We start from the raw sequence: 168,728 nt of genomic DNA on the forward strand, positions 1-168,728 counted from the left end.
TGAGTTTCAACCAGAAGGTGTAGAATCGCTCCTTATTACTTCAGTCGATGCTGCAGTAGCTGGTCAAAATACATTACTTGCTGCTCAGTCTCTTGGTTATGGCGGTGTAATGGTCGGTTTAATTCGTGATCAAGCACGAGAAATTTCTGAGATATTAAACTTGCCTGATTACACTTATCCGATTTTTGCTGTGGCTCTTGGAAAACCTGCACGTGTAAATCCAGTAAAACCTAGATTACCTTATGAAGCTGTTGTATTTCCTGAGAAGTATATTCCACAAGATGAAGAAGTACTGCGCGCCTATGATAAAGTTCAAGATGATTATGCTGGTTCACGTCGTCTCAATTCTACATGGTCAAGTCGAATGGTTGATCAATGGGGAAAACCAGAGCTAAAAGCTTCAACAGAGAATCTTAAAGAAAAAGGACTTTTATGAAGAAAATTCTTTCACCAAAGCTTCCTACTGAGTTAGAAGTTGTCGATTTTACTACCCTTGAAGATAATGAAGCCTACCAAGTAGAGTTGAAAAATCAAGAAATCTATTTAGAGGAACGACAACTTTTCAGTGGCTGTCGTCTACAAAATATTAATTTTGAGTTAGATGTGACTGCCGATTTAGAATTTACGGATTGTGTTTTTGAAAAGTGTGATTTTTCTAACCTTATTTTTTCTAAATTTGGCTTTTATCGTTGTATTTTTAAAGATTGTAAATTGCTAGGTACTGAATTTACCAATGCTTTTTTGCAGGATGTCCAATTTCAGGATTGTTTGCTTAATTACGTTAATTTTTCAAGTGCGAGCTTGAAGAATGTGCTCTTTGCAGACAGTATGATGAAAGAAAGTCTATTTATTGCTAGTCAATTTAAGCAGGTACGCTTTGAAGGGAATGACTTGGAGCTTACGAATTTCTGGGAAACTGCTTTATCCGGGATTGATTTTTCAAGTAACACCTTTGAGCGCCTTGACGTGAGTCCTGAACTGGCTAAAAACATTAAAGTTAATCTAAGTCAAGCAGCTTTTTTTGCTGCTTTACATGGAATTGAGATTGTATAAGTCTTGGAAGATTCAAGACTTTTTATTTTAAAATAGCCTATCAGAATTGACCATTTAATTTAAAAACCGCTTTGAGCTAAAGCGGTTTTTAAATTAAAAAAATTTTTAAAGAAGAGTCCAATCACTAAAGAAAACGTTTTCTTGTTTTGGACCCAACAGCTTAATTTCGAAGCAAAAATTAGGCTATAATTTAATTGTGAGGAAAAAAGATGCTTAGTTATAACTTAGATATCCTACTATTTTCAGAAAGACGTTTCTGGAAACTCGATAAAATACTCGAAGTTACTGGACTCAAAAGCCCTGAATTTCAGAGACAACTCGTCGAATTAAATCAAATATTGCAAGATAAAAATCAAAGACAGCTAGAATTTACCAATAATGTATTAGCGATTCCTGAAAAGCTAGAAAGTTTCGAAGAAATTCGCTTTAATATCGAAGAATATGAACTAACATTGAGCGAAGAGAAACGTCAATTCCTGATTTATTTACTTTGCTTTTCTAAACGTTCAGTATTAGCCATCAGTGATTTTCAGTCCCTTTTAAATGTAAGTCGAAACACTGTCTTATCTGATATTAAAAAGTTGCGTCAGCAGCTAGATAACGAAAACATACGTCTAGAATACTCACGCAAGTTAGGCTTTTACCTCCAAGGGGCATCGAAAGAATTACGTAAAACGACCTGGCGTTTCTTACAAGAACTCCATGAAGAGAGTGATTACTATGTTTTGTCGAAGCATCTCAATCTTAAAAATCCCCTCTTTATACACCAAGTAGGACAGCAGATCAGTCGCTTAATTGCTGAATTAAGTGTACAGGTTATCCATAGTCGATATCTTCCGATGCTGATATACCTTGCTTTACTTCAATCACATCTTGGAGAAACAGATCTATTTCAGGAAGATGTACTGGAAGTAGAAGCATTACTGATTGGCATGAGTGATGGCAACTTTGAAAAGTCTGGTTTTGATTTTCTTTATCGTATTGGCTTTGAGATTATGGAAAATGTAATGAAACTTGCAGCGGTTCAGTTTGAAGATTTTACAAAAACCTTCGCTGCCTTACGTGCCCATCTGGTTCCTGCCTATTTTCGACTGAAATACCACTTCGAAATAGAGAATGTTCTTTTGGACAAAATAAAAACAGATTATTCCTCTCTGTTTGAATTAATGGACCTTGCTTTATCACCATTACACGAGGCTTGTGGAGAAATTTCCGAAGCGGAACGCGCCTACTTTGTCATTCTCTTTGGTGGAGAAATTTATAAAAAAAAGTATACACAAAGTCTTCGTGCTATTGTCTTATGTGTAAACGGTATAAGCTCAAGTTTAATTATGCGTAAACGATTGGAAAATATGTTTCCCAGCATGACTTTTATCCTGAGTACAGCCGTCTCTGATTTGGACAAAATTCCTGCTTTTTCTTATGATATTATCTTTTCGACAGTACCTGTGATGACTGATAAAAAACTCTATTTTATGTCAGCTTTTCCAGACAGTGAAGAAGAGACAAGACTTTACAATCGCTTAGCACAAGATTTTAATTTACCTGGCTTTTATAAACCCAATGCTAGAGCTATCTTACGTGCTATCGAGCCTTACGTCGACATTAAAAGTAATGCGACCAAGAAGCAACTGACGCGGATTATTGACCGCAAGCTAAACAACAAAAAGACAGAAAGTGAGGCATTAGGTGTAATGCTTTCAGATTTATTAACTAAAGAAAAGATTCATTTTACAGATGAGAAACTTGACTGGCGGAGCGCAATTGAGCTTGCAGCTCAGCCATTATTGAATCAAGGAGAAATCGAACCCTCTTATATTTCAGCTATTATTAATCGTGTAGAGGAATTTGGCCCTTATATTGATTTAGGTATGGGCATTGCGTTGCCGCATGCGCGTCCTGAAGATGGGGTTAAAAAGCTCGGTATGTCATTTCTTAGATGTGAACAACCAGTATATCTTCAAGATAATCCCAAACATGAAATAAAGATTTTCATTGTCCTTGCAGCTATTGATAATGAAACGCATCTTCGCGCCTTATCTACTTTAACCCAAATATTATCAAATAAAGATGAACTCAACAAAATGCTAACTGTAGAAACAGTAGCAGAACTCGAACAAATTTTTGCAGAAAAAGAAGGAGAATAATATGAAAATCGCATGTGTATGTCAATCAGGATTAGGAACAAGTTTTATGGTACAAATGAATCTTCAAGCCCTTTTACAAGAAATGGGCTTAGATGTTAATGACTTTGAACTTGATCATATGGATGTGGGATCAGCTACACCAGATTCTGCGGATTATTTCTTTGTGGAGTCCACATTAACAACAGCTTTGCCTAATATTCCAACAGAAAAGATTGTACCTTTGTCTTCAATTATTGATCGAGATGCTGCGCGTGAAGCACTGGTTAAAGTCTTAGATGAAAGAGGGATTGCCCACAACTAAGCAAAAAAAGTAATTAAAAAGAATCGAAAATAAACTTAGGAGAACAAAAAAATGAATGGAGTTTTAAACTTTATTGTCTCTGTTGCGACGACGCCTGCCCTACTTGTTGGTTTAATTGCCATGCTTGGACTAATCTTACAAAAGAAACCAGCAACAGCAGTTATTCAAGGGTCAGTGAAGACCTTTGCTGGATTCTTGGTCTTGGTTGGAGGAGCTGGTATCTTGGTGGGTGCGCTTGCACCTTTTGCCGATATGTTCCAACATGCCTTTCATGTGAAAGGTATTGTCCCAACCAATGAAGGTGTGGTTGCCTTAGCACTCGTTGAGTACGGGACACCGACGGCCTTGATTATGCTTGTCGGGATGATTGTGAATATTCTGCTTGCTCGCTTTACACGATTTAAATACATCTTCTTGACAGGTCAAGCCATGCTCTATGTTTCTTGTATGGCGGCGGTGATTCTTGTTTCTGCCGGAATGGGCGAAACTTGGATAACCATTCTTCTTGGCGGTATCTTTGAAGGAACGCTTTTAACAGTCACACCAGCTATTTGTCAGCCATTTATGCGTAAAATCACAGGAACTGATAATGTAGCGATGGGACATACAGGTAATATTGGATATGCTCTTGCAGGATGGCTCGGTAAAACTTTTGGTGATCCTGATCCTGAAAAATCAACAGAAAAGTTGAACATTCCTAAATCATTGGGCTTTTTACGAGATTCGACAGTATCCATTTCCTTACTGATGGCTGCAGTCTATATCCTTTTAGCTATAGCCGCAGGTCCATCTTATGTCGAAACAGAGCTTTCTAGCGGTACAAACTTTGTGATTTTCTCTCTTGTTCAAGCAGGAACTTTTGCAGCAGGATTTGTCGTTGTTCTACAAGGGGTGCGTATGATTTTAGCCGAAATCGTACCGGCTTTTCAAGGGATTGCCCAGAAATTGGTTCCCAACTCAAAACCGGCTTTGGATGTACCAATCGTCTTTCCTTATGCACCAAATGCGGTATTGATCGGTTTCTTCGTTTCCTTTATCACAGGATGTTTATCGATGGTTGCTATGCTCGTCATGGGAACAACGGTTATCATTCCGGGCGTTGTTGGACATTTCTTCTGCGGTGCAGCAGCAGCAATATTTGGTAATGCCAATGGCGGACGACGTGGAGCAGTGATTGGAGCAATTGCTAATGGGCTCCTCTTATCTTGGTTACCTCTTTTCATTATTCCATCTTTAGGTGCTTTCGGAGCAGATGCTTCAGCCACATTTGCGGATACAGATTACCTGATTCCAGGTATCATTGTTGGCCGAGTTGGTGAAATGGGATCTGGTGCAATTGCCGCTCTGATCCTAGGATTTCTCGCTGTTGTCCTGATTCTTAGTGCAGTCTTAAATGCCAGAGATAAAGCCAAAGTTTAAGTCAATGTCAATGTTTACAAAAATCAGTTTTCGCTCAGGAAATCTGATTTTTTAGTAAGATGAAAATAAAAAACGTTTTCAATTATGTTATAATAAAATGTATTATCAAAAGATTAAATGGAGAAAAATATGTTTGACAACACCGATCAGTTAGCTGTAAATTCAATCCGTACTTTGTCAATGGATGCTATCCAAAAAGCAAATTCTGGACATCCAGGATTGCCAATGGGTGCGGCACCAATGGCTTATGTTCTTTGGAGCAAGTTTTTGAATGTGAACCCACAAACAGGGCGTAAATGGTCTAACCGCGACCGCTTTGTCCTCTCTGCAGGACACGGTTCGGCAATGCTTTACAGTCTTTTACACTTGGCAGGCTATAAAGTATCAATGGATGACTTGAAAAACTTCCGCCAATGGGGCTCAAAAACTCCAGGACATCCTGAAGTAGACTGGACAGATGGTGTAGAAGCGACTACAGGTCCTTTAGGACAAGGAATCGCCAATGCTGTCGGTATGGCAATGGCCGAAGCTCATTTAGCTGCTACTTACAATAAACCAGATTTTGATATTGTAGATCACTATACTTATGCCTTAAATGGTGACGGTGACCTTATGGAAGGTGTTTCTCAAGAAGCAGCTTCACTCGCTGGTAAATTAAAACTCGGAAAACTTGTGCTGTTCTATGATTCAAATAATATCTCTCTTGATGGTGATTTGGATAAATCATTTATTGATGATATTAAAATGCGTTTTGAAAGCTACGGTTGGCAACATATCTTGGTTAAAGACGGCAACGATTTGACTGAAATTGCAGCAGCTGTAGAGCAAGCAAAAGCTGAAACTGAAAAACCAACAATTATTGAAGTTAAGACTGTTATTGGATTCGGTGCTGAAAAACAAGGCACTTCAGCAGTACACGGTGCTCCTCTTGGTGCAGAAGGCATAGAATTTGCGAAGAAAGCTTACGGCTGGGACTATCCAGAATTCACTGTTCCTGAAGAAGTGACTGAGCGTTTCCGTCAAACATTGAATACACGTGGCGAAGCCATGGAACAAGTATGGAATGATACTTTCAAGGCTTATGCTGAAAAATATCCAGAACTTGCTGAACAATATGTAAAAGCATTTGAAAATGAAACTCCTGAACTTGATTTAAGCAAGCATGAACTTGGTTCAAGCAAAGCTTCACGTGTAACTTCACAAGAAGCTATCCAAGAACTCTCAGCACAAATGCCAAACCTTTGGGGTGGTTCAGCTGACTTATCAGCATCAAACAATACAATGGCTAAAAATGATACAGACTTTATGCCGGATAACTATGCTGGTCGTAACATTTGGTTTGGTGTCCGTGAATTTGCGATGGGTGCAATTATGAACGGTATTGCCCTTCACGGCGGTACACGCGTTTATGGTGGTACATTCTTCGTCTTCAGTAATTACATGCTTCCAGCAGTACGTATGGCTGCACTTCAAGAATTGCCTGTTACCTATGTTTGGACTCATGATTCAATCGCAGTTGGTGAAGATGGTCCAACACACGAGCCTGTTGAACAATTGGCTTCAGTACGTTCTATGCCAAACTTAGATACTATCCGCCCTGCAGATGGTAATGAAGTGGTTGCTGCATGGCGTCGTGCAGCTTCAAGCAAAAAACGTCCAACAGCGCTTGTTTTGACACGTCAAAACTTGCCAGTTCTTGAAGGAACAGCACAATTGGCTGAAGAAGGCCTCAATCGTGGTGCCTACATTCTCTCTAAAGAAGAAGGTGAGCTTGAAGGAATTATCATCGCGACAGGTTCAGAAGTAGCACTTGCGCTTGAAGCTAAAAAAGAGTTAGGAAAAGGCGTACGTGTCGTTTCTATGCCTTCAATGAATATCTTTGACGAACAATCTGCAGAGTATAAAGAAGAAATTCTTCCGAAAAATGTCTGCTGCCGTTTGGCTGTCGAAGCAGGAACAAGCTTCGGTTGGGCGAAATATATTGGTTTAGCAGGAGCTACAGTCACAGTAGATAAATGGGGCGCTTCAGCACCTGCCAATATCGTTTTACCAGAATATGGTTTTACAGTAGAAAATGTTGTTAAAACATATAAAGAAATGAAAGACAACTGCCCTAAAGATTGCTGCTAATCGAAAATCATGCGGTAAAAAAGCTTTTGTTGCACTGAGACTTGCAGATTATGCTATAATAAGTTCATGCGATGAGTCGATCTTCTACTTTAGTAGATTATTGAAGCACAGGAGTTCTGGAACATTTGGTTGTTCGTGCAGGAAGCATGAGAACTTGTTAGCGCGTGTGAACCGCTCTGACACAATGAAAGTTGCCTGAAAGATCTCTCTTTTGAGAGGTCTTTTTTTTGTGAAATAAAGCGTGGAAAGACCAGTTGTTTCCTTTGGAATTAATGATATAATAGAGGGGTGTAAATCTATCTATTATATTTTAGGAGAGACTATTGAGCGTAATGATGTACAGCCTTTTTGATGTAGAGGGTAATGCAGAAGCGATAATATCTTATACAGAAAATGCGATGAAAAAAGAAGGAAAAACTTCAGAAGAAATAGAATTGTATAAATCTGAAGTTGAAAACAGTGATTATCCCGGACTTGTCAGTGTATCTGTGAGTATGTTGGATGAGTTGAATGGGATGCACACCCGCCAAGAAGTGAAACATATAGAGTAAGTAAAAAGTAGAGTATTTCAAAAATACTCGCTTTTTTGATAGAAAAATAATAATGTCCTGAAAGAATGTAAAATGTAGGAAAAATAAGGTTTCTAAGCTACTGAATTTGTGAAGTTTGTGAATTCACAAACTTCACAAGCGCTTACAAAAGAAATGCGAAAGAAGTGTGCTAAACTTATATTGTAAAAATATTTACAAGCTTTTACAATAAAAAAAGGAGATTTTCCAACATGAAAATCGTTATTATAGGCACAAATCACGCAGGTATTGCTGCGGCAAATACATTATTAGACAACTATCCTGGTCATGAAATTACCATGATAGACCGTAATAGTAATATGAGTTACTTGGGCTGTGGTACAGCTTTATGGGTGGGTCGTCAAATTGATCAACCGAATGAACTTTTCTATGCACGACCAGATGATTTTGAAGCAAAAGGTGCGAAGGTGTTGACTGAAACTGAAGTATCGTCTATTGATTTCGAGCATAAAAAAGTGTATGCTACAACAAAATCCGGAGAAGAGCGTGAGGAAGATTATGACAAACTTATTCTTGCGATGGGTTCAAGACCAATCATTCCCAAAATTACAGGTAATGAATTAGAAGGTATTCATTTTCTCAAACTCTTTCAAGAAGGACAAGCAGTAGATGAGGAATTTGCTAAGGAAGAAGTGAAACGTATTGCAGTTATTGGGGCGGGGTACATTGGTACAGAAATAGCTGAAGCAGCAAAACGCCGTGGAAAAGAAGTTTTATTGTTTGATGCGGAAAGCACAGCTTTAGCTTCATATTATGACGAGGACTTTGCGAAAGGAATGGACGAAAACCTTTCAAATCATGGGATAGAGCTTCATTTTGGTGAAACTGCTGAAGCTTTTAAAGGTACAAATGGTCGGGTTTCTCAAATTGTGACCAATAAAGAGACTTACGATGTGGATATGGTAATTAACTGTATCGGTTTTACAGCAAACAGCGCTCTTGTGGGAGACAAACTCGACACACTTCGAAATGGAGCAGTGAAGGTAGATAAACATCAACAGACAAGTAATCCCGATGTCTATGCAGTTGGAGATGTAGCTACGATTTATTCAAATGCTCTACAAGATTTTACATATATTGCTCTTGCTTCTAATGCGGTACGCTCAGGGATTGTCGCTGGACACAACATTGGCGGAACAGCCCTAGAATCAGCTGGTGTTCAAGGGTCAAATGGTATCTCAATCTTCGGCTATAATATGACTTCTACAGGTTTCTCTGTTAAGGCCGCTCAAAAATTTGGTTTAGATGTTGCTTATACTGATTTTGAAGATAAGCAAAAAGCTTGGTTCCTTCATGAAAATAATGATAGCGTGAAAATTCGTATTGTTTATGAAAAATCAAGCAGACGTATCGTAGGTGCGCAAATGGCGAGCTATGGGGAAATTATCGCGGGAAATATCAATATGTTCAGCTTGGCTATCCAAGATCAAAAAACAATTGATGAACTTGCGCTTCTCGATTTGTTCTTCTTACCCCACTTTAACAGTCCTTATAACTATATGACTGTTGCTGCTTTGAAGGCAGAATAACATCAAAATGTAACGTTGACATCTAAGGATATAAGACACAAAAATCACTAAAATACACTTTAGTGATTTTTTGTTAAATTAAGTTACATTTGTGCAATATTGTCTAATGTTATATAATAGAAAAAAATTGACGAGGTAAATGGAGGAAACGGTATTGTGTTAAAATATTTAGACGAAGATGATTTTAAAAAACTTCAAATTTTATATTATTTAGAAAATCATCATCTCTCAACGGTACTTTTTGATGACTTAATTGAAGAATTGCACCTTAATAATTATCAAGTTAAGAAGCTCTTATCTGAGATACAAGCAGAAATTAAATCTTGGAAATTAGAGAATTATTACCTCATTGATCTCCAGACGCAGAAAAGTTTTGTCCGTTACGAAAGAAGAACTCAAGGAAACATTATGCTGCTCTTAAATCATTACGTTAAGAGATCTCAGATGCAAGCCTTGATTCGGGCAATCTTTACTGAAGATGTGAACAAAATTGCTGAACTCGAAGATGTCGTCTTTTTATCAAAGTCAGCCACCTATAAACTGGTCAAAAAATTTACGGATTTAACCAAGGAATATGATGTAACTATTGATAAAAACATGCGCTTTGCTGGTGAAGAATGGAAGATTAGAGAGTTTCTCTATAATTTCTATCATACCTTGTATGGCGATCTTTATAAGAGTTTTTCGGAAGATGTAGCGACGGACCTTGAACAAATGATAAAAGCTTTAGAGGAGATAGAGGGGCTTTTTATCCGGGGTCTAAGTTTAACAGATAGAACAAAATTGTTGTATCGTCTCTTTGTTATCTATACGAGAAATTATTTAGGAAATAAGGCTTCAGCGCAAGATTTCATGAAGATTGACAGTCGGTTTATTGAGCCCATAGCCCAGATTTTACGGCATTATCTCGATGGTTCTAATGAAGACGTCTTGGAAGAGACCTATGAGCTTCTTTATTTTCTTTCAAGTGAGAGCATTACGGCACATTGTGATTTTCAAATTCCAACGAATGTAAGAGAGTTAACACTAGCTTTTACAGAGAGTTTCAATGCTAAATTTAAAGAACACCAAAACGAACTAAACCAAGCAGAAGTACAAGTAGAGTTAAACAACATCCATCTTCGCTTATTGGTTTCTCTAAGAGCAAACTTTGATGTATCCAGTTTGAATGATTTTAACTTCATGGGCGAAAATTATGAAGATATTGAGCTCTTTTGTAATAACTTTGCAGACAAAATGTTATTGGATACGCGATATGCGACTTTATTTCAAGAAAAACACCAAGCCCTTGTTCGTGAATATATGTTTTTAATTTTGTGTCATACCACTGCTTATCGTACGAGACGTCCAGTAAAGATTTGTGTGGACTTTTCATATGGTATCTCTTATAACAGATATATTCTTGAAAATATCAAGTCACTAGGATTTTTAAATATTGAAGCCAGTGAAGGAAAAAATAAAGAAGATATTGACATCTATCTTTCTAATCTTCCTTCGCGAGAAGTTGAAGCAGAACAAATTATTTGGGCATCACCACCCACATCTTATGACTGGGAATTTTTTGGCAATACAGTAGTTAAAGTAAAAAAAGACAACTTTAATGCCTAGTTGTTTTTTTTTTATTTTTTTTCAAAATAAAATAAAAAATGACTTCTTTACGCTTAAATGTTAAAATTACCATAACTAAGCAAATGAGAAGAGTAAAAAGATGAAGTAAAGGATAAGAAGTATGGTAGGATTATTATTCGTGTTTCTATATTTTAAACGGCTTCACATTGAAGCACTTCAACACTAAGCAATAGATAAACTTCAAGGAAAGGAGGGAGAAGTAATGAAAACCTTTATTGTTATGCTGTGGCTCTTGTCTTCTGTGCAGTTGACAGAGCTAGGAGAGGCAGAAGAAACTAAAGTTAACTATGGAAATGATGCAGCCATCCAGTATTCGACGGGTGAATTTTCAATTGACTTTGTCAGCAGTCTGGATTTTGGGACGAATGAAATTTCTAACCAAAATCAAGTTTATTTTGCACAAGCTCAACGTTATTATAAATCGACACTTGTTACGCCTAACTTTATTCAAATAACAGATAATCGTGGCACATTAAAAGGCTGGACACTTAAAGTTTACGAAAAGGAACAATTTAAAGCAGAAGAGTATTCTCAATATCAAGAGTTAAAAGGCGCTTCTCTCTCTTTTCACAAACCTATTTTAGTGACGAATAACAATGCCCAACAGCCTCAAGCTTATGAGGTAGGAAACTTGGTGCCGGGAGTTGAAACGCTAGTGGCTCAAGCCAAAGTTGGGGAAGGTGCGGGCACTTGGATAATTCGTTGGGGAAATAAGGAAGATCTCTTTTCAAGAAAGTTTTCTACGGGTGCTAAAGATATCCAAAAATATTTCGCTTCATCCGTTAGTCTTTATGTTCCAGGCGATACACCAAAAGAGGCTACAACTTATCGCACAAACTTAACATGGATATTAAGTGAACTACCAGATAACCAATAAAATTAAAAAGGAGTAACCCTGATGAAAAAAGCAAATAAACGAGCATCTAAGATTACTTATTTGTTTGTTTGCGGGTTTGTATTGTTATCTTTTAGTTTAGCAGGGCCAAAGGCTCAGACTGTTTCTGAAGCAGCTGAAATCATGAATCCGCTCTCACCTGACGATAAGGTTATACCTCAAGAACCAGAACCCATTACAGTACCGCCGGCTTCAGAAGAGGAAAAAGCTCAAACATCACCTAAAAAGTCTGAAGCACAAGGTGACAGAAAAGAAGAAAGACAGAAAAAGCAAGAAAAAAAGAAGAAAATCTTTTTTGCACCAGACACAACAGTTGCACTTGAACAATCACAAAAGATTAGAATCTTAGATGGAGATATATCTACATCAACGACTACGGGAAAGGTTCTGTCCATTATGTCAGGGCGTTTGCTCTTTGGAAGTAAGTAATAATAATAAATAAAAAAATCACATCAGGTGATTTTTTATTTATTATTTGTCATAGTCTCCAGATATAAATAAGAAAGACTAGAGCAAGTATTAGAACAACCAAAAGTGGTAGGATAAATTTCAACCAGTAAGATTTTGTTTGTTTTTTTTGGATAGCGTTTTGCTTCTCGTGGAAGGCAGCTTGGACTTTTTTTACGGGTGACTCAGTTACTTTTTTAGCAGTAACGAGTACACGATAAGGTGTTTCGGTGGCGCTGTTACAAGTGATTAAGTAGAGATAATTCGGGCCTTTATCTTGCAGTTCTGAAAGATCACTTTCTCTAATGATACGGTTGGACTCAACTTTATAAGCATAATAATTATCGAAGTAGCGAACGTATACATCGGCACCGTTTTCTAGCTCTTGAATGCCTCCGAAAAGAAGACTAGAGTCGTACTGTACATGATGACCAATAATCGTCAAGCTATGGGATTCAGGGTTACGATCTGGAAAGAGGCTTACAGTTCCCTGAGCCATATTTTCTTGTGTCAGTCCTACAAAGATGGGTTGACTCACGGCTACGCTTGGTGCAACAATTTGTCCCAGAGCACTTTTGTTTTGATTCACTGAGGCTTTAAGTACATCTTTTAAGCGAGGAGCCTGAATTGGCTCAGGAACAGCTACATCTTTTGGCAAATCTGTTCTTATGGTTTCTATTTTCATAAGTTGAGAATGGGTAGCTATACTAAAATATTTCGAGAAAGGAATAGAAAGTATGCCCAGCATTAGAATTAAGAGCAGAGTAATCAATATTTTTAAACGTTTTTTCTTCATTTTTGTTCCTTTCATATTTTTTTAATCATAGCAAAATGAAAATCTTTTGTAAATATCCTCTTTTATTTTGAATTTGAATGCAGTATTTTTTCAAAGATATAGAAGTTGTAATCCTTTGATTTATAAGGGATTAGAGCATTATTTTTTATTTTTTTTTGTTGAAAAAATATAAAAGAAAAAAGACAGTAAAATAAGATTGACTTAAGAACAAGCCATGTGATTAAATAAGAGTGTGGTTTGAAGTGAGTGACGTCTAACTTCATGACCTCAAATTAAACAAAGCTAAAAGAGTTGGAGGTGAAATGTTAAAGAAAATTTTATGTGTTATTATTCTCCTGACGGTTACAGGTTCTCTGGGGGCTCAAGCTCAAGCAGAAGATGTGACATACAGCAATCGTGACAGTATCGGCTTTGTCGGGGAATATGATTTTAAGGATCAACAGAAAGATAACCAAGATAAAAATAACGGTTTAACTTCATCTGAAAATAGACAAATTGGAAATACAATTCCCAATGCTGGGGATTCAAACTCTTTGCCCTATCTCGTGTTCTCTGCTCTAGGAGGACTGCTCATCATACTTAGTACAAGAAGTATAATCAAAAATAATTACCAACATAACTTAGAAAAAAAGATCTAGAAAGATTTTAGTAGGCGTACAAATTATGAACAAAATTATATTGAAATCAACTGCCACATTAGCTACTTTGATGGCTATTGCTCCAATCGCTGCCACATCAGTATTTGCGGCAGATGCAAACTATTCTACTCCAGGAGATGTAGAATTTGTCACAGGCGATACAGGTACAAAACCTGTGGACCCCGAAAATCCAGGAGCAACAGTAGATCCAGAAAACCCAGATCCAAATATTCCAGTATTGCCACCTGTAGAAGTAACAAAAGGTTTGAGCTTGGACTTTGCATCAAGTCTTTCATTTGGACAACAAAAAATTAGTTCAACAGATGAAATTTACTATGCCCATGGACAGAAGGTTCTTGACGGAAGCGGTACGGTCAGTGGTATTGTTCCAAACTACGCTCAAGTAACTGATGTACGGGGAACTTTTGCAGGATGGACACTCTCTGTAGCGACAGATGGACAATTCAGAGAAAAAGGTACAGATATGACTGCAACACCTGAAGCGAGCGCTCCTCTTGGAACATACTTGACTGGTGCACAACTTAAGTTCAGTAAAGGTGTGTCAAACGGAACAGTTACTGGGGCAAAGCCTTCAAATGTTAATGCTTCAACATTCGCTTTAAGTACTTCAGATCAAGTAATCATGTCAGCTAAGGCTAATGAAGGTATGGGAACTTGGACCTATGCATTAGGAGCTACAGCGGATTATGATGCATCTGCAACAGCAAAAGATGCCGTTGCTACTCAATCACCAATCACACTAACTGTTCCGGGAAGTACAGCTAAAAAAGCTTCAGGCTATACAACAAACCTTATCTGGAAACTTTCGGATACACCAGGAAACTAAAAACTGGTTGATGAAAGGCAGGTAGAATGAAAAAAGAACTCGTATATAGTACAAGCTTGATTCTGGCTGCAATAGTCTGCGCTATTTCTTCAGAAAGTATTACAGCTGAATCTGTAAATTACTCATCGTTTGGTCAAGTTGGTTTTGTTGCTGGAAACGAGATAACGCCTCCTGTCAGTCCAGGACCAGAAGAACCAGGAAAGCCCGTTTCTCCTGTATGGCCTGGAGGAGTTACGCCTCCACCCGGAACACCGGGGCCTCTATCCATAGATTATGCTTCATCGTTTGATTTTGGAATTAATAATATTTCCACTCAAGATAAAATCTACTATGCAAAGTCGCAAAAGTATGCAGATTCCACATTGGAAACACCAAATTATATCCAAATTACCGATAATCGCGGAACGACAGCGGGATGGACTTTAAAAGTTCGAGAAGTAGCCCAATTTCACCAAGAAAATACAGCTGCAAAACATCCAGTTTTAGAAGGCGCAATGCTTTCTTTAGTGAATCCCAAAACAGTTTCCTTGAACGAGGATACACCGCCAACTGCACAAAAAGTGCTTGATCTTGTTCCTGAAAAAGAAACAGTAGTGGCAACAGCCGTAAAAGGTGCTGGTGCCGGTACATGGATTATACGATGGGGCAGTGAACTTGTAGCGCAAGATACACTGAACCAAGCGGAACAACGTGTAAAAGAGAACTTTAGTAAGGATGTTCAGCTTTTTGTTCCGGGAAAAACGGTTAAGGATGCGGCTTCTTACACCACACAACTGAATTGGATTCTTTCTGAACTTCCTCAGAATGGATGAAATCATACAAAAATAAAGAATAAGGAAAAATAAAAATGAAAACTAAAAAGATTATTTCTCTCGCAGCACTTGCTCTAATTGCTTCATCTACTGGAGCATCAACAGTCTTTGCGGCTGACGGCGGAGTATATAGCTCTGACAGTACAATTACTTATACTCCGGCAAGTGGCCCAACTGATCCAGTTGATCCAGGTAACCCAGGAATTACAGTTGATCCTGAAGGCCCAAAAAACCCTGGTACCGATGGTCCTCTCTCAATTGATTATGCGTCGAATTTTAATTTTGGTACGCAAGAAATCACTTCTGCTGATAAAACATATTTTGCAGCAGCAACAACACTCACGGATAAAACAACACGTCCAAACTGGGTCCAAGTTACAGATAATCGTGGAACACTTGCTGGTTGGTCCCTTTCTCTTCAAGCCTCAGAATTCACAAACGGAAAAACAGGTACAGGTTCTGTATTGAGTGGTGCTACTTTGAAACTTGAAAATGGTCATATTGTTTCAGCTTCCGATGCAGCAGCAGACCAATCGGTAGCTTCTGTAACCTTAACACCTGGAACTTCATCAGGAACAATCCTTGGCGCTACTGCCGGTAAAGGGGCAGGGACAAACTTACTTGTGTGGGGAGATGATACAACTAAGGCTTCTTCTGTTTCATTAGCAGTCCCAGGTAAAACAACAAAATTAGCTGATACTTATAAATCAACCCTAACGTGGACATTGACAGATACTCCAGCAAATTAAGTTCTTTAACTTTATGAGCAGCTTTTATGTGAAAGCACAAAAGGAAGATACATATCAAGTAAAGGCGAAACTCACAGCATTGTAAATTTTTCAAAGAATTATATTTCCCTCTCGCAAGAGAGGGAAATAAGGCATTATTTATAAAATTATTATTTATCTTCAAAATATCATAATCGAGGTTATACAAAAATGAAAAACTTAAAAAAATGGGTCGCTCTTACAGTTGCACTAACAGGAATGGTTGCCTTTGGGAAACCAGCTTTTGCCAATCAGTTTAACTTTAGCGTGAAAGCAATTCTTCCGGAAAATCAGGCAAGTAAGGCATCATATTTCGATATTCTTATGGCACCAGGGCAAGAACAGACACTTTCTGTAGAATTGAGCAATTCAACGGACAAAACAGTTACTGTTGAGCAAGGTTTAGCAAGTGCAACTACCAATCTAAACGGGGTCGTAGAATATTCGCCAAATAAAATCAAGCCCGATGCTTCATTAAAATATAATATGAAGGACTATGTCAAACTTGATCAAGAAATTGTCCTAGCTCCCAAAACGACTAAAACTGTAAAAATCAATGCGAAGATGCCCAATTCAGCTTTTAAAGGCTATATGGCTGGCGGATTGACTTATAAGGAAAAGTCAAGTGAGGACAAAACAACAGACACTAAGGGAATTAGTATTCAAAATGAATATGCTTATGTAGTTGCACTTTTAATGAGTCAATCTCAAGATAAAGTAAAACCAGATTTGAAACTGACAAAGGTTTCTCCTGATCAAGTCAACTATCGTAATGTCATCAATGCTAACTTGCAAAACCCAACAATGGGCTATCTCAATCAAATGCAGTTATCCGCAACAGTTAAGGGACTGGATAATCCGAAGATTGAGTATAAATCAAGCAAAGAAATGATGCAGATGGCGCCAAATTCTAACTTTGACTATCCTATTTCTCTAAATGGTGAGAAATTACAAGCAGGAAAATATCAAATCAAAATGCTAGTACATGGTCAAAAAGACGAGAACGGCAAATATCTTGTTAAAGACGATAAAGGAAATGAAACAAGATATAGATATGAATGGACTTTCACAAAAGATTTCGAAATCGCAGCGGACAAAGCGCGTGAGCTTAATAAAAAAGATGTGACCATAAAAGAAGATAATTCTTGGATGAAATGGTTAATCCTTGCCTTGATTCTCTTACTTTTGATCTTTATCCTCTTCTTTATCCTTTGGAAACGTCGTAAGAAAGAAGAAGATGAAAAAGCAGCTCGTATTGCTGAGCTTGAGCAAAAATTAAATGAAAAAGAAAATAATAACTAAAAAATCTTGGCAGTTTTTGATGCTTGATAGTCTAGTTGGGATGTAAGAAGAGAGGTGAAATAAATGCAAAAAAAAATCATCACACATTCACTTTTGTTTTTTGTAATATTTCTATGCGTGATAACAAGTGGAAAAAATGTCCTTGCTCAAGATATTGGTGGTGCAGATTTTTCTGCCCGCCCGATACTTGAAAAACATCAGACAAATGATAAGACAGGCTACTGGTGGCTTGATGTCCAACCTGGCGAAGAAATTAATTTAGAAATTCAGATAAATAATGGCAAGCAGAAAAATACTTTTGACATTACTTCAAATCAAGCTGTTACCAATCCTAACTTCGTGATAGACTATAGTTTAAAAAAAGAGGAAGCTCATAAGTATCTCTCTAATACGAAACTGTTCGATTTTTATAATAATGTATTCATTGGTGATAGTAAGAAACCTGGCAGTAAAACCATTGTTTTACAAGCGGGAGAATCTAAGAAAATACCAATCAAAATTAAGATCCCTGATTCTTGGAAGAACAATATTTCGATAGGAGGAATCAATGTTACCCGCCGGGCCACAGAGGAAGAGAAAGGGCAAAGTTTAGTGAATATTTATAGCTCAGCTTTTGCGTTGATTCTTCAATCGGGCAGGCAAGACGATTCCTTTTCAGTTTCCTTATCTGCAGCTGATTTGAAAACGGATGAACAATCTATTCGGCTTCAAAATTACAAAGATACTCTGCAAGAAAAAACAAAACTTCAGGCAACGATAAAAGATCAAAAAGGCATATTATACTCAAGTTTAGATTATAGCTCAGGAACAATTGTTCCCTATGCCAAAATTGACTTACCGCTAAATGTAAAAAAAAGAATTAAAAAAAGGTAATGAGTATGAACTGAGTATCAAGGCGACCAAAGAAGATAAAACTTTAAAGGAGACCTACCTTCTCAAAGTTGACGATAAAGGAAAGGTCCAGGTTACATCAGAGCTTACACCGCAAAAAAATAAAAGCTTTCCATTAATAATGCTTAGTCTAGCTGCTTTAGTAATAGGAGGAGCAGGAATAATAATTTATGTAACAAAGAAAAGAAAGGTAAAAAAATGAAAGGGAAAATGAGAATCCTCATCCTAATGTCCTTGATGGCTAGTGCTATTTGTCAACAACACAGTACTAAGGCAGATACAGAGATAGATAAGGATAATGGCACTGCAAATACCTATATTACTGTTACTGCACCCACAACTGATAATCTCTACCTTACACAAGCTCCAGACTTTAACTTTGCAAATACGGAAGCTTCTACAAAAGGTTCTATAACGACAGGAGGTACAGTTCCTTATAGTATAGTTAATATCACGGGGAATGCAAACGGATATAATTTGCAACAGAAAATTAGTGATTTCACAGGAACTATTGATGGTCAAGCAACAACGTTACCACTAAAATTCTTCAAAATAACTGTTGCTGACAATGCTTCAGGTACGATAAAAGGGAGTAATGCGGTCAACATTTTGGGACAAGCAGGACGTGTTTTGACGGGGCAAACAAATGCTCAAGGAAACCAAAGCAGTGGAGCTGCAACTGCTGAAATTCAGTTGGATCCAACTCAAACCATAAAACCCGGTGCTTACCAAGCTACACTTACTAATACACTCGTACAAGGTTTATAAGGAAATAATTTTATGAAAATAAATAAAAAATATATCACTCCACTCTTGATAGCGGGTACGCTTTTGACCTTAACAGTAGTAGGAGAAAAGGCAGACGCGGCAGTATTGACGGGCAATGTGGATACTTCTGGTGCAGTTACAGGGACGGCAGGTGCAACATATTACAGTACGAATAGCTGGAAGGATATGCTGGATACCTATCAGTCTGTCAATCCAACGGCTGCTTCCAATAATACGATTTATTTTGATGTTGTTGGGGATGTAGCAGGTGATACAAGCATTGGCGGTACCGGTTATTCAAGTACAACCAATACAAATAATGGAGTTTCAATTGTTGAAGGTAAAAGTCTATCTATTAATGGTAATGGTCATATGCTCTATTTAGACACTGATACAAATTATACAACAGCGGGCTCAGGATCAGGTGCTGGTGGAGGAACTATTCGCGGCCCATTTCGTGTCCCTAATGCTGGTGTAAGTAGTTCTACAACCTTAGCAGTTAAAAATGCCAGTATAACCAACAATATTACCGGTGGTATATTTCAATCAGTCGGTACAGGAGGATCCGCTCCAACCTTTGTTTATGAAGATGTGACAGTTACAAATGGAGCACCACGCGCAGCAGCTCAACCAATCCGAAATGACAATGGAAAAATACTGTTCTATGGAACCAATACTTTTAATATTCAACAAGATAATAATATGACTTCAGTAGGACTAACGGGAGCTGATAACCAAGGTGAATGGATTCAAGGTGGAAAATGGGTTGAAGTTGTCACGGGAACGACAACCCTAAACCAAAACTGGGGATTTGATCAACCTTATTATACATATTATAATAACTCACATACCATGAAAGTGGATGATAGTGCCCAACTTGTTTGGAATTTAAACGATACTTATTGTATGTATTATGATGACGGGAACAGTGGTCCAATGGTGTGGGACATTGGTAATAATGCTGCTTTCGATATAAAAGGGACAGCTGCTACTGCTGCAAGGTATAGTGGTGGGTGGTTCTACGCTGTTGCTAATAATTCTTGGACGGTAAATATCGGCAATAACGGGAGATTGGCCGTAACAACGGGTGGTGGCCGCATTAATGTTAATGGTTTTACAGGGACCGGTGTTGTCAAATGGAATGTTGGTCAAAATGCAACTTTACTTTTGAACAATTTAAAAACTTCTGGTAGTCTAGTTTATGGAAATCCTGGAACTGGCAGTGGTATAACGTTAGATGATCCTAAAGTAGTGACCCTAAATACCCTAGGAGGATCAGTTTTTGATCCGACTGTGAATTCGAGTAACAATTTTCCTATAACGATAGCAGGAAATGGATTAAGGACTCATACATCAACTACAGCAGCTGTATTTGATGCAAGTCTCCCAGATCTGGTTACACCTAACCAAAATAACCTAAGTACGGGTGATATCTGGTACAGACAAAACACAGGAACAATTACTGGCTTAGGTGCTAATGCCAGTTCTAATTTGGTACCTAATAATTATTCTAGTGCCGATTTAACAGGGATGAAAACTGCCAAATATATATCTTGGTATCAGCCAATAGGCTTCTGGATGGATGCAGCTAAATCATCCATGGCAAGAAGTTTTAATATCTCTTTAAATCCAAATGATAGCAATGGTACACCAGCTGATAGCTCTTGGTCAAATTTAATCAATGGAAATGAGACACAAACATTGGTAGTAGGGGATGATCGAGGACAAGCGCCAAACTTTAATCTTTCGGTAACAATGATGCAAAATAATTTTGCAGATAATATCGACTATTATTGGAGTAATCCTGCCAACCCAGCTGATAACAAAACTTTAGGTACGGGCTTGGCTGTGTCTATCGCCTCAGTAACTTCAGATACAAGTTTACCTTCTTTTATTTCAATGGCGAATGCAGGGCAAAATTACACATTGACTGCTCCACAAACTTCGGGAATAAAAATTAAAGCTAAAAATACACTACTGACACAAACAGGAACACCATCTGGTATCTTTAAATATACCATCGCAGATGGACCAGCATAGGAGGAGAGGAGAAAAATGAAACGATTTTTTATAATGGGCGCAGTTCTGTCTGTTGCTCTTCCAAGTATGTTTGCAGTTAATAGGGTATCAGCAGCAGTGCCAGTTATTGCACCTAAGGCAACAATAACGATTACTCAAAAGCTTACAGCAGGAAATATTATTCTCTCAGAAAGTATGGCAAAAACGCTCACTGAAAGCCAACTTCAATCTTTGATGGAAGTAAAGGGGCAAGACTTAACAGGCCTAAAGCTTGACGGAAATACTTTAGCGACTGCCAATGGCGGGCTAAATGGTAAAGATTATATTGACATTCCAGTTACGTGGTCAACGACAAATGAAACAGCACAAGCGCATCTTGTCGTTGTTTCTGATGATGCAATCATCTCCTCTGATCGTCAGAAAGCGATCAATGCATACCCGGTAACTTTAGGTCAGGATATCGCTAATACGATTGGAGCTAACAGTGATCAGACAACACTTGATTATTATACGCAAGCAAAAGCTTATCATTCTGACGGAACAGTTAGTTCAGCAGCTTTAGAGGATTCTGCTGCATATTTTACGGCCTTGAAGAATGCTCAATCTAATGACAATATCGATGTGACTTACAATTTTTCGAGCTCAGATAAAAGCATTTCCAAAACTGTTGCCATATCTATCTTTACAGGGAGTCTAAATTTTACTAGTGCACCATCTACAATGGATTTTGGACAGCTAAAAGTTAAAAATAATAATGTGGTTGATTTTCCTGCCTATGATCAGGATCTTGTAGTTACCGATACAAGACAAAGCAGCAAGAATACAGGATGGACAATGTTTGTAAAAGAAAGTCAGCCCTTAGTCGAAGTTGATGCTACGGGTACACCAATTACTGGTGGTCATTCACTAGCTGGGACTTTATTCTTTAGTGCTGATGGCAGCAACCATACCGTACTTTCATCAAGTAATGCTCAAGTACAAAGTCAGCCAAGTGGCACGAATGGTGGAACCTTTAATCTCAGCCAAAATTGGGGAAGTACAACGAAAAAAGGGCTCTATCTTGATGTACCTGTGACCCAACAATATGCAGCAAAATATCAAGGAGAACTGACATGGACATTGTCTGATGTTCCAGGTAATAAATAGAAGGAAAAAGGAGATTTTAAATCTCTTTTTTTTATGGAGAAGAAAACAAGTAAAGTTGTTACGCAAGACGTGTTATAATAGGCTCATGTTAACTTTTTTAATACTAGTGTTGGCTCTCATTTTTTTAGTTCTTATTGTTAGCTTTGGTCTGTTTATATTTATTGAAAATAAAAATCGTAGCATTTGGATTCAACAACCCCAAAGCAATGATCCTCTTTATCCCGAATGGTACGCTTTTATGCAAGCCAAAAAAGAAGAATGGTGTTTACAGACACACGATAATTTAACGCTTAAGGCCTGGTATTTACCAGCGACAAAGCCGACAGATAAGACTATCTTGTTGGCTAACGGGTATAAATCTGTTCGAGACAGATATGGTGCTTTTGGTTGGCTCTTTCATGAGCTGGGTTACAATGTCCTCATGCCGGATTATCGTGCAGGTGCAAAAAGTCCAGGAAAATTCATTGGTTTTGGCTGGTTAGACCGTAAAGATAACCTAGGCTGGATTAAACAGATTATTGAGAAAAATCCTAAAAGTGAAATCGCAATGTTTGGTATTTCGATGGGTGCCTCTGCAACAATGATGCTTTCGGGGGAAAACTTGCCTGAAAATGTTAAGTGTTTTATTGAAGACTGTGGTTATGATACGGTTTGGAACGAGTTGGCCCATAAAGCAAAGCATGATTATCATTTGCCACAATTTCCGCTGATTCACCTCCTTTCTTTTTGGTCTAAACTTTTTGCGGGATACGATTGGAAGGAAGCCTCGTCAATTACGCAATTAAATAAAAATACGAAGCCGTTCCTCTTTATCCACGGAGATCAGGATACTTTTGTTCCCATGGAAATGGTGCATCGAAACTATGAAGCAACAAAAGGGCCAAAGGAAATCTATATTGCAAAAGGAGGTCGACATGTGCGGTCTTACGAAATAGATAAAGAAAAATATCGCGAAGTAGTAGCAAACTTTTTAAAGACTTATTTTTAATTGAAAGAAAATCAAGGAGGTGCGATGTACATAAGCGCAGAGGAAATAGAGGACTACATAGCACAGTCGCCTAATCCACAACTTTTAAGACAAGTTACGCAGTTGGTTAAGACAGTATTTCCAGATGAAAACTTGCGTTATTTTGATAATGGAAGAACTTTTTCCGCTCTCGCTTTGGGAGCAAATCCTCATCCAAGTCCAGGATATGAAGAAGCGGGTATGCTTAATATTTCTGCTCAAAAAAATTATGTTGCGCTCTATTTTTATGGAAGTAATGTGACTTTACAGGAGCGATTTCCAAAGTCAGTTATAGGACGAGGTTGTTTGCGGATTAAAAATCAAAAGTTTTTCGCAAAATACGAAGAAGATATACGGGAAAGCTTAAAAATGTTAAGTAACGATAAACCGCATGATATGAGGGATTGACGAATATTTGATTGATTTTTTGCTTGCTTTGAGTTATACTTATAGTAAGTATTCTCGGTAGGGATTGGAATGCCAATCCCTTTTATTACGAAATAAGAAAGGTTTTAATTAATAGATAAATGGCAGATATAAAAATTACACCCTTAGGCGGTGTACGCGAATTTGGTAAAAATATGTACTTAGCAGAGGTGAACGAACAAATCTTCGTTCTCGACGCTGGTCTGAAATATGCGGACAGTGACATGTTAGGAATTGACTTTGTTATTCCAGACATTGACTATTTAGTTGAAAATGCTGATCGTGTTGCAGGGATTTTCTTGACGCATGGTCATGCCGATTCGATTGGCGCATTACCTTATATCGTTTCTGAATTACGTGTTCCTGTATTTGGGAGTGAGTTGACGATTGAACTTGCGAAGATTAATGTGCGCAATTATGATGGCAGCAAGAAGTTTAAGGATTTCCACGTGGTCAACGAAGAAACAGAAATTGATTTTGGTCAAGCTGTAATTTCCTTCTTTTCAACAACACATACAATTCCAGAATCAATGGGGATTGTCATTGGAACTGACTCCGGAAATATTGTTTATACAGGAGATTTCCGTTTTGATCCAGCAGTTGCGCTTGGCTATCGTACAAACATGCGACGCCTTGCTGAAATTGGAAGCAGTAAAGTCCTTGCTTTACTTTCAAGCTCACCAAATGCTTTGTCAACGGCTCAATCTGCAAGTGAACATGAAATCTACGAAAAAATATTTGATACAATTGATGAAGCACAAGGCCGTGTGATCATTGCTTGTAACGCAGGGAATCTCGGGCGTATCCAACAAGTCGTTGATGCAGCAATCAAGCTCGGACGCCATATCGTCTTTACTGGTCAAGATATGGACCAAATCGTCGAAACAGCAACACGTTTGAAGAAGTTGCAAATCGAAGATAAAAAAGCAATCATTAAACCAAATGAAATCAGTAAATATGCTGATGATGAGCTTGTTATCATTGAAACAGGACGTATGGGTGAACCCTTAAAAGTTCTCGGTGACATGGCGCACAAACGCCACAAATGGGTGAAAATCAAAGAAGGCGATGTAGCATTTGCTGTAACAACCCCTTCAGTAGCTTATGAAACATTAGTGGCACGCATTGAAAATGATGTTTATCGTGCAGGTGGTGTGATGAAGATGTTGGGTGGAGATTTAAAAGTTTCAGGTCATGCCAATGCGCGTGATTTGCAATTTATGATTGATATCTTACGACCTAAAAATCTTATCCCTATTCAAGGTGAATACCGTGAGTTACGTGCACATGCTGAATTAGCCATGGAAATGGGCATGCTTCCAGAGCACATCTTTATTGCGAAAAAAGGGGAATCTGTTTCATTCAACAAAAAAGACGAAATGATTCCTGCAGGTGTTGTACCAGCAGAAAACGTAATGATTGATGGTTCAGGTATTGGGGACATTGGTTCTGTCGTTTTACGAGACCGTAAAGTTTTGTCAGAAGACGGTATTTTCATTGCTGTTATCACTATCAGTAAGAGCGACCGTAAAATTATCAGTCAAACACGTGTACATACGCGTGGCTTTGTCTATGTTAAAACATCACGTGATTTGATGAAAGATGCAGGAAATTTGGTTAATGAAACCGTTGAAAAATATCTTGCAGGAACAACTTTCGATTGGTCAGAACTTAAGGGCGCTATTCGTGATGCTCTTGGTAAATTCCTCTACAACCAAACACGTCGTAAACCAGTTGTTCTTCCTGTCGTGATGGAAGCGCGTGCCCCACAAGAATTAACACGTCGTTACAAGAGCAACAAAAAGAAAGCAAATAAACCCACTGAAAAGTCTGAATAAGACTTCTTGGAGAGGGTTTGTTCAAGAACGTTGAAAAATTATCATATAGTAAAGGCCTGTCTTTTGCTATATTTTTTTGATAATGGCAAGTTCCCAGGGCACAGAACTACAGGAGAGTAAGCAAGCGACTTATGCAGAAAAATTTAAAAAAATTAACAGCTTTGCAGATTATTTTTATCGCCTTTTTGACTCTTGTCATTGTGGGCGGGACACTGTTGAGTTTACCGATTTCCTCCAAAACAGGACAATTTACTCATCCTGTCGATGCGCTCTTTACAGCTGTATCAGCAACCTGTGTTACAGGTTTAACCGTTATTGATACAAGCGCTCACTGGTCGCTTTTTGGTCAAGTTATCTTACTTTTATTGATTGAAATTGGTGGATTAGGATTTATGACTTTGGTTGTCAGTATCTTTTTGTTGCTCAACCAGAAGATGTCGCTTAAGTCGCGCTTGATTATTCAAGAATCATACAGCCTATCTGATATTAGCTCGGGTGTTCGTGTTGTTATCAATGTTTTAATCATTTCTTTTCTTATTCAATTTTGCGGAAGTGTTCTCTTGTCCTTTGCTTTTGTGCCAAAGTTTGGATTGGTTAAAGGTTTATGGTACAGTGTGTTCCATGCTATTTCGGCTTATTGTAATGCCGGCTTTGATTTGTTTGGTAATTCGCTCATGCTTTATGAACATTCACCTTATGTCTTAATGGTCATCGCCTCGATGATTGTATGCGGCAGTTTAGGTTTTATCGTTATGATGGACCTGCTTAACTACAAAAAGCAAAGAAAATTGTCGTTACATACACGTTTGGCATTAACAACAACAACTTTTCTCATCTTTGGTGGCATGATACTCTTTTTAATCTCTGATTTTGAAAGTGTAAGTAATAACCCAGCAATTTTTACCATGCAGAGTTTATTCTTATCGATTTCTCAGAGAACTGCGGGCTTTTCTATTCAAGAATACACCCTGTTTAGTCAGGCCAGTATCTTTTTGACAATTATGTTGATGATTATCGGTGGTACATCTGGGTCTACAGCAGGCGGTTTAAAAACGACAACAATCGGTGTTCTAGCACTCAATGTTCGTTCAATCATTAAACGTGACAAACATACAAGTTTTAAAAATAGAACAATTCCTCAAAGTGTTGTCAAACAAGCTTATGAGTCTGTTTTTCTCTATTTCTTTATGATGGTTATTGCAACTTTTGCCTTGCTCTTAACCAATCCAAAATTCCGTGTGGATCAGCTCTTGTTCGAAGTTATTTCTGCACTATCGACCGTGGGTTTAAGTATGGGAGTAACTCCAGGACTCAATATCCCAGGTAAAATTATTGTAGGAATTCTTATGTTTATCGGACGCGTTGGTGTTTTTACGATTATTTATTCTCTAAATGCCAAAGACAGTCATGAGTCGCTTTATAAATACCCTGAAGAAAAGGTAATGGTAGGTTAATATGAAATCATTTGTTGTTATAGGTCTGGGACGTTTTGGCTCAGCGGTTGCGAAAACAATCGCCGAAACGGAGGCAGATTTGCTCGTGATTGACCAGAATGAAGATCGTGTCAATCTTTTTAAGGATATGGTTCCTAATGCCATCATTGCCGATGCAAAAGATGAACGTGTCTTGGACGAGATAGGCATTCAAGATTTTGACGTTGCTATTGTAGCAATAGGTGAAGACATCCAGTCTTCTGTGCTAGTTACTATGCTGGCAAAAGATGCTGGAGTGCCTCAAGTAATAACCAAGGCTGTAGATAAAAATCATTATCGTCTTTTGGAAAAAATTGGCGCTGATCGTGTGGTTCTTCCTGAGGTAGAAATGGGACGGAAGATTGCTGAAAGTTTAATCTTTGAGAATATCAGTAATGTCGTGGACATTGCTGATAATATTGAGTTCGCAGAAGTAAAAGTATGTTCACGTAAAATGAATAATCGGGTTATTTCTGAAATTGATGATTTTAATCATTACGACTTAAACATCAGCTATGTTAAGCATATTAATGGAAAAGTTGAAATAGCCTCAGGAGACACTCGACTCATGATTGGGGATTCACTCTTTGTCATTGGGCGTCCTGAAGATATCCAAAAACTTTCTGAACAAAATTAGAATTTTTCCAACTTCTGGTGGATTTAAGCCTCGACAGAATATGGTATAATAAAACTATCTGAATAAAATAATAGAACTGGAATATAAATATGGCTTTTGAAAATTTAACTGAACGTTTGCAAAATGTCTTTAAAAATTTGCGTGGCAAAAAGAAAATTACAGAACAAGATGTAACAGAAATTACGAAAGAAATACGTGTGGCCCTTCTTGAAGCCGACGTTGCTCTTCCTGTAGTGAAAAAGTTTATCAAAGCAATCCGCGAACGTGCGATTGGGACGGAAGTCTCAGAAGCACTGAATCCTGCGCAACAAATTATTTCGATTGTTAACGAAGAATTGACTGCGATTTTGGGTGGCGGTGAAGCTGAGCTGCTCAAATCACCTAAAATTCCAACAATCATCATGATGGTTGGTTTGCAAGGGGCAGGTAAAACAACCTTTGCTGGTAAACTTGCTAAAAAACTTAAAGAAGAACAAAATGCACGCCCAATGATGATTGCGGCTGACGTTTATCGTCCAGCAGCGATTGATCAATTAAAAACATTAGGTGAACAGCTTGATATTCCTGTTTATGATGAAGGAACAGCCGAAAGTCCGGTAAATATTGTTAAAAACGGTCTTGCTCAAGCGCGTGAAGAGCGTAAAGACTATGTCTTGATTGATACGGCAGGTCGTCTCGAAATTGATGATAAACTCATGAACGAGTTGCAAGAGATTAAAGCTCTCGCACAACCAACGGAAATTCTGTTGGTTGTTGATGCCATGACAGGTCAAGTTGCTGCTCAAGTAGCGAAAACTTTTGATGAAAAATTAGATATCAGTGGTGTTATTATTACCAAACTTGATGGTGATACCCGTGGTGGTGCGGCTTTATCTATTCGAGAAATTACAGGAAAACCCATCAAATTTACTGGTACAGGTGAGAAACTGACCGATTTGGAAACTTTCTATCCTGATCGTATGAGCTCTCGTATCCTCGGTATGGGGGACATGTTGACCTTGATTGAAAAGGCTCAAGCGCAGTTTGATGAAGAACAATCGATGAAGATGGCTGAAAAGATGGCGGAAAACCGTTTTGATTACAGCGACTTTGTGGAACAGCTTGACCAAGTGACAAACATGGGACCAATGGAAGACATTATGAAGATGATTCCAGGCATGTCACAAATGCCAGGAATTGAAAATGTTAAGGTTGATCCGAAAGACATTGCACGTAAACGTGCTATTGTGCTATCTATGACACCAGCTGAGCGTCAATTGGAAGTCGAACTTTCACCCGCTCGTCGTCGACGTATTGCTGCTGGATCAGGAAATAGTTTTATCGAGGTTAACAAGTTCATCAAGCAATTCAATCAGTCTAAAGACATGATGCAAGGCATTATGAATGGCGACATGAATTCAATGATGCAGCAAATGATGGGCGGCGCTGGTGGTAAAATGCCAAACATGAAAAATATGCCTGGAGGCATGCCAGATATGTCCTCTCTAGGAGACTTGCAAGGTCTTATGGGAGGAGGAGCATCTTCCGGAACACCTGATATGAGCTCCATGTTCGGTGGTGGCCTCAAAGGGAAAGCTACACAATTTGCCATGAAACAAGCCATGAAACGGGCGCAGAAAAAAATGAAAAAAGGCAAAAAGAAATAAAATATAAAAGATACATCTTAAGATGTATCTTTTTGCATGCTAAACATGATATAATTTAGAAGCTTGAAAATGTGAAAATACAATTTTTTAATCTATAAAAATTGAAGGATGGGAATTAATGGAATACTACCAAAATTTTATAAAAAATGAAAAACTTAGAAGATGGGTCGTTTTGGCGTTTCTCATTGCTGTACTCTATTTTGTACGAAGCATTCTCCCACTGATGCTCTTGACTTTCGTCTTCAGCTACCTCGCCTATCGTTTTGTCAGCTTTATCGAGCGAAAAATTAAACTTCCTGGTAAAATAAGTGGTTTTATCCTATATGGTGTCATTCTTTTTTTAATCTACTTAGGCATTACGGAATATATTCCCGTATTGGTCAATCAGCTCACGCACCTCATCAATGCAGTAAGTAAGTTTTACCAGAACAACAGCAATGGCGAGAGTGCGCTGATGGATTCGATATATAATCTTTTTAAAGAATACAACTTGGCAGATAAACTGCAAAGCAGTTTGGGGACTTTGGTTGATTATGTAACCAGCTTTGGGAAAGGGTTACTCATTGTCGTTTTCGCCTTTTTAATGAGTTTCTTCTTCACTATTGATCGTAAAGAAACCAATAAATTCTCAGCTCTTTTCTTGGAAAGTGACTTTGCTTGGTTCTTTGAAGACGTCTATTATCTGGCAAGCAAATTCTTTACAGGCTTTGGTGTTGTCTTGGAAACGCAATTTATTATTGCTCTCGTTAATACCGCTTTGACACTTATTGCGTTAAGCTTCATGGGTTTTCCAGAGTTATTGAGTTTGGGCGTAATGATTTTCTTACTGAGCCTTGTTCCCGTTGCTGGTGTACTTGTCTCTTGTATTCCTTTATCCATCATCGGTTATTCTATTGGCGGGATTAGGGATGTCATCTTTGTGTTACTGATGGTTGCTTTAATCCATGCTCTTGAGTCTTATGTCCTCAACCCGCATCTGATGGCCCATAAGACAAAACTGCCTATGTTTTACACTTTCGTGATTCTTTTCTTAGGAGAACATTTCTTCGGTGTTTGGGGCCTTATCGTGGGAATTCCAATCTTTAACTTTGCCCTAGATCTTCTCGGTGTGAAGGAGATTCCCTTTAAAAAACTTAAAAAATAATCAAAAGTGAGCAAGAATTCCGGGCTCACTTTTAATCTGAAAAGGCAGAGCTATAAAAATAGCCAGTAAAATGTTATAATTACAATGCATACTTTTTCTCTTTTAGATGAAAAGAAGAAGATGAGGAATAAGAGAAGTAAACTTATTACTGATATTACTGATAAGAAAAGGATAAAAAATAAATGACACTACCTACAGTAGCCATTGTCGGCCGACCAAATGTCGGAAAATCGACGATTTTTAACCGTATTGCTGGAGAACGTATCTCGATTGTTGAAGATATTCCTGGAGTAACACGTGACCGTATTTATGCCACAGGCGAATGGTTGAACAAAAAATTCTCGCTTATTGATACCGGAGGGATTGAACTTTCGGATGAGCCCTTCATGACACAGATCCGTGCCCAAGCAGAGATAGCGATGGAAGAAGCGGATGTTATCGTAGCTGTTGTGGATGGAGAAACAGGAATTACTGATGCTGATGAACATGTAGCACAAATTCTCTACCGTACAGATAAACCAGTTATCCTCGTTGTCAATAAAGTAGATAACCCGGAGCGCCGAATGGAAATCTTCGACTTCTATTCACTTGGTCTGGGAGAACCTTATCCTGTATCCGCTGTACACGGCTTAGGGACAGGGGACGTTCTTGATGCAATCATTGAAAACCTGCCAACAGAAACAGAAGAAGAAAATCCAGATGTCATCAAATTTAGTTTGATTGGTCGTCCAAACGTTGGTAAATCAAGTTTGATTAACGCTATTCTCGGAGAAGATCGTGTCATTGCCAGCCCTGTCGCAGGTACGACACGTGATGCGATTGATACAAGCTTTACTGATGCAGAAGGGCAAGAATTCCTCATGATTGATACAGCAGGGATGCGTAAATCTGGGAAAATCTACGAAAATACAGAAAAATATTCTGTAATGCGTGCTATGCGTGCTATTGATCGGAGCGACATTGTGCTTATGGTCATCAATGCAGAAGAGGGAATTCGTGAATACGATATGCGGATTGCTGGCTTCGCTCATGATGCAGGTAAGGGAATTCTTCTCGTAGTAAACAAGTGGGATACACTTGAAAAAGACAATTACACTATGAAAAAATTCGAAGACGATATTCGTTGGAAATTTAAATTCCTTGATTATGCACCGATTGTTTATGTTTCAGCTAAAACAGGTCAACGTCTTCATAAGCTTCCAGATATGATTAAGGAAATTCATCATTCACAAAACCTTCGTATTTCAAGTTCTGTCTTGAATGATGTTATTATGGATGCAGTAGCAATTAATCCAACACCGACAGATAAAGGGAAACGTTTGAAGATTTTCTATGCAACCCAAGTTGCTGTTAAACCACCAACATTTGTGGTCTTCGTTAATGAAGAAGAACTGATGCATTTCTCTTATATGCGCTTCTTAGAAAATCAAATCCGTAAAGCCTTTGTCTTTGAAGGTACACCAATTCATTTGATTGCACGTAAACGTAAATAATAAAAAGCTTGAAGTTAATCTTCAAGCTTTTTATTATAACTGGTTAGAATTTCAGACAGTTAGGCTCAATAGCCCAGAATAATATGTGCCACTAAAGGTGCAAAAATCACGTACATAATCCCGGTTACGCCAATCGCTAAAGCTCCCATGGCGCCTTGAACTTTTCCTAGTTCAATAGCAGTTCCTGTACCAACGGCATGTCCAGTGCCGCCGAGCACCACACCTTGGGCCACAGGGTCTTTAATTTTAAAAAGTTTCATCAATGGCACGCCAAGGACACTGGTCAAGATTCCGGTAGCCACGACCACGACAACCGTAATCGTTGTCACACCTTGCATTTTTTCTGTGATACCAATAGCCATCGCAGTAGTTACAGATTTTGGGAAAAGGGACAATGAAGCTAATTTTGATAAACCGAAAAATTTTAACAATAAGGCCGTAATAACTGTATTAATAAGAGCAGCAGCAGCGATACTGATTAAAATTGATCTTGCATGATGCTTCATGAGCTGGAAGGTTTTATACAAAGGAATACCTAAGGCAACAGTTGAAGGACCAATCAAGTCGTTTAATATCGCGCCTCCTTTGTAATAATTCTCATAAGGTATTTTAGCTACAACCAAAATCAAAATAATAACGAGGGTTGCAAAAAGTAAGGGATTCGTCCAAGGCTTACGTATATTTTCATTGATACGTACACCAATAATAAATATTAAAATAGTAAGTGTTAAACCAAATAACGGGCTAGAAGTAATGGCATCCATCAGTTTACCTCTCTTTTATTTTTTAACAATTCTGGTTCGAGGTAATCTCCTTCATATTTGACTTTAATAAATTGAACCAAATGACCTAAAACAAAGACATTCACAATAAGAGCAAGGAGAACAATCAAAGCTATTTGCCACCAAAAATCGGAAATCAAGGACCATTTAGCCATGATTCCCACACCAGCAGGTAAAAATAAAATCGTCATGTTATTGATTAAGAAACTCCCGACCTCATCTACATCAGTGAATTTTAAAACTTTAAATTGCAACGCAAGGAATAAAAAAATCATTCCTAAAATACTCCCGGGAACAGGAAGATGCAAACTGTTTGACAGCGTATCTCCTACGAAAGAAAAACCAAAAATAATAAGTAACTGAAAATAAATTTTCATAAACATCTCCTATAAATTACACTCTTTTTATCATAGCCCTTTAATGCTAGATTTTCAAGAATTTTCAAAGAAATTTTATGTGCGAGTTAGGAAGTTTAAACGGTACACCCTGCGCAATCATGCCTCTTGACAAACCGCAAAAATGTGCTATAATAGTCTTAAATAAAAAACTACTAGAAAGGAGCGTTCGTGAGGACGCTCCTTCTGTGTTGTTTTCTGAAAGGAGAAGAGATGTCAGAAACACTTGTAAAAACAGTAGAAGATTTCATCTTGCCTCACCTACCAGAAGAGTTTGAATTGATTGATGTTGAGTGGGAAAAACTTGGCGGAGATATGGTTTTGCGACTTTTGGTGGATAAGGCAGATGGCATTACGATTCAAGACACAGCCGATTTAAGTGAAATTCTTTCACCTTTGCTAGACACAATTTCGCCAGATCCATTTCCAACGGAAGGTTATATGCTTGAAGTTGCAAGCCCTGGTGCAGAACGTCCGCTTAAAAAAGCTGAACATTTTCAAAGTGCCATTGGTGAGTACATTCTTGTAAAACTTTATCAAAAAATTGAAGGCGAAAAAGAATTTGTTGGAGATTTGGTGAAGTTTGAGGACAACACCTTAACTGTAGAATATATGGATAAAGCCCGTAAGAAAACAGTTGAAATTCCAGCAGATAAGATTTCAAAAGCAACAACTTTAGTGAAGTTGTAGGAAATTCTAAATGCTCTGAGAGTAAGTCTCTCAACCGAAATAATAAAAAGAAAATATTTTCCAAAAAACTCAAGAAAGAGGAAAAAACAAAATGAGCAAGGAAATGCTTAACGCCTTTACAATGCTAGAAGAAGAAAAAGGCATTAAACAAGAGATTGTTATCGAAGCAATTGAGCAAGCAATCACAGCTGCTTACAAGCGCCAATATGGTCAAGCACAAAATGTGAAAGTTATTTTCGATGAGAAAAAAGGAAACTTCAATGTTTACTCAACACGTGAAATTGTGGATGAAGTCTTTGATAGCCGTCTTGAAATCTCACTTGAAGATGCCCAAGAATTAAACCCGCATTATGAAATTGGCGACAAAATCATGTTTGAAGAAAAACCAAAAGATTTTGCACGTACAGCGGCGGGAGCAGCTAAACAAGTTATCATGCAAAAAATGCGTGAAGAAGAACGTACAATCATTTACAATGAATACAGCCGTTATAAAGATGAAATCATCATGGGTACCGTTGAAAAAGTTGATGCGCGTGCAGTTTACGTTAACTTGGGCCGTGTGGATGCACTTTTGACAGCCAAAGACCGTATCAGTCAAGAAAATTATCACGTTGGTGACAAAGTGAAAGTTTATGTGACTGACGTACTTTTGACACCAAAAGGGACACGGGTCTTCATCAGCCGTACAGCACCAGATATGCTTAAACGTATGTTTGAAAAAGAAATCCCTGAAGTTTACGATGGAACAGTAGAAATCAAATCTGTTGCGCGTGATGCAGGTGATCGTGCGAAAGTCATTGTCGAAAGTCATGATGAAAACGTCGATGCTATCGGTACAATGGTTGGTGCAAAAGGTGCACGTATTCAAGGTATTATCCGTGAGCTTGCGGGTGAAAAGATGGATATCATCGAATACAATGCCGACAAAGCAACCTTGATTGCCAACGCACTTAAACCAGCTCGTATCGAGCAAGTGGCTATCCGTGAAGACGGTTCAGCAATTGCAGTTGTTGCTCAAGATCAATTATCCTTAGCAATCGGTAAACGTGGACAAAATGTACGTCTTGCTGCACACGTTACAAACTGTAAGATTGATATCAAGTCCGAAGAAGATTTCCAAAAGGAAATGGCGGAGCTTGATGCACTTGTTGAAGAAGTAGATGAAATTGTAGAAGAAGTTGCTGAAACTGTTTCAGAAGAAGCAACAACTGAAGAATAGGCCTATGAAACAAAAAAAGACTCCCATGAGAAAGTCTGTAGTTTCTGGTGAGCAAATCGCTAAACGTGATCTTTTACGTATTGCTTTTAACAAAGAGGGGCAAATCTCCATTGACCCGACAGGTAAGGCACATGGCCGTGGTGCTTATATTGCCTTATCAAATGAAGAAGCACAGCTCGCTAAGAAGAGACATGTCTTTGATCGTACTTTTAGTACAAAAATCTCAGACGAATTTTATGACGAACTGATCAGTTATGTTGAACACCAAGTTGCACGCCGTGAATTAGCAGAAGCTACTTATTCGGCAGACTTGGCACCGGACTAAGGCTAATATGAATAATACAAAAAAAGTATTGAATTTACTCGGTCTTGCTAAACGTGCAGGAAAAGTCATCACAGGTGAAGAACTTGTGGTTAAAGCCATTCAAAATGGCAAAGCCAGTTTAGTTTTTGTTGCCCATGATGCGTCAGAGAATTTGATCAAAAAAATCACCGATAAATCGAGTTACTATGAGGTAAGCGTCTTACAAACGTTCTCAGTAAATGAACTTTCAGTAGCAATTGGTGCTAATCGAAAAGTGTTAGCCATTGCTGATGATGGATTTGCAAAGAAAATGGAGAGCCTTATGACTAACTAAAAAATAAGGAGGACAACATTGTCTGATAAAAAACGAATTAATCAAATCGCAAAAGAAACAGGATTGAAAAATGCTGATCTTGTGTCAGCTGCACAAGAATTGGGCTTGGCTGTTAAAGCTCACTCAAGTTCAGTCACAGATGCTGAAGCAGAAAAAATCATTGCACGTGTGAAATCAGGAACTACTGCAACAGAAAAAACAGCTGCTCCAGCAAAAGATACCCAGTCAAAAGCGAAAACATCAAAGAAAAAAGATGACGCGCCACGTACCTTTGCAGGAAAAGCAGTGGTTGAAGATCCTGCCATCTTGGCACGTATTAAAGCTAAAGAAGAAGCAGAAAAAGCCGCAAAGGTTGAAGCTGAAGTAAAGGCTGAACCAAAAGTGGAAGAAGTTAAAACAGTAAAACAAGAAAAAACAGCGCCAAAAGTAGAGAAGAAATCAGAAGCTCCAGCTCCAGCAGCGAAAAAGCAAGAAGAAAAAACTACTGAGCCAGTGAAAGAAGAACCTAAAAAAGCATTGGATAAAAAACCAAGGATTCAAATCAAAGTCGTAAAACGCGCAGAAGATATCAAAAAAGAAGCAGCGAAAAAAGATGCTGCTCGTCAAGAACGTCGTCAAAATGATCGCCGTAACAATGACAATCGTCGCGGTGGACAAGGTCGCAATCAAAATGACAATCGTCGCAATAATGATAACCAAAATCGTGGCGGCAATAAATTTGAGAGTAAACCCTCAACAGAAGTATTTACAGCACCTGCTACTTCCGGTAAAAACAATAACCGCCGTGATCGTGACCGCAAGAAAAACGAACACGACAAATCTTCAGATGGTCGTCGCCCAGGCGGACCATTGCGTGTAAATGATAACCGTAATCAAGTACGTAATGCACGTAACTCAAACTGGAATCAAAAAGGTCGCCGTGGAGGTAAAAACCAACAATCTGCCGCACCAGTATCTACTCGTAAATATCATGAATTACCAGAATCAGTGGAATATGCTGAAGGAATGAACGTTCAAGATATTGCAAAAGCAATCAAACGTGAACCAGCTGAGATCATCAAAAAACTTTTCATGATGGGAACAATGGTTAATCAAAACCAATCTCTTGATGAAGATACTTTGGAATTAATCCTTATGGATTATGGTATTACTCCAGTTAAAAAAGTGGAAGAAGACCAATCTGATATTGAACGTCTTTTCGTTGAAGAAGGTTACCTTAACGAAGAAAACATGGTAGAACGTCCAGCTGTTGTTACAATCATGGGTCACGTTGACCATGGTAAAACAACCTTGCTTGACCGTTTCCGTGAATCTCGTGTCACTGAAGGTGAAGCTGGTGGTATCACACAACATATCGGTGCTTATCAAATCAAAACTGGAGATAAGAAAATCACTTTCTTGGACACACCAGGGCACGAAGCATTCACAAGCATGCGTGCACGTGGTGCCTCAGTAACCGATATTACAATCTTGGTTGTTGCTGCTGATGATGGTGTTATGCCACAAACGATTGAAGCTATCAATCACTCAAAAGCTGCTGGTGTGCCAATCATCGTTGCCATTAACAAAATTGATAAACCAGGTGCAAACCCACAGCGTGTAATTCAAGAATTAGCTGAACATGGTGTTATGTCACAAGCTTGGGGCGGTGAATCTGAATTTGTTGAAATCTCAGCTAAATTCAATCAAAATCTTGATGCTCTTTTGGAAACTGTTTTGCTTGTTGCTGAAATGCAAGAACTTAAAGCAGACCCAACTGTCCGTGCTATTGGTACAGTTGTTGAAGCACGTCTTGACCAAGGACGTGGTGCTATTGCAACACTCTTGGTACAACAAGGTACACTTCACGTTCAAGACCCAATCGTTGTTGGTAACACATATGGTCGTGTACGTACGATGACAAATGATTTGGGTCGTCGTATTAAAGAAGCTTTGCCATCAACACCAGTCGAATTGACAGGTCTCTCTGATGTGCCTCAAGCTGGTGATCATTTCGCCGTCTTTGAAGATGAAAAATCTGCACGTGCAGCTGGTGAAGAACGTGCCAAACGTGCCCAATTGATTAAACGTCAAAGCACACGTCGTGTAAGTCTTGATAACCTCTTTGATACACTTAAAGAAGGTCAAGTTAAAACAGTTAACATCATCATCAAGGCTGATGTACAAGGTACAGCTGAAGCGATGGCTGCTTCCTTACAAAAAATTGATGTTGAAGGTGTAAAAGTTGATATCGTTCACGCGGCAGTTGGTGCGATTAGTGAATCAGACGTTTCATTAGCAGCAGCTTCAAATGCGATTATCATCGGTTTCAATGTTCGTCCAACGGGACTTGCACGTGAGCAAGCAGAACATGAAGATGTAGATATTCGTCTTCACAGCATCATCTATAAAGTTATTGAAGAAATCGAAACAGCCATGCGTGGTATGCTGGATCCAGAATACAAAGAAGAAATTATCGGTGAAGCGATTGTCCGTGAAACATTCAACGTTTCTAAAGTTGGTACAATTGCCGGATTTATGGTTATCCGTGGTAAAGTTCAACGTGATGCCAGCGTTCGAGTTATTCGTGACGGTGTAGTTATCCATGATGGAGCTATCGCTAGCTTGAAACATTACAAAGATGATGTTAAAGAAGTCGGTAATGCACAAGAAGGTGGTTTGATGGTAGAAAACTACAACGACATTCTTGTTGACGATACATTTGAAGTTTATAAAATGGTTGAAATCAAGCGTTAAAATTTAAAATGTTTGAGGAAAAAATAAAAAAGGAGAATGATTATGGGCACTTCCTTCCGCAGTGACCGTGTGGCTGTCGAAATCCAACGTGAAATCAATGATATTTTGCGTCATAAGATTCGAGATCCCCGCGTTCAAGATGTGAATATTACAGATGTTCAAGTGACAGGTGATTTGAGTCAAGCAACAGTTTATTACAGCTTGCTGTCTAACCTTGCCAGTGACAATGAAAAAGCTAAAAAAGGTCTGGAAAAAGCTACAGGTCTTGTTAAACGTGAGTTAGCACAACGTATGACCATGTATCGTATCCCGGATTTGAAGTTTGCCAAAGATGAATCTGTCGAATATGGTTCAAAAATCGATGAACTTCTCCGTAATTTGGATAAACCAGAATATTAATAAAAAAAATAAGCACTCATCATTGAGGCTTATTTTTTTATATATAGTCTGCAAAAATGAGGGGACTGTGCTATAATACTCATGGCAAAATGCTAAAAGTCACACTTGTATGTGCAAAGCAGGTTATTGTGTTAAAATCTAAATAAAAAGTATAATGAGGAAAAATATTATGGCAGAAAAAGAACATACTGGCATGGGATCCGTGATCGCAGCCCTTGGTGCCAATGTACTAGTGGCAATAAGTAAGTTTGTAGGTTATGCCTTAAGTGGTAGTGCGGCAATGCTCAACGAAAGTATACACAGTTTAGTTGACTGTGGAAATCAAGTTTTGTTGCTTTTTGGTGATAAGCGTGCCAAAAGAGCACAAAGCCAGGTCCATCCTTTTGGAGAAGCGCGTGCAAAATACTTTTTTAGCATGTTGGTCGCTACTTTCCTGTTTTTTGGTGGTGGCGTTATTGGTGTAATGGAGGCTTATGACAAGCTGGTCCACCCTGCTCATGAGGTCAATAATCCTTTGCTTCTGATTGCTATCTTACTCTTTGGCATGATTATAGAGGGCAGTTCACTTCGCGTTGCTTTTAAAGAAATTAAAGAGCTCAATACCGAAAAATTACCCTTGTTTAGATTTTTGCATGAGAGTCGACACAGTGAGATTTTAGTTATCTTTGCGGAGGATTTCTGTGCCATTATTGGTTTAATGTTAGCACTTGGAGGAACAGTCCTCACTTTTCTTACAGGGAACCCCATGTATGATGCTCTGTCCGGAATCTTGATTGGTTTATTGCTCATGGCAGCAGCAGTCTTTTTGGTGCGAGAGTTCTATAGTTTAATTGTTGGTGAAAGTGTCACTGCTTCAGATTTAGAAAAAATAACACGTAGCTTTATTCGTGAAACAGTTAAACAGTTGATTGATATCAAGACAATCCACATCGGTCCAACTGAGATTCTAATTGCGGCAAAGATTGATATTCCAGCAGAGTATGAAGCACAAAGCTATGAAATTATTAATGCAATCGAAAAAGATATTCGAAAAGCACTGCCGGACAAAAAGTCTTACATATATATCGAAGTCGATGAATTTGATAATAATTATCAGCATTAAAGCGAGTAATTATCGATAAATTGGAGACTAACGATTGCGTTTTTATAATTTATCTGATATATTATGTTTATGAAACAACACTGGATGGACAAAATTGCAGATAAATTATATATTGACGGTGTTCATCCATTGGTTATCTTGATGGTGTGGGAAATTGCCTTGATTGCAATTTTATTTGTGATTATTGCATTATTTGTTGCTGAAATACCGAATGTTTTATCTCATATAAATTTTAAATACTGACTGTCACTAAAAAGCGATTTTATGAAAAGAAGATTGATACAAGATAAAAGAGCGAATCCTTAGAGGAAGCTTTTTTATTTTATAAAAATACAAAAAGATTGCTTGTACAGGAAAAATAAACCGCTTTTGTGCTATAATGAACGAAGTATTATTAAACAAATGAGGAGAAAAAATGTCAATAGAACCATTATTTTTAGATTCCGTATTGCAAGAAAAACTCTGGGGTGGTGATCACCTTAAATCTTTTGGCTATGAATTACCATCTGATAAAATCGGTGAATACTGGGCAATTTCAGCTCATCCACATGGTGTTTCAACAATTAAAAATGGAAAATTCGCTGGACAAAAATTAGACAAGGTATTTGACCAACACCGTGAGCTTTTCGGCAATACGAAAGAAGAAGTATTTCCTCTCTTAACAAAAATATTGGACGCCAATGACTGGCTTTCAGTGCAAGTTCATCCAAATGATGAATACGGTATGAAGCATGAAGGCGAGCTTGGTAAAACAGAATGTTGGTATATCATTTCAGCAGAAGAAGGTTCTGAGATTATTTATGGACATAATGCAAAATCACGTGAAGAACTTGCAGAAATGATTAATTCGGGAGACTGGGATCACTTACTACGCAAAGTTAAAGTCAAAGCAGGTGATTTCTTCCATGTACCTGCAGGAACAATGCATGCAATTGGTGCGGGCATTGTTATTCTGGAAACGCAACAATCAAGCGACACAACTTACCGTGTATATGATTTCGATCGTAAGGATGACCAAGGCAATCTTCGTGAATTACACATACAACAATCAATTGATGTGCTTCACATTCCAGGGGATCAAACACCAGAAAACAAAGTTCAAGTCGTTAAAGAAGAAAATGCAGACTTGACAACTTTGGTAAAATCAGAGTTCTTTGACGTTTATAAATGGTCAATTCACGGGACACAAGACTTTGAAGCTACAGCAGATTATATGCTTGTGTCTATTCTTGAAGGAGAAGGACAACTTACGGTGGCTGATAAAACGTATGCATTATCGAAAGGCGACCACTTTATCCTCCCTACAGGGATTGAGCAATGGCAACTTTCAGGTAATATGGAAATTATTGCTAGCAATCCAGTAGCACATTAAGCATAAAAAAGCACCTCCTTAGGGTGTTTTTTTGTTTTAAAATGTATTAGTTTGATCTTCAAATCAGGTTTAACTTTATTATCAGCATCAATGCCATCAGCCGTTGGTATGGTTCAAGCGAGTAATGTGAATGTAGAGCAAGAACCAGATTCAGAAGCGTTGGAGTTCACCTTCCACGAGTATCTCTTTCTCGAATAGTATCTATCCCATAGAGCTTATGAATAAAAATAAAGAGCGTGCTTATTACGTCTTTATATTTGTGGTGAATTTCTCTGTCTTGCTTTTATTTTCTGAATGGATGACACTTAGAGAGATGTTTCTTCTCTTCTTTGTCTCTATTCTCATACATGCTTTGGCAATCTATCATGCTAAAAAGAGACAAAAACTTAGAGCATTACATCGTGCAAAAAATAAAGAGAAAACGCAGAAAAGATTTTAGTAAAAAGGTAATATACAAGGTGAAATGAAGCAAGTGATATCAAGATAAGGAGCTGGTTTTTGTTTGAGTTTCTTTTTTACTCAAAAAATATAGACTTGTCCAAAAGAGCCAGAAGAAATTTGAAATCGCTCTCTTTTAAGAATATAATCGAATTATAAGAACAATTAGAAAAGAGGGATTGAATATGCGTTATACAAACGGAAATTATGAAGCTTTTGTTCGACCAAGAAAACCACAAGAGGCTGATAAGAAGTCTGCCTATATTGTCGGAGCAGGTCTTGCAGGACTGGCTGCGGCTGTCTTTCTGATCAGAGATGGCCAAGTCCCAGGGAATCGTATTCATATTTTAGAAGAACTTTCTCTTTCAGGCGGCTCTTTAGACGGTTCGTTTATTCCACATGATGGCTTTGTGATTCGTGGAGGACGTGAAATGGAAAACCATTTTGAGTGTCTTTGGGATCTTTTTCATTCTATTCCAAGTCTGGAAGTTGAAAATGCTTCAGTTTTAGATGAATTTTACTATTTAGATAAGGATGATCCTAACTCTTCTAATTGTCGTATTATTGCGAATCGTGGTGAACGTGTTGCTGATGATGGACAATTTACCTTAAGTCGACAAGCTCAAGATGAAATCGTGAAGCTTTTCATGGCACAGGAAGAAAGTTTGGTAGGCAAAAAAATTGAAGATGTTTTCAGTGAAGAATTTTTTGAATCAAACTTTTGGCTTTACTGGTGCTCAATGTTTGCTTTTGAAAAATGGCACTCAGCGATTGAAATGCGCCGCTACATTATGCGATTTATTCATCATATCAAGGGACTACCAGACTTCACAGCACTAAAATTTACAAAGTATAATCAATACGAATCTTTAGTAAAACCCTTGCTTGCCTTTTTGAAAGACCATGGTGTAATCTTCCAATATGAAGCACAAGTTGAAAATATTGAAGTAGATTTTTCGAACAACAAAAAAGTAGCTAAGAAAATTATATTTGCAGATGGAAAAGTACAAGACTTGACGGAAGATGACCTTGTTTTTGTGACGAATGGTTCAATTACTGAAAGTTCAACACAAGGAAGTCCAACAGAAGCAGCGCCAATTACAAAAGATTTAGGTGGCTCTTGGAAACTTTGGAAAAATCTGGCTGCGCAGTCACCCGAATTTGGGAAACCAGAAGTCTTTTATGACAACTTACCTGATGAAAGTTGGTTTGTATCGGCGACCGTGACTTGGAAGAATCTCAAAATTCAACCTTATTTTGAAAAACTAACTCATCGTGAATTACGTTCAGGTAAAGTTGTGACAGGCGGAATTATCACTATTAAGGATTCAAACTGGCTGATGAGTTTCACTACCCATCGTCAACCTCATTTTAAGGAACAAAAAGATGGTGAAACTGTGACATGGGTTTATGGTCTCTTGTCTAATACACCAGGGAACTATATTAAAAAACCCATTGAGAAATGTACCGGTGAGGAAATAACACAAGAGCTCCTTTATCATTTGGGTATGCCTGAAGCAGAAATAGAGGAATTTGTTAAAGAAAATACTAATACGATTCCAGTTTATATGCCCTTTATTACCTCTTACTTTATGTTACGTGAGCCAGGGGATCGTCCTCAAGTGATTCCGGAAAATTCTGTGAATCTTGCCTTTATTGGGAATTTTGCTGAGACAGAGAGAGATACGGTCTTCACAACCGAGTATTCGGTACGTACCGCGATGGAAGCTGTTTATCAATTTCTAAATGTAGAGCGTGGTGTCCCTGAAGTTTTTGCTTCGGCTTACGACTTGCGCACACTAGCTCGCTCGGTTTATTATCTTTCAGACAAAAAGAAATTGATGGAAATGGATTTGCCTCTTTTGAAAAAAGAATCTTTGAAATTTGGTTTGAAGAAGATAAAAGGTACCTATCTTGAAGATATCCTTAAAGATGCAGGACTACTTTAAAAGAAGTAAAAGTATATTTCTGTTTCAGTTTATTTTGACTTGAGCTCCTTTTAAGGAGCAAACAGTATAATACATTTATTCCAATAAAATTTTTTCATAAAACTCCTACTCTTCCATGTCATGTGGAAGAGTTTTTTAATTGTTGTTATAACAAACTACACATAAATTGGCATTTATGACAGAGGATATGGTATAATATATTTTGAAAATTGATAATTAACATTTGGAGAATTACTCAAGAGGCTGAAGAGGTACGCTTGGAAAGTGTATAGGTGGGTAAAACCGCGCATGGGTTCGAATCCCATATTCTCCTTTATAGGTTTTATGCCTCAATTGAATAAGTATAAAGAAAAAGCTTCCTTAAGGAAGCTTTTTTAATGATCCCTGCCAGGTTCGAACTGGCGATTCAGACTTAGGAGGTCCGGGTTATATCCAATTTAACTAAGGGATCAGAAGACTCCGACAAGGAGTCAATGATTAAATCTTATTTTTTATCAGCTTCAAAGACGATTCCTGCACTTTGGCGCATCATATAACTTGTTTCGGAAACATCTTGTGCCAACTGGTGTAAGTCTTTGTAGAGTGAGCGAGCAGCAGGAGTAGAAATAGTTTCAATGATTTCAGCAAAGTGGAGAGCTTCATCAAAGAGAGAATGTTTTGGCGGTGTAACCTTGATAACTTCCTTGCTTCCATCAAAACGAATAAATTTTGCAGAGGTTATAGCATTGACACCATCTAAAATCAAAGTGCCTTGATCTGTGTAGATTTCACTTGAGAGATAGCTTGTGAGGTTTCCTGCGCATTTGATTGCAACTTTGAAATCACCATAATCCAAGCTTCCAATACCAGAAATATCCACACCACTTGACAGAAGGACTGCATCGTAGCAAGCAGATTGTGGTTTATCAAACCAATAAACAGCTGCATAGAGGAGATAAACACCTAGATCTGCCAGGAGGCCACCAGAAAATTTACTGTTGAATTTATTGGGAAGTTTTCCAGCTAATAGTGCAGGCATTTTTGAAGAGTATTTTGAATAGGTAAAATCAGCCCCAACAACTTTTTTATCTGCTAAGAATAAATTGATGGTCTCAAAGGCTTGCTCATGGATGTTTCGGGCAGCCTCGAAAAAGAGAACGTCATTTTCATCCGCTAACTTGATAATTTCAGCTAATTCTTGTGGATTTGAAAACGCTGGTTTTTCAACGATGATATTGTTACCTGCTAAAATAGCAGCCTTCGCTTGTTCAAAATGAATAGCATTTGGGCTGGCAATATAGATGATATCCAAATCATGCTTGAAAAAATCATCTAAATCATCGTAAAGTTCGATATCGTCAAAGTCTTCTGTAAAAGATACTGCACTCTCAAGATTACGTGAGTAAACAGCCTCAAGACTATATTTTTTGGTGAGATGGGCAGCTTCGACAAAAGATCCACTAATCCACCCAGTACCGATAATTCCAAGTTTAAGCATCATACACCCCTTTTCTTATCAAAAATTTATTAAAACTATTATAGCAAATTTTTTGGCAAAACTCATTTAAAACTAATGCATGAGCTGTGAAAATAAAAGTCACTAAATTTTTTAAGTGATAAAAAAGATTGGTTTGAAATAGTTTTTAGAGCTGAAGCTGGTTCAGTTTTATGATAAAATAGGGAGAATAACATAATATCCCTAAGAAATTGAAGTTATAGTGGATACATAAAATATGGAGAAGTAATTTTGAAAAAACCATTGATTATCGGTGTAACAGGTGGCTCAGCAAGTGGGAAAACCAGCGTGTCTCAAGCAATTTTATCTATGTTTAAAGATGAAAACATTGCTATGATTGAACATGACAGTTACTATAAGGATCAATCACAATTAACATTTGAAGAACGTACAAAGACAAACTACGACCATCCATTGGCTTTTGATACAGACTACCTGATTGCCCAATTAAAAGAGTTGCAAAATGGTCGTGCTGTTGATATCCCAACCTATGATTATGCCAACCATACACGCAGTGAAAAAACTTACCGACAAGAACCTGTAGATGTCTTGATTGTAGAAGGAATCTTAGTTTTAGAAAACGAAAAACTGCGTAACTTAATGGATATTAAGGTGTTCGTGGATACAGATGATGATGTACGCATTTTACGTCGTATTCGTCGTGATATTGAAGAACGTGGGCGTACTTTAGATTCTGTTATTACACAATATATGGATGCTGTAAAACCGATGTATCACCAATTTATTGAACCAACGAAACGATATGCGGATGTCATTATTCCAGAAGGCGTTTCAAATACTGTTGGGGTAGATATCTTAACTACGAAGATCGCCAGTATTTTGCATGGAGAGTAAGAAGCAATCGCAAGATTGTTTTTTTTTATTCGAAAAAAGAATGTACAGAAGAAACTCTTCTATCCATAATATTAAAAAAACGTTTACATAAGTGGGCATTTTTTGTGACATTGTGATATAATCATTATTGAAATTCTAAAAATAGTAAAAGGAAGTATTATGGAACTCTTTGAATCGCTCAAACAAAAAATTTCTGGCAAAGGCCTACAAATTGTCTTTCCTGAAGGAACAGATGCGCGTGTATTAGGCGCAGCTAACCGTCTGTACGCAGATAAATTGATTACCCCAGTATTTATTGGGAATATCTCTGAAGTAACAGGTACTTTAATCTCACGTGGGATTAATCCAGATGGTTTTCAAATCTACGATCCATTGAACTGTGAACGTTTTGAGAAAATGGTCGAAATTTTTGTTGAACGTCGTAAAGGTAAAGTAACAGAAGAGCAAGCGCGCGAAATCCTTAAAGATTCAAACTATTTTGGAACAATGCTTGTACATATGGGTATCGCTGATGGTATGGTTTCAGGTGCAGTTCATTCAACTGCGGACACTGTCCGTCCTGCCCTACAAATTATTAAAACTAAACCAGGTGTGAAATCCGTATCAGGTGCATTCATTATGGTTCGTGGCCGTGACGACAATGAAAAGTATATCTTTGCCGATTGTGCGATTAACATTGATCCAGATGCAAATACCTTGGCAGATATAGCCGTGGCTTCAGCGGAAACAGCAAAACTCTTTGATATTGATCCAAAAGTTGCAATGCTATCTTTCTCAACTAAAGGTTCAGGTAAATCAGATGATGTGACTAAAGTCGTTGAAGCAACAGCATTGGTCAAAGAAGAACATCCAGAGCTTGATATTGATGGAGAACTTCAATTTGATGCAGCGTTCTCTCCAGCAGTTGCCCGTCAAAAATCACCAGATAGCCCAGTGGCAGGACGTTCAAATGTATTTATCTTCCCAGATATCCAATCTGGTAATATTGGCTACAAAATTGCTCAACGTCTAGGAAACTTTGAAGCAATTGGTCCAATCTTGCAAGGGCTGAACGCACCAATCTCTGACCTTTCTCGTGGAAGTAACGAAGAAGATGTTTATAAACTTGCTATTATTACAGCTGCTCAAGCACTTAAATAATATAGGAGTTTAAAAAATCATGACAAAATGTTATGGTTTTTTATTATCGTTGAGTGTTTTTAATGTGTAGCGTTCATGCTACCTACAGACAGATTGGAATGATGGACGAAAACTTTAAAATTTTTTTGAGAGCTTTTCTTTCCTTTTTGAATATCTGCACTACTTTAGTGTTAATTTAAGCTTATAGTTATAAAATACAGTCATCAAAACAACGGAGAAAAGATGAAACGAGCGAAAATTTGTGCCTTGATTGGGAGTGTTTTTACAACCCTTATTGCTGTATTAATGATGTTTGCCTTTATTCGATTCATAATTAACTGGGAAGAAAAAGACCTGGAAATGACTCTGACCATTGCAGGGCATAGTGGCCTTTTTCTATTGAAACTTTTTGCTTTAGTGTTTGTCCTTGTTATGTCAATCATGATTGTAAATTGGGTCTCCTTTATTCGGATGGATCGACCAACAGGTGGAATATGGCAACTTTATCAGTTAGTTATTGGAAGTTTCTATATTTTAATTTCAATGCTAAATTTATACGTGATGGTAGTGGCTCTACCATTAGGGCTCTGTTTCGTTCTAGCCTTTATATTAGCGCGTATGGATAGTGTGTAAAAGAGTTTGCCTGTGCAAGCTCTTTTCTTTGTAGTCTACACCAAAAAGGCACAAAAATTTGGTATAATAACTAAGTTAATAATAAAATTTAGGAGGAATTTTTATGTTTGAGCTTCAAAATAAGCTTAAAAATGAATTTGGTATAAAATTTGCTGATGAAGAATTGTTAAAAATAGCTTTTACTCACTCGAGCTACACGAATGAAGAACGCCTCCCAAAGGTTGCAAACAATGAACGTTTGGAGTTTTTGGGAGACGTCGCTCTGTCTTTAATCATCTCAGAATATCTTTATCGTACTTATCCAGATAAACTTGAAGGTGAATTATCGAAGATGCGTTCTAGCATTGTCCGCACAGAATCTTTGGCTAATTTTTCGCGTCAGTGTGAGTTTGGACGTTTTCTACGTTTGGGTAATGGCGAGGAAAAAACAGGCGGACGTAATCGTGATACCAACCTAGAAAATCTCTTTGAAGCTTTTCTAGGCGCTCTTTTCTTAGATGCAGGTATGGAAGAAGTTCGTCGATTTATAAATCGAGTGGTTATTCCGCACGTAAAAGCTGACGATTATTTTAAAGTCATTGATTATAAAACAAATCTGCAAGAGGTTCTGCAAGTTGATGGTGAGACGATAATCGAATATAAAATTTTAGAAGAAACAGGCCCAGCACACGCGCGTGAATTCGTCGCTGCAGTTTATAATAATGGAAAAGAGCTTGGACGTGGGCGAGGTAAATCAAAGAAAGTTGCTGAACAAAAAGCAGCGGAAAATGCAATAAAAGGTCAGATTCATGTATCTTAAAAAAATGGAAATTGTCGGCTTTAAGTCTTTTGCTGACCGCACGAAAATTGAATTTGACCAAGGCGTTACAGCTGTTGTTGGACCCAATGGTTCCGGTAAGTCAAATATAGTTGAAGCACTACGCTGGGCTTTAGGAGAGCAATCAGCTAAGTCACTTCGTGGCGGGAAAATGCCGGATGTTATTTTTTCAGGTACAGCAAAGCGTAAGGCACTAAACTATACTGAAGTTATTGTAACTTTTGATAATGCAGACCAGTATCTTACAGGTTATGAAGAAGACGTGGAAGTAACTATTACACGTCGCCTATATCGCAATGGTGATTCGGAATTTTTGATTAATGGGCGTAAGTGCCGCTTGAAAGATATTCATGAACTTTTCACAGATACAGGGTTGGGGCGTGATTCTCTTTCGATTATTTCCCAAGGACGTATCGAATCAGTCTTTAATTCGAAAGCAGAAGAACGTCGAGCAATTTTTGAAGAAGCAGCTGGTGTTTTGAAGTACAAGACACGGCGTGCTGAAACAGAGAGCAAACTACAGACCACACAAGATAATCTTGATCGTCTCGAAGATATTATCTTTGAACTTAATGGTCAATTAACACCATTGCGTGCCCAACGTGATGTTGCTTTGCGTTTTCAAGATTTAGAGGCACAACGCTCTGAGCTTGCTCTTTCTGTTTTGGTGGCTCAACTTCTTGAGGAGAAGGAAAAGTATGAACAAGCGAAAGATGACTTAAATGCAGTAGAAACTGAGCTTAGTGCTTTAAAAAGTCAACAAGAAAGCTACGAAGAGCAGCTAACTAATCTTAAAAAAGCGCGTTTGAAAGTAGAACAAGAGCAAGAGAAAGTCCAACAAGACAGCTTGTCCTTAACAGAACTTAAGTCTGATTTACAACATAAAATAGAAGTTTTCGATCTGCAAAAGTCCTCTTCTCAAAAATCAGCTGCAGAACGTCAAGAGCGTATTGAAGAACTTGATGTTAAATTACAGGAAGTTTCGCAACAGAAAGAAACTTCAGAAAAGAAAAAAGCGGAACTCAAAGATAAAGAGAAGGCAGCCCAAGAACAACTTGAGCAGTTAGAAAAAGAATTGGAACGTTTTGCTGAAAGTCCAGAAACTTTAGCAGAGCGACTGCGCGAAGACTATTTGCAATTGGTGCAACAAGAGGCAGAGTTTTCTAATCAATTAACTAAAAATAAGGCTGAATATGAAAATATTTCACGTCGCCTAGTGGAATCTGATGAAAACGCAAAAGAAAACACAGAAAAGTTTCAAACGATTTCCGCTGATCTTACAAAAGCAGAAACTGCGTTAGGCGCGCTCACTCAAACTGCTCAAGAACTTGAAAAGGAACTACAAGAAAAGAGCGCGACAGAAGCAAAATATGTTGAAGCAGAGCGTCAAGGTCAAAATGTGATGTACGATCAGATGCAACAGCTTAGCAAGTACAAGGCCAATCTTGCAAGCATGGAAAATATTCGTGACAGTCACAGTAACCTGTATCAGGGTGTACGGGCTGTTATGACACAAAGTGCTGCACTTGGTGGCATTGTTGGCGTTGTTGCCGACCTTTTAACTTTTGATAAAAAATACACCACAGCTATCGATATTGCCTTAGGTGGTGGCAGTCAAAATATTGTGGTAGAAGATGAAAACTCAGCCAAAAAAGCTATCGCTTATTTAAGAGAAAAACGCTTGGGCCGTGCAACATTTCTCCCGCTCACAACAATTAAGCCGCGGGAGTTTCGAAATTACGAACGTCTTGTGACAATGGAGGGGTTCATTGATACTGCTTTAAATTTGGTTAATTTTGAACCACGATTGCAAAGAGCAATGTCAAGTTTGTTGGCAACTACCGCCATTGTTGATACAGCCGAACATGCAAGTCAAATAGCACGGGCAATGAACTATACTATTCGTATCGTCACCTTGGATGGTACGCAGATCAATCCGGGTGGTTCTTACTCTGGTGGTGCAGCAAAACGTAACAATACAACTTTTACCAGCACAGAAATTGATCATCTGACTGAAGTTATCGCTTTAGCAGAAAGTAAGTTAAAAGCAGTCGAAGACAAATTACAAAAGCAACAGCTTTCACGTCAAACTTTGAGTGGTCAACTTGAAGCTTTACGTTCCAATATTCAAGAAAAACGCCTTGCGGAACAAAGCTTACAGTTGCAGATTAAGCAATTATCAGAACAAAAAGCAAATCTGCAAGCTTTGGTTGCGGATACCGAAAATACGGAAGCACACCAAGCACTGCAAGAATTATCAAAGAATAACGAAAAGCTGATACAGCAGCTATCTAAAATTGCTGAGGACAAACAATCCTTAGATGATCAACTTGAAGAAGTTAAATCTAACAGTCAAAGTTTCAATGCTCTTAAAGAACAAAAAAATAGTGCTTATCATGAAACGAAATTACTCCTGTCCAGTCTAAAAAATGAATTACGTTTTGCTCAAACAGAGCAAGAGCGCTTAAGGCAAGAATATGAAGCTTTAGGTACTGAAAAAGCTAAGTTGCAAGCAATTGGAGAAGCTCAGACCGATGAAGCAAGTCGTAATCTTTATGCTCACCAATTGAAGGAGGCTGAGGCTAAACTTCAAGAAGCTAATGTGAAGTTAGTGAGCTTACGCTTTGAGAGGGACGATCTTCAAGCTCAAGCAGAAGAATTTGAAGAGCAAAATCGGGATCTATTGGAACAAAATCAAGTACTAAATAATCAAAAAGCGCGTTTGGAAGTAAGGATTGAACAATCAGAAAAGCTCTTGAAAAATCGTCAAACCACACTCTTTACTGAGTATGAAATGAGTTTCGATGAAGCTAAAATGAAGGCTAAAATCCTTGAAAATCTTTCTGAATCAGAGCAACAGCTCAGTCTTTTAGAACGCCAAATCCGTGCGCTCGGTCCTATTAATTTGGATGCTATCACTCAGTATGAGGAAGTATATCAACGTCACGAATTTTTGAGTGGCCAACGGGATGACCTCTTGGAAGCTAAAAATATGCTACTCGAAACGATTCAAGAGATGAATGAAGAGGTAGAAATCCGCTTTAAGACAACATTTGAACAAATTAGAGAAAGTTTCCAACTAACCTTTTCACAAATGTTTGCCGGAGGAGAAGCTAATCTTGAGTTAACCAGCACTAATCTATTGGAAGCTGGTGTCGAAATCAAAGTACAACCTCCAGGTAAAAAATTAGCCAGCTTGAATCTCATGTCTGGAGGAGAAAAAGCCTTAACTGCTCTGGCATTAATTTTTGCTATTTTACGAGTTAGAACGGTTCCATTTGTGGTCTTGGATGAGGTAGAAGCAGCATTAGATGAAGCGAATGTTAAACGTTTCGGAGATTACATGAATCACTTTGATAACTCCAACCAATTTATTGTTGTCACACATCGTCGTGGGACAATGGCAGCAGCAGGTACCATGTATGGTGTCACAATGGCTGATGCAGGGGTTTCTAAGGTCATTTCTGTACGATTAGAGGATGAAGTTTAAACAGGTCAGCCATATAAAGCTTAAGCTTAGCTCAAGGCTCATTTGTTAGAATTATTCCCAATGTAAAAAAAGGAATTTAATCTTGTGCAAATAAAAAATAAATTGAGGTTTACCTTGAAAAAATTACTTAATAGTTTTAATACACGACTAGGTTTAGTATGCTGGTCGACCTTCTTTATTTGGGTCAAAACCATGATTGCTTACTTTTCTGTCTTTAAGGGTTTGAACTCTTCTAATCTTGCAGATTATCTATTGGTTATTGTGAATCCCATAGGCTTTACAGCAATCTTCTTTAGCTTAATACTGTTTATTAAAAGAAAGCAGCTTTTCTATCTAGGTATGCTATTAATGAACTTGATTGGAAACTTGTTAGTCTACGGAAATATCCTTTACTATCGTGAGTTTTCAGACTTTCTTACGCTTAACACCTTAACGGGGGGAGCAGGGATGGTCGGAAAAGGTTTCGATTTAGGTTCAATCGCTATTTCTTGGGTGGACATCGTGTTCTGGATTGACATTATTGTTATTCTTGTGCTTTTTCTTACCAAGAAGATTAAAATGGATGAACGTCGTCCTACGAATATTTTTGCCTTTAAGGTTTTCAGTGCCTCTGTCATGATTTTTGGCTTAAACTTTTGGATGGCGGATCTTACTGAGCATCGTCTAGTTTCACGACAAGCACAATACGATGCCACTTATGTTGTCCGTTATTTGGGCTTAGGCCCATGGTTAGCGACCAATAGCTGGTATACTCATGTGTCCAACGAAACTCGAGCTATGGCTTCTAAAACTGACTTTACAAAAGTTCAAAAATACATTCAAGAAGATCGCTATCTTGCGCCAAATGCCAAGATGTTTGGGATTGCGAAAAACCGTAACGTTATTGTGATTCACCTTGAATCACTGCAACAAGATGTCATTAATATGAAGGTAAACGGTGAAGAAGTTACTCCTTTCTTGAATTCACTTTATAATAATAATCCTTCTGTTTATTCTTTCTCAAATTTCTTTAACCAAGTTGGACAAGGAAAAACTTCTGATGCAGAAACCATGCTTGAAACTTCAACATTTGGTTTATCATCTGGTTCACTCTTCTCAAGCCTAGGAAGTACACAAACTTTCCAAGCTATGCCAGCCATTCTGCAACAAAAAGAAGGCTATTCAAGTGCGGTTTTCCATGGGAATGTTGGCTCATTTTACAGTCGTAATAACGTTTATCGTAATATGGGTTATCAAAACTTCTTTGACCAATCTTTCTATGATCTCACGCCAACGAACTCTACTGCTTGGGGCGTTAAAGATAAATATTTCTTTAACGACTCAATTCCATATCTTGAGCAGTTACAGCAACCTTTTTATGCGAAATATTTGACGGTTACAAATCATACGCCTTATACAGGTCTTGAAGATTATGAGATGAACCCAAAACTTTTAGAAGGTGGTTCAGGGAACTCAGTCGTTGACAATTATTTTGTTACCGCTAATTATCTAGATTCATCGGTTAAAGATTTCTTTGATTACTTGAAAAAATCTGGACTTTATGAAAAATCCGTTATTGTTCTTTACGGTGATCACTACGGAATTTCTGGTTCAGATACAAAATACTATGCCCCATTCATTGGTAAAAGTGCAGATAACTGGACAGAGTATGATAATACAATGATGCAACGTACACCGTTCATGATTGATATTCCTGGTCAAACATCTGGACACATCAGTGATGAATTTATCGGTGAAATCGATGTTATGCCAACCTTGGAACACTTGCTTGGTATTTCAACAAAAGATTATATCCAGTTTGGACAAGATGTCTTTGCACCAAAACGCGAACAATTCGTTGCACTTCGAAATCGTGGTTTCGTCACACCAACAATCACCAAATCAAGTGCGACAAGTTCGGTTTACCATGACACAAAGACCGGAGAAGTTCTGAAGTTAACGGAAAGTCAACAGAAGTATGTGGATAGCATCCAAGAAAAAGTTAATAAAATGTTAGACATGTCAGATACCTTCAATACGGAAGATCTCCTTCGTTTCTACACTCCGCCTGGGTTTAAGCCGGTACAGCCGGGTAACTATAGTTACAATGTCACTTCAACAAGGAATCGTTTGAAAGAAGAACAAGATGTCTTGAAAGCTCGTTCCACATCTCTTCTTTCCGAAAACCAAGGAGTATCTACAGTTGATCTCTTTAACGATCCGGTCTTGGCAGCGAAAAAAGCTCAAGAAGAAGCTGAAGCAGCAGCAAAAGCAAAAGATAAAGAAAAAGAAGATGCAAAAAAGGCACCTTCCACCAGCAAAAAAGATGAGAAAGGAAAGTAATATTTTATGAAATCAGGATATTTTCAGCCTTTAAGTAATATTTATAAAATAGCCTGGATGTGGTGGGTTATTCTCCTTTCTTTCCAACAAGTTCTTTTCTATGAAAACAATCTTCGAATGAATTGGTTTCAAATAACTATTCTGGTCTTTCTGGTTCTCGCTTTCTATTTCTTAGTGAGACAACGTCGCTTTTTTGCAGCAGAAAATGCACTGCATTTTTCTCGTGATTTTCGTTTAGGTATGCTTGAAATTGACTTCAATTATATGAGCTCAGTAAAACTTACGCCAAGAACGCTTCGTTTTATCTATATAGGAAAAGAATATCATTTTGTTGTATTGGGGAAATCCAATCAACTACTACAAAACGTTTTAAAGGAAAATAATGTTGAATACACTACATCAACACTTAAAAGATCCGCGAAAGTGTAAGATCTTTTGGTCACTTATCTTTGGCCTCATCTGGCTTGGAACAAATATCTATGTAATCATGGAAACACCTGTTTGGAATGAAAAGTACATCACAGCTTTTATCCTCGGGAATATCTGTATGTTTATCGCAGCAGCTTACATGGTTTTCGTTTATCGATCAGTTAAGAAAATCGACACACTTACAGAAAGTAAAATCCAACATTACTATAAAATGTCAATGTGGATTTTAGGGCTTGCAGTATTGCTTGTGCCTTTTTTCTTTATTATTCATGTGCCTGACACAGCACATGACTGGGATTTCTTTGTAATATTTAGAGATACCATGCAGCTTGGTGGTCGTTCATTTACACATCTTCCAATGACTGAAGATGAACTTCTCTATTTTTTACGTTATCCCAATAATCAGTTTTTCGGTATTGTCTATAACACTCTTTTTGCTCCTTTCACAACCAACTTATCGAGAATCATTGCGACAACTGTAGTAGCAGCAATTCTGACAAGTCTTTCTGTTCTAGGTGGTTCATTAATCATTAAAAAGATTTCTAATCTTAAAATGGCTTTGATTTACAATTTAGTTGCTTTTGGTTTTATACCGTTTTATCTTTATGGAGCACAGCTCTACACAGATACAGCGACCTTACCTTTTGTCATTTTTGGCTTACTCTTTATGATTTATGCACTTCAGTCAGAGAAGACCAGCAAGATGATTATCTGGTGGATAGCAGCATGCCTTGTTGTATTCTTTGGCTATAGTATTAAACCTACTGTTTTCATCCCAATGATTGCTGTCTTTTGTTTCCTTGTGCTTAACCGTAAATGGAAAAAACTGCTCATTATGGTTCCTGTAGCAGCATTACTTTTTGTAGGTGTGCATCAAGGTGTTAAGGCAGTTATCGCAAATGAACCAGCTTTCTCAGAACAAGCTAATGACCGTTACAATCTGCCGATGATTCACTGGGTAACAATGTCTTTTGATCCTATCAATAAGTATGGAGGCTTCAATCCTGATGTCTTGGCCTACTCTCAATCATTTACAGATGTAGCATCAAAGAAAGAAGGGATAAAGCGTCGTTTTATTGAAAATCTCAAGGAAATGGGTGTTCCAGGTGTTCTGGTTCAATTGTGGCGTAAAATCATGTATACGTGGTTTAACGGTGATTTGAGTAATTTCTTCTATACATATCGTCATTCTAATCCCTTTATATTCCGTTATTTTGACTGGACCAGTTTTGCGCCAGAAGAAGGGAATATTACGGGCTGGTTGTTGATTAAAGCAGCACAAACACTCTATTGGTTAGCCATCGTCCCATTGATGTGGTATGAAATCTTCCTAGGTATTTTCAAGAAGCATAAAACAGAATGGTTCATTGTTGGACTTTCAATGGCAGGTTTGACAGGCTTCTTACTACTTTGGGAAGCTAATTCACGTTACCTTTATAACTTTGCACCAATAATGCTTATTCTAGCAACCATGGGCTTGGTAGACTTTATTCAACGCAGTAGGAGGAAAAATGGAATTTCTGAATAAAAGCATGTATCGTATTCTGCTTTGGCTCTTTATTGCAGCCCTAGCTATTATGGCTGTGCAACCTTTTACGGATGCTGGTTTTGTCGAACCTATTTCGGTTGTGTTGTGTGCTGGTTTGCTCTTTTTCATCCTCCGTTTTGCCTATAGAAAATTTCATAATATGAATAAAAAAGGCTTGAAAATATTTATTTTCGCCTTTTTTGCAGTTTTTCTTCTCTTACAGATTTTATCTGTGACTCAAATTCATACGATGGTTTTCGGAGACCCTTGGCATATTCAAGCACAGGCCACACGAATTATGCAAGGAGATATGGTTTGGGATGTTTGGATTAGGCAATATCCTAACCTCGTGCCTTTGGTCGCTTTGAATGTTGGGTTTATGAAGCTTGCAGAAGTACTCCATATCTCTTACTACTTCGTTTTTTATGCTTTTAATATCCTTATCAATACAAGTATTTGGGTATTGCTGGTTCGCTTCCTATGGAAAAAAAGACCAGAGTTAGCAACCTTTGTGGCCCTTCTGATGCTTATGCTCCCAATGAATTATGACTTCTTATTGAGAGTAGGATATTCAGATGGATTTGCGATTTTAGTTTTATTGGTTGTTGCACTGCGTTTTGATAAGGCTCAACGTACAGGTTCATTCGGTATTTGGCAATTTGTCAGTACGGCAATCTTATTTACTCTTGGATTCCTTGCGCGCCCCAATGTGATTATTATTCTGATTGCTTTAGCAATTTTAGGCTTAGTGGCCTTTAGTCAACGAAAAAAATATAAAAAATTATGGCTTTCAATAGTTAAGCTCATTTTAGCTTCTTGTGTTGGTATTGTTTTGGCCATGGGAGTAACTCGTGGTTTAGCAAGTGCTATGCAATATGACTTAAAAGGACCAGATGTTTTTCCAACAGTAAACTGGATTTATGAGGGCCTAAATACAGAATCAATGGGTGAATGGACACCTGTTGATCGTGACTATACACTAAACCACTTTGGTTTTGAAACTGCCAAAGAAGCTAATATTGCTGGAATCAAAGAGCGTTTAGTACATTTAGGAAAAAATCCATGGATGATTCCAATACTCTTATTGGCGAAGTTTGGGCAACTTTGGTCTTGTGGAACTTTTGCAACGGCTACTGATTATCAGCTTTTTTCTGGGTATTACAATTGGACGAAAGCTCCAGGTTGGGTCATTGATAATATTGGTGCTATTAATATCTTTATCTCAACTTATGCTAAAGCGCTGATGACCGTATTTCTCTTTGCCATTGTTTACCGCCTTTGGAAGACAAAAAAAGAGGAGATATCAGTTTTTTCTCTAGCAATTTTAACAACGATGGGAATTACACTCTTTCATACTTTACTTTGGGAAGTTAAACCTCGTTACCAATTCATGACCTTTGCTTTAATCATTCTTGCGGCTGCACTCAGCTTTGATAAAATTTTTTCGGAAAAAACTGTCTTTAGACCTGAAAAAGGGCGAAGCAAGCTCTTGAAGATAGCTTATCCAATTATGGCTTTGTTGTCTTTAGGGTTGATGCTAACATTGATGCAAAAACAACCAAAACAAGCAATTGTCGTGAACGCGCAGCAACATTCGGTTAATCACTTTGGTTATAGCAAAGGCAGTATCGACTTAGGAGCAGGGAAAAGTATTTCTCAAGCATTTGATTTAACTACATCAGCCAATCGTATTGATTTCAACTCTTACGCGAATATGGAAATGAAATTGATTCTTGAGAAAAAAGAAGCTGAGCAATGGAAAGAAGTTGGTGAAACCCCAATTCTGGCAGAAGATGCGATGACTGTTTTGAAGACGGAAATGCCAGTTGGTCATTATCGTCTGCGAGTAGAAAACATTCAAAAAGTTCCTGTTACGTTGGCCTTAATGACCAATACAGAAAATCTAGACTATCCGCATCTGATTGAGCTGCCCAACAGCAAGTACGCTTCTTTTGGTTTCTCTATTTCACAAAATGAGCCAAAAACAAAATTCTCCTTAGGACTGATTCTCACCTTTGCGGTTATTTATATCTTAGGATATTTTGTAATTTTGACTGTGGTAAAAAATAATGATTAAATTCTTTCTGAAAAAAATTATTCTGCCCTGCTTGGTTGCAGTGGCAGCTTTTGTTATCGTCGATCATAATGCACGATTTTATCATGAACCTTTGGGGATTATTGAAGACGTAAAAACCGTGGAAAAGACAGCTTTAAGTGATAACTTCAATAATAAAGATACAGAAGTGCAGCAAAATCTTAAAGTTAGGCTGCTCAATACTAGGCAAAAAAATCAGGTTTTAAATCTAAAAAATATCTCTAATCAGTCCCAACTTACTGGACAGCTTTATCGTAAAAATCAAAAGATTTTATTGCGTGAAAGTGCGGGAACGATGCAGATCGTTGGCCAGAAACGAGATGCATTGATTGTGAGTTTAGCTGTTCTTTTTATCGGACTAACCTTAAGCTTTATTCGATGGCGTGCAACACTCTTCCTTACATTGTCCTTGCTACTTAACCTTTTATACTTTGTTTTAGCACTCGCTTTTGATATTCAGTTTACTTCTGTAAATGCGCTTATCACTTTTTCTTGCTTAGCATTGGTCTTTGCGATTAGCTCACTAGGTTTTGTTTTAGGATTTACACGGCAAATGTTGTTTACGCTATTTACCACAGTTCTCACTAGCCTTTTGACATTTCTGCTGACCTTTTCTGTTTTAAAACTTACAGGTAATTCAGGTATTCATTTTGAAATGATGAATTATGTGACTCAAAACCCGATTTTATTCTTTTTCGTAGGTGCAATCATCAGTGTCTTAGGTGCAATTATGGATGGTACTGGAGATATCGTTGCCGGTTTATTTGGACTTTATCGTCAAAATCAGCTTAATGAAATAAACATGTCTCAAAAAGACTATATTAAGTCCGGCATGGAAATTGGAAAAGAAATTATTGGGACTTTAACAAATGTGCTCTTTATGATTTTCATGGCAGAAACGATTCCCATGACTTTGCTCTTGCTAAGAAATGGGAACACATGGAATTATATTGCAGGAACTGCCCTTAATCTTGGACTTTTACAAACCATTATCTCTGCGATCGGTATCGTACTTGCAGTTCCGATTACGGCTGTTGTGACAAGTTTTGGACTAAGAAAGGAAGCAAGAAATGAATAGTCTAATTATTCTCTTTATTATTTTGACTGGCTTACTGATTTTAGTTTCGGGAGTTGAAGGTATAAGAAATCTCGTCGGACTAGGGCTTAATTTCATTTTGATTTTTGCAATGATAACCTTGCTTTCTTGGGGAATGAACACATTTGTTCTCTTAAGTGTTGTTTCAGTACTCATTTTGGCAATCGCCATATATATGTCTTCTGATGATAATATGGTAACAAACATTTCTTTTAAAACAAGTCTCATTGTTGTATTTTCCCTTCTCATTTTGGCTGTTCTTGTACAGTATATCGGTAATCTACAAGGGTTTGCAATTGAAGATACAGAGGAGTTAGAAGAATTATCGCTTGCAATAGGGTTAAACTTTTCTAACGTTGCAATTGTGGTCATGGTTATTTCAATGTTGGGTGCAGTTGCAGAAGCAGCTATGGCTTTAGTTGCCAGTTTATCTGAAGTTGTAGAGCAAGATGAGCAGATGACATTGCTACAGTTTAAGGAACAACGCTTTATAATTTCACAGCAAATTCTAGGAACTGCTGTAAATACACTCTTTTTTGGTTTGTTAGGATCATCTCTTAGTCTTATTCTTTGGTTTGTTCGGCTACATTATAGCTTTGCTGAGATAATAAACTCTAAATTACTTATGGCAGATATGGCATCAATGCTTTTAGGAATGCTTGGAATTCTCTTTGCTATTTGGCTATCGGGATATTTTGTTGAAAAAGAATTTGAAAAATTGGAAAGCGAAGTAAAACGATAACTTTTAAGTTATTGTTTTCTTTTTGGAAGCAAATTCCGAATTAATCTTTTTGTAATTTAAAAGAAAATAAAGAAATGTTATTGCAAACTATTAAACTTTTTGATATATTATACATATGAATAAAAATATACTAGATGGGATTGCGGATCGTTTACACATTAAAGGTCTGAATCCGTTACTTTCACTAATGGTTTGGGAGTTGCTTTTATTATTAGTCTTGTTTCTTGTCGTTCTACTCGTCATCTCAATGAATTAAAAACAATGGATCAAGCAATTGTTTGCTTTTTAATATACTTTTATTTATATATTTTTTGAGTAAACAGGTCTCACAACTGACCAAGGGACTGAAACTATTATTTTTATTTTAATCACGACAGTATAAAACCATATTCATAAGTGAATATGGTTTATTTTTTATATTACTTTTCTAATGCGGCAATCTTTGCCTCAAGAGCTTTGATTTCCATTTCTAATGCCTCTTTTTGCTTGGGATCTGTGGCAGATTGGAGCTCTTTCTTCATTTCTTCTAAGGATTGTTTGTGATATGTGACGAGCTCTTTTTTCTTATCTGTTATTTTTTCTAAAAGCTTGTTTTTATCTTCTTCATTAAGTGGGGTGTAAGCTGGAAGTTTTTCATTTTGGAAATAATCAGCTAATAAACTCATTGGTGTAGTGTTTTTATCTTTCATGAGTTTCATTTTCCATGATGAATCATAATTATCCAATAATAAACCTGCTAAAGCACCAATATCATATGATTCTTCTACATTTCCAGTAGAATTGCCGTATCCTTTAGTTTGCTTCCCTAAGGTTTGGATGGCATGAGTGATATCCTTATCGGTGCTAAGTTGATCTGGGAAGTAGGTATATAAAGCCGTCATAATTTCCATATACTGCGCAGAACCTTCAGTACGATCCCAATAGTGTGCATTATCAAAGTCAGTTTTATGCTTTGTTTTATATTCATTATATGTTGCGATGGCTTGCAAAACTAAGGTCTTATCCTTTGGATGAGTAACAGCCTTCATCAAGTTTTGAATTAATTGGTAACGTATAATACGTGCTTCGGTTTGTCCTAGATGTTGGTCTTTTTCTGAACCTATCTTAGCAATCTCCGTTTCTGATAGTTTATTCCATTTTGTTTGTTCAAATATATGGAAATTCTCATGTAAAACAAAGACCAAAGCATCGTATGATCCTAAGTGTGGATAGCGATTCCACATCTCTTTATTTTTGAGTGCAGCGCTATCTAGTGAAAAATACATTCCACCACCTTCAAGAGTTTTTCCCTCAAGGCTATATTGAGCATCTACACCAAACTTATCAAACTGCTTGCCATAATACCCCCAAGTCCCCGGTGCTTCAGAGCGTTCAACATTCAGCTCCTTAGCTTCTTTTTCGGAAAAATCACTGATTTGTCCATCTGGATTTATTTTCCACATTTTTTTACTTTCTGTATCTTCTAAAACTACAGGGATGCCCGTCACGGCATTTTTGGGCCAAATTTTCTCAGCAACTTGATTATATTTTTTAAATTGCTGAGCAAACAACGGTAAAAAATCTTTCACTGTTTCAGGTTGGGTTTTACTGGAGATAAAATTAAAGGAGGAAGCGTTTTCTTTAGATTGATTTATTTTTTCTTTTGAAGTATCTGTCGTCTTGCTATCCCCACTTGCACAGCCCACGAGAACTGTACCCATTGTGAGGGATAAAATGGAAATAAGAACAAAGAGTTTTTTTGTCATAGTTGTTTCCTTTACTAAAACTGAGGTGGCTTTTGCCACAGTCTAATTAGTTGGTCACTCTCTTTAGAGAGTGCTTAATGGAAAATGGTTTAATGTTACTGTTTTTCTAGAGTTTTATGACTTTTCCTCCTCTCTTCTGAAGTACCTAGAGAGCTAAAATCTCAAGGAAAAGACTTCAAAAATTTTCCTGTTAAAGCTCATAAAACCTTCCTTATTTCTTATACGTAAAAAAAATATGCCTTTCACTCTTTTAATTTCTGGACTAAAAAATGCATCTTAGGGAGCAATTATCGTAGGGCAGAGTATGTTATAATATAAACATGACAAATGATGTAAAATTGATCGCTTTAGATCTTGATGGAACACTGCTGAACAGTGCAAAAGAGATTTCTGCTCCAAATATTGAAGCAATCCAAAAAGCACGTCAGAAAGGTGTAGAAGTAGTTTTAACAACTGGCCGCCCTCTTGCAGCAATTCAACCTTTTTTGAAAACATTGAAGATGCTAGATTTCAATGACTTTAGCATTACCTTTAATGGTGGCTTAGTGCAACGCAATACAGGGGAAATTCTTTCAAAGAAAGTATTGACTTATGATGATGTTCGCCTCATCAAGCAGGAAACTCAAGCTTTAGAAATTCCATGTGATGTTTTAAGTGATGACATTGTCTATGTCACGGAGAGTGCACGACAATCTCAATATGGCTTTATCAACAGCCTTTTGGAATTTCACCCCGTAAAATTTGAAGAGCTTGCTCCTGATGCAATTTATAATAAGATTGTTTCTTGTACAGATGCGGCTTTTCTGGATGCACAGATTCCTAAATTTCCCAAAACATTATTTGACCAGTTTGAAATTTTTAAAACACGTGATATTTTGTTAGAATTCATGCCTAAAGGAATAAATAAGGCCTTTGGTTTATCAAAACTGATTGAACAATTGGATATAACACCTGAAAATGTTATGGCGATGGGTGATGAAGAAAATGATTTAAGCATGATTTCATGGGCTGGTTATGGTGTTGCAATGGGAAATGCTGTACCGACTGTGAAGAAGGAAGCCAATATTATTTCAAACTTTACGAATGACCAACATGCAGTTGCAGAAGTCATTCAAGAATATGTTTTGTAGGAGGAAATATGGGATTATTTGATCGTTTATTTGGTAAGAAAAAGGAAATCGAAGATGTTCCTGAAGAAGTTGTTGAAGTAAAAGAACAGCCAGAGGTTGAAGCAGGGGAAGTCGTAGATGAAGAAGTAGAAACTGAAGAACTCGTTCAGAGTGAGCCAGATGAAGAAGTTTTAACAGAAACGATGCCTGAAGTTGTAGCTGAATTTGCAGATGAACCTTCAGCTGCAGAAGCCGAAGAAAAAGAAGAATTCCAAGAAGAATCTGATATTCTAGAAGATGAAATTGAAGAGCTTGAAGCAGCTGAAGTCGAAGCAATTGCCTCAAAGGAAGAAGTCTTAGAAGAGAATGAAGTTTCAGTAGATTCACCAACTCAAGAGGAAGAAACTACCAATATTGAAGAAAAATACGACAAGTCTTTAGAAAAAACACGTAAGACTTTTGGTCAACGTTTCAATGCCTTTTTAGCTAATTTCCGTTCTGTGGACGAAGAATTCTTTGAAGAGCTTGAAGAAACACTTATTATGTCAGACGTTGGTGTTGACTTAGCTTTAGAAGTTACAGAAGAGTTGCGGAACGAAGCCAAATTGGCAAATGCAAAATCACAAGAAGCATTACGGCAATTAATTGTTGAAAAAATTGTAGATAAATTTGATGATGAAAAAGTACCGTCTGAGTTAAATATCCAAGATGAACTCACTGTTTTCCTTTTTGTTGGTGTAAATGGTGTAGGTAAGACAACAACAATTGGTAAACTTGCTCATCGTTATAAAAATGAAGGTAAAAAAGTCCTTCTTGCAGCTGCTGATACTTTCCGTGCTGGTGCGATTGATCAACTTGTGGAGTGGGGCAAACGCTCAGAGGTTCCTGTTGTCACGAAACCAGCAGGTTCAGATCCAGCCAGTGTAGTATTTGATGCTGTCGTAAAAGCAAAAGAAGAAAACTATGATATTCTTTTGATTGATACAGCTGGTCGTCTTCAAAACAAAGATAACTTGATGAAAGAACTGGAAAAAATAGGAAAAATTATCAAGCGTGAGTTGCCTGCTGCACCACATGAAGTGATTCTTGCTTTGGATGCAACAACAGGTCAAAATGCTATTCAACAAGCTAAAGAATTTAGCGCAGTAACACCGATTACGGGGATTGCTTTGACCAAGTTAGATGGTTCTGCAAAAGGGGGAATTGTTTTATCTATAGTCCAGAGCTTGAAAATTCCGGTAAAACTTGTCGGACTGGGCGAAGGGATTAATGATCTTACAGACTTTGATGAAGAATTCTTTGTACGTGGTTTATTTAAGGAGCTCATCTAGTAAAAAATGTCTATCTGTAAAAGATAGGCATTTTTTCAATTTTAGGATGAAAATGGTAAAGCCTCGCTTTAGGATAGTTTATCGGGACTTGAAAAAAAACACAATTCACGATAAAATGGAAAGGTCTAATTAGAGAACTGTTTTATATAGAAAGGCTATCATGTCGTATTCAAATTTGAAGTTGTTTGCACTTTCATCTAACCAAAAGTTGGCTCATAAAGTTGCAAAAGAAATTGGTATCCAAGTTGGAAAATCACGCGTGCTCACTTATAATGATGGTGAAGTCGAAGTCAAAATCGATGAAAGTATCCGTGGAGAACACGTCTTTATCCTCCAATCAACAAGTGCCCCTGTTAATGAAAACTTAATGGAACTGTTGATTATGATGGATGCCTTAAAACGTGCCAGTGCTGCCTCAATCAATGTGGTAATGCCTTACTATGGTTATGCTCGTCAAGACCGTAAAGCACGTGCGCGCGAACCAATCACATCAAAATTGGTCGCAAACATGCTTCAAATTGCTGGTGCAGACCGCTTGATTACCTTTGATTTGCATGCTGCTCAGATTCAAGGTTTCTTCAATATTCCTGTGGATCACCTTATGGGCTCACCATTGATTGCTGATTACTTCCGTCGTCACGGCTTTGCCAATGGCGATGACTTAGTAATCGTTTCTCCTGACCATGGTGGTGTGGGCCGTGCACGCAAGTTAGCGGCTTTCTTGAAAGCACCAATCGCAATCATTGATAAACGTCGTCCACGTGCCAACGTTGCTGAAATTATGAATATTATCGGTGATGTTAAAGGGAAGAAGTGTATCTTGATTGATGATATGATTGATACAGCTGGTACAATTACTTTGGCCGCAAATGCCTTGAAAGAGCTTGGTGCTACTGAAGTTTATGCTTCATGTACACATGCTGTTTTATCAGGTCCAGCTATTGAACGTATCGAAAGTTCAGGAATTAATAAGTTGGTAGTTTTGGATACTATTGAAATACCAGATGAACGTCGCAGTGATAAGATTGTTGAGATTTCAATCGCACCATTGCTTGCCGATGCCATCATCCGTATTCACGAGAAACGTCCATTGTCACCACTTTTCGAATTACACATCCCTACGGAAAATTAAGAGCAGAGTGACCTTTAGGTCACTTTTTTGAAAAATGGAAATAGAAAAGATAAAAAAACTTTACCGCAACGTGGAAGAAGCAGAGCTTAATCAACGAGAGCGTACTTTAATAGCCTTACTTTCAGAGCAGACTACTGATTTTTCGTCTTTACCTCTAGGACGTTTTCGTATCTTGCAATTTGCTGTTGCGGATTTTTCAGAACTTGTAGAAAATATAAAATTTATCTTGCCTGATGTAATACGAGAAAATGCTGAAAAACAATTCGTTATTGAAGAATATACTGGGAATAATCTGAGTAAATCAGAGCTTACAGATAGTCTAAAAGTCTTGTCTCAAGATATGGGTGAGAAACTTCAATATTACCTCGGAAGCTTTGTGTCCAACGAAGAGCTCGAGCAAGTCTATCAAGAAGAAACACAGTTTTTTCAGCAAAAAGCCAGCTTTAGTGAGTCTATTCTGGCTCAGGGTCTCATGCATGTCGAAAGTTTATTATTAAATGACGTCAGACAAGAGCTTCTGCAAAGTCCGGAAGATAAGGAACTAGTGCGTGCCCTTTATACTACATATGGTAATCAAGCAGCTGCAGCAAAGCTGCTCTATGTTCATCGGAACACCTTACTCAATAAAGTAAAAAAATATGAACAGAAATATGGCTTACAACTTGTAGGCAGTGATTTAGTTTTAGCATTTAGTCTAATTGGTCATGAATAATTTTCTGCTCCAGATAAAAAGCAGCGATCTGCTTTTTTGATTTTTTTGATATAATAGAATTTGAGATTTGTAAATATAATTTATAAAAAACTTTAAGGAATGAAATATGGAATACAAACACATTGACATTGAAGCCAAGTGGCAAAAATACTGGGCGGACAATAACACTTTCCGTACAGGAACAGACAAAAACAAACCGAAATTTTATGCATTAGATATGTTTCCTTATCCGTCAGGAGCGGGTCTTCACGTGGGACATCCTGAAGGTTATACAGCAACAGATATTCTGAGCCGTTATAAACGTGCGCAAGGTTATAATGTCCTTCATCCAATGGGTTGGGATGCTTTTGGTTTGCCTGCCGAGCAGTACGCGATTGATACAGGTAATGATCCTGTCGAATTTACAGCTAAAAATATCGCTACGTTTAAACGTCAAATCAATAGTCTTGGTTTCAGCTATGACTGGGAACGTGAAGTAAATACAACAGATCCAGAATTTTATAAATGGACACAGTGGATTTTTACGAAGTTGTATGAAAAAGGTTTAGCCTATGAAGCTGAAGTAGCTGTCAACTGGGTTGAAGAATTAGGAACAGCTATCGCCAATGAAGAAGTCCTCCCTGATGGCACTTCGGAGCGTGGCGGCTATCCCGTTGTTCGCAAGCCGATGCGTCAATGGATGCTTAAGATTACAGCCTATGCGGAGCGTTTGCTTAATGATTTGGAAGAGCTTGACTGGCCAGAATCTATCAAAGAAATGCAACGCAATTGGATTGGTAAATCTGTCGGTGCAGATATCAACTTTAAAGTTGAGGGCACTGATGAAGAATTTACGGTTTTCACAACGCGTCCAGAAACGCTTTTTGGCTCAACATTTGCTGTTCTTGCACCAGAGCACCCATTAGTAGAAAAAATTACTACTGCTGAACAAGCTGATGCTGTAGAAGAATATAAACACCAAGCCAGCCTTAAGTCAGATTTGGCTCGTACAGACTTGGCAAAGGATAAGACTGGTGTTTGGACAGGTGCATACGCAATTAATCCAGTAAGTGGCAAAAAAATGCCTATCTGGATTGCTGATTATGTTCTTGCAAGCTACGGACATGGTGCCGTTATGGCAGTACCTGGACATGATGAACGAGATTGGGAATTCGCTAAAGTCTATGACTTAGAAATCGTTCCTGTTTTTGATGGTGGAAATGTTCAAGAAGCCTGCCATACAGAAGGTGGAAAAATTATAAATTCTGATTTCTTGAATGGTATGGAAAAGGAAGAAGCGATTGAAAAAATGGTCGCTTATCTGGAAGAAAAAGGTATCGGCTCTCGTAAAGTGACTTATCGTCTACGTGACTGGCTCTTTAGTCGTCAACGTTATTGGGGCGAGCCAATCCCAATTATTCATTGGGAAGATGGTACAACTACTGCTGTTCCAGAAGAAGAACTGCCATTAGTTTTACCAAAAACTTCAAATATTAAACCGTCAGGTACTGGTGAATCACCTTTGGCGAATTTAACAGATTGGCTGACTGTGACACGCGAAGATGGTGTAAAAGGTCGTCGTGAAACAAATACAATGCCACAATGGGCTGGTTCGTCATGGTATTACTTGCGCTACATTGATCCTAAAAATAGCCAAGCTATTGCTGATCCAGAGCTGATTAAAGAATGGCTTCCTGTTGATATTTATGTCGGCGGAGCCGAACATGCGGTTCTTCACCTTCTCTATGCACGATTCTGGCATAAAGTTCTCTTTGACTTGGGTGTTGTTCCAACAAATGAACCCTTCCAAAAACTTTTCAATCAAGGGATGATTTTGGGAACTTCTTATCGCGATAGTCGCGGTGCTTTGGTTGCTACAGATAAGGTTGAAAAACGTGATGGCTCTTATTACAATGTTGAGACTGGCGAAGAGCTTGAGCAAGCTCCAGCTAAAATGTCTAAATCATTGAAAAATGTAGTTAATCCCGATGATGTCGTTAAACGTTACGGAGCCGATACTTTACGTGTTTATGAAATGTTCATGGGGCCTTTAGATGCAAGTATTCCTTGGTCAGAAGAAGGACTAGAAGGTGCACGTAAATTCTTGGATCGTGTGGTCCGTTTGCTCAGCAATAGCACAATCATTGAAGAAAATGATGGTAGCCTAGATAAAGTTTATAATGAAACAGTTAAAAACGTTACCGAGCGCTTGGATCACATGTTGTTTAATACAGCAATTTCTCAATTGATGATCTTTGTAAATGCAGCCAATAAGGCTAAAACATTACCGCTTGAATATGCGAAAGGCTTTGTTCAACTTTTAGCTCCGTTTGCACCTCACCTTGCAGAAGAACTTTGGGTTGAACTCGGTAATGAAGCAGGTATTTCGTATGTTGCGTGGCCATCATTTGATGAAAGCAAACTTGTTGAAGATGAAATAGAAATTGTCGTTCAAATCAACGGTAAGTTAAAAGCTAAAGTCATGATTGAAAAAGATTTACCAAAAGACCAACTTGAAAAAGTAGCTTTAGAAGCAGTCGAAGTGGAAGGAAATATCGTTAAAGTTATTGCGATTCCGAATAAATTGGTAAATATTGTTGTTAAATAATCTAAAAAGAGCGAGTATATTTCGCTCTTTTTCTATTCCTCAGCAAACATTAAAGCAAAAAATCAGGATTTCCTCGTCTTTTTTGCTACAATATGAATAGTTTTTGCTGTCAGATATGTACAGTAAAAGATTGAGCAATAGAAAGAAGAAACAATGCCTTTTTATACAACAAATGATGGAGTTCAGATCAATTATCATAGCTATGGAGCAACAGAAAATCAAGCAATAGTTTTTATTAACGGCTATTCGGCGAGCGAAGTTACTTGGGCTTTTCAAGTCGATTATTTTGTTGCTGCAGGTTATCGTGTAGTCACTTATGATCACCGGAGTCATGGACAAAGCCAAGAAGTAGATTATGGGATGACCTTACATCGTTTGGCGACTGATTTAGAAGAGTTGATGAATGCTCTGCAACTTTCTCGACCCATATTGGTTGGACACTCAATGGGAGCAGCGACCATTATGGCATATGAAGAGCTTTTTACAGACGGAAAGTTAACAGCAATCGTAACAGAGGATCAAGCACCTACATTTATGAGAGCGCCGGACTGGTTAGATGGGCAAACAGGTAAAACTCTTGGTGAATTATCTGATTTTATTAAAGATTTTCCGCGCACAAAATTAACTCATCGTCAATTGACAGATCAAGTAAAACGTGTGTTAGGTAAAGGGATGTTGCCCTTTAATTTTCAAAAGCACCAAGCCTTGCTTCAAAATGTGATTACGCAAGATTGGCGTCAGAATCTTACGCGTGAAACGGTTCCCCATTTGTTCTTTGCTGGTGGGTGTTCGCCTATTTTTCCTCCAGAACATGCTCAGGCAGCACGGAACCTACAACATAACGCACAATCAGAGGTAAGTATTTTTGCAGATTGTGGTCATATTCTTCATGTGGAAAATATTGAGGCTTTTAACCAAAAACTCCTTAATTTTATTCAAAAAGTCCAAGAAAAAAAGAGTTAGAAATAACTCTTTTTTATTTTTTGTGAGGAGCGAGAGAAAGTTTACTTTCCTTAGCCTCTAAATACTCCATAAAAATAATTTTAAGTAAGGCTGCGACAGGTACAGCAACGAACATGCCTAATATACCAAAATAAGCGCCGCCAATCGAGATAGAGATAATAACGATAATGGGGTTAACATTCAAAGCACCACTCATTAGTTTTGGTCCGATGATATTTCCATCAATTTGCTGAAGGATGATGAGCATAATAATCGTAACAAGCCCTGCTTCCCAACCGCCGGTAAAAAAAGCGATAATCATTGCGACAATCGAAGCAAAAATTGAACCAAAATAAGGAATCATGTTGCAAATACCAATAAGCAAACCTAAGGCCACTGAGAAGGGATTATGAGCAACGCCCGTTATGTGGAGGATAAATAGTAAGAACGTGGATGAAATCCACATGATGCATGCATCAATGAATTGTGTGGAAATAAATTTATAGAAAATAATATCTGTTTGTCGAAGATAATATTTTATTGCTTGGAGATGCTCCTGCTTAACAGAAATCTTCCCAAAGCGGGAGAGAATCTGTAAGATACTTTCTTTATATAACAAAAGATAAATTGAAATGATAATGCCAACAACAATACGGAAAAGCTGTGAAGCAAGTGTGAAAGTAAAAGTACTCAGAGATTCAATGCCGCTGGTAATGTAGCGTGCGGCGTCTTGTGCACTAAACGCATTGACAAAAGAGCGAATAGAATCTTCGATTTGTAAAAAATTATCTAACTCTTGAAATTGATTACTGCTGAGCCATTGATAAATATTTTGGTAAATAGTAGGTAATAAGCGTAGAAACTCGAGTAAGTTACGAACCACAATGGGAAAGAGATAATAAATAACAAAAAAGAGGAGAAGTAAGAAAATCATATAAGTGACAAAAATACTAAATTTTCTTGCATGATGTTGGATAAATTTTACATTCAAACGTCTAAAAAGCAAGCTAAGTTTATGAATAGGTTTATCTAAAAAGTATGCAACGATTGCTCCGAGAAACAGAGGAGAGAGAATTTGTAAAAAATTGCCAATGCTTTTTGTAATAGGGGTAATGTTTGAAATGACATTAAAAAGTAAGAAAAGCACAACGAAAAAAAGTAGTCCGTTAAGCCAAAGGTTCCAGTTGATTTTTATTTTTCCCATGGGCGAGATGTCCTTTCGGGTAACTTGGTATAAAGTAGTTCCTTTTATTGTAATATCATTAGAAAACTCTGTCAATTATTTTAAGAAAAAACCACAGAAAATTTCTGTAGTTTGGACAAAAATAGGATAACTATTTATTGGTGACGATAGTCAACAATTTCAATATGTGGGGCTATCTTTTCGCCATCGCCCATAATCTCAATCAAATGATTGGCCGTAACACGGACACGCATATTTTCATCAAAATACATCATCCCCCAAGCCTTACAGTAGAAATCACCTAAAGGTGAGCTGATTTTCCCATCAAAAACTTTAGGAACTTCTCCTTTATTAACGGCAACAATACGATAACGTGTAATGCCACAACAGCTGCTTGGGAGTGTCTCATTACTTAAAGTATAATCAAAGTCTAAGACAAAGTCAGCAGGCTCATCTTCAATAAGCGCTAATAGGCGCTTGGTGATAGTATCATCAAATGTAAGCTTCATAAAATTATTGTACTACATAGCTAGGGGAATATGCAGCAATTCAGCTTGAAAAAAGAAGCTAGGTACTCTTATAAAATTTTTAATTTTGACTTTAAAAACAGGATAGGGTATGTATAAATTCGTCAACTAACTTTTATTTGTCCGCTTACTTAGTAGAAGCACAATGTCGGACTTTACAAAGCAGCATGAAAGCGATATAATGTTAGATGGAAATTTTTTTCATTATTATATTACTAGTAGGAGACCGATTTTAAATGACTAAGAAAAAAATCGTAGTCATCGGTGGTGGTGTTGCTGGGGTTCATGCAACACGTGAGCTTTCGAAAAAGCTTAAAGCGAATGCTGACATCACTTTGATTGACAAACACAGTTATCATACATCTATGACGCAACTTCATGAAGTTGCAGCAGGACGTGTGCCATTCACAACAGTTCAATATGACTTCCAAAAACTTTTGGGAAAACGTAAAAATGTGAGCCTTGTAACTGATGCTGTTGTCAGTCTTGATAAAGATAACAAAAAGGTTATCACTGAACAAGGAAGCTACGACTATGACTATGTTGTAGTTGCTCTTGGTGGTGAACCTAACGACTTTGGGGTACCTGGTGTTAAAGAACACGGTTTTACTCTTTGGTCACTCGAAGATGCTATGCGTATCAAACGTCAACTTGAAACTGTTGTTCAATATGGTTCAACAGAAGTTGATGATGAAAAACGCCGTGCACTTTTGACTATCTCTGTTGCAGGCTCAGGTTTCACAGGGATTGAAATGGCTGGTGAATTGATTGACTGGCGTAAGAAGGTTTCAACAGATTGGAAAATTCCTGAGGAAGAAATCACAATCAACGTTGTTGAAATGATGCCAACAATCTTGAACACATTGGACCGCAAACAAGCAGACCGTGCACATGCATATCTTGAAAAGAAAAATGTCAATGTATTGACAAATCACGGTATCGTTGAAGTTGCAGAAGATCACATCAAAGTAAATGTTGGTGGACGAGACGAAGAAAAAGTTTCAAAAGAAATCCCAACACACACATTGATCTGGACTACAGGTGTTCAAGGGAATACAGCAGCACAGACTAATCTTAACGAAACAGAACGTGGACATCGTCTCCAAGCCAATGAATTTATGGAAGCAGTTGGTTTTGAAGATAAAGGTATCTATGTAGCCGGAGATGTTTCAGGTTATATCGAACCTGATACAGGTCGTCCAACACCACAAATCGTTGAAGCGGCAGAGCAAACAGCGCACACAGCAGCTTCAAATATCATCGCAGATATTAACGGTGGAAGCAAACATAAACACGAAAGCAAATACCAAGGAACAATGGTTTCTATCGGTTCAACTTGGGGTGTTGCTAAAGTCGGAAACATGCGTTTGACAGGTTTCTGGGCAATGTTGATGAAAAACATTGTTTACTTTATCTACACATTGCAAATCCGTTCCGCTCATTATTTCTGGCGTTATGCTTTGGATGAAGTTTTCCGTACAAAAGATGATCGTAACTTCATGCGTGGTCACACTTCACGTTTAGGTAACGTACTCTGGGCTGTGCCACTTCGTATCTTCTATGGTCTTGTTTGGTTGACAGAAGCAATGAAGAAAATTGTTGGTGAAGGTCAACTCTTTAATCCTACAACTTGGTTTGGTAAAGGTTCTTGGTTCACAGACGATCTTAAATTCCCATTTGCTTGGTTGCAAGAAGTGCCTAAACATGCAGATGCTGCTGCTGGCGCAACAGGTGAAGCTGCAACTAAAGCTGCAGATGCTGCTGCTGGTGCAACTGGCGCTGCTGCTAGTGGTGGAGCAGAAGCTGCACACAAAGCGACAGAATGGGGTCTCTCATATGCTTATGGTACAGAGCCAATGCCAGTACTTGAAAAAGTACCACATTGGATGGAACCTATCTTTAAGTTCATGATTCCAAATCGTGATGTTGCATTGTTCATGCAAAAATTCATGTCTATCGTTGAAGTTTTACTTGCTCTTGCTATTATCTTTGGTCTCTTTACTTGGATTGCATCAGCTGTAACTGCAGCATTGACAGTGATGTTCGCACTATCTGGTATGTTCTTCTGGGTAAACATCTGGTTTATTCCAGTAGCAATTGCCTTAATGAACGGTTCAGGCCGCGCATTTGGTTTAGATAAATGGGTTCAACCTTGGATTCAAAAAATACTTACCCAAGTATGGTATGGTAAATCTCGTTCAATTTATAAAGGACGTTAATTAAAAAATAGCTCATTAGAGCTATTTTTTATTTCTGATAAATTCCTTCGGAAATTGATTCTGGAGCATTTATCAGCTATAATATAGAGTGTTCATGCTGTCTGGAAAAGATGAGCATCCTAAGAAGAATTAAACATCTAGGAAGTTTGATTGTTTGAAAACCAAAGAAAATATAGTGAAGGATATCCCAAACGCTTTATGACATTTAAAACATTTTTAGAACTTGTTGAAATTAAAACCAAAATTGCCAGTATATTTCCTTATATTATTGGCTTACTTTTCAGTCTGAGTTATTTTAAAACATTTAACGCTGGTCTATCGTTTCTTTTTTTGCTGGCTATGCTTATTTTTGATATGACGGTAACAGCGATTAACAATTATCAAGATTTTCAAAAAGCTAAAGATGAAATTTATCAAAAACAAGAAAATATTATTGGGAAAGCTAATCTGTCACCACATTTTGTTAGAAATTTGATAGTGTTCATGGTTCTTGTTAGCCTGGGTTTGGGTTTCCTTTTGGCTTATTTTACGGGCTGGCTTTTTTTGGTGCTGGGAGGCATCGTCTTCTTTATCGGCGTTTTTTATACTTATGGTCCGATACCTCTTTCTCGTATGCCATTGGGTGAAATCTTTTCCGGTGGAACAATGGGATTTGGAATCTTTGCAATGGTGATTCTCATCAATAGTGCAGAAAATCCTATTTTTAAACTTGATCTCAACTTTGCGGCAAACTCTTTTGCGCTTTCTGGAGATATAGTTGGTGCTATAGCAATGGTAATTGCGAGTTTACCGTTAGTCTTTACGATTGCAAATATTATGCTGGCTAACAACTTGCGTGATTTGGATACAGATATTAAAAACCATCGTTATACTTTAGTTTATTATATTGGACATAAACAAGGTATTCAGCTATTTCAACTGCTTATGTACAGTGCATATTTCTTCATTATTTTAGGTTTTTTCATTGGAATTTTTGAATGGCCAACATTATTGACTGTTCTTTCCTTTCCGATAATTCAGAAGAACTTGAAACACCATGCAGCAGAAGTTCCTGCGCCTCATAGCTTTGTTTATTCTTTAAAAAATATGGTTTTATTTAATAGCTCTTATGCTTTCTCTCTCCTTTTATCGCTTCTGTGGCAAGCAGTAGCAAAATAATTTAAAAAAGGTAGTTTCCTCTTGGGAACTACCTTTTTGTATATGATATTTATTTTTTAGCTGCTGCAAGTTCACGCTCAAGAGCTAATCTTTGAACTTTCATTGTGGCTGTACGAGGTATCGCATCATAGTCCATGAGAAGCGGCTCATTTAGGAATGGCATGTCAATGATAGAAGACCACCAAGCTTTCCAGTCCATTTCTTTACCTTCGGCAAGCGCCAAAATAGGTTGAGGATGTCCAGAAGCATCGCGGATAATTATTACTTCGTCAAGAAAGTCGTGTTGATCGAGGAGGAGATCTTCAATGGCTAAGTTTGACTCCACCTTGTCAATAAGATCAACTTGACGATCATAGAGGAAGAGCACACCGTCTTCATCCATAATCCCCCAGTCGCCTGTATCCCACCAGTCACCATAAACTTCTTCAGCAAAACGACTATCCTCTTTATAATAAGTAAGAGCACGCCCTTTAGAGAGGAAATGAATATGACCAGGTGTACCAGCAGGAACAACATTTCCGTCAGCATCTGTTACGCGCGCTTGGGAAAGTCCAGGCATGCCGATGCCCATTTCACGAGCATTTGTACTTGGTAAGGTACTAAGGCGGTGTTTTTTCCAAATCATTGGACCGCATTCAGACTGACCATAGATTTGCAAGAAAACAGGATTTTCCTCTTTAGAAGCCGCAAGGAAAGTATGCATCGTATCTTTGTTTATTGCATCAAAAGTAGAGTGAAGATAGCGAATAGAAGCAAAGGCCTCGGGTGTTTCCTTTACAACATTTGCTAGACGAACAAAATGGTTTGGGTGTGTTTCAAAGGCTGTAGGGCGATATTTTTCAAACATGCTAAGCACAGTATTTTTTTCTAAATTAGAAAGTGGCATAAGATCAAAGCCGAAGGTCATGGCTGATGATATACCAATGTTAAAGCGGGAATGAACAGGTGAAATATGGAATGCCAACAGTGAAGCCTTGTCTGGCATCCAATCCATTACTGTACGTTGCAAAACCCAACGCCAGCCCATAGATTGAGCTGAGTGTGCAATCAGTTTCGGAATCCCAGTAGTACCTGAGGTATGTGTGAGATAAGCAATCTCATCCGTAGCTAATTGTTGATTGCTTACTACAGGACTATTAGTGATTGAAGCAAAGTCAGAAACAAAGAGTTTGTGATCTTCGTTTACATTTTTTAATTCCTGAACGACAGCATCTGTATCTTCATCAAAAATGAGCCAAGGAGTTTCAAGGCGTGCAGCAAGAGTATCCATTACTGGTGTAGAAAAGTGATGGGAAATCATTGCAGGCACAGCACCCAGATAGGACACAGCAACGGCAAGAAGATAAGTGTCAAAAGCACTTGATTTAAAAATGATGACCTTGTCTTCTTTTTTTATTCCTAAGGCTGCCAAATTATAAGCTTTTTGCAAGACTGCTTCGTGAACGCTTTGATAATTTGTCTCAAGCTCTAATTCCGGGAAAGCGTTTAACTTTTTATCGAAAATAAAACGACTTTTGGGGAACTTTTCAGCAGATTCTTTGAAATTTACATAAAGATTCAGAGGTTTGTGATTGAATTTCATTGAAATCTCTCTTTCTATTTTTCTAAAGTTTATTATATCACAAACTATCGGCGAGAATTGAGAAAAAAATGTCCTTTTTGCATTTTTAATCATTAAAGAATAGTCTGAAAAGTCCACGTAAAATGGGAAAATTAGCAAACTTATCTTTTTGCTACAGCCCCAGTTTTATATAGATATGAAAGCGTATTAGTGTTATAATGATTTTAAGAATAAATTGTTTCGTTGGAATATAAAAAAATTCGAACGAAAAGCTTTGCTGAGCAAAGTTGCGGAGGAAATATGGAAAATTTACGTTATAAAAGTGTATTTGACATTATTGGTCCTGTAATGGTTGGTCCCAGTAGTTCTCACACTGCCGGTGCTGCCCGTATAGGAAAGATTATTCGTTCAATTTTTGGCGAATTGCCCGAGAAGGTTGAGATTCATTTGTATGAGAGTTTTGCCAAAACTTATCGTGGACATGGAACAGATGTTGCTTTGGTTGCTGGTGTTTTAGGTATGGATCCTGATGATCCTCGCTTACGAGATGCGCCGCGCATTGCTCACGAAGAAGGGATGGAAGTGACATATGTGCCTCATCCAGAAGATAAGGCAGACCATCCTAACACAGCGCGTCTGATTTTGAAAAAAGGGGACCGTGACATGAGCGTCACAGGGATTTCTATTGGCGGGGGCTTGATTCAAGTGACCGAACTCAATGGTTTCGATATTTCTATTTCAGCAGGGATGCCAACTTTTGTTATTGTCCATCAAGATGCACCAGGTATTTTGGCGCGCCTCGGAGCTATTTTTGAAAAGCATGATATTAACGTGGCACAAATGAATTTGACACGTGAAGCTAAAGGTGAAAAAGCAATCATGATTATGGAAGTAGACAGTTTCGATGTCGAAGAAGCTTTTGAGGAAATGAAACACATTCCGAAACTTTCTGCTGTAAATTTCTTTAAATAAGGGGTAATTATGTTTTCAAATGTACAAGAACTGCTTGAAGATGCAAAAGCATATCCATCAATTGCTGAATTGATGATTGCAGAAGAAATAGAACAAACCGGTGCGAGCCGTGAACAAATCATTGAGATGATGGAACATAACTTGGCGACAATGATGTCATCAATTGAGGAAGGACTACTTGGAAATAAGTCAACAACCGGACTTACAGGTGGCGATGCCAAGAAGATGGATGAATACATTAAATCAGGAAAAGCGATATCAGGTGATGTGATTTTAGGAGCAGCGCGTGATGGCGTAGCTGTAAATGAAGTCAATGCTCAGATGGGACTCATCTGTGCGACACCGACAGCTGGGTCAGCTGGATGTCTACCTGGTGTGCTCTCTGCAGCAACGAAGAAGTTAGGGCTTACACATGAGCAGCAGGTAGAATTTATCTTTACAGCTGGTGCTTTTGGTTTAGCAATCGCAAACAATGCAACGATTGCAGGTGCTGAAGGAGGATGTCAAGCAGAAGTTGGGTCGGCATCGGCCATGTCCGCAGCCGCTTTGGTTATCATGGCTGGAGGTACGGGCGAGCAAGCCGGAATAGCCTTAGCTTTGACACTCCAAAATATGTTGGGCCTGATTTGTGACCCTGTCGCAGGTTTAGTAGAAATTCCTTGTGTCCATCGTAACGCTATGGGGGCTTCTCAGGCGATGATTTCCGCCGATATGGCTTTAGCTGGTGTTAAAACAGTTATACCGGTTGATGAAGTGATTACATGTATGTACAATGTAGGACGCTCACTGCCTTCTGCTCACCGTGAAACTGGTGAAGGTGGGCTTGCTGCAACGCCAACAGGACGTGAAATTATGGAACGCATCTTTGGTGACGGAAAATAATAATATTGAAAATAAACGACCCTTTTTGAAAGTCTATACTTGCCTTAAAGGGTTTTTTTATTTATAATACAGAGTTGTGACTTGACATTTATAGTTTACAGTTGTAAACTGTAGTTGTAGTAAAAATAAAGTAAGGAGCGCCAATGAACGAAACAGAATTTAATATATCAAATGCAGAATTGATTGTTATGCGTGTTATATGGTCGCTCGGCGAAGCACGAGTTGATGAGATTTCTTGTCAAATTTCGCCCGATTTGGATTGGTCTCTAGCAACAGTTAAAACTTTGCTGGGGCGCCTCGTGAAAAAGGGAATGCTAAGTACTGAAAAAGAAGGTCGTAAGTTTGTTTATCGCCCTTTAATGGCAGAATGTACAGCTATTCAAATGATGGGACAGTCTTTACTTGAAAAAGTTTGTGAAACAAAACAAGTGAAGCTCTTAGCCGATATGATCGCCTTGTCAAACTTGACTTCAGAAGATGTAGCAAGTTTGCAAGAAGCGTTAAAAAATAAAGAAACAGTTCAAGAAACAACTTGTACTTGTTTAGAAAATTTTAATTCTTGCAGCTGCCAACACGTCAGCTAATATGGAGGAGAGATAATGGAAAAAGAAAAATTCGTAATCAAAGGTATGACTTGTGATCACTGTGCAATGCATGTGACTTCAGCACTCGAAGGGCTTACTGGTGTAAAATCCGCAAAAGTCTCTTTAAAAAAGAATGAAGCACTTGTGAAATTCGATGCAGCGACAACATCCGTAGATGATTTAGCAATGGCTGTTAAAGAAGCTGGCTACGAATTAGTAAAATAAGAAGGCTGTCCTTAGGGGCAGTTTTCTCTGGAACACAATGTTTACATTTGTAAATTTAATGAAGGAGTAGAAAATGAGAAGTCAAAACTTTGTCATCACGGGTATGACCTGTGCAAACTGTGTGAATACCGTATCCAAAGCATTGAATAACTCGAATAAAATCCAAGAAGCAACAGTTAACTTGGCAACTGAAAAAGCAAAAGTTATTTTTGATGATAGCATTAGTGATCAAGATGTGATCAATATGGTTGAAAAGGTGGGCTATGGTGCCATTGTAAACGATAAAGCACATCAAGAAAAAATTGCAGCTCAAGCGCGTAGAAGGAATCGTAATTTACGATTGTCATTGATCGTGTCAGTAATTTTGACTCTGCCTTTAGTACTTGCTATGTTTGAAGGAGTATTGGGAACACACTATTTGATGTTTCTACACAATCATGTTTTACAACTTATTCTCGCAACACCTGTTCAGTTTATTATCGGTTGGCGCTTTTACGTCGGCGCTTATCATGCATTGAAAAATGGAAATGCAAATATGGATGTTCTAGTAGCACTTGGAACTAGCGTTGCATATTTTTCGAGTTTAATTTTAGCGGTATTTTTAGAACAAGAGAATGCTTTGAATTTTGAATCTGCTATGGTTATTATTACCTTGGTTGTTTTAGGAAAAGTACTTGAGCACAATGCTAAAGAAAAAACAAGTCAGGCAATCACGAGCTTGATGAGTAGTAGGGTTAAAATGGTTCACACAGAAGAAGGTGAGCGCCCGCTTGAAGAAGTCCAAATCGGGGATGTTATTCAAATTTATCCGGGAGAGAAGGTACCTTTGGATGCAATGATCCTTAAAGGTAAAGCATCTTTTGACGAAAGTCACTTGACTGGCGAATCTTTACCTGTTGTCAAAGCAGACGATGATACACTATTTGAAGGGGCTGTGAATTTAGACGGTTCCATTAAAGCTGTTGTTGTCCGAGATGTTAACGATTCGACTATTTCTCGGATGGTTGAAATGATGGAAGAAGCACAAGCCTCAAAACCTGATATTCAAAAATTCGCGGATAAAATCTCAAATGTCTTTGTTCCAATTGTTTTGGTCATTTCACTTGTAACTTTTGTAGCCACATGGGCCATTACTGGAACATTACTGACTGCCATTATGCATGCTGTGGCAACATTGGTTATTGCTTGCCCATGTGCGCTTGGTTTAGCGACACCAACCGCAATTATTTCAGGAACAGGACTTGCTGCTAAGAATGGCTTGCTGTTGAAAAATGCCAATGCTTTAGAACTGACGAATAGCGTGACAACAGTTTTCTTTGATAAGACAGGGACGATTACGACAGGTGATTTTGAGTTGTCTCAGTTTGAGGGCAACGATGAAGCATTTAAAATTTTAGCAAGTTTAGAAAGTCATTCGCACCATCCGTTAGCTCAAGCCGTAAAAGCTGCGGAAATCTACCCCGTAGAAAACCTTAAAGAAATTGCTGGTCTTGGACTTTCAGGAGAAATAAATGGCCGTCAATATTATGCAGGAAATGCAAAACTTATGGAAGAGCACGGGTACGATGTCACATCAAGCACAGATACTGTTATTTATCTTGCGGATGATGTAAGCCATATAGCTACAGCAACCTTTAAATCTTCAATTAAGCAAGAAAGTGTGCAGACCGTAGCTGCACTGAAAAAAGCCGGCATTAAAACTGTGATGTTGACAGGGGACAATGAAGATTCTGCTAAAAAAATCCAAGAAATTGTCAATTTGGATGAAGTAAAAAGTAATCTATCACCTGAAGACAAAGCTAAAATTGTCCAAGAAACTTCACATTCCATTATGGTAGGCGACGGAATCAACGATGCTATTGCATTAGCAAGTAGTACTGTTGGTGTTGCCATGGCAACAGGCTCAGATATTGCGATGGAAGCAGGAGATGTGACCATTATGGGTGGTAAAATCCATAAATTACTCGATCTCTTTAAGATCTCTCGAAAAACCTTAAGTAAAATCAAACAAAATTATTTTTGGGCCTTCATTTACAATATTATTGGTATCCCGCTGGCAGCTTTTGGATTACTCAATCCAATGATTGCAGCAGCAGCGATGAGCTTGTCTAGTGTTTCCGTAATTTTGAATTCCTTACTTTTGACTAAAACAAAAATTTGAGGTACTCTAAAAATAAAAGAAAAAAATTCACTTTTGTTCGTGAATTTTTTTAGTATTAAACGTATAATAGGAAAAGATGAATTTAGAAGCAAAACTCAAGGAAATATTTGGCTATGAAAGTTTCCGCCAAGGTCAAAAACAAATAATAGAGCAAGTTCTACAGGGAAAAGATACTCTGGGGATATTGCCGACAGGTGCAGGGAAATCCATTTGCTATCAATTACCTGCCCTTTTACAAGAAGGCATTACTCTTGTGGTCTCGCCTTTAATTTCCCTGATGAAGGATCAGGTGGATCAGCTAAATATTGCAAATATACCAGCAACATTTATTAATTCGACAGTAGATGAGCAAGAAGCTTACTTCCGAATGCAACAGATCGAAAATGGCGAGGTTAAAATCTTGTTTGTTGCGCCTGAACGGTTTGAATTAGAATCTTTTAACTATTTTTTGCAACACCTTCCTATTGATTTGGTTGCAATTGATGAAGCACACTGTATCTCTCAATGGGGACATGATTTTAGACCTTCTTATGTTACTTTTGCGAAACGATTGGCTGATTTGCCTACTTCACCAACAATCTTAGCACTAACAGCTACAGCCACACCTCGGGTATCTGCAGATATTCAAGACTTATTACAAATCTCTGAAGACAACACTGTTAAAACAGGTTTTTTACGCGAAAACTTACGCTTTGAAGTTGTTAAAGGAAAAGATAAACGTGACTTTTTAAAGTCCTACTTAAAAGAACATACTGACGAATCAGGCATTATCTATGCCAACACACGTAAAGAAGTAGAAGAAGTTACGGAATGGTTAAACCGAAATAATTTTCCTGCTAAACGTTATCATGCCGGTTTAGCTGAGGGAGAGCGCCAAAAAAACCAAGAAGATTTTCTCTATGATGAAGTTCCTATTATGGTGGCAACCAATGCTTTTGGAATGGGGATAAATAAGAGCAATGTTCGTTTTGTAATTCATTATGGGATGCCTGCTACTATTGAAGCCTACTATCAAGAAGCAGGTCGTGCAGGACGAGATGGACTTGATTCGGATGCTATCTTATTATTTTCGCCCAATGATGTTCGTCTCAAAAACTTCTTGATCGAGCAAGGCGAAGGGAGTGAGCAACATAAGGAACAAGAATACGAAAAACTAAGGCAGATGCAAGCTTATACAAGCTCAGAAACTTGCTTGCAGGGTTATATTTTACAGTATTTTGGTGATGCGGGAGAGGACTGTCATAAGTGCTCAAACTGTTTAGACGACCGGGAACGTACAGATGTTACGCTTGATGCACAAAAAGTTATGTCTTGTGTTATTCGGATGGAACAACGTTTCGGAAAAACAGCAGTCGCACAAGTTTTAGTAGGCTCTAAAAATAAAAACTTAGCACGTTGGAATTTTGAAAAACTCTCAACTTTTGGCATAATGAAGGGATATTCGCAAAAAGCAGTTGGAGAACTGATTGATTTTTTAGCGGGGGAAGGTTACTTAGCTGTCTCCGCAGGCAAATTCCCCTTACTTGGGGTTTCTGATCGTGGGATAGCTGTTCTACAAGGTAGAGAGCAAGTCTGGCGACGTACAGCCTTAAGCACTACTAAGCAACAGTCTGTAGCTAATGGTACATTTAATTTGGAGTTATTTGAAGAATTACGGACGTTACGTCTCGATATTGCCAAGTCAGAAGGCGTTCCTCCTTTCATGATATTTTCCGATGCTTCATTGAAAGACATGACAAGAATTATGCCTTTAGACGAAGAGACATTTTTAGAAGTTTCCGGTGTAGGTCAAGTGAAGTTGAAAAAGTATGGTCATGTGTTCCTAGAGGCATTAAACATCTATAATCAAGAATAATATAAAAATAGAGAAGCATGAGTCTTTCTCTATTTTTATTTGTGCCTTGACAAATGTAAGCGTTTAATTTACAATGTATACAAATAGTATATACTGGATTGTATATAAAATAAAAAAGGAGTGTTTATGTGGGGAATTATTGCAACGTGGCGAATGGCTCATGATGGGGTTTGTAAAGCTGAAGAGCTTTTGAGCAAAGGAGGAGAGGCTGGAGAAGCACTAGAACAAGCCATAAAAGAAGTTGAAGATTATCCTTATTATAAGTCTGTCGGATATGGTGGACTACCAAATGAAGCAGGAATTTTAGAAATGGATGCTGCATATATGGATGGAGATAGTTTTAAAATTGGAGCAGTGGCAGGCATTACTGATATTGCTAATCCCATAGCAGTAGCAAAAGCCTTATCTGAGGAAAAATTTAATAGTATGCGAGTTGGTCCAGGCGCAAGACAATATGCTATTGAAGCAGGCTTTAAGCAGAAAAAAATGTTAACAGAGCGCGCCCAAAAAATATGGGAGAGACGTTTAGAAGAAATGAAACGTACAGGTCTTTCGGCTTATGATGGACATGATACGGTGGGTATGGTTGCCTTAGACAGTAGTAGAAAAATGGTGGCAGGAACTTCAAGTTCTGGTCTCTTCATGAAAAAATCTGGCCGGGTTGGTGATTCACCACTCTCAGGTTCCGGCTTTTATGTGGATAGTCAGGTTGGAGGGGCTACAGCAACAGGACTTGGTGAAGATTTGATGAAAGGAATTTTATCCTATGAAATCGTTCGTCTCATGTCTGAAGGCCATACGCCCCAAGAGGCTTGTGATCAGGCGGTGTATTCTTTTGAAGATAAATTGAAAGAAAGATACGGTAAAGCAGGAGCTTTTTCACTTGTCGCACTGGATAAAGCAGGAAACTGGGGTGTCGCAACAAATGTGGAATTTACCTTTAGTGTAGCCACGCAAAAGCAAGAACCAAGTATCTTTATCGCCCACCCAGAAGCAAATCACAAGACAAAAATCGAGCCCATTAGCCAAGAATGGTTAGATGCTTATGAAGCAAGAATTAAAGCACCTATCGAATAGGTAGAAGGAGAAATTGATGTTTTCAAAGCTTGAAAAAATTATGTTGCCCCTGGCTGAAAAAATAGGACGTAACAAGTATCTTATTGCAATAAGAAATGGTTTTCTCGTTTCAACACCACTATTGATTGCGGGATCTTTCTTTTTACTTTTAGCAAATTTCCCTATTCCTCAATGGATTAATTTTTTGGAAACGACGGTTATTAACAGTAAGACAGGGACGACCTTAGCTGAAATGATTACCAAGCCTGCAGATGCGACCTTTACAATCATGGCCGTGTTTGCAGTTGTGGGGATAGGTTATTCTTTTGCGAAAGAAATTAAGGCTAACCCCATTTTTGGAGCGGCAGTTACTTTAATGTCTTGGTTTCTTCTGATGCCATACTCTGTGACCGGAGAGGTGACAGTTGAGGGGATGGCAAATCCTGTATCAGCTACCTTAACAGCTCTCCCACTTTCTTGGGTCGGAGCAAAAGGGATTTTTATCGGGATTATCTGTGCCTTTGTTTCTGTTAATCTTTATCAATTTGCTGTCAACAGAAAATGGGTAATCAAAATGCCTGAAGGTGTACCACCAATGGTTGAAGATTCCTTCGCTGCTTTGATTCCAGGCGCTTTTGTCATGCTAATATTTTTTGCACTGAACTTGGTATTGAACATTTTTGGCACAAATGCTTTTGACTTAGTTTTTAACTTTTTACAAATACCACTGCTCCATCTCGGAGATACAGTATGGGCAATGATTATTGCTTATATCTTTCTTCATGTTTTCTGGTTTTTCGGCGTCAACGGAAGTTCAGTCGTGGGTGCGGTTTTTAATCCTATCCTGCTGACACTCTCTCTTGAAAATGTAGAGTATTTTAAAAATGGAACCGGAGCACCTCATATTGTAAATGCTCAATTTCAAGACTTATTTGCAACCTTTGGAGGTGCGGGATCAACACTTTCTTTATTAATTGCAATGCTAATTGTTTGTCGTTCAAAACGAATCAAGGAGTTAGGTAAGCTTGCTTTGGTTCCAGGCATATTTGGGATAAATGAGCCGATTATTTTTGGTCTTCCTATTGTACTCAATCCTCTCATTTTTATTCCTTTTGTCTTAGTACCAACCTTTAATATTATTGTTTCTTATATTATGATGAACCTTCATCTTGTGCCAATCACCAACGGTGTTTTGATTCCATGGACTACGCCCGTTATTATTTCAGGTTTCTTAGCAACAAACTGGGCCGGAGCACTTTTGCAACTCGTTTTGCTTATTATTGGTGTATTTGTCTACATTCCTTTTATCAAAATTATGGATGTACAATACATGAATGAAGAACGACAAGCTGCTGATGCAGAATTAGAAGCTATTACAGAGGAAATGTTGAGCTTTGATAATCTATAGGAGGATAGAATGAGACTTGTAATGATTTTAAATCAAATTCAAGCGGGAATGGGAACAAAGGATGATGTAAAAGTTCCACTTACTGCTACAAAAGAAGTGATTGGACCAGGAGTGACTTTGAAACCCTTACTTGCTGAGCATGAACAAAATTTGTTGGTTACGATTTATATGGGAGAACAAACCTATAGGGAAGCACCAGATGTTGTTCAAAGAAAGATAAAAGGGATGTTGCAACGGCTTAATATTGAGGGCGTGATTTGCGGACCTTCCTTTAACTACCCTGAGTTTTCCAAAATGTCACTGGAGCTTGCTCAAGATATACAAAAAAATACATCTCTCAAAGTAGTTTGTGCCATGTCTGAAGAAAACCAGGCTTTAATTTCTGCTTACAAAGAAGTAATTGATATTGTAAAAATGCCAAAAAAAGGTGGTGTCGGACTTAATGAATCTTATAAGGCAATCTGCAAAGTTTTACAGACAAAGGAAAATAATAAATCACGAGAAGCATATAAACAGTTCGTTTTTTAAACAGCAAAGCATTTTAAAGAGGTAAGAAATGTATAGGACAGAAATTGAACAAAATTGGGAGGAGTATGTCTCCCTTTTGGAAGGAGCAATTGCGATTCCCAGTGTCAAAGGCGAAGCCGAAGCTGGGGCCCCTTTTGGAGCAGAGCCACGTCAAGTTTTAGCTTATGTCATGGAAAAAGCACAATCTTATGGTCTGGAAACCCAAATCGTCAAAGATGCAATGGGTTATGCTCAATTAGGGGAAGGTGAGGATTATATTGGAGTAGTTGGACATCTTGATGTGGTTGCTGCAGATGGTCCAGGCTGGTTATCGCCTCCCTTTAAGCTTGAGGAGCGTGAAGGCTATTTCTATGGGCGAGGTGTGTTAGACAATAAGGGACCAATTCTGTCCTGTCTATTTGCTTTGAAGTTATTAAAGGAAAGAAAATTCAAACCTCGTCTACCAATACGCATTATTTTTGGAACGGATGAAGAAAGCGGATCAGCAGATGTGCCTCTTTATTTGTCAGAAGAAAAGGCACCGGTTTTTGGTTTTACACCAGATTGTAAATTTCCAGTAGTTTACGGGGAGCGAGGTGTTGTTGCTCTTGAGTTGACGACAAGATTTGCTCACGGTGTATTGGATTCATTGGGCGATTTTCATGGTGCAATGGCTAAAGACTTTGTTCCTGATGACATTCAACTTTCTGGTGGACGTCAAACTTATAGTGCCAAAGGATTGCGGACGCCAAGCAATGCGCCAGAATTAGGGAAAAATGCAATTACAGCATTGGCAGCCTTACTTCAAAATAATTTAGAAAATAAGGAACTGAGGCACTATTTCTCATGGCTCACCCATAGTTTTCATGAAAAACATTTTGGTCAAGGAGCAGGTATTGCTTTTGCGGACCAAGAAAGTGGGCGTTTAATACTTACGCCATACAAAATCAAAAGAGAAAATAATCTTATTCATCTGTCACTTAGTATTCGTTATCCGGTAACTGTGACAGAGGAGCAAGTCATTAATGCTTTAAGCGAAAATCTTTACCCAGGCACAAGCATCAAAATTATTCGCAGTCTGCCCGGAACCTACGTTGACAAGACGAAGCAAGAAATACAAGATTTATCAAGTATTTATGAAGAAGTGACAGGGTTAAATGGTCAACCCGTCACAACTACAGGAGCGACTTATGCGCGGTCAATGCCAAATATTGTAGCTTTTGGTCCATCTTTTCCGGGGGAAAAAGGAATTGCCCATAAGGAAAATGAATATATAAAGATTGAACATTTAAAACAAATGATAGAAATTTATATGAAAAGTATTGAAAGACTTGGTCAATAAGAAACTTTTAAAAAGAAGATAAGCGTGATAAAATAAAGGTAATGAATACTGAACGAAAAGAAAGCAAAGCAAAGTTTTTAGTTGTTTCTCAAGAAATAGAAAAAAGAATTGAGCAGGGCACTTATGTATCTGCTCAAAAACTTCCATCCGAATACGATTTGGCATTGGAGTTTGGCGTGAGTCGCTTAACCGTACGTAAAGCCATGGAAGATTTGATGACGAAACAAATTGTAATCAAGAAAAAAGGAAAAGGCGCCTATGTGATTGAACAACCCAAGATTCAAAGTGGAGGTATGGGTTTGAAGTCCTTTACCGAAGCAGCAGAGGCTATGGGAAAAGTTGGGCAAACACGTTTACTAAATTTCAAAAAATTGAAGAAAGTGCCAGAGGAAGTTGTAAAAGCACTGAACACCACAGCAGAACTGGTGGAATTACAGCGATTGCGTTTGCTTGATAATGAACCCATGACTTTAGAAAAACTCTATTTTGCAGAACAATTAATCACAGGAGCAACTGAGAAAGAATTGACTGGATCCTTGTTTTCCATGATTGAGAAAAAAATAGAAATTGGCTATTCGCACCAAGAAATTGAGGCGATTCTGGCTACAGAGGAACTTGCTCAGTTACTGGAAGTGAAAGTGAACAGTCCAGTTTTCCGCGTGCACTCCACGGCTTTTGCTTTAGACGCTCGACCTATCTTATACGATATTTCTTATTATCGTGCGGATAAATATTCTTTCAAGAATACTTTGATTCGCCAGCATTAAAGTTAAATAGAAAAAAACAGCACTTAAAGCTGTTTTTTTCTATTTAAGTAATCATAAAGAGCAAAGAGAGCGATTCCACCTATAAAACATGCTATCCCTGCTTTTAAGCCTTGAGGGAAGAAAGTAAGTTCGATAATATGTTCACCTTTAGGGGCAGTAACTTTCATGAAACCTTCTTGTGCTTTATCTAAGGTTACGGAATGTCCATCCAGTTTGGCTGACCAACCTTTATCATAAGGTAATGTGAGGAAAAGATCACCAGAGGTATTGCTATTATAAGTCAAACGAAGTCCGTTTTTTACTTGTTCGGTTTTCACCTGTGTCTGCTTTAGAGTATCCATAGCTGCTTGGTATTTGGTGTTATCCAAAGCCCAAAATCTTGTTATGCCAAAGGAAACTTGTGAGTTTTCTGGGAAGGAAACACTCACTGTTAGTTTTGTTTCCTTTTCAGAAGTTCCCAAATTATAAAAGTTACCAACATCTTTACTATTGACATTATAAGAATGAAGAACTTTTTTTCCTGAATGAATCGTAATCGTAGTCATTTTTGAATTATCATTAATGTAGCTTACATTAGGTAACTCAAGATAGGCTTGACTATGTGCGGGTACGGTAAGCTCATAGGTCACTGAGACGCCGCCGTCTTCTTCGACTTTACGAATCAGTGTAACTTGTTCTTTCCCACCGTTTATCGTACTGTTACTGTTTTCTGAGTCTGGGTAAATCTGCGTGAAATATTTTTCTTTACTATGCGTCAATTGATGGAGAAAGGCTTCTTGATTACTGATTGTTGCTCTTTCTGAACTGCTCAGAGCTGCATCTTGGTAACCATCTTTTACAAATATTCCAACCGATTGTGCATTGTGATTCTCAAATAAAGAAGGTTTTATTTGCTTAAAACCGTATTTCTCAGGTTGAAATTGATTGATATTATAATTAATGGAAAGAAGCGAATCCATGAGTAACGTGTTTTCAGGGTAGCGGAGATTAAGGAAGGTGCTGTCTGTATGAAACCCTAAAAGTCCTAAGACCCGGCTTGAATTACTATTACGGACAGAAGAAAACTGCGATAAGGCATTATAATTATATTTCATACCATCATTTGCCGTATCGGGGACCGTGTTTTCTGTACGCACAAAGGTATCTCCAGAACGTTCGACTACATTTTGGACGAGAGGTTGAATGAATTTTGTTTGGGTATTGTAGTAAGCTCGGCTTGCAAAATTCCATTCTTTCTTAACTCCTGCAAGCTGGTAGTATCCATTTAAACCTGCTTCTGCACACATGAACAAAGCAAGGATGGCAACTAAAACTTTCCAAGGGAGCCATTTTTTAAAGAAGGTAAGAAGAACCAAGAAATAAGCCAAGGCAAAGAGCAGAGTCAGAGCAAGCTGTAGCGTATCGAGATAAGCATAATCTCCGAGTAAAGCAGCAGCAATAAAACCAAGGGAAAGCAGCACAAAGGGGACTATAGTCATCCAAAGTTTTAAAGACTTGAAGCGAGTGAGAACTTCACAGGCCATAAGTAAAATGAGAAGAGAGAAAAGGAAAGCGTAACGATGTAAAAACATGTTTGGAGAATGCATCCCTTGCCACGCCAAATCTAAAACTTGCAGATAAAAAGAGGCAGTCAGAAATGCAAGTAGGGCACCAAAAGCTATTTTGGTCCGCCATTTCACTTGAGGAAGGAAGAAGAAAGTAAGAGCAAGAAGGAAGGGGATGAGTCCTAAATAAATCATTGGGACAGCATTATACTGTGTTGTATCATAGGCTCCCACAAAGTTTTTAGAAAAAAGATCAAAAACGGCAGAATTTTGTGTCCAAAAATCATTGATCTGGGAAACAGCTTGAGTATTATTTGCTTTCAAATCAAGATACATTGGAAGAAGCATAACTAAACTTGTTACAGCAGACAATATAGAAGTAATCGCAAAATCAAAAAACTTTTTCCATGACCACTTGGTAAATGTTGAACGTGCTATAAAATATAACACTAAGAAAATTGCAACCATAAAGCCAAAATAGTAATTTTGGATGAATAGAAGGGTTAAGCTGATGTAATACAGTTTACGCTTGCCGAAATCTTGAAGTCCGTGCAAGCCCCACATGATGAGAGGAAGCCAGATGAAAACATCGAGCCACATGATAATTTCAACTTGACTCGTTAAGAAGCTCATCAGGGTGAAAGATGTGGATAATGCCAGCGTGATAAGAGAGGGGATGGATTTATACATGTTTTTCAATGCAACAAAACTTGAGAGACCAATCGTTCCAAACTTTAAAAGTGTAATCAGATAAAGTGCATCTGGCATAGTATGGACATTGAAAAAATAAGTAAGGGGCATGAAGAAACTTCCCATATAGTAAGCAGAAAAAGCATAAAGGTTTAGCCCCAAACCATTCGTGAAAGTATAGAGAAAGCCTAAGTTACTATTATGGAGAATATCCCGATAAAGCGTGTGAATAGCAACATATTGATGATATGCATCACCAGCGAGGATAGAAGTGTCACTTCCCCAATAAATACCGAGGAAGGCAAAAGCTACCGCAAGTAGTCCAGCAGGGAGGATAAAACTTCCGAGCATTAGCCAAATATTTTTCTTGATAAAATCAAACATACACTTATTATAACCTAATTTCTTATTTATAAAAGCAAAACTGGACTAGTCCAGCTTTGCTTTTAACTCTTTTGCGATTTCTTCTAAGCGATTGTCTTTGTTGACCTGAGGTATTTTATAGCCGATGTAGTAAGGAGAAGTGATAAACCGTGGTACAATCTTACAAATATAACGCTGGCTGTCCGGCATTTTGTAGAAAAAAAGATTGTAAGAATCACAGCGTCCGTTCATATAGTCATTCAGTAAATACTGTGTAATGAGCTGAACCTTATCAGCCAAATGATCGATATATTCAAGTTGGGAAATGATAACATTAAATTCCACAAATCCCATAATCGGACGAGTAGAGATTGTAATATCGACACTATTTTCTTTAAGTGTTACACCTTCAAAATTTTCAGGAGAGATATGTTCATAACCATCGGCCTCTTCCAAGCCAACAATCTGCATGTGTGGATGACGTAATGTTCCGCCAGAATGGGGGCCAAAGTTTTTAAACATAAGTACTGATTTATATTGGGGATTATCCAATAGCTTCTGCCAACATTCAAAAGCAAACCGAAAGACTTCTCTATTTTCTTGAACAGAGTAGGTAGAGACATCTCCGAGGTGTTTATCTGACTCGATAATCACAGTCATCAAAGAATTTTCGACAGTGGGAAATTTGTTTTTAAGCCAAATTTTGGGCCCTTGTCTGTCCAAAATATCTTTGAGATTGGGTGTATCGCAAAAAGGACAAACTCGCTTTGTTTCAGCAAGGTTTGCGTATTTATTTTTATTGATTTCCATGTTAAAAATTAAAGGATTATCTGTGTGTTCAATCATATTTCTATTATAGCATTTCACAGTCTATTTATTTCTGGAAAAAACTGGTATAATAAATCGTTACCTATTATTTACTTCAGCCTTCAACTGAATGTAAGCTTTTTTGTTTTTCTAAAGAAAAATAGGAAATCTAATAAAAATAGAAAGAGATGGTGAACAAATAATGGATAATTCAAAAACAAGAGTCGTTGTCGGTATGTCTGGTGGCGTCGATAGTTCAGTTACAGCTTTAATGCTGAAAGAACAAGGTTACGATGTCGTTGGTGTTTTCATGAAAAACTGGGATGATACTGACGAAAATGGTGTATGTACAGCTACAGAAGACTACAAAGATGTAGCAGCAGTAGCGGATCAAATCGGTATTCCTTACTATTCTGTCAACTTTGAAAAAGAATATTGGGACCGTGTATTCGAGTATTTCTTGGCGGAATATCGTGCAGGCCGTACACCTAACCCAGATGTTATGTGTAATAAAGAAATTAAGTTTAAGGCTTTTCTTGATTACGCAATGGAACTCGGAGCTGATTATGTAGCAACAGGTCACTATGCACGTGTAACAACAGATGAAGATGGCACAGTTCATATGCTTCGTGGTGTGGATAATAATAAAGATCAAACTTATTTCTTAAGTCAATTGTCACAAGCCCAACTGAAGAAAACAATGTTTCCGCTTGGTCATTTGGAAAAACCGGAAGTACGTGCAATTGCTGAACGTGCAGGACTTGCGACAGCAAAGAAAAAAGATTCGACTGGGATCTGTTTCATCGGTGAAAAGAATTTTAAAGAATTTTTGACAAACTATCTTCCTGCAACTTCAGGGAAAATGATGACATTAGATGGTGTAGAAATGGGAACTCATGCAGGACTCATGTATTATACCATTGGTCAACGTGGTGGTTTGGGAATTGGCGGTCAACATGGTCAAACAACAAGTGATCCGTGGTTTGTAGTAGGGAAAGATCTTAGTACAAATACACTCTATGTTGGACAAGGTTTCCATCATGAACATTTGTATTCTGATAATTTAACTGCCAGTGAATTGAGCTTTACTCGTCCAATGCCAGAAGAATTTGAAATGCATTGTACAGCCAAGTTCCGCTATCGTCAAGAAGATACAGGAGTAACAATCTCTGTTAAGGGAGATAAAGTTGCTGTCAAATTTGATGAACCTGTACGTGCCATCACTCCAGGACAAGCCGTTGTTTTTTATGATGGTGATGAATGTCTCGGCGGTGCCTTGATTGACTTTGCTTATAAAAACGGCCAAATTATGCAATACCAATAAAATAAGAGAAACGTGGGGCAACCCGCGTTTTATTTTTGATTAAATTTTAAATTTGTTATAATTTATTTATAATCAAAAACTTATTTAAGGGTACGGATATGAAAAAAATTGGAAAAGGAAATATTGTTTTACTTGCATTAGTATTGTTAACGAGCCTCGCATTTATTTGGAGTACAAATTACAAAGAACAAAGCAAACTATTAGCTGACAATATCGCACTTCCATGGTTGAGACCAAGTTTTGATCAAGAAGGAACCACAGATCAACTCGTTGCGCAGATAGCTCAAGGAGATTACTCAAGTATACAAGGTAAATGGGCAAGTGAGCGTGGTGTGAATTACGAAATCGATGGGTCACGATTTCTTTTTGGTAAGCGTGAATATTATATGATAAAAGGTGGTTATGATAACTACGGAATTCCTTATATTATGACGGACAATAGACATTCAGCAAAACTATATTTTTATCCAGCAGGAAAACCGATTCCTACGCTTCAAGAAGATGGCACGGTTGTCGTTTCAGATATAGCAGATCCGAGTGATACAAGTAAAAATCGTCTCTTATTTGCGCAAACAGTACTCCCTTCAGAGCAAATAAAAGAAAACGTTTTCTATCACGAAAATTAAGCTGTAATGGCTTAATTTTTTTAGCGCTAAATACTGTAAAGACAAGTCGAAATAAACTTTTAGACAATTTAAAGGTATTCTTTATAAAAAAGAAGAAAAAAAGTATTAAAAAGCTTTCATTTCTCTCATAGTTGTGATATACTAAGTCATAAGACTGTAGACAGTCAAATTGTTGGAGGAATTTTTTTACAAATGAATGAATTTGAAACATTGTTAAACAGCGTTGAGGACGTTAAAGTACGTGACGTCGTAAAGGGTGAAATCCTTACTATCGAAAACGGGCAAGCAACAGTTGCTATCGTTGGTACAGGTGTTGAAGGTGTCCTTACACTTCGCGAAATCACAAACGACCGTGATGCTGATATCAATACATTCGTAAAACCTGGTGATATTCTTGATTTGCTTGTTATTAAACAAATCGTTGGTAAAGATGCTGAAGGTGCAAATGTATACCTTCTTTCATTGAAACGTCTTGAAGCTCGTAAAGCTTGGACTGAACTTGAAGGTAAAGAAGGCGAAATCCTTACAGTTAAAGTTACTAAAGACGTTAAAGGCGGACTTTCAGTAGACTATAACGGTGTTCGTGGATTTATCCCAGCGTCTATGATTGATACATACTTCGTTAAAGATACTAAGAAATTTGTTGGTCAAGAAATTGAAGCTAAAATTATCGAAATCAACGCTTCTGAAAACCGCTTCATCCTTAGCCGTCGTGCTGTAGTTGAAGCTGAAACTATCGAAATGCGTAAAGAAGCTTTTGCTCAATTGAACGAAGGCGATATCGTTGAAGGTACTGTTTCACGTGTTACTAACTTCGGTGCATTCGTTGACCTTGGTGGTATTGACGGACTTGTTCACGTTTCAGAACTTAGCCACAACCGTGTTAAACGTCCATCAGACGTTGTAAAACCTGGTGATAAAGTTGAAGTTAAAATCTTGAAACTTGATGAAGAAGCTGGTCGTCTTTCACTTTCTCTTAAAGCTACACAAGCTGGCCCATGGGAACAAGTTGAAGAAAAAGCACCAGTTGGCTCAACTGTTGAAGGAACTGTTAAACGTCTCACTGACTTTGGTGCATTCGTTGAACTCTTCCCAGGCGTTGAAGGACTTGTTCACGTTTCACAAATCTCTTGGGAACGTGTTGAAAATCCAAAAGACGTACTTAAAGTTGGTCAAGTTGTGAACGTAAAAGTTCTCGACGTGAAGCCTGAAGAAGAACGTATCTCACTTTCAATCAAAGCATTGGAAGAAGCTCCAGCTCGCCCAGCTCGTAATAACGAAGATGGCGAAAAACGTGACCGTAAACCACGTGCTCCACGTAAAGCAGCTAAACCAAGCTACGATCTTCCAGAAACTCAAGAAGGTTTCTCACTCGCAGACTTCCTTGGTGAAGACTTCGACATCAACGATTTGTAAGAAAATCTCCAGAAAAGTCGCTTAAGCGACTTTTTTTGATCTTTGATAAAAATTTCTTTTGGCAATTTGAAATTGACTTCTGAACTTAATAGTTCAGGAGTTTTTCTATTTTATTGAGGTGTCTTTGTGTTGATTGCGAAAGCTTAAAGCATTTCTGCAAGATACAGGATATTTCGATGATTTAATTTTTCTTAACTCAAGCGAAAAATTGTGAATAGGAAAACTATGTTAAGATGAAAGAAAAATTATTAGAAAAGAGGAAACGTATGGCGAGGAAGAAAACACAGTTGTCTATTGGACTAATGGGAGTTGCTTTGCTAGGGTTAGGAGGTTTGGGAGTTGGTCAAGCCAAAGCCGAATCTCTGGATAACTTGAAAGAAAGAATGGAAGAACATGTAAAGAAATTAGAAAGAAGCAGTCGTTCCGCAAATTCTGATGAAACAAGAAAAATGGAAAAAGAACTGGAAGAGATGTATCTCAAGATGGTTGATCAAGAAATGAAAGAAAATAAGATCATGGAAAAGATCGATAACTTATCAGTAGTTCCGGATAAGACAGAGCGAACACGTGCGCGACATGGCAGATGGACTTGGCGTGATGGCGTTATCGCTGTGACAAACAATGGAATTTCTGGAAGCTGGCATGCGGGAATAGTAGCGCCACAAAAATCATGGGTTACTGCAGAATCTTCCCCAAAAACAGGGGTTAAGCTTCAATATAACTTTGAAGGTCGTGGAACAGTAGGCAAATATAATGTCTGGCAAACAGGTGTAAAGTCAACGACTGTCTCACAAGATTGGCATGCGGGGCATTGGGCGGGGAGACAGGTAGGCAAGCCCTATAACTATAATTTCTATAAAACTAATAATAGAAACAGCTTTTACTGCTCGCAGCTGATTTGGGCAGCCTATATGGATGTTGCCAAGGTTAATCTCAATACCTCCGCTTACGATATCCCAGGTGCACGTGCTATCCATCCTTCCGAGTTGCTTTATAATAATAAAGTCCAGTTGATTTATCGCGCAAAATAAGGATGTCTACCAGACAATGAAAAAAATAATACTACTAGTCCTAGCTACTGTTTTACTCTCGCTTGGTGCGGTCTTTTTAGTCTATAGAAGCTTCCCTAAAGGAGAACAAACCTTTAAAACGAGTAAAAAAACTGACTTTTATATCATGTCGTCCAAAAAGATTGTAGGTTTTGAGCGGACAGATAAAGGGGTAAATAAACGCTCAGAAGACAAAGTAAAGCTAGGAGAGCAGACCGCAACCCATAATCTGCAACCTGATTCTAAAAATAATCATTTCTTTGTCTTTGAAGATTTTACATCAGGTCCTTTTTCTAGTGAGCAGCAAACAGTAGTCAGTTTAGATCTTCAAAAAGGAAGATTATCAAAAGCAGAATATCCTGAAGGGCCAATCACAGGTGCGGGATTTGATGGAAATTTTTACTATCCTATGACCAGTCAATATAAGGGAGGATCTATTCATAAATATGATAAGTCGAAAACACTAAAAAAACAGTATAAATTCCCAGATACAGCTGACAACGTGATGCCTGCTGCAGCAACCGATGAGCATTATCTTTATGTTTTGAATAATGTGACGAATGAGGGGGAAAAGTATACACACAACAATCTTGTGACTTTTGATAAAAACAATTTAACGAAAGTAGATGAAAGGTTAATCACCAATGCAAGTCCTAATGTAGCAAACTCAGAAGGCTTTATGGATATAAAACTAATAGGAAATAAATTTTACCTGACCAATAGAGGGAATCGCTTGAAGAGCAATCCTTATGAACCGACTCCACAAGATAAATTAGTTATCCTTGATAAAGACAGTTTGGCACGTAAGGAAGTTAGCTTGGGGCAAGATGAACCACATAAAATAGCAGTATCTAATGATGAAAAAACTTTAGCCATTAGTCATGCGAATGACAGTTTTGATACCTCAATGATAATAAGTTTCTACGACATAGATAGCCAAAAAATTCGGAGGTTAGTACTTGATGAATCACTCATGGAGAACTATTCTACAGAAGACATGCTAATTAATGTCGACTTTGATAAAGACGGCAAAGTTTGGATTTTAACTTGGAAAAATCTTCTTGTATATGATTTAGAAAAGCAAGAAAAAATTTTCGGACTTGATTTAGTAAAATATGACTTAGAATACGCACATTTATTAGCTTTGAAGAAATGATACCTCACGTGATAAAAAATATTCTTTACCTTTTTGTTGCTCATTTTGTTTAAAAATGCTATCATATTTTTAAGCAACCGCTTGCGTAAAAAATGAAAAAAGAGGAAATAAATAATGAATCAACAAAATTGGTGGCAAAAAATTGTGATGTATCAGATTTATCCGAGAAGTTTTCAAGACAGTAATGGAGATGGTATAGGCGATATTAAAGGTATTATTTCGCGCTTAGATTATCTTGCTGAGCTAGGTATTGGTGGTATTTGGCTTAGTCCTGTTTATCAGTCTCCCAATGATGATAATGGTTATGATATTTCAGATTATGAGTCTATTATGGACGAATTTGGCACAATGAGAGACATGGAAATACTTATTTCTGAAGCAGATAAACGTGGTATCAAAATTATTATGGATCTAGTTGTTAATCATACCAGCGATGAGCATCCATGGTTTATTGAAGCAAGAAAATCTAAAGAAAATAACTACCACGACTATTATATCTGGAGAGATGCACCATCTGATGGCAGTTTGCCTAATGATTTGAAGTCAATCTTCGGAGGCCCTGCTTGGCAATGGGATGAAGTTGTAGAGCAATACTATTTGCATTTGTTCAGCAAGAAGCAACCGGATCTCAATTGGGAAAATGAAAAACTCCGCCAAGCTATTTATGAGATGATGAACTTTTGGATAGATAAAGGTATCGGAGGTTTCCGTATGGATGTCATCGATTTGATTGGGAAGCAACCAAATCAAGGTATTACAGGAAATGGACCAAAATTACACGATTATTTGAAGGAGATGAATCAGGCGACTTTTGGTGATAAAAATCTGCTGACTGTAGGAGAAACTTGGGGCGCAACACCTGAAATTGCGAAACAATATTCTAACCCAGCCAATAAAGAGCTCTCGATGGTGTTCCAATTTGAACATATCGGTTTAGATGAAGCTGAAGGAAAAACCAAGTGGGATTTGATGCCACTAGAGATTCCAAAATTAAAGGAGGTCTTTAGTAAATGGCAAACAGAATTAGGAAATGAAGGCTGGAATTCACTCTTTTGGAATAACCATGATCTGCCAAGGATTGTCTCACGTTGGGGTAATGATAAAGAATACCGTGTAGAATCGGCTAAAATGCTAGCTATTCTCCTACATATGATGAAAGGAACTCCGTACATTTATCAAGGAGAAGAAATTGGCATGACCAATAAACCTGTAAATGATATTGAACAAATTGATGATATTGAAAGTCGAAATATGTATTTTGAGAGATTGGAGGAAGGTTACAGTAAGGAGGATATTCTTCAGTCAATCAACGCAAAGGGACGTGACAATGCACGTACACCGATGCAATGGAGCAATGAAAAATCAGCTGGATTTAGTGCAGGCCATCCTTGGTTAGCCATTAACCCTAACTATGAAAAAATTAATGTAGAGGCAGCCTTAGAGGATGAAAATTCCATCTTTTACACTTATCAAAAGTTGATTGCTTTACGTAAAGAAAACCCGATCATCGTCTGGGGCGAATTCAAGCTAATTAAAAATACAGCAGAAGAAGTTTTTGCTTATATTCGATCTTACAAAGGTGAAAACTGGTTAATTGTGGCTAATTTCAGTACTAAGGAAAATCAATTTTCTTCCTCATATGAAGTAAAAGAGGAAGTAATTCATAACTATTCTGAGGCTATTGATAATGTGGAAGAAATTGTCCTCAAACCTTATGAAGCCTTTGTTGCTAAACTTAAATAAATTACAAACCACCTTACTTCAATCGGAGTAAGGTTTTTTTGTGCATCTTTTAACAGAAAAACATTTACATTTAAATTGTTGACAAATGAAAAATAATTACTTATAATAAAAGAAAGCGTTATCAAAATATTGACAGATAATTTAAGGAGAGTAGATATAATGAAATTTGGAATAATCGGTCTTGGAAAAATGGGCTACAACTTAGTACAAAATGCTGTGGATCATGGTATCGAAGTGGTGGCTTTTGATCAAAATGAAGCGATTGCGCATGAAGCAGAAAAATATTCTGAAAAAATAACCGCAGCTCATAGCTTGGAAAATCTTTTAAGTAAACTTCCAAGTCCTAAGATAGTATGGGTAATGTTGCCAGCCGGAGAAGCGACAAATTCAACAATTGAACAGCTTTCTGAACAACTCTCTGCGGGCGACATTCTTATTGATGGCGGAAATTCTAATTATAAAGACAACTTGAAGCAAAATGAAGAACTTAAAAAGAAGGGGATTCACTTTTTCGATGTTGGAACTTCGGGAGGAATGGCTGGTGCACGTTCTGGCGGAAATTTTATGATTGGTGGAGATGACGAGGCATCTTGGAAAGTTCTTGAACCACTATTTAAAGCCTTGGCGCAAGAGAACGGTTATCTCTATACTGGAAAATTAGGGAGCGGGCATTATCTCAAAATGATTCACAATGGGATTGAATATGGCATGATGCAGGCTATTGCTGAAGGCTTTGAAATTTTGGAAGCTTCACCTTATGATTATGATTACGAGGCGGTAGCAAAACTATGGAATCATGGTTCGGTTATTCGTAGCTGGTTGATGGAATTGGCTGAAGCACAGTTTGCTCAAGACCCAAAATTAGAAGATATTGCAGGAAAAGTTGCAGCTTCGGGTGAAGGAAAATGGACAGTGGAAGAAAGTCTAGATTTAGAAGTCCCTGCCCCAATCATTGCTCTCTCACTCATGATGCGAAATCGTAGTTTACAAGAAGATACAATGACAGGGAAAGTTGTTGCTGCCTTGCGCAATGGCTTTGGTGGACATGCAGTAGTAGAAAAGTAAGGAGAAAAAATGGAATATTTGATTGGTCTTGACCTAGGGACGACTGCAACCAAGGCAGTTCTCTTTAAAAAAGACGGAGAAATCGTGGCTAGTAGCAGTCATGGCTATAAACTTCATCGGGATTCGACAGGAATGGCAGAAGAATCCCTGGAAGACATTTTCGAAGCTGTTTTGATTACTATTCGTGAGGTTTCAATTCATCTAGAAGAGGAAGATGAGCTCTTAGCTGTATCTTTCAGTACACAACTGCACTCGCTTATTGCTTTTGACCAAGAGTGGCAACCTTTGACAAGAGTGATTACGTGGGCAGATACACGAGCAGTTGCTTTTACAGATGAACTGAAGTCTTCAGGACAAGGTTTTGAAATTTATCAACGAACAGGAACACCGATTCATCCGATGGCGCCACTCTCAAAACTTTTATGGCTAGCAAGTGAACGCCCAGAAGTTTTTGAAAATGCAACGCACTATCTTGACTTGAAAGGTTATATTTTCTATCGTCTCTTTAAAACGAACAAGATGGACTTGTCGGTTGCAACTGGAACAGGAATTTTTAATATTCATGAGTTGAACTGGGACAAGGAAGTTCTAAAACTCGTGAAAGTTTCCCAACAGCAACTTCCACAAGTCGTTGAACCTTATGAGATTGAAGAGGGAATGCCTTCAGAATTTGCCAAGAAGATGGGCATTCCTGAGACAACTAAGTTTGTCTGGGGCGCAGGAGATGGTCCACTTTCTAATCTTGGTGTTAACGCCATTAAACCAGGAGTAGCTGCAATTACTATTGGGACTTCAGGCGCGATTCGTGTGGTAACAGACAAGCCACGTGTTGATGCTAAAGCACGGACATTTACCTATGCTTTGGATAAGGAACATTGGGTAGTTGGAGGTCCAGTTAACTCTGGTGGCGATGTTTTCCGTTGGGTAAGAGATCAAATTTTCGATGAGGAATTAAACTTTGACGAAATTACTGAGATTGCCGCGCAGATAGAGGCGGGAGCAGAAGGTCTGCTTTTCCATCCTTATTTGGGCGGGGAACGTGCTCCTCTTTGGGATGCTAATGCCAGAGGCTCCTTCTTTGGCTTAAACCATGGACATAATCGGGATCATATGGCCCGCGCCGTTTTAGAGGGTGTAATGTTCAATCTTTACATGGTGGCTCTAAGTTTGATTGAAGTGACCGGAGATTTAAAGCAAATCCAAGCAACAGGCGGATTTGTCAGTTCAGAGTTATGGACACAAATTTTAGCTGATATTTTTGAACAACCAATTAATGTGCCAGAAAGCAAGGAAGCAGGCTGTTTAGCAGCTGTGGTAATGGCAGAAAAAGCCTTAGGATTGATTGATGATTTGGGTGTTGTTGAGCAAATGATCGGATCTAATGCAACCTACAAACCTAACAGTAAGAATTTTAAAGCTTATAGAGAATTATCAATCATTTTTGTACAATTGGCCCGTAGTTTTGAAGAAAGTTATAAGGTTATAGCTGACTATCAGCGTAAATAAAAGTTAGGAGATTTTTATGGATTTACTTATCGTTTTGGTCGGAGTATTGATCTTGCTTTTCTTGATTGGGAAAGCTAAGTTGAATACTTTTGTCTCTCTGGTTATCGTTTCCTTTATTGTTGCGATGCTTCTTGGGATTGATTTAGCAAAGATTCCAACTTCTATCGAAACAGGGATTGGCGGGCAGCTCGGTCATTTAGGAATTATCTTTGGGTTTGGAGCCATGCTTGGCCGCTTGGTCTCAGATGCCGGCGGTGCCTATCGTATTGCGCACACGCTGATTGACAAATTTGGGAATAAAAGGATTCAGCTTGCTGTTGTTTTAGCTTCCTTTATCATTGGAATCGCACTTTTCTTTGAAGTCGGTATGGTTCTTTTAATTCCAATTATCTTTGCGATTGCTGCAGAACTCGCTATTCCAATCCTCTATTTGGGTATTCCGATGGTTGCAGCTCTGTCTGTGGCCCATGGATTCCTCCCACCTCACCCTGGACCTACAGCCATTGCAGGTGTTTACGGGGCAAATATGGGCTTAGTCCTTCTTTATGGCTTTATTATTGCCGTACCTACAGTTCTCATCGCAGGACCTCTCTTTACAAAATTTGCGAAAAAGATGGTACCGGATGCTTTTTCAAGAAAAGGCAATCTGTCAACAGTTGGAGAATATAAAGAGTTCAGACTTGAAGAAACACCCTCTTTCTTGTCAGCAACGCTTACCTCACTTATGCCAGTTCTTTTAATGGCCATTTCTACTTTATACGTGATGGTGGCACATGGAGGCAAAACACCAAAAAATCCAAGTGCGCTAGATAATATAGTTGCTTTTATTGGTAGCCCGGATGTGGCAATGCTTCTTTCACTACTTATCGCTATCTTTACCATGGGTATTTTCCGTAAGATTCCAATGAAGCGTTTAATGGCATCAGCAGAAGCTTCTATTAAACAGATTGCCATGATGCTCCTAATTATTGGTGGTGGTGGTGCCTTTAAACAAGTCCTTATTGATGGTGGTGTGGGTGACTCAGTTGCTCAAATCTTCCAAGGTAGTCGTCTGTCACCCTTGATTTTAGCTTGGTTAATTGCTGTTGTTCTACGTTTAGCTTTGGGTTCTGCCACAGTTGCAGCCTTAACTGCAGCTGGACTCGTTTTACCTTTAATGGCAGCTACAGGTACAAATCCGGCTTTGTTAGTTATCGCTACAGGCGCAGGCTCCCTTTTCTTTAGTCATGTCAATGACGCAGGTTTCTGGATGTTTAAAGAATATTTCAATCTTACAGTCAAAGAAACGCTGTTAACATGGTCGCTTTTAGAAACATTAATTGCCATTGTTGGGCTCGTTGGAGCACTTATATTAAATGTGTTTGTATAAGAAAAAAAGCCATTAGAAGTTCTCTAATGGCTTTTTATTACAAACTTTGCGCTGTAGAAACAACATCTTTAGTTTTCATACTGGAAATCTTTTTAACCCCAAGGCCGGTAAAAGCGCTGATAAGAGAAAAGACAGGGGAGAATAAACTAAAGAAGACAAAAGGTAAGTAAGTCAGAGTTGGTACGCCGAAAGTACTGGCAACGAAACTCCCTGCAATTCCCCAAGGAATAAGGTAGTTGATGACTGTTCCGCCATCCTCAAGCGTACGCCCCAAGACAACGGGGTCAAGATTGGCTCTTTTGTAGACCTCTTTAAACGCGTTACCAGGAAGAATTACCGAAAGGAATTGCTCACCAATAAAGATATTTACACCGATACTAGTGAACAAGGTCGTTGTGATCAAACTCTTTGGTGAGGCCAGTTTATGTGCAACCCGGTCCATGACTGTCGAAACAAGTCCTGTTTTCATGAGGAGACCGCCAAGAGATAAGGTAAGAATGATGAGTGATACTGTTGGCATCATGCTTTCAATTCCGCCACGTGAAAGTAGGAGGTCAATTTCTTGATTTCCTGTTGCTGATTTAAAACCAGAATCAATCAATAAACCGAGGTCAGTAACTTTTGTATGTGGATTCTGAATAAATATCATTACTAAAGCGATACCAATATTCAAAAGAATAGTAAGGATAGCGGGGATTTTTTTCCAAGCACAAACAAACATGAGGAGGATAGGAATGAAGGCCCAGGCCGAAATTGAAAAATTAGCATGTAGAACTTTTGTGACTTCAGCAATCTTATCTAAACTGGTTGCTTGATTGCTGACACCTAACATAGCAAATAAGACTAAAGAAACCACAAATGCTGGAAGTGTCGACCACATAAGATTTTTGATGTGCTTAAATAAATCCGCATCAACAACGGCAGCAGTAAGGTTTGTTGATTCTGAAAGTGGAGACATTTTATCTCCGAAAACAGCACCAGAGACAATAGCCCCTACGATGAGAGCAGGATTGAGTCCGAGCGTTGCACCGATACCAAAGAAAGCAATACCGATAGTTGACATCACGGTAAAGGCACTTCCGACGGCACTCCCTACAATCGCACAGACAATGAAGACTGAAGGTACGAACCATTTGACACTGATAATATTAAAACCAAGAACCATCAGAGTTGGTATGATTCCAGCTTGAATCCATACAGCAATTAAGGAGCCCACTAAAATAAAGATAAATATTGGGATGATGCCAGGTTTTATTCCGGAGATTATGCCATCATGAATCGCATCAAAGGGCATACGTTTCGCAGACATGTAAATCATGACAATACCGATAGCAAACAAAATGGCAATATTTGGTGCAATCTTAAAGCCAATTACGGAAATGGCAATTGTTGCGATGACTAAAGTAAGCATGAGACAGGCTTCCATCATGCTAGGTTGTTTTATTTTTTTCATATATTTTTCCTTGTAGATTAACTTGTGTTTTGTAATTGTTTATGAACTTTTGTTAAACAATATCGGATAATTCCTCCACAGGATAAATAACTTATGTTCTGTGAGCTCATATCTTTCCTCCTTTTGAAATAAAAAAATCACCCTCAGCTTAAGAAGCTAAGGGCGAATTTCTCCACGGTACCACCTTATTTTTAAAACAGCGAGTGTTTTTCTTTATAATTTCAATTATTATTTTTTCTCAGCTCATTTTAGTGTAATTCAACAAATAGTTCTGATCGGTTCGCAGCAACCACCGACTTTCTGAACAAGAAAACTATTTCCTACTGGGTTAAAATGTTTTTTAGCTTATGTACAAGAATATATTAAAGTCTTTAATTTGTCAAAAATATTTACTCGAAGTATGGAAATATTCTGTATATTGATAATAATTTTATTTTTAAAAGGGGAACCTGTCGTAAATTCTTGCAAAAAAATCAAGGATTTGCTATAATCACTATAACCTTTAAGTGTGTCCAGAGAGGCAGGCAAGGTCAGAATCTTGAATGAACTTAATTAAAGTATATTATAGAGTATTTTCTGATACCTTCCCTAGCCCTTGGACTAGGGAATTTTTCTATATTGGAGTGTTTTATGGCAAAAAAAGAAATCATTGATGAAATCACAATGAAACGTGCGATTACACGTATTACTTATGAAATTATTGAACGAAACAAAGAATTGGATAAACTTGTTCTTATCGGAATTAAGACACGCGGTGTGTACTTGGCTCAACGAATCCAAGAGCGCTTGGCACAGTTGGAAAGTATCGATATGCCTTTAGGCGAACTTGATACACGTCCATTCCGTGATGATAAGAAAGCGACAGAAGATACAACAGAAATTAACGTTGATATTACAGGGAAAGACATTGTCTTAGTAGACGACGTGCTCTATACTGGTCGTACGATTCGTGCAGCGATTGATGGGTTAGTTGACCGTGGACGCCCTGCGCGTGTTCAGTTAGCAGTATTAGTTGATCGTGGCCATCGTGAATTGCCGATTCGTGCGGATTATGTTGGAAAAAATATTCCCACGTCCCAAGGTGAAGAAATTATCGTCAACATGTCAGAAGTTGATGGTGAAGATAGCATCTTAATTAAGAAAGAAGAGGCTTAATTGTGTCCAGTAATACAGATATTCTTTTAAAAGTTGACGAAAAACCAAAAGGCGGTCAATGGTTTGGCCTTTCTTTCCAACATCTTTTTGCCATGTTTGGCTCAACGGTTTTAGTTCCAATACTCGTAGGTATCGACCCTGCAATTGCCCTGCTTAGTTCTGGTTTAGGAACTTTAGCACATATGTCGGTGACACGGTTTAAAGTCCCAGCTTACATGGGTTCAAGTTTTGCTTACATTGGGGCAATGCAACTTCTGATGAAGCAAGGTGGAATGCCAGCAATTGCTCAAGGGGCTTTAACCGGTGGTTTAGTTTACTTACTTGTTGCCATTATTGTTCGTTTTGCTGGGCAAGGCTGGATTGACCGAGTTTTACCACCTATCGTTGTGGGTCCAATCGTTATGGTCATCGGTCTTTCCTTGGCGCCTGTAGCTATCAATGACTCCATGTATACTAATCCAGGAGCGATGACAGGATATAGTTTGCCTTTCTTAGCTATTTCTATGATTACTGTCATGGCAATCGTTATTTTCAGTATCTATGGTAAAGGCTTCCTATCTGTAGTTCCGATTTTGCTCGGTATTGTCACCGGATATATCGCAGCCATCATCATTGGAAAAGTAACTGGTCAAAGCATTGTGGACTTTTCAAATGTTTCCCAAGCAAGCTGGCTCTCACTTCCTACAATGGAAATTCCGTTTTTAAGTTATAAATGGGCCTTTTATCCTTCAGCAATCTTGACGATGGCGCCCATTGCCTTTGTTACAATGACAGAGCACTTTGGACACATCATGGTCTTGAATTCCTTGACCGGCAAGGATTATTTTAAAGAGCCAGGACTTGACCGAACTTTGGCGGGTGATGGTGTAGCACAAGTTATTGCCTCATTCATCGGTGCACCCCCAGTAACTTCATATGGTGAAAATATCGGTGTTATGGCTATTACGAAGATACATTCGATCTATGTTATCGCTGGCGCCGCTGTTCTTGCGGTAGTAGTCAGCTTCATCGGGAAATTGACAGCCTTGCTAACTTCTATCCCAAGTCCGGTTATCGGTGGAGCTTCCATCGCCCTCTTTGGAGTTATTGCAGCGAGTGGTTTGAAAATTATTGTTGAAAATAAAATCAACTTTGATATCAAACGTAACTTGTTAATTTCAAGTGTCGTACTGGTTATTGGTATCGGAGGTATGGTTCTTGATATCACGCAAAATCTACAAATTTCATCTGTAGCTATTGCAACAATTATTGGTATTGTGCTTAATCTGGTTTTGCCAGAGGAAGCTTAATATAGCGATTTGCTCTTTAAAGGACAAATCACAGTCGTTCATTAACATTTTTAAAAATCATGCTACAGAGAGAGCATGATTAGGGTAAAGGAGACCTATAATGTCAGTAACAAATGGTTTAGTAAGCTTGTCACATTTAACAAGCATGGAAGTGTTGTCAACAGAAGAAGTTATGGCTTTGATCAAACGTGCTTCCGAGTTTAAGAAGGGAACAGCAAAATTTGAAAATAATCGTCAAATTTTCACTTCTAACCTGTTCTTTGAAAACAGCACACGAACACATAACTCTTTCCATATCGCTGAACGTAAATTAGGCTTAGATGTGCTTGAATTTGATGTTGGAACAAGTGCATTGAGCAAAGGTGAGACACTGTACGATACAATTTTAACTTTAGACGCACTTGGCGTTGAAGTTTGTGTGATTCGCTCTTCTGAGGAACATTACTACGATCAGTTGATTAATTCAGATAATATCCATTGTGCCATTGTAAATGGTGGTGATGGAAGCGGACAACATCCAAGCCAATGTTTGCTGGATTTGATGACGATTTACGAAGAATTTGGGAAATTTGAAGGTTTAAAAATTGCCATCTCTGGTGATTTAACTCATTCTCGTGTTGCCAAATCAAATATGATGATGCTTCAGAAATTAGGGGCTCAAATCTATTTCACTGGACCTGAAAAATGGTACAAGGAAGAAGAATTCGGTGCTTATGGTAGTTATGCGCATCTGGATGATATCCTCCCAGAACTTGATGTGCATATGTTACTCCGTGTTCAATATGAACGCCATACAGCTGGAGATATTATTTCCAAAGAAGATTATCATGAACGCTATGGTTTAACCGTAGATCGTGCCGAAAAACTGCGTGATACAGCTATTATTATGCACCCTGCGCCAGTAAATCGTGATGTTGAAATTGCGGATAGCTTAGTAGAATGTGCGAAAAGCCGTATCGTCCAACAAATGACCAACGGTGTTTACACTCGTATGGCTATTTTAGAAGCAGTATTACGTGACTAAGCGAAGAATTATTGGAGGAATCTATGAAGCGACTGTTAATATTAGAAGATGGAACCATTTTTGAAGGGCAAGCAATTGGTGCCAATACAGATATCACTGGAGAACTTGTTTTTAGTACTGGAATGACTGGTTATCAAGAATCCATCACTGACCAATCTTATAATGGGCAAATCTTGACCTTTACTTATCCATTGGTTGGAAATTATGGAGTCAATCGAGACGACTACGAATCAATTCATCCAAGCTGTAAAGCAGTCGTGGTGAGTGAAGCAGCACGCCGTCCATCAAACTGGCGTATGCAGATGTCACTGGATGAATTCTTAGAAGCAAAAAATATCCCTGGGATTTCAGGTATTGATACCCGGGCTCTTACAAAAATTATTCGTCAACATGGCACTATGAAGGCTGCTTTGGTTAATGCTAAAGATGAAATAGAGCACCAAATGAGTCAACTTAAAGCAACTGTTTTACCTAATAATCAAGTGGAAAAAAGCAGCACTTTAACAGCATACTCTTCCCCAAATACGGGCAGAAAAGTAGTCGTTGTTGACTTTGGTCTTAAACATTCAATTTTACGTGAATTATCAAAAAGACATTGCGACATTACTGTCGTACCCCATAGTACGATTGCGGAAGAAATTTTAGAGATGAATCCAGATGGCGTCATGCTCACTAATGGACCTGGGGATCCAACAGATGTACCAGAAGCTGTAACAATGATTCAACAGATTCAAGGTAAAGTTCCGATTTTTGGAATTTGTTTGGGGCACCAACTCTTTAGTCTAGCAAATGGCGCAACAACATATAAAATGAAGTTTGGCCATCGCGGCTTTAACCATGCTGTCAGAGAAATTGCAACAGGCCGAATTGACTTTACGAGCCAAAACCATGGATATGCCGTATCATCAGATGATCTACCAGAAGATCTTTTGGTTACCCATGTAGAAATAAACGATGGGTCGATTGAAGGGGTACGTCACAAACGTTATCCAGCTTTCTCGGTGCAATTTCACCCAGATGCGGCTCCTGGCCCACATGATGCAAGTTATTTATTTGATGACTTTATGGATATGATGGATGAATATTAAAATTAAAAAACAGCTGAAAAGGCTGTTTTTTTAATAAATCATAAAGTTTAAGATTGTATTCTTTTATAAAAGTTGATATAATTTTATCTATAAAACAAAAAAGGACTTTTTTATGAAAATTTCTAAAACATATTCTATTACTCTGATCGCTTTAGGAGCCGCGATTATTGCAGTACTATCTCCTTTGGCTATTCCTGTGGGGATTGTACCCATAACACTTCAAACTTTAGCTATTGGGCTTATTGCAACGCTGCTACAGCCTCGTGAGAGCTTTTTTGCATTACTGATTTACCTCGTTTTAGGAGCAGTTGGTTTGCCTGTTTATGCAGGAGGAGCATCAGGAATTGGCGCTTTATTTGGTCCAACAGGTGGATTTTTATTCTCCTTTGTACTCGTAGCACCTCTCCTTTCGTACTTTTTACAGAAGACTGAACGCAAATTTTTCTCTATTTTATTGACAAATCTTCTAGCTCAGTTTTTGATTCTTGTACTTGGTACCGTATGGCTGAAATTCTTTATTGGTGCACCTTGGGGAACAGCCTTTGGTATTGGTTTTGCTCCTTTTATTTTAGGAGCAATTATTAAGGCGATGATTGTAGCAGTAGTTAGTGTTGCACTTCTCGATGTTCTTTTTAAAACCAATCCTTATTTTTCCAAATAATAATTTATAAAAAGCTTTCCAAATTATTGGAAAGTTTTTTTTAGATAAAGAAAGGTGCTTTGTATTTGCCAAGCTTTATCTTATTTTCTCATAGAATTAATATATAATTTTTATTATGAGAAATAAAATAACTCAAAAATATCGGAAGAGTCTCATTGTAAAGAAGAATAAGTCACTTCCTATTTTCTTATTTAAAGAATACAGGAGGAAAGTATGATTAAATTTTACTATAGACAAGGCTGCGGTTCTAGCCAAAAAGCAAAGTCATGGTTTGAAAAGTATAAAATAAATGTAGATATGAAAAGAATTGGTGAAATTTCTAAGCAAGACTTGCAAAAAATTTTATCCTATATGGATGGAGGAATTGAGACGATTACTAAACGGTCGAGCATGAGTAATCCACAGACACAGAATAGTTTAGAAATGCTTTTAGAAATGAATCTGGATGAAGGTCTAGAATATTTATCTCGGAATGCATACCTACTTCGTTCACCGATAGTTTTAGATGAGAATAAAGTCCAAGTTGGTTATAACATGGATGATTTACGTCAATTCTTCCCAAGAGAGTACCGACGGTTAGAACTAGCTACAGACCAGGGATTTATCTAGAAGTAAATAAAGAATTGGAACGAACAAAATGAAAAAGTTTTGGAAAAAAGTAGAAGAAGGTATGGAGTATTTTGTTTATATCTTGTTTATTATTATGTTCTCAATCTTATTGGGATTTATTTGGCATATTATCCCTTGGATATGGGTAAAATAAAAAAGAGACTCAGCTATAAGTCTCTTTTTTTATTACTTCTTGGAAGACTGTTTTATTGACAGTCTTTGAGTTTTCTGCAATCCGGTAAAGGGCGTTACGCTGCAACAACTGTATCTTAGGTAGGAGAGATTGCCCATCTTTTAGATAAGTGCTAACCAGCTTATTAGGATCAAAGTCAATATCATCAGGAGGAAAGGAAATTAAACTTGAACCAAGATAGTCCTTCGTTGAAAGTATTCCTTCTTCAATATGATAGGTTCTTGCTTGTGGCTGTCCATTACTAAAGAAGGCAATTACAGCATTGTAGGCAACTTTTTTAGTTAGCCCGTAGCGTTTGTCCTTATAACGGAGCAATGCGCTGAGAAGGAACTCCTGAGCTTCGAGGGGCATAAGCTGCGGTTGATAATGGAGTTGTACTAGAATTTCTTCACTTATCTTGTGAAAACCTGTAATCCCCACTAAAAAGCCATTGGGACTCACATAAAATTTTTTAAAATGTGTACGAATAGCTTGCTCATTTTCGGTAATTTGCCCATCTGAAAGCACAGAAATAAAATCCTTAGTGAGTGCTAAATTAAGAAAACTCATTTATTTTACGAACATCGCATCGCCAAAGCTGAAGAAGCGATAGTGCTCATCAATTGCATGTTGGTAAGCTTCAAGGATAAAATCTTGCCCCGCAAAAGCAGCAACCAACATAACAAGTGTTGATTTTGGCAAGTGGAAGTTAGTGTTGAAAGCATCAACGACTTTCCATTGATAGCCAGGTTTGATAAAGATATCTGTCCAGCCAGAATCTGCTTGAATATCTCCATCAAATTTTGTTCCAATCGTTTCTAATGTACGGATAGAGGTTGTACCACAAGCAATTACCCGATGGCCAGACGCTTTAACAGCACGAAGTGTTGCCGCAGCTTCTTCAGACAATTGATAGAATTCACTATGCATATGATGTTCTTCAATATTATCAACGCTCACTGGTCGGAAAGTACCCAAGCCTACGTGCAAAGTAAGTTCCACAACATGAACACCCTTAGCACGAATCTTGTCTAATAGCTCAGGTGTGTAGTGCAAGCCGGCAGTTGGTGCTGCAGCCGATCCGTTTTCTTTTGCAAAGACGGTTTGATAACGTTCTTGATCTTCTAGTTTTTCATGAATATAAGGTGGAAGTGGCATTTCGCCTAAGCTTTCTAAAACTTCCAGGAAGATACCATCGTAACTAAATTCAACGATACGTCCGCCATGTTCCAATTCTTCAACAACTGTTGCTTTTAAACGTCCATCGCCAAAAGAAAGTTCTTGACCAATGCGCATCCGTTTTGCGGGCTTAGCTAAAGTTTCCCATTGATCACCTTCAGTGTTTTTGAGAAGGAGAAGCTCTACATGTCCTTGAGTTTCTGGCTTAACACCATAAAGACGTGCAGGAAGGACACGTGTATTATTGAGAACAAGGGCATCACCAGGATTAAGCTCATCCACAATATCATAGAAGTGTTTATCTTCCATAGAATGGCTTTCTTTATCCAAGACTAAAAGCTTTGACTCAGAACGCTTTTCAAGAGGTGTTTGGGCGATAAGTTCTTCTGGTAAGTTAAAATCAAAATCATTAATGTTCAAAATATATTTTCTACTGCTTTCTTAAATTTTTAATTTTCCTATATTATTGGATCCCTATGAAAAAGATACTTTTTCGAAAGAAGAAGAACTTTATCGTGTAATGATGACCCCTAATATAAAAATTTATAATATAGATTTCCAATCTCTTCCTATGAAAAGTAGAGAACAGATAACAACAATATTATATCACAAATGAAAAGCTTAGATTAATCTTGCTTCTTTTTAGAGTAAAGTTATTTACTTCTATGCACTTTGTACAATTATTCCGCAAAAATAAATTAATGAGACATTATATAATGGTGTAAATAAAAAAAGCTACCCTGTTGAGATAGTTTTTTATTTCCCCAGTTTAATCCTTGTTTTTAGAGTAAAAATAAGCATCGAGTGTCCTTTTTAAGAATACTCGATCTTTCTCTTCAATTATTTCTTTTTTATAGAAAAGAGCCTCGTCAATCAGGCGATCAAGGTTAAGAGAGAGTTTGTTTTTGTAGGTAGTATCAATATCAGATTTTTCAACTCCCAAAATATCGGCCATTTTTTGAATTACACCTTGTGAAGGTGTGATTCGCATATTAAGGTAATCTGATAAAGTAGAAGGAACTATCCCGATTTTAGAAGCGAAATCTTTCTGCTTTATACCGCTCATCTGAAGATACTTTTTAATATTAGTTGCGATAATAGCGCGATGTTCTTGAGTATCCATGTATTTATTATAGCGTTAAACACAAACGCAATCAAGAAAAATAGTGCGGGTTTGCCTTGATTATTCATTTATAACGTATTATAATTAAAATAATTGTGTTCATTTATGTTCAAATTAAGAAATGAGGTTTTTATGCAACAGAATTCTTTAAAAGGTTGGAGAGAAAAAGAAGGTTTGTCAAAGGAATTACTTGCAAGTAAATTGAATTTGACTGTCAGTGAGCTTGACGATTTAGAGAAAGATTCTTCTCGGATCTCTAAAAAAAAGTTAGAAAGAATTCTCGCATTATTTAATATTACCTACGATGAAATTATTTTAGGTAAGACAGAAAATCATTAAAATTTATACGAGGAAAATACGTTTTTAACGTATTTAGTTTCTGCTATTTAAAGAGATGTTTTTGAAATTGTAGGACAGAAATGTCAAAGGAGAAAAAAGTACACGTGAAGAACAGCAAAATAAAAGCCGAGTATTTGTCGAAGAAATTTGAGATGCTGCCGGTGAAAGATACACGGAACAAGGCAAAATCTTTAATAGGCGCAAATGAAAAAAGTCAGAAAGATTTTTGGGCTTTACGTAATGTAAGCTTTGAAATACTTGAAGGAGAGTGTGTCGGAGTCATTGGGCTGAATGGTGCAGGAAAATCAACACTTTCTAATATCATTAGCGGTCAAATTGCGCAAACTACAGGACAAGTTGAAATTAATGGTGACGTTTCGATTATTGCAGCTAATGCAGGCATGCAAAACAATCTTTCTGGACGTGAAAATATCCGTCTGAAGGGCTTGATGGTCGGTATGAAAAATAAGGAAATAAAAGCCAAAATGCAGGATATTATTGATTTTTCTGAAATTGGACCTTTTATTGACCAACCCGTTAAAACGTATTCCTCAGGTATGAAGGCAAAACTGGGTTTTTCTATCATGGTACATCAAGATCCTGACATTATGATTATTGATGAAGGACTTTCTGTTGGTGATAAAACCTTTGTGGACAAATCGAAAAAGAAAATGTTTGAATTTCGGGACCAAGGGAAAACAATCTTGATGGTTTCACATGATATGCGCACGGTTAAAGAGTGGAGTGATCGCGTTATTTGGTTGAATTACGGAGAAGTCAAGGCATATGGAACACCAGAGGAAGTTATACCAGAGTATGAAAAGTTTGTCCGTTGGTTTAAATCCTTATCAAAAAAAGAACAAGAAGCTTATAAACAAGAACAACGTCAAGCCCAATTTGATTACTCTGTTGAGGAGTTAAAAAAAGAAATTATTAGTCAAAGTTCTTCGAAAAGTCGTCGTGTTAATCGTGAAGTGACCCAAAGTTTGCAAAAGAAGAAAGACAATCACAAACTATCTTTCTTCTCAAAAATAGTAGTGGCACTTTGTATGCTGGTTTTTCTCTGGATTACTCTCGTCTCTTTGAGTAACACGACATTGAAAAAATCAGTCCAACACCCCGTAAAATTTTTCTCACAAAACCTTTTTAAACCGAAGGATGTATCTAGTAAAAATAAACAAAGGAATAAAACAACAGTGAGTTCTACAGATGTTTCTTCAAGCTCAGAAAATGAAGATGCTACTTCTCAACCTACTCCGGAATTAAGCACAAGTGAAACTGTTGCAAGTACAAGCGAGGCAGACACAGCGACAAGTTCATCAGAGGAAACAACATATGTGATTCAAGCGGGGGAATCGCTAGGAAGTATCGCTGAAAGTAAAGGCTTAACTGTGGATGCAATTCAAGCGGTTAATCCAGGAATTGACTTTGATGTTATCCGACCAGGTCAAACTATAAATTTACCAACAACAGCAGCCGATGCAACCACAGAGCAACCAGATGGAGGGGTAATTCAATAATGAAAGATGCAATTCTTTACCTTAGAGAGCAGATTAAATATTTTCCTATAGCTATCAATTTATCAAAATACAGTACCAAAAGCACGTCGATGCAAAATAAGTTTGGACGTATATGGGAAATTTTGGATCCTCTAGTACAACTTGCCATCAACTATATTATTTTTGGCGTATTGATGAACCGCTCGGCTCCAGATGGTCTTCCCCCACTGCCTTGGATGTTTATTGGTATGGGCGTATATTCTTTTATGCAGCATGTTATTGTAACTGGAGCAAAGAGTGTTTCTACACAATTTAAAACGACTGCGAAAATGAAATTCCCTGTAAGCATTATGCCTACAGCATCAATGTTTGGCTTTTTAACAGAATTATACATCATGGTGGGAATGGGATTAATTATTGCAATGTTTTCAGGCTACTATCCATCCATGTATTGGTTGCAATTGCTATATTACTTCCCCATGTTGATTATTTTTTCCTTAGCAATGTCACTTTTATGTTCTTCAATCGAAGTTGTATTTCCTGATTTTAAATTCTTTTTGAATTATATCTTTAGATTTTTAATGTATGGATCAGGTGTCATTTTTTCATTGGATCATTTTAAAATTATTCCTCAATTTTTGATTCAATCACAATTGATTAATCCTTTTTATTATCTAATAGAAGGGTTTAGGGATATAGCATTTGGAAGAGCATGGTTTTGGGAAAAAGGAATGTATAATGTGGGCTTTATTTTGTTGCTAATAATTTTACTAATAATAGGAGCCAATATGCATATGAAGATTCGAGATAGAATTTCAGATTATTTATAAACTAAGGATTAGAAAAGAGTAAACAGTGGAAGTATTATTTATTAATAGCAAATTAGGTTATGATTATCAGATAGAAGACGAAGGTAAAGGAATATCAATTATTAGTAGTGAAGGTAATTTAAGTTATTTTAAATTTAGAGAAGCTCCTTTCAGAGAGGGGCCTCTCTATAAAAATGAAAAAATAATAGCACAAGTTTCCTTTAACTCTACTCACTTTTTTTATGTTATTGAACAACAAAAACAATTAATATCTGTACAACAAAAAATTAGAGATAAAAATCACTTTTTTGATAAACACATTGAAATTTATGATAAACATCTTACAATAAATAAAACAGGTATTGCTTCAATGACGCTTTATATTCACGAAGGTAGAAAGCGATTATTAGGAAAGAGAGTGAACGGACTCCTTTCAAGGAAGCAGCAAAATGAATGGTATAAAATGAAGCTTCCGATAAAAAATAAAAAAATCCTGGGTTCAATAAAATATAATAATAAAGCTATTTTTATTACTTACTATCCTAATAAAGAGAAGTTATCTATATCAAAAATATTTCTTGAAGAGATAGATGCAAGGTTTCAAAAGGTAACTATTAATAATAGATCAAATATTGAATTTATGTATGAAAACGAAAATTATAATTTTGATTTTAGAAAAGCTGAAAAAGACCATGGTATAAAAGTTAGAGGCTCTAAAGCAAAGCTTCCAATAGGGATAGTTCTTAAGTTAAAAATCAACAAAACATGCTTCTATATATATTCCTATAAAGGAAAAAACTATTTAACCTGTTGTCCAAAGAAGGCTTATGGTATCAAATCAGATCTTAAGGTATCTTTTGTGAAGGATACAGTTATTATATACGGAAAATATAGTAATACATATAGGCAGTTTACAGGGGAGTACGATTATATTTATATTAAAGGGAATGATAAACCTATTTCCAGTTTTCGAAGATTATCTACTGGTAGAGGAAAAAGTTTTGCCTTTGCAAAAATACCAATAGAATTTTTAACAGATACAGAAGAAATTCATAGAGGACTTTATTTAGGTAATGAAGTAGAAAAACTATATCCCCTTTATATGAAGAATTATTTAAAAGAAGATTTTGAAGTTTTTGCACGAAAAAAAATTAATAGCAATATCGTAATATTCAGAGGAAATGTGGGTGAAGGGACAAGTTGTACAATATTACCTTTTTCAGAAGAATATTCGCTTTCAAACATACTGAAACAGAATATTGCAAGTCTTACAAGAAAAAAAGGAGATAGAGCTCCGATAAATTTATATTTTGAAAAATTCTCAAAAAAAGCAGATGAATCTGCAATTAAGGTTTTTGATAAAGTCTTGGCAGAGAATACTCTTTCGAAAAACTATTTTATATTAGATAGAAGAAGTAAAGACTTCCCACTGCTTAAAGAGAAATATGGCAACAAATTAGTAAAAAAATATTCTTTAAAGCACTACAGCTTGATATATAATGCTGACCACTTTATTAGCACAGAATTTTCAAATCATCTTATTAACGACAGAATATTTATTAATAAACTAAGAAGCAAAATTACAAAAACGCCCTTGATATTTTTGCAACATGGGATTATGTTTGCCAAGCCAATTGAAAATCCAATGGCTGCTGGTTTTCATAAAAAGAATATAAAGATAAATTTAAAAAAAGTTGTTATTAGTTCGAAATTAGAAGCAAAAGAATTTTATAAAGTGGGATATCAACCTGATGATCTTCTCCTAAGTGGGTTGGCGACTTTTGATTATCCAGTCATTAATGATCTGAAATTTTACTCATATATGCCAACTTATAGATATTGGGAAGAACATTTAGTTTATGAAAATAGGTTAGAAGAAACCAGTTATTATCGGGACATTATCTCAGTCATTAGAGCCTTTGAGGAAAATAATTTACTAGAAAAACTATTGATTGTACCACATAATAAATTTGCTGATTATATCGTGGATCATTTTCCAAATTATAAAGAAAATATCTGTACGAATCCTTCAGAGGCATTAACAGTTTCAAAAATATTTATATCTGACTATTCTAGTGCGATTTATGATGCTATCAATCGTGGTGCTTATCCTATTTTTTGGTGGAAAGAAAAGGATATGCTGATAGAGAAGTATCAGGCACAGCCGTCCTTAAATGAAGATACAGCTCCAGGTCCAATAGCCTACACTGAACAAGAACTTATTGAAACAGTACTTAATGCAGAGAGAAGAGGGTTTCAATTGGAGGAAGCTTTCATAGATAAATATAAAAAAATAAATAATTTTTCCGATAATAAGAATACAGAACGAATTGTAGATTACTTAAAAACAGAAAAAATTATTTAAGATTTGGAGGGAAATCATGTCTGGTAAATATGTAGATAATGATTCAGATAAATTAATAATAGTGTTTCAATCTGCTGGAAGAGTTCCACAAGAAGCTATAACATCTTATATCAATAAAGAGGTAACCGATGAGGAAATTGGACGCTACCATGAGAAATATAATTGGTTTAATTGGACTAAAAAAATAGAAGAGGCAGATTTCTATTATATTGAAGACCACTATTCTGGCATATATGGCTGGTACATCAGTGATTTTGGAAAAAATATTATAGATGATATACAGAAAGAAATTAAAAGTATTGTAAGTAAGAAAAATTATCAGATGGTGATATCTTTTGGAAGTAGTAAAGGAGGTACAGGAGCTTTGGTTCATGGTTTATTAAGTCCTTATATAGATAAAATTTTTAGCTTGGTCCCTCAAATAAATATTACAGAATATATTAATAAACATCTTTCAATGCTTAAACCGCTCATTTATGCAGAAAATCAGGACAATATAAATGAGAGCACTATGAATGATATCAATAATTTTATTCATCCTCTAAATATAATACGAAAGAAAACAATTTTCTTTTATACGGGTGTGACAGATGAACAATTTAAAGAAACAAAACAATTTTCAGAAAAAATAGTTAATTGTGGCGTTTCATCTACTCTAATAATTAATGTTGAAAAGAAAAAGCACTCACCAATGGTAATGGATAATGTGGAATTCATTGAAAATTTATTAAAAAGTATTCTTTCCAATAAACGAACAAAAGATAAAAATCTTTTTCAGTTGGAGTCTAAGACATTTTTATATTTAGGAAAGTAGAAAACAATAAAGAATAAGGAGAAAAAATGAAAAAAATAATGCTAATATTTGGCACAAGACCCGAAGCAATTAAGATGTGTCCTTTGGTTAATGAGCTAAAAAGTCGTCCTAATTTTGATGTTAAAGTCTGTGTGACAGGGCAACATAGGGAGATGTTAGATCAAGTTTTACACGTTTTTGATATAAAACCAGATTATGATTTGGAGATAATGAAAAATAATCAAACTTTATTTGATGTAACTTCAGCTATTGTAATGAAAATAAAACCAATCTTAGAAGAGGAAAAACCGGATGTATTATTGGTACATGGTGATACAACCAGTACATTTGCTGCATCTTTAGCTGGCTTTTATCTCCAAATTCCAGTTGGCCATGTTGAAGCTGGTTTACGAACTTACGATATTTATTCTCCATTTCCAGAAGAGTTTAATCGCCAAGCTGTAGGTTTAACCGCGAAATTCCATTTTGCGCCTACAGAGATTTCTAGGCAAAATCTACTTAGAGAAGGAAAAAATAGTTCTGATATTTATGTGACCGGAAATACAGCTATTGATGCCCTAGCCACAACAGTAATTAAAGATTATAAACACCAACAATTAGAATGGGTAGAAAATAGTCGGTTAATAATGATCACAGCACATCGTAGAGAAAATTTGGGAAAACCAATGGAACAAATGTTCCGAGCAATTCGTCGTATTGTTGAAGAACATGGTGATGTAAAAGTCATTTATCCAATTCATCTAAATCCTAAAGTTAGAGCTACTGCTAAAAATATTTTAGGAGATAATGATAGAATTCGTTTGATTGAACCTTTAGAGGTTATTGACTTTCATAATTTTCTTGCGAGAAGTTATATGATTTTGACTGATAGTGGTGGAATTCAAGAAGAGGCACCATCCTTGGGCAAACCTGTTTTAGTAATGCGTGATACTACTGAACGTCCTGAAGGAATTAAAGCAGGTACTTTAAAACTTGTAGGTACTGAAGAAGAAACGATTTATAGAGAGTTTAAAACTTTGCTTGAAGACAGAAATGAGTATGAAAAGATGAGTCATGCAAGTAATCCTTATGGAGATGGTAATGCCTCAAAAAATATTGCTGATATTTTAACTCAAAAATTGTAAGAGATATTTTAAAGTAGAGGAAATAATATATATATTTATTAATGACTAAAATAACAGTAAAAACTATTAAAGTTTTAAAAACACAAGTTAAAATCAAGGTTAAAGTGCCCAAAGAACTAAGCAAAACTTTATTATATGTGAAGTCTCGAAAAGATGAACAATATTCGTTTACTGTATCAGCAAGTTCCTTAACGGATACAGAAGTAGTTTTTCTGTTACCGCTTAAAGCAATATCTCCTTTTAGTCTCTATTATGATCTTTACCTAGAATACCAAAATGAAAATGGAGAGCAACAATATCAGAGGATCTGTAATCATTCGAGATTACAACGTCAAGCGATAAATTGGTTACATTTGAAATATCAAACAGTAATAAATGTTAGAAAAAAATATTTAATCACAGCATATTTTGCAGTTGGAGGATATTTAGCTTTACAGATACGAGAAACTGATGAATATGATGCAATTAGGTATAAATTAAAAGAAGTAGTTGCTTTGCTTTTAGTGCCCTTTGTTTACTGGTATTATAAGGATTCAAAGCTTATATACGAAAAATTCTCTAATTACGCGCGTGATAATTCCTTCTATTATTTTACTTATGTGCAAAATAATAGAAAAAATAAACTATTCTATATTATAAAAAAAGACTCACCTGACATATCAAGTTTGTCTCCATTCAGAAAAAATATAGTTTATTTTATGAGTGTTAAACACATTCTTTTGATTGTTATTTCAAAATATTTTATTGCTTCAGAGTCTAAGGGACATGCTTATGCATGGAGACACAATCAAAGTATTGCACGCTTTTTCTTGAACAAGAAGCCATTTGTGTTTTTACAACATGGCGTTTTAGGCTTAAAGAAAGTGGATCGAACTTTCTTCGCTAATAATAAACTAAATCATGCAGATTTATTTATTACCAGTTCATTTGTTGAAAAGAATATAGTTTTAGATCATTTAGGTTACGATGAAAAACAAGTTGCAGTTACAGGTTTAGCACGCTGGGACAACGGAAAACAAATAAAGAAACAAAAAAAAATATTCATTATGCCCACGTGGCGTACACACTTAGAACTTTTATCACACGAAGAATTTTTGAAAAGTAATTTTTATAAAGAGTATTATAATTTAATTCATTCTGAGATTTTAGAAGATATTTTATGTAAATATGATTATTTTTTACATTTTATGATGCACCCTAAATTCATTCAATTCGAAAAGTATTTTACATCAAGTAGTGATCATATAAAAGTGTTATATCAAGATGAACATCCATTAGATGAGGAATTACGATCAAGTGAACTAGTTATCACAGACTATAGTAGTATTATGTGGGATTCGCTTTATTATAATATTCCAATACTTTTATTCCAATTTGACCAAGAGGAGTATTTAAACCTTCAAGGAAGTTATCTAAATATGGAGAAAGATTTATCAAAAATAGTTGTATTTGACGCAGATAGTTTATTACAAAAAATAAAAGCTTTTATTGTTAAGAATGATACACCAGAAATATTGAGCTACCATATGAAATACTTTACTTTTTATGATGGTGAAAATTCGAAAAGAATTGACGAAGCAGTGAGAAGTTGGGAAGAGGAATTTCAATTTATACCTCTTTTAAAAAAATTATTAAGACGGAAATCAAAATAATGGTAGGTAAAGAAATGAACAAAGAAAAACGCATCCTCGTTGCAGGTACCTTTGACATTCTCCACGAAAGCCATGTAGACATGTTACGCAATGCCAAGAACCTTGGCGATAAGCTTATCGTCATGCTTTCGACAGATGAATTCAATGCCCAAAAAGGGAAAAAAGCTTATCAAGAATATGCAACCCGTAAGTATATTTTGGAGTCTATCCGTTATGTGGACCTTGTGGTGCCTGAGCAATCTTGGGAGGACAAAGCACTCTATATCGATATGTTTGAGGTGGATATTTTTGTCATGGGTGATGATTGGAAAGGAAAATTTGACTTCTTGAAGGAGCAATTTCCTGAGTTGAAAATCATGTATTTCCCACGTGGTAAAACTTCATCTTCAAGTATCAAACAAGATTTAGGGAAGATGTATATTTCTAATATTAAAGAATAAATGAACGATATAAAAAAGATTCTCTTAAAGTTAGGATTGGTTATTAATCCGCTTAAATTAATAAAACTATTGAAACAAGTTGATTATTTATTCAAGCATCACCAAAATAATTACCCTCATGATCGCAAGGCAACCGACTTATATTTGAAAATTGATAGTAGCATGTATACTTTTCAAGGAAAGAAGTTTTATAAAGTAGAAAAACTACCTGAGGTGTGCAGTTTAATAACTTTAAGTGAAGTATCTATAACTAAAAGCTTAGCAATTTTAGGAAAAACGGAACAAACAGATATCAATGCTTTATTAAAAGCTTTAAGTAAAGTAAAAAATACAGATACTTTTCAAAAAGTGATTTATGAAATTTCAGAAGATTTTTCTACAAATTTATCAATGAGTCAGTTAGTTAAAATAGTAGGTAAAAAATTTATTTAGAATGTAATGAAAGGGACAATATTGATTTTATTAGCGAGACTAAGACTATTTTTTATAAGAACAATAATGTACCCCTTTCTGTTTATTTTAGGAGTAGTTTTTAAGACAAATTCAAAGATTATTTTGTTGACCTCATTTAATGGGAAATCCTACTCGGATAATCCACGCTATCTGTTTGAATATATGAGAGATTCGGAACAGTTTTCTGATTATCAACTCATCTGGGCTTTCCAAAAAAAACAAGTCATAGCAGGAGCAAAAACGGTAAAATTTAACTCGCTTCAATATTATTATTATCTTTCTAAAGCCAAATATTGGATCTTCAACTCCAAAATGGCACCTTATTATTATAAGAAGTCAGACCAAGTTTACTTACAAACTTGGCATGGCGTTCCCTTGAAGCGATTAGGGCATGACATCATAGATAATGGTTCAACTTATTATCGAAGCAAACAAAGCTACAAACAGATGGTAAAGTCCTATGATAAGGACCGGAGGCATTGGGATTATCTTATCGCTTCTAGTCCCTTCTCGGCTCAGGTATTTGAAACGGCATTCGCTTTTCCGCAGCCAAAAATGCTCCATATTGGTTACCCGCGTGTTGATTGTTTGGTGCATCCAGATCCTGTAAAGATCGCAGAATTAAAGAGGAAGTATCATTTGCCAACAAATAAAAAAATAATTCTTTATGCTCCAACATGGCGAGATAATGCTTATAGTAATACAGGCTACACCTTTGAATTAAAGGTCGATTTTTACAAATGGAAAAGGGCGCTTGGAGAAGGCTACGTTGTTTTGTTTAAACCGCATTACTTGATTTGTAGTACTTATCATATACCTCAAGATTTAAGCGATTTTGTGTTTTTCATGGATCCAAATCAGGATATTAACGAGGCTTACTTGGTGAGTGATGCCCTGATTACAGACTATTCAAGTGTGTTCTTTGATTATGCACAACTTGGAAGACCGATTTACTTTTATATGTACGATCTTGAATATTATGCTGAAGAATTACGAGGATTTTATCTCAAAGTCCCTGATGATTTACCTAATGATGTCGTAAAAACAGAAGAAGAACTCCTAAAAATGATTAAAGATGATTGTTTTGACTACCAAAGGCTGCGCGCTTTTAACGAGAGATTTAATCTGTGGAATGATGGTAGTGCTTGTGAAAAAATTGTAAGTGAGGTTTTTAATGAAACTTAAATCCATCGTGTTAACCTTCATTTTGGCACTCTTCTACCCCTTCACTTTTCTCTGTCGTGTCCATCAAAACCGTATCACTTTCATTTCACTTGAGCATGAAAATCTGTCCAAAGATTTCAAAATTTTGCATGATGAGTTAAGCACCGAGCAAGAGTACGAGATAAAAACTTTGCTTTTCAAGTTCCAGCCCACTTTCCTAGGTCAACTCCAGTATAGTTTTGCCTGTATTCGTCAACTTTTCGTCCTTCAAAGTTCAAAACTGGTGATCATTGACTATAACAACTTTGTCATTTCCAAGTTTCCCCATCGTAAAGAAGTCAAAGTCCTAGAGATTTGGCACGCCACTGCAGCTCTAAAAAACTTTGGCAACTGTGTCCAAAGGGATTACGAAATTAAAAACTACGATTATACTATCGCCAACTCCGACTTTTACAAAGGAGTATATGCCCAAGCTTTCAATCTTCCTGAAGAAAATGTCCTTGTTACAGGTATTCCTAACAATGACAAAATCTTCGATGACCATTTTGTTCAAGACACCAAAGTACGACTTCTTGAAAAGTATCCTGTTTTGGCTAATAAAAAAGTCATTACTTATGCCCCAACATTTCGTGGACGGATCAGTACATATTTTAAAGAAGCCAAGATTGATTTGGCGCGCGTGCACCAAGCCTTGGGTGAAGATTATGTCATTATCTACAAGGCGCATCCACTTATTTCGGGTTCGGCTTATGAGAATAATCCTCATGTCCTTTTCATCGAAGAAGAACCGATCTCCTCGATTTTCTGCGTCACGGATGTTTTGATAACCGATTATTCGGCTATTGCAGTGGATTGGATGGTCTTTGATAAACCCATCATCGCTTATGTGCCCGACTTTAAAAGCTACTCTAAAAAACCAGGTTTAACAATCGATTACTTGCAAGAATTTCCAGGAGAGGTTACTTTTAATGAAGGTGAACTTATCCAAGCGCTCCAGGCAACGGATAGCACATCCTACCAAAAGGAAAGAGCTCTCTTTTTCAAGAAAACCTATAACTATTGTGATGGCAAAGCGACAGAACGTGTGCTTAAGGTGATTGAAGATCTTATGACTGAAAAAACAGTAGAGAAAAATATGAGGGAAGTAGAGATATGAAAACGATAAAAAAACGAAAGAAGTTAGGTTGGTTTATTAGCTTTGGCCTTCTACTAATTGTAGGCTGGTCTGCATTTATAATTATGACTCCTAAAAAACAAGAAGAACCCCATGGTCAAGCTCAAAGTGTACAACATACTGATCAAGAGTCAGGTTATATTGCCTCCAACAGTTCGAAAGAAGCAGTCAAGTCTTCTGAAAGTATTGTCAAAGATACAGGGGAAGCTAGCACGATAAAACTAAACTCGAAAGAGGGAGGCGACAAGTTTACTGACCTTTCATCTGGTAGCTTTAAAATTTACAAAGCCAACAATGTTGAAGTATTAAAAACGGCAACTTCAATTGATGCTCCAGCTTTTACTTTGCAAGAAGTGATGCAAAAATATCCTGAGGCTTTAATTATGAATGCTTCTGGCTTTAATATGAGCACTATGCACATCACAGGCTTTCAGATGAACAATGGGAAACTTTTTAAGGATTGGGGTTCAGATAAGAGAGCTAACAATGCCTTTGTTATCAATAACGACGGCAGTAGTCAAATCTATGACTCTTCTGTACCCGCCTCAACAATCATTGAAAATGGTGGGCAAATGAGTTTCAGTTTCGGTTCGGTGCTAATCCGTGATGGTGAAATTCAAAAAAATGATGGTTCAGTGAATTGGATGATTCACTCTTTTATAGCAAATGACGCGCAGAATAACCTTTACCTTATTATTTCGGATACAAGTACAGGATATGATCAGATTATGAATAAGTTTAAGGAGTTGAATTTAAAAAATGCAGTGGTTCTGGACGGCGGCGGATCAAGTCAAATGGCATTCAAGGGCGAAGTAGTATACCCGAGTCAGGATCAACGCTCAGTTAATGATTTTATCATTCTTAAATAAGGAGAGAGTTATGGGAAAAGAAACTTATAGACGGTCAAGTGGAAAAATAACTACTAAAAAAAAGAGTAAGTTTCCTAAAGTTATCGGTATTACTTTACTTGTCTTGATACTTGTTTTTACTGGCTTAGGGGTATTCTTCTATCAAAGTTCAAAAACAGCTATCAATAAGGCTAATACTTTGCATCTTGCAGAAGCACATCCGGTAAACTTAAAGAAAGGAGAAACATTTACGACTTTAATTCTTGGAACAGCTCGTGTAGATAATGAAAAAGTGCTTATGACTTCCAGCTTTACTTCTACAAATGCGAAGCTAAAAAAGACAAGTCTGATCAATGTCCAACCTCTTTTAGTTTTTCCAGATCAAACAACGCTTTATCAAAGTTATACTCAGGGTGGAGCAGAAGCAGTCAGTAAGAAGTTTAATGAGACCTTTGGTACAGAAACTAATAAAGTAGTGGAAATTAACTTTGACAACATGGGGAAACTGGTTGAGGCTAGTGGGGGAATCGTTGTGCAGAATACAACAGCTTTTGTATCCAAAGGCTTCAAATTTGAGCAAGGGTCTGTACAGTTAAAAACAGCGGATGAAGTTTCAGCTTATCTCAGCTTGCTTAACTCTAATGATCAGAAGGGCTATACAGAGAGACTACAAGATGTGGCTATTGCTACATTTGAGAATTTGAAAAAGCCTTCTGTCCTTGCGCGACACTCTTTAGCGATTCTGAAAAGTTTTCCTGAGGTTGTCAATACTAACATCAGCTTTCCAGATTTTATGAATATGGTCAAACACTATAATAAGGCGCTTAAGGTAAGTAAAATAAACGTCCATGCGACTAAAATCTCAGGAAACAAGACCCAACTTGTTACCCAAGAAACGCTAGACAAGGTCAAAAATAAATTTGAAAATACTTTAAAATAATAAGGAAAATAAAGACGGCAGCTAGCCGTTTTTATTTATAATTTCATGATAAAAATTGGGTGAAAATTGAACTTTCCTATTGACAAGAAAATGAATAAGCGTTATAATGTGTATATACCAATTTGAAAAAGGAGACTCTCTCATGAAAGTTATCACAGTAAAAAACCAACTTGAAGGTGCAAAAATCGGCTTTGACTTACTCAAAGAAGCAATGGATAATGGAGCAAAAACACTTGGACTTGCTACAGGTTCAACTCCAGTAGAATTCTACAACCAAATCGTTAAATCAGATCTTGATTTTTCAGATATGACTTCAGTAAACTTGGACGAGTATGTTGGACTTGATGGTTCAGATGAACAATCTTACCGTTACTTTATGAGCAAACACCTTTTCAATGAAAAACCGTTCAAAGAAAACTTCTTGCCAAATGGTAAGGCGGCAGATTTGGAAGCAGAAACAAAAGCTTATGACCAAATCATTGCTGAACACCCGATTGATTTCCAAATTCTTGGAATTGGTCAAAACGGACACATTGGTTTCAACGAACCTGGAACTTCATTTGAAGAAACAACACACGTTGTCGATCTCCAAGAAAGTACAATTAAAGCAAATGCACGTTTCTTTGAAAACGAAGAAGATGTGCCACGTCAAGCGATTTCTATGGGTATCGCTTCAATCATGGCAGCTAAATCAATCGTATTGATGGCTTATGGCGAATCAAAAGCAGAAGCAATTAAAGGAATGGTTGAAGGTGAAATCACTGAAGATATGCCAGCATCTATCTTGCAAAAACATGCTGATGTTGTTGTTATTGCAGATGAAGCAGCAGCGGCCTTGTTGAACAAATAATATAAATAAAAAAAAGATCCAGGTTCTGGATCTTTTTTTATTTAAAAACACGTGTTGCTTCGACAGCTTTTTTCCAACCCTGATGAAGTGTTTGACGTCGTTTTTCATCCATTTGAGGTTGGAAACTTTGCCCTTCTGAATAAGAGCTTTTTATTTCCTCCATGTCTTTCCAAAAACCAACTGCTAAACCAGCCAAGAAAGCTGCACCAAGAGCTGTCGTTTCAAGATCCTTGGCTTTTTGCACGGGAATATTAAGGATATCCGCTTGGAACTGCATTAAATAGCTATTATTAGCTGCACCTCCGTCAACTTTCAGTAATGGAATATCAATTCCTGAATCTTCTTGCATCGCATCAATAATGTCCTTGACTTGATAAGCAATGCCTTGTAAGGTAGCTTTGATAATATCGTTATTGCTGGTTCCTCGTGTAATGCCAAAGATAGCCCCACGAGCATCCTGATCCCAATACGGAGCACCTAAACCCACAAAAGCAGGTACAACATAGACTTCATCATTATTGGTAGAAGCCAAAGCTGCTGCTTCAGATTCTTTACTGTTATCAATCATTTTCAGACTATCACGGAGCCATTGGACAGAAGAGCCAGCAACAAAAACGGACCCTTCAAGAGCGTAGGTAACTTGACCATTAATACTGTAACCAATCGTGGTTAAAAGATCATTGGATAGTTGTGCCTCTTGACCTGTGTTCATGACGATGAAGGCACCAGTACCATAAGTACTTTTAATCATTCCCGGTTCAAAAGCCATTTGGCCAAATAAGGCCGCTTGTTGATCTCCAGCCATCCCCGCAATAGCTATTTCTGAGCCAAAGAAATGATAGGGCTTGGTCATACCGTAGCATTCAGAATTAGAAACGGGGCGAGGAAGCATAGCTGCCGGAATATTCAAGAGGTCGAGGATATCCTGGTCCCATTGGAGATTATGGATGTTAAAAAGCATAGTCCGGCTTGCATTAGAATAGTCTGTTACATGCGTTTCACCATCGGTTAATTTCCAGACTAACCAACTGTCAATAGTACCAAAGAGCAATTCACCACGTTCAGCGCGTTCCTGCGCGCCGTCAACCTGATCCAAAATCCAACGTATTTTAGTGGCTGAAAAGTAAGAGTCAATAACAAGACCAGTTTTTTGGTGGATAAGTTCAGAATGGCCGTTTTTTTTCAAAGTATCAGCTATGGCTGCCGATTGTCTAGATTGCCAGACGATTGCATTATAAATGGGCATGCCTGTTTTTTTATCCCATACAACGGTAGTTTCACGTTGATTGGTAATACCAATCGCTCCGACTTCTGCAGGTTTGATGCCTGATTGGATAAGTGCTTCGGAGACAACAGATTGTACCGAATTCCAAATCTCATTGGCATCATGTTCAACCCATCCAGCTTGAGGAAAGTGCTGTTGTAACTCTTTTTGTGAACTGCCGACGTGCTGTCCTTGCTTGTTAAAGATTATCGCACGTGAACTTGTTGTCCCTTGGTCAATTGACATAATGTATTTTGCTTGCATGTAGAGCTCCTTGTATACTTCTCATTATCTTAATTATATCAGAAGTAGCAGAAGGGAGAAAACTATATCTGCACTATAAAACAAAAATACTTACAGCCGAATATTATGATTTTATATTTACACCTAAAACTGTCAAGTGACCATTTGAAATTAATTTAACGATAAGATGTGCAAAATCACTCGGTTTCATGGTACTTGGTGAAGAAACCCACCATTTAAGTGTGCCTGCTAAGATAGAAGTAATATAGCTGATGACAAAATCACTTGGGACTAATACATCGTGTTCTCGAATTTCCAGCTTATCAAAAAGTTCGGTATAACGTTCGGTTAATATCTCGATAAAACGATTAATAATCGTTTGGTCCTGTGATTTATCTATCACAATTTGTGCTACTTCTGGATTTTGACGTACAAAGTCGTAGAAGCGCGCCAACATCTCTTCAATATCATTGACATAAACGTCAGTTCCATCCACAGGATTTTGTTCATCTAAAATTTTGATAAAATCCATGATAAAAGTATCAATTAAACTGTCATAAAGATCTTGCTTGTCGGCATAATGTGCATAAAAAGTTGCACGATTTATCATTGCAGCATCTGCAATTTCTTGAATGGAAATTTTTTCAAATTTTTTATTTCTTAACAAAGAAAAGAAAGCTTGTGTAATCATTTTTCGTGTTCTTAAGACACGTAAATCATTTATTTTAGCCATATTAATACATTTCCCCTTTACTTGTAGGTTAAACAACATAATAGTAGTATCTGTTGTTTATTATAGTCCTTTATGATAAATTCTACCGATTTAAGCTATGTAAAACATTTTTGACATAAACGACACGCAACTTCTAAATGTTGTTTAAATGACATTAACTTGTAACTTGACGGTTGAAAAATGAGGAATAAATGATAAAATAGACAATGAATAAGATAAGCAACAGCCTGTCAAATAGAGAAGGAAAAAATACTATGAAAAGTTATAAGGCTGGGATTGATGTCGGCTCTACTACAGTAAAACTCGTTGTTTTTGATGAGGAATATCAGCTCCTTTTTAGCCGATATGAACGTCATTTTTCAGATGTAAAAACGGCAACGATAAAAGTATTAAAAGAATTGTTGGAAGAGAGAGGCGAGTGTTCACTTACCTTAGCAATCACAGGCTCTGGGGGAATGGGACTTGCAGATGTAATTGATGTCCCTTTTATCCAAGAAGTTATCGCAAGCTCGATTACTATCGAGAAATTTATTCCTGAAACAGATGTCATGATTGAACTTGGTGGTGAAGATGCCAAGATGACCTTTTTTGACGCAGGTACCCAAGAGCTACGTATGAATGGGACTTGTGCTGGTGGGACAGGAGCTTTTATTGACCAGATGGCGGCTTTACTCAAAGTAGATGCTGCGGGTGTCAATACATTAGCGAAAGACTATGAGAAAATATATCCCATTGCTAGCCGTTGTGGTGTGTTTGCCAAAACAGATGTTCAGCCGCTTCTTAATGAAGGTGTGCGTAAAGAAGATATAGCCGCTTCAATTTTTCAAGCCGTGGTGAATCAAACGATTGCGGGGTTAGCTTCCGGTCGTAAGATTACGGGAAAAATTGCTTTTCTCGGTGGACCGCTCTATTTTATGAGCGAATTGCGCAAACGTTTTATTGAAACTTTGGATATTGCAGAAGAGGATGTTATTTTTCCGGAAAATCCTCAACTTTTTGTGGCAATGGGTGCTGCTCTGGCTGAGGAAACAAGAACAAGTACGATTCGTACTTTAATTGATAATCTAGAAAGTGACAATAGCGACAGCTTGATTCCGCAGGATACGTTGGATCGTCTTTTTGAAAATGAACAAGAGTTAGCAGATTTTCGAGCACGACATGCTAAGGCAAAAGCAAGCTATAATAAGCTCTCTGAACATCAAGGAGCAACTTTTTTAGGGATTGATGCTGGATCAACCACAACAAAAATTGTGCTCATTGATGGTGAGGGGCATATTCTTTTTGATCATTATGGTTCAAATAATGGTGAACCTTTAGAGTCAGTCATTGACGTCTTAAAAGAAGTCTATCGTTTACTGCCAAAAGATGTTTATATTGCCAAATCTACTGTGACCGGCTATGGTGAACACCTGATTAAAGCTGCACTCCGAGTCGATTACGGGGAAGTTGAAACGATGGCGCACTATAAGGCAGCGGACTATTTTAATCCCGGTGTAGACTTTATTTTAGATATTGGTGGCCAAGACATGAAAGCTATGCGGATCACCGATGGTGCTTTAAGTTCAATATCTTTAAACGAAGCTTGTTCTTCTGGTTGTGGTTCTTTCATTGAAACTTTCGCTCATTCTTTGAAATACGATGTGCGTGACTTTGCTGAAATTGCACTATTAGCAAAACATCCTGTCAATCTGGGCTCACGTTGCACAGTCTTTATGAATTCGAAAGTGAAACAAGTCCAAAAAGAAGGTGCGACTGTAGGAGATATCTCTGCTGGTTTAAGTTACTCTGTCATCAAAAATGCCCTCTATAAAGTAATTAAAGTTAAACGTCCTGAAGAATTAGGAACAAAGATTGTCGTTCAAGGTGGGACTTTCTATAATGAAGCTGTACTTCGTGCTTTCGAAAAAATCTCCGAACGTGAAGTTGTCCGTCCCTCTATAGCAGGACTTATGGGCGCTTATGGCTGTGCTTTAATTTCGCTAGAAAAGGAGGAGTATGGGCAAAAATCAAGAATTCTGAACTTGCACGATTTGGAAGCTTTCAGCACACAAAAAGAATTTATGGTTTGTGGCCTTTGCGAAAATCAGTGTAAAATGACGTTGACCGTCTTTAATGACGGCAGTAAGTTTGTTACAGGAAACCGCTGTGAGCGAGGCGCAGAAAAAGCAACACAAGTAAAAGTTGACAAACGTGATAAAAAGGTTAATCTTGTCGACTATAAATACAAGAAACTTTTCAAATACCGGAGCTTAACCAAGAAAAAACAGACCCGTGGAGAAATAGGGATTCCGCGTGTCCTAAATATGTATGAAAATTATCCGCTCTGGCATACCATGTTAACGGATTTAGGTTTCCGAGTAATATTATCCCCTAAGTCTGATAAAGAACTTTTTGAAAAAGGAATTGAAACAATTCCTTCTGATACAGTTTGTTATCCTGCCAAGCTATCACATGGACACATTATGTCCTTGATTCAAAAGGATGTTCCGGCTATCTTTTATCCTTCAGTGCTTTATGAACAAAAAGAACAGGCTCAAGCAGAAAATAATTATAACTGTCCGATTGTTCAGTCTTATCCCGAAGTGATTCGTAACAATATTGATGAAATTCGAGAAGGTAAAGTTAAATACCTTCATCCATTTATTAATCTAGCTGATCAGGAAGGTGTAGCTGTCAATGTCCATAAAGCTTTGCTTGGCCAGGGTTTCAAAGTGGATTTATCTGAAGTGAAGGCTGCAGTTTTCCACGGTTTTGAAGAGATGGAGAACTTCAAGCAAGACATTCGGGATAAGGCAGAAGAGTTGCTCATGCAGATTAACCTTAACAAGGAAAAAGCTATAGTTCTCTCAGGTCGTCCTTATCATTTGGATCCAGAGATTAATCATGGCATTGCTGACATTATTACGCAAGAGGGTTTCCACGTCCTTACAGAGGACAGCATTGCACATCTTGAAGAAGTTGCTGGGCTGCGCGTTGTTAATCAATGGGTTTACCACTCACGCCTATATGCTGCAGCGCAAGTAGTGTGTAAAAATAAAAATTTGGAATTAGTACAATTGAATTCATTTGGTTGTGGTTTGGATGCAGTGACAACAGACCAAGTCGAAGAAATTATGCGCAACCATAATAAACTCTATACAGTCCTTAAGATTGATGAAGGCTCAAATATGGGAGCAGTGCGTATTCGTTTACGTTCTCTTAAAGCAGCAGTTTCAGAACGTCATCGACATGGTGTTGAAGAAAATATTCAAATCAAAGAAATTGTTGAGACACATCCGGTTTTTACAAAAGAAATGGCTAAAAAACACACGCTTCTCATGCCAATGTTGTCGCCAATTCACCAAGAAGGCTTACTCGAGAACGCTTTTGCAGCTTCAGGTTACAATGTAGTTGTTTTGCCAGAAACCCAAAGCTCGGTGAACAACGGACTAAAATTTGTGAATAATGATTCTTGCTACCCTGCAATCATAACGATTGGTCAACTCATCGAAGCTCTCCAATCTGGTGAATACGATGTAAACAATACATCCGTCATGATGACCCAAACAGGTGGTGGATGTCGCGCAACAAACTATATTCCTTTACTTCGTAAGGCACTTGTCGATGCAGGTTTCCCCCAAGTTCCAGTGGTAAGCTTATCCATGGGCAACCAAGGGACAGAAAAAGGCTTTAAGTTTACTGTGCCACTTTTGACTCGTTTTATGATTGCTGTGCTTTATGGAGATTTGTTTGAGCGCGTGGTTTATAGGACGCGGCCTTATGAAGCTGAAAAAGGTTCCGTCAATGCACTTCATGCGAAATGGTTAGAAAAAGCACAACATAATGTTAAATCTGCTTCTATTTTTGAATTCAACAAGAACATGAAACAGATAATCAAGGACTTTGATAATATCGAACTCCTTGATATTCAAAAACCTCGTGTGGGTGTTGTCGGTGAAATTCTGGTTAAATACAGCAAAACTGCCAATAATGATATTGTGAAAATTATCGAAGAAGAAGGCGCTGAAGCAGTAGTTCTCGATTTGATTGGCTTTATGAACTATTCTCTATACAACCAAATTTGGAAAACAGATGAGATTGGTTTTGCTAAGAAAAATAAATTGATGGCAAAAACACTACTCTCTATTATTAATATGTTGGAAAAACCGATGGATAAAGCTTTACGTGCTTCTGACCGTTTTGACGGTATTGAGTCTATTTATGAAATAGCGGCCAATACAGAAGGAATCGTTTCAGTAGGTAATCACACAGGTGAAGGCTGGTTCTTGACAGGAGAAATGATTGAGCTGTTGCAAAAAGGCGTTCAAAACATCGTCTGTCTCCAACCATTTGGTTGCCTTCCCAACCATATTGTCGGTAAAGGAATGCTGAAAGAGTTACGTCGGCAATATCCGGGTGCAAATATTAGCCCAATTGATTATGATCCAGGTGTTTCTGCGGTCAACCAGCTCAATCGGATTCGTTTGATGATGGCAACAGCTAAAAAAGCAATGAAGGAAGAAGTAACAGTTTAAAATAAAAAAGCATTTTTGTAAATGCTTTTTTTTTACTTAATTTTAGTTGGGAATTTATATTCTTGACAATTCTATTTTTTAAAAGTATAATTCAATTTATATAAAAGTATAGTCTTTTATAAAGTAACATATATATTTAAGGAGAATCTTATGCTTACAATGGGATTTATCGGTTTTGGGAAATCAGCAAATCGCTATCACCTTCCTTATGTTATTCTGCGTGAAAACATCAAGGTTAAAACAATTTTTGATTTACACATTAATGAAGAACTTGCAGCACCATATTTGGAAAAGGGCGTACATTTCACAACTGATTTAGAAGAAATGCTGAAGGATGATGACATACAACTTATCACAATTTGTACACCAGCCCACACGCATTATGAGCTGGCTAAGAAAGTAATTGAGGCTGGAAAATCAGTAATCGTAGAGAAACCTTTTGTTGACACATTGGAACATGCCAAAGAGTTGCTCGCCTTAGGGAAAGAAAAAGGTGTTATGGTGGCCCCTTACCAAAACAGACGTTTTGATGGGGATTATTTGGCAGTAAAGCAGGTTATTGAGCGTGGCTTACTTGGAGACATTCTTGAAGTGGAAGCGCACATTGATTATTATCGTCCAGGATCAATAACAGAAGAAGGTCCAAAAGAAGCAGGTGCGTTTTATGGTTTAGGTATTCACTCTATTGATAGACTCGTGGCACTTTTTGGGCGTCCTGAAGCAGTAACTTATGATATTAGAAACAATGAAGTTGCAGAAGCAGTAGATAATTATTTTGACGTTGATTTGCACTATGGAAACCAATTAAAAGTTAAAGTAAAAACAAATCATCTGGTGGCACAAGATTATCCAAGATTTATTGTTCATGGAACAAAAGGATCCTTTATTAAGTACGGTGAGGATCAACAAGAAAATGATTTGAAAGCTGGAATTATGCCTGAAGTATCAGAATTTGGGGAAGATAGTCCTATGAATTATGGTCTTGTTAAATACCAAAATGCAAATGGCGACTGGATTGAAAAGCAAATAAAAACACCTGTTGGCGATTATGGTCGCTATTACGATGCTGCCTATGAAACTATTATTAATGGTGTTGAAAAATTAGTGAAAGATGAAGAAGTTATCACCAATATTGAGATTTTGGAAAATGGCTTTAACCAAGTTTCACCTTCGGTTTACCGTTTAAGCATGTTGGACTAGGAGATATAGCACTATGAAAAGAATTTTAGGATATGAAGCTTCTGATTTTACACGAGAGAGTACATCAAAAGAATTCAAAGAAGCTATTTTAAAAGCAGAAGGACGCACAATACTCGTGGATCTAGCTGCAGAAAATGCACCACTCTATCCAGAGGTTACAAATGGTGAAATGGCGGCAGCTTTTGGTGCAGATTTATTACTTTTGAAAGATATTGATGTACAAAAGATGGTCATTCCTGGATTAGGGGAGGTTAATGACCTCTCAGAGTTACGGAAGTTAACAGGAACCGCTGTTGGTGTCAATTTAATTATCAAAGATACCGGACCTGAATATAAGAGAGTGACAGACGCATCGATAAAGGAAGTTCTTCGCAAAGGAATAAATTTCTTATCGTTAACAGCATATGTTACGCCTGAAGCAAGCCCAGAGCGTATCGTAGCGGATATTAAGCTGGTACGTCGTTTCTATAATGGCTTTTTAATGCTGAATCCCGTTGTCTCACATGGCTCAGATTTGGTTTGGGAAAACTTAAAAGCCTATATTGATGCCGGAATTGATATGCTTGACTTACCCGCTCCGGGGGCTGTACCAGGTACCACAGAAGAACAAATCGCACGATTAGCCTTTGCGACTAGAAAAACAGGTACATTGGTGGACTGTGTGGTTGGAACTTCGCAAGAAGGTGCAGATAAAAGTACGATTCAAAGTTTAGCTTTGGCGGCCAAACGTGCAGGTGCAGATGTCTTTGAGCTGGGAGATGCAGGCGTAGCTGGAATGCCAGCTCCGGAAAATATTTTTCATGCTTCAATGAGTATTCGAGGAAAACGTCACACTTATGTGAGAATGGCGCGCTCAGCCAATCGCTAATAAAGTAAAAATCATAAGTTACTATCACTTATGATTTTTACTTTATTTTCCTACGATATTGTGTAATAATAATGAGAATGTCAGTTTATGAGGTCGGTATATGAAAAAGAAACAGCCAAAATATTTAGTAATTTATGAAGATGTTAAGGAAAAAATTTTGTCTGGTCACTATCCTATCAACTCCAGGATTGCAGATGGTAACGCCTTAGTACAAGAGTATGATGCGAGTTTAATGACCGTGAAAAAAGCATTGGATATTCTTGTGTCAGAGGGTTTTTTGATCCGCCGAAGAGGTTATGGAACGATAGTAAAAGATTGGACCAAAGGCAAAAAAGCGCATCTCTATGCTGTAGAGGGTTCTTCCAAGCGTCATTCAGGACAAATGGAATCTAAAGTTTTAACTTTTGAAGTCGAGCATCCAAATGCGGATATTGCTCATAAATTATCCATAGATGTAGAGGAGTTCATATATCGTATTGAACGGGTAAGATATGTCAAAAAGGTGCCAACGATTATTGAGTACACTTATATGCCCATTTCCATTATTCCACAATTGAAATATTCCCATCTAACGGGTTCCATTTATAAATATATCTTGGAAGAACTTGGTCTTGTTATTCAGAGTTCATTTCTTAATGTTAAAGGTGTACGTCCCAACGCATTAGAAAAACAGACTATGCATCTTACAGATACGGATTTTCTGATGCAAGTCGAGCAAGTTGCTAACCTTGATGATGGACGTATTTTTGAATATTCGATAGCCCGTCATTTACCTGAGTCATTTAACTTTGAGACAGTGATCTTTAACAACTAAACACAGGGCAAAACTTACTTTTAGGTTCCTAAGTTACTCAAAAGTAGGTACTATACAAGTAGGATAATCTGCTATATAATGATTAGAGTACAGAAGTGAAGCTAATGACGAAAGGACCAAATAAATGGATTTAAAATTAACAAATAAACTTGCTTTAGTTACCGGATCAACCAAAGGTATTGGACGTGCGATTGCTGAAAGTCTTGCGGCCGAAGGTACCGATGTTATTATTAATGGCAGAACTTCGGATGTTGTGGATAAAGTAATTGAAGAACTTAACAAAAAATATCCAAACCAAACTTTTTATCCAGCAGTCTATGATTTATCAATAGAAAATGAACGACAAGCTCTTTTTCAAGCTTTTCCAGAAGTTGATATTTTAGTCAATAATATGGCAATATTTAACGATGCAAAGTTTGAAGACATCGAATTAGATGAATGGCGCCGTTACTTTGAGGTTAATTCAATATCAGGGATTGCTTTATCTCATTTTTATCTTCCTAAAATGAAGACAAAAAATGCTAATGGGCGTGTCATTTTTATAGCATCAGAAGCAGCAATTATGCCAAGTCCAGAAATGCCGCATTATTCTATGACCAAAACGATGAATCTGTCTTTAGCGAAATCCTTAAGCCGTGAAACATTAGGTACTACGGTAACAATAAATACAGTAATGCCAGGATCAACATTAACTGAAGGTGTTGAGAATTTATTGGCTTCACTTTATCCAGATATAGAGTCTGTTGAAGAGAGAAGTCGCGCCTTCATGTTGAACAATCGTCCAACATCAACGATTCAACGTTTGATTCATCCTGAAGAAATTGGTAATTTTGTCGCTTATGTCGCTAGTCCTCTTGCAGGTGCTTTTTCTGGTGAAGCTCTTCGTATGGATGGCGGGCTTGTTCCGACAATTTTTTAAATAAACAAAAAAACATTGGCCGTAACCAATGTTTTTTATTTACGATAAAGTCGTGTTGAATTTTTTAATTCAGCAAGGCTATAGGGCATAGGATCAGAGAATTTTTGATCAACATGTGCATCCAGACTTTCTGAGAACATTTCTTCATATTCTGGAATAGAAAGTTTTTTACGATTGTCTAAAAGAGCTTGGTGCTCTGATTTACGGAGATGTTTCTCAAAGCCATCAACTAATTGACCAGAGAAAAATTCGGCAACTGTTCCAGAACCGTAGCTGAAGAGCCCAATCTTATCATCTGCTTTTAAATTTTCAGCATTTTCTAGCAAGGAAATCAAACTGAGATAAAGCGAACCTGTATAAAGATTTCCTACACGACGATTATAGACAATTCCTTTCTCATACTGCGCCAGAAGATGTTCTTGAACTTCAGAACTTTCATTTTCAAGTTGAGGAAGAAGTGCTTTTTTCCCCATCTTAGTATAAGGAGTATGGAAAGCTAAGGCAGCAAAATCAGAGAAACTAAGGCCTGTACGACGTGCATACTCTTGCCAAACTTTAGCAAAAGCCTCGATATAAGTAGCATTTGAAAACTGACCATCAACAGTTGGATAAGTATCACCAAAAGGACGCCAGAAGTCATAAATATCTTGTGTCAAGCTGACAGAGTCATCATTGAGTGCTAAGATATTAGGGTTAGCTGCAATTAACATGGCTACAGCACCAGCGCCTTGTGTGGGTTCGCCACCTGTGTTCAAGCCATATTTGGCAATATCAGTCGCGATAACGAGAACTTTACGCTCTGGGTGACGATAAACATGGTCTTTAGCCATTTGCAAGCCCGCAGTTGTTGCATAACAGGCTTCTTTAAGTTCAATAGAACGCGCAAAAGGTTGAATATCAAGTAAACCATGAACAACAACAGCAGAGGCTTTTGACTCATCAACAGAAGACTCGGTCCCAACAATGACCATGTCAATTGCTTGCTTATCTTCTTCAGTCAGAATTTCAGCAGCTGCGTTGGTCGCAAAGGTGATGAGATCTTGGCTGATCGGATTGACGGCCATTTGGTCTTGTCCAATACCGATATGAAATTTAGCAGGATCAATGTTACGCGCCAGCGCTAAATCAGTCATATCTACATAAGTTTCAGGAACAAAAAAGGCAAGTTTGTCAATACCAATATTCATATATATCCTCCAGTTTATATGCTTTATTAATTTGTATGTTTAAGCTCCAATTTTAACATAAAAGATTAAAAATTGGAAAAAACTTTTGACTATTTGGGGGAGAAATGTGCTATACTTGGCTTATGAAAGAAATAGTAATTATCGATGCGCTTCGTACGCCTGTCGGAAAATATGATGGTGCTCTGTCAGATAAGACAGCTGCAGAACTGGGTGTTCATGTAGTTAAAAATCTACTTGAGCGCCATGAAGATATTAAAGATGACGTCAAACAAGTGATTTTTGGCAATGTACTACAGGCTGGTACAGGGCAAAATATTGCACGTCAGATCTCAATCAATAGTGGTCTATCTCACCATGTTCCAGCTTCAACGATAAATGAAGTCTGTGGTTCAGGTATGAAGGCAGTGATTCTCGCTAAACAACTTTTACAACTTGAGGAAGCGGATGTCGTGATTGCTGGGGGAACAGAATCCATGTCTCAATCCCCAATCATTCGTCACCGTAAATCTGGCGAAGAAATTCTTACAATGATGTCTGAGGGCTTGGTAGATGCCTTTAATGGCGAATCTATGGGTTTGATCGGTGAAACAATCGCCGAGCAATTTGAAATTAGTCGTGAAGAACAAGATCGCTTTGCTCAACGTTCGCAAGAAAAAGCTCTAGCTGCACGTACAGCGGGTGCATTTGAAAAAGAAATTGTACCATTTTCAGATTTAGCAGAAGATGAGACAATTCGTGCAAACTCGTCATTAGAAAAGCTTTCTTCACTACGTACTGCTTTCAGTGAAAACGGAAGTGTAACGGCAGGTAACTCATCGCCAGTAAATGATGGTGCATCTGCTTTGATTTTAGCAAGCGATGACTATGCCGAAGCTAAAGAGCTTCCAGTCTTGGCAAAATTATTAGCTAGTGAAGAAGTTGGAATTGATCCTGAAATTATGGGTGTTTCCCCGATTAAAGCCATTCGCCAATTGCTTGATCGTACAGATTTGGATATTGAAGATATCGACTTATTCGAAATCAATGAAGCTTTTGCGGCTTCCAGTGTTGCTGTAAATCAAGAACTCAATATTCCAGAAGAAAAAGTGAATATTTATGGTGGAGCTATTGCTTTAGGGCATGCTATTGGTTCATCAGGAGCACGTGTCTTGACTACTTTAGCTTATGCACTTCAACGCGAAAATAAGCGCTATGGTATTGCTAGCCTTTGTATTGGTGGCGGTCTCGGTTTGGCTGTCCTCTTGGAAAACCCTAATTTAGTGTAAGCAATGAATATGAAGAAAAAATTTTACCAAATGAGTCCAGCAGAGCGTCTGGATTTTCTTGACTTAAAGTCAGAAACACGACAAATTCTAGAAGAAACAGTACTTGATGCGGCTTTAGCAGATAATCTCATCGAAAACCAAATCAGTGAATTCGAGCTACCCATGGGCTTGGCGCAAAACTTTGTCATTAATGGCAAAAAATTCCTCGTTCCAATGGTAACCGAAGAACCTTCCGTGATTGCAGCTGCAAGTAATGGCGCAAAAATAGCTGGAAATTTTCAAACGGTGCTTTCGGAACGATTAATGCGAGGGCAGATTGTTTTTTATGATGTTGATCAGGCAGACCACTTAATGCAGACTATCGAAGAAAATCAAGCAGGTATTTTTCGTGCTGCCAAAGAAGCTTATCCTTCTATTCTTAAACGTGGTGGTGGTTTACGACAGGTGAGCAGTAGAGCTTTCGAAGCAGAAGGCTTTGTATCCGTTGATTTTAAAGTGGACGTGAAGGACGCAATGGGAGCGAATATTGTTAATGCCATTTTGGAAGGCGTTGCTAATCTTTTTCGCACATGGTTTCCAGAGCAAAAAATATTATTCAGTATCTTGAGCAATTATGCTACGGAATCTTTGGTTAAAGTCAGTTGTGAAATTCCCGTTGAACGACTGAGTAAAGGTAATAATGGGCAAGAAGTTGCGGAAAAAATTCAGGCGGCTTCACGTTTTTCTAAAATTGATCCTTATCGTGCTGCCACACATAATAAAGGCATTATGAATGGCATCAACGCTGTTGTCCTTGCCACAGGAAATGACACGCGTGCTGTGGCTTCTGGTATTCATGCTTATGCAAGCAAGGAAGGAAGCTACCAAGGTCTAGCGAAATGGGATGTCAAGGATGGCTTACTTTTGGGAAGTCTTGAGCTACCATTACCGGTGGCGACGGTTGGCGGGGCAGTGAAAGTTTTGCCAAAAGCTCAAGCTGCTTTAGAACTCTTAGAAATTACAGAAGCCAAAGAATTAGCACAGGTCATGGCTGCAGTTGGTTTGGCACAAAATTTGGCTGCTTTGCGTGCTCTAGTTTCTGAGGGAATACAGCAAGGACATATGAGTTTACAAGTTCGGGCCTTAGCAATGACAGTTGGCGCGAAAGACGAAGAAATCACTATTTTGAGTGAAAAACTTCGCCGAGAAAAAGTAATGAATCAAGCGATAGCTGAAAAACTTTTGCTAGAGATTCGTCAGAACAACAAATAATCAAGGCTCACAACTCGCTTTGCTCCCTACGTATTGCCATTCTAATCTGCTAAAGCAGAAAGAATGGTAATAAAAATGGTGTCAAGTTTTTTTCTTGACAGAGAAAAATTTTATGCTATAATAGTTAAGTAATAAAAAATAGAAATAGGAAATATAACATGTCTGTAAAAATTCGTTTAACTCGCATGGGTTCAAAGAAAAAACCTTACTACCGTATCAACGTTGCTGATTCACGTTCACCACGTGATGGTCGTTTCATCGAAACAGTTGGAACTTACAACCCACTTGTAGCTGAAAACCAAGTAACTTTGAAAGAAGAACGCGTTATGGAATGGCTTAACAATGGTGCACAACCATCTGATACAGTTCGTAACATCCTTTCAAAAGCTGGCGTTATGAAAAAATTCCACGAACAAAAATTCAGCAAATAATATTAAAAGCGGCTTAAGCCGCTTTTTGTCAATTTCACAATAATTTGGACGATTTTAGTCAGAGTAGAGGTAAGAAATGCAAAAAGATGTGAAAGAACTTGTAATGACAATTGTAAAACCTTTGGTCACAGAACCCGATGCTGTTTCATTGGAAATTATCGAAGGTGAAGAATTTATGGAGTACCATTTGGAAGTAGCGGAAGCTGATATTGGTCGTATCATTGGCCGTCAAGGACGTATCATTCAAGCAATTCGCACAGTCGTTTACTTTGTGCCCGTTGAGGGTAAAAAAGTTCGCCTTTTGGTGGATCAATAAGATATTAAATAAAAGAGCGCAGGTCATAAATCTGTGCTTTTTTATTTAATATCTTGGATTTGTGGCAAAAAACTAGACAATTTTAAATTTGGTTTAAGGAACAGTTAACTCACAAATAAGAAAAGAATAGTATATTAAAGATACGACTTTGAAAAATTGCTAAAAGGTTCTGAAAATGGGAATAAGAGGGATAAACTATGATTAAGCTATATACGGCGGCGGCCAACTCATCATCACAAAAGGTAAGAAAATGGCTTATGGATCATCACTTAGAGTTCCAAGAAATCAATCTCACCAAAGATACACTTACAAAAGAAGAAGTTCTTGCAATTTTTTCTTTAACGGAAGAAGGGTCTGATGATATTATTACACGTAGAGGAAAAGCCATCCAAAATTTAAAAGATGATTTTTATTCTTTAACGATTCAAGAACTGATTCAAGCAATCGTTGATAATCCCCTGCTACTTCGTCAGCCATTAATCATAGACAATAGCCATTTGCAAGTCGGCTACCACGAAGAAGATATCCGAAAATTTTTGCCTCGAGAAGTACGGAAAGTTATGATTGAAGACTTTGCTAAAAAAAGAAAATTATAAATAAAAAAATGCTGATTTAAAGATCAGCATTTTTTTATTTGACAATTTTTAAATAAAGGAGTAATCTATATATGTAAATAAAACATGTTTAATTTACATATATAGAAAGAAGGACTAAAAATGAAAAAATACTCTACATTAAAAGACTTTATCGGCTCACATATGATTTATACCTATGACAATGGTTGGGAATACGAAATTTATATTAAAAATGAGAACACAATCGATTACCGTATTCATGGCGGAATGGTTGCTGGTCGTTGGGTAAAAGAACAAGAAGTTGACATCGTGATGCTTACAGAAGGTATTTATAAAGTTGCTTGGACCGAACCAACAGGAACAGATGTTGCTTTAGACTTCATGCCAAATGAAGAAAAAATGCACGGTATGATTTTCTTCCCAAAATGGGTACACGAACATCCAGAAATTACGGTATGTTTCCAAAATGACTTTATCGATGTGATGCATGAATCACGTGAAAAATACGAAACTTATCCAAAATACCTAGTCCCAGAATTTGCTACAATCACGTATATTGCTAATGCTGGAACAGACAACGAAGATGTCATTGCCCAAGCACCATATGAAGGTTTGCCAAATGATATTCGTGAAGGTAAGTATTTTGATGAAAACTACCAAAAAGTAAACAAATAAGAAATAGAAAGATGAGTTCATTCATCTTTTTTCATTTATAGCCTGAGAGTGTTTATTTCAATATTATTCCGTTATAATAGAGTTTACATTTACAATTTTCAAAAATTGGGTTATTATGGAATAAGGGAGAAATAAAATGGCCAGTGAAGATAAATTGTCTTATATTATTTTGGGTTTGTTGAAGCATGAACCATTAACAGGATATGATTTAAAGAAAAATTTCGAAAGCGAAGTGGGCGAATTTTGGCAAGCAAATACGGGACAAATTTATCCGACCTTAAGAAAACTTTTTGAGGCTGAAGCAGTCGATTTTGATGTCGAAATTGTTGGTGCCAAATTAAAGAAAAAAAAGTACTACATCACAGATAAGGGGCGTGAAATGTTTGACCAATGGATTCAAGCGCCTGCTGAACTCTATGCTGTTCAAAAGGACGAATTTATGTTAAGGTTGTACTTTTTGAAGAATGACGACGATGTCCGAATTATTGACTTAATTAATGAAGAAATAGAAGTACATAAGAAAAAACTGAATTATCTTCTGCAACGTCAAGCACTTATCTTTGGAGGAGATGATCCTAAAGAAAAAGATGGACATTTTTTAGTTTTAGATTTTGCCATCCAAAGAGAAAACTTTCGACTTGATTGGCTACAAAAGGTGAAAAGTAGTCAAGTTAAGTCTGAGAGTCAGAGATAATACGAGCGTATAATAAAAAAGCATCTAGAATTCTAGTGCTTTTTTATTAAACAAGGAGTGTCGTAATGAGGACCGGTAAAGTTTTTGCTATAATAGAAAAGAGAGAATTTTTAAGAATGATTAAAAAATAAAGGGGATAATCTATTGACGGTAAATCTTATAATAATAGTATTAATGATTGCTTTTACAGCTTTCTTTGTTGCATCTGAGTTTTCTTTGGTGAAAATACGTAAAAGTCGTTTAGAAACACTGGCAGCTGAGGGCAACAAACAAGCAAAATTAGCTATTGTTGTTGTGGAGCATTTGGATTCATACTTGAGCGCCTGTCAGCTAGGGATTACATTGACTTCTTTGGCTATTGGTTGGGTTGGAGAAAGCACAATTCACGCCTTACTTGCGCCTGTGATTCATTATTTTCCACTGCCTAATACGATTGCAGAAAGCTTTTCAATTGTTTTAGCTTTCTTGCTGATTACTTTTGTTCACGTCGTAATTGGTGAATTGATTCCGAAATCACTCAGTATTTCGAAGACAGAAGCTGTTGTTTTAGCAGTCGTAAGACCTTTGCACTATTTTTACAAGCTTACATATCCCTTTGTCTGGCTGTTGAATGTTTCCGCAAGCTCTATTGGGAAACTCTTTAATCTTAGCCTGGCATCAGAAGGAGAAGAAACACATTCGGAAGAAGAACTCCTTTTGATAGCCAACCAAAGCTTTGCTAAAGGTGAAATTAACGAAAAAGAATACGAGTATCTCAACAAAGTTTTTGAATTTGATGATTTATTAGCCAAAGAAATTATGGTCCCTCGTCTCGATATGGAAACAATTGCTTCAGATAAAACAATTAAAGAAGCGCTAGAGTTTGCAATTGAAAAAGGACACACGCGTTTCCCAGTCATTGGCAAATCTAAGGACAATATCTTAGGATATGTGACTCTCCAAGCTCTTATTAAGGAGTATCTTGTGTCGCCAATGCAAAAAGTGCGTACGATTGCTCAGGAACCCATTGTCTTTATCGATACTATCCCAGTCAAAATCTTGCTTTCACAAATGCAAAGTGAACACAAACATTTCGCAATTTTGTCTGATGAATATGGTGGAACCAGCGGTTTAGTAACGATTGAAGATATTCTGGAAGAACTTGTGGGTGATATTCAAGACGAGCAAGATCATGAAGAAGAAAATATTGTCGAAGTTGAACCAGGAATTTATCATGTCAAAGGGAAAACTCCTTTATCTGAAATTGAAGATAAGTTTGATACTGATTTCGATAATCCTTCGGCAAGCAATACTATCAGTGGTTATATTATTAATGCTTATCTGGAAAATAGAGAAGAATTTGACGTAGGGAGTATTAAAGTTTTGAATAATTTACAGATAAGGATTCTTGAAATGGACAGGGTGACTCCAAGTGAGTTAGAGATAACTAAAGTAGAAAAAATCATCTAGATTTTGATGATTTGTAGATATTCAAAAGTTCACATAAAAATGTGAACTTTTTTTGATAAATATTTTAAAAAGACATTTCTTATATTTTGTACACTTTTTAATATAAACTTGACAAACCAGATAGGACATGGTAGAATTCTATTTGTTCATGTGAATACAAACACAAGGAGAGATTATGAAAATTTGGACAAAATTAGGATTGCTTGCCATTGTTGGCCTTTCATTGACGGCATGTGGGGGAAATGCTCAAAATAAAAGTACGTCTTCTAGTTCATCAGAAAAGACTGATGCTAAAACAGGCGCCAGCAAAACTATGACTTATGCAGAACCGTCAAGCTTGAAAAAAAGCTATGATGTCATCATCGTTGGTTCTGGTGGTGCAGGGATGACAGCAGCTATCGAGGCGAAGGATGCGGGAATGAATCCTGTTATTCTTGAGAAAATGCCGATGGCTGGCGGAAACACTTCCAAAGCATCTGCTGGATTGAACGCTTCGGAAACATCTGTCGAAAAAGCACAAGGTGTTACAGACTCAAATGATAAATTTTATGAAGAAACACTTAAAGGTGGTGGAGGAACAAATGATAAAGAACTCCTTCGTTACTTTGTCGATCATTCTGCAGCAGCAGTAGATTGGTTAGCACAGAATGATATAGTCCTTGATAATTTAACGACTACAGGTGGGATGAGTGTTTCTAGAACACACCGTCCACATGATGGTTCAGCTGTCGGAGCTTATCTTGTTAAAGGATTAGAAGAAAATATATCTAAACGTGATATTCCAGTTTTTGTTAATAGTGATGTGACAAAAATAAATGAAAAAGACGGAAAAGTCTCAGGTGTCGAAGTTAAAATCGAAGGTGAAACAAAACAAGTTGACTCAAAAGCTGTCGTTGTAACAACAGGTGGATTTGGGGCCAATCAGAAAATGATTGCTAAATATCGTCCTGACTTGAAAGACTATGTCACAACTAATGCAGCTGGTTCTACTGGGGATGGGATTGAAATGATTTCCGCTCTTGGAGGTGCTTTGGTTGATATGGATAAAATTCAAATTCACCCTACTGTTTTCCAAAAAACAGGATATCTTGTATCTGAGTCAATTCGTGGTGAGGGAGCTATTCTCGTAAACAAAGAAGGTAATCGTTTCTTTAATGAAATGGATACACGTGATAAAGTTTCCGCAGCGGAGCTCAAACAAGATGGCAAATATGCCTATGCCATTTTTGGTGAAGGAACAAAGGATAAAGTTAAAGCTGTAGATCAATATATTTCTAAAAATATGGTTGTTGAGGCAGATAATGTTGAGGAACTTGCGAAAAAACTTGATATAAAACCAGAAGAACTTAAAGCAACAGTGACTAAATGGAACAAAGCAGTGGCCGATAAAAAGGATTCAGAATTTGGACGTACAACAGGGATGACCAATGATATTTCTGGAAAGGTTTATGCTATTAAAGTTGCACCAGGAATTCATCACACTATGGCTGGTGTCAAAATTAATACACAAACACAAGTTTTAAAAGAAGATGGTCAACCAATAAAAGGTTTATATGCCGCTGGTGAAGTTACAGGTGGTTTGCACGGTGGTAATCGTATCGGAGGAAATGCAGTCGCTGATATCATTATCTTTGGACGTCAAGCTGGCCAAGAATCTGCAAAATATGCAAAAGCTTAATAAATATTTTCACTTGAAATAAAAAACATCCTAAAGTAGGATGTTTTTCTTTTTATAAAAGTTTTATTTTTCTCAACCAATACCAGACACCACCACTAAGGGCGAGCGAAATCGCCAAAACCAATAGGAAACCAAAGGAGAATTCTTCGAAGGGAAGTTTAAGATTTATGCCCCAAAAGCCATAAATCATGGTTGGTATAGTCAAAACGATAGAAATTTCGGTGAGAGTTTTCATTATGGTATTGAGACGGAAGGAACTTAGATTGTTGACCATTGTATCTAAGCTAGCAAGATATTTATTATAGGCTTGAGTAAGCTTTTTTAAACTGTCTAAATTTTCCTCAAGTTTTATAATGCCGCTATGTCCATTTTCGTCTAAATTCAAAGTATTTTTTTCACGCTTAAAAAATTCTATTATTTTGTCATCACTATCATAGGTTAGGGATAAACTGATTAAATATTTTTTGAGTTGAAGTAATTGACTGAAGAGTGAGCGTGTAGGACCATTATCATTAATCGAGGTCTCTAGTTTTATAATTTCATCCCTAATTTTTTGCGCATCTGCGATCATTTTAGCAAGAGCTGCATTAATCAAGTCAACCAAAATTTCTTCGGTTTTTAATTCCTTCTGGCAGTCTTTAAGGAATTCTAAGACGAAGTCTTCTTTATCTTCAGTAATAATCATTACTGAATGTTCAAGCTTTAAAATAAGTAGAGAGTCAACCATATGCTCAAATTCAGCTTCCTCCTTCTCTCTTGGATAGAGAAGAAGTAAAGTGATATATCCATTTCCATTCTCTCCCTTATTAAAGAAATAGTTAGCCTCTTTTTTATCATAAAACAAAGAAGAGAGATCCTGTTGATATTGATTATTTAGATGTTTGAAAAATTGACGGTCAGGTTGATAAAAGTAAAATAAGGTATTATCCTCTTCACTTTCAAGGGGAGCTATTTTAGAAGCAGCAACTTCTAAAGCTTTAAGGATTTTATATTTAAACATTGACTTTCCTCCAAAAAGAGTCACTTCCAAAAGTAAAATAAGATATGATAGCCAAAAGGCCCCTATCATAGAGGCCAACTTAGAAGTTAGATTTTAAGAAAGAAGCGGAAATGCTTACTCTACTCTCCCATTTTCAGGCGTCATGTCGTCAACTTTATCTTTTACTTTATCGACTTGTTTTGAGGTAAATTTTCCTGTCGTTTGCGCTGCGTCAACCACACGATCTTGGACAGTTACTTCGTCATCTTTTTGTTGTTCTTTTGTCTTAATGTCTGTAACTGTTACATTAACTTCTACAACATCTAGGTCTGTCATGTTTGCAACTTCTTTACGGATAACATCCTTGATGCGGTTATAAATTTCTGGAACATTTTTACGGTATTCTGTGATAACTTTCAAATCTACTGCAACTTGTGTTTTGCCCACTTCAACATCAACTCCAGAAGTTACGTCATCCGTATTTACAAGTTTTCCAGTTAAGTTAGAGAAGAAGCCACCTTCGACAGCCAGTAAGCCATCCACGGTTTCTAAAGCTAATCCTACAATTTTTTGGACTACTTTGTCTTCGTAAGTTAATTCTCCTTTGATATCCTGAGTATTTTCGTGATTCTTAGAAGCAGTATGCTCAGTTTCGGCCATTGTTCCAAAGGGTTTCATGTTTTCTTGTACCATTTAATTCTCCTTATTTTTAAGTTATTTCCGATTTTTTAAGTGTTCAATGATTCCAGTCTTTTGTAGAAATAAGCCCGCTATTACACCAAAGCCAATTAATATCAACAGTAGAACCATTTTCCAAAAACCAATAGTGAAGATGGCAATGGCAGCTATACCACCGATAATGCCACCAATAATTGGATATCGATATCTTTCCAGATAATCCATTGACACCTCCTATACAACGCGGGAGCGTTTATTGTTTGTTTCTTTATTTAATGCATTTACTTCAACTTTTATTTTTACAGGTTGATCTACACCAAAGAAAAGTTTTAAGCTATCAATAATCTCTTGTTCGAGCAATCGTGATTTTTCAGCAATTTCGACCCGAGGAATGATTTCCCCCTTCACATCAATGTTTATTTTCTTTTTATAGAGTGTCACATTAATGCGCGGAGATTTGAGAAAGTCATTTTCGAGAACTTTCTCACGGACAAGTCCTTCAATAGCTGAACGTTTTAAAGTGAGTTTTCCACCATGAGTAGGTAGTTCAATATCAATATAGGTACGAGGATAAAATGCGATGATGAGTAAGGCAATTATTAAAATAACAGCCAAGATAGCATTTCCCCAGAATAGATAGACAGGTATGAATTCACCGATATAGACGACTTGACTTGAAGCACTTGTCATATCGCCATACTCCACTAAATTGTAGTAATCCCAAGCTGAAGGAACTACAAGAGAAAGTAGGAGGAGATCAAATACGATGAGAATAAATTTCTTTCCAGATGACACAAGGCCTCCTTTCTAGATGCTTTAACGAAAAAATTAATGACTCATTTTTGATAAAACAAAGGATACAACGGCTACCACAATAACGGCACCGATGATTGAGGGAATCAAAGCCATACCGGCCAATGAAGGCCCCCAGCTTCCGAGGAGGGCTTGACCCACAGCAGAACCGACTAAACCGGCTAAGATGTTGGCAATCCAGCCCATGGAGCCTCCTTTAGTGATGACTCCTGCAATTAAGCCAATGATGGCTCCGACAATAAGTGACCAAATCATAAAATACCTCTTTTCTAGTATGTGCTGACATACATTTCTATTCTTAAACTAACACATCTGGAAAGCGGATTCAAATGATTGGTTTATTATTTTTTCATTATTCCAAAAAAATAAGAGCTTAGATTGCACATATATCTGACTTATGGAGTAATATTCCGAAAATTCAGAAAGATATTGATAGGATTTAAAAAATAAAAGTGATAGAATGATGAAAGGGGATACAAAATTGGTAAATAATACAATTTGTATCTCAAAAAATAGAAAGAAGGAGAAAATTATGATTTTAGGTTTTATTAAGGCAAATTTCCCAGGAGAACGTCGTGTTCCACTATTACCACAAGACATTACAGATTTTGATAATCAATTGCTGATTGAAACTGGATTTGGAGAGTTTTTAGATATTGAAGATGTTGAATATGAAAAAGCAGGGTGTAAAATCCTTTCAAGAGAAGAAGTCTTCAAACAGTCTGAAGCGATTTTTTCATTGAAACTTATCCAGCCAAGTGACTATGACTATATTAAAAAGGGCCAAATCATCATCGGTTGGACCCATCCTTATGGCTCTGGTAAGTCTTTTATGAAAGAACAAGCCATTCCTAAAGAGCTTATTGTTGTTGATTTAGATAATAATTTCCCTGCTATTTATTATAAGGATAAAGTCATCGAAACACAGATACCATCAGGTATTATGGAACGTAATAGTTTTTTTGCTGGTTATGCTGGTACTTTAGATGCTCTGCTGAAGTTTGGCATTTTACCAGATGAAAGCACTAGAATAGCAGTTCTTGGCTCAGGAAATGTCTCACAAGGCGCCTTTCATGCAGTTTCAAAATTTTCTTCAAATGTAAAAATGTTCTACCGACGGACACTTCCGGTTTTTAAGGAAACTTTTTGCGCTTACGATATTATCATCAATGGTATCGAAGTTGGAGCGGGTAATGCCCCCATTTTATCCTTAGAGGATCAAAAACAACTGAAGAGAGGAAGTTTCATCATAGATACGGCAGCTGATGCGGGGAATACTATTGAAGGGAACCATTTCACAACAATGAAGGACTCAATCTATAAAGAAAAAGGCATTTATTACTATTGTGTCCCTAATACACCATCTATGGCTTATCGTAATGTTAGTCCAATGCTAAGTAAACAATTGAGTAAATACATTTTTAAAGAAAATGTTGAAATCTTTAAAGAAGCACTGAAACAGAGTAAATAATTAGTGACATGATATAACAATGTAACCTCTAGCTTAAGCTTACCTAAAAATAATAAACAAGTTGTTTGCTTGAATATTATGATTTTGTTAGAATGAAATTGTTATGAAATTATAATATTATTTTAAAGGAAAGAGGTATTTTTATGATTTGGTCACTTATTGTTGGTGCAATTATTGGGGTGATAGCAGGAGCAATCACAAGTAAAGGTAAATCTATGGGATGGATTGCTAACATCTTAGCCGGTTTAGTTGGTTCTGCTGTGGGTCAAGCCCTCCTCGGAAGCTGGGGGCCTTCATTGGCCGGTATGGCTTTGATTCCCTCAATCATCGGTGCCGTTATTGTGGTAGCCGTTGTATCATTCTTCTTGGGTAAAACAAAAGATTAATACAATTCTTATAAAAAATCACTCTTTGGGTGGTTTTTTTCTATGGTTATACAGGGAGATATAGTACAATAATTCTAAAATGTTTTAGAATTAACAAGAAAATCAAGAACAACTTGTATAAGCAAGAAATGCATATCAGGAGGAAAAAGGAAATTGACTGAAGAAGAACAAGAGCTCGTCTATTTTTGGGATGGTTTTGCTGAAGAATATGAAGAAATACAACAGGAATCGCCTTTCCCGATTGCTCAAGAGTTAGGAAAGTTCCTTGTACAAGAGAAAATTCTACCTTGTCAAACACTTTTAGATATTGCAGGAGGAAGCGGGCGTTACTTGTCCGTATTTCAAGACCAAGTTAAGAAATATACTTTAGCGGATATTTCACCAAAGATGTTAGAACTGGCAAGAGAGAAAAGAAAATCAGAGCATATCGATTTCCTTAGGATTAGCCAAGAGGCGATGATTAAAACAAATAAAAAATTTCAAGTTGTTTTTTCCGCAATGAATCCTGCTTTGAATCGTCCTGAAAAGATAAAAGAATTGTGGCAACTCAGTCAAAAGTGGTGCCTTATCTTCCGATTGGTTAAGGATGAGGACAGCTTATTTTCTCCTTATGATCAAGAAGTGAACCCAGAGTTAAAATGGATGGCAGACTACAAAAACTTCCTTCAAAAAGAGAAGCAAGAATTTTTTGTGCAACAATTTACTTTTGAAAAAACAGAAATGATTTCAAAAGCCTTTTTCCACGCGTATTTTGAGGATGAATGCAGTAAACGGGAGTTGGAACGCCGTATAAACGAGCATTTTGGAGTGCAAGAATCATGCAAAAATTACCACAAAGTTGTTTACGAACTGATTTACATTCCATGTGACAAATAGTGACGATAAAGCATAATGCCTTGTACTATATTCATGATTTATGCCTAAGTCGAAAGAAAAACTAAACGCGATTCAAAAAAAGTATAAGTAAAAGCCCAAGAAAATTATTATTTTCTTGAGCTTTTGTTTTACATTACTGGAAAAGAAAAATAAATAAATTTATTCATTATCCTTTTTTAATATGAGTGGCGTTTAATCATGATAGCCGTAGAGTTTTAATTCGCCCGAAATATATTCTCCTAGATAGACTTCAGTAATTTTATGAAAGCCGTTTTCAACGATTTTAGTTTCGAGCCACTCTTCGTTTTTATTTATAATGTCTAAAACATCATAGTTGGCTTGTCCGTCTACAATGATCGGGTATTTAATGTTTTCTCCTCCAAATTCGATAATTGTTAATTGACCATTTTGCTCTAAAATTGCGCGCTTTACATTTTGAACTTCATAAATTCCATTAGAGCGTAGCTTAAACATAAGTTCATTTGCAGAAATCCCATTTTTCAAACACTCCGTAACTTTTATTTTTCCATCTTGAATTAAAGTAAGTGGCTTTCCGTCTACGATGACTTTAATATACCGATTATGTTCTTTAGCAAATTTTAGGAGAAGTACAAGAAGAGTCCAGATGATTAAGACAAGGACAAATTGCAAGACGGTTATAGAATCATTATAAATGACACCTCCAATTATCCCACCTAGGACATAATTTTGAACTTGATCCATTGCTGATGAAGGTGCAAGATTACCTTTTCCCATGATGTTAATTTGGATAATTAAACAAACAATTCCGAGGGCAAATTTGATTATTATTGGACTGTATAATTGCATAGCTAACCTTTCTTATTATTTAGAAATAATATTGATTTTATTATTGAGCAGATGGGTTTCGGTGATAGTATAGGATTGCTGATCGGCATTGAGATTGACCGTGTAAAAATCATCTTTTACTTTTACAATGATTCCATCAGTAAGTTGAGTTGAACTTACCAGAATGTCTTTTTGCTCAACCTTCATATTATCTGCAAATTGCTCAACAAAATTGACCATTTGAGAGGATTGAGAATGCCGTGACTGATTAACCTGATAATTTGAATACTGTATTCCAAGAGAAAGGATGAGGAACAAGAAAAAAATGAGACTAAGATCTCGATATTTCGTCTTGATTCGATGCTTCAAATATAACGAAAAAACAACGATAAGTAGTATGAGTGAACCAAAAATGAAAATATACCATAGGTAATCTGTTAAGCCCGCTTGTGTTTTCAAGAAACCAATATCATAAAAATTCATAAAACCTCCAATAAACTATCTGCAATTGTCTCTTAATAACCAATATATTATTAAAAAATTCCACAATTATATACTATCATAAACAAACTAATATATATATAAAATATTTTTCATTCATCAACTTAAAATAAAAAACACAATAATTGTTTGTATAATTTTAAATAAAATGGTACAATTTTACCTAATTAAAATTTTTAATATTTTAAATTATAGCTTATATCCATGGAAAAATAAGCTATAAGAAGAAGGGAGAAAAAGAAATTTGGGATTTTCGACAAAAGCAAAATTTGAAACCTACAGTAAAAAGGACAGTAGATTAGAAAAAACATTGGGGGTTAAAGACTTCTTGGCTTTAGGAGTGGGAACGATTATTTCTACTTCAATCTTTACTTTACCAGGAATTGTTGCTGCACAATTTGCAGGACCAGCTGTTGTATTTTCATTTTTGATTGCTGCAGTTGTTGCTGGTATGGTCGCATTGGCCTATGCTGAAATGGCCAGTGTTATGCCCTTTGCTGGCTCAGCCTACTCATGGATTTCAGTGCTCTTTGGTGAGGGATTTGGCTGGATTGCGGGTTGGGCCTTACTTGCAGAATACTTTATTGCCGTAGCCTTTGTAGGCTCGGGCTTCTCGGCTACATTCCAGCATATTCTGGCAACCTCTAATATACATTTACCTGCGGCTTTAGCTAATCCACTTGGCACTAATGGCGGTATCGTTGATATTATTTCTTTAATTGTTATTTTAATTGCCGCTCTTCTTGTATGGCGGGGCTCTAATGATGCTGGAATAATTGCGCAAATCTTAGTTGTGTTAAAAATTATTGCCATTATCACATTTATTGTTGTAGGTTTAACAGTGATTAAACCCCAAAATTATACACCGTTTATACCTAAGCACAATCCTACTACAGGCTTTGGAGGTTTATCGGGAATTTTATCAGGTGTTTCAATGATTTTCCTTGCTTATATTGGCTTTGATTCGATTGCTGCTAACTCAGCTGAAGCTAAAAACCCCAAACGTACAATGCCTTTAGGGATTGTAGGCTCGCTCATCATTGCCGTGGTTCTGTTTTCAGCAGTTACGCTTGTTCTTGTCGGCATGCATCCTTATACTGAGTATGCAAATAATGCAGCTCCTGTATCTTGGGCTTTATCAGAAGCAGGTTTTCCTTTGGTTTCACAAGTGATTTCAATAGTTGCTGATGCCGGAATGTTTATTGCTTTACTAGGAATGATTTTAGCGGGTTCTCGATTGATTTATGCTTTTGGTCGTGACGGAATGCTTCCAAAAGTATTGGGAGATGTAGACAAGCGTGAGAATCCAACCAATGCTTTGGTTGTTTTAACTACGGTTGCAATAATTATTGGGGCATTTTTCCCATTTACCTTCCTGGCACAATTGATTTCCGCAGGTACATTGATTGCTTTTGTCTTTGTTTCGATCGGGATGTTTGCTTTACGTCCGCGTGAGGGTAAAGACTTACCACAAGCAAGTTACAAAATGCCATTTTACCCGATTTTACCAGCTCTGGGCGCAATAGGCTCGATTATTGTATTTGAAAATCTTGATTCACTTGCAAAACTATACTGTTTTATCTGGATTTTGTTAGGTATTGTGATCTATTCTTTGTATGGTGCGAAGCGCAAAAAAATTTAAAAATTTTATACCGATTTGAGGATTTATCAAATCGGTTTTTACTTTAATTAAAAGCTAATTACCTCAAAACTAACTTTTTTAAAGGAAGAAACACTTACAGAAGCATATAGGGAAATAATACGTGAATTATGGTAAAATATCTGTATGACAAAATTTTACAATGTAGGCACAATAGTGAACACACAAGGTCTTCAAGGAGAAGTTCGTGTGATTTCAGTTACCGATTTTGCTGAAGAACGTTTTGCAAAAAACACAATTTTGGCTCTTTTTGACAAAAAAGGAAATTATGTCCAAGATTTGAAAGTTAAATCATCTAGAAAACAAAAGAATTTTTATATCGTCAAATTTGATGGCTTTTATCATATTAATGATGTTGAAGGCTTTAAGGAATTCACTTTAAAAATAGCTGAGGACAAGTTGAAGGATTTGGACGAAGGCGAATTTTATTATCATGAAATTATTGGTTTAGATGTATATGAAAATGATCAATTAATTGGACAGGTTAGCGAAATTCTTCAACCAGGTGCAAATGATGTGTGGGTCGTCAAACGTAAAGGTAAGCGTGACTTGCTTCTTCCTTATATTCCACCTGTTGTATTGAATGTTGATCTTCAAGCTAAAAGGGTGGATGTAGAAATTATGGAAGGTTTGGACGATTAGGATGAAAGTTGATATTTTAACAATTTTTCCAAATATGTTCGACTCACTCAACCAATCGATAGTTGGGAAAGCACAAGAAAAGGGACTGCTTGAACTTCATACCCACGATTTTCGCGAAAATGCGAGCAACAAGCAAAGACATGTGGATGATATGCCTTATGGCGGAGGTCAAGGCATGTTGCTGATGCCGCAACCTATCTATGATACAATGGATAAGATTCCGCATGAAAAGGCGCGTGTGATTCTCCTTGATCCTGCAGGCAAACGCTACAATCAAAAAATGGCTGAAGAGCTTGCCCAAGAAGAACATCTAATTTTTATTTGTGGACATTATGAAGGTTATGATGAACGAATTAAAGATCTAGTGACGGATGAGATTTCGCTTGGCGACTTTGTCTTAACAGGCGGAGAAGTAGCAGCTACTGTTATTGTTGATTCTGTAGTACGCTTGCTGCCTGGAGCTTTAGGTAAAGCAGCCAGTCATGAGGATGATTCTTTTTCTTCAGGATTACTTGAGTATCCGCAATATACACGTCCAGAAGAGTTTCGTGGGAAGAAGGTCCCAAGCGTTCTGATGTCCGGTCATCACGAAAATATTCGTAAATGGCGCTTGACGGAGAGCTTGAAAAAAACTTTAGCACGACGTCCGGATTTGTTGGAGCAGTACGAGACAAATGCAGAAGAAGAGGAGATTTTGAAACAGCTAAAGATGGAAAGTGAAAAATCTTGATGGCTTGGAAAAATTATATTTGGGATTTTGATGGAACACTCTTCAATACCTATCCTGTAATGTTAGAGGCCTTGCGTGAAGCAATGAAGCAATCTTCAGTAGAATTTCCGGGCGATTTAGAAGCTTATATCAAACGCTTCTCTATTCGTAAATTCGCTTTTGAGTTTGCAGACGATGACTTTCTTGATTTGTATCATAAAATAGAAGCAGAGATGCAAGTCAATCCTCAGGTTTACCCTGAAATCCCACAAATTTTGTCAGAAATTGTAGAAAATGGCGGACAAAATTTTGTCCTCAGTCATCGTGATGATGCTACCTTTGAATATCTGGGTGAACTAAAAAAATACTTTACGGAAGTCATTACCAGTCAGCAAAATTTTGCACGGAAACCAAGTCCAGAAGCTTTGGAATATTTGATTCACAAATATAAGTTGGTGCCAGAAGAAACAGTCATGATTGGTGATCGTCCTCTTGATATTGAAGCAGGTATAAACGCAGGTGTAGCCACTTTGCTTTTAGATGAGAAAGCATATTTTGGAGACATCGCCGACAAGAAAATAAAAAATTGGAGTGAATGGAAATGACATTAACATTAGAACGTGATAAAGAATTTGTAAATCAATTTCACTATGATGCACGTAATTACGAATGGGAAAAAGAAAACGGAACACCTGAAACAAATATCAATGTACAATTTCAGTTAGTGCCTCACGATCAAGTACCTGACGGAAAAGTTGCTGCAGAAGATACAGCAATTTATGCTATCTTGACATATATGATTCCTTTGGAGAATATTGTCTTATCAGGTATGCTCAGCCAACTTAACTACATTCGTGGTCGCCAAGTGAAAGAGCAATCTGAATTAGAACAAGAAGAAATGGCTCAAATTGCTGACCCACTTTTTGATCTTTTGAAGCGCTTGGTGTACGAAACAACAGAGGTTGCCCTTGACCAACCGGGCATCAACCTCCAATTTTAAGGATTTTTTCAAGATTATTTATTATGAAATTAGCTATTATTACAGATACTTCGGCAGATTTTGCCGAACAATATAAAAATCGTGACGATTTATTTGTCTTGGAAATTCCCATATCTATTGAGGGAAAAGAATATAAACCAAGTGAAATGACACACCAAGAGTGGTATAAGTTGATGGCCGCAACTTCAGAGGCGCCTAAAACATCACAACCAAGCATTCTTGAATTAGAAGAATTACTGCGAACACTAAGACAAGAGGGCTATACTCATGTTTTAGGTGCTTTTTTGAGTTCAGGAATTTCAGGTTTTTATCAAAATGCATTTTATCTACAAAGTGAATTTGAAGATATGGTAGTCAAGTTTCCTGAAACCTTTATCACCTCTAGTCCACTTGGCTATATGATTGAGACAGCACTTGATGCGGCGGATGCCGGAAAGTCATTTGACGAAATTATTGCTCAGTTTGAGTATCAAAGAGAAAATGACAATGCCTTCATGCTTGTGGATGACCTTCATTGGTTAGCTAAAGGGGGGCGCCTGTCGAGAGGTGGAGAACTTTTAGGAACACTCCTCAATATCAAACCTATTTTACAGTTTTCAGAAGATGGTAAAGTTGTTGTATATGATAAGGTGCGTACAAGCAAGAAAGCTGTGTCAGAGCTAAAGAAACTGATGCTTGCGAATAGTGATCCAAAGTCGCACAAGGTCTACGTTCTCCATGCTGATGCGGAAGATCGTGCGAAAGACCTTTATGATTTTGCCAAAGCTCATGGCTACGATGATGTCGAAATCGTAACATTTGGACCTGTTATTGCAACTCACCTAGGCTTGGGTGCGATTGCGTACGGGTTCTCACCTAAGAAATAATTTATTGTATAAAAATTAATTGTAAAAAGAGAAGGGAATATTTTAGTCATTCCTTCTCTTTTTTTTGGCGTTTTATAAAATAGTTATTTTTAAAGAAGTGTAAACGCAATCATATAAACGTTGAGAAATAATTGTCTATTTATTTCAAGTTTTGTTTGACTTTAAGTTAAAAAAATATTAAACTAAAGTTGTTATTATACGCATAAATATACATTAGGAGGTATATAATGGAAGCAAAAACTGAAAAGAAAAAATTCCAAATGCCATCGGCATACACGATTCTTTTCATCATCATTGTCCTTATTGCAATCCTGACCTGGTTTATTCCAGCAGGACATTACAAAGTAGATGATGCTGGCAATATTATTGCTGGATCATTTACACAGGTAGCTTCAAACCCTCAAGGGATTTGGGACATGCTTATGGCTCCCGTTAATGGGATGTTAGGTATTGAAGCAAATGGAAATGTACCTGCTACGCCAGCGGCAATTCCTATCTCATTCTTTATTTTAATGGTAGGTGGCTTTTTAGGTGTAGTAAATAAAACCGGTGCACTTGAAGCAGGTATTGCCTCAATCGTTAAGCGTTTTAAAGGTAAGGAGAAGATGCTGATTCCGGTCTTAATGATTCTCTTTGCACTTGGGGGATCAACGTATGGGATGGCGGAAGAAACATTGGCTTTCTATGCTTTGATTATCCCTGTCATGATTGCGGTTGGTTTCGATACGGTCGTGGCTGTTGCCATCGTTTTAGTTGGCTCTCAAGTTGGTTGTTTGGCTTCTACAGTGAATCCATTTGCTACAGGTGTAGCTTCTCAAGCAGTTGGTATTTCCATGGGACAAGGTATGGGACTTCGCTTCTTCATGCTAGTCGTACTTACAGGGATTTCAATTCTCTATGTTTATCGTTATGCTTCAAAGATTGAAAAAGATCCTACAAAGTCTTTAGTTTATAAAAATCGCGAAGCAGATATCCAACATTTCGACATTGCTTCTATTGAAAAACAGGAAAATATTACGCAACGTCAAAAATGGGTCAATGTTGTTTTCTTCGGAAGTTTTGTCATTATGATCATGTCACTTGTGCCCTGGGATATGTTGAATGAACACTTTACTTTCTTTAACGACTTTACTACTTGGCTAACATCAATTCCAGGCTTAGGTGTTGTTCTTGGTAAGAGCATGGTGCCATTTGGTGCATGGTACTTCCCAGAAATTACAATGCTCTTCATAGTTATGGCCGTTGTAGTTGCTTTCGTTTACCGTATGAAAGAATCTGAATTTATTTCTGCCTTTCTCGAAGGTGCATCAGACATGATTGGTGTTGCCATCGTCGTAGCTGTGGCACGTGGGATTCAGGTTGTGATGAACAATGGGATGATTACAGATACAATCTTGCATTGGGGTGAACAAGGTCTTCAAGGACTTTCATCAAGTCTATTTATTATCTTAACGTTTATCTTCTATTTGCCAATGAGTTTCTTGATTCCATCAACATCAGGTCTTGCTGCTGCTACCATGGGAATTATGGGTCCAATGGGCGAATTCGCCAATGTTTCAAAAGATTTGGTCATTACTGCTTATCAATCTGCATCAGGTATTTTGAACCTTATCACACCAACATCCGCTGTTGTTATGGGTGCACTTGCTATTGCCCGCTTTAATATCGGAACATGGTGGAAATTTATGGCCAAGTTGATTGTGATTCAGTTGGTTGTAATCATGATTATCCTTGGAGTTGCCGCAGTATTATAAAAAATGAATAAAAAGCTTTCCATCGGGGGAGCTTTTGTTGGAGGTCACATGAAAACTTTTATTACAGATGAATATCAAACAGCAGCTGTGCAATCACTAGGACGTTTAGTCAAACATGCCTCTGTATTAGACGAGAGTGATTCTGGTCCAGGCCATCCTTTTGGGAAAAAAGTTTTAGGTGCTTTAGAAGAAGTCTTGGAACTTTGTCAAGAATTAGGTTTTAAGACTTTCCAAGATCCTGAAGGTTATTATGGTTACGCTGAGACTGGCGAGGGCGAAAAACTTTTTGGCTTACTTTGTCATATGGATGTCGTACCTGCAGCAGACCAAGCAGGCTGGGAAACTGATCCTTTTGAAATGGTCGAGCGTGATGGTCTTTTAATTGGGCGAGGTACCCAGGACGATAAAGGACCAAGTATGGCTGCACTCTACGCAGTGAAGGCTTTAATGGATGCTGGTGTGACATTTGACGGGCGAATCCGTTTTATCTTTGGTACAGATGAAGAAACACTTTGGCGTTGTTTGGATAAATATAATGAAAAAGAAGAAGCAATCACCATGGGCTTTGCACCTGATTCTCATTTTCCGCTCAACTATGCTGAAAAAGGGTTGCTTCAAGCCTATCTTACTGGACCTGGCACAAAAGAATTCACATTACAAGCGCCCGGCGCTTTAAATGTCGTCCCCGATCGTGCGGCTTACACTTCAGAAAAATTAGCAGAAGTAAAAGCAGCCTTGGCAGCGCATGGTTTTTCTTATGAAGAAACCGAAAAAGGAATTTCCGTACAGGGCAAAAGCGTACATGCTATGGCTGCACCAGAAGGGATAAATGCCACTTTACGTTTGGCTATTGCCTTAGCAGAAGTATTTGACTTCAAGCCACTTGATTTCTTGGGTAAACTTGTTCAGGGAAATGCCACAGGTGAAAATGTTGTGGGCAAAGTTATGGATGAACAATCTGGTGAATTAACCATGAATTTCACAGATATTGAGATCACTCCTGAACATACAAAAATCGGTGTGGATATGCGTATCCCTGTAACTATTGATAAAGATGAACTGGCTGGAAAGCTTGCTGCTCAAGCAGCGGATTATCAACTTGAATATAAGCAATATGATTGGTTAAATCCTCTCTATGTGCCGGTAGAAAGTGAACTTATCCAAACGCTTCTTGCTACTTATCGTGAAATTACAGGAGATATGACGGAGCCAATGGTTTCTGGAGGAGCTACCTTTGCTCGGACGATGCAAAATTGTGTAGCCTTTGGAGCCATGTTCCCTGAAACACCCGACTATATGCACCAAGCTAATGAACAATGGGCAATTACGGACATGCGTAAAACGATGGAAATATATGCTGAAGCCATCTACCGCTTATGTGCAGTGAAGTAAGCATGCCCCATAAAAAATGATTCTCCTTAGAATCATTTTTTATTATAAATAAGAAGAAAGTTGAATAACAATGACTTTTTCTCCTAAAATATCCGTATTCTCATTACTCTTTGGCAGTAAAAGTTTTTATATTTAAAAAAGATTTGCTCAGTAACTCTTTTTCAGATGAAAAGTGCTAAAATAGTAGTATGAAACTAGAGAATTTGCCGTCAGAATTTGTACAAGCTTTGCCGGTTTTGGAAAAAATACAGGCACATGGTTTTGAGGCTTATTTTGTAGGAGGAAGCGTACGGGATGCGCTTTTGCAAAGGCCAATCCATGATGTGGATATTGCAACCAGTGCATATCCGGCTGAAACCAAAGCCATATTTCCGCATACCATTGATGTGGGAATTGATCACGGTACCGTGTTAGTCTTAGCTGGTCAATCTGAAGCTGAACATTATGAAATTACTACTTTTCGTACAGAAAGCACTTATACAGATTATCGCCGCCCAGATTCTGTAGATTTTGTCCGAGAACTTTCGGAAGATTTAAAACGCCGCGATTTCACGATTAATGCCTTTGCTATGGATACTGAGGGACAGATTATTGATTTGTTCAATGGTCTTTCTGATTTAGCTGGGTCACGCTTGCGTGCTGTTGGAATTGCAACGGAGCGTTTCAATGAAGATGCGCTTCGGATTATGCGGGCAATGCGTTTTGCTGCAACTTTAAATTTCGATGTTGAAAAAGAAACCTTTAAAGCTATGCAATCGCGTGCTCATCTTTTAAGCAAAATCTCTATTGAACGTATTTTCATTGAGCTCGACAAGTTGCTTTTGGCTAAAAATTGGAAAAAAGGCTTAGAAATATTGTTAACTTCGCAAGCTTATACTTTCTTGCCGGACTTGCAAGAAAAAGCTATACAAGCTTTACTTCAAACTCTAGAGACGCCCTTTACCTTTGTCAATTCAGAGCAAGCTTGGGCTGCGCTCTTAGTGCATAGTGATCAGATAAATGTTAAAGCTTTCTTGAAAAAATGGAAGGTGTCGAATGACTTTATCAAATATGTGTATGATTTGACAGAAGCCTATAAGCTTGAAAGTTGGAGTTTAGAGAGCATTTATCGCTATGGGTTAGAAAAAGCTCTGCTGGTTGATCAGCTAAAAGTTGCCGCAGGGCAAGATGTTGATTGTGATCAGGCTTATATCTATGATGCTAAGCTCCAGATACATAACAAGTCAGAGCTCGCAGTAACTGGAAATGACATTATTCAAACATTTAATATCAAGCCAGGTCCGATTTTAGGGAAGCTGCTACATCAGATTGAAGAACAAGTCGTTAACAACCAATTAAAAAATGATAGAAACAAAATTTTAATATATATTAAGGAGATTCTATGATTACTCGTAAACAAGGTTCATGTACTACTATTTTGGTGGGGAAAAAAGCCTCAATTGATGGCTCAACACTTATCGCTCGTAATGACGATGGACATGAAGCACTGGATCCACAACGCTTTGTTGTTGTTCAACCAGATCAACAACCGCGTCATTATAAAGCTGTGTTAAGTGCTTTGGAACTGGACCTTCCAGAAAACCCAATGCGTTATACTGCTACACCAAATGCTGTTTTAACAAGCGGAACTTGGGCTGCTGCAGGGATTAATGCTGCAAATGTTGCAATGTCAGCTACAGAAACAATTACAACAAACCCACGTATCTTAGGACTTGACCCTTACAATGAAGAAAGCGGCATGGGAGAAGAAGACTATGTTACTCTTGTCTTGCCTTACATCCACAGTGCGCGTGAAGGTGTTGAACGCTTAGGTGCTCTTCTTGATCAATATGGAACATATGAACCTAACGGTATTGCTTTTGCTGATAAGGAAGAAGTTTGGTGGTTGGAAACAATTGGTGGCCATCATTGGGCAGCAGTACGTATTCCAGATGATTCTTATGTGGTTGCGCCTAACCGCATGAACATTGATCATTTTGATTTTGAAAGTGAAGATACACTTTGTTCAAAAGATTTGAAAGAACTGATTGATGAAAACCATCTTAACCCAGATTTTGAAGGTTATAATTTACGTCATATCTTTGGTTCTAGCTCAGTTAAAGATAGTGTATATAACAATCCACGTACTTGGTATGGTCAAAACGCTTTGGGAACGCCAAGTGACGATCCTCAAAATCCAGAATTGCCATTCATCTGTAAAGCCACACGTAAAATTTCAGTAGAAGACATGAAATTTGTGCTCTCAAGCCACTTTGAAAATACTGAATTTGATACTTACGGTACAACAAATACACCGGAACAAGCACAACTTTTCCGTCCAATTGGGATCAACCGTAACCACAGTGTACACATTTTACAAATCCGTAATCATGTTGATGAAAAACTTGCAGGTATTCAATGGTTGGCATTTGGGGCAAATACCTTCAACCATGTCGTACCTTTCTACACAAATGTTGATGATACACCAGCTTGCTATCGTGATGCAACAGCGACATTTGACTTGAATAATATGTACTGGCTCAGTTGTACAGCAGCACTTCTTGGTGATACAGATTACAGCAAGTACGTTGATTTACGTGATACCTATGAATTGGCAACTGTAGGTAAATTCCGTGAAATCCAAAATAAAACGGATAAAGCGGGAGCTGCAGCAGACCTACAAGCAGCAAATGAAGAATTAGCAGCGTTTGCATTAAAAGCAATGACTGAAATGCTGGGGCGTATGGTAATTTCAGGTTCAAATCGCATGAAACTCCGTTATGATTTCAACGATTAATTCTGATAAAAAGCACTTATGTGCTTTTTTTTGTGCCATATACAAAATACTAAAAACTGTCTATCCCCTAAACGAGCGTAAAGTAGGTTCTTAGTTTTCAAAACATATTGTGCTAAAATAAAAAGAAGAAATTTATCTTACATTTTAATTTATTAAAAAGAAAGCAGGAAAATGCGTAAAACATTCCAATCAACAAAAGACTTTTTTAAAAATACGTTTCATTATTTTGGTCCCGTCATCTTTTTTCACCTCTTACTTTTACTCGTTGTAGTTCCGACATTAACAGCGACCACTAATTTTTTACTTCACCGTAAGGAGATTGATTATCTGGCTTATGATAATGTACTCTCGATTTTCAGTCAACATCCCCTCACAGCGTTTGCTCTAGTAGGTATTTTGGTCCTGATTGTAGTTTCGGTATTCTTAGAATTTACTTTTCTAACGATACTGGTTCACTTTGTGAAGCAAAAAGAAAAAGTCACAATTCCTGAGTTACTTTATGCAACATTTTCACGGTTGCGACATCTCAGACCCTCTCTTATCTTATTTTTCTTGTTTTATTTTATGTTAGTTTTGCCTTTAAGTGGTTTTGCCAGCGGTATAGACATTATTTCCGCTATTCAAGTGCCTAACTTCATCTTGGAGTTTATTGCAACTAACAATTGGTGGCTTTTGACAGCCTACATTTTACTGACTTTATTATCCATGTTTATTGGATACCGTCTAATTTTTGTTCTGCCGCTCATGATTTTGCAGCAGAAAAAACTTAGGACCTCATTGAGTGTCAGCTGGCAGATGAGCAAAGGAAAATTTAAAGTTTTCTTTTTCCGCTTTATAGCAATTTTCATCAGTTTACTGGCTTCTTTCTGGGTAATCAGTCAACTCTTGATTTTGTTGCAATCCGCAATTGATCATCACATGCCTCAAATAGCGTTAGCATCTGCGACGATGATTATGTTTATTATTCAAGTTTCAGCTTTACTACACATGCTTTTGTCACTGATTTTGATTTTCTATGTGGTCATTAATTTGTTAGAGGAATTAACACCAGAAGAAATCTATGTTGAGCTAAAAGCTTTTCAACTATTGCCTAAAGGTTGGCGTTGGATGAGCCGAAGTTTATTGGGGTTTTTTACAGTCCTGTTTATTGCGCTCATTGGTGTTTTTAACGTTTATTACCTCAGCCAGGATACCTTATCAAATCCACTTATTATTTCACATCGTGGTGTGTCCGAGAAAAATGGTGTTCAAAATACAATTCCCGCCTTGATTGAAACTAGCCAAACCTATCATCCAGATTATGTTGAGATGGATGTACGTGAAACAAAGGACAAGCAATTTGTTGTCATGCATGATGAAAATTTACGTCATTTAGCTGGAGTGAACAAGAAAGTAAATGAATTGACTTTAGCTGAACTCACCAAACTCACTGTCCGAGAAAATGGTAAATCTGCCCCTTTACCAAGCTTTGATGAATACTTGAAAGAAGCAGATAGGCTTGATCAAAAATTACTGATTGAAATTAAAATCCCGCTTAAGGAAGATGTCAATGCAGTAAGTAAAAATTTCTTGCAACGTTATAAAAAAGATATTGAAGCAAGAAAACATCAAGTACAATCTTTAAGCTTTGATTTGTCACGCAGTCTAAAAAATCATGATTCATCTGCTTTTGTATCTTACATTATGACCTACAACCTTATCGGAGTACCGAAAAGTAATGTTGATGCATTTTCAGTTGAAATATCGACATTGGATTCGGAATTTGTGGAAAAAGCGCACGATTATGGTAAAAAAGTTTATGCTTGGGATGTTAATGATGCCAATACAGTACAACGTATGCGTTTATACGATGTTGATGGCTTAATCACAGATGATATATCGGTAGTCAAGAAAACTATCGAAAATACGCAAAGCGGTATGAGCTTTGCACAGAAAATTCGCATTTACTTATTAGATTTAGGAAATGCAGATTTAACAGATCTGAGCTCAGATAGTTTTTCTAGTTTTAATGTGTAGTATTTAATGTTGAAAGGCAAAGGGTCAAGGCTCTTTGCCTTTCTTAACTTGTGCTATAATAAGTAAGAGTATTCAGAGAAAAAGATAGGATTTAGATAGAACATGGCAGATTTTTTAGTATCAGAATTAACAAAAAGCGTAGGAGATAAAACACTTTTTGATAAAATTTCATTTATTATACATAACCTCGATCGCATAGGGCTATTGGGCACAAATGGTACAGGTAAAACAACCTTGCTTAATACGATTGCGGGCATTCAAGGTTTTGATGGAGATGTTTCTCCATTTACTCACCCCCAAGATTATAAAATTACCTATTTGACTCAAGAGCCAGATTTTGATGATGAAGCAAGTATCATGGATACTGTTCTGGATGATTCACTTCCCCAAATGAAGGCCATAAAAAGATATGAAGCCGCACTTTTAAATATTGAAGATTTAAGCAAATTTGAACGTGCCCAATCTGATATGGATGCTTTAAACGCTTGGCAAGTAGAAGCAGATGTGAAAACAGTTTTAACAAAACTCAAATTGCCAGATTTTTCTTCAAAGATAGGCTCGCTTTCAGGAGGACAAAAGCGCCGTGTGCAATTAGCCCAAGCGCTTGTCAATCCGTCTGATTTACTTTTGCTTGATGAACCTACCAACCACCTTGATGTGGATACTATCGCATGGCTGCAAAACTATCTCAAAAATAGTAAGAGAACAGTGCTTTTTGTGACACATGATCGTTATTTTTTGGACAATGTGGCGACACGTATATTTGAGCTAGACAAGTCAAAACTCAAAGAATACCAAGGGAATTATCAAGATTATTTGGCGCAACGTGCTGAAGCAGAGGAACGTGAAGCTGCAAGCTTGCATAAAAACCAACAGCTTTACAAATCAGAATTAGCTTGGATACGCAAGTCTCCGCAAGCACGAGCAACTAAACAACAGGCACGTATTGACCGTTTTGAAAGCTTAAAAGAAGATGTACGTACAGATAAAGACTTGGGTGATGTAGACATCAGCTTGGCGACGACACGTTTAGGAAAAAAAGTCATTAATTTTGAAAATGCAGCTTTTGCATTTCCTGATCGTCCAATCTTTTCTGACTTGAACTGGATTGTACAGAATAAAAGTCGTGTTGGTATCGTTGGTGATAATGGTGTAGGTAAATCAACCTTGCTCAATATTATCGCCGGAGAACTTGAGTTGACATCAGGAACGATGGATATCGGTGAGACTGTTAAGATTGGATACTTCAGTCAAGAAATACGTGGACTTGAAGAGGATAAACGCATCATTAATTTCTTGGAAGAAGTAGCTTCCGCTAGCCAAAATACAAGCGGTGAGACAATTTCGATTGTTAATCTTTTGGAACAATTCCTCTTTCCTAGAAGTACACATGGGACTTTGATTCGTAAACTTTCTGGTGGTGAGAAGAAGCGCCTTTACCTCTTAAAAATATTATTAACACAACCTAATGTTCTGCTCTTGGATGAGCCAACCAATGATTTGGATATTGCAACTTTGACAGTTTTAGAAGATTTTCTTGCAAAATTCCCTGGCGCTGTAATTACCGTAAGTCACGACCGGTATTTCCAAGACAAGGTTTCCAATGAGCTCTTGGCTTTTGAGGATGGAAAAATTAACCATCTTTTTGGTGCTTATAGTGACTACTTGGCGACAAAAGTGGCAGCTCCTGTGGAAGTAGCAGCTCCGAAAGTTGATACACGCGTACGCGAAGATGCAAAACCAAAGATGACTTGGGCCGAGAAGCAAGAATGGGCAACCATCGAAGAAGATATTGCAAAATTAGAAGAACGAATAGAAGAAATTGATTCTGAAATGAACGAAAATGGTTCAGATGCCGGTATGCTTTCTACTCTTCAAAAAGAATTAGATCAAGTAACGACAGAACTTGAGACAAAATATGAGCGCTGGGAAATGCTCAGTGAAAAAATATAAAAAGCAAGCGAGTTCTTGCTTTTTTTGTTTCTTTTTCTATTTTGATTGTCATAATATATTTTTAGATATGAAATAGTAAAATAGACTATAGAATTAATTAATGATGAGGAATATGTACATTTATAAAAAATATACTTCCCCAAAAAGGGATTAGTTATTATTTTCAAATTGAAAAATCATTATTTAATAAATAGTTTCAATATAGATTTTTATTAATTACTTTTTTGTTAATATACTCTCCTAATTTTATCCATGATTTTTTATCAAAGATATTTTTAAAATAATAGTAGTTCTCTTGGTCTACATCATATCCGATTGTATCAGAAATAATTATATCTGCTTTTTTGTAATTCTCAGTTATTTCTATTAAATTTCTATTATAGATATTTTTCAATGT

152 protein-coding genes, 2 tRNA genes and 1 pseudogene (1 of these 155 only partly in view) are annotated in these 168,728 nt (G+C 37.4%); 129 read left to right on the forward strand and 26 right to left on the reverse strand.

Going from position 1 to position 168,728, the window contains the following annotated elements:
* From BZZ03_RS07010 to BZZ03_RS07060, 11 genes are all read left to right on the forward strand, one after another.
* Positions 1-436, forward strand: partial view of an NADPH-dependent oxidoreductase gene (locus BZZ03_RS07010; protein ID WP_019293200.1) — the 3' portion only. The gene continues 281 nt to the left of window position 1, outside the view; 436 of the gene's 717 nt are visible here — the last part of the coding sequence; its start codon lies beyond the left edge, outside the window; it ends in the stop codon at positions 434-436.
* Complete coding sequence (locus tag BZZ03_RS07015; protein WP_086582864.1) at positions 433-1,053, forward strand: pentapeptide repeat-containing protein; 621 nt, start codon at positions 433-435, stop codon at positions 1,051-1,053. The genes BZZ03_RS07010 and BZZ03_RS07015 overlap by 4 nt, the downstream gene beginning before the upstream one ends.
* Positions 1,054-1,262: 209 nt before the next feature.
* Positions 1,263-3,200: a BglG family transcription antiterminator gene (locus BZZ03_RS07020; protein ID WP_086582865.1), complete on the forward strand. Its 1,938-nt coding sequence runs from the start codon at positions 1,263-1,265 to the stop codon at positions 3,198-3,200.
* Between the two features lies 1 nt (position 3,201).
* Entirely contained in the window at positions 3,202-3,501 is a 300-nt protein-coding gene (locus BZZ03_RS07025) for a PTS sugar transporter subunit IIB (RefSeq protein WP_019293197.1), read from the forward strand.
* 51 nt (positions 3,502-3,552) lie between these two features.
* Positions 3,553-4,920, forward strand: a complete 1,368-nt coding sequence (locus BZZ03_RS07030; RefSeq protein WP_061412478.1) for a PTS ascorbate transporter subunit IIC — start codon at positions 3,553-3,555, stop codon at positions 4,918-4,920.
* Between the two features lie 129 nt (positions 4,921-5,049).
* Positions 5,050-7,050 carry a transketolase gene (gene tkt / locus BZZ03_RS07035; RefSeq protein ID WP_019293195.1) on the forward strand — a complete coding sequence of 667 codons (2,001 nt, stop codon included), beginning with the start codon at positions 5,050-5,052 and terminating at the stop codon, positions 7,048-7,050.
* A 335-nt stretch (positions 7,051-7,385) separates the two neighbouring features.
* Positions 7,386-7,601 (forward strand): hypothetical protein, encoded by a 216-nt coding sequence (locus tag BZZ03_RS07040; RefSeq protein ID WP_019293194.1) that lies wholly within the window; start codon positions 7,386-7,388, stop codon positions 7,599-7,601.
* Between the two features lie 230 nt (positions 7,602-7,831).
* The gene (nox, locus tag BZZ03_RS07045) at positions 7,832-9,169 is read left to right on the forward strand and encodes a H2O-forming NADH oxidase (RefSeq protein WP_086582866.1); all 1,338 of its coding nucleotides are present in this window, start codon (positions 7,832-7,834) and stop codon (positions 9,167-9,169) included.
* Between the two features lie 156 nt (positions 9,170-9,325).
* A complete protein-coding gene (locus tag BZZ03_RS07050; RefSeq protein ID WP_086582867.1) occupies positions 9,326-10,777 on the forward strand; it encodes a helix-turn-helix domain-containing protein in 1,452 nt (483 codons plus the stop codon).
* A gap of 223 nt (positions 10,778-11,000) precedes the next feature.
* On the forward strand, positions 11,001-11,675 hold the full coding sequence (locus tag BZZ03_RS07055; protein WP_086582868.1) for a WxL domain-containing protein: 675 nt from the start codon (positions 11,001-11,003) through the stop codon (positions 11,673-11,675).
* Positions 11,676-11,696: 21 nt separating this feature from the next.
* Positions 11,697-12,122 (forward strand): hypothetical protein, encoded by a 426-nt coding sequence (locus tag BZZ03_RS07060; RefSeq protein ID WP_086582869.1) that lies wholly within the window; start codon positions 11,697-11,699, stop codon positions 12,120-12,122.
* Between the two features lie 49 nt (positions 12,123-12,171).
* On the opposite strand, the gene BZZ03_RS07065 is transcribed toward BZZ03_RS07060, so the two are convergent.
* A complete protein-coding gene (locus tag BZZ03_RS07065; protein ID WP_086582870.1) occupies positions 12,172-12,936 on the reverse strand; it encodes a class A sortase in 765 nt (254 codons plus the stop codon).
* 302 nt (positions 12,937-13,238) lie between these two features.
* Here BZZ03_RS07065 and BZZ03_RS07070 point away from each other — a divergent pair, with 302 nt between their 5' ends.
* The 17 genes from BZZ03_RS07070 to der all read left to right on the forward strand — a co-directional run bounded on the left by BZZ03_RS07070 (position 13,239) and on the right by der (position 31,788).
* Positions 13,239-13,574 carry a hypothetical protein gene (locus BZZ03_RS07070; RefSeq protein WP_019293368.1) on the forward strand — a complete coding sequence of 112 codons (336 nt, stop codon included), beginning with the start codon at positions 13,239-13,241 and terminating at the stop codon, positions 13,572-13,574.
* Positions 13,575-13,599: 25 nt separating this feature from the next.
* Positions 13,600-14,421: a WxL domain-containing protein gene (locus BZZ03_RS07075; RefSeq protein WP_086582871.1), complete on the forward strand. Its 822-nt coding sequence runs from the start codon at positions 13,600-13,602 to the stop codon at positions 14,419-14,421.
* Positions 14,422-14,447: 26 nt separating this feature from the next.
* Entirely contained in the window at positions 14,448-15,233 is a 786-nt protein-coding gene (locus BZZ03_RS07080; protein ID WP_086582872.1) for a WxL domain-containing protein, read from the forward strand.
* A gap of 35 nt (positions 15,234-15,268) precedes the next feature.
* The gene (locus BZZ03_RS07085; protein ID WP_019293365.1) at positions 15,269-15,982 is read left to right on the forward strand and encodes a WxL domain-containing protein; all 714 of its coding nucleotides are present in this window, start codon (positions 15,269-15,271) and stop codon (positions 15,980-15,982) included.
* A 189-nt stretch (positions 15,983-16,171) separates the two neighbouring features.
* A complete protein-coding gene (locus BZZ03_RS07090) occupies positions 16,172-17,302 on the forward strand; it encodes a DUF916 and DUF3324 domain-containing protein (RefSeq protein ID WP_019335461.1) in 1,131 nt (376 codons plus the stop codon).
* A 63-nt stretch (positions 17,303-17,365) separates the two neighbouring features.
* A complete protein-coding gene (locus BZZ03_RS07095) occupies positions 17,366-18,175 on the forward strand; it encodes a WxL protein peptidoglycan domain-containing protein (RefSeq protein ID WP_233128967.1) in 810 nt (269 codons plus the stop codon).
* Between the two features lie 216 nt (positions 18,176-18,391).
* Entirely contained in the window at positions 18,392-18,961 is a 570-nt protein-coding gene (locus BZZ03_RS07100) for a hypothetical protein (RefSeq protein ID WP_086582873.1), read from the forward strand.
* Positions 18,962-18,973: 12 nt separating this feature from the next.
* A complete protein-coding gene (locus BZZ03_RS07105; RefSeq protein WP_086582874.1) occupies positions 18,974-21,001 on the forward strand; it encodes an RTX toxin in 2,028 nt (675 codons plus the stop codon).
* A 33-nt stretch (positions 21,002-21,034) separates the two neighbouring features.
* A complete protein-coding gene (locus BZZ03_RS07110) occupies positions 21,035-22,126 on the forward strand; it encodes a WxL domain-containing protein (RefSeq protein ID WP_086582875.1) in 1,092 nt (363 codons plus the stop codon).
* An 85-nt stretch (positions 22,127-22,211) separates the two neighbouring features.
* Entirely contained in the window at positions 22,212-23,114 is a 903-nt protein-coding gene (locus BZZ03_RS07115; RefSeq protein WP_233128969.1) for an alpha/beta hydrolase, read from the forward strand.
* A 24-nt stretch (positions 23,115-23,138) separates the two neighbouring features.
* Positions 23,139-23,540, forward strand: a complete 402-nt coding sequence (locus BZZ03_RS07120; protein ID WP_086582876.1) for a hypothetical protein — start codon at positions 23,139-23,141, stop codon at positions 23,538-23,540.
* A 119-nt stretch (positions 23,541-23,659) separates the two neighbouring features.
* Positions 23,660-25,396: a ribonuclease J gene (locus BZZ03_RS07125; protein WP_086582877.1), complete on the forward strand. Its 1,737-nt coding sequence runs from the start codon at positions 23,660-23,662 to the stop codon at positions 25,394-25,396.
* Between the two features lie 131 nt (positions 25,397-25,527).
* Complete coding sequence (locus BZZ03_RS07130; protein WP_003134230.1) at positions 25,528-26,850, forward strand: TrkH family potassium uptake protein; 1,323 nt, start codon at positions 25,528-25,530, stop codon at positions 26,848-26,850.
* A gap of 1 nt (position 26,851) precedes the next feature.
* The gene (locus tag BZZ03_RS07135; RefSeq protein ID WP_086582878.1) at positions 26,852-27,505 is read left to right on the forward strand and encodes a potassium channel family protein; all 654 of its coding nucleotides are present in this window, start codon (positions 26,852-26,854) and stop codon (positions 27,503-27,505) included.
* 89 nt (positions 27,506-27,594) lie between these two features.
* Positions 27,595-29,151, forward strand: coding sequence for a signal recognition particle protein (gene ffh, locus BZZ03_RS07140; protein WP_003134232.1), 1,557 nt, complete (start codon positions 27,595-27,597; stop codon positions 29,149-29,151).
* 118 nt (positions 29,152-29,269) lie between these two features.
* Complete coding sequence (locus tag BZZ03_RS07145; RefSeq protein WP_003134234.1) at positions 29,270-30,295, forward strand: AI-2E family transporter; 1,026 nt, start codon at positions 29,270-29,272, stop codon at positions 30,293-30,295.
* A 182-nt stretch (positions 30,296-30,477) separates the two neighbouring features.
* Positions 30,478-31,788, forward strand: a complete 1,311-nt coding sequence (der, locus tag BZZ03_RS07150) for a ribosome biogenesis GTPase Der (RefSeq protein WP_004256153.1) — start codon at positions 30,478-30,480, stop codon at positions 31,786-31,788.
* A gap of 65 nt (positions 31,789-31,853) precedes the next feature.
* On the opposite strand, the gene BZZ03_RS07155 is transcribed toward der, so the two are convergent.
* Together BZZ03_RS07155 and BZZ03_RS07160 are read right to left on the reverse strand one after the other, a co-directional pair.
* Complete coding sequence (locus BZZ03_RS07155; RefSeq protein WP_004256157.1) at positions 31,854-32,552, reverse strand: LrgB family protein; 699 nt, start codon at positions 32,550-32,552, stop codon at positions 31,854-31,856.
* A complete protein-coding gene (locus BZZ03_RS07160) occupies positions 32,552-32,947 on the reverse strand; it encodes a CidA/LrgA family protein (RefSeq protein ID WP_019291799.1) in 396 nt (131 codons plus the stop codon). Before BZZ03_RS07160 ends, BZZ03_RS07155 begins: the two co-directional genes overlap by 1 nt.
* A gap of 231 nt (positions 32,948-33,178) precedes the next feature.
* Here BZZ03_RS07160 and rimP point away from each other — a divergent pair, with 231 nt between their 5' ends.
* From rimP to BZZ03_RS07215, 13 genes are all read left to right on the forward strand, one after another.
* Entirely contained in the window at positions 33,179-33,655 is a 477-nt protein-coding gene (gene rimP / locus BZZ03_RS07165) for a ribosome maturation factor RimP (protein WP_019293047.1), read from the forward strand.
* A gap of 91 nt (positions 33,656-33,746) precedes the next feature.
* The gene (gene nusA, locus BZZ03_RS07170; protein ID WP_004256172.1) at positions 33,747-34,874 is read left to right on the forward strand and encodes a transcription termination factor NusA; all 1,128 of its coding nucleotides are present in this window, start codon (positions 33,747-33,749) and stop codon (positions 34,872-34,874) included.
* A 4-nt stretch (positions 34,875-34,878) separates the two neighbouring features.
* Positions 34,879-35,199 (forward strand): RNase P modulator RnpM, encoded by a 321-nt coding sequence (gene rnpM, locus BZZ03_RS07175; protein ID WP_004256176.1) that lies wholly within the window; start codon positions 34,879-34,881, stop codon positions 35,197-35,199.
* Positions 35,200-35,206: 7 nt separating this feature from the next.
* Positions 35,207-35,512, forward strand: coding sequence for a YlxQ-related RNA-binding protein (locus tag BZZ03_RS07180; protein ID WP_004256177.1), 306 nt, complete (start codon positions 35,207-35,209; stop codon positions 35,510-35,512).
* Between the two features lie 18 nt (positions 35,513-35,530).
* Entirely contained in the window at positions 35,531-38,248 is a 2,718-nt protein-coding gene (gene infB, locus BZZ03_RS07185; protein ID WP_004256178.1) for a translation initiation factor IF-2, read from the forward strand.
* A gap of 42 nt (positions 38,249-38,290) precedes the next feature.
* A complete protein-coding gene (gene rbfA / locus BZZ03_RS07190; RefSeq protein ID WP_003135548.1) occupies positions 38,291-38,647 on the forward strand; it encodes a 30S ribosome-binding factor RbfA in 357 nt (118 codons plus the stop codon).
* 169 nt (positions 38,648-38,816) lie between these two features.
* Positions 38,817-39,749, forward strand: coding sequence for a cation diffusion facilitator family transporter (locus BZZ03_RS07195; RefSeq protein WP_019291798.1), 933 nt, complete (start codon positions 38,817-38,819; stop codon positions 39,747-39,749).
* A gap of 69 nt (positions 39,750-39,818) precedes the next feature.
* Positions 39,819-39,992 (forward strand): hypothetical protein, encoded by a 174-nt coding sequence (locus tag BZZ03_RS11990; RefSeq protein ID WP_153925191.1) that lies wholly within the window; start codon positions 39,819-39,821, stop codon positions 39,990-39,992.
* Between the two features lie 172 nt (positions 39,993-40,164).
* The gene (gene manA / locus BZZ03_RS07200) at positions 40,165-41,121 is read left to right on the forward strand and encodes a mannose-6-phosphate isomerase, class I (protein ID WP_086582879.1); all 957 of its coding nucleotides are present in this window, start codon (positions 40,165-40,167) and stop codon (positions 41,119-41,121) included.
* Positions 41,122-41,172: 51 nt separating this feature from the next.
* Positions 41,173-41,319, forward strand: a complete 147-nt coding sequence (locus tag BZZ03_RS11995; protein ID WP_158092870.1) for a hypothetical protein — start codon at positions 41,173-41,175, stop codon at positions 41,317-41,319.
* Between the two features lie 19 nt (positions 41,320-41,338).
* The gene (locus BZZ03_RS07205) at positions 41,339-41,560 is read left to right on the forward strand and encodes a hypothetical protein (RefSeq protein ID WP_086582880.1); all 222 of its coding nucleotides are present in this window, start codon (positions 41,339-41,341) and stop codon (positions 41,558-41,560) included.
* Between the two features lie 184 nt (positions 41,561-41,744).
* On the forward strand, positions 41,745-43,508 hold the full coding sequence (locus tag BZZ03_RS07210; RefSeq protein ID WP_017369223.1) for an oleate hydratase: 1,764 nt from the start codon (positions 41,745-41,747) through the stop codon (positions 43,506-43,508).
* 225 nt (positions 43,509-43,733) lie between these two features.
* A tRNA-Ser gene (locus BZZ03_RS07215) sits at positions 43,734-43,821 on the forward strand.
* A 65-nt stretch (positions 43,822-43,886) separates the two neighbouring features.
* On the opposite strand, the gene BZZ03_RS07220 is transcribed toward BZZ03_RS07215, so the two are convergent.
* A tRNA-Arg gene (locus BZZ03_RS07220) sits at positions 43,887-43,959 on the reverse strand.
* Positions 43,960-43,992: 33 nt separating this feature from the next.
* Positions 43,993-44,985 (reverse strand): Gfo/Idh/MocA family protein, encoded by a 993-nt coding sequence (locus tag BZZ03_RS07225; protein ID WP_191672832.1) that lies wholly within the window; start codon positions 44,983-44,985, stop codon positions 43,993-43,995.
* 249 nt (positions 44,986-45,234) lie between these two features.
* Here BZZ03_RS07225 and udk point away from each other — a divergent pair, with 249 nt between their 5' ends.
* From udk to BZZ03_RS07280, 11 genes are all read left to right on the forward strand, one after another.
* Complete coding sequence (udk, locus tag BZZ03_RS07230; RefSeq protein WP_003135541.1) at positions 45,235-45,858, forward strand: uridine kinase; 624 nt, start codon at positions 45,235-45,237, stop codon at positions 45,856-45,858.
* A 159-nt stretch (positions 45,859-46,017) separates the two neighbouring features.
* Positions 46,018-46,998 (forward strand): phosphate acetyltransferase, encoded by a 981-nt coding sequence (gene pta / locus BZZ03_RS07235; RefSeq protein ID WP_004256194.1) that lies wholly within the window; start codon positions 46,018-46,020, stop codon positions 46,996-46,998.
* Between the two features lie 222 nt (positions 46,999-47,220).
* Positions 47,221-47,610, forward strand: a complete 390-nt coding sequence (locus tag BZZ03_RS07240; protein WP_086582882.1) for a hypothetical protein — start codon at positions 47,221-47,223, stop codon at positions 47,608-47,610.
* A 103-nt stretch (positions 47,611-47,713) separates the two neighbouring features.
* Positions 47,714-48,409, forward strand: coding sequence for a ribonuclease III (rnc, locus tag BZZ03_RS07245; protein ID WP_004256199.1), 696 nt, complete (start codon positions 47,714-47,716; stop codon positions 48,407-48,409).
* Positions 48,399-51,917 (forward strand): chromosome segregation protein SMC, encoded by a 3,519-nt coding sequence (gene smc / locus BZZ03_RS07250; RefSeq protein WP_086582883.1) that lies wholly within the window; start codon positions 48,399-48,401, stop codon positions 51,915-51,917. Before rnc ends, smc begins: the two co-directional genes overlap by 11 nt.
* A gap of 84 nt (positions 51,918-52,001) precedes the next feature.
* Positions 52,002-54,239 (forward strand): LTA synthase family protein, encoded by a 2,238-nt coding sequence (locus BZZ03_RS07255; RefSeq protein WP_019292702.1) that lies wholly within the window; start codon positions 52,002-52,004, stop codon positions 54,237-54,239.
* 6 nt (positions 54,240-54,245) lie between these two features.
* On the forward strand, positions 54,246-54,668 hold the full coding sequence (locus BZZ03_RS07260) for an EbsA family protein (protein ID WP_004256207.1): 423 nt from the start codon (positions 54,246-54,248) through the stop codon (positions 54,666-54,668).
* Positions 54,622-56,196 carry an ArnT family glycosyltransferase gene (locus tag BZZ03_RS07265; RefSeq protein WP_019335473.1) on the forward strand — a complete coding sequence of 525 codons (1,575 nt, stop codon included), beginning with the start codon at positions 54,622-54,624 and terminating at the stop codon, positions 56,194-56,196. Before BZZ03_RS07260 ends, BZZ03_RS07265 begins: the two co-directional genes overlap by 47 nt.
* Positions 56,180-58,273 carry a hypothetical protein gene (locus BZZ03_RS07270; protein WP_086582884.1) on the forward strand — a complete coding sequence of 698 codons (2,094 nt, stop codon included), beginning with the start codon at positions 56,180-56,182 and terminating at the stop codon, positions 58,271-58,273. The genes BZZ03_RS07265 and BZZ03_RS07270 overlap by 17 nt, the downstream gene beginning before the upstream one ends.
* Entirely contained in the window at positions 58,266-59,369 is a 1,104-nt protein-coding gene (locus tag BZZ03_RS07275; RefSeq protein ID WP_004256215.1) for a YibE/F family protein, read from the forward strand. Before BZZ03_RS07270 ends, BZZ03_RS07275 begins: the two co-directional genes overlap by 8 nt.
* Positions 59,362-60,129 carry a YibE/F family protein gene (locus BZZ03_RS07280; RefSeq protein WP_046400964.1) on the forward strand — a complete coding sequence of 256 codons (768 nt, stop codon included), beginning with the start codon at positions 59,362-59,364 and terminating at the stop codon, positions 60,127-60,129. Before BZZ03_RS07275 ends, BZZ03_RS07280 begins: the two co-directional genes overlap by 8 nt.
* A gap of 419 nt (positions 60,130-60,548) precedes the next feature.
* Here the strand turns inward: BZZ03_RS07280 and BZZ03_RS07285 are convergent, their stop codons facing one another.
* Positions 60,549-61,874, reverse strand: coding sequence for a hypothetical protein (locus BZZ03_RS07285; RefSeq protein ID WP_086582885.1), 1,326 nt, complete (start codon positions 61,872-61,874; stop codon positions 60,549-60,551).
* Positions 61,875-62,194: 320 nt separating this feature from the next.
* Between BZZ03_RS07285 and BZZ03_RS07290 the strand changes: the two genes are divergently transcribed.
* From BZZ03_RS07290 to BZZ03_RS07315, 6 genes are all read left to right on the forward strand, one after another.
* On the forward strand, positions 62,195-63,004 hold the full coding sequence (locus BZZ03_RS07290; protein WP_046400966.1) for a Cof-type HAD-IIB family hydrolase: 810 nt from the start codon (positions 62,195-62,197) through the stop codon (positions 63,002-63,004).
* 8 nt (positions 63,005-63,012) lie between these two features.
* Positions 63,013-64,314, forward strand: coding sequence for a signal recognition particle-docking protein FtsY (ftsY, locus tag BZZ03_RS07295; RefSeq protein ID WP_086582886.1), 1,302 nt, complete (start codon positions 63,013-63,015; stop codon positions 64,312-64,314).
* A gap of 160 nt (positions 64,315-64,474) precedes the next feature.
* Positions 64,475-65,446: a ribose-phosphate diphosphokinase gene (locus BZZ03_RS07300; protein ID WP_004256224.1), complete on the forward strand. Its 972-nt coding sequence runs from the start codon at positions 64,475-64,477 to the stop codon at positions 65,444-65,446.
* A 34-nt stretch (positions 65,447-65,480) separates the two neighbouring features.
* Positions 65,481-66,158, forward strand: a complete 678-nt coding sequence (locus tag BZZ03_RS07305; RefSeq protein WP_019293844.1) for a helix-turn-helix domain-containing protein — start codon at positions 65,481-65,483, stop codon at positions 66,156-66,158.
* A 106-nt stretch (positions 66,159-66,264) separates the two neighbouring features.
* Positions 66,265-68,745 (forward strand): leucine--tRNA ligase, encoded by a 2,481-nt coding sequence (gene leuS / locus BZZ03_RS07310; protein WP_086582887.1) that lies wholly within the window; start codon positions 66,265-66,267, stop codon positions 68,743-68,745.
* Positions 68,746-68,898: 153 nt separating this feature from the next.
* A complete protein-coding gene (locus tag BZZ03_RS07315) occupies positions 68,899-69,708 on the forward strand; it encodes an alpha/beta fold hydrolase (protein ID WP_046400970.1) in 810 nt (269 codons plus the stop codon).
* A 13-nt stretch (positions 69,709-69,721) separates the two neighbouring features.
* Here BZZ03_RS07315 and BZZ03_RS07320 read toward each other — a convergent pair whose 3' ends face one another.
* Positions 69,722-70,891, reverse strand: a complete 1,170-nt coding sequence (locus tag BZZ03_RS07320) for an AI-2E family transporter (RefSeq protein WP_086582888.1) — start codon at positions 70,889-70,891, stop codon at positions 69,722-69,724.
* A 134-nt stretch (positions 70,892-71,025) separates the two neighbouring features.
* Positions 71,026-71,379 carry an iron-sulfur cluster biosynthesis family protein gene (locus tag BZZ03_RS07325; protein WP_086582889.1) on the reverse strand — a complete coding sequence of 118 codons (354 nt, stop codon included), beginning with the start codon at positions 71,377-71,379 and terminating at the stop codon, positions 71,026-71,028.
* 254 nt (positions 71,380-71,633) lie between these two features.
* Here BZZ03_RS07325 and BZZ03_RS07330 point away from each other — a divergent pair, with 254 nt between their 5' ends.
* On the forward strand, positions 71,634-73,616 hold the full coding sequence (locus BZZ03_RS07330) for an FAD-dependent oxidoreductase (protein WP_046400974.1): 1,983 nt from the start codon (positions 71,634-71,636) through the stop codon (positions 73,614-73,616).
* A gap of 198 nt (positions 73,617-73,814) precedes the next feature.
* Entirely contained in the window at positions 73,815-74,774 is a 960-nt protein-coding gene (gene menA, locus BZZ03_RS07335; protein WP_086582943.1) for a 1,4-dihydroxy-2-naphthoate polyprenyltransferase, read from the forward strand.
* Between the two features lie 49 nt (positions 74,775-74,823).
* Here the strand turns inward: menA and BZZ03_RS07340 are convergent, their stop codons facing one another.
* Positions 74,824-76,356, reverse strand: a complete 1,533-nt coding sequence (locus BZZ03_RS07340) for a class I adenylate-forming enzyme family protein (RefSeq protein ID WP_086582890.1) — start codon at positions 76,354-76,356, stop codon at positions 74,824-74,826.
* A 279-nt stretch (positions 76,357-76,635) separates the two neighbouring features.
* Here BZZ03_RS07340 and sdaAB point away from each other — a divergent pair, with 279 nt between their 5' ends.
* The 11 genes from sdaAB (at position 76,636) to BZZ03_RS07395 (ending at position 88,094) form a co-directional block, all read left to right on the forward strand.
* Positions 76,636-77,307 (forward strand): L-serine ammonia-lyase, iron-sulfur-dependent subunit beta, encoded by a 672-nt coding sequence (sdaAB, locus tag BZZ03_RS07345; protein ID WP_004256246.1) that lies wholly within the window; start codon positions 76,636-76,638, stop codon positions 77,305-77,307.
* Between the two features lie 9 nt (positions 77,308-77,316).
* The gene (gene sdaAA, locus BZZ03_RS07350; RefSeq protein WP_004256247.1) at positions 77,317-78,189 is read left to right on the forward strand and encodes an L-serine ammonia-lyase, iron-sulfur-dependent, subunit alpha; all 873 of its coding nucleotides are present in this window, start codon (positions 77,317-77,319) and stop codon (positions 78,187-78,189) included.
* A 143-nt stretch (positions 78,190-78,332) separates the two neighbouring features.
* Positions 78,333-78,773 (forward strand): CopY/TcrY family copper transport repressor, encoded by a 441-nt coding sequence (locus tag BZZ03_RS07355; protein WP_004256249.1) that lies wholly within the window; start codon positions 78,333-78,335, stop codon positions 78,771-78,773.
* 15 nt (positions 78,774-78,788) lie between these two features.
* Complete coding sequence (locus BZZ03_RS07360; RefSeq protein WP_086582891.1) at positions 78,789-78,998, forward strand: heavy-metal-associated domain-containing protein; 210 nt, start codon at positions 78,789-78,791, stop codon at positions 78,996-78,998.
* A 73-nt stretch (positions 78,999-79,071) separates the two neighbouring features.
* The gene (locus tag BZZ03_RS07365) at positions 79,072-81,159 is read left to right on the forward strand and encodes a heavy metal translocating P-type ATPase (protein ID WP_086582892.1); all 2,088 of its coding nucleotides are present in this window, start codon (positions 79,072-79,074) and stop codon (positions 81,157-81,159) included.
* A gap of 76 nt (positions 81,160-81,235) precedes the next feature.
* Positions 81,236-83,014, forward strand: a complete 1,779-nt coding sequence (gene recQ / locus BZZ03_RS07370; RefSeq protein WP_086582893.1) for a DNA helicase RecQ — start codon at positions 81,236-81,238, stop codon at positions 83,012-83,014.
* 126 nt (positions 83,015-83,140) lie between these two features.
* Positions 83,141-84,091, forward strand: a complete 951-nt coding sequence (locus tag BZZ03_RS07375) for a N(4)-(beta-N-acetylglucosaminyl)-L-asparaginase (RefSeq protein ID WP_086582894.1) — start codon at positions 83,141-83,143, stop codon at positions 84,089-84,091.
* Between the two features lie 16 nt (positions 84,092-84,107).
* The gene (locus tag BZZ03_RS07380; RefSeq protein WP_086582895.1) at positions 84,108-85,478 is read left to right on the forward strand and encodes a PTS sugar transporter subunit IIC; all 1,371 of its coding nucleotides are present in this window, start codon (positions 84,108-84,110) and stop codon (positions 85,476-85,478) included.
* 9 nt (positions 85,479-85,487) lie between these two features.
* Entirely contained in the window at positions 85,488-86,006 is a 519-nt protein-coding gene (locus tag BZZ03_RS07385; RefSeq protein ID WP_086582896.1) for a GrdB-related putative oxidoreductase, read from the forward strand.
* Between the two features lie 28 nt (positions 86,007-86,034).
* On the forward strand, positions 86,035-87,327 hold the full coding sequence (locus BZZ03_RS07390) for a Sapep family Mn(2+)-dependent dipeptidase (protein WP_086582897.1): 1,293 nt from the start codon (positions 86,035-86,037) through the stop codon (positions 87,325-87,327).
* A gap of 41 nt (positions 87,328-87,368) precedes the next feature.
* Positions 87,369-88,094 carry a GntR family transcriptional regulator, LSA1692 subfamily gene (locus BZZ03_RS07395; protein WP_086582898.1) on the forward strand — a complete coding sequence of 242 codons (726 nt, stop codon included), beginning with the start codon at positions 87,369-87,371 and terminating at the stop codon, positions 88,092-88,094.
* Positions 88,095-88,117: 23 nt separating this feature from the next.
* Here BZZ03_RS07395 and BZZ03_RS07400 read toward each other — a convergent pair whose 3' ends face one another.
* Together BZZ03_RS07400 and BZZ03_RS07405 are read right to left on the reverse strand one after the other, a co-directional pair.
* On the reverse strand, positions 88,118-90,712 hold the full coding sequence (locus BZZ03_RS07400) for a YfhO family protein (RefSeq protein WP_086582899.1): 2,595 nt from the start codon (positions 90,710-90,712) through the stop codon (positions 88,118-88,120).
* A gap of 45 nt (positions 90,713-90,757) precedes the next feature.
* Positions 90,758-91,537 (reverse strand): DUF4931 domain-containing protein, encoded by a 780-nt coding sequence (locus tag BZZ03_RS07405; protein ID WP_086582900.1) that lies wholly within the window; start codon positions 91,535-91,537, stop codon positions 90,758-90,760.
* 160 nt (positions 91,538-91,697) lie between these two features.
* Between BZZ03_RS07405 and mnmA the strand changes: the two genes are divergently transcribed.
* From mnmA to BZZ03_RS07450, 9 genes are all read left to right on the forward strand, one after another.
* Positions 91,698-92,822: a tRNA 2-thiouridine(34) synthase MnmA gene (gene mnmA / locus BZZ03_RS07410; RefSeq protein WP_029343388.1), complete on the forward strand. Its 1,125-nt coding sequence runs from the start codon at positions 91,698-91,700 to the stop codon at positions 92,820-92,822.
* A gap of 98 nt (positions 92,823-92,920) precedes the next feature.
* Positions 92,921-93,448 (forward strand): hypothetical protein, encoded by a 528-nt coding sequence (locus BZZ03_RS07415; RefSeq protein ID WP_086582901.1) that lies wholly within the window; start codon positions 92,921-92,923, stop codon positions 93,446-93,448.
* Positions 93,449-93,640: 192 nt separating this feature from the next.
* Positions 93,641-94,864 carry a 30S ribosomal protein S1 gene (gene rpsA / locus BZZ03_RS07420; protein WP_004256275.1) on the forward strand — a complete coding sequence of 408 codons (1,224 nt, stop codon included), beginning with the start codon at positions 93,641-93,643 and terminating at the stop codon, positions 94,862-94,864.
* Between the two features lie 233 nt (positions 94,865-95,097).
* Positions 95,098-95,895, forward strand: a complete 798-nt coding sequence (locus BZZ03_RS07425) for a YiiX/YebB-like N1pC/P60 family cysteine hydrolase (RefSeq protein ID WP_086582902.1) — start codon at positions 95,098-95,100, stop codon at positions 95,893-95,895.
* Positions 95,896-95,911: 16 nt separating this feature from the next.
* Positions 95,912-97,069 carry a YncE family protein gene (locus tag BZZ03_RS07430; protein ID WP_086582903.1) on the forward strand — a complete coding sequence of 386 codons (1,158 nt, stop codon included), beginning with the start codon at positions 95,912-95,914 and terminating at the stop codon, positions 97,067-97,069.
* A 114-nt stretch (positions 97,070-97,183) separates the two neighbouring features.
* The gene (locus BZZ03_RS07435) at positions 97,184-98,812 is read left to right on the forward strand and encodes a glycoside hydrolase family 13 protein (RefSeq protein ID WP_086582904.1); all 1,629 of its coding nucleotides are present in this window, start codon (positions 97,184-97,186) and stop codon (positions 98,810-98,812) included.
* A gap of 159 nt (positions 98,813-98,971) precedes the next feature.
* A complete protein-coding gene (gene gnd, locus BZZ03_RS07440) occupies positions 98,972-99,877 on the forward strand; it encodes a phosphogluconate dehydrogenase (NAD(+)-dependent, decarboxylating) (protein ID WP_004256279.1) in 906 nt (301 codons plus the stop codon).
* 9 nt (positions 99,878-99,886) lie between these two features.
* Positions 99,887-101,383 (forward strand): gluconokinase, encoded by a 1,497-nt coding sequence (gntK, locus tag BZZ03_RS07445; protein ID WP_086582905.1) that lies wholly within the window; start codon positions 99,887-99,889, stop codon positions 101,381-101,383.
* 16 nt (positions 101,384-101,399) lie between these two features.
* Entirely contained in the window at positions 101,400-102,752 is a 1,353-nt protein-coding gene (locus tag BZZ03_RS07450; protein WP_004256283.1) for a gluconate:H+ symporter, read from the forward strand.
* 37 nt (positions 102,753-102,789) lie between these two features.
* Here BZZ03_RS07450 and nhaC read toward each other — a convergent pair whose 3' ends face one another.
* Positions 102,790-104,205, reverse strand: coding sequence for a Na+/H+ antiporter NhaC (nhaC, locus tag BZZ03_RS07455; protein ID WP_086582906.1), 1,416 nt, complete (start codon positions 104,203-104,205; stop codon positions 102,790-102,792).
* A gap of 630 nt (positions 104,206-104,835) precedes the next feature.
* Between nhaC and pyrR the strand changes: the two genes are divergently transcribed.
* The 6 genes from pyrR to BZZ03_RS07485 all read left to right on the forward strand — a co-directional run bounded on the left by pyrR (position 104,836) and on the right by BZZ03_RS07485 (position 110,031).
* Positions 104,836-105,360, forward strand: a complete 525-nt coding sequence (pyrR, locus tag BZZ03_RS07460) for a bifunctional pyr operon transcriptional regulator/uracil phosphoribosyltransferase PyrR (RefSeq protein ID WP_086582907.1) — start codon at positions 104,836-104,838, stop codon at positions 105,358-105,360.
* A 2-nt stretch (positions 105,361-105,362) separates the two neighbouring features.
* Positions 105,363-106,649, forward strand: a complete 1,287-nt coding sequence (locus BZZ03_RS07465; protein ID WP_017369180.1) for a uracil-xanthine permease family protein — start codon at positions 105,363-105,365, stop codon at positions 106,647-106,649.
* A gap of 100 nt (positions 106,650-106,749) precedes the next feature.
* A complete protein-coding gene (locus BZZ03_RS07470) occupies positions 106,750-107,673 on the forward strand; it encodes an aspartate carbamoyltransferase catalytic subunit (RefSeq protein ID WP_019293123.1) in 924 nt (307 codons plus the stop codon).
* Between the two features lie 23 nt (positions 107,674-107,696).
* Positions 107,697-108,761 carry a carbamoyl phosphate synthase small subunit gene (locus BZZ03_RS07475; RefSeq protein WP_086582908.1) on the forward strand — a complete coding sequence of 355 codons (1,065 nt, stop codon included), beginning with the start codon at positions 107,697-107,699 and terminating at the stop codon, positions 108,759-108,761.
* Positions 108,762-108,873: 112 nt separating this feature from the next.
* On the forward strand, positions 108,874-109,422 hold the full coding sequence (locus BZZ03_RS07480; RefSeq protein WP_086582909.1) for a biotin transporter BioY: 549 nt from the start codon (positions 108,874-108,876) through the stop codon (positions 109,420-109,422).
* A 213-nt stretch (positions 109,423-109,635) separates the two neighbouring features.
* Entirely contained in the window at positions 109,636-110,031 is a 396-nt protein-coding gene (locus BZZ03_RS07485; RefSeq protein WP_019293126.1) for an ArsC/Spx/MgsR family protein, read from the forward strand.
* Between the two features lie 163 nt (positions 110,032-110,194).
* Here the strand turns inward: BZZ03_RS07485 and BZZ03_RS07490 are convergent, their stop codons facing one another.
* The 3 genes from BZZ03_RS07490 to BZZ03_RS07500 form a co-directional block, all read right to left on the reverse strand.
* Positions 110,195-110,773, reverse strand: coding sequence for a hypothetical protein (locus BZZ03_RS07490; RefSeq protein WP_086582910.1), 579 nt, complete (start codon positions 110,771-110,773; stop codon positions 110,195-110,197).
* On the reverse strand, positions 110,774-111,802 hold the full coding sequence (gene queA, locus BZZ03_RS07495; RefSeq protein WP_086582911.1) for a tRNA preQ1(34) S-adenosylmethionine ribosyltransferase-isomerase QueA: 1,029 nt from the start codon (positions 111,800-111,802) through the stop codon (positions 110,774-110,776).
* A 349-nt stretch (positions 111,803-112,151) separates the two neighbouring features.
* On the reverse strand, positions 112,152-112,505 hold the full coding sequence (locus tag BZZ03_RS07500; RefSeq protein ID WP_017370431.1) for a helix-turn-helix domain-containing protein: 354 nt from the start codon (positions 112,503-112,505) through the stop codon (positions 112,152-112,154).
* Between the two features lie 132 nt (positions 112,506-112,637).
* Between BZZ03_RS07500 and BZZ03_RS07505 the strand changes: the two genes are divergently transcribed.
* The 14 genes from BZZ03_RS07505 to nagB all read left to right on the forward strand — a co-directional run bounded on the left by BZZ03_RS07505 (position 112,638) and on the right by nagB (position 126,976).
* Positions 112,638-112,844 (forward strand): helix-turn-helix domain-containing protein, encoded by a 207-nt coding sequence (locus BZZ03_RS07505; RefSeq protein ID WP_074750195.1) that lies wholly within the window; start codon positions 112,638-112,640, stop codon positions 112,842-112,844.
* 104 nt (positions 112,845-112,948) lie between these two features.
* The gene (locus BZZ03_RS07510; protein ID WP_086582912.1) at positions 112,949-114,364 is read left to right on the forward strand and encodes an ATP-binding cassette domain-containing protein; all 1,416 of its coding nucleotides are present in this window, start codon (positions 112,949-112,951) and stop codon (positions 114,362-114,364) included.
* A complete protein-coding gene (locus tag BZZ03_RS07515; protein ID WP_086582913.1) occupies positions 114,364-115,173 on the forward strand; it encodes an ABC transporter permease in 810 nt (269 codons plus the stop codon). Before BZZ03_RS07510 ends, BZZ03_RS07515 begins: the two co-directional genes overlap by 1 nt.
* Before the next feature lie 25 nt (positions 115,174-115,198).
* Positions 115,199-117,517 (forward strand): CDP-glycerol glycerophosphotransferase family protein, encoded by a 2,319-nt coding sequence (locus BZZ03_RS07520; RefSeq protein WP_086582914.1) that lies wholly within the window; start codon positions 115,199-115,201, stop codon positions 117,515-117,517.
* A gap of 16 nt (positions 117,518-117,533) precedes the next feature.
* A complete protein-coding gene (locus BZZ03_RS07525) occupies positions 117,534-118,331 on the forward strand; it encodes a hypothetical protein (protein WP_086582915.1) in 798 nt (265 codons plus the stop codon).
* Positions 118,332-118,357: 26 nt separating this feature from the next.
* Entirely contained in the window at positions 118,358-119,455 is a 1,098-nt protein-coding gene (gene wecB / locus BZZ03_RS07530) for a non-hydrolyzing UDP-N-acetylglucosamine 2-epimerase (RefSeq protein WP_086582916.1), read from the forward strand.
* A 41-nt stretch (positions 119,456-119,496) separates the two neighbouring features.
* On the forward strand, positions 119,497-121,107 hold the full coding sequence (locus BZZ03_RS07535; RefSeq protein ID WP_086582917.1) for a CDP-glycerol glycerophosphotransferase family protein: 1,611 nt from the start codon (positions 119,497-119,499) through the stop codon (positions 121,105-121,107).
* A gap of 14 nt (positions 121,108-121,121) precedes the next feature.
* The gene (gene tagD / locus BZZ03_RS07540; protein ID WP_029346251.1) at positions 121,122-121,547 is read left to right on the forward strand and encodes a glycerol-3-phosphate cytidylyltransferase; all 426 of its coding nucleotides are present in this window, start codon (positions 121,122-121,124) and stop codon (positions 121,545-121,547) included.
* Positions 121,548-121,979: a hypothetical protein gene (locus BZZ03_RS07545; protein WP_086582918.1), complete on the forward strand. Its 432-nt coding sequence runs from the start codon at positions 121,548-121,550 to the stop codon at positions 121,977-121,979.
* Positions 121,980-121,985: 6 nt separating this feature from the next.
* A complete protein-coding gene (locus BZZ03_RS07550; protein ID WP_086582919.1) occupies positions 121,986-123,185 on the forward strand; it encodes a CDP-glycerol glycerophosphotransferase family protein in 1,200 nt (399 codons plus the stop codon).
* Positions 123,175-124,320 carry a CDP-glycerol glycerophosphotransferase family protein gene (locus BZZ03_RS07555; RefSeq protein ID WP_086582920.1) on the forward strand — a complete coding sequence of 382 codons (1,146 nt, stop codon included), beginning with the start codon at positions 123,175-123,177 and terminating at the stop codon, positions 124,318-124,320. The genes BZZ03_RS07550 and BZZ03_RS07555 overlap by 11 nt, the downstream gene beginning before the upstream one ends.
* Positions 124,317-125,207 carry a phosphodiester glycosidase family protein gene (locus BZZ03_RS07560; protein WP_086582921.1) on the forward strand — a complete coding sequence of 297 codons (891 nt, stop codon included), beginning with the start codon at positions 124,317-124,319 and terminating at the stop codon, positions 125,205-125,207. The genes BZZ03_RS07555 and BZZ03_RS07560 overlap by 4 nt, the downstream gene beginning before the upstream one ends.
* A 10-nt stretch (positions 125,208-125,217) precedes the next feature.
* Positions 125,218-126,126, forward strand: coding sequence for an LCP family glycopolymer transferase (locus tag BZZ03_RS07565; protein WP_086582922.1), 909 nt, complete (start codon positions 125,218-125,220; stop codon positions 126,124-126,126).
* 142 nt (positions 126,127-126,268) lie between these two features.
* Positions 126,269-126,976: a glucosamine-6-phosphate deaminase gene (gene nagB / locus BZZ03_RS07570; RefSeq protein WP_086582923.1), complete on the forward strand. Its 708-nt coding sequence runs from the start codon at positions 126,269-126,271 to the stop codon at positions 126,974-126,976.
* A gap of 37 nt (positions 126,977-127,013) precedes the next feature.
* Here nagB and glpK read toward each other — a convergent pair whose 3' ends face one another.
* Both glpK and BZZ03_RS07580 read right to left on the reverse strand, forming a co-directional pair.
* Complete coding sequence (gene glpK, locus BZZ03_RS07575) at positions 127,014-128,504, reverse strand: glycerol kinase GlpK (RefSeq protein WP_086582924.1); 1,491 nt, start codon at positions 128,502-128,504, stop codon at positions 127,014-127,016.
* 103 nt (positions 128,505-128,607) lie between these two features.
* Positions 128,608-129,216: a TetR/AcrR family transcriptional regulator gene (locus BZZ03_RS07580; RefSeq protein ID WP_019292736.1), complete on the reverse strand. Its 609-nt coding sequence runs from the start codon at positions 129,214-129,216 to the stop codon at positions 128,608-128,610.
* 254 nt (positions 129,217-129,470) lie between these two features.
* On the opposite strand from BZZ03_RS07580, the gene BZZ03_RS07585 reads away from it, so the two are divergent.
* From BZZ03_RS07585 to BZZ03_RS07605, 5 genes are all read left to right on the forward strand, one after another.
* On the forward strand, positions 129,471-133,730 hold the full coding sequence (locus BZZ03_RS07585) for a 2-hydroxyacyl-CoA dehydratase (protein WP_086582925.1): 4,260 nt from the start codon (positions 129,471-129,473) through the stop codon (positions 133,728-133,730).
* Positions 133,731-133,880: 150 nt separating this feature from the next.
* Positions 133,881-134,930 (forward strand): oxidoreductase, encoded by a 1,050-nt coding sequence (locus BZZ03_RS07590; RefSeq protein WP_086582926.1) that lies wholly within the window; start codon positions 133,881-133,883, stop codon positions 134,928-134,930.
* A gap of 13 nt (positions 134,931-134,943) precedes the next feature.
* Complete coding sequence (locus tag BZZ03_RS07595) at positions 134,944-135,798, forward strand: DUF7916 family protein (RefSeq protein ID WP_086582927.1); 855 nt, start codon at positions 134,944-134,946, stop codon at positions 135,796-135,798.
* Positions 135,799-135,898: 100 nt separating this feature from the next.
* Complete coding sequence (locus tag BZZ03_RS07600) at positions 135,899-136,612, forward strand: GntR family transcriptional regulator (RefSeq protein WP_019292397.1); 714 nt, start codon at positions 135,899-135,901, stop codon at positions 136,610-136,612.
* A gap of 124 nt (positions 136,613-136,736) precedes the next feature.
* Positions 136,737-137,531, forward strand: coding sequence for an SDR family NAD(P)-dependent oxidoreductase (locus BZZ03_RS07605; protein ID WP_086582928.1), 795 nt, complete (start codon positions 136,737-136,739; stop codon positions 137,529-137,531).
* Between the two features lie 35 nt (positions 137,532-137,566).
* Here the strand turns inward: BZZ03_RS07605 and BZZ03_RS07610 are convergent, their stop codons facing one another.
* Positions 137,567-138,718: a hydroxymethylglutaryl-CoA synthase gene (locus tag BZZ03_RS07610; RefSeq protein WP_019292395.1), complete on the reverse strand. Its 1,152-nt coding sequence runs from the start codon at positions 138,716-138,718 to the stop codon at positions 137,567-137,569.
* 122 nt (positions 138,719-138,840) lie between these two features.
* On the opposite strand from BZZ03_RS07610, the gene BZZ03_RS07615 reads away from it, so the two are divergent.
* The 9 genes from BZZ03_RS07615 (at position 138,841) to BZZ03_RS07655 (ending at position 147,052) form a co-directional block, all read left to right on the forward strand.
* The gene (locus BZZ03_RS07615; protein WP_086582945.1) at positions 138,841-139,983 is read left to right on the forward strand and encodes a thiolase family protein; all 1,143 of its coding nucleotides are present in this window, start codon (positions 138,841-138,843) and stop codon (positions 139,981-139,983) included.
* Positions 139,984-139,992: 9 nt separating this feature from the next.
* On the forward strand, positions 139,993-141,234 hold the full coding sequence (locus BZZ03_RS07620) for a hydroxymethylglutaryl-CoA reductase, degradative (RefSeq protein WP_191673049.1): 1,242 nt from the start codon (positions 139,993-139,995) through the stop codon (positions 141,232-141,234).
* 158 nt (positions 141,235-141,392) lie between these two features.
* Positions 141,393-141,665, forward strand: coding sequence for a 30S ribosomal protein S16 (gene rpsP, locus BZZ03_RS07625; protein WP_004256337.1), 273 nt, complete (start codon positions 141,393-141,395; stop codon positions 141,663-141,665).
* 76 nt (positions 141,666-141,741) lie between these two features.
* Positions 141,742-141,981: a KH domain-containing protein gene (locus tag BZZ03_RS07630; RefSeq protein WP_004256341.1), complete on the forward strand. Its 240-nt coding sequence runs from the start codon at positions 141,742-141,744 to the stop codon at positions 141,979-141,981.
* 197 nt (positions 141,982-142,178) lie between these two features.
* Positions 142,179-142,577 (forward strand): Spx/MgsR family RNA polymerase-binding regulatory protein, encoded by a 399-nt coding sequence (locus BZZ03_RS07635; protein WP_019292392.1) that lies wholly within the window; start codon positions 142,179-142,181, stop codon positions 142,575-142,577.
* 120 nt (positions 142,578-142,697) lie between these two features.
* Entirely contained in the window at positions 142,698-143,231 is a 534-nt protein-coding gene (locus BZZ03_RS07640) for a phenolic acid decarboxylase (RefSeq protein WP_086582930.1), read from the forward strand.
* A gap of 136 nt (positions 143,232-143,367) precedes the next feature.
* Complete coding sequence (locus BZZ03_RS07645; protein ID WP_086582931.1) at positions 143,368-143,925, forward strand: PadR family transcriptional regulator; 558 nt, start codon at positions 143,368-143,370, stop codon at positions 143,923-143,925.
* A 144-nt stretch (positions 143,926-144,069) separates the two neighbouring features.
* Positions 144,070-145,374, forward strand: a complete 1,305-nt coding sequence (locus BZZ03_RS07650; protein ID WP_061412907.1) for a hemolysin family protein — start codon at positions 144,070-144,072, stop codon at positions 145,372-145,374.
* A gap of 175 nt (positions 145,375-145,549) precedes the next feature.
* Positions 145,550-147,052: a flavocytochrome c gene (locus BZZ03_RS07655; RefSeq protein ID WP_086582932.1), complete on the forward strand. Its 1,503-nt coding sequence runs from the start codon at positions 145,550-145,552 to the stop codon at positions 147,050-147,052.
* 52 nt (positions 147,053-147,104) lie between these two features.
* Here the strand turns inward: BZZ03_RS07655 and BZZ03_RS07660 are convergent, their stop codons facing one another.
* The 5 genes from BZZ03_RS07660 to BZZ03_RS07680 all read right to left on the reverse strand — a co-directional run bounded on the left by BZZ03_RS07660 (position 147,105) and on the right by BZZ03_RS07680 (position 149,777).
* Positions 147,105-148,052, reverse strand: a complete 948-nt coding sequence (locus tag BZZ03_RS07660; RefSeq protein ID WP_086582933.1) for a magnesium transporter CorA family protein — start codon at positions 148,050-148,052, stop codon at positions 147,105-147,107.
* Between the two features lie 114 nt (positions 148,053-148,166).
* Positions 148,167-148,724: an Asp23/Gls24 family envelope stress response protein gene (locus tag BZZ03_RS07665; protein ID WP_019292386.1), complete on the reverse strand. Its 558-nt coding sequence runs from the start codon at positions 148,722-148,724 to the stop codon at positions 148,167-148,169.
* Between the two features lie 21 nt (positions 148,725-148,745).
* On the reverse strand, positions 148,746-148,934 hold the full coding sequence (locus BZZ03_RS07670; RefSeq protein ID WP_014024981.1) for a DUF2273 domain-containing protein: 189 nt from the start codon (positions 148,932-148,934) through the stop codon (positions 148,746-148,748).
* A 9-nt stretch (positions 148,935-148,943) separates the two neighbouring features.
* Positions 148,944-149,504 carry an alkaline shock response membrane anchor protein AmaP gene (amaP, locus tag BZZ03_RS07675; RefSeq protein WP_019292385.1) on the reverse strand — a complete coding sequence of 187 codons (561 nt, stop codon included), beginning with the start codon at positions 149,502-149,504 and terminating at the stop codon, positions 148,944-148,946.
* 33 nt (positions 149,505-149,537) lie between these two features.
* Positions 149,538-149,777: a GlsB/YeaQ/YmgE family stress response membrane protein gene (locus tag BZZ03_RS07680; protein ID WP_004256350.1), complete on the reverse strand. Its 240-nt coding sequence runs from the start codon at positions 149,775-149,777 to the stop codon at positions 149,538-149,540.
* Between the two features lie 277 nt (positions 149,778-150,054).
* Between BZZ03_RS07680 and BZZ03_RS07685 the strand changes: the two genes are divergently transcribed.
* The 3 genes from BZZ03_RS07685 (at position 150,055) to BZZ03_RS07695 (ending at position 152,255) form a co-directional block, all read left to right on the forward strand.
* Positions 150,055-150,993 (forward strand): N(5)-(carboxyethyl)ornithine synthase, encoded by a 939-nt coding sequence (locus BZZ03_RS07685; RefSeq protein WP_019293586.1) that lies wholly within the window; start codon positions 150,055-150,057, stop codon positions 150,991-150,993.
* A gap of 143 nt (positions 150,994-151,136) precedes the next feature.
* A complete protein-coding gene (locus BZZ03_RS07690; protein WP_014024978.1) occupies positions 151,137-151,379 on the forward strand; it encodes a GlsB/YeaQ/YmgE family stress response membrane protein in 243 nt (80 codons plus the stop codon).
* A gap of 153 nt (positions 151,380-151,532) precedes the next feature.
* Positions 151,533-152,255 (forward strand): class I SAM-dependent methyltransferase, encoded by a 723-nt coding sequence (locus BZZ03_RS07695; protein WP_086582934.1) that lies wholly within the window; start codon positions 151,533-151,535, stop codon positions 152,253-152,255.
* A 192-nt stretch (positions 152,256-152,447) separates the two neighbouring features.
* On the opposite strand, the gene BZZ03_RS07700 is transcribed toward BZZ03_RS07695, so the two are convergent.
* Together BZZ03_RS07700 and BZZ03_RS07705 are read right to left on the reverse strand one after the other, a co-directional pair.
* Positions 152,448-153,083, reverse strand: a complete 636-nt coding sequence (locus tag BZZ03_RS07700) for a DUF421 domain-containing protein (RefSeq protein WP_019292382.1) — start codon at positions 153,081-153,083, stop codon at positions 152,448-152,450.
* Between the two features lie 15 nt (positions 153,084-153,098).
* Positions 153,099-153,545 (reverse strand): DUF3290 domain-containing protein, encoded by a 447-nt coding sequence (locus BZZ03_RS07705; protein WP_019292381.1) that lies wholly within the window; start codon positions 153,543-153,545, stop codon positions 153,099-153,101.
* A gap of 262 nt (positions 153,546-153,807) precedes the next feature.
* Here BZZ03_RS07705 and BZZ03_RS07710 point away from each other — a divergent pair, with 262 nt between their 5' ends.
* The 12 genes from BZZ03_RS07710 to BZZ03_RS07765 all read left to right on the forward strand — a co-directional run bounded on the left by BZZ03_RS07710 (position 153,808) and on the right by BZZ03_RS07765 (position 168,331).
* Positions 153,808-155,205, forward strand: coding sequence for an APC family permease (locus BZZ03_RS07710; protein WP_086582935.1), 1,398 nt, complete (start codon positions 153,808-153,810; stop codon positions 155,203-155,205).
* Between the two features lie 144 nt (positions 155,206-155,349).
* Entirely contained in the window at positions 155,350-155,865 is a 516-nt protein-coding gene (gene rimM / locus BZZ03_RS07715) for a ribosome maturation factor RimM (protein WP_017370130.1), read from the forward strand.
* A gap of 1 nt (position 155,866) precedes the next feature.
* Positions 155,867-156,595: a tRNA (guanosine(37)-N1)-methyltransferase TrmD gene (trmD, locus tag BZZ03_RS07720; RefSeq protein WP_086582936.1), complete on the forward strand. Its 729-nt coding sequence runs from the start codon at positions 155,867-155,869 to the stop codon at positions 156,593-156,595.
* Positions 156,595-157,179: an HAD-IA family hydrolase gene (locus BZZ03_RS07725; RefSeq protein WP_017370132.1), complete on the forward strand. Its 585-nt coding sequence runs from the start codon at positions 156,595-156,597 to the stop codon at positions 157,177-157,179. The genes trmD and BZZ03_RS07725 overlap by 1 nt, the downstream gene beginning before the upstream one ends.
* Positions 157,176-157,574, forward strand: coding sequence for a DUF1149 family protein (locus tag BZZ03_RS07730; RefSeq protein ID WP_050810949.1), 399 nt, complete (start codon positions 157,176-157,178; stop codon positions 157,572-157,574). Before BZZ03_RS07725 ends, BZZ03_RS07730 begins: the two co-directional genes overlap by 4 nt.
* A 23-nt stretch (positions 157,575-157,597) precedes the next feature.
* The gene (locus BZZ03_RS07735; protein WP_019292376.1) at positions 157,598-158,440 is read left to right on the forward strand and encodes a DegV family protein; all 843 of its coding nucleotides are present in this window, start codon (positions 157,598-157,600) and stop codon (positions 158,438-158,440) included.
* Positions 158,441-158,667: 227 nt separating this feature from the next.
* Positions 158,668-160,194: a YfcC family protein gene (locus tag BZZ03_RS07740; protein WP_019293582.1), complete on the forward strand. Its 1,527-nt coding sequence runs from the start codon at positions 158,668-158,670 to the stop codon at positions 160,192-160,194.
* Positions 160,195-160,242: 48 nt separating this feature from the next.
* Positions 160,243-161,586, forward strand: coding sequence for a M20 family metallopeptidase (locus BZZ03_RS07745; protein ID WP_086582946.1), 1,344 nt, complete (start codon positions 160,243-160,245; stop codon positions 161,584-161,586).
* A gap of 188 nt (positions 161,587-161,774) precedes the next feature.
* Positions 161,775-162,971 carry a CCA tRNA nucleotidyltransferase gene (locus tag BZZ03_RS07750; RefSeq protein ID WP_086582937.1) on the forward strand — a complete coding sequence of 399 codons (1,197 nt, stop codon included), beginning with the start codon at positions 161,775-161,777 and terminating at the stop codon, positions 162,969-162,971.
* Positions 162,968-164,362 carry a C69 family dipeptidase gene (locus BZZ03_RS07755; protein WP_086582938.1) on the forward strand — a complete coding sequence of 465 codons (1,395 nt, stop codon included), beginning with the start codon at positions 162,968-162,970 and terminating at the stop codon, positions 164,360-164,362. Before BZZ03_RS07750 ends, BZZ03_RS07755 begins: the two co-directional genes overlap by 4 nt.
* Before the next feature lie 171 nt (positions 164,363-164,533).
* Complete coding sequence (locus BZZ03_RS07760; RefSeq protein WP_086582939.1) at positions 164,534-166,378, forward strand: glycerophosphoryl diester phosphodiesterase membrane domain-containing protein; 1,845 nt, start codon at positions 164,534-164,536, stop codon at positions 166,376-166,378.
* Positions 166,379-166,480: 102 nt separating this feature from the next.
* Entirely contained in the window at positions 166,481-168,331 is a 1,851-nt protein-coding gene (locus BZZ03_RS07765) for an ABC-F family ATP-binding cassette domain-containing protein (protein WP_086582940.1), read from the forward strand.
* A gap of 196 nt (positions 168,332-168,527) precedes the next feature.
* Here the strand turns inward: BZZ03_RS07765 and BZZ03_RS12280 are convergent.
* Positions 168,528-168,728 (reverse strand): annotated as a pseudogene (locus tag BZZ03_RS12280) (helix-turn-helix domain-containing protein); the annotation flags it as partial.

The organism is Lactococcus petauri (assembly GCF_002154895.1).
Classification (GTDB): domain Bacteria; phylum Bacillota; class Bacilli; order Lactobacillales; family Streptococcaceae; genus Lactococcus; species Lactococcus petauri.

What these genes read in the sequence shown, in the direction of transcription:
- BZZ03_RS07585 (WP_086582925.1), top strand. Translation starts at nt 129,471, where the DNA reads ATGAAAAGTTATAAGGCTGGGATTGATGTCGGCTCTACTACAGTAAAA.
- der (WP_004256153.1), top strand. Translation starts at nt 30,478, where the DNA reads ATGACACTACCTACAGTAGCCATTGTCGGCCGACCAAATGTCGGAAAA.
- BZZ03_RS07315 (WP_046400970.1), top strand. Translation starts at nt 68,899, where the DNA reads ATGCCTTTTTATACAACAAATGATGGAGTTCAGATCAATTATCATAGC.
- BZZ03_RS07475 (WP_086582908.1), top strand. Translation starts at nt 107,697, where the DNA reads ATGAAGCGACTGTTAATATTAGAAGATGGAACCATTTTTGAAGGGCAA.
- BZZ03_RS07480 (WP_086582909.1), top strand. Translation starts at nt 108,874, where the DNA reads ATGAAAATTTCTAAAACATATTCTATTACTCTGATCGCTTTAGGAGCC.
- BZZ03_RS07040 (WP_019293194.1), top strand. Translation starts at nt 7,386, where the DNA reads ATGTACAGCCTTTTTGATGTAGAGGGTAATGCAGAAGCGATAATATCT.
- tagD (WP_029346251.1), top strand. Translation starts at nt 121,122, where the DNA reads ATGAACAAAGAAAAACGCATCCTCGTTGCAGGTACCTTTGACATTCTC.
- BZZ03_RS07525 (WP_086582915.1), top strand. Translation starts at nt 117,534, where the DNA reads ATGTCTGGTAAATATGTAGATAATGATTCAGATAAATTAATAATAGTG.
- smc (WP_086582883.1), top strand. Translation starts at nt 48,399, where the DNA reads ATGTATCTTAAAAAAATGGAAATTGTCGGCTTTAAGTCTTTTGCTGAC.
- BZZ03_RS07100 (WP_086582873.1), top strand. Translation starts at nt 18,392, where the DNA reads ATGAAAGGGAAAATGAGAATCCTCATCCTAATGTCCTTGATGGCTAGT.
- BZZ03_RS07120 (WP_086582876.1), top strand. Translation starts at nt 23,139, where the DNA reads ATGTACATAAGCGCAGAGGAAATAGAGGACTACATAGCACAGTCGCCT.
- BZZ03_RS07660 (WP_086582933.1), bottom strand. Translation starts at nt 148,052, where the DNA reads ATGTTTAAATATAAAATCCTTAAAGCTTTAGAAGTTGCTGCTTCTAAA.
- BZZ03_RS07610 (WP_019292395.1), bottom strand. Translation starts at nt 138,718, where the DNA reads ATGAATATTGGTATTGACAAACTTGCCTTTTTTGTTCCTGAAACTTAT.
- BZZ03_RS07430 (WP_086582903.1), top strand. Translation starts at nt 95,912, where the DNA reads ATGAAAAAAATAATACTACTAGTCCTAGCTACTGTTTTACTCTCGCTT.
- nhaC (WP_086582906.1), bottom strand. Translation starts at nt 104,205, where the DNA reads ATGAAAAAAATAAAACAACCTAGCATGATGGAAGCCTGTCTCATGCTT.
- BZZ03_RS07355 (WP_004256249.1), top strand. Translation starts at nt 78,333, where the DNA reads ATGAACGAAACAGAATTTAATATATCAAATGCAGAATTGATTGTTATG.
- trmD (WP_086582936.1), top strand. Translation starts at nt 155,867, where the DNA reads ATGAAAGTTGATATTTTAACAATTTTTCCAAATATGTTCGACTCACTC.
- BZZ03_RS07205 (WP_086582880.1), top strand. Translation starts at nt 41,339, where the DNA reads ATGAATAAAAATAAAGAGCGTGCTTATTACGTCTTTATATTTGTGGTG.
- BZZ03_RS07270 (WP_086582884.1), top strand. Translation starts at nt 56,180, where the DNA reads ATGGAATTTCTGAATAAAAGCATGTATCGTATTCTGCTTTGGCTCTTT.
- BZZ03_RS07685 (WP_019293586.1), top strand. Translation starts at nt 150,055, where the DNA reads ATGATTTTAGGTTTTATTAAGGCAAATTTCCCAGGAGAACGTCGTGTT.
- BZZ03_RS07640 (WP_086582930.1), top strand. Translation starts at nt 142,698, where the DNA reads ATGAAAAAATACTCTACATTAAAAGACTTTATCGGCTCACATATGATT.
- BZZ03_RS07300 (WP_004256224.1), top strand. Translation starts at nt 64,475, where the DNA reads ATGTCGTATTCAAATTTGAAGTTGTTTGCACTTTCATCTAACCAAAAG.
- BZZ03_RS07400 (WP_086582899.1), bottom strand. Translation starts at nt 90,712, where the DNA reads ATGTTTGATTTTATCAAGAAAAATATTTGGCTAATGCTCGGAAGTTTT.
- BZZ03_RS07515 (WP_086582913.1), top strand. Translation starts at nt 114,364, where the DNA reads ATGAAAGATGCAATTCTTTACCTTAGAGAGCAGATTAAATATTTTCCT.
- BZZ03_RS07060 (WP_086582869.1), top strand. Translation starts at nt 11,697, where the DNA reads ATGAAAAAAGCAAATAAACGAGCATCTAAGATTACTTATTTGTTTGTT.
- BZZ03_RS07275 (WP_004256215.1), top strand. Translation starts at nt 58,266, where the DNA reads ATGATTAAATTCTTTCTGAAAAAAATTATTCTGCCCTGCTTGGTTGCA.
- BZZ03_RS07375 (WP_086582894.1), top strand. Translation starts at nt 83,141, where the DNA reads ATGTGGGGAATTATTGCAACGTGGCGAATGGCTCATGATGGGGTTTGT.
- BZZ03_RS07290 (WP_046400966.1), top strand. Translation starts at nt 62,195, where the DNA reads ATGACAAATGATGTAAAATTGATCGCTTTAGATCTTGATGGAACACTG.
- BZZ03_RS07425 (WP_086582902.1), top strand. Translation starts at nt 95,098, where the DNA reads ATGAAAGAAAAATTATTAGAAAAGAGGAAACGTATGGCGAGGAAGAAA.
- BZZ03_RS07580 (WP_019292736.1), bottom strand. Translation starts at nt 129,216, where the DNA reads ATGGCTAAAATAAATGATTTACGTGTCTTAAGAACACGAAAAATGATT.
- glpK (WP_086582924.1), bottom strand. Translation starts at nt 128,504, where the DNA reads ATGCAAGCAAAATACATTATGTCAATTGACCAAGGGACAACAAGTTCA.
- leuS (WP_086582887.1), top strand. Translation starts at nt 66,265, where the DNA reads ATGGAATACAAACACATTGACATTGAAGCCAAGTGGCAAAAATACTGG.
- wecB (WP_086582916.1), top strand. Translation starts at nt 118,358, where the DNA reads ATGAAAAAAATAATGCTAATATTTGGCACAAGACCCGAAGCAATTAAG.
- BZZ03_RS07330 (WP_046400974.1), top strand. Translation starts at nt 71,634, where the DNA reads ATGACTAAGAAAAAAATCGTAGTCATCGGTGGTGGTGTTGCTGGGGTT.
- BZZ03_RS07130 (WP_003134230.1), top strand. Translation starts at nt 25,528, where the DNA reads ATGCAGAAAAATTTAAAAAAATTAACAGCTTTGCAGATTATTTTTATC.
- BZZ03_RS07065 (WP_086582870.1), bottom strand. Translation starts at nt 12,936, where the DNA reads ATGAAGAAAAAACGTTTAAAAATATTGATTACTCTGCTCTTAATTCTA.
- BZZ03_RS07665 (WP_019292386.1), bottom strand. Translation starts at nt 148,724, where the DNA reads ATGGTACAAGAAAACATGAAACCCTTTGGAACAATGGCCGAAACTGAG.
- BZZ03_RS07240 (WP_086582882.1), top strand. Translation starts at nt 47,221, where the DNA reads ATGAAACGAGCGAAAATTTGTGCCTTGATTGGGAGTGTTTTTACAACC.
- BZZ03_RS07680 (WP_004256350.1), bottom strand. Translation starts at nt 149,777, where the DNA reads ATGATTTGGTCACTTATTGTCGGAGCCATCATTGGCTTAATTGCAGGA.
- rbfA (WP_003135548.1), top strand. Translation starts at nt 38,291, where the DNA reads ATGGGCACTTCCTTCCGCAGTGACCGTGTGGCTGTCGAAATCCAACGT.
- BZZ03_RS07195 (WP_019291798.1), top strand. Translation starts at nt 38,817, where the DNA reads ATGGCAGAAAAAGAACATACTGGCATGGGATCCGTGATCGCAGCCCTT.
- BZZ03_RS07380 (WP_086582895.1), top strand. Translation starts at nt 84,108, where the DNA reads ATGTTTTCAAAGCTTGAAAAAATTATGTTGCCCCTGGCTGAAAAAATA.
- BZZ03_RS07500 (WP_017370431.1), bottom strand. Translation starts at nt 112,505, where the DNA reads ATGGATACTCAAGAACATCGCGCTATTATCGCAACTAATATTAAAAAG.
- BZZ03_RS07385 (WP_086582896.1), top strand. Translation starts at nt 85,488, where the DNA reads ATGAGACTTGTAATGATTTTAAATCAAATTCAAGCGGGAATGGGAACA.
- rimP (WP_019293047.1), top strand. Translation starts at nt 33,179, where the DNA reads ATGTCAGAAACACTTGTAAAAACAGTAGAAGATTTCATCTTGCCTCAC.
- BZZ03_RS07725 (WP_017370132.1), top strand. Translation starts at nt 156,595, where the DNA reads ATGGCTTGGAAAAATTATATTTGGGATTTTGATGGAACACTCTTCAAT.
- BZZ03_RS07320 (WP_086582888.1), bottom strand. Translation starts at nt 70,891, where the DNA reads ATGGGAAAAATAAAAATCAACTGGAACCTTTGGCTTAACGGACTACTT.
- BZZ03_RS07535 (WP_086582917.1), top strand. Translation starts at nt 119,497, where the DNA reads ATGACTAAAATAACAGTAAAAACTATTAAAGTTTTAAAAACACAAGTT.
- pta (WP_004256194.1), top strand. Translation starts at nt 46,018, where the DNA reads ATGGAACTCTTTGAATCGCTCAAACAAAAAATTTCTGGCAAAGGCCTA.
- BZZ03_RS07285 (WP_086582885.1), bottom strand. Translation starts at nt 61,874, where the DNA reads ATGACAAAAAAACTCTTTGTTCTTATTTCCATTTTATCCCTCACAATG.
- BZZ03_RS07550 (WP_086582919.1), top strand. Translation starts at nt 121,986, where the DNA reads ATGAAAGGGACAATATTGATTTTATTAGCGAGACTAAGACTATTTTTT.
- BZZ03_RS07155 (WP_004256157.1), bottom strand. Translation starts at nt 32,552, where the DNA reads ATGGATGCCATTACTTCTAGCCCGTTATTTGGTTTAACACTTACTATT.
- BZZ03_RS07555 (WP_086582920.1), top strand. Translation starts at nt 123,175, where the DNA reads ATGAAACTTAAATCCATCGTGTTAACCTTCATTTTGGCACTCTTCTAC.
- BZZ03_RS07145 (WP_003134234.1), top strand. Translation starts at nt 29,270, where the DNA reads ATGGAATACTACCAAAATTTTATAAAAAATGAAAAACTTAGAAGATGG.
- BZZ03_RS07615 (WP_086582945.1), top strand. Translation starts at nt 138,841, where the DNA reads ATGAAAGAAATAGTAATTATCGATGCGCTTCGTACGCCTGTCGGAAAA.
- BZZ03_RS07025 (WP_019293197.1), top strand. Translation starts at nt 3,202, where the DNA reads ATGAAAATCGCATGTGTATGTCAATCAGGATTAGGAACAAGTTTTATG.
- BZZ03_RS07340 (WP_086582890.1), bottom strand. Translation starts at nt 76,356, where the DNA reads ATGAAATTCAATCACAAACCTCTGAATCTTTATGTAAATTTCAAAGAA.
- BZZ03_RS07085 (WP_019293365.1), top strand. Translation starts at nt 15,269, where the DNA reads ATGAAAACTAAAAAGATTATTTCTCTCGCAGCACTTGCTCTAATTGCT.
- BZZ03_RS07450 (WP_004256283.1), top strand. Translation starts at nt 101,400, where the DNA reads ATGGATTTACTTATCGTTTTGGTCGGAGTATTGATCTTGCTTTTCTTG.
- BZZ03_RS07470 (WP_019293123.1), top strand. Translation starts at nt 106,750, where the DNA reads ATGTCAGTAACAAATGGTTTAGTAAGCTTGTCACATTTAACAAGCATG.
- BZZ03_RS07260 (WP_004256207.1), top strand. Translation starts at nt 54,246, where the DNA reads ATGAAATCAGGATATTTTCAGCCTTTAAGTAATATTTATAAAATAGCC.
- BZZ03_RS07600 (WP_019292397.1), top strand. Translation starts at nt 135,899, where the DNA reads ATGAAAAAGAAACAGCCAAAATATTTAGTAATTTATGAAGATGTTAAG.
- BZZ03_RS07405 (WP_086582900.1), bottom strand. Translation starts at nt 91,537, where the DNA reads ATGATTGAACACACAGATAATCCTTTAATTTTTAACATGGAAATCAAT.
- ffh (WP_003134232.1), top strand. Translation starts at nt 27,595, where the DNA reads ATGGCTTTTGAAAATTTAACTGAACGTTTGCAAAATGTCTTTAAAAAT.
- BZZ03_RS07605 (WP_086582928.1), top strand. Translation starts at nt 136,737, where the DNA reads ATGGATTTAAAATTAACAAATAAACTTGCTTTAGTTACCGGATCAACC.
- rpsA (WP_004256275.1), top strand. Translation starts at nt 93,641, where the DNA reads ATGAATGAATTTGAAACATTGTTAAACAGCGTTGAGGACGTTAAAGTA.
- BZZ03_RS07630 (WP_004256341.1), top strand. Translation starts at nt 141,742, where the DNA reads ATGCAAAAAGATGTGAAAGAACTTGTAATGACAATTGTAAAACCTTTG.
- BZZ03_RS07490 (WP_086582910.1), bottom strand. Translation starts at nt 110,773, where the DNA reads ATGAGTTTTCTTAATTTAGCACTCACTAAGGATTTTATTTCTGTGCTT.
- BZZ03_RS07265 (WP_019335473.1), top strand. Translation starts at nt 54,622, where the DNA reads ATGTTGAATACACTACATCAACACTTAAAAGATCCGCGAAAGTGTAAG.
- gnd (WP_004256279.1), top strand. Translation starts at nt 98,972, where the DNA reads ATGAAATTTGGAATAATCGGTCTTGGAAAAATGGGCTACAACTTAGTA.
- BZZ03_RS07620 (WP_191673049.1), top strand. Translation starts at nt 139,993, where the DNA reads ATGAAGAAAAAATTTTACCAAATGAGTCCAGCAGAGCGTCTGGATTTT.
- BZZ03_RS07590 (WP_086582926.1), top strand. Translation starts at nt 133,881, where the DNA reads ATGCTTACAATGGGATTTATCGGTTTTGGGAAATCAGCAAATCGCTAT.
- BZZ03_RS07160 (WP_019291799.1), bottom strand. Translation starts at nt 32,947, where the DNA reads ATGAAAATTTATTTTCAGTTACTTATTATTTTTGGTTTTTCTTTCGTA.
- BZZ03_RS07765 (WP_086582940.1), top strand. Translation starts at nt 166,481, where the DNA reads ATGGCAGATTTTTTAGTATCAGAATTAACAAAAAGCGTAGGAGATAAA.
- BZZ03_RS07730 (WP_050810949.1), top strand. Translation starts at nt 157,176, where the DNA reads ATGACATTAACATTAGAACGTGATAAAGAATTTGTAAATCAATTTCAC.
- menA (WP_086582943.1), top strand. Translation starts at nt 73,815, where the DNA reads ATGACATTTAAAACATTTTTAGAACTTGTTGAAATTAAAACCAAAATT.
- BZZ03_RS07435 (WP_086582904.1), top strand. Translation starts at nt 97,184, where the DNA reads ATGAATCAACAAAATTGGTGGCAAAAAATTGTGATGTATCAGATTTAT.
- recQ (WP_086582893.1), top strand. Translation starts at nt 81,236, where the DNA reads ATGAATTTAGAAGCAAAACTCAAGGAAATATTTGGCTATGAAAGTTTC.
- rnpM (WP_004256176.1), top strand. Translation starts at nt 34,879, where the DNA reads ATGAAACAAAAAAAGACTCCCATGAGAAAGTCTGTAGTTTCTGGTGAG.
- BZZ03_RS07080 (WP_086582872.1), top strand. Translation starts at nt 14,448, where the DNA reads ATGAAAAAAGAACTCGTATATAGTACAAGCTTGATTCTGGCTGCAATA.
- nox (WP_086582866.1), top strand. Translation starts at nt 7,832, where the DNA reads ATGAAAATCGTTATTATAGGCACAAATCACGCAGGTATTGCTGCGGCA.
- nagB (WP_086582923.1), top strand. Translation starts at nt 126,269, where the DNA reads ATGAAAGTTATCACAGTAAAAAACCAACTTGAAGGTGCAAAAATCGGC.
- nusA (WP_004256172.1), top strand. Translation starts at nt 33,747, where the DNA reads ATGAGCAAGGAAATGCTTAACGCCTTTACAATGCTAGAAGAAGAAAAA.
- BZZ03_RS07225 (WP_191672832.1), bottom strand. Translation starts at nt 44,985, where the DNA reads ATGCTTAAACTTGGAATTATCGGTACTGGGTGGATTAGTGGATCTTTT.
- BZZ03_RS07055 (WP_086582868.1), top strand. Translation starts at nt 11,001, where the DNA reads ATGAAAACCTTTATTGTTATGCTGTGGCTCTTGTCTTCTGTGCAGTTG.
- BZZ03_RS07415 (WP_086582901.1), top strand. Translation starts at nt 92,921, where the DNA reads ATGAAAAAAATTGGAAAAGGAAATATTGTTTTACTTGCATTAGTATTG.
- BZZ03_RS07110 (WP_086582875.1), top strand. Translation starts at nt 21,035, where the DNA reads ATGGGCGCAGTTCTGTCTGTTGCTCTTCCAAGTATGTTTGCAGTTAAT.
- BZZ03_RS07075 (WP_086582871.1), top strand. Translation starts at nt 13,600, where the DNA reads ATGAACAAAATTATATTGAAATCAACTGCCACATTAGCTACTTTGATG.
- sdaAA (WP_004256247.1), top strand. Translation starts at nt 77,317, where the DNA reads ATGTTTTCAAATGTACAAGAACTGCTTGAAGATGCAAAAGCATATCCA.
- BZZ03_RS07670 (WP_014024981.1), bottom strand. Translation starts at nt 148,934, where the DNA reads ATGGATTATCTGGAAAGATATCGATATCCAATTATTGGTGGCATTATC.
- pyrR (WP_086582907.1), top strand. Translation starts at nt 104,836, where the DNA reads ATGGCAAAAAAAGAAATCATTGATGAAATCACAATGAAACGTGCGATT.
- BZZ03_RS07635 (WP_019292392.1), top strand. Translation starts at nt 142,179, where the DNA reads ATGATTAAGCTATATACGGCGGCGGCCAACTCATCATCACAAAAGGTA.
- sdaAB (WP_004256246.1), top strand. Translation starts at nt 76,636, where the DNA reads ATGGAAAATTTACGTTATAAAAGTGTATTTGACATTATTGGTCCTGTA.
- manA (WP_086582879.1), top strand. Translation starts at nt 40,165, where the DNA reads ATGTCAATAGAACCATTATTTTTAGATTCCGTATTGCAAGAAAAACTC.
- BZZ03_RS07360 (WP_086582891.1), top strand. Translation starts at nt 78,789, where the DNA reads ATGGAAAAAGAAAAATTCGTAATCAAAGGTATGACTTGTGATCACTGT.
- BZZ03_RS07115 (WP_233128969.1), top strand. Translation starts at nt 22,212, where the DNA reads ATGTTAACTTTTTTAATACTAGTGTTGGCTCTCATTTTTTTAGTTCTT.
- BZZ03_RS07655 (WP_086582932.1), top strand. Translation starts at nt 145,550, where the DNA reads ATGAAAATTTGGACAAAATTAGGATTGCTTGCCATTGTTGGCCTTTCA.
- BZZ03_RS07485 (WP_019293126.1), top strand. Translation starts at nt 109,636, where the DNA reads ATGATTAAATTTTACTATAGACAAGGCTGCGGTTCTAGCCAAAAAGCA.
- BZZ03_RS07690 (WP_014024978.1), top strand. Translation starts at nt 151,137, where the DNA reads ATGATTTGGTCACTTATTGTTGGTGCAATTATTGGGGTGATAGCAGGA.
- BZZ03_RS07015 (WP_086582864.1), top strand. Translation starts at nt 433, where the DNA reads ATGAAGAAAATTCTTTCACCAAAGCTTCCTACTGAGTTAGAAGTTGTC.
- BZZ03_RS07105 (WP_086582874.1), top strand. Translation starts at nt 18,974, where the DNA reads ATGAAAATAAATAAAAAATATATCACTCCACTCTTGATAGCGGGTACG.
- rpsP (WP_004256337.1), top strand. Translation starts at nt 141,393, where the DNA reads ATGTCTGTAAAAATTCGTTTAACTCGCATGGGTTCAAAGAAAAAACCT.
- BZZ03_RS07395 (WP_086582898.1), top strand. Translation starts at nt 87,369, where the DNA reads ATGAATACTGAACGAAAAGAAAGCAAAGCAAAGTTTTTAGTTGTTTCT.
- BZZ03_RS07305 (WP_019293844.1), top strand. Translation starts at nt 65,481, where the DNA reads ATGGAAATAGAAAAGATAAAAAAACTTTACCGCAACGTGGAAGAAGCA.
- BZZ03_RS07705 (WP_019292381.1), bottom strand. Translation starts at nt 153,545, where the DNA reads ATGAATTTTTATGATATTGGTTTCTTGAAAACACAAGCGGGCTTAACA.
- BZZ03_RS07365 (WP_086582892.1), top strand. Translation starts at nt 79,072, where the DNA reads ATGAGAAGTCAAAACTTTGTCATCACGGGTATGACCTGTGCAAACTGT.
- BZZ03_RS07390 (WP_086582897.1), top strand. Translation starts at nt 86,035, where the DNA reads ATGTATAGGACAGAAATTGAACAAAATTGGGAGGAGTATGTCTCCCTT.
- BZZ03_RS07135 (WP_086582878.1), top strand. Translation starts at nt 26,852, where the DNA reads ATGAAATCATTTGTTGTTATAGGTCTGGGACGTTTTGGCTCAGCGGTT.
- BZZ03_RS07700 (WP_019292382.1), bottom strand. Translation starts at nt 153,083, where the DNA reads ATGCAATTATACAGTCCAATAATAATCAAATTTGCCCTCGGAATTGTT.
- BZZ03_RS07595 (WP_086582927.1), top strand. Translation starts at nt 134,944, where the DNA reads ATGAAAAGAATTTTAGGATATGAAGCTTCTGATTTTACACGAGAGAGT.
- BZZ03_RS07755 (WP_086582938.1), top strand. Translation starts at nt 162,968, where the DNA reads ATGATTACTCGTAAACAAGGTTCATGTACTACTATTTTGGTGGGGAAA.
- BZZ03_RS07020 (WP_086582865.1), top strand. Translation starts at nt 1,263, where the DNA reads ATGCTTAGTTATAACTTAGATATCCTACTATTTTCAGAAAGACGTTTC.
- BZZ03_RS07565 (WP_086582922.1), top strand. Translation starts at nt 125,218, where the DNA reads ATGGGAAAAGAAACTTATAGACGGTCAAGTGGAAAAATAACTACTAAA.
- BZZ03_RS07280 (WP_046400964.1), top strand. Translation starts at nt 59,362, where the DNA reads ATGAATAGTCTAATTATTCTCTTTATTATTTTGACTGGCTTACTGATT.
- BZZ03_RS07070 (WP_019293368.1), top strand. Translation starts at nt 13,239, where the DNA reads ATGTTAAAGAAAATTTTATGTGTTATTATTCTCCTGACGGTTACAGGT.
- rimM (WP_017370130.1), top strand. Translation starts at nt 155,350, where the DNA reads ATGACAAAATTTTACAATGTAGGCACAATAGTGAACACACAAGGTCTT.
- BZZ03_RS07505 (WP_074750195.1), top strand. Translation starts at nt 112,638, where the DNA reads ATGCAACAGAATTCTTTAAAAGGTTGGAGAGAAAAAGAAGGTTTGTCA.
- BZZ03_RS07645 (WP_086582931.1), top strand. Translation starts at nt 143,368, where the DNA reads ATGGCCAGTGAAGATAAATTGTCTTATATTATTTTGGGTTTGTTGAAG.
- BZZ03_RS07760 (WP_086582939.1), top strand. Translation starts at nt 164,534, where the DNA reads ATGCGTAAAACATTCCAATCAACAAAAGACTTTTTTAAAAATACGTTT.
- rnc (WP_004256199.1), top strand. Translation starts at nt 47,714, where the DNA reads ATGTTTGAGCTTCAAAATAAGCTTAAAAATGAATTTGGTATAAAATTT.
- BZZ03_RS07560 (WP_086582921.1), top strand. Translation starts at nt 124,317, where the DNA reads ATGAAAACGATAAAAAAACGAAAGAAGTTAGGTTGGTTTATTAGCTTT.
- BZZ03_RS07745 (WP_086582946.1), top strand. Translation starts at nt 160,243, where the DNA reads ATGAAAACTTTTATTACAGATGAATATCAAACAGCAGCTGTGCAATCA.
- BZZ03_RS07740 (WP_019293582.1), top strand. Translation starts at nt 158,668, where the DNA reads ATGGAAGCAAAAACTGAAAAGAAAAAATTCCAAATGCCATCGGCATAC.
- BZZ03_RS07325 (WP_086582889.1), bottom strand. Translation starts at nt 71,379, where the DNA reads ATGAAGCTTACATTTGATGATACTATCACCAAGCGCCTATTAGCGCTT.
- BZZ03_RS07125 (WP_086582877.1), top strand. Translation starts at nt 23,660, where the DNA reads ATGGCAGATATAAAAATTACACCCTTAGGCGGTGTACGCGAATTTGGT.
- BZZ03_RS07210 (WP_017369223.1), top strand. Translation starts at nt 41,745, where the DNA reads ATGCGTTATACAAACGGAAATTATGAAGCTTTTGTTCGACCAAGAAAA.
- BZZ03_RS07090 (WP_019335461.1), top strand. Translation starts at nt 16,172, where the DNA reads ATGAAAAACTTAAAAAAATGGGTCGCTCTTACAGTTGCACTAACAGGA.
- BZZ03_RS11990 (WP_153925191.1), top strand. Translation starts at nt 39,819, where the DNA reads ATGAAACAACACTGGATGGACAAAATTGCAGATAAATTATATATTGAC.
- gntK (WP_086582905.1), top strand. Translation starts at nt 99,887, where the DNA reads ATGGAATATTTGATTGGTCTTGACCTAGGGACGACTGCAACCAAGGCA.
- tkt (WP_019293195.1), top strand. Translation starts at nt 5,050, where the DNA reads ATGTTTGACAACACCGATCAGTTAGCTGTAAATTCAATCCGTACTTTG.
- BZZ03_RS07180 (WP_004256177.1), top strand. Translation starts at nt 35,207, where the DNA reads ATGAATAATACAAAAAAAGTATTGAATTTACTCGGTCTTGCTAAACGT.
- BZZ03_RS07030 (WP_061412478.1), top strand. Translation starts at nt 3,553, where the DNA reads ATGAATGGAGTTTTAAACTTTATTGTCTCTGTTGCGACGACGCCTGCC.
- BZZ03_RS07750 (WP_086582937.1), top strand. Translation starts at nt 161,775, where the DNA reads ATGAAACTAGAGAATTTGCCGTCAGAATTTGTACAAGCTTTGCCGGTT.
- BZZ03_RS07735 (WP_019292376.1), top strand. Translation starts at nt 157,598, where the DNA reads ATGAAATTAGCTATTATTACAGATACTTCGGCAGATTTTGCCGAACAA.
- BZZ03_RS07095 (WP_233128967.1), top strand. Translation starts at nt 17,366, where the DNA reads ATGCAAAAAAAAATCATCACACATTCACTTTTGTTTTTTGTAATATTT.
- BZZ03_RS07545 (WP_086582918.1), top strand. Translation starts at nt 121,548, where the DNA reads ATGAACGATATAAAAAAGATTCTCTTAAAGTTAGGATTGGTTATTAAT.
- ftsY (WP_086582886.1), top strand. Translation starts at nt 63,013, where the DNA reads ATGGGATTATTTGATCGTTTATTTGGTAAGAAAAAGGAAATCGAAGAT.